The organism is Ochrobactrum sp. S1502_03 (assembly GCF_044435015.1).
Classification (GTDB): Bacteria; Pseudomonadota; Alphaproteobacteria; order Rhizobiales; family Rhizobiaceae; genus Brucella; species Brucella chromiisoli.
In genome coordinates this window covers 172,340-401,085 of the sequence record NZ_JAYEXN010000001.1, presented here as the reverse complement: position 1 = coordinate 401,085, position 228,746 = coordinate 172,340, and the positions used below count along the sequence as shown (strand labels likewise).

Here is a 228,746-nt window from a genome sequence, read left to right as displayed (position 1 = left end):
TTCTCCTCGTTCATCCGGCAGCTTTAATGCGCCCTTTCAGCAGCAAGTTTCAGACCAAGCGCAATGAAAACAACGCCACTCGTTCTGTCGATCCACTTTGAAGCACGCGAAAAAACCGCGCGCATCTTCGGCGTTGTCATAAAGAGGCTGACACCGATAAACCACGAAATCAATGCTGTGGCCATCACAACGCCGTAGCCAAGCTTGACTTCTGTCGGTGTATGAAGACTGACGACGGTCGAGAAAATCGACAGAAAGAAAAACACCGCCTTGGGGTTAAGCGCATTGGCGGCAAAACCAAGGCTGAAAGCCTTGAGCGCGCTCTGCTTGCGTTGCTTGTCCTGCTCTCGCATGTCGATATCGATCTTCGTCGTACCAGCGCGCAGTGCCTTGATGCCGATATAGACCAGATAGGCCACACCGCACCATTTCACGATATTAAACAGATAGATCGACTTGGAAATAATCAGCCCGAGACCAAGCACCGTATAGGTGACATGCATCATTAAGGCCGCACCAATGCCGAAACTGGTGATGATGGCCTCACGACGTCCATGCATCAGCGACTGGCGGATAACCATAGCCAAATCAGCGCCCGGCGAAACGATAGCAAAGGCAAAAATCGCCATCAGGGATGCAAGTTCAAACAGATAGGGATGCATCGCTTTTCCTTCGCCGCCGCATCAAGAGATGCAGGCAACCATCAAAAAACCAGATTGAAAAACATGCACGCAAGCCCGGCCAGCGAACCGATCCAGACAAGCGAGCGGATATAGGGAATGCCCGCAAGATAAAGCGGCACATAGATAATGCGGCAGATAAACCAGATCCATGCACCATAAAGCCCGAAACCTGCCGCCTCCCCTTTGAACACAAGTGCAAGAGCGAGCGCAACAAATGCAGGATAGGTCTCGCGGAAATTGGCAGACGCACGGTCCGCACGACCGGCCAGATGACCGGAGGGCTTGCGCCCTTCATCGCGCGGACCTGCATTCCATTGGGAGCCGAGTTCCCTCGTCGCCGTAAAGCCCTGCAAGAGGATGTGAACCACCAGCAGAACCACACTCCAGCCAATCAGCGGAAGAAAAGGCGACGATGAAAACATGCCTGGCTCCATCACTGTCTCCGATTAAAGATCAAGAACCAGACGCTCCGGATCTTCCAGGCTTTCCTTGACGCGAACAAGGAAGGTCACGGCTTCCTTGCCGTCAACGATGCGGTGATCGTAGGAGAGTGCAAGATACATCATCGGACGGATGACGATCTGGCCGCCAACAACAACCGGACGTTCCTGGATCTTGTGCATGCCAAGAATACCCGACTGCGGCGAATTGAGGATCGGCGAAGACATCAGCGAGCCGTAAACACCACCATTGGTGATGGTGAATGTGCCGCCCTGCATGTCGGCCATCGACAAAGAACCGTCGCGTGCCGCTTTCGCAAGACGACCCAGTTCCTTTTCAACGCCTGCGATCGAAAGCTGATCAGCGTCGCGGATAACAGGAACAACAAGACCCTTGTCGGTGCCGACGGCCATGCCGACATGCGCAAAGTTCTTGTAGATGATATCGGTGCCGTCGATCTCGGCATTAACAGCCGGAATTTCTTTGAGCGCATGCGTCACAGCCTTCGTGAAGAAGCCCATGAAGCCGAGCTTCACGCCATGCTTCTTCTCAAAAATATCCTTATAGCGCGAACGCAGTTCCATCACAGCCGACATATCGACTTCGTTGTAAGTCGTCAGCATCGCAGCGGTATTCTGCGCATCCTTGAGGCGCTTGGCAATGGTCTGGCGCAGACGGGTCATCTTCACGCGTTCTTCGCGTGGTGCATCATCAGCCGACGAAGCCGGACGCGCTGCAACAGGAGCGGCTGCCGCAGGAGCAGTCGAAACACCCTTGGCGATCGCGTCAAGAACATCGCCCTTGAGAACCTGACCGCGCTTGCCCGAACCTTCAACCTGATCAGCCGAAAGGCCTTTTTCAGTGAGGAGCTTTGAAGCGGCGGGGGCTGGCTGCATTGCCGGGCCCGACGATGCCGACGCAACAGGGGCCGCAACCGGAGCAGCAGCTGCAGCTGGCTTGGCTTCTTCCTTCTTCGGAGCAGGTGCAGCACCCGCACCGGAAATCTGGCCGAGCAGTGCGTTCACTTCAACCGTGTCGCCTTCCTGTGCCACGATTTCGGCCAGTACGCCCGCAGCCGCAGCTGGAACTTCCACTGTTACCTTGTCGGTTTCCAGTTCCACCAGAGGTTCATCGACAGCAACAGCATCGCCGACTTTCTTGAACCACTTTCCGATGGTTGCCTCAGTAACGGACTCCCCAAGCGTGGGAACGCGAATTTCGGTAGCCATGGTTTCTTCTTCCGTTGATCTTCAATCGTTAGATTTGACTTCAATTCAAGCGGAAGCAGCTTTTTTCAAACTGCTTCCGGCCGAAAGTTAAATTAATTGCCGAGTGCATCCTCAAGGAATGCGGCCAGCTGTTCAAGATGCTTCGACATCAGGCCCGTTGCAGGCGATGCCGCTGCCGGACGACCGGTATAGCGAACGCGCTGATGCTTGGCATCGATATGCGCTAAAACCCATTCCAGATACGGATCGATGAACGACCACGCACCCATGTTCTTCGGCTCTTCCTGACACCAGACAATTTCTGCCTGACGGAAGCGCGACAGCTCATTGATGAGTGCCTTGGCCGGGAACGGATACAGCTGTTCGACGCGCAGAAGATAGACATCGTCAATGCCACGCTTTTCGCGCTCTTCGTAAAGATCATAATAGACCTTGCCCGAGCACAGAACGACGCGACGGATCTTTGCATCCTTCTGAAGCTTAATGCCTTCATCGCCCTTGTTGTACTGTGCATCATCCCAAAGCAGACGGTGGAATGACGAATCACCCGACAATTCGTTCAGGCTTGAAACAGCACGCTTGTGGCGCAGCAGCGACTTCGGCGTCATCATGATAAGCGGCTTGCGGAAGTCACGCTTCATCTGACGGCGCAGAATGTGGAAGTAGTTAGCCGGCGTGGTAACATTGGCAACCTGCATGTTATCCTCAGCGCAAAGCTGGAGATAACGCTCAAGACGCGCTGACGAATGCTCTGGACCCTGACCTTCATAGCCATGCGGCAGAAGGCAGACGAGACCCGACATACGCAGCCACTTGCGTTCACCCGACGAGATGAACTGGTCGAAGACAACCTGCGCACCATTTGCGAAATCGCCGAACTGGGCTTCCCAGAGCACCAGCGCACGTGGATCGGACAGCGAATAACCATATTCGTAACCGAGCACGGCTTCTTCCGAAAGCATCGAGTTGATGGCTTCGTAGATCGCCTGACCCTTCTGAACATTGTTCAGCGGAATGTAGCGGTTCTGGTTTTCCTGATCGTAAAGAACCGTATGACGCTGCGAGAAGGTACCGCGTTCAACATCCTGACCCGACAGACGGATCGGATGGCCCTCCGAAACAAGCGAACCGAAAGCAAGCGATTCAGCCGTTGCCCAATCAATGCCTTCGCCCGTCTCAACCATCTTGGCACGGTTATCAAGGAAGCGCTGGATGGTGCGGTGGACATGAAAGTCCTTTGGCACTTCAACAAGCTTCTTGCCGATTTCTTTCAGCGTCTTGATTGGAACACCGGTCTTGCCACGACGCTGCTCATCGGCATTGTCAGCCGTGCGCAGACCACTCCAGGCACCATCGAACCAATCAGCCTTGTTCGGCTTGTAGCTCTGGCCAGCTTCGAATTCCTGCTCAAGCTTTTCGCGCCAGTCAGCCTTCATCTTGTCGACGTCAGCCTGTACCAGCAAACCTTCAGCAATCAGCTTTTCACTGTAAAGCTGAACAGTTGTCTTGTGCGCGCGGATTTCCTTATACATCAACGGCTGCGTGAAGGATGGTTCGTCACCTTCATTGTGACCAAAGCGGCGGTAACAGAACATGTCAATGACCACCGGCTTGTGGAAGATCATGCGGAATTCCATCGCAACCTTGGCTGCAAAAACAACCGCTTCCGGATCATCGCCATTGACGTGGAAAATCGGTGCTTCAATCATCTTGGCCACATCCGACGGATAAGGCGAAGAGCGCGAGAAGCCCGGATTGGTGGTGAAGCCAATCTGGTTGTTGATGATGAAATGCAGCGTACCGCCGACACGGTGACCGCGCAGACCTGAAAGACCAAGGCACTCAGCAACCACACCCTGACCGGCAAAAGCAGCATCGCCATGCAGAAGCAGCGGCAGAACCTTGGCGCGTTCCGTCAATGGCACCATGTCGTCGCGGGTGCGGCCAACAAGCAGATCTTGCTTGGCGCGTGCCTTGCCCATGACAACTGGATTGACGATTTCAAGATGCGACGGGTTTGCAGTCAGCGAAAGGTGAACCTTGTTGCCATCGAACTCGCGGTCCGAGGAAGCACCAAGATGGTACTTCACGTCACCCGAACCTTCCACATCGTCAGGCGCATAAGAGCCGCCCTTGAACTCGTGGAAGATTGCGCGGTGCGGCTTGCCCATAACCTGAGACAGCACGTTCAGACGACCACGGTGCGCCATGCCAAGCACGACTTCCTTGAGGCCCATCTGCCCGCCACGCTTGACGATCTGTTCGAGCGCCGGGATCAGCGATTCACCGCCATCAAGACCGAAACGCTTGGTGCCCTTGTACTTCACATCGATGAACTGCTCAAAGCCTTCAGCTTCGATCAGCTTCGACAGAATGGCCTTCTTGCCTTCAGCGGTGAAGGCATAGCCTTTATCCGGGCCTTCGATGCGTTCCTGAATCCAAGCCTTTTCAACCGGATCAGAGATGTGCATGAATTCGACGCCGATATTGCCGCAATAGGTGCGCTTGAGGATTTCAAGCATCTGCGGCACGGTCGCATATTCAAGACCCAGAACATTGTCGATGAAAATCTTGCGATCATAATCGGCAGGTGTGAAGCCATAGGTTGCCGGATCAAGTTCGCTAAAGTCGTTTGGCTTTTCAGCAAGACCAAGCGGATCAAGATTGGCATGGAGGTGGCCGCGCATACGATAGGCGCGGATCATCATGATGGCGCGAACGCTATCACGTGCAGCCTGTGCAATCTCTTCGGCGGTCAATGCTGCAGCGGCACTCTTGGCGTCAGCCTTGGCCTTGTCCTTCAGCTTGTCGGTCACATGCTTTTCGACACTGGCCCAGTTGCCGTCAAGCGCCGAGATCAGCTCGCCATTGGCCGGAATGGGCCAGTTCTTGCGCGTCCAGCTTGCGCCCTGCGCGTTTTTACGCACATCGTCGGCATCATCTTTCAGCTGTGCGAAGAACTCACGCCACTCGGGATCAACCGATGTGGGATCATCCTCGTACTTGGCATACAGCTCCTCAATATAGTCGGCATTGCCGCCATAGAGGAATGAGGTAAGGGCGAAAACGTCGTTGGCTTGTTCTTGCCTTGCCATAACCTAATCCGGAGCCTCCGCTCCGTCTCCTTGTAGTAGCTCATCATGCGCGGGCCGGAAGCTTTTGACCTTCATCCCTCACGCCGCCGGGGAGGAACCACAACAGACCCCGGCATAACTCGATCACAAACTTCATTCATGCGGAAGAATGATGGCCAAAGCCTGACATTCTCTTAACCGGCCGCCCCGGTATCTGTATGAAACCCGGCAGCAGCTTTCGCCACTGCCGGGGCATTTCAATCGACAATGCGCAATCTTAGCCCTTAAGGACTTCAACCAGCGTCTTGCCCAGCTGTGCTGGCGAAGGAGACACGCGAATGCCAGCCGATTCCATGGCTGCAATCTTATCTTCTGCGCCGCCCTTGCCACCGGAGATCACAGCACCCGCATGGCCCATGGTGCGTCCGGCAGGAGCGGTACGGCCAGCGATAAAGCCAACCATTGGCTTGCTTCGACCGCGCTTGGCTTCGTCCTTCAGGAACTGCGCAGCTTCTTCTTCAGCCGAACCGCCGATTTCACCGATCATGACAATCGACTTGGTTTCGTCGTCGGCCAGGAACATTTCCAGCACGTCGATGAACTCGGTGCCCTTGACCGGGTCGCCGCCGATACCAACAGCCGTGGTCTGGCCGAGACCTTCGTTCGAAGTCTGAAACACGGCTTCATAGGTAAGTGTGCCGGAGCGGGAAACAACACCCACAGAACCCTTCTTGAAGATATTGCCCGGCATAATGCCGATCTTGCATTCTTCTGGGGTCAGGATACCCGGGCAGTTTGGTCCGAGCAGGCGCGACTTTGAGCGTTCCAGACGCTCCTTGACGCGAACCATGTCCATGACCGGAATGCCTTCGGTGATGCAGACGATGAACGGAACTTCAGCGTCAATCGCTTCGATGATTGCGTCCGCCGCACCTGCTGGCGGAACGTAGATCACCGATGCGTCTGCGCCTGTGCGTTCCTTGGCTTCTGCAACAGTTGCGAAGATCGGAAGCTTTTCGCCTTTCGAACCTTCCCAGGTTTCGCCACCCTTTTTCGGGTGAATACCGCCGACCATCTGCGTGCCGTAATAAGCAAGCGCCTGTTCGGTGTGGAAAGTACCGGTCTTGCCGGTCAGGCCCTGTACGAGAACCTTGGTGTCCTTGTTAACGAGAATGGACATGCCTTAATTCCCCTTCACTGCAGCGACGATTTTCTGCGCCGCATCGTCGAGATCGTCAGCTGAAATAACATTCAGGCCGCTCTCGTTGATGATCTTCTTGCCAAGCTCGACATTGGTGCCTTCAAGACGGACAACCAGAGGAACCTTGAGGCCGACTTCCTTGACGGCAGCGATCACGCCTTCAGCGATCACGTCGCACTTCATGATGCCACCGAAGATGTTGACCAGAATGCCCTGAACAGCCGGATCAGCGGTGATGATCTTGAACGCAGCCGTGACCTTTTCCTTGGAAGCGCCGCCGCCAACGTCGAGGAAGTTAGCCGGTTCAGCACCATAGAGCTTGATGATATCCATGGTTGCCATGGCAAGGCCTGCACCATTGACCATGCAGCCGATATTGCCATCAAGAGCAACGTAAGCGAGATCGTGCTTGGAAGCTTCGATTTCCTTTTCGTCTTCTTCCGACAGATCGCGCAGTTCCTGAATGTCAGGATGACGGAACAGTGCATTGCCGTCGAACGATACCTTGGCATCGAGAACGCGCACGCGACCATTGGTCATGACGATCAGCGGGTTGATTTCCAGAAGGCTCATGTCCTTCTCGGTGAAGGCCTTGTAGAGGATCGGGAACAGCTTGAGGCCGTCTTCACGGGCTTCGCCTTTAAGCTCTAACGCATCGGCGAGCTTGTTGGCGTCTGCATCGGTCACGCCCTTGGCAGGATCGATGGCAACCGTGATGATCTTTTCAGGGGTTTCTTCCGCAACAGCTTCGATATCCATGCCGCCTTCGGTCGAAACGACGAAAGCAGGACGGCCAACGGTGCGGTCGATGAGGATCGAGAGATAAAGCTCGCGCTCAATGTCTGCACCATCTTCGATGTAAAGACGGTTGACCTGCTTGCCAGCTTCGCCGGTCTGCTTGGTGACGAGCGTGTTGCCGAGCATTTCCTTTGCATTGGCAACCACTTCCTCGACAGACTTTGCGAGGCGCACGCCGCCCTTGGCATCAGGGCCGAGTTCCTTGAACTTGCCCTTGCCGCGTCCACCAGCATGGATCTGGCTCTTGACGACATAAAGCGGGCCGGGAAGCGTCTTTGCCCATTCTTCCGCCTGTTCGACGGAATAAACAGCCACACCATTGGCGATCGGTGCGCCGTAAGTGTGGAGCAGGCGCTTGGCCTGGTATTCGTGAATATTCATCTGGTTGTCCTCTGCGGATTCCCGACCCTTTCAACAGAGCCGGTACGGATTGACAGCCGGAAAAGGCCGGGCGCCCCCAAGAGCAACCCGGCCTTGTCTGGAACTTATTTCAGTGACGGAGCAATGCCGATGCAAGCTTCGCAAAGACCGGCAACAGATGCGACCGACTTTTCGAACTCAGCCTTTTCGCCCTTATCAAGATCGATCTCGATAATGCGTTCAACGCCATTGGCACCAATCACGGTTGGAACGCCGACATACATGTCGTTCACGCCATACTGACCGGAAAGCTGTGCTGCGACAGGCAGAACGCGCTTCTTGTCCTTGAGGTAGGATTCAGCCATCGCGATTGCCGACGAAGCAGGCGCGTAGAAAGCAGAACCGGTCTTGAGCAGGCCGACGATTTCTGCGCCGCCATCACGGGTGCGCTGAATGATCTTGTCGAGCTTTTCCTGTGTGGTCCAGCCCATCTTGACGAGATCTGGCAGCGGAATACCGGCAACGGTCGAATAACGAGCGAGCGGAACCATTGAGTCGCCGTGGCCACCAAGCACGAATGCCGTGACGTCTTCGACAGACACGTTGAATTCTTCCGACAGGAAGTAACGGAAACGGGCGCTGTCCAAAACGCCAGCCATGCCGACAACTTTGTGCGCTGGCAGGCCGGAGAACTTCTGCAAAGCCCAGACCATCGCATCAAGCGGGTTGGTGATGCAGATGACGAAAGCTTCAGGCGCATATTTCTTGATGCCTGCGCCGACCTGTTCCATGACCTTCAGGTTGATACCCAGAAGATCGTCGCGGCTCATGCCCGGCTTACGCGGCACGCCTGCGGTAACGATGACAACGTCTGCGCCTTCAATTGCGGCATAGTCGTTTGCACCGGTGAACTTCGCATCAAAACCGTCAACGGGTGAAGATTCTGCAATATCCAGTCCCTTACCCTGCGGAGTGCCTTCCGCAATATCGAAAAGGACGACGTCGCCGAGTTCCTTCAGGCCAGCAAGATGAGCGAGCGTGCCGCCGATCATGCCGGAGCCGATGAGGGCAATCTTGTTGCGTGCCATGATTGTTTCTTTCCTCAAGTTTGATCCAGAAACGCATGAAGCTATCCGGTTTCCTCCCGGAAAACGCGTCTGCGCTGCGAGGGTTCGATAGGACTCTTTGCAAAAAAACTCAACTCATTATTTTGCGACTAATGTTTTCAATCGGTTAGATTTATATGTTCTTACGTAAACGTAAGATATTTTGACAAAATGAAGGCAACTCGACTCTATCGTCCGGCTGTTTCGCATCTTGAAAGATGCACCAGCCGGGCCGCAGGTGATCGTCTTAAAGAGCTTGCTGAAGGAGCACCGCTCCTCCCGCATTCTGCCCTTTTTGCAAAGCAACATAGCCCGAACTTTCTATAAGTCGAGTCTTTGTCAATTCGATGATAGGGCGCAAAGACGGCGAAGCTGTCTCAGCCTTGAGCTCTTTCTGAAAAACTGTCGAGATATTCTGCGCTCTGCATTTCAAAAAGGCGCGAGGCTGTACGGTCAAACTCAAAGGCTTCCACGCCCTGCTTAGCCTCATAGAGCTTTTCAGGCTGCGCTTCGGCAGAGATGAAAAGCCGCGCATGATGATCATAAAGCACGTCGATGAGCAAAATAAAGCGCTTGGCTTCATTGCGGCGCGAATAGTCAAGCATCGGCACATCATCAATAAACAATGTCGAATAGCGCGTGACGATAGCGATATAATCATTGGCTGCAAGCGGCTGCGCGCACAGTTCATCAAAGCTGAAGCGTGCTGCCCCCGGCACTGCACGGCGCACGGAAATATCGCGCCCCTTGATGTGGATCACATCCGGCTTTTCTTGCCGACCAGCCTTCAGCGCTGTCCACGCAGCCTCCATCCGTTTGCTCGTCTCGGAATTAAGCGGTGTCAGATAAACCGGCTGACGGTCGAGCTTTTCCAGCCGGTAATCGGTGCGCGAATCGAGATTGATCACATCGACATGCTGCTTGAGAATATCGACAAAGGGCAGGAACAGCTGACGGTTCAGCCCATCGCGATAAAGATTGTCGGGTGCCACGTTGGACGTCGCAATCAGCACCACGCCGCGCGCAAACAAAGCGCTGAACAGGCGCGACAAGATCATCGCATCCGCAATATCGGTCACAGTAAATTCGTCAAAGCAAAGCACCCAAGCCTGTTGCGCCAAAGCTTCTGCAACCGGCGGAATCGGGTCTTCCTGCTTGGTTTCGCCACGCTTCAAGGCCTGACGATGCGCATTGATACGCTCATGGACATCGGCCATGAAATCATTGAAATGCGCGCGGCGTTTGCGTTCGACCGGCAAAAGCTGGAAGAACATATCCATCAGCATGGTCTTGCCACGCCCAACCTCGCCATGGACATAAAGGCCTTTGACGGTGGCAATCTCTTTGCGCTTGCCAAACAGCCAGCCCAGCGCACTCGATTTGCGCGACAGGCGTTTGCTGCAAACTTCCTCGATCAGCCGGTCATAGCGTGCAGTCAGTTCAAGCTGCGCGGGATCGGCCTCGACTTCCCCCGCTTTGACCAGCGCGTCATAATGCTCGCGAACCGAGGGGAACGCCTTCAGATTACCGTCGAAAGACATGATTGTCTGTCCCACCACTCAATTGCAGAAAAGGCGGAGCGTCTTGCGACTGCTCCGCCTGTCTTTAACGCAGTTGCTTTATCAGCGCGACAGCGAAACGGCCTGACCGCTTGTGGTCTGGCCGTCAAATCGGCTCGGACCGGAAGAATAAAGCGTTGCGACCGTGCCGCCATTCGCATCATAGAGCGAAAGCTGCTTGCCATTGACCGCCCATGAAGCGAGGCTTCCAAGTTCACCGGGGCAGCGCAATGGGCCAGCGCGGAAACCCTGACCATATTTGGTCTGCGGGGTTGCGATCTTGCAGTTCTGACCGGCAAGGGAAGCATTCCACACGCCAGCAACCTTGCCCGGCGTCAGATCAGGTGCCGATTCGGGCGGCAGACTTGCAACCTGCGTGCCTGCGGCAGGCATTGAAGTGTCAGTCGTCGGCGCCGTCGGAAACGATGTCGGCGCGTTCAAATTGCCGGACTGCACAGAACTGACGGGAGCAGAGCGCAGCGGTGCTGGTGGCGGCGGCGATGCATTATTGTCAAAACCTCCGACCCGGGAGCTTTGGCAACCGGCCAGAATAGCGCCCGCCGCAGCAATGCTGAGCAAACTTGCTTTTGAAATTCCCATCTGGTTCTCCAATTCCTGGTCTTGGTGGGGCCAACAAGTGGGGGAGTGCCCCTTGCAGGATCGAGTTTGAAAGCTCGACCTAAAACATTATTGCACCGATAAAATGGCGATATGGTTAAAAAATCAACTGTAGTCTTGTGCGAATTTCGTCAAAACAGGATCAGGAAGGCTTGAAAGTGCTTAGAAATTTTCAAAATGGCGCAGGAAGGACACAGTTTTTGCGCAAATAGCGATCCACAAGTTCAGCAATCAGACAGAGCTGAAGCCAATCGTGCACCGGTACTGGCAATTTGTGGGCTTTTCCGCCATATAGAGCCTTTCTAAACGAACGGGACCACGAACCAGCAATGAGCAAGGCCATCTTCGCCAAGATGAACGGATTGGGCAACAAGATCATTGTTGCTGATATGCGCGGACGCAGCGATCATATTGCTGCGACTGCTGCTATCCGTTTGGCCGCAGATGAGGCAACCGCGTTTGATCAAATCATGGCCATTCATGATCCCAAAACGCCCGGCACCGATCATTATATCGAGATCATCAATTGCGATGGCACGCAGGCGCAGGCTTGCGGCAATGGTACGCGCTGCGTTGTGCAATGGCTTTCCAAAGAAAGCGGCAAGCAGGATTATACGTTCCAGACACTGGCTGGCATCCTGACCGCCAATGAGCACGAAGATGGGCTGATTACCGTCGATATGGGCAAGCCGCATTTCGGCTGGAAGGAAATCCCCCTCGCCCATGCAGTTGAAGACACAAGCGCCATCGACCTGTCTGCTGGCCCTGCTGATGCGCCTGTTCTGCAAGCGCCGTCGATCGCATCCATGGGCAATCCGCACGCGATCTTCTGGGTTGAAAACGATGTCTGGTCCTATGCACTGGATAAATATGGTCCCGGACTGGAACATGCCCCGGTCTTCCCGCAACGCGCCAATATTTCCATCGCCCAAATCACATCGCGCGACAGCATGAACCTGCGCACATGGGAACGTGGCGCGGGCCTCACCCTTGCCTGTGGTTCTGCCGCCTGCGCTGCTGCCGTCTCAGGCGCACGCACGGGACGCACCGAACGCAATGTCACCGTGAATGTCCCCGGCGGCCCACTCAAAATCGAATGGCGCGACGATGATCACGTCATGATGACCGGGCCTGCCGAGTGGGAGTTTGATGGCACATTTGATCCTGTAACCGGCGAATGGGACTACGCCCCCAATCAAGACCGGGGAGCTGCCTGATGGCCGTGGAAGTCATAACCTTTGGATGCCGCCTCAACACCTATGAATCCGAGGTGATGAAGCGCGAAGCGGATAATGCCGGTCTTGGTGAACTCAAAGACGGCGCGATCATCTTCAACACCTGTGCGGTCACGGCAGAAGCCGTCCGTCAGGCGCGTCAGGCCATTCGCAAAGCCCGGCGCGACAACCCGGAGGCTCGCATCATTGTGACGGGCTGTGCCGCGCAAACGGAATCGGCAAAATTTGAGGCCATGGACGAAGTCGACCTCATTCTGGGTAATGAGGAAAAGCTAAAGGCCAATTCCTATCGCATGCTGCCCGATTTCGGCGTGAACCAGTTCGAAAAAGTGCGCGTCAACGACATTATGGAAGTGCGCGAAACCGCAAGCCATATGGTCGATGCCATTGAAGGCCGCGCGCGCGCTTTCGTGCAGGTGCAGAATGGCTGCGATCATCGCTGCACCTTCTGCATCATTCCTTATGGGCGCGGCAATTCGCGTTCGGTGCCAATGGGCGGCGTGGTCGATCAGGTCAAACGCCTTGTCGATAACGGCTATCGGGAAGTCGTTCTAACGGGCGTGGACATGACCTCTTACGGTCCCGATCTGCCGGGTAGCCTGCGTCTTGGAAAACTGGTCAAAACCGTTCTCAATCAAGTGCCGGATTTGCAGCGCCTGCGTCTCTCATCCATCGATTCCATTGAGGCCGATGAAGACCTGATGGAAGCAATCGCCAATGAAAAGCGCCTGATGCCGCATCTGCATCTGTCGCTTCAGGCAGGCGACGACATGATTTTAAAGCGCATGAAGCGCCGTCATTTACGCGATGATTCCATCCGCTTCTGCGAAGATGTACGCGCACTTCGCCCCGACATCGTGTTCGGTGCCGACATCATTGCCGGTTTCCCGACCGAAACAGAAGAGATGTTCGCAAACTCGATGAAAATCGTTGAGGAATGTGGCCTGACACATCTGCACGTCTTCCCCTATAGCGCACGCGAAGGCACACCGGCTGCACGCATGCCACAGGTCAGACGCGAAATCGTGAAAGATCGCGCCGCACGTTTGCGTGCCGTTGGTGACCGCGCATATCAAAAACACTTAGCTTCTCTCAATGGCACTGTGCAGCGCCTGTTGATCGAGAAGGAAGGCATTGCCCGCACGGAAGGCTTTACGCTTGCCGCTGTGGATCAGGGCAATGCTGGCGAAATTATCGAACGAATTGTGACGGGGCATGACGGTGAAAAACTCCTCACCCGTCAGACAGAGCCGCAAGCGGCTTAAAGCTTAAGGGCATCAAAATTCATGGCAATGGGTTTCATCAAGAAAATGTTCTCCTTCGGCAAGAAGGAGGTCGAGGAAAAACCGGTCGAAGAACTGGCTCCCGATTCTTTGGAAGCACAGCTTCCTGAAACCACCGAGTTAGCCGCAACCGAAGTGGTCGTTTCCGAACAGGACACACCAGTTGTTATTGCTGATCCTGAGCCGGTTGAGGAAGAGAAGGCAGAACCGGAACATCCGGTTGCCGAGATTGAAATTCCGATTGAACAGCCTCCAGTGATGGAGCCAATCGTCGTTGAAGCCCCTGTTGCAGAGCCGAACATTGAGCCAGAGCCGGAACCTGTTGCTGAACCTGAACAGGTTGAAGTGCCGGCAATCCCCGAGACAGCGACTGTTGAGGATGGGGTTGAACCCGCCGTTCAGCCGGAACCGGTAAAGCCCAAAAAGGTCAAGGTCGCAAAGGCCGTTGAAGAGCATCAGGAAGAAGTGCCGGTTGAGGCAGCGCCTGAACCAAGGCTTTCCTGGTTCGAGCGCCTGCGCCGCGGGTTGTTGCGCTCATCGAATTCATTAAGCGATTCCATCGGCAGCATTTTCACCAAGCGCAAGCTCGATGAAGATACGTTGCAGGATCTTGAAGACGTACTCATTCAGGCCGATCTCGGTCTTGAAACCGCGATGCGCGTCACCGACGCGCTGTCATCCGGCCGTTATGGCAAGGACGTGACTGGCGAAGAAGTCCGAAACATCATGGGCGCAGAAATCGAGAAGGTTCTCGGTCCCGTTGCTAAACCGCTGGAACTCGATCTTTCGCATAAGCCGCATGTCATTCTGGTTGTCGGCGTCAATGGAACCGGCAAGACCACGACCATCGGCAAGCTGGCGGCAAAACTCACCGCTGGCGGCCTCAAAGTCATGCTTGCGGCAGGCGACACATTCCGCGCCGCAGCCATCGAACAGCTTCATATCTGGGGTGAGCGCACCGGCTCTCCGGTTGTTTCGAGCAAGCTTGGCGCCGATGCGGCAGGCCTTGCCTATGATGCATGGAAGCAGGCGAAAGAGGCGGGCAGCGATGTGCTCATCATCGACACCGCAGGCCGTTTGCAGAACAAGGCCGAGCTGATGGACGAACTCGCCAAGATCGTCCGTGTGCTTGGCAAGCATGACCCGGAAGCCCCGCACACCGTCCTTCAGACGCTGGATGCCACCACCGGGCAGAACGCGCTCAATCAGGTCGAGATTTTCAAAAATATCGCTGGCGTCAACGGCCTTGTCATGACCAAGCTGGACGGCACGGCACGCGGTGGCATTCTGGTGGCAATCTCTGCCAAACATAAGCTCCCAATCTATTTCATCGGCGTCGGCGAAGGTGTCGACGATCTTGAACCATTTGCGGCCAAGGATTTTGCCCGCGCCATCGCAGGAGTTGCCTGATGGAGCATCCCGTTTTCGAACGCGATCCCTCGCAAAAAACCGAAGCCGAACGCAAGGAAGTGCCGCCGCTGCTCAAGCTTGCGCTGGAACTCGGGCCGCTTCTGGTTTTCTTTTTCGCCAATGCGCGTGGTGAAAGCCTGATTGAGCATTTTCCGGTGCTCGCTCAGATTGGCGAGCCGATCTTTCTGGCAACTGCCCTCTTCATGGTTGCGACCGTCATAGCCCTTGCCATTTCATGGTCGATGACACGCACCTTGCCGATGATGCCACTCATTTCCGGTATCGTGGTGCTGGTTTTTGGTGCGCTCACACTCTGGCTGCACAACGACACCTTCATCAAAATGAAGCCCACAATCGTCAACACGCTGTTTGGCGCGATCCTGCTTGGCGGACTGCTGTTCGGCAAATCCCTGCTCGGTTATGTGTTTGATTCGGCCTTCCGGCTTGATGCCGAAGGCTGGCGGAAACTGACCTTCCGCTGGGGCCTGTTCTTCATCTTCCTCGCAGTGGTGAATGAAGTGGTGTGGCGGAATTTTTCGACCGATGCCTGGGTCTCTTTCAAGGTCTGGGGCATTATGCCGATCACCATTGTCTTCACGCTTTCACAAATGCCGCTTATCCAGAAGCACACATTGCCTGAAGCTAAAAAAGATTAGAGCATGTCTCCCAAAAGTGGGAACCGGTTTTGGGACAAAGACATGCGTAAAAACAAAGAATTAGAGCGAGCGCAACACGCTCTAAGATATATGGGAGGACGCCATGTTACGCCTGGACATTGAACAATTCATCTGCCGCAGCGATAATTATGGTGTTCTCATTCATGATCCCGAAAGCGACCTGACAGCTGCAATCGATGCGCCGGATGCGGCAGCCATTGAAGCGGCACTAAAACGCCGTGGCTGGACACTCGACTTCATCTTCACGACGCATCATCACCTTGATCATGTTGAAGGCAATGCGGCGTTGAAAGCCAAATTCGGCGTCAGCATCATCGGCCCGGAAGCAGAAGCCAGCAAAATCCCGACGCTCGACCGCAAGATGAAAGACGGCGACGAATTCACCTTCGGACTTTTCAAGGTGAAAGTGATCTCCACCCCCGGCCATACGGCTGGCGAGATTTCCTTCTATCTGCCGGAAGCGAAAGTCGTGTTCACGGGCGACACGCTTTTTGCATTGGGCTGCGGTCGTCTGTTCGAAGGAACACCGGCAACCATGTTCCAGTCTCTGCAAAAACTTGTGTGGCTTCCGGGTGACACGGTCGTTTATTGCGGTCATGAATACACGCAGAGCAATGCGCGTTTCGCCCTGACGATTGATCCTGACAATTCGGCCTTGAAAGAACGGGCGGCAGAGATTGCGCGGTTGCGTGCGGCTGATAAAATGACCCTGCCCACAAGCATTGCGCTTGAAATGGCCACCAATCCGTTTCTGCGCTGGCACGATAGTGGCATTCGCGCACGCCTTGATATGCGCGAAGCAAGTGATGAAGCCATTTTCGCAGAAATCCGTAAGCGCAAAGACCATTTCTAGGATACGATCATGACGACCTTTTCCCGCATCAAGAAGTTCAACGCAGCCGCAGTCTTTGGCCTTTCGCTCATCGTCCTTCCGCAATCAGTGAACGTCACTTATGCCGAAGATATTATTGCGATTGCCACGCCGCCGAAGACACCAGAAGAAATCAACAATTTCAAGCTGAGCGAAGACCTGCTCACGCGCATGGAAAAAATCCATAACAAGCTTGAGGAAATGCAGCTTTCGCCCACGGCAGAAGAAGGTCAGGATGCACGTCCGACCATGGATTCCATGGTAAAAAGCATTGAATCGCGGCCACAGGTTGTTGCTGTTATGAAGGCTGAAAATATCGAACCACGCGATTATCTTCTTGCCTATTTCGCCATGATGAACGGACTTGCGGCGGCGGATGCCGAAGAAGAAGAACAGCTCGTCGATGAAGTGAAGCAGATTAATCCCGAACACCTCGCCTTTGCCAAGCAATATGGTGAACGCATTCGCGAACTGATCGGCGAGTAAATATAAAAAAAACGGCGAAGTTTTCTTCGCCGGTTTTGGTTTTACGAAGGTTGTCTTAACAAACGCAGCGCGTTGATTGTCACGAGAACTGTTGCACCCGTATCGGCCAGAATAGCAGGCCAGAGGCCGGTAATCCCAAGCACCGTGGTCACGAGGAACACCGCTTTCAGCCCAAGCGCGATTGTGATGTTCTGATGGATATTGCGCATGGTCCGCTTCGACAGATCAACCATCGCAGCCACATCACCCACCCGGCCATGCAGCACCGCTGCATCAGCTGTTTCAAGCGCCACATCGGTGCCGCCGCCCATGGCAATGCCAACATCGGCAGCAGCCAGTGCTGGCGCATCATTGATGCCGTCGCCAACCTTGGCAACAATCTGACCGTCATTGCGAAACGCGCCAACAATCCGTTGCTTGTCTTCCGGCAGGAGCTCGGCGTGAACTTCAATACCGAGATCCTTACCAATGGCTTCTGCGGTACGGCGATTATCACCCGTCAGCATGACGGTGCGAATGCCTGCATTTTTCAGCACCTTCAGCCCTGCAATGGCATCCGCACGCGGCTCATCACGCATGGCGATAGCGCCTGCAATTTTGCCGTCTGCAACCAAAACAGAAACCGTTTTGCCTTCATCATTGCAGGCGGCAATCCGAGCTGCAAGATCGTCCGGAATGGGAGAGATTTCATTGGCAGCCTTGCGCGAACCAAGGAACAGCTCAATCCCATCAGCTTTACCTGACACACCCTTGCCGCCATGTGCCTTGCCAGTCGCAACGGAGGAGAGCTTCAGACCGCGCGCATCTGATGCGCTGACAATTGCAAGCGCCAGCGGATGGCTGGAACCTGCATCAAGCGAAGCAGAGAGACGCAAAACTTCTTCTTCCGAAAGTGCTCCCGGCAGAACATCCGTTACCTTCGGCTTACCTTCGGTGAGCGTTCCGGTTTTATCAAAACAGGCGGTCGTGATCTTTCCGATGGTTTCAAGGACAGCACCACCTTTCAAAAGCAACCCGCGCCGCGCACCCGCCGAAAGCGAAGCCGCAATGGCCGCAGGCGTCGAAATAACCAGCGCACAGGGGCAGCCGATCAGTAGAATGGCCAGACCCTTGTAAATCCACTCCCCCCATTCAGCGCCCGCAACAAGCGGCGGCAGAATGGCAACCAGTGCAGCCACAACAACCACGCCCGGCGTGTAATAGGTCGAAAAGCGATTGATGAAACGCTCGGTCGGCGCTTTGGCTTCCTGTGCTTCCTCAACCAGCCGCACAACGCGTGCGATGGTGTTGTCCTCAGCCGCAGCCGTCACCTTCACCCGCAGCAAGCCATCGCCATTGATCGTGCCTGCAAAGACGTTTTCGCCCACGCCCTTGCCAACCGGCGTGCTTTCGCCCGTCACCGGTGCTTCATCAATGGCACTTTCACCCGAAATGATCTCACCATCAGCTGGCATACGATCACCGGGGCGCACCACAATCACATCGCCCACATTGAGCGCCGCCGCAGGCACTTCACTGGTTACGCCATTGCTTTCAACAAACGCGGTCTTGGGCACCAGCGCGGTCAGCGACTGGATGCTGTCACGCGCTTTGCCAGCAGCAACCCCTTCGAGCAATTCGCCGACCAGAAACAGAAAAACAACCGCTGCTGCTTCTTCTGTCGCGCCGATAATGACAGCGCCAATGGCTGCAATCGTCATTAGCATTTCGATGGAAAACGGTGTGCCATTGATGGCTGCCGAATAAGCGCGTTTTGCAATCGGTATAAGACCGATCAGCATGGCAGCCGTGAACGCCCACAGTGCAACCGGTGGATAAAAATAGCCGACAACATAAGCCACCACCAGACCACCACCGCAGGCGAGCATCATCTTGCCCTTTGCGGTTTGCCACCAGCGCTTTTGCTTTTCTGGCGCGGCAGGCTGGAGCTTGCGCGTGGCGGTTGATTGCGCACTGGCCTTATAGCCAAGTGCCGTCACCTTTGCGGCAATCGCATCAACACTGGCCGAGCCATCATGATTGACGATCATGGTGCCATTGGTCACCGAAACAGACACATCCTGCACACCACCGACGCGACGCACAGCCGTATCGATCTTGGCCGCGCAAGAGGCACAATCCATCCCCTCCACACGAAAACGCAGACTGTCAGCACCCGCAACAATCTGCTTTGCTTCAGCTTCGTCATGAACGTGATCATGGTGATTGTGGTCATGCTTATGATCATGGCCGCCGCAGCCTGCATGATCGTGATCGTGATCGTGATCGTGATCGTGATCGTGATCGTGATCGTGATCGTGATCGTGATGCTCGTGTTTGTGAGGCGCTTTTTTGTCAACCAATTGTTCGATGCCATAGCCAAGGCTGCGCACTTTTTTGGCAACGCTTTCCAAATCGCTGCTGCCATCATGACGCACCGTCATCATGCCTGTCGTCACCGACACGGAAACATCTTCCACACCCGAAACACGACGCACAGCCGTATCGATTTTCGTCGCGCAGGAAGCACAATCCATACCTTCCACGCGAAACCGGTTCTGTTTTAAAATCTCATTCATAATCTGCCCCTGTCGAGACCACTCTTGAATTGTCTGAAACAAGGTCTACATCCTCTAGTGACTAGAGGAGCAAGAGCAAAAATGATCACCAACGTTCCGATCGGCGAAGCATCCAAAGCCAGCGGTGTGAAAGTGCCGACAATCCGTTATTACGAGCAAATCGGACTTCTTCCGGTGCCCCCGCGCACGCAAGGCAATCGTCGCCTTTATGACAATGCTGACATTCAGCGGCTGTTATTTATCCGCCATGCGCGCGATCTGGGCTTTGAGGTCGATGCAATCCGCACGCTTCTCGACCTTCAGGACAATCCCGACCAGTCGTGCGCTGCCGCTGATTCGATTGCGCGCACACGCCTGATCGATGTCGAAAATCGCATCGCAAAACTGATGTCTTTGAAAACAGAACTGTTACGGATGCTGGATTGCACGGCACATGGCCGCATCGACCAGTGCCGGGTTATCGAAATTCTCGGCAATCACGAGGGATGCCTTCACCCCAGCCACTGACACTATTTTGCCAGAAGTGGGATTTTCTGGATATGCTCTAACCTGATTGCGTGGAAGCCGCTTCTTTGCGCCGCGATAGAATCATGTCTTTTGCAGCAAGTGCTGCACCTGCCGTGATCAACAGGCAGGCGGCGAGGATGCGCATGGATGGTTGCGCCATACCGGCTGAAATAAGCACAAGCGTCGAAAGAAGCGGCGCAGCGTAACTTGCCGCGCCCAGCACCTGAATATTGCCGCGCTTCACTCCAAAATCCCAGGCATAGAAGGCCGCCCCTACTGGCAAAAGGCCAAGCGCCATAACACTGAGCCACTGCGTTGCGGTTTCCGGCCACACTGTCTGCTCAAGTGCCAGATGACAAATCAGCGATAAAACAGCCGTCGCCACACAGAACCCAGTCACAGCATCGGTTGGCACACTCGAAAAACGGCGGGAAAGCAGCGAGTAGCTGGACCATGTCAAAGCGCAAAGCGCAGCCATTGCATAACCAAAACTATAGCGGGCTTCAAAGCCGATACCGTCCCCTTTGCTTACAATGAGCGCCGTCCCGCCAAGCCCAAGAAGCGCGCCAACGATATGATACCAGCGCAGCCGTTCGCCCGGCATCAGGGCAGATCCGACCACAATCAGCAGGGGCCAGAGATAGGCAATCAGGCTGGCATCGACCGCTGGCGCATTTCGGAGTGCTGTAAAATAAAAAAAGTGGTAACCAAACAGACCAATCACGCCGACAAGCCAGACGATTGGCGGCTGACGCAGATGTTTGATGGCCCCCGGCCGCCACAGCCATGAAATGAGACCGATGGATGCGCCAATCGAAAACGTCATGGCTGAGAGTTGGAAAGGCGGAACCTGACCGGAACCCGCAGTAAAAAGCGCCAACAGCGCCCACATCGCGATAGCCGAAAAACCGATCAGCGTTGCCAGCTTCATAATGAATCCCCCATTTGCGGGATCACATGCGCGTCTTACGCCGTCTTTTGCGTCCCGTTACCTTATCTTTTCAAATCGCGTAGCTTCGATCTTCAGCGTCCCCAGCTGTGTGCCGATGCGTGCCACGACGGGCGCATAAATACCGGAATGGCCCAAGGAAGCAAAAGAAATCGTTATCTTGCTGCGATTGGCAAGATAATCGATAGCCTTCTTACCCTTCTGATAGCCGGAAATCGGCACGAACTTTGCCGAGCAGATCACCGATTCGCCGGTAAAGCCCTTTGTGGTGAAGGATTCCGTGCCATTGAAACTCAATTTTAAATCGGCGCGCGTCTGCCCGTCAAAAACCTGAAGCGTACGATTGCACACAGCTTTGGGATCGTTGGTTGGAATCATGAGCGCGCTCAATGGATCACTGACATTCACCAGATCATTCGGTCCGCTCTCCACCCAGGGATCGCGCTTTTTGACCGGCGGCACATTTTCAGAAGCGATCACTTTGCCATCGGCAAAACGGATCATGGTGCTCTTATTTTTCCGCCCATGCTTGTAGGCGAGATCAAAAGCCGATGGCATGACCTTGCCCTGAGAGGAACTGCCACCGACATAGACCGTACCGTCGGTATCATCGAAAATCCGTGCAATGCCCGACGTTTTGAATCGTCCATTCACACCATAATTGGCACCCTTGACGATGGTTTCTATCGCTGAACGCGCAATAGAAAGACCAAACATCGAGATTTCATATTCGGTGCGATAGAGATCCTCAGCCCGGGCGCTGCTCATCGCAGATAGGCTCGCAATCGACAGCACAGTAAAAAAAGCGATTCCCCGCTCCCAAGCCTGCTTCTTCACCGTTTGTTCGAAATGCACCTGCTCGATCATGCAGATTTTCCTTTCGATTTATCAGCCCTGATAGCATTCACCCACATGAATGCTATATGGCAAATCCGAAACACATCTGCGAACCGATTCTGCTTTTCTGCCAGATGCGATTTTTATCTTTGAGCTTTCGCCTGTAGATCACTCCAAATCTGCTTTGGATTTTCGATTCATACCCACTGTCGAACAAGAAAAGCTGGCAAAGTTATGATCAGGAGGCGCAAAGGATACTGCAAACGACCGTAAATGCGCACCTTTCAAGCTTCAAAGCGGAATCTGTCTTGACTGTTTTCTCTCCTGTCACTATAGAAACGCGACTTTCCCAATAGGCCGCCTGTCCGAGATCGCGCGCCAGCAGCAGCAAACTGCTATGATTGCTTTGAATTCGGACATTCGGGTCGGGGCCTGAGAAACAAAAATTTGAAGGTGAGACCAAAATGTCCCGCGCTTGTGAATTGACCGGCACTTCGGTCCAGTACGGCAACAATGTAAGCCACGCAAACAACAGAACGCGTCGTCGCTTCCTGCCAAATCTCTGCAACGTTACGCTGATGTCCGAAGCACTCGGCCAGAGCTACCGTCTTCGCGTTTCCGCTTCTGCTCTGCGTTCGGTTGAGCATCGCGGCGGCCTCGACGCTTTCCTCGTCAAGTCTGACGACAAGGAACTCTCGCAGCGCGCGCGCCTGCTGAAGCGTCAGATCGTGAAGAAGCAGGCTGAAGTTGCTGCATAAGCAATCAGCTTTTTAAGTTTTGACAAAAAAGGCTGACAAACGTCAGCCTTTTTTGCTGGTTCCATCACCCAGGATAAAAAAATGCCTATGACAGGTTCTTCCTTTGCCCGGTTGATTCCGGCCATTTTTTGCATGTGCGCAGCGGTTGCTGCCTCCAACATTCTTGTCCAATATCCGTTTGAGCATTTCGGCCTTGGCGAGCTGCTGACCTATGGCGCTTTCACCTATCCGGTGGCCTTTCTCGTCAATGACCTCACAAATCGCCGTTTTGGACCCGCAGCAGCGCGCAAGGTCGTCTATGCGGGGTTTGTGCTTGGTGTCGTCATGTCGATCTGGCTTGCCACGCCACGCATTGCCATTGCTTCCGGTTCGGCATTTCTGATCGCACAATTAATGGACATCACTGTCTTCAACCGCCTGCGCCAGAAAACATGGTGGAAAGCACCTTTTGCCGCCGCCATGTTCGGCTCCGTTGTCGATACGGTGCTGTTCTTCTCCATCGCCTTTGCCGCGCAGTTTGCATGGATTGACACAATAACGGGCATGCCCGATTCGTCGCTTGCGGAGCCTGCCTCACTCCTTGGACTTGGCGTCCCGCTCTGGGCTTCACTGGCGTTCGGCGACTTCTTCGTGAAGGTTGTGATGGGAACGCTGATGTTGGTGCCCTATGGTGCCATTCTGGCGATTTTCGCGCCAGCGCTTTATGCCCCTGACAGGCTGAACACGACCAAGCGCTGATCGGAAACATGCCGGTCGGCGTACTGCCTTCACGTTCCGTTTATCTGAATGAAAATCAATTTCATTGCAGTGTTTTCATATCTATATACAGCACTCCGATAAGTCGGCACGAATGATATGCCGACTATCTTTTCTGAATTCGGCTCCTATATTGTTCTCAATAATCATAATCTGCATGGATTTATTTCCATCGCGGGCTTCGTGATTTTGGTGGATATATTTATATTTAGATAAGGGTAATTTAAATGTCTATTAACAAAGAAAAACGTCCACTCGCCATCATCACCGGCGCAAGTTCCGGCATCGGCCTTGCCAGCGCAAAAATGTTTGCGGATCGCGGCCACCCCTTGCTCCTGCTGGCGCGCCGTCTTGATGCGATGGAAAAGCTCAACCTGCCCAACACACTCTGCAAGTCCGTTGACGTGACCGATCGAAAGGCACTTGTGGCGGCAGTTCAGGAGGCCGAAGCAAAATTTGGCCCCGCCGATGTCATTGTCAACAATGCCGGTGTGATGCTGCTGGGCGATGCAACCAGGCAGAATCCCGATGAATGGGACCGCATGCTTGATGTGAACGTCAAGGGCCTGCTCAACGGCATTCATGCAGTCTCAAGCGGAATGGTCAAGCGCAAGCACGGCACCATCATCAATATCAGCTCGGTGGCAGGTCGCAAGACCTTCGCCAATCATGTGGCCTATACGGCCACGAAATTCGCCGTACACGGGCTTTCTGAAAACTTGCGTGAAGAACTCTCTCCGCATGACGTGCGCGTCGTGACAATCGCACCCGGTGCCGTTGAGACCGAGCTTCTCAGCCACACCAGTGATACAGGCATCAAAGCCGGCTATCAGGACTGGAAGAAGAGCATGGGCACGCCCGTGCTTGCAGCAGACGATGTCGCGCGCGCCATCGTCTATGCTTACGATCAGCCGCAGGGTGTCTGCATTCGCGAAATCGTTCTCGCAGCAACCCGCCAGCAGGCATAATGGCATAAAAAAGGGGCCGGTCCGGCCCCTTTTATCGATCTGTATTTTATCGTTTTCCTGCGCGGCGGCGCCCCTGCCCTGCGCCACCTGCCCCTTGTTCTTCGAACAAAGAGGCAAGCTGCTCGGTCATAGCACCGGCAAGCTCTTCCGCGTCCACAATCGTCACAGCACGCTGATAATAACGCGTCACATCATGGCCGATACCGATGGCAATCAGTTCAACCGGCGAACGCGTTTCGATCTCTTCGATAACCGCACGCAAATGACGCTCCAGATAATTGCCCGGATTAACCGAAAGCGTTGAGTCATCCACTGGTGCGCCGTCCGAAATCATCATCAGAATCTTGCGCTGTTCAGGACGTGCCAACAGGCGCTGATGTGCCCAGATCAGTGCTTCGCCGTCGATGTTTTCTTTCAGCAAGCCTTCGCGCATCATCAATCCGAGATTGTTGCGCGCACGACGCCACGGCGCATCTGCGCGCTTATAGATGATATGGCGCAGATCATTAAGGCGGCCCGGATTGGACGGCTTGCCACGACCAAGCCAGGCTTCGCGCGATTGTCCGCCCTTCCATGCCTTGGTGGTGAAGCCGAGGATTTCGACCTTCACACCGCAACGCTCAAGCGTGCGCGCCAGAATATCCGCACAGGTCGCTGCAACCGTAATCGGGCGGCCGCGCATGGAGCCGGAATTATCAATCACCAGCGTCACGACCGTATCGCGGAAATCTGTATCGCGCTCCATCTTGTAGGAAAGCGGCTGCGTGGGGTCGATCACGATACGCACAAGACGCGCACTGTCGAGATAGCCCTCTTCCAGATCAAAATCCCATGAGCGGTTCTGCTGCGCCATCAAGCGGCGCTGCAAACGATTGGCAAGCCTGCCGACCACACCCTGCAAATTAGAAAGCTGTTTATCGAGAAAGCCGCGCAAACGGCTCAGTTCCGCCTCATCGCAAAGATCGGTGGCTTCGACTTCCTCATCGAATTCACGCGTGAAAACCTTGTAATCGACATGCTCGGCAAAATTGGCGAAGGGCTGGTTCTGACGGCGCGTGTCACCGGGCGTTTCCGCGTCGACATCTTCGCTGTCATCCATATCGTCAGAGGAAGCGTCCGTGGCTTCCATCTCGCCCTGCTCGCCCTCTTCGCTGGAATTATCCGATTCATCACTTTCAGCGGAATCAGAACCTTCCTGGCTTTCGTCTCCGCCTTCCTCGTTTTCATCCGGATCCGGCGTCTGTTCGTTGTTATCGTCCTGCTCGTCGCTTTGCTCTTCCTGCGAAAGCTCCTCAGCCATATCCATCGAAGCGAGCATATCGCGCACAGTGCGCGCAAAGGCCTGCTGATCTTCAATATTTTCACCAAGGCGGGTAAGCGTGCTGCCGGCCTTCTGTTCGATCCATTCGCGCCACAGATCAAGCACAGGCCCCGCTTCGGCTGGTGCTTTGCGCCCGGTCAGCTTTTCACGCAGCAGAAGCGAAATCGCTTCCTCTAGCGGCGCATCATCCTTGTTGGTGACAGAAGAGAAATTGGCGCGGGCATATTTATCCGCCAGCATCACCGAAAGATTTTCGGCAACCCCGGCCATCGCGCGCGCACCAATGGCTTCCACACGCGCCTGCTCAACCGCATCATAAATCGCACGCGCCTGTTTGCCTTCCGGCGCAAGGCTTGCGTGTATGCGCGCATTGTGGCGCGCCTGACGCAGCGCCATGGAATCACCCAAACCCCGCGTAACGGCAAGATCATGCGCCGTCGGGCGCTTTGGCAGTTCAGGCAGACGGGCACGATTGCCAGTCAGCGCCGGACGGTCATTGCTGAAAGCCACTTCCAGCTCGTTCTCGCCGGAAATAGCGCGCATGGTCGCCGTCATCGCTCGCTTGAACGGTTCGGAATCCACCGGTCCGTTTTTACGCTCGCGCGAATTATCGCCTATTGCTGACTTCTGGCCCGACATCTGCCTATCCTGACTTCACAACACAACACCGCCGCCCGGTCTGGGCGGCAGGCATTATCCAACCTTATGCCAATACGATATTGGCAGCAGATTCTGGAAGTTCCTCACCGAAAGCACGCTGATAAAACTCAGCCACAGTCTGGCGTTCAAGCTCATCACACTTGTTGAGGAAGGTCAGGCGGAATGCAAAACCGACATCATTGAAAATGGCAGCATTTTCAGACCAGGTAATGACAGTACGCGGGCTCATCACGGTCGAAAGATCGCCATTGATGAAAGCCTGGCGGGTCATATCGGCCACGCGCACCATCTTGTTGACGATCTCACGGCCTTCCGCATTCTGATAATGCTTTGACTTGGCAAGAACGATGTTCACTTCGTTATCATGCGGCAGATAATTCAGCGTGGTGACGATCGACCAGCGGTCCATCTGCGCCTGATTGATCTGCTGCGTGCCGTGATAAAGGCCGGTCGTATCGCCAAGGCCAACCGTGTTGGCGGTGGCAAACAGGCGGAACGCCGGATGCGGGCGGATGACCCGGCTCTGATCAAGAAGCGTCAGACGGCCCGAGGTTTCCAGAACACGCTGGATCACGAACATAACATCCGGGCGACCGGCATCATATTCATCGAAAACCAGCGCGACATTGTGCTGATAGGCCCAAGGCAGAATGCCGTCCTTGAATTCGGTAACCTGCACACCGTCCTTGACGACAATGGCATCCTTGCCGACGAGATCGATACGGCTGACGTGGCTGTCGAGATTGATGCGGACACACGGCCAGTTGAGACGGGCTGCAACCTGTTCAATATGGGTCGATTTACCCGTTCCGTGATAACCGGAAACCATCACGCGGCGATTATAGGCAAATCCTGCCAGAATTGCGAGCGTCGTCTGACGGTCGAAAATATAATCCGGGTCCGTTTCCGGCACATAGGAATCGCCCGCCGCATAGGCTGGCACACGCATGTCGGAATCGATTCCAAACACGTCGCGTACCGAAACCGTTGTATCCGGCAAATTGGCTATATCCCGCTCAACCTTGTTCATCATGCCTCCAAAGCAGCAGGACTATCCCACCGCGACATTCAAATTCGATCAGGGAGCCTTGCGGTGAACCGGATGACGCCCTTCTGTTTCGTTGCGGGCATCCGTAATCGCATCCGCGCAAAAGCGCAGTAGATGAATGTCCGTCAGGGCATGGTCACGCCCTGATACTCGGCTTATAAAGCCCAGACAGGCTTTAGCAAAAACCTGCCGTCTTGAGCAATTGATAAGCCTGAATGACCTCACGAAATCTTTCTTCCGACCCGCGGTCACCACCATTTGCATCGGGATGGTGTTGCTTCACAAGTTCTTTATAGCGTGCCTTAATCATATCGCTAGTCGAATTTGCTTCAAGACCAAGTGTCGAAAGCGCTTTTATTTCCAAAGTACGCGGTTTGCGCGGTGCATTGCCCGCCGAGGCCGCTTTCGCACCCCGCACGAAGCCAAATGGATCGCGCATACGATTCTGATAGGCCGCAGACCCGGAACGACGCGTCGCCATATCAGGCGACGTGCGCGCAGACCCTGTCGAATTGGATGCGGTTGACCAGGTCGGACGATTGCCGATAATCGCATCCTTCTGGAACTTCGATATTTCCCCATCGGAAAGACCGGAGAAATAATTGAAATTCTTATTATATTCGCGGACGTGATCCACGCAGAAATGCAGATACTCACCCTCGCGCATACGCCCAACCGGCGCACGATGCGTACCAGGCTTATCGCAACCATCCCATTGGCAGCAGGGACCACTGGACTTCTTTTCCGCTTCCTTCTTGGGACGGATGCGGATGCTGTCGAAAAGTTTTGAGTGCGTTGTCATCGAATCAGATTATGCGAATTAAGAGTGGCTAAACAAGAATTGACATTTCGTCCCGAATGGTTTTGGCCATGACTTCAGGGCAAAATCGAATACAGATTGCAATTCCTGTGCGGATTTGCCCCACCGATTGTCGCCGGGGCGACGTCTATATGAGGCACAGCGTCTATATGGGGAGAACTGGCCCAAATGTCCATTCACAATAGCAAACAATCTTCGATGGAAGCAAAACTGCGTGCAGCTTTTGCACCCGAAAGACTTGAAATCATCAATGAAAGCCATCTCCATGCCGGCCATCATCACGAAGATCGTGGCAATCATGAGGTCTATGACGGCACCGGCGAAACACATTTTCGCGTGCGCATCGTGTCCGAAGCTTTTGCAGGCTTAAGCCGTGTTGCACGCCACCGCGCGATCAATGAGCTTCTGAAGCAGGAGCTGGATACCGGCGTTCATGCGCTGGCATTGGAGCCATCCGCTCCCGGTGAAGCCACACGCCGCTGATCGTCCTTATGCCTGAACCTTAAGCCATTTGCGCAAACGCCCCCGCGCATTGGCATAGGGTGAGGATGTATTGAACTGGATCATCCGACCCAGCGTATAGTTCTCATACCATTGAACGCCATATAGTTCGGCGTCTGTATGCGCCGCGATGAGCGCGACCAGCGCATTTTTCGCAGCTTCAAAGCGCAAAAGCAGGTCTAAAAAAGCCAGCGTCTCATAGTCACGGTAAAATTTTGCGGCAAGAGCGCCAAGTTCATTCCATTTAAAGCCCGTTTCTGGAAAATCGACCGCAAGCCGCTGATTACGGCGCTCACACCATTTAAGCACCAGCTCGTTCCATCCGACCAGATAGGCAACAAGATCATGCACGCTCATCAGCGTGCCCTTTGCATGGCCTTCCATGGTCTTTTGCATGGCCTGCTCGGGTTTTACACGCGCAAGATCAAGCTTGAGCCGGGCATAATTTGTTTCAATTGCCGCAAGCAGTTCCAGTTTATTTGAGGGCACAGCCATCAGGCGGAAAGACGCTCTTTCAGGAATTCCAACACCGCGGCAGGCGGTACGTCCTTGGCAATGAAAGATTGGCCGACACCGCGCGTCAAAATGAAGGTGAGTGCACCGCGCGCCACTTTCTTGTCCTGCGCAATGAAATCCATCAGCTTTTCAGCATCCGGCAGACCGCCCGGCACGTCATTGAGCGTGGTCGGCAGGCCAACGGCCTTCAAATGCGCTTCGACACGTTCTGCATCCTCAACGCCGCAAAGGTTCATCTTGACCGAAAAACGATGCGCAAGCGCCATACCGATGGCAACACCCTCGCCATGCACCAGACGGCTTGAATCGTAACCCGTTGCCGTTTCAAGCGCGTGACCAAATGTATGACCAAGATTAAGCAGCGCACGATCGCCATTCTCACGCTCGTCACGTGCCACGACCGCAGCCTTTGAGCGGCAGGACTCAGCAATGGCTTGCGCGCGCGCAGCCCCCCCTGCAAAGACGTCCTGCCAGTTCTTTTCAAGCCAGGCAAAGAAATCCGGGCGGTCAATCAGGCCATATTTGGCCACTTCCGCATAGCCTGCACGAAATTCACGTGGGCTCAGTGTATCAAGCACCTGCGTGTCGGCCAGCACCAGCTGCGGCTGATAGAAAACGCCAACAAGGTTTTTGCCATATTGCGTGTTGATGCCGGTCTTGCCGCCAACAGACGAATCCACCTGCGCAAGCAACGAGGTCGGCATCTGAACAAAATTCATACCGCGCCGCACGATACCGGCTACAAAGCCGGACAGATCGCCCACAACACCGCCACCAAAAGCCACGACCGCGTCACCACGCTCAAGCCTTGCGGCGAGCACAGCATTGGTCACGGTTTCCAGGGTCGAAAAGGATTTCGATTTTTCGCCGGGCGCCACGATAACAGGCGTGGATTCGATGCCCACACGTGCAAAACTTTCCGTCAAAGCTTCCAGATGTGCCTTGGCTACACTCTCATCGGTGACGATAGCCACACGAATGCCCGGCAGGCGCTTTGCAACTTCTTCACCCGCGCGTGCAATCAGACCTTTTCCGATCAGAATGTCGTAAGATCGCTCCCCCAGCGAGACCGGAACTGTCACACTGTCGGCGTTTAAAGAGGCACTCATGCAAATCGTCTCCCAATGCATGTCGTGGAAAAGTGGAAACCGGTTTTCCGATAACAACATGCGTAAAACAACAAATTAGAGCAAGCGTGGCATGTATGATCAGGCCCGCCACGCCCTATCATCAGGCCTGGCCCTTGCTCAGATGCGCGATCAGCGTATCGATCAACTCTCCCGCAATCACTTCCTTCTTATCGTCCCGCGTCATCACATGCAGATCAGCGAAAGCATAAACAGGATAACGGACCTCCATCAGCCGCTGCATCACGCCGCGCGGATCGTCATTTTTCAAAAGCGGGCGGTTCTGACGGCGCGAAACACGGTCCATCAGCACGTCAAGCTCAGCATTCAGCCAGATGGAAACACCGGCATGCGCAATCGCCTCACGGGTTTCGGCATTCATATAAGCGCCGCCGCCGGTCGCCAGAATCATCGGGCCATCATCGAGAAGCCGCAGGATCACCCGGCGCTCCAGATCGCGAAACTCTGCTTCACCATAGGTTTCAAACAGTTCAGGGATGCTCATGCGCGAAACGGTTTCTATTTCCGTATCCACATCGCGGAAAGGCAGACCGAGCATCGTTGCCACTTTACGACCGACTGTCGACTTGCCTGCACCCATCAGCCCAACAAGAACAACCACTTTTGTGCCAAGAAGCCGGCGAACGGCATCTGCCTTGTCGTTAAGATTTGTCTGATTTGCTGTACTGCTCATTGACCTCGTCCATTTATATCGGTTCCACATGAAAAACCGTGCGGCGTCAATTGCTTTCGTCGTCTAAAATGAACCGAAGAGGGCTTTTTATGCATAGAAACAGCCCGTCGCTGCTTTCGTAACACCCCTCCTTGCTTTCGTATCAATAGCACAGCATAAACGCACCATGCCCACGCTGACGCGCATTCTTCTGTTGCTCGCTGTCCTTGCTGCCATTGTCTATGGCGCAATGTTTTCCCTTGCCAATTTTGTAAAACCCACAACCCACGAAATAACGGTGGAGATTCCATCGTCGAAACTCAAACAGACCGTGGTGGCACCACCTGCGCCTGCAACACCGGATGACCAGCAGGCAACAAGCGAAGCGGGACAGGAATAAGATGCGTGCTTCACTGGCGATTGAAAATTTTCTTGAAATGATGAGTGCGGAACGCGGCGCTGCAAGCAACACGCTTGAATCCTACCGCCGCGATCTGGAAGCTGCGGCTGATGCGATGAAGACGCGTGGCGTCAATCTGGCAGAAGCCAGAACTGACGATATCCGTAATGTTCTTGATGGCATGTCGAGCGAAGGCTTTGCCGCCACCTCTCAAGCGCGGCGTCTTTCAGCGCTCAGGCAATTTTTTCGTTTTCTTTATGCCGAAGGCTTTCGGCAGGATGATCCAACCAGCATTATCGATGCCCCCAAAAAGCAAAAGCCGCTGCCAAAAATCATGAGCGTCGAGAATGTCGGGCGTCTTCTTGATCGCGCCGAACGTGAGGCGAAAGAAGCAACAGAGCCATCGGAACGCATCAAAGCCTTGCGCCTGCATGCACTGCTTGAAACGCTTTATGCAACAGGATTGCGTGTCTCCGAACTTGTCGGTCTTCCGGTGAGCGTTGCGCGCACCGATCACCGTTTTCTGATCGTGCGCGGCAAAGGGGCGAAAGATCGCATGGTACCCTTGTCGCAAAAGGCGCGTGAGGCTTTGCAGGCGTTTCTGGCACTGCGCGATTCCCTGCCCGGCTATGATGACAACCCGTGGCTCTTCCCAGCTTTCTCCGAAAGCGGCCATCTGGCGCGTCAGGTTTTTGGCCGGGAACTGAAAAATCTTGCTGCAAGAGCAGGGCTTTCAAGCGCCTCCGTCTCTCCGCATGTGCTGCGCCACGCCTTTGCCAGCCACCTTTTGCAAAACGGCGCAGACCTGAGAACCGTACAGCAATTGCTTGGACATGCAGACATTTCGACCACCCAGATTTACACCCATGTTCTGGAAGAAAGACTGCATAAGCTGGTAACTGAACATCATCCGCTTGCCGATTAAACGCTCTGCGGGTAAGAGGATTTCAGAAAAATTTGCAAGATGCGCGCGAAGTTAATATGTAAGACGCCGTAAAACAGCCGTTTTCTGGCATGTTTTATGCCCGATATCTCTGGAAACGCACAATAGTCAGGCCCGATGTATAACTATCTCGACTTTGAAAAACCCGTTGCCGACCTCGAAGGCCAGATCCTTGAGCTGAAAAAGCTCGCACAGGAACAGGGCAGCGTCGAGATGAGCGACGAGATCAGCCGTCTTGAGAAACGCTCGGCCGATGCACTCAAGGATATTTATCGCAAGCTGACGCCATGGCAGAAGGCGCAGATCGCCCGCCATCCTGATCGTCCGCATTGCCTCGAATATATCAGCCAGCTGTTCACGGAATTCACGCCACTGGCCGGCGACCGTCAGTTTGCCAATGACGAAGCCATTCAGGGCGGCTTTGCCCGCTTCAATGGCCTGCCCGTTGCCATTCTCGGTCAGGAAAAAGGCTCCGACACCAAGACCCGCCTCAAGCATAATTTCGGCTCGGCGCGTCCGGAAGGCTATCGCAAAGCCGTTCGCATTATGGAAATGGCTGACCGTTTCCAGCTTCCCCTCATCACTTTTGTTGACACCGCCGGCGCCTATCCCGGCGTAAGTGCTGAAGAACGCGGACAGGCGGAAGCCATTGCACGCTCCACGGCTGAGTGCCTCAAGCTGCGCGTGCCCGTCATCTCGATCATCATCGGTGAAGGCGGTTCGGGCGGCGCCATTGCGATTGCTGTCGCAAACCGCGTCTATATGCTCGAACATTCAATCTATTCGGTGATTTCGCCTGAAGGGGCAGCTTCCATTCTCTGGCATGATTCCACCCGCGCCAAGGATGCAGCCTCGAATATGCGCATTACCGCGCAGGATTTGTTTGATCTTAAGATTATCGACGGCATCATTCCTGAACCGCTCGGCGGCGCGCATCGCGGTAAAGATGCCGTTATTGCGGCGGCCGGGGACATCATCACCGCCTCATTGCGTTCGATGAAGGATGTTGACGGCGAAACGCTCAAACAGGAGCGCCGTCAGAAATTCCTCGATATCGGCCGTAATATTTAATTTACCATAAAATTCAAAAACTTGCTCCGGCGCAGCCCAAACTGCGCCGGATTTGCATCATGCCGCTATTTCCGCCATATTGCGGACACGCTGTTTTTTAGGTATTTGAGCAAGGATTTATCAACGATACCGAAAGGTTTTGTTGTTAATTTGCGAAGACTGAAAAGTCAGATTTCGAACAGGCTTGATGCGATATGAAGATCAGAACCGCACTTTTGGGAACTCTCATGGCATCCGCTTTGCTGGCGGGCTGTCAGGGTTCGTCCGTTTCCGATCTCAGCCTGCGGGCTGAAAAGCCGCTTCCGCAAAAGATCATTGCCAAGATGCAGGCAAAGGGCATGACCCGCACATCGCCGGTTATGGTGCGCATTTTCAAGGAAGAAGGCGTGCTTGAAGTCTGGAAGCAGAAAAACAACGGCAAGTACGACCAGATTGCATCTTACGAGATTTGCAAATGGTCCGGCAAGCTCGGTCCAAAGTTCATCGAAGGCGATCGTCAGGCGCCAGAAGGCTTCTACACCGTGCGCCCGGCTCAGATGAACCCGAATTCGCAATATCATCTCGCCTTCAATATTGGCTTCCCCAATGCCTATGACCGCGCCCATAACCGCACCGGTCAAAATCTGATGGTGCATGGCGCGTGCTCGTCATCGGGCTGCTATTCAATGACCGATGACAGCATCAGCGAAATTTACGCTTTCGGCCGCGACGCCTTTAAGGGCGGGCAGCGGGATTTCCAGATACAGGCCTTTCCGTTCCGGATGACTGCCGCCAATATGGCGCGTTACAAGAACGATCCGAATTACGGCTTCTGGAAAATGCTCAAGCAGGGCTACGATTCTTTCGAAGCGACGAAGGTACCGCCGAAGGTTGACGTTTGCGAAAAACGGTATGTCTTCAACGTACCGACACCAAACGGCCAGCCGCTTTCGGCAACCGACGCCTGCCCGCCTTCAGCAACAGCTGAATCGATGGCTTATACCTCGTCTTATGAAAAGACGTTCCAGTCCGCTTTCAGTGCAGCGCAGAAAAAGCCGGCACCATCCATTCAGGGCATCACGGAAGCGAAGCTTGTTTCGGCCTGGAGTGCGGCACGTGCACGTGGCGAAAAAGTAACGCGGGAACCGCCTTCGCTTTCACCAAGCTCGGCAGAAACCCCGAACGCACCGGATATTGCGCCAGCGGCAACGCCGATCTCGGCTGCGCCAACCACGGCTATTGCGGCAACGCCAGCAGTCGCCACCAACCCGGTTCAGGCGGCCAATGTGCCAGTGCCACAGCAAAACCCGGCCAATGTTTCGCCAATGACCACGGCAAGCACTGTTACAGACACCGTTGCGGCTAAAGCGCCTGAAAAGAAAAAAGCCTGGTGGAAGCTCGGCGGAAACTAAAGCGCAATGCGTGAAGAGATAGCTGTCTATGACTTAAGGGGGCTTAAATGCCCTCTTCCTGTTTTAAAAACCCGCAATCGCCTGCAAAACATGGCCTCTGGTTCGCTTCTCTGGGTGGAAACAACCGACCCTTTGTCGGGCATTGATCTTCCGCATTTCTGCACGCAGGAAGGCCACGCTCTGATCAAACAAGAGCGTGACGAAAAACTTTACCGTTTTCTCATTCAGAGAAAATAATCAGCGCGTTGAAAAGCCCGGAATAGCCAGTGGATTGTCCATCATTGCTGCCCGATCCGGGCGATCAATCCCCGCTTTGCCAAGAAATGCATCGAACAGTTCACGCACGTAACTCTCTGGCAAATCCTTGACGATCATCACCAAAAGCGTCTCATGCTCATCCTTCGGCCATTTTGGCAGACGAGCAGGCGGGTGGAAAATCTTCTGCACACCATGGATGACCAGCGGACGATCCGGGTCTTCGGCAATCTGCACAATGCCTTTTACGCGCAACAGCTTCTCGCCATGGGTTGAGCGCAGCAGATCAAGAAACATCTCGAATGTCGAAAACGGAATTGGGGCCTTGTGCCGCAGCGAAAAGGAACGGATCGCATCATCGTGGTGATGATGATGGTGGTCATGATCGCAATCAGGGCCGCACACATGGTCATGGCCATGATGATGGTGCGAATGGTCATGATCGTGATGATCATCATCTTCATAGGCTTCTGCATTCAGCCAGTGCTGCACATCTGCCGTCTTGGTTTCAGGATTATAAAGGCCGCATTCAAAGAGTGCAGCATAACCGGTGCGCGCATCAGAGGCTTCCAGAATGTCCGCACCCGGATTAAGCAGCTTCAATCTTGCCCTGAGTGCTGCAAGCCCGGCCTTTGCTTCGGGCATATCCGCCTTGGTAATGATAATGCGATCGGCCATGGCAGCCTGCTTGACCGCTTCCTCATGATGATCAAGCGTCGCCATTCCATTGACGGCATCAACGGTTGCAAGCACACCGTCAAGGCGGAAAGCCTGCATCAAAACAGGATGCCCCATGATCGAATGCAGCACCGGAGCCGGATCGGCAAGGCCTGTTGTTTCGATGATCACGCGCTTCAATGCCTTGATACGACCTGTCTGAAGACGATCAATCAGATCGGCCAGCGTATCCACCAACTCGCCACGCACCGTGCAGCACAGGCAACCATCGGCAAGCTCGATCACCCCTTCACTGGCTTCTTCAACCAGCAGATGATCAATGCTCACTTCACCAAACTCGTTGATAATGACGGCCGTATCGGTCAGCGCCGGGTCTTTGAGCAGACGATTGAGCAACGTTGTCTTGCCCGAGCCAAGAAAGCCGGTCAGTACAGAAACAGGGATTGGATGCGACATGATACGATCTTAATTGATTGAGGCGGCGGCACGCTGTGGGCGTGGCATCGGTACAGGAACCTGCGAAATATCAAGCTGGCCTACGCGGGTAATCTTTGCAGGCGGCGCGGAAACAAGCCCAACCTGAACCGGAACAGGCTCACGGGTCATCGCATGGATATAAGGCGAATTGAGCTGCAAATGCCCCTCGACATCACGGCCATCCCAGCGATCAGCCATGGCCTGCTGGCTGCAGATCGTCTTGCGCATATCCACCGCCTGATTGACGGCACTGCTGGCTGGCGGCACCATCGATCCTAATGTCGGCACACCGGCACCATTGCTGCGAAACGCATCCGTCATAAGCTGTGCAGCCTGCACAGCACGGGTTTCCTGACGGTCGGCCCCAAGCACAACGGCCAAAATAGTGCGTCCCTGACGTGTTGCGGAACTGGCAAGATTAAAGCCCGATGCACAGACAAAACCGGTTTTCATCCCATCAGCACCATCGAAGCGGCCGAGCAGAATGTTGTAATTGGCCTGTGGCTTCTTGCCGTCACCCGCATCAATCGCTTCTGTATTGAAATAATGCGCATATTGCGGAAACTCACGGCGCAGTTGCACGCCAAGCACAGCAAGATCGTGTGCGGTCGAATAATTGTTCGGATCATGCAAGCCATTCGGATTGGCAAAATGCGACCCGGTCATGCCGATGCGCTGCGCTTCCGCATTCATGCGCTTGACGAAACCGGCTTCGCTTCCGCCCACGGCTTCCGCAACGGCCACGGCCACATCATTCGCCGACTTTACCAGCATGATCTTGAGCGCATTATCGAGCGTCAATACCGACCCCGGACGATAGCCCATCTTGCTCGGCGGCTCTTTCGAAGCATTGACGGTCATTTTAACAGGCGATTCAAGCGTCAGCTGACCCGACTGAAGCGCGCGAAACGTGACATAAGCCGTCATCATCTTGGTCAGCGAAGCCGGATACCAGCGCTGGAAAGGATCCTGCGCAGAATAAACCTTGCCGGTCGCCACATCGACAGCAATCGATGGATTGGCCAGAGCAGCCGACAAAGTCAGGGCGGATAAAACCGCTGCTGCACCCAGGATTTTCAACGACTTCGCGATCATTTGTAGTTCCAATCAGCAAGGGCCTTAAAAGCCTGCGAATATATCAGTCAAAAAGCAAGATTTGCACTGCTCTTATCTATGCCATGTGGCAACCAAAAGGCAAATAGCGCATGCGCGGAAAAGTGGGAACCGGTTTGCCGATAACGCATGCGTGAGGAATAATCCCTGAAGCGCCAGGCGCTTTAGGGATTGCCCGCTTTCACCGAAACGTCATATTCTCCCGACATCTGCTTATTGAGAATCTCAGGATATTTCCGAAATGCCAGTGCTTAATCGTGTCGTCGAAACTGAAAGCCAGATCGCCGCATGGCGCCGCCATCTGCATCAGAACCCGGAACTGCTTTATGATGTTCACGAAACGGCGCGTTTTGTGGAAGAAAAGCTGAAATCTTTCGGCTGCGATCTGGTTGAAACCGGCGTTGGACGCAGCGGCGTCGTTGCGGTCATCAAGGGCCGCCATGGCGATGGTCCGGCCATTGGCCTGCGCGCCGACATGGATGCGCTGCCGATCACCGAGACCAGCGGCGTTGAATGGGCATCCAAAAATCCGGGCAAAGCGCATTCCTGTGGCCATGATGGTCACACATCCATGCTGCTGGGCGCTGCACAATATCTGGCTGAAACCCGCAATTTCCGCGGCTCTGCTGTTGTGCTGTTCCAACCGGCTGAAGAGGGTGGCGCTGGCGCGCTGGCCATGGTTGAAGATGGCGTGATGGATCGCTTCGGCATTTCGGAAGTCTATGGCGTGCACAATCTTCCGGGCCTTCCTGTTGGCCAGTTTTCGATGTGCAAAGGCCCAATCATGGCCGCAACAGACGAGTTCGACCTGTTCATCACCGGACGCGGCGGCCATGCAGCCCAGCCGCACCGCACAATTGATCCGATCCTTGCCGGGTCGCAACTGCACCTTGCCATTCAGGGCATTGTGGCGCGCAATATCGATCCGCTCGATTCTCTCGTGATCTCGGTCACGAAGTTTCATGCGGGCGAGGCCTATAACGTCATTCCTGAAACGGCCAAGCTTTCGGGCACCGTGCGAACCTTGAGCAAGGAAACCCGCGCCTATGCAGAGCGCCGCATTCGTGAAGCGGCAGCGGGCATTGCAGCTGTGACCGGTGCAGACATTACGGTTCGCTACAAAAACAACTATCCTGTCACCTATAACCACGCCGAGCAGACCGATTTTGCGGCGCGCGTGGCAAAAAATGTTGCAGGCGAAGGCAAAGTGAAAACCGATGTCGCGCCGATGATGGCCGCAGAGGATTTTTCCTACATGCTGGAAGCACGCCCCGGCGCTTATATCTTCCTTGGCAATGGTGACACGCCCGGCCTGCATCACCCTGCCTATGACTTCAACGACGCAGCCATTCCTTATGGCGTGAGCTATTTTGTGTCGGTGATTGAAACCGCGCTTGCCGCCTGACGTCGAGAGCATTTGATGTTTTGAGTGAATCGCTGAAAATGCTCTTTTTATTAAGAGAAAATGCGCCTCCCCCGCTTTTTGCGGGGTTGGCGAATGGCACGAAAAACAGTATGTGTCGAAAAATGCTTAGCTTAGAGCGCATCCCGAAACGGGCGAAGCGGTTTTCGGATTAAGATGCGCGTTGAATAGTTATTTTGAGCATTCAGATTGCTGGTCCCGTAGCTCAGTAGGATAGAGCGCAAGATTCCTAATCTTGAGGCCACTGGTTCGAATCCAGTCGGGATCACCACCGTTTCCTCATCCTTCATAGGGCCAATTGGCTTGTGAAAACACACCGCCATCGACCCATAAAGTTTGCCCGGTTACAAACTGCGCGGCATCGGATGCAAAAAACAGCGCTGGACCACAAATATCATCCGCAGTGCCCACCCGTCGCAGCGGCGTAATGCGGCTCCATGTGCCTGCATAATCCGGCTGCTCCTGTGCTGTGCGTTCGTTGAGAATAGCGCCGGGTGCCACGCAGTTCACCCGAATGCCGTGTGGGCCCAGTTCAACCGCGGAAACCTTGGTGAACTGCTCGATACCACCCTTGGAGGCCGTATAGGAAACCAGTTTCGGAAAAGCCAGTTTGTTGCAGCCAGAGCCGATATTAATGATCGATCCGCCCTTGCCCACATCGATCATCCGCTTGGCTGCGGCCTTGGTGTTGAGAAAACAGCCCTTCATATTGGTGCGGATAACATCGTCCCAGCCCTCTTCGGAAAGCTCCAGCAAGGTGCTCCATACCTGAATACCGGCATTGTTGATCAGCACATCCGGCGCATCGCCATACCAGCTGCAAACCTCGTCAAAGAACTCTTCAACCTCCGCGCCAAGACCCACATCGCATTCAAGCCCAAGTGCCTGACCACCAGCCGCTTCAACCGCCTGCATCAATGTGTCTGCCGTATCAACATCACCCCGGTAGCTGAAAGCAACCGCATATCCCGCTCTGGCCAGAGCCAGCACGAGATGCCTTCCAATGCCGGTGCTTCCACCTGTGACGACTGCAAACCCACTCATAAAATTCCCTCCCAAAGAATATCGAAAAGGAATTTAATCAAAGTTCGGCAATGGTAAAGCTGAGAAATTGGAAATATCAATTTTCCCGAAAGAGGAGAGCAAGATGAACCCCGATATTGAAACTGCCAATGGCGCCTGCCACTGCGGAACGGTTCGCTTTCGTGTGAAGCTTTCCGATGGTCTTCACACGGCACGCCGCTGCACCTGCTCCTATTGCCGGATGCGCGGCGCTGTCGCCGTTTCTGCCGAACTCAATGGCGTTGAAATTCTGGAAGGCAAAGAGGCGCTGACGCTCTATACATTCAACACAGGAGCCGCGAAGCACTATTTCTGCTCGAAATGCGGGATCTACACCTTCCACCAGCGCCGTTCAAACCCACAGCAATATGGTGTCAACGTTGCCTGTCTCGAAGGCATTTCACCCTTCGACTTTGCCAGTATTCCGGTCAATGATGGCGTAAACCACCCATCTGACAATCCGAAGCGCAAAGGGTCTGGCATTGCTGGCTATCTGCATTTTGAGCCAGTTGTGGATGAAGATTAAATCCTTGATCGCCGCTTCTGTTCATTTTTCTCCCATGAAAACACAAAAGGCGGCAGCGGGTCGAGACCGCGAATAATATCCGCACCCTTTTCGCCGACCATGATGGTCGGCGCATTGGTGTTGCACGACGGAACACGTGGCATGATCGAACTGTCGCACACCCGCAGACCTTCAAGACCGCGTACTTTGAGCTCCAGATCGACAACAGCCATCGCATCTGTCCCCATCCTGCAGGTGCCGACCGGATGATGATCGGTCTTGGCATTGGCACAGGCATAATCGAACAGATCATCATCACTGACGACCTTTGGGCCCGGTAGACGCTCGGCCATGACATAAGGTTTCAATGCATCCTGGCTCAGGATTTCGCGCGCGATCTTCAGGCCTTCCAGCGACATTTTGCGATCATGCGGATCGCTCCAGTAATTGGGGTCAATCAGGGGTGCTGCAGCCGGATCACTGGAAGCCAGCCGCACGGTGCCACGCGAGCGCGGATGCAGATAAGCGGAATTAAGCGTGACGCCTGCATTTTTGAGCTTCTCAACACCCGCCTCAATGCCCGAACCAAGCCCCAGATGAAACTGGATATCCGGTGAGCGGGCATCCGGGTCCGCATACCAGAAGCCGCCGGTTTCAAAGAGGCTCGATGCCACCGGGCCAGAGCGCAAAAAGATATATTGCAAGCCCGCGCCCAGCGTCCGGTGCAATTTCACCACGCCATCATAGGTGTGATCGCCCGTACATTCGGCAATGACAAACAGATCAAGATGATCCTGCATGTTCTCACCCACACCCGGCAGATCATGTTTTACATTCACGCCCACTTTTTTAAGATGATCGGCAGGGCCGATGCCCGATTGCAGCAGAAGTTTTGGTGAACCAATGGCACCGGAGGAGACAATCACCTCGCGGTTTGCGCGCAAAACCTCGCCGCTCATCAGCGTAACACCGGTGACTAGGGTGTTTTCCAGATTGACCGCGCGCACCGGCGCATTCATCCGCACGGTCAGATTTTTGCGATCCCTGATCGGTGTGAGATAAGCAAGGGATGCCGACGAGCGACGGCGATTGCGCTGGGTGAGCTGATAAAAACCGACGCCTGCCTGATCACGACCATTAAAATCCGCATTATACGGAATGCCGAGTTCTTGACCCGCGCGGATATAGGCATCACAGATAGGCAGCGGCGCTGAAGGCATCGAAACGCCAAGCGGCCCGCCATAGGAATGAAAATCATCGTTGAACCGCTGATTGTCTTCAGCGCGTTTGAAATAGGGCAACACATGGCGATAGTCCCAGCCGGTACAGCCGTCCTCATTCGCCCAGAGATCATAGTCGACTGCATTGCCACGCGTGTAAATCTGCGCATTGATGCTGGATCCACCGCCGATGACTTTTGCCTGCGTATAGCGCAAAACACGATTTTTCAGATGTTTTTGCGGAACGGTCTCCCAGCCCCAACTGGCCACCCCCTTTGTCATCTTGGCAAAACCGGCAGGCATGTGAAACAGCGGATTCCAGTCGCTTCCACCGGCTTCCAGCAGCAGCACTTTTATCGCTGCCTCTTCACTCAATCGATTGGCGAGAACACAACCGGCAGGACCGCCACCAACGATGATATAGTCATACTTCATGCGTTTCTCCTCCCGAGAAACTAAAGCTTCGCAATCGACAGGCCGCCATCGACATTGATCGCCGAGCCTGTCGCAAAAATGAAATCGCCACTGGCAAGTTGCGCCACAATCGCACCGACATCGCCTGCCTCTCCCCAGCGTTTCATCGGCACCAGACCGCCTTCGATCAGTCCGTCATAACGCTCGGCAACACGCGCTGTCATATCGGTGCGGATGATACCAGGACGCACCTCAAACACGCCGATCCGTGCTTCGGCAAGACGCAGCGCTAGCCCCTGCACGAAAGCTGTCAGTCCCGCTTTACTGATGCAGTAATCAAGCCTTTCGGGCGAAGTCATCACCGATGAAACCGAACTGATCGTCACGATACTGCGCGGAAAACGCACATCCGTCACCGCCAGCATGGATTTCACCACCGCTTGCGTAAAAAACACTGTGCCGCGCAGGTTCACGCTCATAATCGTGTCGAAATTCTCAAGCTTAAGCCCAAGAAAATCCCCGCGCTCGACTGAGCCCATGCCAGCATTGTTGACGAGACAATCAATGCCACCCAGCGCCTTCACTACGGCTGAAACCGTCGCTTCATGCGTTTCGACACAAGCCAGATCGCTTTCAAAGAAAACCACCCTTCCCCCAAGCCCGCGCAATTCATGGATGACCGCCTCGTCACGCTCTCGGTCGGTAATCGCCAGATCGAACCCTTTGGCGGCCAAGGCGCGCGCGATGCCAAGCCCGATCCCGCGCCGCCCGCCAGTCACCAGTGCCACTGGTCTTTGACGGTTCATAGGAGCCTCTCCCGGTTCAGGTAATCAGCAACGCGCAGAGCCTGCGCGGCAATGGTCAGCGCAGGATTGACCGCCGCCGAAGTCGGCAGAAATGACGCATCGACCACGTAGAGATTGGGATGGTCATAAGCACGGCAATAAGGATCAAGCGGCGCAGTTGCGGAATCATTGCCAATCCGCACCGTGCCGCATTGATGCGATGGTGTTCGCCTGTCGAACGCCCGCGACAGCACGATTGGAAACCCTGCCTGCTTGAGCGCAGATTTGAGCTTATCAACCAGCATCAGATGCGCCTTCCAGTTGGAACGCACCCAATGCAGAACGATGCGATCACCATCCACGCTCAAGCGACTTTCCGGCGATGGCAGATCTTCGCTCATCGCGTAAAAATCAATCGTATGCCCGGCAATGCGGTTTAAAAGCCATTCCGGCACCTGGCGCATGTTGGATTTCAGGATCGCGCCCGACACCCGCCCCAGCAACTGCACATTGCCAAGCGGCGGCCCACCCGCCCCATCGCTTAGATAGTAATCGTTGAAGCCAAAGGTCTTCTGATAAACGCTGTCATTGCGATAATGCGGATCAAACCCAATCACCGCACTGGCATTGTGGTTCATGAAATTGCGACCGACCTGATCGGAACGGTTCGCCAGTCCCGAACGCAGCAAAAGCGCTGCCGACTGCACGGCTCCCGCTGAGAGAATGACCAGCTTTGGATGCAGGACCAGCGCCTCGCCATTCTTCACATAATGAACTTCTGTAATGGTTTTACCATCGGGCCCGGTTTCAAGCTTTATTACCCGCGCGGATGTTTCAAGCCGGACATTCGGATGTTTAAGCGCTAGTGCTAACGGACAAGTTTCCGCATCCATTTTGCCGTCATTGCTGTTGGGATGCGCATCCCACGGCGTTTTGGCCTTCGCCAGCCAGCGATCAATATCAACGCCCAATGGCAAGGAAGCCGGATGCAGCCCTGCTTTCTTCAGCCGTGCGCGCAGATCGGCAATCGGACGTTCATCCCGGATTGCCGGATAGGAATAGGGCTTTGAATGATAGGGTTCAGTGGGGTCATCACCCAATTCACCGCGCACCTGAAAAAGCTCTTCCGCCTTGCAATACCAGGGCTCAAGCGCGTCGTATGAAAATGGCCATGCGGGAGACACGCCTTCCAGATGCACCAGCTCCTCAAAGTCCTCGCGCCGATAGCGCACCAGCACTGCGCCATAGAATTTGGAATTGCCGCCGACATTGTAATAATTACCGGGATTAAACGGCGTACCATCCGTCTCATACCAGAACTCTTTCGGGCGAAAGAAACCACGCTGGAAAATAGCGCGCGGGTCGCGGTTTTCCGGCCTGTCCGGCAAATGCTCCCCTGCCTCAAGAATAAGGATGTCAGCACCTGATGCGCTCAGACCGGCGGCTATGCTAGCACCGCCGATACCCGATCCGATGATGACAATATCCGGCTGTCCTCCCAAAGCCGTCACTCCTATTTTCCTTGCGGCATCCACCAGCCCGTCCGCGCACCGATATGCATGTTGAGCGTCTTGGTTTCGGTATAGTCCTCCACCGCATGACGGCCCAGTTCGCGGCCGAGACCCGACTGGCGATAACCGCCAAAAGGCAATTCCGGCGTGCCATCCATGAAAGTGTTCATCCAGACCGTACCAGCCCGCACCTTGCGGCCAATGTTCATGCAGGTGTCGAAATCGCGGCTCCACACGCCAGCCGACAAGCCATAATCAACCGCATTGGCAATCGAAATTGCCTCATCCACCGTATCAAAAGACAGCACCGACAGAACCGGCCCGAATACTTCTTCACGCGCAACGGCCATGTCGGCTTTCACACCCGCAATGATGGTCGGTCCCATATATTGGCCAAGGCCGAGATCCAGCACATCCCCGCCATGGGCAATGGCAGCACCCGCCTTTTTAGCCTGTTCGACATAGGCGCCAACCTTGCTCAGATGCTGTGGCGTGATAATCGCGCCCACCTGCGTGTTGACATCCAACGGATCACCGACGATAACTTTCTTCGACAGATCAGCGACCCGACCGACAATCTCATCGACAATTGAGCGATGCACGATCAGTCGCGAACCGGCATTGCAACACTCGCCCGCATTGAACCATGCGCCGAACACGGCCGCATCGATAAAGGCATCCATATCCGCATCCGGGAACAGGATTTGCGGATTCTTACCACCAAGCTCCAGCGATACTTTCTTGAGCGTCTGCGCCGCATTGGCCATGGTCAGCTTTCCAACACCTGTGGAGCCTGTGAACGACACCATATCCACTTCCGGATGCGTGCTCATATGCTGGCCGACATCAGCGCCCGTTCCGGTGATGATGTTGACGACACCGTCAGGGACGCCTGCTTCGGCCAGAATTTCGCCGAGTAACAATGTTGATCCGGAAGTCAGCTCCGAAGGTTTTACGACTGCCGTGCAGCCCGCGGCCAATGCAAATGGCAGCTTCTGGCCCACGATCAGGAACGGGAAATTCCACGGCGTAATGATCGACACAACACCAATCGCCTCGCGCAGCACGACACCCAACGTGCCATCACCCAAATTGTTGTAGCTTTCACCGTGCAGATCGCGCGCAAGCGCTGCCGCATAGCGCCAGATGTCAACGGAGCCGGCAATTTCGCCGCGCACCTGAGAGATGGGTTTGCCCGCTTCAATCGCATCGAGATAGGCGAGTTCTTCCGCCCGTGTTTCAATCAGATCAGCGGCTTTCAGCAAGATCAGCGAACGCTGCGATGCCGTTTTTGACGACCAGCGCCCGTCATCGAAAGCCTTACGCGCGCTCGTAACCGCGCGTTCCACATCTGCCTTGTTGCCAGCCGGATAGCGGCTCACCGTGACGCCATGGCCGGGCGCTACACGTTCAAGTGTCTCGCCGCTTTGACTGCCAACCCATTTGCCATCGATCAGCATCGAGAATTCGCGAACTTCAAGCCCGTTCAGCGGCTGTGGTTTAACGACTACGCTCATCACCATTTTCCTTCAAAATTCGCTTCGCGCTTTTCGGTAAACGAGCGCACGCCTTCTTTCAGATCGTCGGTCTTGGCGACAAGAATGGACCCCAGCGCCTCGACTGCCGTGCCATTATCCTCACCATTGGCGACCGACAGCATCAGTTTGGAAATTTCCAGCGCAGCCGGTCCGCGTTTTGCCACCCGCGTCGCATAGTCTTGCGCGGCTTTTAACGCCTCGCCCGTCTCCACCACAGCATCGACCAACCCGTGCGACAGCGCTTCCTCGGCCGTGAACATTTCGCCCCCCAGCACCATACGGCGCACAATCTGCGCACCAAAGCGGCGCACGAGGCGCTGCGTGCCCGACCAGCCGGGGATCATGCCGAGCGATGTTTCCGGCAGGCCGATTTTTGCCTGACGCTCAGCAATGCGGATATCGGCAGCACCCGCCAGTTCCAGACCGCCACCCAAAGCATGACCATTCATCGCTGCAATCAGCGGCACACGCAAAGTCGCAAGCCGCTCGAACACACGATGCCCATAGCGCACCCATGCATGACCGAATTCTTGCGGTTCCATGCCGCCCCAAGCTTTGATGTCGCCGCCTGCCGAAAAGGCCTTGCCTTCGCCAGTCAGGATCGCAACCCGCACGGAGCCATCGGCTTCCACCTGATCACAGGCCGCAGACAATTCCTGCAAAAGCTCAATATCAAACGCATTAAGCTTTTCGGGCCGCTTGATAAGCATGACTGCGATGTGGTTCTCGATTTTAATCTCAATCCGTTGAGCCATTTAAGCCTCCAGCTTTCGTGCAGGCTTTTGCGGCAATTCAAGCCCTATCGGCTCGTCACGAAACAGTGCCTCATCCATGCGTTTAAGCTGATCCGAAACAATCAGCGGAAACTCAGCCTGATCGAGAATATGCGTCTGCAAATCCACACCCGGCGCGATCTCGGTGAGCACAATGCCTTCTGGCGTGAGCTTTAAAACCGCGCGCTCGGTGACATAGGTAATGTCCTGCCCCTGCTCGACACTGCGCGCACCGGAGAAAGTAACATGCTCAACCTCATTAACGAACTTTTTGAGCTTCCCTTCCTTCTCGATCACCAGCTTACCGTCAGCGACCGACAATTTCGCCCCTGCATTGAACATGCCGGAGAAGACGATCTTCCTGGCCCTTGCAGTAATATCAACAAAACCGCCAGCACCAGCCGTCACATGCGGACGGAATGACAGCTTCGACACATTGACCGAGCCATCGCGTCCGATCTCAAGGAAGGACAGAAGTGAGGCATCAAACCCCGCGCCCTGAAAATAGGTGAACTGATAAGGTGACGGCATATAAGCATCCGCATTGGACGCACAGCCAAAAGCAAAGTCGAGAAGCGGCACGCCGCCAACTGCACCCTGCTCAATCACCCAGGTAACGGCACCATGCAGCCCTTCTTCCAACAGAATGCGCGGTACATTGGCGGAAATGCCGAAGCCGAGATTGACCGCACTTCCGGCCTGTAACTCCTGTGCGACACGCCGCGCAATCGCCTTCTGAATATTGAACTCGGCCAAGCGGAACGTATCGAGCGGACGGAAAATTTCGCCTGAAATTGCCGGATCATAAAGTGTCTGTGTTGTCTGCTTCTGATCGGGATCAACCACGATATAATCAACCAGAATGCCCGGCACGCGCACATCATGCGGTTTCAGCGTGCCCTCCTTGGCGATACGCTTCACCTGCGCAATGACGATGCCGCCATTGTTACGCGCAGCCAGCGCCTGATCCAGCCCACCAAGATATGCGCCCTCATGTTCATAGGTGAGATTGCCGCGTTCATCCGCAGTGGTGGCGCGGAGGATCGTCACATGCGGCACGATATTGGGAAAATACAGCCAGTCTTCGCCTTCAAAACTGACCTGCTTGACCACCGGCTCTTCACGCGCCTTGTCGTTCATTGCTGATCCCTGACGTTTGGGATCAACGAAAGTATCAAGCCCCACTTTGGTCAGTACACCAGGGCGCTTGGCAGCTGCCTCACGATGCATGTCGAACAGAATGCCCGACGGAATATTATAGGCGGGAATCTCGTTATTGGTGATCATCTGCCAGATCAGCGGCGGTTCGGCGCTGGACGGTCCTGAGGGATAAGAACCGCCGATGATCTTTTTCAAAAGCCCCTTTTTGGCGATGTAATCAACGCCCTTGATGCCGCTCATATCGCCCGCAGCGATCGGGTGCAGTGTGGTGATATTTTGCGGGTGGCCGGTTTCATCAAACCGCTCGCCAATCGCTTTCAGCATCATATCGGGACAGCCGAGGCCACTGGATGAAGAAACAGAAACGACAGCACTGTCGGGAATAAGCGATGCTGCTTCCGCAAATGAAATATGTTTGCTCATAATTTTCAAAGTCCTGAATGAACAGCGGTTGCCTTGCCGGTCTTTGCAGCCTCAAGCACGGCGAGCCCGGTCGCCAGCGACCAGATGCCATCCTCCAGAGTTGCGGAAGGCTGGCCTTTGCCTGCAATGGCATTATGGAAAGCCTGTAAGGCCGTTTCGTAGAGATTCTTCTGGTCGAGCGGCAATTCGTGCTCGCCATTTTGATCACGCAGAATGACGGTCCCCACAGGCTTCTGCGTCATGACATTGCGTGCAATGAGCGAGCCTTCACGCCCATGCACTTCAAAGCCGGTTTCCGCATATTTGGTGGTGAAAGCATCGTGGAACTGGGCAATCGCGCCAGATGGAAAACGCAAAACGCCCATCACGCCATCTTCCAGCCCTTCGCCGCTTAAACCGCCCTGCTGGTTGAAAGCCAAAGCTTCGACTGGGTTTTCACCCAGCACAAAACGCAATGTATCGACATCATGCACGGTAATATCGAGGATCACACCGCCGCCCGCATCGGGCCGTTCAATGCGCCAGCCCTGCAAATGCGGCGGCAGATAAACCGCGTGAAAAACCCGCGCGCCGAGCACCTTGCCGATCTTGCCTTGAGCAATCGCATCACGCATGGCGCGGTGGCTTGCAGCATTGCGCAAGTGATGATTGGTGGCTGCCACCACACCAGCCTCACGCACGGCGTCTAGCATCTGATGCGCGTCGCCAATCGTCAGCGCCAGCGGCTTTTCACAGAGGATATGCTTACCCGCTTGTGCTGCTGCAATCGCCTGATCGCGGTGCAGTTCATTGGTGGTGGAGATATAGACAGCGTCAATTTCAGGATCATTCAACAGCGCATCAAGGCTTGTTACAGAGCGGGCAATCCCATTCTCACGGGCATAGGCCTCGCCACGTGTAGCATTGGTGCTGTAAACGGAAACAACTTCGCCACCAGTCGCGCGAATGGCACTGATGACCCATTCTTTTGCAATGGTGCTTGCGCCTATAAGGCCCCACTTTGCCATGCGAATTTCTCCTCCTTTTTAGACTGCGTACCGCAACTTGCACGCACCGCAAGACGCACCGACAAGCGCTGCGCCTCCGCCTCCACCCGTTCTGAATTGATCTGTTTCAGCAAAAGCTGCGCCGCACGTTCTCCCAGACCTTGCGGATCAACAGCCACAGTTGTCAGTGCCGGAACAGCGGTCTTTGCTTCGATCACATCGTCAAAACCAACCACCCCGAAATCGCGGCCCGGTTCCAGATTTGCGGCACGCAAACCATCGCAAACGCCAAAAGCTACAGCATCATTGAAACACACTGCTGCCGTCGGTTTCGTGCTCTGCCGCAACATGCGCTCAACTGCTTCCACACCGCCAGCCCGCGAGGGTGCTGAGGTAAAGACCAGCGCATCATCAAACACCAAGCCCGCCTGCTCAAGTCCCGCACGATAGCCCGCAACTCTTTCGCTAAAAACAGCCGTGTCCGCATAGCCGCCCATGAAAGCAATGATGCGATGGCCCAGTGAGAAAAGATGCTCGACCGCCTTTGCCACGCCACCACGATTATCCGAAACAATCGACGACACACCAGATCCCGGCACATCGCGCACCATCTGCACAACCGGAAGGCCGCTTTTTGCCAATGGTTTCAGATCACCAGCCTCGGTGCCGCGGGCAGGCGAAACGATCAGCCCCGCAATGCCATGCTCGCGCATCGAGGCAATCACCTCGCGCTGGCGATCAATGCTTTCCGCCGTATTGGCGAGAAACTGCACATAGCCTGCCGACTGCATGACACGATCAACACCCACCGCAAGCTCGGCAAAAAAGCTGTTGGTCAGATCATTGACCACAAGCCCGATGATCTTCGATTTCGACTGCCGGAGATTGGCCGCCGAGCGGTTATAAACATAGCCGAGCTTGTCGATTGCTTCCTGAACTTTTGCGCGGGTCTCAGCACGCACCAGCGGACTGTCACGCAGAACAAGCGACACGGTTGACTTCGACACGCCAGCCTCGCGTGCAATATCAATGACCGTAATGCTGCTCTTGCTCATGCCAAACTCCTGTTCCCATCATTTAATTGGAACGTTCCAAATTTGTCAACGATTTTAAACCACACCTGATTGAGCGCGAAACAAAGCTGAAAATGCTGCGGAAAAATCAAAAAATGCGATCAATTTTCGACTTTCCCGTAAAATAGATGCCCATTTTTCGCATTTCACAAATTATCCGCCATTAAGACATAATCGCGCCTTATTTAATCCCGTCTTGATATTTGGAACGATATAAATTATTCATGTCGTCGTGGAGTTGGAGGATTGACATGAGTGCATTATCGGAAAACGTGCTATCCCTACCCTTTGCAGACGGAAGCGTAAAAGCCTATCACTTGCGTGGCACCCCGACACCGCGCCCCGCCTCTCCTCCGAAATTCAATCGCATCGCTTATGCGGCAGCACATGTGGTTTCAGACCCGCTCAGAGACAGCACGCCATGGAATGCTCCGGCGATTGACTGGGATGCGACCATGGCTTTCCGCCATCACCTCTGGAGCCTTGGCTTTCAGATCGCGGAAGCAATGGACACATCACAGCGCGGCATGGGCCTCAACTGGGCTGGTGCACAGGAACTCATCCGCCGCTCGCTCACAGAAAGCAAAACCGTGAGTGGCGCCGATCTGGCATCCGGCGCAGGCACCGATCATCTTGATCCGGCGGAGGCAAAAAGCCTTGATGATGTGATTAAAGCCTATGAAACACAGGCTGAATTCATCGAAAAACATGGCGGTCGTTTCATTCTCATGGCCAGCCGCGCGCTCGCCCACATTGCCCGTTCACCCAACGATTACATCAGGGTTTACAACCACATCCTCACAAACGCGCGCGAAAAAGTGGTCCTGCACTGGCTGGGCGATATGTTCGACCCACAGCTTAAAGGTTATTGGGGTTCGGACAGGTTTGAAGACGCACTTGATACAGTCATCGGCATTATAGAAACCAATAGCGACAAAGTAGAAGGCATCAAAATTTCACTGCTCGAAGAACGCTATGAGATCGCGCTGCGCAACCGCCTGCCGGATGGCGTTCTGTGTTTTACGGGCGATGATTTCAATTACGCACCATTGATCGAAGGTGATGGCAACAAGCACAGCCATGCGCTGCTTGGGATTTTTGATGCGGTTGCACCACAGGCTTCAAGCGCCCTTACCGCCCTTGCCAAGGGTAACAATGCAGGCTTCCGCGCGATCATCGAACCGACCGTGCCCCTATCGCGCAAAATTTTTGAAGCCCCCACACAATATTACAAGGCAGGCGTTGTATTCCTCGCCTGGCTCAATGGGCATCAGACCCATTTTACCATGCCTGCCGGGATGCAATCAGCCCGTGGCATCCTGCATTATGCGGAGATTTTCCGCCTGGCAGATCAGGCCAATGTTCTCGACCAGCCCGGCCTTGCAATCCAACGCATGAAAAATCTGCTTACTTTGCATGGCATAGAATAGAGACAATCAAAGACTTATAAAGCTTTATAAAAAAACACCTTCCTCATACAAAAATGCCATGGCGCATCCAAAGCGATGTGTGATCACGCACGTCCTCACTTCCCAATATACGGCCAGCTATAAGATAAATATTTAAATCAATAATGCTTGATTTTTATCCCAGCATCTCACTAGAATAAATTAAGTCTTTATTAAGTATTGCATACATTTAAATTATAAAATTCTAAATGAGAGCTGTATATTCCATGTCAAAATATAAGTTAATACTAAAATCAACAATAATTATGACAATCAGTTCTCAAGCCTGGGCTGACGCTCCTCTTTATGAAGTTCACGGTTCTTTCGGAGGATCACGCGCTGATGCAGTCACCATATCTGCGGACGGCAAAACATTTGGCGTAAGGCGAATGTCAGCAAGTGGTGCGTATGACAAATCTTTTGTCATTACCCCGGATGGTATAACCGATCTTGGGTCCCTTGATGGCTCTGGCGAAACCGCAATTCATGTGATTTCGGCAAACGGACGTGCTGCAATCGGCAGCAGTTCTGTCAGTGCCACACAAACAAACGCATTCTGGTGGACACGGGATACAGGCATGCGCAACATTGGCACGCTGGGGGGAAATACATCCTATACCACCGGGGTTTCAGCCAATGGCGATGTTGTCATTGGCAACAGTTCTCTCGCCGATAATGCCGAGACCAATGCGTTTCGCTGGACACTTCAGGATGGCATAACCGGTCTTGGCACGCTGGGTGGAATATCGTCCTTCTCCAACGCTATTTCCGCTGATGGCACCACCCTTGTTGGCTATAGCACAACCCAAACATTGCAAACAAAAGCATTTCGATGGACACAAGCCACGGGCATGGTCAGTCTTGAGACACTGGGCGGCAATAATTCAACCGCACGCGGCGTTTCAGCGGATGGATCCGTAATCGTCGGTGCCAGTGATACCGCCGATCATCAGCAACATGCTTTTCGCTGGACGGCAGAGACCGGCATGGTTGATCTCAATGCGCAGGGAAATATACAAAACAGCATTGCTGACTTGGTTTCCGCAGATGGAAAAGTTGTGATCGGCACAGCGACTATAGACAGCGGCTATGATCAGGCTTTTCGCTGGACATCGGAAACTGGCATGATGAGTTTGGGCTCACTGGGTGGTGAGATTTCACATGCTCTTGGCATGACCAGCAATGGCAAAGCGGTGACTGGTTACAGCTACACAGATACAATGGCGATGCGCGCTTTCCGGTGGACGGAAAATGACGGCATGATTGATCTGGGAACAATTGGCGGGGACAATGCCATTGCCTATGATATTTCTGATGATGGCAGCGTTATAGTTGGGACGGCCCAAACCGCTCAGGGTGAACTTCACGCGACATTATGGAAACTACCGGCAATCAATCCCGGAACGGATGAAGAGACGGATCCCGAGACAAATCCGACAAATCCCGGAACTGATCCTGATCCTGGGACGACACCAACAAATCCGGGAACCGATCCTGATCCTGGGCCGACACCGGGTGAAAATCATGGCGCTGGGCCGACACCAAACTCTCCATCAGCCGAGCACGTGACCAAACCCACAGTCATCGATGTCGATCACACCGTTGCGACCGTGTTAAAGCTGGCATTCAGCGGCTTTTCCGCCATGGAAGCGCAGCGCCTGACGCTGAATAAATTGCAGGGCACCTGCAATGTGGATCGTGCCGGCCAGACCTGTTATTCGCAGTTCACAGACATCAGTGGTTTTGGCGATCAGCGCGATTTACTGACAGGTTTCACGCTCGCACACGGCTTTACCGATAGTTTCTCGGCAGGCGCCACCATCGCCCATTCTTTCTGGCAAGAACAGCCGGACGGTTTTGACACAGCACACGACAATTTCGGTGGCGGTATTTATGCGCAATGGAAACAAAAAACGGCAAATGGCGCGTGGTATGTGCGCGCAAGCCTTGCTGCAAACCGTTACGACACAGATATAACCCGCCCGCTCCTTCCCTTTACAGAAGCGGGAACCGGCACAACACGCCTGCAAGGCTGGAGCACAGCGCTTGAAATCGGACGCACCGACAATCTCAGCGTGAACAATGCAGCGTTCGGCTATTATGGTGGTCTGCGTTACAGCGATATTTCCATGGATGGATACACGGAAAACAATGTGCTGTTCCCGTTCACCTACAGCACGATGAAATATCAGCTCACAACGGCTTATGCAGGCGCCAATTACAGCATGCCGCTCAGCGATCGGTTCCGGTGGTCCGTCAATGGTGAGATCGAACAGGATATCGCGCACAAAGACCCGGAATTTGATGCGCACGCAGATTATATCGGCGCGCTGGTATATGGTTCGGACTTTGCCCATATGCGCGGTTCCGCATCAACAAGCCTCAGCTATGCGGTCAATAAATCAGTCGGTCTTTCATTAACGCCCTATATCATGCGCACCGCATCGCGCGAAAATGCTTATGGAGCGACGGTGCGAATATTCGGAGAATTTTGAGAAACTTAAAGCATGTCGCGGAAAAGTGGGAACCGGTTTTCCGATAACGACATGCGTGAAGAAAAAACCATGTCGCGGAAAAGTGGACACCGGTTTTCTGATAACGACATGCGTGAAGAAAAAAACCATGTCGCGGAAAAGTGGACACCGGTTTTCTGATAACGACATGCGTGAAGAAAAACACAGAGAGCCTTTCCAAGGATTCAGTCTAAACAGGAAATACTCCGAACCCTCGCGGCACGTTATGCCGCGAGCGTTTAATCAGGCCGCGTGTTAGCGCCAGCCCAGTGCCGGTGCAACATGCTTGAGGATCGCTTCGATCACATGGGCATTGTATGCAACGCCGAGCTGGTTCGGCACGGTCAGAAGCAGGGTATCGGCTTCGGCAATCGCTTCATCCTTTTGCAACTCTTTGATAAGCGCATCGGGCTCTGCGGCATAGGAACGGCCGAAGATGGCGCGCGTGTTCTCATCAAGATAGCCGATGGAATCCTGCTCTTTGCTCCCGCCACCGAAATAAGCCCGGTCGCGGTCATCAACCAGCGCAAAGATGCTGCGGCTCACCGAAACGCGTGGCGTGGTTGTATGGCCTGCTTCTTTCCATGCTTCGCGATAAGCACGGATTTGCGCTGCCTGCTGAACATGGAACGGCTCACCCGTTTCATCATCCTTCAGCGTCGAGCTTTGCAGGTTCATGCCAAGTTTTGCGGCCCAACGTGCTGTGGCATTGGAACCGGCACCCCACCAGATTCGATCCCGCAAACCTTCCGAATGCGGTTCAAGACGCAGCAGGCCGGGAGGGTTCGGAAACATCGGACGCGGGTTGGGCTGTGCAAAGCCTTCGCCTTTGAGCGCGCCCAAAAACACTTCCGCATGCTGGCGGCCCATATCGGCATCGCTTGTGCCTTCATCCGGCTTATAGCCAAAATAACGCCAGCCATCGATCACCTGTTCAGGCGATCCGCGGCTCAGCCCAAGCTGCAATCGGCCCTGCGCAATGAGATCGGCAGCACCGGCATCTTCAGCCATATAGAACGGGTTTTCATAGCGCATATCGATCACGGCAGTGCCGATCTCAATCTTGCTGGTTTTGGCACCCACGGCTGCAAGCAATGGAAATGGCGAAGCAAGCTGGCGCGCAAAATGGTGCACGCGGAAATAAGCGCCGTCTGCGCCCAGCTCTTCAGCGGCAACCGCCAGATCGATGGATTGCAGAAGCGCGTCACCCGCTGAACGGGTTCCCGACTGCGGAGAAGGCGACCAATGGCCGAATGAAAGAAAGCCTATCTTTTTCATGACGATTGTCCTTGCGTGCGAGGAAGCACTTTTCATCTGTTTTGTCAGAATATGGCACCGGGCGATAGTCATTGAAAGGCCGCTGAACACTGTGTTCATGAAACGGAATATAACGCGCGCAAGCCGGGCTGTGATGACAACACGTTGACAGTCTATTCGGACCGGATTAAGCCTCAAAAGACGCGGTTAAGCCCTTCAATCCGGGGAACCGGATATTGAGCCTATGCCGACAGACGACGCACCAAAACAGGGGAGATTTTCATGCGTTCTATGCTTCTGGCCTTGCTGGCCGCAACGGCCATCGCAACGCACGCGCAGGCCAAAGACGTAACGGTTGCCGTTACGGCCATTGTTGAGCATCCGGCACTGGATGCGGCACGCGATGGCGTCAAGGATGCGCTGGCAGAGGCCGGCTTCAAGGAAGGCGAAAATCTGACATTCGTCTATCAGTCCGCGCAGGGCAATCCGGCAACCGCCGCACAGATCGCACGGCAGTTCGTGGGGGACGCGCCGGATGTAATCGTTCCGATTTCCACGCCTTCGGCACAGGCCGTTGTTTCCGCCACCCGTGATATTCCGATTGTCTTCACCGCTGTTTCTGATCCGGTCGGCGCACAGCTCGTCAAGGATATGGCAAAACCGGGTGGCAATGTCACCGGCCTTTCCGACATGTCGCCGGTTGTCGAACACATCAAGCTCATCAAGGAAGTGATGCCGAACATCAAGAAGCTCGGCTATCTCTATAATTCCGGTGAAACCAACTCCGTTTCGCTTCTGGCAGCACTGAAAGAAGCGGCTGCGGCTGAAGGCATTGAAGTGGTTGAATCGGCTGCAACCAAGTCGGCAGAAGTTCAGGGTGCAGCCCGCGCGCTCGTTGGTCGTGCAGATGCGATGTATGTGCCAACCGACAACACCATCGTTTCAGCGCTTGAAAGTGCGGTCGGTGTTGCTGAAGAAAGCAAGCTGCCGCTCTTCACCGCAGATACGGATTCGGTCAAGCGCGGCGCACTCGCCGCTCTCGGCTTCAACTATTACGACGTTGGCAAACAGACCGGCGCTGTGGTTGTAAAAATCCTCAACGGCGAAAAGCCGGGCGATATTCCTGTCGACATCGCAAAAGGCACCGACCTCGTCATCAATCTTTCTGCTGCAAAGAAGATGGGCGTCGAGTTCCCACAGGCTGTTATCGACCGCGCAACCAGCAAGGTCGAATAATTGCAATTTCTATTGTAAGGAAAAGGGCGGGACGATCTCCCGCCCTTTTCTTTTAAACATGTTTCACATCTGTTGAGCTTTTAAAATGCCCGCCATCCGTATCCTTCCCGCTGATGACAATACCAATGGCTGGAGCAGGATATTGCCTGCGCGCGCACCACGCCCTGCCCTCAAAGGCCACATCAAAGCCGACTGGATCGTGCTGGGTGCAGGCTATGCCGGTGTCGCGGCAGCAAGACGGCTTGCCGAAAACCGGCCCAATGATCACATTGCACTGGTTGATGCACAGGAAGTGGGAAAAGGCACGTCGGGCCGGGCGGCAGGTTTTGCCATTGATCTGCCGCATAATGTCAGCTCATCCATGGAGGAACTGGCCAAGTCGCACAGCTACCGCGCACTGGCACGCGCGGCAATCGATCACCTCAAACAGCAGATTGACCAGCATGGCATCGACTGCGACTGGCGGCAGGATGGCAAGTTTCACGCCGCCGTTTCCGATCAGGGGATGCGCAAAGTTCTGGAGCCGACAGTCAAGGAGCTTGAGCGTCTTAACGAGCCCTTTGATTGGCTCGAAGGCAATGCTTTGACCAAACGGCTCGGCACCAGCCATTTCAAAGCAGCGATCTTCACCTATGGCACCGCGCTTTTAAATCCGGCCGCTCTGGTGCGTGGCCTTGCAGACAGCCTGCCCGCAAATGTCACGCTTTATGAAAACTCTGCTGTCACCAAAATCGACTATGGTGATCGCATCCTCATTACCACGGCAGAGGGCCGGCTTCAGGCCCGCGCCATGATCCTGACGGTCAATGGGTTTGGTGAACAGTTTGGCTTTTTCAGACATAAGCTACTGAACTTCGCAGCCCATGCGAGCCTCAGCCGTCCACTTGATGATCAGGAATACAAGGCCATAGGCGAAGTCGCACCGTGGGGCCTGACGCCTGCCAATTCTTTTGCCGGGATCACCATGCGCCTGACTTCTGATCGGCGCATTCTGGTGCGGCAGAACGTGCATTTCTGCCCGTCGCTGCGCCAGTCGAATGCGCAGCGTGAAACAATCAAGCGCGAGCACAAGCGGCTTTTTGATCAACGTTTCCCGATGCTGGCCAATGTCGATATGCAACACACCTGGACGGGTTTTATTTGCCTGTCGCGCAACGGTGCACCGGGTTTTGGCCAGATCGCCAAAAATATTTACACCTCACTCTGCCAGAATGGAGTCGGCATCACCAAGGGTACGATTGGCGGCATCCTTGCAGCCGACATGGCCTGCGATCTCGACAATCCGCTGATCGACGACATGTTAAAACTTGGAAATCCAAGCGGGTTGCCACCGCGCCCATTCCTCGATATCGGCGTCCGCGCGCGTTTTGCCTGGGAGTTGTGGCGAGCGCGCGGCGAAGTCTGACCCGCAAATAGCTCGAAAAATGTTGTAACCCGCCCACAGAACGCGGCTTTTCAGCGCTTTTTCAGCGATAATGCTTGCTTGTTGAAACTTTTGAGTTGTATCCGCAAAAAGAGTTAGCCAGAACAAGCGCAATCAATGCAATTGCGCATGCAAAACCGGGGGATGGTTCCACAAGGCTTTCGCTTCAAGGAACAAACTCAAATCAAAACCGGTCGTGATTGAAGCAGACCTTCCAGGCGGTCTTTGGCAAATGCCAGAACCTCCAGAAGGCCGGTAATGATATGGCGCTGAAAAGCTGCCCTATCATCTTCGATGACGGCAAAGAACAAGGAATCGCAATGTGAGTCAGATCGCCTTCTGGGGCGCGGTCGAACTGGGCCTCGTCTTTTCTTTTGTCGCCATTGGCGTCTATCTGGCTTTCCGCGTGCTCGATTTCCCCGATCTGACCGTGGATGGCTCGTTTCCGCTCGGTGCGGCGGTCACGGGCGTTCTGATCCTTGCTGGCTGGAATCCATGGCTGTCTGCTGGTGTTGCAATGATTGCAGGCTCGATTGCCGGTCTTGTAACAGCAACGCTGAATGTGCGCTTCAAGATCCTTAATCTGCTCGCTTCCATTCTGACGATGATTGCGCTGTTCTCGGTCAATCTGCGCATTATGGGCCGTCCAAACATTGCACTCATCAATCAGGATACAATGCTGTCTCCGTTTTTCGGTCACGGCATTCCTGAATATTATGTGCGCCCGGCCTTCCTGTTTGTGCTGGTTGCCATCGCAGTGTTCCTGGTCTGGCGCTTTCTCGAAAGTGACATGGGCCTTGCCATGCGCGCAACCGGTGCCAATCCGAGAATGGCGCGTGCGCAGGGCGTGCGCACCGATCGCCAGATTTACCTCGGCATGGCACTCTCCAATGCGCTCGTAGCGCTTGGTGGCTCGCTTTTTGCCCAGACAAACGGCTTTGCAGACGTCACCTCCGGCGTCGGCACCATTGTGGTTGGCCTTGCCGCTGTGATCATCGGTGAAACCTTGCTGCGCTCGCGCCTCATCCTTGTCATTCTCATTGGCTGTGTTTTGGGATCGATCATCTACCGTATCGCCATCCAGCTCGCACTTTCCAATGGCAGCATCGTCGGACTTCAGGCTTCCGACCTCAATATCGCAACAGCGCTTCTTGTTACATTCGCCCTGATCTTGCCGCGCCTGCGCCGTGGAGGAGCATCATCATGATTGAAGTATCCAATCTGGACGTTATTTTCGGCCGTGGAACACCGCTGGAAAAGCAGGTGCTCAACAAGATCAATCTGACTATGGATCGCGGTTCATTTGTAACCGTGATTGGCTCCAATGGCGCTGGCAAATCCACACTGCTAGGCGTTCTTGCTGGCGATGTCATTCCGACAGCCGGTAAAGTTGAGATCAGCGGACAGGATGTTACACGCAAATCCACCGCTGAGCGCGCCGGTCTTGTGGCGCGCGTGTTTCAGGATCCGCTTGCAGGCAGCTGCGGCACGCTGACGATTGAAGAAAACCTGGCGCTGGCGGCATCGCGTGGAGCACGTCGTGGTCTCACCCATGCGCTTCATGCCAAGCGGCGCGACTGGTTTCGTGAACGCGTGGCAAGCCTCAATTTGGGCCTCGAAAGCCGTATGCAGGATCGTATGGAGCTGCTCTCGGGCGGCCAGCGTCAGGCGCTTTCGCTCATCATGGCAACACTGGCCGGCTCGGAAGTGCTGCTGCTGGACGAACATACGGCAGCGCTTGATCCAGGCATGGCGGAATTTGTGATGGAGCTGACCCGCACGCTGATTGCTGAAAACAAGTTGACGGCACTCATGGTCACCCATTCCATGCGTCAGGCGCTTGATTATGGCGACCGCACCATCATGCTGCATGGCGGCAAGATTTTGCTCGACGTCACCGGCGATAAACGCAAGACGCTTGGCGTGGAAGACCTGATCGACATGTTCCGCAAAGTGCGTGGGCAGACACTCGATGACGATGCTTTGCTGATCGAATAACATTACAAACAGCTTTGTTTCACAGCCACCGCTCTTAAAGACCGATGGCTGTTTTGTTTGAAGGCAAATTGCGCTAGTTAATCCTTATGGCGCAAAAGAAAGCACATGAAGTCGATCAGTTTATTGGCAAACCGAGCAGCTCGTTTCCGGTTGTGCTGCTCTATGGCCCCGATAAGGGGCTGGTAAGCGAACGTGCGCATCGGTACGCAAAAGCCACCAAATTACCGCTGGACGACCCATTTGCAGTCATTCGCATGGATGCCGATGAGATCGATGCTGATCCGGCAAAGCTTGCCGATGAAGCACGAACCATTTCCATGTTCGGTGGTGAGCGGCTGATCTGGATCAAAAATGCCGCCGGACAAAAGAAGCTGGCGGAAGCCGTGAAACTTCTGGTGAGCGAGCCGCCGCGTGAAACCTATATCCTCGTCGAAGCGGGCGATCTCAAAAAAGGTGCCGGCCTTCGCAGCGCTGTAGAAAACGGTTCTGCCGGCATGGCATTGCCGTGTTATTCAGACGATGCGCGCGGCATAGACGGCGTGATTGATGACGTGCTGGCCGAATGGAGAATGCAGATCACCATGGACGGACGGCAACTGTTGCGCGCAAGCCTCGGCGGTGATCGTCTGGCCACACGTGGTGAGTTGGAAAAGCTCTGCCTTTATGCACGCGGCAAGGAACGCATCGATATAGACGATGTGCGGGAAGCTGTCGGCAATGTGGCGGGACTTTCCACCGATGAAGTGGTGGACGCCGTTCTGACAGGCGATCTGCCGCGTTTTGAGGCCACATTTGACCGTGTCGTGAAATCGGGCACAGCACCCTTTCTGGTGCTCAACACGGCAGCGCGTCAGTTTCAACAGATACAGACGCTGCGCCATATCGCGGATACCGAACGCAAAAACGCGTCCGTTGTTGTCGCCTCGGCGCGACCACCGATCTTCTTCAACCGCAAGAAACTGATTGAAAATGCCGTTAGCCGATGGAATGCCGAAAGTCTTTCGCGTGTGATGGAACGTGTGCAGCGAGCCGTTCTCGAAAGCCGTCAGAATGCGGCGCTGTCGGTACCAATCATCCGTCAATGCCTGCTTGCAATTTCCGTTGAAGCCGTGAAACTTTCACGGCGGTAAAGCATTTCCAGCAAAAGTGCGGAGCGGTTTTGCGCAAGGACAATGCTTAAAAAACAAAGCATTTCCAGCAAAAGTACGGAGCGGTTTTGCGTAAGGACAATGCTTAAAAAAACAAAGCATTTCCAGCAAAAGTGCATGAACTTTTGCGTAAAACAAAAAGATAAAACGGCAGATGCGCTCTATCCGAGCTTAAGCTGTGGGCTTTGCTGGTATTTTCTCCACAACGCGATAAGCCAACCACCAAAATACCCGGCCGAAGCACCTGATACAACACCTGTAATCAGCGTGAGATTGGCATGATCTTCTGGATAAAGAACATTCAACACCGCAAGCACATATTGAGCGCAAAAGAAGATCAGGTTGCGGATGAGCGGCAGCGTGGCGCCAGCCCGCTCGATGGTTTTGTTTTGGCGATCAACGGCAATAATTTTCGGACCTGTGAGCAATCCAAACGGAGCCAACAGCACCAGAGCGATAAACCACGCGGTCAAAAATGAACCAAACAGCTCAGAGCTGTCGTCGAAATGCAAAAAGCCCACACCAATGAATATGATCGGCACAAAAAGCATTCTCCAGACGGAAACAATCTGTGTTTCACGCCCCTTGATGCCTTGTATGATCAGATAAGCCAGCAATCCCCATACATAGATCGGCGTATAGATGACAATCTGAACAAGCATATCCATAAGCATTGCCCTCCCCTTGAGCGACCGGTAACTTCGAAACCTAGCAGTCCAAACAGAAAAGCGATCAGCGGTTTAAATGACCACCAATCGCTTTAGATGATGGATGCTGTGAAAAATCGAAACCCCAATTTCTCAGCAAGTGATTCACACCGAGCGCATTTCCTTCTCCGACTTTTGGGGACGCGCTCTAGCTTTGCAGGCGGCGGCAAATCTCATCGAGCTGTTCCAGCGAGCTGTAGCGAATTTTCACATCGCCACCGCGTTCGCGATGATTGATTTCGACCTTCATGCCAGTGACATCAGAAAGCAGCTTTTCGAGCGCTTTGGTATCGGCATCTTTCTCCACAGGGGCACTCTTGCCCGGCTTTGGCTCGCCACCATTGCGCGCCTGCGATAAAGCTTCCACCTGACGCACAGACAGACCTTCCTTGACCACGCGTTCCGCAAGAGCAGTCGGATCGTCCATGGTGATCAGGCTGCGCGCATGCCCCGCCGACAAAGCACCGTCTGAGATAAAATCCTGTACCCGCTGCGGCAGTTTCAACAGGCGCAGCGTATTGGCGACATGACTGCGGCTCTTGCCGATAACCTGCGCAAGATCGGCCTGCGTATAGTCATGATTATCGATAAGCTGTTGATATCCCATTGCTTCTTCAACTGCATTGAGGTCTGCACGCTGTACGTTTTCAACGATTGCGATCTCAAGCGCCACGCGATCATCAACATCGCGGATAATAACAGGGATCGTATCGACCCCTGCACGCTGTGATGCACGCCAGCGGCGTTCACCGGCAATCAGCTCAAACCGGTCTGGTTCACCGGGTGCCGGACGAACCACAATCGGCTGAACGACACCATGTTCCTTGATGGACTGCGCCAGATCTTCCAGTTCGACTTCCGAGAACATGCGCCGCGGATTGCGTGGATTGCGTGTTACGAATTCAATCGGAACATTGCGCTCGCTGGAGATTGGCACCTTGCGCTCTTCCGCCGGGCGGTCGATTTCACCAATCAGAGCGGCCAGGCCGCGGCCAAGCCGCTTTTTTGAAGGATCATCGTTCATCGTCAGCAGTCCCCGGAATCGTTACGTAGTCGAATCTATAAAGCATCGCCAGCGCGACACTCACTTAACTTATGCAGCTTTAAGCTGCCGTTCGCGCTGTATAACCTCAGATGCAAGCTGCAAATAAGCCTGGCTGCCCGCGCATTTCAGATCATAAAGAATCGCTGGCTTGCCATGCGATGGTGCTTCCGACACGCGGACATTGCGTGGGATAACAGTGCGATAGACCTTCTCTCCCATAAATGCGCGCACATCGTCAACAACCTGCGATGCAAGATTGTTACGGCTATCAAACATTGTCAGGACAATTCCCTGAATTGTCAGTTCGGAATTGATTGTCGAACGCACCTGATCAACCGTCTGCAACAGCTGGCTCAACCCTTCCAGCGCAAAGAACTCACACTGCAACGGCACCATAACAGAATCCGCAGCAGCCATTGCGTTCAACGTCAACAGATTCAGGGACGGAGGACAGTCGACGAGAATATAGGAAAACTTGTCAGCAACTGCGGAATCGAAACGCAATGCATCACGCAAGCGGCGGGTTCGATCCGGTGCCTGCGCAATCTCCATTTCGATACCCAGAAGATCCAGCGTCGATGGCACAATGTAAAGATTGGGCACATCGCTCTGCATCGCTGCATCATTGGCAGATGCAGCCTGGGTCAATACATCATAAGACGACAAGGGGCGGTTAAGGCGATCAATACCGAGCCCCGTACTGGCATTGCCCTGTGGATCGAGATCAACGATCAGCACAGTTTCGCCAATAGCTGCCAGTGCTGTGGCGAGATTGATGGCAGTCGTTGTCTTGCCAACGCCACCCTTCTGATTTGCAATGGTTATGATCCGGGATCTTTTGCTCATTACCGTCGCCCTGCTGCTTTCTGTCTTATCGATGATGAATTAACCGGAGATACGACGCAGATTGCTGATCTCGAGTATCACTGAGGCTTTATCGATAGCACTTTCGTGTTGTATCAGATCAAAGCTCCAGTCGACACGGCTTTCATCAATTTCCCGCTGGTAATCCCGACCTTTTTGAAAAAGAGCTTTAGCCCCTCCGGTAAGCCAAGGTTCCGCGAGCACGAAAAGATCGTTCAGCGAAGCGAGTGCGCGGGCCGTTACAACATCCGGCACCTCGATTTTGTCCCACATCGCTTCGATACGGGCGGAGGAAACGCGTGCGGGAACAGTTAGCTGGCCAGCAGCCGTGCGAAGAAATGCAGCCTTTTTGCCGGCACTTTCGACCAGATCAATCGAAGCACCCGGAACTTCCTTGAGAAAGCAGGCGGTTACAATGCCGGGGAAACCCCCGCCCGATCCGAGATCAAGCCATCGCTTTGCATCGGGAGCGAGCGGAAATATCTGCGCACTGTCAAGAATATGACGGCTCCAGAGATCCGCCAATGTGGATGGAGAGGCCAGATTGATAGCTGAAGACCATTTGCGAAACAGCGCTTCAAAGGCAATCAATCGCTCCGTTGTTTCACGTGAAACACCAGGAACAATCGTTTTCAAGCTAGAATAACGGCTATCCACAGTCATGCTGCGCCCTTCTCGGCGTCCAACTCATCTGCCGCCCGCGCCCGCGCGCCATGCTTCTTGATATGCGTAATCAGCAAAGCAAGAGCCGCGGGTGTAATGCCTTCCACACGCTGCGCCTCGGCAATCGTTTCCGGCATACGCTGTTTAAGCTTGGCTTTCAGCTCATTCGACAGGCCGGAAATCGAATCAAAATCCAGCGATGCCGGAATGAAAAGCCGTTCCTCACGCTCCATCACCGCTATATCACTTTGCTGCCGATCCATATAAACCGCATATTGCGCTTCAATCTCCAAAGCTTCGCGGGTCACAGATGCAATGCCATCGAGTTCTGGCCAGATAGCTTTCAGCTTCTCCAGATCAATATCAGGATAGGACAAAAGATCATAGGCTGAGCGACGCACACCGTCCTGATTGAGATGCAACGCATAGCGGCTCGCCTGATTGGGCGTGATCATCAGTTGCTTTGTCATGTCGCGCGCAGCGGACAAAGCCTCTTCACGCGCCACAAACCTCTCGCGCCGTTCCTGACTGAGAATGCCAAGCCGATCAGCCAGCGGCGTCAGACGCTGATCGGCATTGTCCGCACGCAATGACAGGCGAAACTCGGCGCGCGATGTGAACATGCGATAAGGCTCACTGACTCCGCGCGATGTCAGATCATCCACCATCACGCCGATATAGGCTTCGGTCCGCTGGATGATAACAGGGTCACTGCCCCCTGCCCGTCTTGCGGCATTCAGGCCTGCCAGCAATCCCTGCGCACCGGCTTCTTCATAGCCGGTCGTGCCATTGATCTGACCGGCCAGAAACAAACCAGTCACCCGGCGGGTTTCAAGACTGCGCTTCAACTCGCGCGGATCGATGAAATCATATTCAATAGCATAGCCCGGCTGGAGCATAATCGTCTTCTCAAGACCAGGAATGGTCTTGAGATAAGCAAGCTGCACTTCTTCCGGCAATGATGTGGAAATGCCATTCGGATAGACCGTGTGATCATCCAGTCCTTCCGGCTCAAGAAAAATCTGGTGCCCATCACGATCACCAAATTTGACGATCTTGTCTTCGACCGATGGGCAGTAACGCGGACCGATCCCCTCAATCGAACCGGAATACATCGCGGAACGATGCAGGTTAGCGCGAATGATAGCATGGGTCTCAGGTGTTGTACGCGTGATGCCGCAATCGATCTGTGGCGTGGTGATCCTGTCCGTCATCAGTGAGAATGGAACCGGGTCCTCATCTGCCGACTGCATATCAAGGCTTTGCCAGTCAATGGTGCGGCCATCAAGACGCGGCGGTGTGCCGGTCTTAAGACGCCCAACGGCAAAACCCAGGCCGCGCAATGTATCTGACAGGCCAAGCGCCGGCTTCTCACCCATGCGGCCAGCCGGTATCTTCTTCTCGCCGATATGGATCAAACCGTTGAGGAAAGTTCCTGTGGTCAGGACGACCGCATCACAGGCAAGCCTGCGCCCATCCCCCAGAACAACGCCGGTAATCACGCCGTCAGTCACGCAAATATCCGATGCACCACCTTCAACGACAGTCAGATTATCCTGCGCCGATATCAGCTCTTGCATGGCAAGGCGATAAAGCTTGCGGTCAGCCTGGGCACGAGGACCGCGAACAGCCGGACCTTTGCGACGATTAAGCAGACGAAACTGGATGCCTGCCTTGTCGGCAACACGTCCCATCAATCCATCCAGCGCATCGATCTCACGCACAAGATGACCTTTGCCCAGTCCGCCGATAGCGGGATTGCATGACATAACGCCAATCGTATCAAAGCGATGCGTGACAAGTGCTGTACGAGCGCCCGCGCGTGCAGAAGCTGCGGCCGCTTCGCAGCCCGCATGTCCACCACCAATGACAATGACGTCAAAAGCTGTCGCTTCGGCAGAACCTGAAATGTTCATCCTGATGCACCCAAATCAATTCGAGAAAGCAGTCTCTTTGACATGTTTCAACGTTGAACGGAAGGGGGAAGTCGGGCAAAGCGTCATCAACTCTTTGCTAAAATTGATACGAAATGCGACTCACGCTTCCGTTCTGGAGTCAAGAAGGATAGGCAGATTCCACAGATGTTTCACGTGAAACAATCACATCAACGCAGTCACCCCGCGATGGTGTTTCACGTGAATCACTCATTTTCCGATGCAGAATTGCGAGAAAATCACATCCAATATTTCTTCAACATCAACATCCCCGGTGATGCGTCCGAGATGTTGCGATGCGCGGCGCATATTCTCTGCACGCAATTCCAAAGGAAGGTCATCGCGCTCAATCGCGATGTCTATTTCCGAAATTGTCGATTGCAGCAGATTGATGTGCCGCTGCCGGGTTGGTACGGCATCATTAATCAACCCGATGCGCTGTTCAGCAAAGCGCTGTAAGGCTGCCAGCAAAGCATCAAGCCCCTGAGAGGTCCGCGTGGAAATGCGATAGTCCCAATTGCGCTCGGTCAAACCTTCAAGATCGGTTTTGGTACCAACTGTCCAAATATCAGCAGCGCCCTCATCAAGCGTAACGGAAATCGGCTCCTGCATATCTTCCAGCAACAGAACCAGATCCGCCTCAGCCGCACGTTCGCGCGCACGTTCAATCCCGATGCGTTCAACCTGACTTGTCGTGTCCCGCAAGCCAGCCGTGTCGGTCACATAAACCGGTATTCCACCGAGATTGAGTTTAACCTCAAGAAGATCACGCGTCGTACCCGCCTCTTCAGAAATAATCGCGATCTCGCGCCCGGCAAGAAAATTAAGCAGACTGGACTTTCCCGCATTGGGCGCACCCGCGATAACGATGTGCAAACCATCGCGCAGCATCGCGGCCCGTTTGCCGCTCTCTATATGGCGCGCAATTTCACCGCGCAAAGATCTGAGCGCGTCCCAAACCTGTCCGGAAACCGAACCGGGAACATCTCCCTCATCGGCAAAATCCAACTCCGCCTCAATCAATGCCCGTGCGCGGATCAGTCTTTGACGCCATTCTGTATAGAGCTGGCGCTGCGCGCCCGATGCGACCTGAAGAGCCAGACGACGTTGGCCTTCAGTTTCAGCAGCAATCAAATCAGCCAGACCTTCTGCAATCGTCAGGTCCATCTTGCCATTGGTGAAAGCGCGTCGCGTAAATTCGCCCGCTTCCGCAATCCGACAATGAGGAAAATGGGCAAATTCTTCCAACAGTTTTTCAACAACAGCAATGCCACCGTGAAGGTGGAACTCCGCGCAATCTTCACCGGTAAAGCTGTTTGGTCCGGCAAAGAACAGCGCCAATCCCCTATCGATCGCTTCACCATTGCGCGTGCGAAAGGTTTTGTAGGCGGCATATCGCGGTTCGATAGTCTGACCCAAAACCGTTTCGATAACGAATCGAACTTGCGGGCCAGATATGCGAACCACTGCCACGCCCGACGGCAGGCGTCCGCTCGACAAGGCAAAAATAGTGTCGTGAAGATGTTGCGGCTCGCTCATTTGATTTCCCGTTCTATATAGATTGTTACGTGATATTCATTCGTGTGAGGAAAGAAAAGGCTTATGACTGATATCAGCAGCAACCGGCTCGGCAAGGAGCCAAGCGCTTATCTTCGTCAGCACGCCGATAATCCGGTTCACTGGCAGCCCTGGAGCAGGCAAGCGCTGGATGCTGCCCGCGCCCTCAACCGCCCTATCCTGCTTTCCATTGGATATGCCGCTTGTCACTGGTGCCATGTGATGGCGCACGAGTCTTTTGAAGACCCGGAAGTGGCAAAAGTCATGAACGCGCTTTTCGTCAATGTGAAGGTCGATCGCGAAGAACGTCCGGATATTGATCAGATTTATATGGCTGCGCTTGGCGCCATGGGCCAGCAGGGCGGATGGCCGCTCACAATGTTTCTGCGCCCGGATGGGAAACCGTTCTGGGGTGGCACCTATTTTCCACCAAAAGCAAGGCACAATCTGCCCGGCTTCGTTGATGTCCTCAAAGCAGTTGATAATCTCTGGCGAGAAGATCAAGAAAGAATTAACCATAATGCCGATGCGGTCTTCAGCCATCTCGAAAGCCACCTTGCCGCGCAAACAGTGGCCAGCGCCAATGAAATTGCGCATTTTGATCGGGTCACTGATCGCATATATGCGATGTTCGATCCCGTTCGCGGCGGCCTTGAGAATGCACCCAAATTCCCCAGCGCACCCTTTATGGATGCTTTGTGGTTGTCCTGGCTCTACAACCGCCAGAACCATCATCGCGATACATTCCTGTTGTCGCTGAAAACAATGCTGCAAGGTGGCATCTATGATCATTTGGGTGGCGGCCTTTGTCGCTACAGCGTCGATGCAGACTGGCTCGTGCCGCATTTCGAAAAGATGCTCTATGACAATGCACAACTCATTCGGCATGCAACCTATGCCTATGCTGAAACGCAAAATGATTTGTTCCGTATCCGAATCGAAGAGATCATTGACTGGCTGATCCGGGAAATGCGTTTGCCAGACGGAAGTTTTGCATCAAGCCTCGATGCCGACAGCGAAGGCGAAGAAGGAAAGTTCTATATTTTTACTGACACTGAGATTGATCATGTTCTCGGAGAACAGGCGTCAGCCTTCAAAGCCTTCTATGGCGTCAAACCGGAAGGCAATTTTGAGGGAAAAAATATTCTCAACCGCCTTCATGCTGTTGATGAAACAGCGGTGCATCCTGCCGATATAGAGGCATCAAGGAAAAAGCTGCTCGATTATCGCTCCAAACGTGTGCGTCCCGGACGTGACGAAAAAGCGCTGACAGACTGGAACGCACTGGCAATTCGCGCGCTGGCAGAAGCAGGACGCTGCTTCCAGAGACAGGACTGGATTGACCATGCGCTGACCGCTTACCGTTCAACAGGGTCATCCTTTCACGATGGCCGCATGGCGCATTGCCGGATGGATGACACGCTGCTCTACCCTGCCCTTGCAACCGATTATGCAGCAATGATCAACGCTGCAATTTCGCTGTTTGAAGCAACATCAGACCCAACATTCATTCAGGACGCGCTGGCGCTCAAAGAGGCGCTTGATAAAAACAATCGCGATGCGTCAGGCAATTACCGGCTCTCCGCAATCAACGCCGAAGATGTCATCCTTCATAGTTATGGCGATTATGACGAGGCAATCCCCAGCGCCACCGGTCAGATTATCGAAGCATGCACCCGCTTGTTTCTCATAACCGGCGATCTGCATCTCTATCATCAGAATGAGCGACTGGTCGAACAAGCCATGGGCCGCGCGCTTGTGCAACAATATGGACAGATCGGCATATTGAATGCGAGCCGATTTGCAGCCGAACCACTATCGCTTGTTATTGCCGATGACAGCGCTGAGGGAGACTTAACCGCAGTGGCTCGGAAAATTCCTGATCCACGACGTGTCGACAAGATTATCCGTTTTGAAGCGGGTAAAGCTATCGCGCTTCCGACAGGTGGCATTGCACAGGCCGATAAACCTTCAGCCTGGCTCTGTAAGGGGCAGGTCTGCCTCGCACCCGTAGAGACAGCGGCAGCGCTTAGAATCCTTCTCAGCGAGCATCCATGACGACTTTTCACAGCCAAACAAAACGCCGCGCTGATTGCTCAACGCGGCGTTTTTCATAACAACGAAGTCGAGAAATTACGTGTTCATCGAATCGAAGAACTCGCTGTTGCTCTTCGTCTGCTTGAGCTTGTCGATAAGGAATTCAATCGCATCGGTCGTTCCCATTGGAGCAAGGATACGACGCAGCACGAAAATCTTCTGAAGATCGGCGCGTGGAACAAGCAGATCTTCCTTACGGGTGCCGGACTTGAGAATGTCCATGGCCGGGAAGATACGCTTGTCGGCAACCTTGCGGTCGAGAACGATTTCAGAGTTGCCCGTGCCCTTAAATTCTTCAAAGATCACTTCGTCCATGCGCGAACCCGTGTCGATCAGCGCCGTTGCAATGATGGTGAGCGAGCCACCTTCTTCAATGTTACGGGCTGCACCAAAGAAGCGCTTTGGACGTTGCAGAGCATTCGCATCCACACCACCGGTCAGAACCTTGCCCGATGACGGCACAACCGTGTTGTAGGCGCGGCCAAGGCGAGTGATGGAATCAAGAAGGATCACAACATCGCGGCCGTGTTCAACAAGCCGCTTGGCCTTCTCGATGACCATTTCAGCAACCTGCACGTGACGCGTTGCCGGCTCATCGAAGGTCGAAGAAACAACTTCACCCTTCACCGAACGCTGCATGTCCGTCACTTCTTCCGGGCGTTCATCAATCAGAAGCACGATCAGATAGCATTCAGGATGATTTGCGGTGATCGAATGCGCGATATTCTGCAACAGAACCGTTTTACCGGTGCGTGGCGGCGCAACAATTAGACCGCGCTGGCCCTTGCCGAGCGGTGCAACAAGATCAATCACACGCGACGAAAGATCTTTCGATGTTGGAACTTCCAGTTCCATCTTGAAGCGCTCATTTGGATAGAGCGGCGTCAGATTGTCGAAGTGAACCTTATGGCGGATCTTTTCAGGATCTTCAAAATTGATGGTGTTGACCTTGAGAAGCGCAAAATACCGTTCGCCTTCCTTGGGACCGCGGATCGGACCTTCAACCGTATCACCGGTCTTCAACGAGAAGCGGCGAAGCTGGGAAGGTGAAATATAAATATCGTCCGGACCCGGCAGATAATTCGCGTCAGCCGAGCGCAGGAAGCCAAATCCGTCCTGCAACACTTCGACCACGCCTTCGCCGATAATTTCGACGTCCTGAGCAGCGAGGCTTTTGAGGATCGCGAACATCAGTTCCTGCTTGCGCATGGCGCTTGCATTTTCGACCTCAAGCGTATCGGCAAATGCCAGCAGCTCAACCGGAGTTTTGTTTTTAAGTTCTTGTAGTTTCATTTCCTGCATGGGTGAGGAACTCTTTTGAAATATAAGGAGAAAAATGCAGTTGTTCGGAAAGGTGGGTCACTTGGAACGCGACCGGCATCGAAGGCCTGCTGTCATGGTGGGAAGAGGACTCACTCATACCGGTTTGCGGCATGAAGAGCAAGTCTCAGTTAAGGACTGCTGGAAATTTGTGCAATAGGAAAAAGGTAGAAGCCCGGAAAAAAATCCGGGCTATCTTGTAAAAATATAAAAATCAGAATGGTTTCACGATCACCAGAATGACGATCAAGATCATCAAAATGGTTGGAACTTCGTTGATGACACGCCAATGTTTTGCAGATTTGGTGTTCTTATCCTGAGCAAAAAGCCGTGTCGCCTTTGACAGATAGCCGTGTACGCCCGACAATAGCACCACGAGAAGAATTTTTGCGTGCAGCCAGCCGCCCTGAAAATCAAATATCTCCCAGGCCATCCACAGACCGGCAATCCACGTTACAATCATAGCGGGATTTATAATAAACCGCAGCAACCTCCGCTCCATAACCTTGAAGGTTTCAGAGGTTTCAGAGCCGGGCGTTGCCGCACAATGATAAACGAAAAGTCGCGGCAGATAGAGCATGCCCGCCATCCAGGCGATCACCGCAATAACGTGGATAGACTTGACCCAAAGATAAGCATCAGCTGGATTCACGTGAAACAATCCCCATAAACCGAGTAGCACAATCACCAAAGCGGCAATGATGCGGATCAGAGCGGCTTTGCCGCTGTTTGTGTTGTCAGAGGCCACAATCAGTACCCTCCACGAACCCGATCAATCATACGCTGAACATTTTCAATCGGTGCCTGTGGCGTAATTCCATGGCCGAGATTGAAAATCAGCGGACCGTTGCCAAGATTTTTGAGGATCGCATCAACGCCTTCATCAAGCGCCGCTCCACCAGCAACAACCCGCAGCGGATCAAGATTACCCTGAATGGCGCCTTCCTTTTGCAATTCCTGCGCAAAAGAAACCGGCACCGACCAGTCAAGCCCCAGAACATCGACACCGGTTTTTTCACGATAGCCTGCATAAAGCATTCCCGCACCTTTCGGGAAACCGATAATGCGCGCGTCAGGATATACGGCCCTCACCTTTTGCACGATACGCGCAACAGGACGAATGCAGAAACGCTCAAAGCAATCTTCATCCAGAACGCCGGACCAGGAATCAAAAATCTGAACCGCATCTGCGCCGGCATCAAGCTGTTCGATCAAATATTCGGCTGAAACATCCGCCAGATCATTCAAAAGCTTTTCGAAAGCTTCCGGGAAGCGATAGGCAAACAAACGCGCGGGAGCCTGATCCGGGGTACCATGACCGGCGATCATGTAGGTCGCAACGGTCCAGGGAGCGCCACAGAAGCCCAACAGCATTGTTTCGTCGGGTAACTGCTCGCGAAGCAGCCGAACCGTCTCATAGACCGGCTCCAGGCGTTTTGCGACACCTTCGGTTTCAAGCCAGAAGATTTCATCCGCATCAATCGGTGTCATCAAAGGCCCTCTTCCTTCTTCAAAGCGAAGGTCACGCCCAAGGGCATGAGGGACAACCAGAATATCGGAAAACAGAATGGCTGCATCAAAGCCAAAACGGCGGATAGGCTGAAGTGTGACTTCGACAGCCAGATCGGGCGAATAGCAAAGGTCGAGAAAGCTTCCGGCCTGTTTGCGGACTTCGCGATATTCAGGAAGGTATCGCCCTGCCTGGCGCATCATCCAGATCGGAGGTGGAAAGACTGTCTCACCGTCTATGACTTTCAAGACTTTGCGCTTCATTGCATTCCACCCTGTCTGATTTTCGTTATCTCGTGTGAAAGTTTTCCCGTCCGGCTTTCATAAAGAAAGGATGATTCAGGAATCTTTTGATTCTTAGAGTCTGTTGGAATCGGGGATTAAGCTTTGTCCGCTTTTTCTCCACAGTTCCGCTCTGGCCATCAAAGCCTGTGCGAACACTCACCGATCATTCTGCCAAATGCAATGAAAACTAAATTCTTTCATTGAATATAAGGAGTTACCAATTGCCGCAGTTTTGCACTATTTGTGGACAAGCTGGGTATATCGATGAGTTTTCCAAATGTTACGAGTCTTGTCCACAGTGACTTTCAAAAGCGGCCCACATGTTGGCTGGCTGTGGATGACTTGCCAAGTTTCCCACCGCCTGCCATGGCTTGTGGATGAAACCTGCGTTTTACGCACACTCGTCAACAGGGGCGGGAGAAAACTGTGACCAGACCGCTTTCTTACTTTCATCTTCATCTGATTTCTGATGCGACAGGAGAGACTCTCCTTGCTGCAGGGCGTGCAGCTTCAGCGCAATATGCCAATGCGCGCGCCATTGAGCACATCTATCCGCTTATTCGCACCGAGAAACAGTTGCGCAAAGTTCTGGAAGATATCGATGCTGAGCCGGGCATCGTCCTCTATACAATTGTTGATCAGAAGCTCGCGGCCATGATTGATGAAACCTGTGCGGAAATGGGTGTACCAAGTGTTTCGGTGCTCGAACCCGTGCTCAACACGTTTCAATCTTATCTTGGCGCACCGGCGCATCGCCGAGCCAGCGCGCAACATGTGCTCAATGCCGATTATTTTCGCCGGATTGACGCGCTCAATTTCACCATGGAGCATGATGACGGGCAATTGCCGCTCGATATAGAAGAAGCAGATGTCATTCTGGTGGGGATTTCACGAACCTCGAAAACGCCCACAAGCATCTATCTTGCCAATCGCGGTATCAAGGCAACCAATGTGCCGATTGTGCCGGGCATCCCGCTTCCCGATGTGCTTTTTACTGCAAAACGTCCGCTGATTGTCGGGCTTGTCGCAACGGCGGAACGGATTTCGCAAATCAGGCAGAACCGCCCGCTTGGCAATGCGCCTTCGCTCAATACCGGACTTTATACAGACCGCGTTTCAATTTCCGAAGAACTGGCTTATGCCCGCAATCTCTGCAACCGCAACGGCTGGCCGCTCATTGATGTGTCGCGCCGGTCAATTGAAGAAACAGCCGCAGCGATCCAGTCTTTGCTGCGTGATGGCAAGAAGGAAGATCAGGTATGACCGCAAAACTTATTCTCGCCTCCAAAAGCCCCTTTCGTTCAGCACTTCTGAAAAATGCTGGCATCGAATTTTCAAGCGAAAGCGCTGATATTGACGAGCGCGCCGTTGAAGCGCCGCTTTATAAGACCGGCGCAACACCGGAAGAAGTGGCGCAGGTTCTGGCGGAAGCCAAAGCCTTATCGGTCAGTGAAAACAATCCCGATGCTGTGGTGATTGGCTGTGATCAGACGCTTTCGCTGGAAGATCAGATTTTCCACAAGCCTGTGGATATGGACGCGGCGCGCCGCCAGCTTTTGCAGTTTTCGGGAAAAACCCATCAGTTGAACAGCGGCGTGGTTCTGGTGAAAAACGGCAAGCCCTTCTGGCGGCACGTCTCGGTGGCGCGCATGACCATGCGCGATCTTGATCCCGGGTTTATTGGCCGTTATCTGGGTCGCGTTGGCGATATTGCCCTTTCCAGCGTCGGCGCCTATCAGGTCGAAGGTCCGGGCATTCAGCTTTTTGAAAAAATCGACGGCGATTATTTCACCATTGTCGGATTGCCGCTGCTGCCGCTTCTGGCTGAATTAAGGAAAGAAAATCTGATCGATGGCTAAAAAGGCATTTGTCACCGGATTTCCGATTAAACATTCGCGCTCGCCGCTCATTCATCGCTTCTGGCTCAAAGAGCACGGTCTTGACGGCTCTTATGAAGCCATTGAAGTGGCGCCGGAAAATTTTGCCGAATTTGCTGCTTCATTGGCGCAAAATGGCTATGCCGGTGGAAATGTCACGATTCCGCATAAAGAAGCAGCTTATGAGAGCGTGGAAAGCCATGATGAAGCAGCGCAGGCTATAGGTGCGGTGAACACGCTCTGGTTTGAAAAGGGCAGGCTTTGCGGTGGCAATACCGATGCCTATGGCTTTGCCGCCAATCTTGATGCGCTTGCACCGGGTTGGGACAATGCCGATACGGCTCTGGTTCTGGGTGCAGGAGGTGCGGGTCGCGCGATTGTGCATGCCTTGCAGACACGTGGTTTCTCCCACATTGCCATCGCCAACCGGACCTTAAGCCGCGCGCAGGACCTGGCCAGCCATTTTGGCGATGGGGTTTTTGCCCATGGATGGGATGCCGCGCAGCATTTTGTCAAAGAAGCGGGATTGATCGTCAACACGACCGCGCTCGGCATGAGCGGGCATGGAGAAGAAACACACGTTTTTCCCCTTGATCTGAACGAAGCGCAAAAATCAGCGGTTGCCACGGATATTGTCTATGTTCCTTTGAAAACGCCCTTTCTGGCTAAGGCTGAAAGCGCGGGGCTCAAAACGGTCGATGGACTTGGCATGTTGCTGCATCAGGCGGTTCCCGGTTTTGAACGCTGGTTTGGCAAAAAACCGCAAGTGACAGATGCGCTGCGCGCGCATATTCTGGATGATATGAAAAAGGCTGGCGCTTTATGATCATCCTCGGACTGACCGGCTCGATCGGCATGGGAAAATCCACCGCCGCAAGCATGTTTGCAGATGCGGGCGTGCCAGTTTATAGCGCCGACGATGCGGTGCATCAGCTTTATGCAGGCCGCGCCGCCCCCCTGATCGAAGCCGCCTTCCCCGGAACAGTTGTCAATGGCACGGTTGACCGGACCAGGCTTTCGAGCGCTGTCCTCGGCAAACCGGAAGCACTCAAAAAGCTTGAATCCATCATTCACCCGCTTGTGCATGAAGAGGAAGCCGCCTTTCTTGCGCGCGCGCGTGCGGATGGGGCTGATATTGCATTGCTTGATATTCCGCTGCTGTTTGAAACGGAGGGCCAGAACCGCGTGCACAAGGTGGCGGTTGTCTCAGCCCCTGCCCACATTCAGCGAAAGCGGGTTCTTTCGCGCGAAGGCATGATGGAAGAGAAGCTGGAGGCCATTCTTGCCCGGCAGACACCGGACGCTGAAAAGCGGTCGCGCGCCGATTTCATTATTGATTCTTCAGGCGGCTTTGAGGACATGAGACAGCAGATTAACGCCATCCTTGCGCAATTGCGGGGAAAGCCGGCAATTTCATCGTGAGCGCAGTTTCGCCTGTGCTATAACGAACAATCATTTAAGAGGTTTTTCAATGCGTGAGATCGTTTTCGATACGGAAACCACTGGCCTTGAACGGCTTGAGGATCGGGTGATCGAAATCGGTGGCGTGGAAATGATCAACCGCTTTCCCACGGGCCGAACCTTTCATAAATTCATCAACCCACAGGGGCGTAAGGTTCATCCGGATGCGCTCGCGGTTCATGGGATCACCGATGAGCAATTGCTCGACAAGCCGACTTTTGCCGATATTCTCGATGAATTTATGGAATTTTTCGATGGCGCGAAGCTTGTCGCGCATAATGCCATGTTCGATCTTGGTTTCATCAATGCCGAATTGAGCCGCCTGGGTAAGCCGGAAATAGACGTTGATCGCATTGTCGATACGCTTGCGCTTGCGCGCCGTCGAAATCCGATGGGGCCAAATTCGCTGGATGCACTTTGCAAGCGTTATGGCATCGACAATTCACACCGCACATTGCACGGCGCATTGCTCGATTCTGAAATTCTGGCTGAAGTTTACATCGAACTGATTGGCGGAAAGCAGACAGCTCTCGGTCTGAGTTCCTCTGACAATTCCGGCAATGATGATCGCGCTGATCATGCCAGCCGAATTGCGCTGCGTCAGCGCCCTGTGCCGCTTGCACCCCGCATCAGTGAAAAAGAGCGTGCCGCGCATGATGCCCTTGTTGCCAAAATGGGTGATAAGGCGATCTGGAAGAAGTATTCTTCATAAAAAAACCCCGCAAAAAGCGGGGTTTTCTTTTGATATCAACGCAAGATCAGCTCTTTACAGCGTTCTTGGCTTCTTCTTCAGCCATACGGCTCTGGAACATCTGTGCAAAATCGATTGGATCGATCATCAGTGGTGGGTAGCCACCATTGCGCGTTGCATCAGCAACGATCTGACGGGCAAATGGGAACAGCAGACGTGGGCATTCGATAAACAGCAGCGGAAGCATATGTTCCTGCGCAATGCCCTGAATGCGGAATACGCCGCCATAAGTCAGCTCGGTGTTGAACAGAACGTCCTTGCCGTCCACAGCCTTGGCTTCGAGTGTTAGAACAACGTCGAAATCCGTTTCGGAAAGCGGGTTGGCGTTTACATTGACATTGATGTTGATCGAAGGCGCTTTGTCGCGTGGGCGCAGCGACAGAGGCGCGCCGGGGCTTTCAAAGGAAAGATCCTTGATATACTGGGCCAGAATGTTGAGGGACGGCTGGGTGGCTGCGCCATTGCCGTTCTTTGCTTCGTCCGCTACGGGCTTATCGCTCGGCGTTTTTGCCATTATCGGAATGCCTTCTTTTATTGTGATTAATCTGATTGCCTGTAAAGCAGCGATGCTTGGCTAGCATGTGTGGGTAGATGAGGCAAGAAACCGTTTTTAGGTTAGTAATTGCGCAATCAACGATCCTTGTGGTCAGGATTCCACGGTGAATTTTCGTCCGGCTTTGCTGTATAATCTTCCGGGTCGAGGTCGATCACGTTATTCTCTTTGCGCTCATAAGGACGATAGGCTTCCGAATAGCGGGTGGACGCTGTGGCAACGACGAGACGATTGCGCACAAATCGGTTCCAGACAAGATCGCGAATGAAGGGCACGAAAAGCAGCAGGCCAATGGCGCTTGTGACAAAGCCGGGCACGATCAGCATGATGGCAGCAACCACGATCATGGCGCCATGCATCATTTCGCGATCCGGCACACGCCCCGCAGCACTTTCCGCGCGGATGCGCTGCAACAGCCCGAAACCCTGCACGCGCAGCAGGAAAAAACCGAGCATCGTGCTTAGAACGACAAGACCCAGCGTTGCCAGAACACCGATTTTACTGCCGACAATCACAAAGCCGGCAATTTCGATGAACGGCATTGCCAGCATGAGCAGAGGGGCAAAGGAAAAGGACACGGCAGTTATGATCCTATGTTTATTGATGTTTTCATCAAAGATCTTCAGTCTATCATGAATTTGCAGATAGAGCGCATTCCGAAAAGTGAAAAGCGGTTTTCGCAATGAGATACGCCTAAAAACAAATAGGTATGCGTGATCGGGATTTGAATGATCAATCAAGGCGATCTATATGTATATTGAAAGAAATTGATGGCGGGAGCGGGATTCGTGATCGTTATCCGTTAAATGGTGGCAGGCGGTATGGAATTTTTTGATTTTGGTACGATATTTTTCTTCATCGCAGCGGTGGTGATATTTCTCCAGCTGCGCAATGTTCTCGGTCGTCGTACTGGAAATGAAAAGCCGCCGGTTGATCCCTACACATCTGCCCGTAATTCCGACACACAGACCAGTGGCGGCGAAACGGATAATGTTGTTTCCCTGCCGCAGCGTTCCGGCGAAAAAGATTATAGCGCAATCGATAAAATTGCGCCGGTCGGCACACCGGTCAATGATGGGCTGCGTTCCATCAAGGCCGCCGATCCATCTTTTGATCCGGTGAGTTTTGTGGATGGCGTGAAGATCGCTTACGAAATGATCGTCATGTCTTTTGCCGATGGCGATCGCAATGTTCTGCAAAATCTTTTGTCCAGGGAAGTCTATGAAGGATTTGTTTCGGCGATTGATGAGCGCGAAGCACGCGGTGAAACCATACGTTCCACCTTTGTTGGCATCGATAAGGCGGAAATCGCCAATGCCGAAATGAAGGGATCTGAGGCGCATGTGACGCTGAACATTGTCAGCCAGATGATTTCGTCCACACTCGACAAGAACGGTAATGTGGTTGAAGGCGATCAGGAAAATGTGGTTGAAATCCGCGATCTGTGGACCTTTGCCCGCGACACCCGTTTGCGCGATCCAAACTGGAAGCTTGTGGCGACCGAAGCAGAAGATTAAGAGAGTGAAGACCAAGGGCCGCTAATTGAGTGGCCCTTTTAAATAGCGCGTTTTACGGATCCGGCTGTGAACCAATTGTCGAAACTATTCCACCCGCTGGGCTTTTCCAATTGCCCGGGCTGGGATCGGGACGATCAGGCACACGCCTTTTCGGCCTTTCGCCGTTCGGCCGATTATGCGCACCACAACCGCTATAACAGCGGCAGTCTCGGTATTTCTTTTAAGGCGCTTGAACCGGCTTTTGCTGCTGCACGATTGCTTGATAACCCAAACACAGCGCAGGCGCGTGGTTTTTTCGAAGCGCATTTTGTTCCGTGCCGCATTGATGCCCAAGGCTTTGTCACCGCTTTTTACGAGCCGGAGATCGAAGCATCACGCACACCAGACGCGCATTTTACGGTGCCATTTTTAAAAAAGCCCGATGATCTTGTGAAAGTCACGGACGAAAACCGTCCTTTGGGACTTGATGCGTCATATGCTTTTGCGCGCCAAACGCCAGATGGTCTTTTAGAATATGATGACCGCCGCACAATCGAGCAAGGCAGCCTCAGAGGTCGTGGGCTGGAGCTTGCTTATGTTGCCGATCGGGTCGATGCGTTCTTTGCGCATGTTCAGGGTGCGGCACGGCTCAAGCTGACCGATGGCAGTTTTATGCGGATTACCTTCGCTGCCAAAACCGGCCATCCATTTACGGGGATCGGGCGTATTCTGGTAGCGGAAGGCGAAATTCCGGCTGATCAGATTTCTATGCAGACAATCCGCCAATGGCTCAAAGATCATCCCGAAAAGGCGGATGACCTCATTTGGCAGAACCGTTCCTATATCTTTTTCCGCGAAGCAGCCGTTGATGATCCGCAGCTTGGGCAGATTGCGGCCGCCAAGGTTCCGTTGACCGCCGGACGCTCTATCGCCGTGGACAGGTTTTTGCATACTTTCGGAACGCCATTTTATGTTGATGCGCCGACTGTGACCAAATTTGACAACGCGCCCTTCTCCCGGCTGATGATTGCGCAGGATACCGGCACGGCAATTGTTGGCCCGGCCCGCGGCGATCTCTTTGCAGGATCCGGGGATGAAGCCGGTGAAATTGCAGGCGGCATAAAAGACAAAGCTGATTTTTATGCGCTCGTCCCTCGCGCAGTTTGCGGAATTAATCGATGACCTCCAACAACGAAAAACCCGCAAAAGATTATCTCAATCCCGAGGATCGCATTCTCTGGGAAACGGTTGCAAAGACAGCCAAGCCACTGGCTGGCAAAAAGCTTCAGGCTGAAGAGCTTTCGGTTTTTAGCGAACTGATGGCGCAGGAGGCAGAGAAGAAGCCTGTGAAAAAAGCGCCCTCGCCTGTTGCTGAGACGCAGCCACCAAAAAAGAAGGTCAGCTCGCTTAAGGAAATGCCGATCCATGCCTTTGATCGGCCCACTCATCGCAAAATTTCCAAAGGGCGTGTGGATATTGAAGCGCGTATCGATCTGCACGGGCTGACACAGAACGATGCTTATGAGCTGCTTTACGGCTTTCTGCTCAGCGCCCACGCGCGTGGGCTCAAGCATGTGATGGTGATTACCGGAAAAGGCCGATCATTCGGCAGTGAGGGCGTGCTCAAACAGGCCGTGCCGCACTGGTTCTCAACGCCCTTGTTCCGGCTTCTGGTCAGCGCCTATGAAGATGCAGCGCATCATCATGGTGGTCATGGTGCGCTTTATGTGCGGCTGCGCAAGCAAACGCAGAATGGGGGGCTGCTGCGATGACGCCGTTCGGCAAGCGATTGCGGGAATTGCGGGAAGAGCGCAATGTCACCCAGAGGGAAATGGCAGCAGCGCTGCGTGTGTCCCCGGCCTATTTGTCAGCATTGGAACATGGGCGGCGTGGCCAGCCAACCTGGGATATGCTGCAACGCATCATCACCTATTTCAATATTATCTGGGATGAAGCGGAAGAGCTTCAGGATCTTGCAACGATTTCGCATCCGCGGGTGGTGATTGACACATCCGGCCTGTCGCCACAGGCAACCGAGCTTGCCAATCTTCTGGCGCGTAACATCCGCATCATTGATCGCGAAACGATCAAGCATTTAAGCGATGAAATTGAAGTAGCACGCAAGCGCCGCCGGGGAATAAGTTAGGTATATTTTTAGCGGATATTATATTAGAAGATTATATTTTTCATAGAAAATATTAATATAAATAATATAGTATATTATGGTGTAATTTCATCGGATTTTTTTGGAATTATTATAAATTTCGATGAAAATATCATATTTCTATTGACAGAAATTTTCATCAATCATAGCCTGATAACACTCTGTGTATTTCTGAGTCTGAAAAGCTGAATAAGGGCATATTCCCAAATAATCAGGTTTTCATACGATTTGATCACAGTGTTTTGGTGTATTTTTTCAATGTATATATTATAATTTGGAGATTAAAATGACGAAGAAAAATCGTGAATCCACGGATATACCAAGCAAAGATATTCTACGATTTGATAACACATATCAAATTGATTTGGATACGTCTAGTTATAGAAATGGAGATAACCGCGCATATATTACTATTTACAGTGACAGTGCTTTTATTGGAGGCGCAACCGTAAAAGAAAATCAAATACCACTTGTTTTATCTGCTATGAGTTGGCTTAATAATAATAATTCAAATTTAGATTTACTGGTATGGACAGATAATACTGTTTCTGATTACATATTTTATGGATTTGAATCTTCGGTATCTAAAAAAGCTCTTGAATTACCAAAGTAATTGATAGTTGGGTGATTTCAGTTGTATTTTATTCCGGTTATTCAAATTGTATTACAGGATAAACCGAATTTTCTCACTGAGATCACCCACAAACATCTAAATTTTTTTGAGAGACTACCTTCTGCAGAATGTAAGCAAATTTTTGAATGAATTAATATAAGAGTGCTTGCGCATTTGCTCCAGCGAAATTTCCCTCCGTGAGGCGTCTAAGGATTTTTTTAAGCTTTCACCATCGGGTGATTGGACGCGACATATTACACAAATCGGTTCCCACTTTTCGGGATGTGCTTTAAGGGCTTGAGCCGATCAAACCGACCGGCTCCTGAGATTTAATCACACTTAAAAAAGCGCCTTTAGCTCATCAAGCTTGGTGTTGACCAGCCAGCCATAATAGTTTTCCTGCGGCATCACTGGAGCCTGTCCAGATGCTTTCAGCTTAGCATTCTCATTGGCAAGTGCGCGGGCGCGAGAATCTGCACCGCCGGTGTTATAAAGCGTTGCCGTAATTCCGGGGTTTTTTGAAATGTCGAAATCGGCAATCTGACGATAGGCGGTGATCGACTGTTTGAGCGTCGCTGCGATATAGGGCAGCGTCAGATCCGGGTCCATGATGGTTTTATAGACCGCGTTGCCATTATCGGCATCAAGCTTTGGCAGGCCGGAAACGCGGTTCACCATGTCCGACATCTGCAAGGCCGTCAGCGGGTTCATCTGGCCTAAGCCGAAAGTCTGGCCAGCATAGAAGGGCTGAAAGAACACGGCACTGAAGCGGTTGTTCGGATAGCTTTTGCCGCCCACGGATTTGCCGCGGAACTGCTTGTTCCAGACTGTTTCGCGGCAGCCCCACAGCGAATAGCTGTCCTTGAATCTGAGGCACTCGGAAAACTCCGGGCGCTTGACGAACTGGCCGATGCTTTCGCCATTATAGCCAAAGCTCACGCCCTGGTTCACATAGGACATCGCCTTGACGTAATAGGTCTGCAAGCGGTCATAGACATCGACATTATAGGTGTGTTCGCCAACAATCGCGCCGACAATATGGATCGGATCAATGCCGTAAGCCGAAGCCGTCGACTTGATCTTTGAGCGCAGCGAAGCATCCTTTTTCAGAAGATTATAAATCTTGCGATATTTGGCTTCATAGGTGGTGCTTAATTCCTTGGTGCGCTTGGCGGAAGCGCCGGGAATGGGCGGCTGTTCGGCGTTGCGGTTGCCGGGTGGCACGCTTACGGCTGCAAGGGCGCTCTGGCAGGAGAAAGCGATGGCGAGGCAGATGCCTGCAATACGGTTCAGTCGACGGGTCATTGCGGGAAAACGGCCTCAACAGGGTAAATGATATGTAAATTTGGCGGCAAATTAAAAAAACCCCTCGATGAAGTCGAGGGGTTTCTTGCCTTTGAGGCGAAAGCCACCGCAGCGTGGCTTTCCGGTCACTTTTTAGTTTTACAGAATGAAGCGCGAAAGATCGGTATTCTTGGCAAGATCGCCAACGGTTTCGCGGACATAATCCCCATCCACCTTGAATTCCGAACCGGCCTTGTCGGGGGCGTTATAGGAAATATCGTCCAGAACGCGCTCCATCACCGTCTGCAAGCGGCGCGCACCGATATTTTCGACCGTTGAGTTGAGATCAACCGCGATATCGGCCAGAGCATCAATCGCATCGTCGGTAATATCGAGCTTCACTTCTTCCGTGGCCATCAGCGCAATATATTGCTTGATCAGGCTGACTTCGGTTTCCGTCAGAATCCGGCGGAAATCTTCGCGCGTCAGTGCACTCAGTTCCACGCGGATCGGCAGACGTCCCTGCAATTCCGGCAAAAGGTCAGACGGTTTTGAGACATGGAACGCGCCCGATGCGATGAACAGGATATGGTCGGTTTTCACCGGACCATATTTTGTTGCAACAGTGGTGCCTTCAACAAGCGGCAGCAGATCGCGCTGCACGCCTTCGCGTGACACACCCGCTCCCATGCCGCCTTCGCGCGCTGCGATTTTATCGATTTCGTCCAGGAAAACGATACCGTCATTTTCGGTTGAACGCAGGGCTTCCTGAATAAGCTGATCCTGATCAAGCAGCTTGTCGGACTCGTCATTGATCAGGATGGCGTAGGAATCCTTGACCGTGGTCTTGCGCGTCTTGGTGCGCCCACCCATCGCCTTGCCGAAAATATCGCCAATATTGATCATGCCGATATTGGCACCGGGCATACCCGGAATTTCGAAATTCTGGCCTGACCCCGTATCGGCCACTTCGATTTCGATTTCCTTGTCGTCCAGCTCGCCATCACGCAGCTTCTTGCGGAAGCTTTCGCGGGTGGCGGGGCTTGCCGTTTTGCCGACAAGACCGTCAAGCACGCGCTCTTCAGCATTGATATGGGCCTTGGCCTTCACATCTTCGCGTTTCTTTTCACGCACGAGACCAATCGCTGCTTCAACCAGATCACGGATGATCTGTTCGACATCGCGGCCCACATAGCCGACTTCGGTAAATTTGGTGGCCTCGACCTTGATGAAAGGCGCACCGGCAAGCTTGGCGAGACGACGCGAAATTTCCGTCTTGCCAACACCGGTCGGTCCAATCATCAGAATGTTTTTTGGCATGACCTCTTCGCGCATCTGGCCTTCCAGCTGCTGCCGGCGCCAGCGATTGCGCAAAGCAATGGCCACGGCGCGCTTGGCATCGTTCTGGCCGATGATGAAGCGGTCAAGCTCGGAGACGATCTCGCGGGGGGAGAAATTGGTCATGATTAAATTCCACTTTGCCACTGCTTAATGAACTCGAACGGATGCAGCGGCATGATCACGTTGAGCGGAAGGTTGCAGCCGATGACGATCAAAGCACCCAAGCCCAACGCTGTTTGTCAGAGGTTGAGGCTTGCAAGGGTACGGTCATTCGGCGTCGAGGCTTTCAACCAGAATGCTGTGATTGGTGTAGATGCAGATATCGGCGGCAATTTCCATTGCCTTACGGGCGATTTCTTCGGCATTCCTGTCTGTGTCGATCAGCGCGCGCGCTGCCGCCAGCGCATAATTGCCGCCTGATCCAATGGCCATGACGCCGTGTTCGGGTTCAAGCACATCGCCCGTCCCGGTCAATGCCAGCGTCACCTTGCTGTCGGCAACCAGCATCATGGCTTCGAGCTTGCGCAGATAGCGGTCGGTACGCCAGTCTTTGGCAAGCTCGACAGAAGCGCGCATCAGCTGGTCAGGATATTGTTCGAGCTTGGCTTCAAGGCGCTCAAGCAGTGTGAAGGCATCTGCGGTTGCGCCTGCAAAACCGGCAATGACATTGCCTTTGCCGATGCGGCGCACTTTGCGCGCATTGCCCTTCATCACGGTGTTGCCGAGCGAGACCTGCCCGTCACCGGCGATGACCACCTTGTTACCCTTGCGAACGGTAACAATGGTCGTGCCGTAAATTGTCGTAGGATTGTGTTCGATCATGGATCACTCCTTTGGCGGCTTACAGGTTTCCATCTGGCAAACGCATAAGCCCCTGATATGGGGAAGCCTCTTTCCTTTGGCTCAAGCGCGAACGGAATCGGGTTTCGTTGTGAATATTTAAGAACCATCTGGCAAAATGCAAATGGCTAACAGCGCATTCCAAAAAGTGGGAACCGGTTTTTGGGTAAAATGCGCTGCTGGGGGAAACCGCATTCCAAAAAGTGGGAACCGGTTTTTGGGTAAAATGCGCTGCTGGGAAAACCGCATTCCAAAAAGTGGGAACCGGTTTTTGGATAAAATGCGCTGCTGGGGAGACCGCATTCCAAAAAGCGGGAGCCGGTTTTTGGATAAAATGTGCGTGAATAAAATTCAGAATGTTGCGAGCAGTTCTAAAAGCATTGGCAAAAGCGGCCAGCTGTTCTAGAACGCCAAAAGATTTCAACAGAGGAAATGCTATGACGGCTGAAAGCGCCCGCAAAGCAAGTATCGAACGTTCAACAAAAGAAACGAGCATTGCCGTTTCTGTCGATCTGGACGGCAACGGCAAGTTCGACATTACAACCGGTGTCGGCTTCTTCGATCATATGCTGGAGCAGCTTTCGCGACATTCGCTCATCGACATGCGCGTCATGGCCAAAGGCGATCTGCATATCGATGATCACCACACGGTGGAAGATACGGGCATTGCGCTTGGTCAGGCTGTGGCAAAGGCGCTGGGTGAGCGTCGCGGCATTGTGCGTTATGCATCGATGGATCTTGCTATGGACGATACGTTGACGGGTGCTGCGGTCGATGTTTCGGGCCGTGCCTTTCTGGTCTGGAACGTGACTTTCACAACAGCCAAGATCGGCACTTTCGACACCGAGCTGGTGCGCGAGTTCTTCCAGGCTTTTGCGATGAATGCAGGCATTACGCTGCATATCAACAATCACTATGGTGCCAACAATCATCATATTGCAGAATCGATCTTCAAGGCTGTCGCAAGGGTTCTGCGCACGGCACTGGAAACCGATCCGCGTCAGAAGGATGCAATTCCTTCGACCAAGGGGTCGCTGAAGGGATAAGCCAATGGCGCAATTCGTCGTTCTGGAGAAAGAAGGCGCTGACGGCGCTGAAAACTCTGTCTTTGTGCGCGACGGATTCTATACTTTGGCGCTGATCCTGCCTGTTGTCTGGCTGTTGTTGCAGCGACTGTGGTTTGAGGCTTTTGCGGTTTTGGGTCTAACGATCCTGCTTGGATTTGCCGGTGCCATGCTTGGCATCTCCAATGCGGTTCCCCTGATCACCTTGGTGTTTTCGCTCTTTGTGGCGCTGGAAGGCGCCAACTGGAAGATTGCAAAACTCAAGCGGCAGGGGTTTGGCGAGAAAGCAGTCATCGATGCGGCTGATCTGGAAGAAGCGGAAATGCGCTATTTCTACGGTCTCGCAGATGCGGCGCAGCCAACCACGGCTCTCAACGAAACGCCTCAACCTAAATGGGCGCAAGAGGCCCCTCGTCCCACCTATTCCTCATTTGGCTCGACGATCGGATTTGTCGGTCATCGCGGAGAAAACTGAAAATGCGTGTTGCAATTATCGATTATGGTTCCGGCAATCTTCGCTCGGCCACCAAGGCCTTTGAGCGTGCAGCCCATGAAAGCGGTGTGAAAGCGGACATCGAACTCACAGCGGATGCGGATCGTGTGGCGAGTGCCGATCGCATCGTGCTGCCGGGTGTCGGTGCCTATGCCGACTGCCGCCGTGGCCTTCATGCGGTTCCTGGCATGGTGGAAGCACTGGACGATGTGGTTCTGAAAAAGGCGCATCCGTTTCTTGGCATCTGTGTGGGCATGCAATTGATGTCCGAACGCGGCCTTGAAAAGGAAGTGAGCGAAGGTCTCGGCTGGATTGCCGGCGATGTGCGTGAAATGACGCCATCCGACCCAACGCTCAAAATTCCGCAGATCGGCTGGAACAGGATTCACGTGAAACATTCGCACCCGGTCTTTGATGGTATCCACACCGGCGAAGACGGTTTGCATGCTTATTTCGTGCATTCCTATATGTTCGACGCGAAGAACAAAGCCGACGTGCTGGCCGTCACCGATTACGGTGGTGATGTGACTGCAACGGTGGGCCGCGACAACATGATCGGCACGCAGTTCCATCCTGAGAAGAGCCAGTTGCTCGGTCTCTCGCTCATTGCCAATTTCCTGAAATGGAAGCCTTGAAGATATGATCCTTTTCCCCGCTATCGATTTGAAAGACGGTCAATGCGTGCGCCTCAAGCTTGGCGACATGGATCAGGCGACCGTTTACAATGAAGACCCTGGCGCACAGGCCAAAGCTTTTGAGGATCAGGGCTTTGAATGGCTGCATGTGGTCGATCTCAACGGTGCCTTTGCCGGTGAAAGCGTCAACGGCAAGGCTGTTGAAGCCATTCTCAAAGCCACCAAAAATCCGGTTCAGCTTGGTGGCGGCATCCGCACACTCAAGCATATCGAAAGCTGGCTTTCCAAGGGGCTGCGCCGCGTCATTCTCGGCACAGTCGCCGTGCGCGATCCGGCGCTGGTGATTGAGGCCTGCAAGGAATTTCCGGGTCAGGTTGCCGTCGGCATTGACGCCAAGGGCGGCTATGTCGCGGTTGAAGGCTGGGCGGAAGCCTCTGAGCTTGGTGTGGTGGAACTGGCGAAAAAATTTGAAGGTGCAGGTGTTGCAGCCATTATCTATACCGACATCGACCGTGACGGCGTTCTGGCTGGCATCAACTGGGATTCAACGCTTGGTCTTGCAGACAGCGTTTCCATTCCGGTGATTGCTTCGGGCGGTCTTGCCTCCATGGAGGACATCAAACGCCTCGCCGCACCCGATGCCCGTAAGCTTGAAGGCGCAATTTCTGGTCGCGCGCTTTATGATGGCCGTATCAATCCGGCAGAAGCACTATCCCTGTTGAGGGCCGCAGCATGACACTCAAAGCACGCGTAATCCCTTGTCCCGACGTGAAAGACGGGCGCTACCGGCTGCCCGCAGCGAATAGTCCGGCGCAGGCCGGACCGCGAGGACAGGCAAAGCTAAAAAGAGACACGGCAGATCGAGGACAAAAATGCTGAAAGCACGCGTGATACCCTGCCTCGATGTAAAAGACGGCCGTGTCGTTAAGGGCGTCAACTTTGTCGATCTGATTGATGCCGGTGATCCGGTGGAAGCAGCGCGCGCCTATGATGCGGCGGGCGCGGACGAATTGTGCTTCCTCGACATCACGGCGTCTTCGGACAATCGCGAGACAATTTTCGATGTCATCGCCCGTACAGCCGAACAGTGCTTTATGCCGCTCACCGTTGGCGGCGGCGTGCGTCAGGTGGCTGATATTCGCAAGCTGCTGCTTGCCGGAGCCGACAAGGTTTCGATCAACACGGCTGCGGTCAAGAACCCGGAATTTGTTGCGGAAGCCGCTGATAAGTTTGGCAATCAATGCATCGTTGTGGCCATTGATGCCAAAAAGGTTTCGGGTGAAGGCGAGAGTGATCGCTGGGAAATCTTTACCCATGGCGGCCGCCAGACGACCGGCATTGATGCGGTGGAATTTGCGCAGAAGGTGGTGAGCCTGGGCGCCGGTGAAATCCTGCTGACTTCGATGGACCGTGATGGCACCAAGGCCGGCTATGACGTGGCGCTGACGCGGGCTGTTGCAGACAGCGTGCGCGTTCCGGTGATCGCTTCGGGCGGCGTTGGCAATCTGGATCACTTGGTGGCAGGCATCCGTGATGGTCATGCAACCGCGGTTCTTGCAGCATCCATCTTCCATTTCGGCACCTATACGATTGGCGAAGCCAAGCGCTATATGGCCGAGGCTGGCATTCCGATGCGGCTCGATCCGGTCCGTTGATTATACAGCATGTCGCGGAAACGTGGGAACCGGTTTTCCGATAACGCCATGCGCAAAAGCCTAAAGGAAATCCGATGAGCGAGTTCACCCTTTCCGACCTTGAACGCATCGTCGCAGAGCGTGCAAATTCAACGGATGGATCATCCTATACGGCAAGTCTTGTGGCCAAGGGCCAGACGCGCGCTGCCAAAAAGCTTGGCGAAGAGGCCGTTGAAACGGTGATTGCAGCCGTTGAGGGAAACCGCGCGGAAGTGGTCACGGAAAGCGCCGACCTGCTTTATCATCTGCTGGTGGTTCTGAAGATTGCAGACGTCCCGCTCAATGAGGTTCTTGCAGAGTTGCAGCGCCGCACGGCACAGACGGGCCTTGAGGAAAAGGCCGGTCGTTCGAAGGCGTAAATGCAGATCAAACACGAAGTGCTTGAATTGGCGTTGAGGGAGAGCAGCGACAATATGTGGGAAAAAATAGACCAGCTAACGCCGTCGCGTTACTCGCCTTACCGTTTTTTTTCGGCGCAAGAGTGGGCAGGCTTTCGCGCTGATACCCCCCTCACCCTTACCTATGAAGAAGTCAAACGGCTGCGCTCGCTGGGCGATCCGATTGATCTGGATGAAGTGCGGCGCATTTATCTGTCGCTGTCGCGCCTGCTCTATGCGCATGTGGAAGCAAGCCAGCTTCTGTTCCGCCAGCGCCAGCAGTTTCTCAATATGGAGGACAGTTTCAAGACGCCCTTCATCATTGGCATTGCAGGCTCTGTGGCTGTGGGGAAATCCACGACTGCGCGTATTCTCAAAGAACTGCTTGCGCGCTGGCCTTCAAGCCCGAAGGTCGATCTGGTGACGACGGATGGCTTCCTCTATCCCAACGCGATTCTGCGCGATCAGAACATGATGGAGCGCAAGGGTTTTCCCGAAAGCTATGATGTGGGCGCGCTTTTGCGTTTCCTGTCGGCGATCAAGGCAGGCATGAGCCGTGTGCGTGCACCGCTTTATTCGCATTTAAGTTATGACGTGCTGCCAGGCGAATATCAGATTGTCGACAAGCCCGACATTCTGATCTTTGAAGGCATCAATGTTTTGCAGGTCCGCGATCTGCCGGAAGACGGCAAAATGGTGCCCTTTGTCTCCGATTTTTTCGATTTCTCGATTTATATCGATGCGGAGTCGGAGCTGATCCACAAATGGTATATTGACCGTTTCATGCGTCTGCGTGAGACGGCTTTCGTCAATCCGCAGTCGTTCTTCCATCGCTATTCGCAGCTTTCTCAAGATGCGGCCCGTTCTATCGGCGAAGGCCTCTGGAACAATATCAACATGAAGAACCTGCGCGAAAACATTCTTCCCACCCGCCCCCGCGCCGATCTTATCCTGCGCAAAGGCAGCGATCATCTGATCGAAGAAGTGGCGCTTCGAAAGATTTAAATCTCAGGAAACCAGAATGGCGCAAGTGCTGGAAATGTATCAGGTGGACGCGTTCACCAAACATGTCTTCGCCGGAAACCCTGCGGCGGTTCTGATCCTGAAAGACTGGCTGAGCGATGCGACCATGCAGGCAATCGCTGCCGAAAACAATCTCGCGGAAACAGCTTTTGCATGCCCTGCAGAGGATGGCTGGAAGCTCAGATGGTTTACACCGACGCTTGAGGTCGATTTCTGCGGCCATGCGACTCTGGCAACGGCGCATGTTCTGGCTTGGCACCACAAGATTGATGGTGAACTGCATTTTCACACCCGCATAGGCGAGATCAGTGTTTCGCGCGCGGGCGACGATTATGTGCTTGATGTTCCATCCATTGCTCCCGACCAGCTTTCCGAGCTTCCTCCGTTCATAGCATCACTGTTTGAGAATGAGAGCGGAGCCACGTTCTTCAGAAATTTCGAGAATATCTATGTGCAGCTTGAGGATGAGGCTGCGGTCAGGGCTTTCGTCCCCGATCATATTCAGATTGAGAAACTGGGATCAGTCGGCCTGGTGATCACCGCGCGAGGATCGTCGCACGACTTTGTTTCGCGTTATTTTGCGGCGGGATCGGGTATCCCGGAAGATCCGGTTACTGGATCTATCCATGCGACGCTCGTTCCCTATTGGGCTCAAAAGATCGGGAAAAACAAACTGTCCGCTTATCAGGCTTCGGCCCGTGGCGGACATTTGGGATGTGAGCTGAAAGGCGACCGTGTCTTGCTCACCGGCAACGCCGTGACATTCATGAAATCCGAGATTTATATCCCGTAAAGAATAAGGGCGCCGAATAGTTCGGCGCCCTGATCGCTTTTGGGTCATTTTTGCAATCAAGCAAGCGGTGGAATGCGCAGCACCTGGCCTGGATAGATTTTATCCGGATGTGTCAGCATTGGCTTGTTGGCTTCAAAGATAATGTCGTTCTTTGCGCCCTTGCCTTTGCCATATTGGGCTTCGGCGATTTTCCAGAGATTGTCGCCCTTCTTAACCGTGTAGAAGACAGGTTCGGCACCGGTCGTCCCGGCATCGTCGACTTTTAGTTCAGAAGCTTCGACCTTGGAAACGCCCAGTGAGTTGCCGACGGCGATGATCGCTTTTTCAAAAGCTGACTGATCCTTCACATTGCCGCTCAGGACGGCTTTGTCGCCCTGCACGCTTACCTGCACACCATCGGTGCCGAGATTATGCGAATCGAGTTCCTTCTTCAGATCCTCGGCTTTGGGCTCATTTTCACCGAAGCCAAGCTTGGTTCCGACCGATTTCACGAAATCGAAAATTCCCATGGGCAAATCTCCTTGTTGTTAAGACCGTATCTTTCAATCAAACCCGTCATCGCAACCCGTGCGGCTTCCGGTTCGTCAATAGCCAGTAAGGTACAGCGCCCAACAAATTGGTCAAGTCCGGATTGTTCCCGGATTGTTCAATGAGTTCGGGCACTTAATTAGCATTTTAACAAGCTCTACCGGCCCAGATTGGTCTTCGCCAGCTCGACGATTTCATCGCCACGACCGCTGATGATGGCCTTGAGCATATAAAGGCTGAAGCCTTTCGCCTGCTCGGCCTTGATTTTGGGGGGCATGACAAGCTCCTGCTTGGCTGTCACCACATCAACCAGAACCGGACCATCATGGGCAAAAGCTTGCTTTAAGGCCTCCGGCAGATCAGCGGAATCCTCCACCCGGAATCCCTTGATACCAATGGCTTCGGCCATGGCTGCAAAATTCGGATTGTCGAGATCCGTTCCCGACGTCAGATAGCCGCCAGCTTTCATTTCCATGGCCACGAAGCCAAGCGAGCCATTGTTATAGACAATGATCTTGGCGGGCAGATTGAGCTGTTTCAGCGACAGGAAATCGCCCATCATCATGGTGAAACCGCCATCGCCGGACAGCGAAACGACTTGTCGTTCCGGTGCTGCACCCTTGGCGCCCAGCGCCTGAAGCATGGCATTGGCCATTGAGCCATGATTGAAAGAACCAAGCAGACGACGCTTGCCATTCATGGTGAGATAGCGCGCCGCCCAGACGGTTGGCGTGCCGACATCGGCTGTGAAGATCGCATCCGCATCCGCAATCTCATTGACGAGGCGGGTCAGATATTGCGGATGGATCGGCTGTCCCGGTTTTGACGGTACGGCCAGATCATCCAGTGCTTCGCGCGCCTTGGTATAATGCGTCTTGGCGGCATCGAGGAATTTCGTGCTGCGAGCGGATTTAAGCTTCGGCAGAAGGGCGGCGATTGTTTCCGCCACATCGCCCGTCACACCCAATGTCAGCGGCGCCCGCCGACCAAGCTGTGATGGATCATTGTCGATCTGAACGATCTTGGCCTTGTCGGGATAGAAATTGCGATACGGAAAACTGGTGCCAAGCATCAGCAGCGTGTCGCAGTTGAGCATGGCGTGATAGCCGGATGAAAAGCCGATCAATCCGGTCATGCCGACATCAAACGGATTGTCCCATTCGACATGTTCCTTGCCGCGCAGCGCATGGACAACGGGGGCTTCGAGCTGTTCGGCCAACGAGACCACCGCATCATGGGCGCCAGCACAGCCGCTGCCTGCCAGAATGGTGATTTTCTCAGACCCGTTGAGAATGTCTGCGAGTTTTGCGACATCCTGATCAGACGGAACCATCCGGGGAAGCGAGATCGGCGTCCAGTTTTGCTTGATCCCTTCGGGGGCTTGCTTGAGCGCCACGTCGCCCGGAATAACGATCACCGCCACGCCGCGCTTGCCAATGGCGGCACGCATCGCGCGGTTCAACACTTCCGGCATTTGTGCGGGATTGGAAACCAGCTCGACAAAATGGCTGCATTCACGAAACAGTTCCTGCGGATGGGTTTCCTGGAAATAATCCAGGCCAATTTCCGACGAAGGAATATGCGCTGCAATCGCCAGCACGGGTTCGCGGTTGCGGTGGCAATCAAACAACCCGTTGATGAGGTGCAGATTGCCGGGACCGCAGCTACCGGCACAAACGGCCAGTTCGCCGGTGACAGCCGCTTCCGCGCCGGCGGCAAAGGCTGCGGTTTCCTCGTGCCGGACATGCATCCAGTCGATTTTACCGAGCCGTCGCAGGCTGTCATTTAATCCGTTGAGGCTGTCACCGGTGACACCCCAGATACGCTTAACGCCCGCTTCGGCCAAGGTTTGAGCCAGAAGATCCGCAACAGTCATGCCCATGATCATTTCACCTTTTTCGCAATCTCACGCACTATCTAGTGCGCTTTGGCGAACAGGAAAGAATCAACTTCTTTTGATGTGCAGCAGCAGAATTGTTATGTCGTGCAGTCGCGAGATTTTGGCGCTCAGAGTGCGTAAAATAAAGGGAGCGCCCGTCTGGGTTAACGGCCAGATGTAGAGGCTTATTTCCCCTTTGACCTGTAAGCAGGTCTCGTCAACACACCTTGAGCCGAGCATTGGGCATTTACGTTTTTGGGCCGACCTGCACTCTGTGCAGAGTATCGGACGGCCCCATGGAAAATGAGCTTACTTGAAATCCCCTGTCATCCGCGAGGTCCGCACCTCAATGATGCGCATTCAGAAACGGATGACGCGCACGCTGTAAGGATAAAATCTTTTGCAACAGACCCTCTCTTATTGCGAGGTATTCAAATAATGAGCCCACAAATGAGGGCGCGCCTTCATCAAATCCATCAACATGATCGGGAGGACTATATCTTCGTGTCATAGATATCAGTTTATTAAAATGTAATTAGGTTTAAAATGGATACGTATTAACATCTCAAAATAATTAATAAATTGAATGGGATTATTATCATGGCAATAGTCGTTAAAGGGGATACTCTCCCAGATGAATGTGTAAGTGTAGTGAATGGATTTGGAATTGGATACAATGAACTTGCAGACGTTTATCTGATTCCAGGAGGGATTCAACTCCTTCCATCAGAGCAGTCTTATTATGAAATAGTATTTTTATCTGGAAGAAATGGGAGTTTAATAAATAAATTTCGTAGCCTAAGTCCTTCTAAAACCACTATAAAAGTCATATCTTATAATAATCATTATGTATTCCTCGGTTTGTATCCTTTTAGTGGTAATTCAGATATTCCGGAGGGTTTTGTTTCTGGTATAGGTTATGCATATTCAAGTGGAGCTGACATGAAAAAGATCAATGTTATTGATCTTCCTGGTGAGTTGAAAGATTCATGCTTTTATACAGTGACATATGATAAGAAAAATAGAAATTATTACTTCGGTGGTGTGTTGCCAGATTATGATGGTGCGGCTTATGTTATAATTGATGAAGTAGAAAAGAAATACAAAGGTTGTATAAAAATAAAATCTCATATAAATATTACTGCATTTCAACCGCTATGCAGCAATAATGGTGTGTTGTACGTTCCTTCAAATACGCCTGGTAAGGTATATAATTGCATAGATAAATATGATGTACATGGAAATGTATTTATAGGTTCTATAATAGCGATCAATACTTTTGACTCTTACTTAACTATTCACGGAATTAATTTAGATGATTATAATAATATATTGTATATTATTGTAACTTATAAAGATATTGGTAATAATTTTACTGAAGTGCAAATTTATGATATTAATAAAGGGGAGTTTATTGGTCATTTCTTATTGAATCTAATGCTCGCAGATGGGCAGAGAACATATTTAGATTCAAAGCTAAAAAGACTTTATTTATGTAGTTCAGAAAATATGATTGTTGTTGTTGATTTAAATAAAAAGAAGATAGTTAATACTATAAAAATTGAAACTAATGGACGAATTTGTTACTTCATATACTCTGAGCGTAATAATTCTGCACTTGTGATAACAGATCTAAATTCTCCAGATTCTTTATTGCAATGCTTTATTATTAAGGACATTAATACAGTAGATTCTACGGTCCTGTCGTAAAGTACTGGATATGCGAAAGGCGTGATTATTTCTGGGCGCACTTATGCTGCGCGGTCGGCAAAGGGCTGGATTGGCCAGCTGGTTTTTTGGATCATGTGAGCCAATCCTATCCCTGAAAGGTATCTGATACCCTATCGCTTCATAGCCGCATGATCGACGCATGCGCTTGGTTCTTCGTTGGTTTTCTGAAGGTTGCGATAGGAACCTGAATAGCGAGCATAAAAGAATACCGCATTCAGGATGATACTTTTGTGAAAGTGCTCCCTTTGAAATCCACTGTCATTTCTTTGTATCTCGCTCAATTATGCGCACTCGCGAGCGAATAGTGCATTAAGGGTGAAAATTTTGTACGAGCCGCCGTGGGGGCGAAACACGCTTCTTTTGATGTGCAGCAGCAGAATTGTTATGTCGTGCAGTCGCGGATAAAACGCGCAAGATAGGCGTCAAATTCCGCTGGCTGCTCGCGGAATGGCGCATGCCCTGCATTGTCAATCACGTGGGTTTTTGCTTCCCAGAGATTGCCGAATTTCACTTTTGAGACAAAAGCGAGTTCGACAAAAGGTTCGTCGCGACCATTGACGACTGCAATGGGAAGCTTTGCGCTGGCGACGATGTCGCGCTGGTTGCCGCCAGATCCAGCGGCAAATTTTTCAAACATGATGCGGCGTGCGCGTCCGTCAGTGCGGGCAACAATATCAAGAAGTGATGCATCGAATGGCTCGCCGCAGGTGCTGCGTGCATAAGATTCCACGTCACGCTCGGAAAACACCTCCTGCCCGGCAAGCGCCATATCAGGCCCGCTCTTGAACCCCTGCCCCACTTCCTCACGCGCCACAGGCGGTGTTCCGGTAATCATCAGGCCGCGCATGTCAGGATAACGGGCAATCATCTCGATACCGATATGGCCGCCAAGCGACCAGCCGAAAACAACGGCATCGGCAATGCCGAGCTTTTGCATGACCTCCGTCATTGCATCTGCATAGCCATCCATCGAATAGCTGCGATCAGGATCAATCGCATCTGCGGATTTGCCATGGCCCGGAAGATCAGGCGCAATGACACGCCATTTTTTGCCAATTTCACCTTCAAACTGTGGTGCAAAAATCGCGCCCGAACTTGAATTGCCATGGATCATCAGGAGGGGCGCGCCCGCGCCTTCACTTTCACGCACAGCAATGCGGCCATGGCTGGTTTCAAGCTCGTGATAATTGATTGTCATGTTGTCTGTTCCCACAGTCTGGAAATTTTAGTCAAAGGAAACCTTGCCACGGCCTTTTTTGATATCCGAGCGCCCGGATTTGGCTTTGAGGCGGCGTTCAACCGAGCCTTTGGTTGGTTTTGTTTTTCTGCGCGGCGGCGGTGGCGGAACGGCTGCTTCTTTGATGAGCGCAATCATCCGCTCGCGCGCATCTTCCCGGTTGCGTTCCTGCGTGCGAAAACGATTGGCCTCAATCAGAACGTCCCCATCCTTGGTGCCTTTCTGACCGGCAAGCTTGAAAAGTCGCGAAAGCACATCTTCGGGCAGGCCGGAGCGTGCCGCATGAAAGCGCAGCTGTACGGCAGTGGAAACCTTGTTGACGTTTTGACCACCCGGACCGGATGAGCGAATAAAGCTCTCCTCCAGATCGTCCTCGTGGATCGTCAGGCGGTTGGTGATGCGAATGATGTTGCGGCTTTCTTCCATGCTAAAAGTGATACACCGCTTTTTATCCGTTAGACAAAAGAAAAACCCGGCCTTTCGGCCGGGCTTTCCCTCCTCCTCAGGATGAATATGCTTATTCAGCCGCAATCTGGGTTGCAGGCGCTGCATCCCGCACGTCGTGATCGACATGGCTTTCGAATTTCTCGAAATTGGCTACGAACATATCGACAAGCTTTTGGGCCTGTGCATCGTAAGCGGTTTTGTCGGCCCAGGTCGAACGTGGATTGAGAATGGATGTATCCACGCCTGGCACTTCAACCGGAACCGCAAAGCCGAAATTCGGATCGGTACGGAACTCCGCATTGTTAAGCGAACCGTCAAGCGCTGCCGCAAGAAGTGCGCGGGTTGCCTTGATTGGCATACGCTTGCCGGTGCCATAAGCGCCACCGGTCCAGCCGGTATTGACCAGCCAGCAATCGACCTTGTGTTCGGCGATCAGCTTGCGCAGCAGATTGCCGTATTCCGATGGATGGCGCGGCATGAACGGCGCGCCAAAGCAGGTCGAGAATGTTGCTTCCGGCTCGGTCACACCCTTCTCAGTACCGGCAACCTTGGCGGTATAGCCTGACAGGAAGTGATACATGGCCTGTGCTGGCGTCAGCTTGGCAATCGGAGGCATCACGCCGAAAGCATCAGCGGTGAGCAAGATGATGTTCTTCGGCTGACCGCCCTTGCCGCTCGCAGAGGCATTCGGGATGAAGGGAAGCGGATAGGCGCAACGGGTGTTTTCGGTGAGTGAGCCGTCATTGAAATCCGGCTGGCGATTTTCATCCAGCACAACATTTTCCAGAACCGTGCCGAATCGCTGCGTGGTCGCATAAATTTCCGGCTCGGCTTCTGCCGAAAGACGAATCGTTTTTGCATAGCAGCCGCCTTCGAAATTGAAGACGCCATGCTCGCCCCAGCCATGTTCGTCATCGCCGATCAGCGTGCGGCTTGGATCGGCAGAAAGCGTGGTCTTGCCGGTGCCCGACAGGCCGAAGAACACAGCCGTGTCGCCGTTCGGGCCTTCATTGGCCGAGCAATGCATCGGCATGACGCCCTTGGCGGGCAGAAGATAGTTGAGAACGGTGAAGACGGATTTCTTCATTTCACCGGCATAAGACGTGCCGCCGATCAGAACGATCTTGCGGGTAAGATCGACCGCAATCACCGTTTCTGTACGCACACCATAGCGGGCAGGATCAGCCTTGAAGGAAGGCAGATCAATGATGGTCAGTTCAGGCACGTAAGATGCAAGCTCTGCTTCTTCCGGGCGGATCAGCAGATTGCGGATGAACAGCGAGTGCCATGCATATTCGGTGACAACACGGGCATTGATCTTATTGTCTTTGTCGGCGCCGCCAATCAAATCCTGTACGAAAAGCTCCTTGCCCTTCGCATGTTCGATGAAATCGGCATGAAGAAGCTCAAAAGCTTCCGGCGACATCGGCTTGTTGTTGTCCCACCACACCTGATCATCGGTGTTGGCATCGCGAACCACGAATTTGTCTTTTGGCGAGCGGCCTGTGTGCTGGCCGGTGCGTGCAACAAGCGCACCCTGCGCAGAAAGCTCTGCTTCGCCACGGCGAATGGTTTCTTCATAAAGCCGTGCGGGTCCAAAATTATAAAAGACTGCGGACAGTTCCTTCAATCCTGAAGTCGCAATGGAAGCGGCAGTGTTGTGAATGCCGGTCTCTTTCATGGTCTCTCCGCCATCTGGTTCGAAAGTTGGTTGGCCCCTTTGTCATCGGGATGGCAGTCAGAAGCAGATTAATTAAATTAAATCAAATATTTAATCGATTTAAAAAAATTGAAAATTTTTTAAATCGTTTAATTTTTCGGTTACGATGACGATCTCCAGTCTGAAAATGTTCGGCTCAGCATGAACCAAGCAACACGATTCGAAAGATCGCATTTCTGTGAAGTTAAGCGGCTGCCACATTTTGTACCTAATTTGTACTGCAAAAGCGGCGTGACTATAATAAGATCAACGCTGACAGGCGTTTGTAATTTCTACCGCCACCGTGATCGGGGCGGTTTAAAAAAGGAGAAGGTCCGCATGAAGGAAGCTTCGGCAACGCAGACAATCGCGCTGGTCGACGATGACCGCAACATTCTGACCTCCGTTTCCATTGCTCTGGAGTCGGAAGGCTATCGCGTGGAGACCTATACCGATGGAGCGTCCGCTCTCGATGGTTTGATGACGCGTCCGCCCAACCTTGCAATCTTTGATATCAAGATGCCGCGTATGGATGGCATGGAACTGCTGCGTCGCCTGCGCCAGAAGTCTGACCTCCCCGTCATATTCCTGACGTCTAAGGACGATGAGATCGATGAATTGTTCGGCCTGAAGATGGGCGCGGATGATTTTATTACCAAGCCGTTCTCGCAGCGTCTTCTGGTCGAGCGTGTAAAGGCTGTTCTGCGCCGTGTTGCGGCGCGTGACGGCACTGCAAAGCCATCCGGTCAGCAGGCCAAGTCGCTGGAACGTGGCCAGCTGGTCATGGATCAGGAACGCCACACCTGCACCTGGAAGGGCGAGCCGGTCACGCTCACTGTCACCGAGTTTCTCATCCTGCATTCGCTTGCCCAGCGTCCAGGTGTTGTGAAAAGCCGTGACGCGCTGATGGATGCGGCCTATGATGAGCAGGTCTATGTTGATGACCGCACCATCGACAGCCACATCAAGCGCCTGCGCAAGAAGTTTAAGGCGACAGACGATGATTTCGAAATGATCGAAACGCTTTATGGCGTTGGTTATCGTTTCCGCGAAGCATAATATAGTTTACGAGGTTGCCGGGCCTGTCTCAAAGACCCGGCAACTTTTGACAAAGCTACTATTGAGAAAGTTAGATTGAAGCGACATGGTCGCCGAAACCCGCAAAGACAGTGCGATTAGCATGAGAGAGCGCAGGGCGCGGCGGCAACGCTCGCTTTTTCTGCGCAGGCTTTTTGCGCCTTTGAGCCGGTTTCTCGGTCAGTTTCTGTTTTCGAGCCTGACGCGCCGCATCCTGTTTCTCAATCTTGCAGCGCTGGCCGTTCTGGTCTCCGGCATTCTTTATATGAACCAGTTCCGTGAGGGGCTGATCGACGCCAAGATTGAAAGCCTGCTCACGCAAGGCAAGATTATTGCCGCCGCCATTTCGTCATCAGCAACTGTTGATACCAATTCACTGATGATTGACCCGGAAAAACTGCTGGAATTGCAGGCGGGGCAAAGCATCACGCCCTCACCCGATTCGCCTGATAACTGGGAATTCCCGATTAATCCGGAAAAAGTGTCGCCGCTGCTGCGTCAGTTGATTTCACCCACCAGCACCCGCGCGCGCATCTATGATCATTACGCCAATCTGCTGCTGGATTCCCGTTCGCTCTATGCGCCGGCTTTTGCATCGGGCGGCCCGGTTTTCCGTTATGATCTTCCGGCGATTGAGGAAGATACGCCCAGTGTATGGGAACGCTTTACCGGCTGGTTTTCACGCCTTTTCTATGGGGGCGGTCTGCCGCTCTATCAGGAGCAGCCGGGTGGCAACGGCCTCGCCTATCAGGAAATCGTGCGCGCATTGAGCGGCTCACCGCAAACCGCACAGCGGCGCAACCAGCAAGGCGAGCTGGTTGTTTCGGTGGCCGTTCCCATCCAGCAATCACGTGCCATCCTTGGTGTTCTGCTGCTTTCCACAGAGGGCGACGATATTGATAAGATCGTGCAGGGCGAACGCATGGCCGTGTTCCGTGTGTTCGGCGTTGTCGCAGCTGTCATGGTGATTCTGTCGCTGTTTCTGGCCTCAACCATTGCAAGCCCGTTGAGAAAGCTCGCCGCGGCGGCTGACCGCGTGCGCCTTGGCGTGAAAAGCCGTGAGGAAATTCCCGATTTCTCCGAACGTCAGGATGAAGTCGGTCATTTGTCCACCTCCATTCGCGCGATGACCGATGCGCTTTATACGCGCATTGAAGCGATTGAGAGTTTTGCAGCCGACGTCAGCCATGAGCTGAAAAACCCCCTCACCTCGCTTCGTAGTGCGGTTGAAACGCTGCCACTGGCCAAGAATGATGATTCGCGCAAACGCCTGCTCGACGTCATTCAGCATGACGTGCGCCGCCTTGACCGCCTGATCACCGATATTTCGGACGCATCGCGTCTGGATGCGGAGCTGGCGCGCGAACATTCCGACCGTGTTGATATGCAATCACTGCTCAACAACATCGTGACCGCTGCGCGTGAAGTCCGCCGCAACAAGGTTGGCACAGAGATCGTTCTCAATACCGGCAAATTACCCGCTGGCAAGAAAGGCTTTTTCGTGGCCGGGCATGATTTGCGTCTGGGGCAGGTGGTCAGCAATCTTATTGAAAATGCACGGTCTTTCGTGCCGGAAGATACCGGACGTATTGTCGTCACCCTGAGGAGGGAAGGCAATCGCTTGCAAGTCTTGGTCGAAGATAACGGTCCCGGCATTCCGATTGAAAACATTGAACGTATTTTTGAGCGTTTCTATACTGATCGCCCGGCTTCAGAAGCGTTCGGCCAGAATTCCGGCCTGGGGCTGTCGATCAGTCGCCAGATTATTGAAGCCCATGGCGGTACGCTGAGCGCAGAAAACATCATGGATTTGGATAATCGATCTGAAATGAAGGGTGCGCGCTTCATCATCGATCTGCCAGCGATTTCGTGATGCCGACATGACGCCCGAACAGGAAAAAAGCGGCCTTCATGCAACAACGGTTCAGTTGCGTGGCCGCGGTGTCATGCTGATGGGAAAGTCTGGTGCAGGCAAGACGGAACTGGCCCTCACGCTTATCGAACGCGCCACGCTGCGTGGTGAGCAGGCCGCGCTTGTTGCCGATGACCGAACCTTGCTGCATGTTGAAGACGGCAGACTGATCGCCAGCGTTCCCGAAGCGCTTGCCGGTGGTGTCGAGATTCGCGGTGCCGGGCTTTTCACGGTTGCTTATGTGAAACACACACCTCTTGATCTGGTGGTGATGCTTGTCGGCCCGGACGAGGCAGAACGCTATCCGGGCGATAAAAAATGGCATTTTGAGGGGATCGGGCTCAAGCGCCTGTTGCTGCCCGCCCTGTCGTCGAATGGTGATTCTAACGCGCTTTCGCGCGCAATAGAGGCCACTTTGTTCTCCAAACCATGGCCGTGAGAATATTCGGCACTGATTTTTAACGCTCTTGCTAAAAAATCTGCCTAACGCTGCGGCATTTTGCTTTTTTCAAGGCATCGCTGAGATTTTTCACTTGCTATCAGGATTTGCCCTGCCAAGATGCACAACTCACCGGCGATGTCCGGTAGGGTTTTTGTGTCATTTGCACCCGGCAGCGGGGTGAAGCGGCGGGCACACGACAGGAGCTTTGAAAGTATGATCGGACTCGTGCTTGTTACGCACGGAAGGCTGGCCGAAGAGTTTCTCCATGCTGTTGAGCATGTGGTCGGCCCGCAAGACAATTTCGAGACCGTATGTATCGGTGCCGAAGATGACATGGAACAGCGTCGCCGTGACATTGTTGATGCGGTGGAACGTGCCGATACGGGCAGTGGTGTTATCGTTCTCACCGATATGTTTGGCGGTACACCGTCCAATCTGGCAATTTCAGTGATGGAAGAAGGCAAGATCGAAGTGATCGCAGGTGTGAATCTGCCGATGCTGATCAAGCTTTCCAGTGTGCGCATTGGTGGCGATATTAAAGCGGCCTTGCGCGAAGCGCAGGATGCGGGGCGCAAATATATCAATGTTGCAAGCCAGGTGCTGACAGGAAAATAATTCATGCATCCCACTGTGGCCGTGACTGGCGAATATGATGCGGAAAGCGCTGTGTTCCGGTCTTTTGAGATCGTCAACAAGCGCGGACTTCATGCGCGCGCATCTGCAAAATTTGTGCAGCTTGTCGATAGTTTTAATGCACATGTACGCGTCAGCAAGGACGGCATGACTGTGGGGGGAACCTCCATCATGGGCCTGATGATGCTTGCAGCCTCGCCCGGTTGCTGCATCGATGTCAGCGCATCGGGCGAACAGGCTGAGGCCGTGCTTGATGCGCTTGGCGGCCTGATTGCCGATAAGTTCGGCGAAGAGGCCTGAAAGACCAATCTCCGCGATAAGTTGATATGCACACATAAAGAACTCTTTATGTGGCATTGTGCTGCGCATGCTGATCTGCTAATCAGGTCGCCAGCCGAGGCCCGTTCCCTTTTCCGGATCCGGGCTTCTCAAGCATGTTTGGGAACAGGGGCAACCGGTTTTCCGAGAACGACATGCGCAAAAGCAAGAAGATAGAGCGAGCGTATCGGCTACGATTATGCGCGACACGCTCTAAGCAAATTTGATTGGAGCAGATGATGACCGCAAGTCAGGATTTTGTCGTCAAGGATCTCAGCCTCGCCGATTGGGGCCGCAAGGAACTTGATATTGCTGAAACCGAAATGCCGGGCCTGATGGCTGCGCGTGAAGAATTCGGTCCGACACAGCCGCTCAAGGGCGCGCGTATTTCCGGCTCGCTGCACATGACGATCCAGACCGCCGTGCTGATCGAAACGCTGAAGGCGTTGGGCGCGGATGTCCGCTGGGCTTCGTGCAACATTTTCTCGACACAGGATCATGCAGCCGCAGCAATTGCGGCCACCGGCACGCCGGTTTTCGCCATCAAGGGCGAAACGCTTGAAGAATACTGGACCTATACCGACAAGATCTTCCAATGGCCGGATGGCGAACCATCCAACATGATCCTCGATGATGGTGGCGATGCCACCATGTATATCCTGATCGGTGCGCGCGCTGAGGCTGGTGAAGACGTTCTTTCCAAGCCGGAAAGCGAAGAAGAAGAAGTTCTCTTCGCGCAGATCAAGAAGCGTATGGCTGAAACACCGGGCTTCTTCACGCGCCAGCGTGATGCGATCAAGGGTGTGACCGAAGAAACCACCACCGGCGTCAACCGTCTTTATCAGTTGCAGAAAAAGGGCCTCCTGCCCTTCCCGGCAATCAACGTCAATGACAGCGTGACCAAGTCGAAATTCGATAACAAATATGGCTGTAAGGAATCGCTGGTTGACGGCATTCGTCGCGGCACAGACGTCATGATGGCTGGCAAGGTTGCTGTTGTCTGCGGTTATGGCGATGTTGGCAAAGGCTCGGCAGCATCGCTCGCCGGTGCCGGTGCACGCGTGAAGGTCACGGAAGTTGATCCGATCTGCGCACTACAGGCTGCAATGGACGGCTTTGAAGTCGTAACGCTTGATGATGCGGCTTCGACTGCCGATATCGTGATTTCGACGACCGGTAACAAGGATGTCATCACGCTTGATCATATGCGCAAGCTCAAAGATATGGCGATTGTTGGCAATATCGGTCACTTTGACAATGAGATTCAGGTTGCAGGCCTGCGCAATCTCAAATGGACCAATGTGAAGCCACAGGTTGATCTGGTTGAATTCCCGGACGGCAAGCGCATCATTCTTCTGTCGGAAGGTCGTCTGCTGAACCTTGGCAATGCAACCGGTCATCCGAGCTTTGTTATGTCAGCCTCTTTCACCAATCAGGTGCTGGGTCAGATCGAACTCTTCACGCGCACCGATGCGTATAAGAACGAAGTCTATGTTCTGCCGAAACATCTTGATGAGAAGGTCGCGCGTCTGCATCTCGACAAGCTTGGTGCCAAGCTGACGGTTCTTTCCGAGGAACAAGCTGCTTATATTGGCGTCACTCCACAGGGCCCATTCAAGTCAGAACACTACAGGTATTAAGTATCTGTTAACCATACTGCTACATCTTGTAGGCCGGGCATCATAAAGTTGCCCGGCCTTTATTTTTACACCGAACACGCTTCACGTGGATTCACGGGGAGGGTATTGTGAAGACGAATCAATGTGTTTTGACGGGTGTTTGCGTTGGGCGTGTTTTGTCTGCAAAGACGAAAGACGGTCGACTTATTTATCCTCAAAACGGCTCTGGCTTTCAGCATTGTGGCGATGTGAGAGAGCCGGAATAAAGAATTTTGAAATACGGGGGCCCTCTTTTTGAGGGTGCTTCCGGGCGGCGGAGACAAGGGAAACATGCCAGAAGTCGGCTCAACGGGGAGCTTGCGGAGCAAATCCGCATTCAGCGCAGGCAGAGATCTGAAAGGCTCGCCTTCGCTTGGATTTCGCCCTCTCAAACGGGTCATCCTCAAGGCAACGGTTTCCTTTGCCGCACTGGTTGCGGCAGCGCCGGCTTTTGCGCAGGATGCGGAGCATTCCGCCCGTATCGCGCTGCCCTTTGGCGGCAGCGTCGGCGCTTTCGAAGTCATCCAGTTTTCCATCTTTCTGGGCGCAATGGGTGCAGCTCTTTTGTCGGCTGGCTGGCTCATTCGCGATCGGGCAAAAATTGCCCAAGAAAACAATGATTTGCGCTCGCGTCTCTCGGATATGGGGTTGATTGCGCAGCGCAATGACGCTCTGCTTAATCTCAAAGATCAGCGTATTGTTGTCTGGGACGCCCAGGGCACGCGGGCCGATGTTGTCGGCCAACTGCCCTTTGATTGCGGTGCACCGCAGGATCGTTCAACCTTTCTGGCTTTTGGACGCTGGTTGCGCCCGCAGGCCGTCACCGAGCTTGAACGTGCGGTTTCAGCCTTGCGCGAGCAGGCCCATGCCTTCGATCTGACGGTCGAAACTGTTAATGGCACGCTGCTTGATGTTTATGGACGCACGTCGGGCAGCTTTGCTGTGGTGCGTTTTCTGAGCCTTGAGGGGGTACAGGCCGAACGTGCCGCCCTTCAGTCGCAAAATCGCGAATTCTCCGAGAAGCTTGCACTTCTGCGTCATCTGCTTGATCGCATTGAACAGCCGGTCTGGGTGCGTGGCTCGGACGGGCATATCGAATGGGTCAATGGAGCCTATGCGCGCGCGGTCGATGCAGCAGATGGCACGCAGGCAAGTTCGGAAGGGCGCGAATTGTTCGGCGTTCAGGCGCGCCAGCGTCTGGAGCGTGATCGTTTTGCCGAGCCGGATCTTTATGAAAAACTGCCTGCCGTGGTGCGGGGCGACCGCCGCATCTACGATGTGACGGATGTGAGCACGGATGCAGGCTCCGCCGGTCTTGGCTTTGATCTGAGCGAAATCGAGCAGGTTCGCGAAGAATTGAGCCGCACGCTGAAAAGCCATGCTGAGACGCTCGATCAGCTTTCAACGGCAGTTGCCATTTTTGATCCTGATATGAAGCTGCAATTCTTCAATCAGGCTTTCGTTTCGCTGTGGTCGCTTGATACGGCCTGGCTCGAAACCCACCCAAGCAACACGTTGTTTCTTGATCGGCTCCGTTCCGAAGGCAAGCTTCCCGAGCAGCCGGAATGGCGCAAATGGAAGGATTCTCTGCTCGCAGCCTATCGCGCTGTCGAGCCGGAGGAACATATGTGGCACCTGCCGGATACGCGCATTCTGCGCGTGGTTGCCAATCCGCACCCGCAGGGCGGCGTGACATGGTTCTTTGAGAACATGACCGAGAAATTCGAGCTTGAAGGCCGTTACAACACGCTGATCAAGGTGCAGGGCGAAACGCTCGATCATCTGGCGGAAGCGGTTGCGGTGTTCGGCTCCGATGGCCGTCTGCGCCTTTCCAATCCGTCTTTTGCCGACCTCTGGGCGCTGCCAGCGGCCATTGCCGTTGAAGGCACACATATCTCGACCATTTCCAAGCTCTGCGGCCAGCGCGGCGGCGATGGCATCTGGGACGATTTTGTTTCTTCTGTCACCGGCTTTCTGGACGAGCGCAATGGGCGCATGGGGCAGGTGGAGCTGGATGACGGCATTATCCTGTCCTATGCTGTGGTGCCGCTGCCGAAAGGCCAGACCATGCTGACCTTTATCGATGTCAGTGATACCGTGCGCGTTGAGCGCGCGCTTAAGGAAAAGAACGAAGCGCTCTCACTTGCGCATCAGATCAAGAATGATTTCGTGCAGCATGTATCCTATGAGCTTCGCTCACCGCTGACCAATATTATCGGCTTTACCGAACTGCTGCAAACGCCTGCCTTCGGCTCGCTCAATGAGCGCCAGCTTGAATATCTGGATCACATCAGCACATCATCCGCAGTGCTTCTGACCATCGTCAACGACATTCTTGATCTTGCAACGGTGGATGCCGGTATCATGCAGCTCGATATTGATGATGTCGCCGTTATGACCGAGATTTCAGCTGCCGCGAAGCGGGTCAGCGAGCGCCTGCAGGAGCATGACATCGGGCTGAGCATCGATATTGCCGATGATGTCGAAACGTTCCGTGCTGATGCCAACCGCGTGCGTCAGGTGCTGTTTAATCTCCTGTCCAACGCCTCCAATTATGCACCGGAAGGTTCGACCGTTTCACTTGAGGTTAGACGTGATGGCACGGAGATCCTGTTTGCCGTGCATGATGATGGCCCCGGCATGCCAAATGATGTGCTGGATACGGTTTTCAAGCGTTTCCAGGCTTATCAGAATGGTGGTCGCAGACGCGGCGTAGGGCTTGGCCTTTCGATTGTGAAAAGTTTTGTCGAACTGCATGGCGGTCGCGTGGAAATCGAAACCGGCGCAGATATTGGCACGACTGTGATTTGCCGCTTCCCATCAGAAGCACGCAGCTTCCGTGTTGCTGCCGAATAGGGTAAATGGGGCTTTATGAGCACCCCCGTCTTTAACTTTGAATGTTTCCTGCCCGATGAGGCCGCCACCAGGCGCTTTGGCGAAGATTTCGCTTTGGCGCTGGTCAAGGGCGATCTTGTGACTTTATCGGGCGATCTGGGCGCGGGTAAATCTTCGCTCGCACGCGCGATCATTCGCGCGATTGCTGATGATGAGGGGCTTGAAGTTCCAAGCCCGACATTTACCCTTGTTCAAAGCTATGAGGGGCTGCGCTTGCCTGTCGCCCACGCCGATCTTTACCGGATTTCGCATGGCGAAGAGCTGGATGAGCTGGGGCTTGTCGAATTTCTCGACGATGGTGTTGTGCTGTCGGAATGGCCGGAGCAGGCAGAAGGCTTTTTGCCGGAGCCAAGCTTTGCCGTGACACTCACCCATGAAGGGGCAGGGCGGCGCATCGTAATCAGCGGACCAGAATCTGCCATTACGCGTCTAGAGCGCACGCTGAAAATCCGCGACTTTCTTGAAAAGAATGACCGGGTGGGGGCCATACGCCGCTATTTGCAGGGCGATGCTTCACCACGCAAATATGAGATCATCACAAGCGCGCATGGCGTGGAAATTTTAATGAATGCGCCCGCGATGCCCTATGATCCGCCATTGCGTGATGGAAAATCCTATCGACAGCTTGCGCATATTGCAGAGAATATTCAGGCCTTTGTTGCGATTGACGGTCTTCTTGCCAGTCATGGCCTGCGCGTGCCGCAAATGCGCGCCGTTGATATTGATGCGGGACTGCTGATCCTCGAAAATCTTGGGCTTGAAGGCATTCGCGCTTCATCGGGTGAGCCCGTGGCTGAACGCTATGAAGCGGCGGGACGGTTTCTCGCACATCTTCATGGGGTCAAGTGGCCTGATCATGCGCCGGTTGCAGGCTATCCAGATCACATCATTGCACCTTTTGATCGCGACGCGATGCTCATGGAAGTGAGCCTTGTCGGGCAATGGTATGCACCACGCATGATGGGCCGCAAGCTGACTGACAAAGAAGTGCAGGCCTATGAGGCGGCATGGCACAAGGTTCTCGACGCGATTGCCGATTGCGAGAAAAGTCTGCTGCTGCGCGATTATCATTCGCCAAACCTGTTCTGGTTTGAGACTGCGCAAGGCGCAAACAAAATTGGCACAATCGATTTTCAGGATGCGATGATCGGCCCTGCCGCCTATGACGTGGCTTCACTGGCGCTTGATGCCCGTGTGACGGTTACACCGGAGCTCGAAAAGGCAGTGGTGGAAGCCTATTTGGATGAACGCCGCAAGCTTGGCCATGTGCTCGACGAAACGGCTTTCCGCAAGGCCTATGCCGTTATGGGCGCACAGCGCAATTCGAAGCTTCTGGGTCTCTTCTTGCGGCTCGATGAGCGCGATGGTAAACCACATTATCTCGCGCATCTGCCCCGCATTCACGACTATCTTAGCCGTGTCTTAAAGCATCCGGTCATGGCGCCGGTCGCCAAATGGTTTGATGATCTCGCATTGCTGGAGAAACAATGACACGTCCTGACACAGCAATTATGCTTGCAGCCGGTCTTGGCAAGCGCATGCGCCCGATCACCGAAACCATGCCCAAGCCTTTGGTTAGGGTTTCGGGCAAGCTGCTGATCGACTGGGGTCTAGATGCGCTGGCAATAGCAGGCGTTGAGAATACAATCGTCAATGTTCATTATTTAGCCGACCAACTGATTGCCTATCTTGGCAGTCGCACAAAGCCGAAAATTACAATCTCTGACGAGCGTGATTTGCTGCTTGATTCCGCTGGCGGCATCATCAATGTGCTTCCGAAACTGGGCGGCAAGCCTTTCTATGTGCTCAATGCCGATACGTTCTGGGTGGGTGATGAAGCACAGCCGAATATTTCGGCGCTGGCGCATGTCTGGGACGATGCGCGCATGGACATTCTTCTCATGACCACGCGGCTTGATCAGGCAACCGGCTTTGAAGGCAAGGGCGATTTCGTTGCCGATGATGAGGGCCGCTTGCGCCGTCTGCGGGATGTCGCGGGTGATCCCGTCATCTATGCCGGTGCTGCAATTCTGCATCCGCGTATTTTTGCAAAAGCTGAGCCGGGTGTTTCATCACTCAATCGCTATTTTGATGACGCCATTGCAGCCGGGCGCTTATATGGTATGCCCATGACTGGGCACTGGCTCACGGTGGGAACACCGGAAGCCATCGACGAGGCGGAGGCAGCACTTTCCGCTTTACGTATTTCTTGACGCGCATCTTTGTCCGAAAACAGTTTCACATTTTTCGGGACGCGCTCTGAATGGAGAACTGATTTGAGAGCACCAAAACTGTTTTCCATTCCATCCGGCACCGCATTTCTGCCAGCCTTTGCCAGAGCGCTTCTGGAAGGCCGTCTGGTGGAAGGTTTTCCGGGTGATGCCGCTGATCCGCTGGCGCTTGCCAACGCGACCATCTATGTGCCGACGCGGCGTGCAGCGCGTGCGCTCCGTTCCATTCTGGTCGATATGAATCCGGCTAAATCAGCGATCCTGCCCACCATCCGCCCGTTGGGTGACGTGGACGAGGATGCGGCTTTTTTCAACGCAGCCACAAGCGGCGCCTTCGATCTCAATCCACCAATCGGCAAGGCCGAGCGGCTGTTGCTGCTGGCACGGCTCATTCGTCCATGGCGTGAATCGCTGCCTGAACATGTGCGGGCGCTTTTTGGTGTTGAGGATGTGTCGGTTCCAGCCACCACTTCCGACGCGATCTGGCTGGCGCGTGATCTCGCAGGTCTGATGGATCAGGTCGAAACCGACAACGCCACATGGAGTGAGCTTGCAAGCATTGCACCCGATGATCTGGCCGACTGGTGGCAGGTCACGCTTGGCTTTCTCGATATTGTCACGAAACTCTGGCCGGAAATTCTGGACGAGCGCAAGCTGTCCAATCCGGCAGCGCACCGCAACGCGCTGATCTGGGGCGAGGTGCGGCGTTTGCAGGATCATCCGCCTCAAGGTCCTGTGATCGCGGCCGGTTCCACGGGTTCCATTCCTGCGACCGCCGAGCTTGTTTCAACGATTGCCAGACTGCCACAAGGGGCTGTGGTTCTGCCGGGGCTGGACCGTGATCTTGATGAAGGCGCGTGGAAGTTGCTGGGGGCATCGGATGATAATCCCTCCACCTTCGGCCACCCGCAATATGGTCTGCACAAGCTGTTGCAAGCCATCGGAATTTCACGCGACGATGTCGAGCATATCGAAGATATGCCGAAAGAGAAGCGCGTGCTGGAGCGTGTGGTCAGCGAAGCATTGCGCCCGGCGGAGACCACCGATGCATGGAGCCTGCTTAACCGCGATGCGGATATGCGCCCGCAAGCATTGCTGCACTCAGCACAGAAGATCGATCTGATTGAAACCGCCAATGAGCGTGAGGAAGCGCTGGCCGTGGCTCTGGCGTTGCGTGATGCGATCAGCGATGAAAACAAGACGGCGGCGCTCGTCACCGCGGATCGAAATCTTGCGCGCCGCGTGGTGGGCGAACTCGCGCGCTTTGGCATTGATGCCGATGATTCCGGCGGTCGGCATTTGCGGGATATTGAAACCGCAACGCTGATGCGTCTCATGGTCGAAACCGTGTTCAATCCCGGTGATCCGGTGGCACTCTTGGCACTGGTCAAGCACCCGATGTTACGGCTTGGTGGCAAGCGTATCGAGCGGCGACTGGCTGCGGAAACGCTCGAACTGGTGGCATTTCGCGGCGGCACGGGCAGGGCATCGATCATCGATCTGCCTTCATTTTTCGACCGCCGCATGGAAGAGAGTGCCAGCCAGTCATGGCGACCGGCATGGCACGCAACCGTCACGCCCGACATGATTGAAGCGGCGCGCGCGCTTTGCGTGAGCCTGTCAGAGGCTGTTGCGCCACTGGCACCATTTGCTGTGATTAACCGGCGAACAGATATCGGCGAGATCAGCCATGTAACTGTGGAAGCGCTTGAAAATCTGGCGCGTGACGAAAGTGGCAGTGTCACACGCTATTATTCCGGCGAGCATGGCGAGAAGCTGGCTTCGTTTTTGCGTCAGCTCGTATCGAGCGAAGCGGGACTTGATTTTGAGGCCATTGAATGGCCGGCAATTCTTGAAGCCCTGATGTCGGGCGAAACGGTCAAGCCACATCCGGGTGGCCATCCGCGTGTCTTCATCTGGGGTGCGCTGGAAGCGCGTTTGCAGACCATGGATACGCTGGTGATCGGTGGTTTGAACGAAGGCACATGGCCTGCCAAGACGCGCAATGATCCATTCATGTCGCGCCCGATGAAGGCGATGATCGCGCTTGATCCGCCTGAGCGCCGTACCGGCCTTGCCGCACACGATTTTCAGATGGCGCTCGGCATGGATCATGTGGTGCTGTCACGCTCGCAGCGCTCAGACAATGCACCGACCATTCCGTCGCGCTGGTTGCAGCGGCTTGAAACGGTGTTGGGTGCTGACGTGACAAAGGATATGCGCTCGCGTGGTCAGCGCTTCATCCATTGGGCGCGGGAGATTGATCAGGCACCCGATGTGCCGTTCGTCAAACGCCCGGAACCAAAGCCGCCTGTGAGCGCGCGGCCCAAGCATTTTTCGGTGACCGAAATTGAAACCCTGCGCCGTGATCCCTATGCGATCTTCGCCAAGAAAATTCTGAAGCTGCGTCCGTTGGAACCATTGATCCGTGATCCGGCAGCCGCAGAACGTGGAACGCTGTTTCACGATATTCTCGGACATTTTACAGAAGAAGGCATCGATCCGCTGGCAGCTGATGCGAGCGAACAGCTTGAAGAATTTGGCCGGCATTTCTTTGCAGATATGGATCTGCCCATTGAGATCGAAGCGGTCTGGTGGCCACGCTTTACCGCACTTATTCCGCAGTTTCTCGAATGGGAACGCGAACGCGCCTATAATGTTCAGACCCGCTTTGCCGAAATTGCATCGGATAAACGCGAGGTCGAAAGCCTTGGCATCACCTTGTCGGGCCGTGCTGATCGTATTGATCTGATGCGCGATGGCACGGCGGAAGTGATCGACTATAAGACCGGTTCCACGCCATCGCCAAGACAGGCGCATATCCTCTTGTCGCCGCAGCTTGCGCTTGAAGCAGCCCTTCTTGCGCGCGGGGCTTTCCGCGAATTGGGGTCGGTTCGTGCGTCCGATCTGACCTATGTGCGCTTGCGGGCAGGCGGAGAGGTGAAGCCGGAATCGATTTTGAAGATCGGTCGGCCGCCATGGGAAAAGACCGCACCCGCTCTTGGCGAAGAGGCATGGCAGCGTTTGGCGCAATTGCTCACAGAATATCAGAATCCGGCTAAGGGTTATCTTTCCCGCGCGTTGCCGTTCAAAGAAACGGAGCTTTCGGGCGATTACGATCATCTGGCGCGGGTGCTGGAGTGGTCGGCCGGTGGCGACGCAGGCGGCGAGGGCGGCGAATGAAAAAGCAACGTGTCATTCCACAGGAAACCATCGACGCGCAGGCCAGTGCCGCCAATCCTTTGGCATCCGTCTGGGTGTCGGCCAATGCAGGGTCCGGCAAGACCCACGTTCTGACCGAGCGCGTTATCCGGCTGTTGCTCGAAGGCACCGACCCGTCGAAAATCCTTTGCCTGACCTATACCAAGGCGGCAGCGGCCGTCATGCAGAACCGCGTCTTTGCGCGATTGTCCGAATGGGCGATGTTGCCGGATGCCGACCTTGCCGACAGGCTTATCAAGCTCGAAGGCAGGCGTCCGGGAGCGACACGGCTTGCCGTTGCACGCAGGCTTTTTGCGCGCGCACTTGAAACGCCGGGTGGGTTGAAAATCCAGACCATCCACGCATTCTGCGAAGCGATCCTGCATCAGTTTCCGCTTGAGGCGAATATTGCTGGTCACTTCGAAATGATGGACGATCTCATGCAGGTGGCGCTTGTCGGCGAAGCCCGCCGCACCCTGCTTGAGACTGCACATGGCGGCGGCGATGCCGAGCTTGCGAGCGCCTTTGCCGATGTGATGCAGGCGGCGGGCGAGATGGGCTTGCAGGCGCTGCTTGATGAGGCCGTGGGGCGACGCAATGGCTTGCAGCAATACATTGCAGCGCTTGGCAATGTGGACGAGCGCAGCGAGACTTTGCACCGGCATTTCGGTTTCAGGCCCGACACGCGCGAGTCCGATCTGCTGGATGATATGTGGCCTGTACCGGAATTTTCCGACGATACGCTTGATCTCATTTTGTCGATCCAGAAGGGTGCGGCGCGTGCGCATGATTTTGCGTTGCAGCTCAAGCAATATGACAAGGTCAAAAGCAGTTCGGATAAGCAAGCGGTATTGCGCGCAGCATTTCTGAAAGCGACGGGCGAGGCAAAATCCGGCTCCTATGTCGGCTCGGCTGCGGTCAAAAAGCTGCTGCCGGATTTCGAGGAAGATTTTAACTCAGCTGCTTCTCGTGTCGAACTTGGTCTTGATAAGATCAAGGAGCTGCGGCTTATAAGGCTTAATCTGAGCGCACTCACGCTGATTGATAATCTGCTGCAACGCTATCATGATTTAAAGCGCAGGCGCGGTCTGCTCGACTTTGAAGACCTGATTACCCGCACCGTGGCGCTACTGGCGCGCAATGGTGCAGGGCAGTGGGTGCAGTATAAGCTAGATCGCGGCATTGATCATATTCTCGTCGATGAAGCACAGGATACCAGCCCCGATCAGTGGCAGGTCATCCGCATGTTGTCGGAAGAGTTTTTCTCAGGCCTCGGTCAGCGCAACGTGCAGCGCACACTGTTTGCGGTGGGCGATGAAAAGCAGTCGATCTATTCGTTTCAGGGGGCGGTGCCAGAGGATTTTGCAGCGCAGGGCAGGGCGGTCAGCCTTCGTGCCGCTGATGCAGAGCTTAAATTCGAACGCGTCAGCCTCAACTTCTCGTTCCGTTCAGCGCCTGATGTGTTGCAGGCCGTGGATGAGGTGTTTGCACGCCCAGAAGCCAATCGCGGCTTGTCAGGTGCCACTGTTCACTCGGCCATTCGCGATCAAGAGCCGGGCGAGGTGGAAATCTGGGATATGCTGACGCCGGAAGAGGTGGAGGAGCCGGACGACTGGCGTGTGCCGGTCGATCATTTGCAGGCACCTGCCATAAAACTTGCCGAGCAGATTGCAGCAACCATTCGCACCTGGCTGGATCGCGGTGAAACCATTCCGGGCCAGAACCGCAAACTTGCGCCCAAAGACATTATGGTGCTGGTGCGCAAGCGCGATCAGTTCATGCCAGCACTTTCGCGTGCGCTCAAAGAGCGCCATGTGCCGGTGGCTGGTGCCGATCGCCTCAAGCTTACAAGCCATATCGCCATTCAGGATTTGATGGCGCTGGGGCGTTTCGTGTTGCAGCCGTCAGATGATTTGTCATTGGCCTCTCTTCTCAAAAGCCCTCTGTTTGGCTGGGATGATGACAGGCTGTTTGCGCTCGCTCATCCGCGCAAGAGCGGCGAAACGCTGTTTGAGCGCCTTTATCATGCGTCCCTTGAAGACCCGGCTTTGATCGGCGTGCATAAGACATTGAGCCGCTGGCGCAATATGGCCGATACCATGCCGATCTTCGAATTCTATGCGCGGATTCTGAGTGCGGATGGCGCAAGGCGTAAGCTTCTGGCGCGGCTTGGACCGGAAGCTGGCGATATTATCGATGAATTCCAGAACTACGCGCTTTCGGCCGAACGCGCAGGTCTGCCGGGCATGCAGGCCTTTCTCGAAACGCTCGATGCTGCCTCGCCGCAAATCAAGCGCGAGCTTGATCAGGGGCGCAATGAAGTGCGCATCATGACGGTTCATGCCGCCAAGGGGCTTGAGGGCGCTGTGGTGTTTCTGGTTGATCCGGGCAATGCTGTGTGGAGCGGGACGCGCGCGCCAAAGCTGATCCCGTTTGACCTCACCAATACTGGCCTGCAGGTGAAAGGCTATCTCTGGCAGCCCAACGCTGGCTATCAAACCGGCTTTCTTGCGTCACAGATTGACGGCCTCAAGGCCCGTGCCGAAGAAGAATACCGCCGCCTGCTCTATGTGGGCATGACGCGTGCGGAAGATAAGCTGATTGTCTGCGGTTATCGCGGATCGCGTGAAAGCGGCGAGACATGGCACAGGCTGGTCGAAGATGCGCTGACAACCAAGGCAGAAACCTTTGTGCATCCGGTATCTGGCGTTGCAGCGCGTCGCTATCGCAACACGCCGCGCGGTCTGACAGAAATTGCAGAGCCTGAAGTGGCGCAAGCAGCAGAGCTTCCACCGTTGCCGCTCGCCTATCTGAAGCCGATAAAGCCGGAACCGGGCCTGCCGCGTCCGCTTGCGCCATCGGGCGCATCGGCGCTGATTGAAGCAGATGAGGAGCCACCGCTCGATATCGTGTCGCCGGTTCTGGGGCAGAGCGGCGAGACGTCCGCCTTTGCTCTTCGCCGCGGGACGTTAATCCATATGCTTTTGCAATATCTGCCGGAAGTCGGGGCTGATGAACGCGAGACGCTTGCACAGGGCTATCTGGCACGCATCGCGAGCGATTGGCCGGAAATTGAACGTCAAAAGGCCTGGGCAAGTGTGGCAACCATTCTGGCCGATCCAAAACTCGGACCGGTCTTCGCGAGCGGATCGCGCGGTGAAGTGGCGGTCATGGGGACCATCAATCTCGGTGGCAAAGACCATGCCGTCTCGGGCCAGATTGATCGTATCAGCGTGGATGAAAACCGCGTGCTGATTGTCGATTATAAAACCAATCGCCCGCCGCCAAGGAGCATTGAGGCGGTGCCTTTCGCCTATCGCGCGCAGCTCGCACTTTATAGGGAACTGCTTGGCCCCCTTTATCCGGGAAGGGTTGTCGAAGCGGCGTTGCTCTTCACCGAAGGGCCATATCTGCTGCCTTTGCCGAAAGAGGCAATGGAAGAGGCGCTTAAGGCGCTGGGCGACTCTCAAGGAAAGGTGAGCAACCAGAACTTGACGAATGCGGACTGACGCGCCACATGATATGATCAAAGGAGCAGTTTCTCGATGAGTCTTATGCTCTCAAACAGATATGAGGATAGCCCTATGGCAACCGTAAAAGTCGATAACAGCAATTTTCAGTCGGACGTTCTTCAGTCGAGCGAGCCTGTCGTCGTTGATTTCTGGGCTGAATGGTGTGGTCCTTGCAAGATGATCGCCCCGGCTCTGGACGAAATCGCCGCTGAAATGGCCGGTCAGGTCAAGATCGCCAAGGTCAATATCGACGAAAACCCAGAACTCGCAGCACAGTTCGGCGTGCGTTCGATCCCGACGCTTTTGATGTTCAAGGATGGCGAACTTGCCGCCAACATGGTTGGCGCTGCTCCAAAGAGCCGCCTTGCTGACTGGATCAAGGCTTCTGCTGCTTAATCAGCAAGTCTTTGAGATATAAAAAACCCGGCCTTGATGCCGGGTTTTTTGTTAAACGGGCGGTGTTCCATTGTCGCGTAGGACTTCGCCCGCAAGATATAGTGAACCACCGATCAGGATGCGCGGCGGGGCTTCATCATGAGGCCATGTATCACGTAAAATCTTTAGTGCGTTTTCGACTGAATGCACAGGTTCAGCCGAAAGCCCGGCTTTCTGTGCGCTGACAGCAAGTTCGGTGTTTGGAATTGTCTTGTCGTTTGATTTTATTGATACAGTAAAGACATGGCGCGCAAGCCCTGCAAAGGCTTCAAAATAGCCTACCGGATCTTTGTCTTTGATCATCCCTGTAATCAGAAACAAAGGGCGTGTTGAGCGCTCCTCAAGCTCGCCAAGGGCCTCGGCGATTACAAGGCCTGCTCCGGGATTATGGCCGCCATCAAGCCAGATTTCAGACGCTGCTGGCGCCAGATCAACGAGTTTTCCGTGTGTGAGACGCTGCATACGTGCAGGCCAGTCCACAACCATCATGGCTTTTTCAATGGCCTTTTCGGTAATGGTGAAGCCTGCCATCTGCACGGCTTCTATGGCAGCGGCAGCATTGGCAAGCTGGTGACGCCCCGGCAGACGCGGCAGCGGCAGATCGATCAGCCCGCGCTCGTTCTGAAACACCATGCGGCCATGTTCCTCATAGGCAAGGAAATCCTGACCATAGATTGAAAGCGGGCAATCGAGCCTTTCTGCGGTCGAGATCAGCACCTCGCGTGCTGCTGCAAAGGGCTGAAAGCCGATAACGACAGGACAGTCTTGTTTAATAATCCCGGCTTTTTCGGCAGCTATGAGTTCAATACTATCGCCTAAGAATGCCTGATGATCAATCGAAACGGGCATGATCAGAGACACGGCTGGATCGACAATGACATTGGTCGCATCAAGCTTGCCGCCAAGACCCACTTCCATAATGACAGCATCCGCTGGATGTTCAGAAAACAGAACAAAAGCAACAGCAGTCATGATCTTGAAAACAGTGATTGGGCTGTCCCCATTCGCACGCTCTACCCGCTCGACTGCTTCGGCCAAAACGTCATCAGAGACAAACTTTGAGCCATTGGGCGAAGCAAGACGATAGCGCTCGTGCCAATTGACGAGATGCGGCGAGGTATGGACGTGAACACCGAAGCCGCCCGCTTCCAGAAGTGCGCGGCTGAAGGCGGTCGCAGATCCCTTACCGTTCGTTCCTGCAACATGGATCACAGGGGGCAATTTAAGGTGCGGATTGCCGAGTTTCTCCAACAGATCGCGAATACGATCCAGTGTGAAATCGAAACCCATTGGATGCAATTGCATCAGCCGTTCGATGACGGCATCAGCTTTTCCTGTCACGATTACGCTGCCTTGTTATTAGCCTGTTGCTTTTGCGGGGCCGGGGTCGTTCCAGGTTTGTCTGCATTGGCTGGTTGCTTGGTCATGATTTTGAGCAGGCTTGCAATGGTCGATTTCAGTTCAAGACGCGAAACCACCATGTCAACCATGCCGTGCTCCATCAGATATTCAGCACTCTGGAAGCCTTCCGGCAGCTTTTCGCGAATGGTCTGTTCGATCACGCGTGGACCGGCAAAGCCGATCAATGCACCCGGTTCTGCAATGTGGATATCACCCAGCATTGCATAGGAGGCAGTCACGCCACCTGTGGTCGGGTTGGTAAGAACGACGATATAAGGCAGGCCCGCTTCTTTGAGCATTTCCACAGCAACAGTGGTGCGCGGAAGCTGCATAAGCGAGAGAATGCCTTCCTGCATACGCGCGCCGCCCGAAGCAGCAAAAAGAACCAGCGGACGTTTGAGTTCAATGGCCTTTTCAAAGCCCTGAATGATCGCTTCACCGGCACCCATGCCGAGTGAGCCGCCCATGAAGCCGAAATCCTGAACGGTTGCGACAATCGGCAGACCTTCAATCGTGCCAAGACCATTGATGATCGCGTCTTCCATGCCGGTGCGCGAACGATAATCCTTGAGACGGTCGATATATTTCTTTTCGTCGCGGAATTTCAGCGGGTCGGTCGGAACCTTCGGGCTTTCCAGCGTCGTATATTCGCCATTGTCGAAGAAGAAACGCAGCCGGTCCTTGGCCTTGATGCGCATGTGATGGCCCGAGCCGGGAATCACGAACTGATTGCTCTCAAGATCCTTATGGAACACCATTTCGCCGGTCGATGGATCCTTGATCCAAAGATTTTCCGGCATCTCGCGACGTCCGAGCATCGAATTGATCTTTGGACGAACGTAGTTGGTGATCCAGTTCATGACGTTTGATTCCGTTTCTTCTTCTTCAAAACTAACTAAATGTCTAAATGGACGATTTATTGGGCAGCTTCAAGGCGTGTTGCTCGAACACTTGCAGCCAATGCACTGACAAGTTTGGTAACCGCTGTTACCGGATCACCCTTAACCTTGCCATTTTCATCGAGTTCGTCCGCGACTGCTTTGACGATCGCAGTGCCAACAACAACGCCGTCCGCAGCTTCGGCAATGGCGGCAGCTTGCTCCGGCGTCTTCACGCCAAAGCCAACGCAGATCGGCAGATCGGTGCTCTTCTTGATGTGGCGCACAGCATCGGCAACCCGTGTTGTGTCGGCAATGGCCGAGCCGGTAATACCGTTCATTGAGACGTAATAGACAAAGCCCGACGAATTATGCAGCACTTTTGGCAGGCGCTTGTCGTCGGTGGTGGGCGTGGTCAGCCGGATGAAATTAAGACCTGCATTCGTGGCCGGAATGCACAGTTCCTTGTCCATTTCGGATGGCAGATCGACAACGATAAAACCGTCAACGCCGGACGTCTTGGCATCAGCAAGGAAGCGCTCAACGCCATAAATATAGATCGGGTTGTAATAGCCCATCAAAACGATTGGCGTCGTGTTGTCTTCTTTGCGGAAATCCGCTGCCAGTTGCAGCGTTTTCTTCAGTGTCTGGCCCGCTTCAAGCGAACGAAGACCGGCTGCCTGAATGGCCGGACCATCGGCCATCGGATCAGAAAAAGGCATCCCAAGCTCGATCACATCGGAACCGGCTTTGGGAAGCGCCTTCATGACGGCAAGCGATGTCGCATAATCCGGGTCGCCGCCCATGAAATAAGTGACCAGTGCCGGACGTCCTTCGGACTTGAGCGCTGCAAATTTGGTGTCAATGCGTGTGGTCATACCGTGCCCCGTGGCAAAATGCGCGTAAGATAATCGGCGGTGGATTGGCCGGACATAGCCGTCTCCATCCAGGCACGCCGTTCAAAGTCGATGATTCCCAGTTCCCAGACACAGGCCATCAGCAAAGGCTGCGCTGGTTCAAATTCGATCTCGTCGCCGAGGTCCGATTGCCAGAGAATCTGCGTTGCGATGCCGCCTTCCAGCCACCAGTGCAGCAACAGCCACAGGCTTTCTTCGCCCTGATGCAGAATGGCAAAGCCAGCACCCAGATGCGGCGTATGCTCAAGCCTGTCTGCTGCGGCTGCAATCTGCCTGCGGGCGATGCCAACAGCTGCCTCTGCAAGCGGATTGGACGGATCGGCTTCAATGATGTTGAGCTTGATCGTCGCCGAACCACACGCCGTCAACCCGTCGAACCATGCGGCGCGCGGTCTGTAGATGTTGGTGTCGGCGACAGTATCGCTCATACGATCCTCACATTTCCATGCCGAGCAACTGCCCGACCGTGTGAACATCCTTGTCACCGCGACCGGAAAGATTGATGATCATCACCTGATCTTTGCCCATGGTGGGTGCCATCTTCACAGCTTGCGCAATCGCATGGGCTGATTCAAGTGCCGGAATAATGCCTTCAACGCGGGTGCAAAGCTGGAAAGCTTCCAGCGCTTCATCATCAAGGATCGGCACATAGTCAACGCGGCCACTATCCTTGAGCCATGAATGTTCAGGACCAACGCCCGGATAATCAAGACCGGCGGAAACCGAATGGCCTTCGAGAATCTGGCCGTCTTCATTTTGCAGAAGATAGGTGCGGTTGCCATGCAGAACGCCGGGGCTGCCTGCATTCATTGATGCGCAATGCTCAACGCCGTCGAGACCGCGACCGCCCGCTTCAACACCGACAATCTTGACCGACGTGTCGTCAAGGAACGGATGGAACAGACCGATTGCGTTCGATCCGCCGCCGACAGCTGCGATAATCACATCTGGCAGACGGCCTTCCTGTTCAAGAATCTGCTTGCGCGCTTCGGTACCGATCACCGACTGGAAATCGCGCACGAGTTCCGGATAAGGATGCGGACCGGCAGCAGTGCCGATCAGATAATAGGTGTCTTCGACATTGGTGACCCAATCACGAAGCGCTTCGTTCATGGCATCTTTGAGAGTGCCATTGCCAGCCGTGACCGGCTTGACTTCGGCACCCAACAGCTTCATGCGGAAAACATTCGGCTTCTGACGTTCAACGTCGGTGGCGCCCATATAGACCACGCAAGGCAGGCCGAAACGGGCGGCAACAGTTGCCGATGCAACGCCGTGCTGACCAGCGCCGGTTTCAGCGATGATGCGGGTTTTGCCCATGCGCTTGGCAAGCAGAATCTGGCCAAGGCAATTGTTGATCTTGTGGCTGCCGGTGTGGTTCAGGTCTTCGCGCTTGAAGTAAATTTTTGCGCCGCCCAAATGCTTGGTTAAGCCTTCAGCATAATAAAGTTTTGACGGACGACCGGCATAATAGGTCGAGAGATTGGAAAGCTCGGCCTGAAATTCAGGATCGTTCTTTGCCGTCTCATAGGCTTCCTGCAATTCGAGGATAAGCGGCATCAGCGTTTCGGCGACAAAGCGTCCGCCAAAAATGCCGAACATGCCTTCTTCATCCGGGCCTGTTTTATAGGAATTGGGTTCAACCGGCTTGTTCACTGCTGCCACTCCGTCATGTGCAGGCTAAAGTCTTGTATCAGACGCAGCCTGAAAGAATTCCATAATGAGACGCACGTCCTTTTCACCGGGCGCACGCTCTACACCGGACGATACATCAATACCCGGCGCATGCGTTTTTTGCAGCGCCTCGGCAATGTTGCCCGCATTTAGTCCACCGGAAAGCATGTAATCGACGTCCGCGTCAAGCGCATCGAGCAATGCCCAGTCAAACGATACACCATTGCCGCCCGGAAGCTCTGATCCTTTTGGCGGTTTGGCGTCAAAAAGAAAACGATCCGCAATGCCTTTATAAGGCGCAATCACGTCAAAATCTGACGCCTCACGCACAGCAAAAGCCTTGATCACCGGCAGGCCATAGCGCTTTTTTACATCCGCCACACGTTCCGGCGTCTCGTGGCCGTGCAGTTGCAGCATGTCAGGCTTTGAGGCACGAACGATTTCATCCAGCGTTTCGTCGTCCGCATCAACGCTCACAGCAACCACTTTGGCGCGGCCTTTTGCTGCTTCACGCAGGAGACCGGCATCGGCGGGTGTGAGATGCCGCGGGCTTTTGGGAAAGAAGATAAAGCCAATATGCGTCGCTCCGCCGTTGAGCGCAGCATCAACTGCTTCAGGCGTTTTGAGGCCGCATATTTTTATATCAAAAACCATGGCGTTTCCGTCGCACATATTGCGGCGCGACTCAAGCTGTTCCGGCTTCACTGCGAGGACCCGCGTCATCATAGCCCTCAGCAATCAGGGTATCATACGCTTCCATGACCGCAAGGGGAACTGCCTGCGCAATCTGAAATCCCAGAGCCGGATATTCCAGAATGCGTCTGAGATCGCCTGTCATTTCGCGCACCAGCTTTTCAAAATCATGGCCCGATGTCGGCTGATCTTCAAAAGAGGTCGGCGGTGCGGTCACAAAAGACTTGGCTTCCGGCCACTGTCGGTCAACCGTTGCACGCACCCGGCGTTGTGTTTGTGGCTTGGTGACAAAAATCGCGCTGATGGCACCGGCCACCATTCTGTCGCGTGCGAAGCGAATATTCTCGCCAATATTTGTGGCATTCGGTTCGATGATGATCGCGCTTTGCGGCACACCTTCAGCAAGCGCGATTTCTGCAAAAGCCTCGGCTTCCGATGCCTTGTAAAGCCCTTTGGTCCAGTTGCCGCTATGGCCTGTGAACATGAGCCATGTGCCAAGGCCCTGCTTGAAGAGTTCTGCTGCATGTTTTGCAACGCGGCTATCATAGCTGCCCAATCCGATGATAACATCGGCCGGCTGAAGTTCATCGCAGAGGCAATGGTAATCCCATAGCATACGTGCTGCATTTTGAATGTTTGATGTCATGTAAAATCGATAGCCTGTAATGCGCTGCCATTGCGCTTGAGCCATGCTTTGCAGCGCTCGGTATCGGGGCAAAGCTCCTGGCAGAGTTTCCAGAATTTTGGCCCGTGGTTCATCTCGATGAGATGCGCCACTTCATGGGCGACGAGATAATTGATCACAGGCGAAGGCGCCATGCCGATGCGCCATGAAAAGGAAAGCACGCCGTCAGAGGTACACGATCCCCATCGGCTTTTGGTATCCTTGAAACGCACCGCTTTGGCTTTTCGGCCTACGGTTGCCGTGTGGCGGGCCACCAGTTGCTCGATGTCACGTTTGACTTCGCGCTTGAGGTAATCGCTGACACGCCGCGCAAGATGTGCGGGATCGCCATGAACAAGCAGAATATTGCCTTCCAGCAAATCCACAGTGCCACGTCCGGGCTGATGGGTGATGAGGTGCGGCACACCGCGAATGGGTATTTTCACACCTGCACGAACACCAGCCTGATCTGGAATTTTTGCAATGCGGCTTTCGATCCAGCCTTCATGACGGATTAAAAAACTCTGCACCTCGCGGTCGGGCAAACCCGGTGGAATGGTGACGCGCAGCCCTTTGCCGCCGGTTTCAATGCGCAGGGTCAAACGTTTGGCGCGCGGGTTTTCCAGCACGCGCAAAGGCAATTCACGTCCCGCGACCGCATGAATGCGTTCGCTTCTGACAGTCGCCGACTTTTTGGCCGGGGAGGAACGAAATAAGGAAAAGCCCATCGCTTAGAGATAAGTGATTCGCGAAAAAAGCCAGAATTTTTTCTACAACTCGACAAAAACGGCACGGAGAAACCGCGCCGTTTGAGATAATGACTGTTTAGATATCCGTGACATCATTGCTGTTGTTCTTCGCTGGCGTGCGTTTGCCATTGGCGCGACGCTCATTCATGAAGCGGTCAAACTCTTCCTTGTCGCGGGCACGGCGAAGTTCCTGCGCATAGGCTTCGAAATCGGCGCGGGCTTCTTCAAGCTTGCGACGTTCTTCCGCCAGGCGCTCAAGTTCTTCACGACGCCAGTCATCGAAAGCAGCGTTGCCGGTTGAACCGCCAAAGCCGAAGCTTTCACTTTTGCCGCAGTTTCTGAAAGAGCCAAACATCGAGTCGGTCTTTTCGTTCACTTGGCGTTTGAAATCACCAAGGCGATCGCCCCAGATGATATAGGCGAGCATGGCAAGGCCAAGCGGCCAGAAGAAGATAAAACCCAGCACCATCAGCGCAATCGTCGCTGGTGTCCATGCGGGGCGGATCAATGCAGAATTGGTCATGGTCTACTCCGTGAATTCCGGGCCGTTTGCTGATCTCGCGGCTTGAAATGGACGTGGTGAACCAATTGCGGCTTTTCAAGAATATCCTCGGCTCAATCGCGCTTAGTGGGTGCTAACCAATGTGATTATCTCGGAATTTTTTTGCGCAAATGTTCGAGTGTTGCCACACCAAGCCCTGCCAGCAATGCCCAGAAGGCGGATCCGACACCGAAAAAAGCGATGCCGGAAGCCGTCACAGCAAATGTTATGACCGCAGCAAGCCGCTCTTCTTCATGTTTGAGGGCGAGCGCCATGGCATTGATGAAGGGGCCAGTCAGCGCAAGGCCCGCCACAAGGGCAATCAGTGTTGCAGGCAGCACGGCGAAGATTGCAACCAGTGACGCGCCGAACAGGGCAAACAACACATAAAGAGCGGCATAGACAGGACCCGTCATCCAGCGTTTTTTGGGGTCGGGATGCGCATCGGGGCCGGTGCAGAGCGCTGCGGAGATTGCTGCGAGATTGCTTGTTGCAGCACCAAATGGAGCAGAAATCAGCGAGAAAAGCCCGGTCACTTGCAAGGCCGGGCCTGTTGGCGGCTCATAGCCGGAAGCGCGCAAAACGGCAAAACCCGGCAGGTTCTGCGAGGCCATTGTCACGATATAAAGCGGCAGCGCCAGCCCGATGATCGCGCCCATGTGAAATTCCGGCCAGATCATCGTGAGCGTCGAAATTTCCGGCGCAGGCAATTGCGGTGCGCGCCCTGATATCAAGGCATAGGCCATACCGAGCACAAGCACGGCAATAACGGCAAGCGACGGGTTAAACAGGCGCACGACAAAGAACAGAACCACCATCGGCAAAACGAACGAAGGGTCGAGCGGTACGGCTTTGGCTGCCGCAATGACAAAGCTGAGAAGAACGCCTGCCAGCATACCCGATGCGATGGAAGACGGAATGCGGGAGACAAGCGTGGAAAGCTGGCGGATAAGCCCGGTTGCAATCAATGCGATGGATGTAACGATAAACGCGCCCACGGCCTCCGGCATGGTGAAGCCAACACTTGCACCGATCAAAGCCAGTCCTGGCGTGGACCATGCCGCGATAATCGGCATTTTGTAACGCACACTGAGCCATGCGGAAGAGCCGGCAATGGCAAGGCAGGCCGCCGTCACCCAGCTTGCGGTTTCGGCCTGGGTTGCACCAAGCACCTTTGCTGCCGCAATAATAAGCGCCAGCGTGCCGCCAAAGCCGACAATCGCCGCCACGGTCGAAGAAGCAAAAACCGAAAAGCGCATCGCTATGCCCCTGTCGATAAGCGTTCGGCAAGGCCGGAAACCGTGCGGATCAGCAGCTCAAGGTCCTGCGGGCGCGACAGACGATGATCACCATCGCGCACGAGCGTCAGCGTCACATCATCCACCGGCAGATGTTCAACGAGTTTCAGCGCATGTTGATAGGGCACGGCCTCATCCTGCATCCCTTGCAGAATATGCACCGGACAACCTGTTTCGATAATGCCCTTGAGTACGAGATTGTTGCGTCCGTCTTCCATCAGCGCACGGGTATAGATGTAGGGATTTGGCGAATATTCCGAAGGCTCTTCAAAATAGCCTTGTGCGATCAGGTCTTTCTTCTGTGCGTCGGTCAGCGATGGTTCGACAAGTTCGGCGGTAAAGTCGGGCGCAGGCGCAATCAGAATGATTCCTGCCGGAGACTTGCCAGCCTTTTTAAGCTCTTGCGCCATGCGCAATGCGATCCAGCCGCCCATGGAGGATCCGACGAGGATCTGCGGCCCCTTCGCATATTTGTCCAACACGCTGAGGCTTTCATTCAGCCAGCGTGAGATTGTACCCTGATTGAAGTCGCCGCCCGAAGAGCCATGGCCTGAATAATCAAACCGCAAAGCGGAGCGCCCGGTCTTTTCTGCCCATTCATCAAGAGCAATGGCCTTGGTTCCAAGCATGTCGGAACGGTAGCCGCCAAGCCAGACGACACCCGGTGCATGATGTCCGACACGGTTGCGAACGGCAATGTCTACACCATCGATATCAATAAAGTCCGGCTGTGCTTCGCTCATTTTGTGCCTCCTGATTAGAGCAATCGCGATCCCATGATTTTCATTTGCCATTTATGAGAGCCTTAGAAAACCTCATTGCCTTGAAATATTGAGCAATGTGACCGATATGTCGCTCAACGCTCCCGAAATACTTCTTTATTTGTCGGGGGTGATTTTCCCTGTCAAAGATGCTATTGACTTTACCGCTCGCTTGACCACATTTCCGCGTTAAACAGGGGTTTGATGGGAAAAGGCCGTCGCGGGCCATGAAGTTAAGCCGCCTATGACGTTAATAATCAGGAGATAACGACCATTCGCCGACCGTTCAGAGCGACGCCGGTCCAGAAAGACGGACCGCGCTCCAACCGTGATATCCGGGTTCCCCGGGTCCAGCTTATCGATGCCGAAGGCCTTAACCACGGCAGCATCCCGACGCAAGACGCTATTGCGATGGCAGAAGAAGCGGGTCTCGATCTTGTCGAGATCGTGCCCAATGCCGAGCCGCCGGTATGTAAGATCGTGGATCTCGGTAAGCTGAAGTATCAGAATCAGAAAAAAGCCTCCGAAGCACGCAAGAAGCAGAAAACGGTCGAAATCAAAGAAATTAAGATGCGACCGAACATCGACACGCATGATTATGAAGTGAAGATGAAGGCTGCGCTGCGTTTCTTTGAAGAGGGCGATAAGGTCAAGGTAACTCTTCGTTTCCGTGGCCGTGAAATGGCCCACCAGGAGCTTGGTATGAAGCTTCTGTTGCGCGTGAAGGAAGATACTGTTGACATCGCCAAGGTGGAGTCCGAGCCAAAGCTCGAAGGCCGCCAGATGATGATGGTTCTGGCTCCGCGCTAAATTTAAAACTCTGCCTTTGAAAAGCCGCCTTTGGGCGGCTTTTCGTTGCTCCAACATTTCAGCAGTTAGAGATTAACATGAAAACTTTGGGCGAACTGGGCAAGTATCAGCAAAGACGCCGTCTTGCGATTGCCATTGTTATAGGGCTTCTTGTCGTGGCCCTTCTGTTTGTGAGTTCCCAATCCGATGGGTATTTGCATGAATATATCGAAGCTTTCGGCATAAGCCTCATCGTTGCGGCCATTCTCGGTCGTATGTGGTGCACGCTTTATATCGGTGGGCGCAAAAGCGCGGAAATCGTGCAGACCGGTCCTTATTCGCTCACCCGCAACCCGCTTTATGTGTTCAGCAGCATCGGCGCGATCGGCATCGGCGCTCAGACAGGCAGCTTCATTATTGCTCTGGCCTTTGGCGTGCTGTGTTATCTGGCTTTTTCGATTGTCATCCGCACGGAAGAGAAGTTTCTCAAAGCCAATTTCGGAAAGCCTTACGCGGATTATTGCGCACGTGTACCGCGATTCTTTCCGCGCTTTTCCGCATTCCGCGACGAGGATGCGCTGCTGGTAAAACCGGACCGGCTTTATCGGACATTTACCGATGGACTGGTGTTCTTTGTGGCTTATCCGTTCTTTGAGCTTATCGAATATCTGCAAAACATCCACGCATTGCCGATTTTGCTGCGTCTTTATTGAAAATCAGGCGCGATTGCGTGCAATTCGGGCTGATTCAGGCATTGCGTTTTCTGGCCTTTAAGCCTATAAGGCCGCGTTCGAACCGCCCGGCAGGGCATGCCGTGGCGGTTTCGTATGCTTTTCGGACTTGGTCGGTCCGGGAGTCAAACAAGGTTCCGGTCTTTTGCAGGACGGACGCCGCTCAATACAAGAGACGTCGAGTGCCGAATGGCACGAGGGGGATCGCAAATATTAAGAGGCGTGAAGTGCTGAAAGCACGACGGGGACTAAACAAAGGAGTAGCAAAATGCCCAAGATGAAGACCAAATCGGCTGCTAAGAAGCGGTTCAAAATCACTGGCACTGGCAAGGTTGTAGCTGCGGCTGCAGGCAAGCGCCATGGCATGATCAAGCGCTCGAACAAGTTCATTCGCGATGCACGCGGCACCATGGTGCTCTCGGAAGCAGATGCGAAGATCGTAAAACAGTTCCTGCCTAACGGCCTCTAAGCCGTCTATCCTCTAAGGAGATCATAACATGGCACGTGTAAAACGCGGCGTAACTTCCCACGCCAAGCACAAAAAAGTTCTCGAGCAGGCTTCCGGTTTCCGCGGCCGTCGTAAAAATACGATTCGCACCGCTAAGGCTGCTGTTGATCGTTCGAAGCAATATGCTTACCGCGATCGCAAGAATCGCAAGCGCACGTTCCGCGCTCTGTGGATTCAGCGTATCAACGCTGCTGTCCGCGAACAGGGCCTGACCTATGGCCGTTTCATCGATGGTCTTGCAAAGGCTGGTATCGAAATCGACCGTAAGGTTCTTTCCGACATCGCAATCCATGAACCTGATGCGTTCGGTGCGCTGGTTGCTTCTGCAAAGAAGGCTCTTGAGTACCTCAAGAACACCGAGACACCAAACGCTTTTGAAGGCGCTGTTCGCTAAGCCAGCCGCCTTCCCGAAGCGATATTGTTAATTTTGGGAACCCGCGCTGGCTCGGCTGGCGCGGGTTTTTCTTTCGTATCTGATGCCAGCGGCGCGACAGTGAAGCTAAAACAAGAGGCGTGGAGTGCTGCAAGCACGACAGGGACGTAAATAAACAAGAGGCGTGGAGTGCCGCAGGCACGACAGGGACGTAAATAAACAAGAGGCGTGGAGTGCCGCAGGCACGACAGGGACGCAAATAAACAAGAGGCGTGGAGTGCCGCAGGCACGACAGGGACGTAAATAAACAAGAGGCGTGGAGTGCCGCAGGCACGACAGGGACGCAAATAAACAAGAGGCGTGGAGTGCCGCAAGCACGACAGGGACGTAAATAGATGAGCGATCTTGAACAACTCGAACAAACGATCATGGGTGAAATCGCTGCGGCCAGCGACGAGCCTTCGATTGAAGCGGTGCGCGTGGCTAGCCTTGGCAAAAAAGGCACGATTTCTGAAAAGCTGAAGACGCTGGGTTCGATGACGCCGGAAGAGCGTCAGGCGCAGGGACCTGCCATCAACGGTCTGAAGAACCGCGTCACAGAAGCACTTAACGAGCGCAAAACAGAGCTGCGCAAACAAGCGATTGCTGCGCGCCTTGAGCGTGAAAAACTCGATGTGACACTTCCTGTTCGCGAAAGTGCAGTCTCGCGTGGCCGCATCCATCCAATCTCTCAGGTTGTCGATGAAATCACGGCGATTTTCGCGGATATGGGGTTTTCGATTGCCGAAGGCCCGGATATCGAGACCGACTATTATAATTTCACGGCGCTGAACTTTCCCGAAGGTCATCCGGCGCGCGAAATGCACGACACGTTCTTCTTCAATCCAGACGAGAAGGGTGAGCGCAAATTGTTGCGCACGCATACTTCGCCCGTGCAGGTGCACACGATGGAGAAGTTTGCGGCGATTCGCGATAAGGAAGGCCGCGACGAGCCGATCCGCATCGTCATTCCGGGCAAAACCTATCGCATGGATTCGGACGCCACCCATTCGCCGATGTTCCATCAGGTCGAAGGTCTGGTCGTCGATAAATCGGCCAATGTCGCCAATATGAAATGGGTGCTGGAAGAGTTCTGCAAAGCTTTCTTCGAAGTGCCTAATGTCACGATGCGCATGCGCCCGAGCTTCTTCCCCTTCACCGAGCCATCGGTGGAAGTGGATATTCAGTGCGACCGTTCCGGCCCGCATGTGAAGTTTGGCGAAGGCAATGACTGGCTCGAAATTCTGGGCTGCGGCATGGTGCATCCGAATGTGCTGCGCGCTTCGGGCTATGATCCTGATGTCTATCAGGGCTTTGCATGGGGCATGGGGATCGACCGTATCGCTATGCTGAAATACGGCATGCCTGATCTGCGCGCCTTCTTCGATGCTGATGTGCGCTGGCTCAACCATTACGGTTTCCGTCCACTCGATTTGCCGACGCTGTTCGGCGGTCTGAGCGCATAAAGACAGGAAGGAACAGACACATGAAATTCACACTTTCCTGGCTCAAGGATCACCTTGACACGCAAGCAACGCTCGACCAGATCGTCGAAAAACTGACCGATATTGGTCTGGAAGTGGATGGGGTCGATGACCGCGCCGCTTTCAAAGCTTTCAAAATCGCCAAGGTGGTGAGCGCGGTTCAGCACCCGGATGCTGACAAGCTGCGCGTTCTCTCGGTTGATACGGGCGAGGGCCAGCCAGTTCAGGTCGTTTGCGGCGCACCCAATGCGCGTGCTGGTCTGGTCGGTGTTCTGGGTCGTCCGGGCGATTATGTGCCGGGCCTTGATGTTACGCTGTCGGTTGGCAAAATCCGGGGCGTTGAAAGCTTCGGCATGATGTGTTCCGAGCGCGAGCTGGAATTGTCTGACGAGCATAATGGCATTATCGATCTGCCCGAAGATGCGCCAGTTGGCACAAGCTTCGCAAGCTATCTCGGCATTGACGATCCGATTATCGAAATCGGCCTGACGCCGAACCGTGCGGATTGCACCGGCATTCGCGGCATTGCACGCGATTTGGCAGCCGCTGGTCTTGGCACGCTCAAGAACACCCTGCCGGAAGCTGTCAAAGGCGAAGGCGAAACGCCGGTTAAGATCATTCTTGATCAGGATGCGGAAAATCCGTTCTGCACAGGTTTTGCACTGCGCATGGTCAAGGGCGTGAAGAATGGCCCAAGCCCGAAATGGATGCAGCAGCGCCTGAAAGACATTGGCCTGCGCCCGATCAATGCGCTGGTGGACATCACCAATTATGTCACATTCGATCAAGGCCGTCCGTTGCATGTGTTTGATGCGGCCAAGGTCAAGGGCAACCTGACAGTGCGCGCGGCAAAGGATGGCGAAACCATTCTCGGTCTCGACCAGCGAGACTATAAGTTCAAGCCGGGCATGTATGTGATCGCCGATGATAACGGTCCTGAATCGATTGCCGGTATCATGGGCGGTGAGCATTCCGGCTGCGATGAAAATACTGTCGATGTGCTGATTGAGTCGGCCCTTTGGGATCCGCGCATGATTGCGCGCACGGGTCGTGAGCTGGGCATCGTCACCGATGCACGTTATCGTTTTGAGCGCGGTGTTGATCCGGAAATGATGGTTCCGGGCGCAGAACTGGCAACGAAGCTCGTGCTTGAACTGTGCGGCGGTCAGCCAACGGTTCTCGACGTGGTTGGTTATAAGGCTCCAAGCGCACGGGTGATTGATTTCCCGGTTTCGGAAGTCAAGCGCCTGACCGGTATCGACGTTTCCTATGACGCATCTTTTGACATTTTGAAGCGCCTTGGATTTGGCGTTGAAGGCGATGGCAAACTCATCAAGGCAACCGTGCCAACATGGCGCGGTGACGTGGAAGGCAAGGCCGATCTCGTTGAAGAAGTCATGCGTATTCATGGCATCAACCAGATTGCACCGCAGCCGCTGCCGGGCCTTGGCACGGTTAATGGCCGTATTCTGACGACGCTGCAAATCCGCACGCGTCTGGCACGCCGCACGCTTGCTTCGCGCGGCATGATGGAAGCTGTGACCTATTCCTTCATTTCCGAAGCACAGGCCAAAGCCTTTGGCGGAGGCAAGCCGGAATTGAAGCTGGCCAACCCGATTGCAGCCGATATGTCGGATATGCGTCCTTCGCTTTTGCCGGGCCTGCTTGCAGCCGCACAGCGCAACGCGGATCGTGGCTTTGGCGATACGGCCTTGTTTGAAGTCTCGGGCATCTATGAAGGCGACAAGCCGGAACAGCAGCGCCGTGTGGCAGGCGGTATCCGTCGCGGCACGGCTGGTGTTGAAGGCTCGGGCCGTTTCTGGTCAGGCAATGCAGCACCTGTTGGTGTGTTTGATGCGAAAGCCGATGCACTCGCAGCCCTTGAAGCAGCCGGTGCACCGGTTGACCGCATCCAGATCGAAGCCGGTGGGCCAGCATGGTTCCATCCCGGTCGTTCGGGCACGTTGAAGCTCGGCCCCAAGGTGGTTTTGGGCTATTTTGGCGAGTTCCATCCCGATACGCTGGAAGCGCTTGATGTTTCGGGCGCACTGTGCGGCTTTGAAATCTATATCGATGCGATCCCTGAGCCGAAAGCCAAGGCAACCCGCACCAAGCCAGCCTTGAACCTCTCGCAGTTCCAGAGCCTCAAGCGTGACTACGCTTTCGTGGTGGATGCAAGCGTTGAAGCAGGCAGCGTGATGAAGGCCGTTTCTTCGGCTGACAAGAAGCTGATCGTTGGCGTTCAGGTCTTTGACATCTTCACCGGCGCTTCGCTGGGTGAAGGTAAGAAGTCGATTGCGGTTGAAGTGGTGTTGCAGCCACAGGACCGCACGCTGACCGACGAAGATCTGGAAACCTTGTCAAAGCAGGTGATCGCAAGTGTCACCAAACAGACCGGCGGCGTTCTTCGCGGATAAGCATAAAATAAAAAGCCCGGCTTCAAGCCGGGCTTTTGCTTTAAACCGGTTCATGCTTTTGGGCGGCGTGCCGTATAGGCATGGCGAGCATTGCCATATCGATGATCTTTTGAACGGCGGCGCGCGAATTGCCATCGCGTGCTTCAAAGGAAATGCTTTGCTGGATCATGTGATAAAATTCGCTCATTTGCGTCAGGTCAGTGCTTGCAGGCAGATCTTTATCGGCAACAGCGCGTTCAAGGCGATGGGACAGCCGCTCATGATTGCTATGGCGCACAGCTTTCAGAAATTCCTTTACCGGCACGTTTTCCGGCTTGCACTGGATGGAACTGACACTGATCATGCAGCCGCCAGCCGGACATTCAAAGGCGCTGTCAGCGCTCAATTCCAGCCATTGCCGCATACCATCCTGAATGGTTGACGCGTTTTCAAGCGCCTCAAAAGGGGCGGCACCAATGGTACGGCGATAATAGTCCACAGCTTCGCGAAACGCCTGCTCCTTGTTGCCAAAGGCCGCGTAAAAGCTCGGCGGCGTGATGCCTATCGCGGCTGTGAAGTCGTTGATCTGGGCACATTCATAACCTTTGCTCCAGAAAACCTTCATGACTTTTTCCAATGCAGCATCGCGGTCGAAGCTGCGTGGACGCCCTCGCGGAACCATTTTTCTCCCTTTCTATAGTTGGTTATATATAATTCCCTTGACGCGCCGTAGCAAGGCGTTATGCATTATGTAGTACCGACTATATAAATAGGATTCGTCCCATGAACGAAGTGTGTGATTCTGCCCTTGCGGCGGAAGGGGTTTCTACGTCCTCAAATCAGGCGCGCGCCATTCCTCTGGTGGTCTATTGCTTGACGCTGGGCATTTTTGCGCTGACAACGTCCGAACTGATGATTTCGGGCATGATGCCCGCCCTTCAGCAAGCCTTCGGACGTTCCATCTCCGATATCGGCAACTTGATTTCAGTCTATGCTCTGGGCATGACGATTGGCGGTCCACTGGTGACGGTGCTGTTTTTAGCGCTGAAAATTGAGAACAAGCGTGGTCTGCTGTTCCTTTTGATTTTTTACGCTGTGGCGCAAAGTATTGCTGCTTTAACAAGTAATTTTCATGTGATGCTGGTGGCGCGTGTTCTCACCGGCATGGCGGCGGCGACCAGTTTCGGTCTGATGCTGGCAATCACCGCGAAGCTGGTGGTGCCTGAACTGCGCGGTCGTGCATCCTCGCTGGTCTTTGCGGGGCTGATGCTTTGCACGGTTTTGGGCGTGCCGCTCGCAACCGCCATCACCAACAGCTTTGGCTGGCGGGCCAGTTTCTGGGCGATTGTGGTGCTGGTTTTGTTCTGTGCGCTGGTGATTGCGCTCAAAATTGAAGCGAGGCCAGACAATGCCGAGGTCAACTTACGCTCCGAACTCAACGAAATGCGCAAGCCGAAACTCTGGGGCGCTTATGCAACCAGCGCGCTGGTGATTGGCGCATCATTTTCGGTCTATAGCTACCTGTCGCCGATCACGGCGCAGCTTGCAGGCTTTGAGGAAGCGCAATTGCCACTCCTGCTGGCGGTCTACGGCGCGGCCAATATTATCGGCAATTATGTCATCGGGCGCTTTGCGGACCGCCATACGATTGCAACTATTTTCATTGGCATTCTGATCATGCTGGCTGCGATGGTGATCTTTGCACTGTTTGCCGAGCTGAAATTTGCCACGGTGCTGGCAATTGTCATGATTGGTCTGACGGGTATTGCGCTCAATCCGGCTTTCATTGCCCGTGTGATGCGAATCGCGCATCCGGGTGCACTGGTCAATGCCATGCATGCATCGGTCATCAATATCGGACTGGCGCTTGGCCCATGGGCGGGTGGCTTTGCACTGTCGTCAGGTTACAGCCTGTATGCGCCGCTTTGGGTAGGCGTAATCATGACGCTTCTTGGCCTGTTAACCCTTGCACCGCGTGCGCTGCGGAAGATGTAAGCGTATTTTTTATATGGAAAATAAAGGACTCTGCTATTTGCAGGGTCTTTTTATTATGTCATTTTTTAAGTCAGGAGATTTCATTGAAACATTTGCGTCATTCCTGTCTAGAACCAAACGCGCAAGAGGAACTTTTCATAAAGATCATTTTGAATGATCCGCTTTTGAGAGATGCCTTGCATCGAGCTCGTGACTTGAAATTACCCGATTGTTGGATCGTGTCGGGAGCACTTTATAATACGGTATGGAATGCATTGACGGAGCGGTCGTCGGGATATGGCATCAAAGATATCGATATAGCCTATTTTGATGCCGGTGATTGTTCATGGGGAGCTGAGAGTGAGTTTATCGATAGAGGTGCCATACGATTCGAAGATTTTCCTCTGCCCGTAGAAATACGGAACCAGGCTCGGGTTCATTTGTGGTTTGAGCAACATTTTGGCCAGCCTTATGAACCGCTTTATTCCGCTACGCAATCAATCGAACGATATCCCGCAATTGCACAATGTGTGGGCGCAAGGCTTGAAACAGACGGAACGGTATGTGTTCACGCGCCTTTCGGTCTCAAAGACATTTTTTCATTCCTCTTACGCCCCAATCGTGTCATCGATAACCGCAATACATACAATGTTAAAGCTCAACGCGCGCTTGAGTACTGGCCGGAACTGGTTGTCGAACCATGGGGGATACGAGCGATGAACTTCAAAGAGAGGAATAGCATGTTTCGTTGGGGTATTCTTTCCACCGCTAAGATTGGCGTCACACAGGTTATTCCGGCACTTTGTGTATCTGACAATGGTGTTGTTCATGCAATCGCCAGCCGCGATCTGGCGCGTGCCCGCGCTGTGGCGGACCGTTTTGGGGCACCGCTGGCCTTCGGTTCCTATGAAGAGTTGTTGGCAAGCGATGAAGTGGATGGCGTTTATATCCCGTTGCCTACCTCGCAGCACATCGAATGGACACTCAAAGCTGCGCAGGCTGGCAAACACGTGCTTTGCGAAAAGCCGATTGCGCTGAAAGCCGACGACATTGATCAGCTGATTGCAGCCCGCAACAAGCACAAAGTGACAATAGCCGAAGCCTTCATGGTTTATTACCATCCACAATGGATCAAGTTGCGTCATCTTCTCACAGACGGCGCGATTGGCACGCTGCGCCATGTCCAGGGAGCTTTTAGCTATTTCAACAATGATCCGACCAATATGCGCAATCAGCCGGAACTGGGCGGCGGTGTGCTGCCGGATATTGGTGTTTATCCAACCGTTGTGACGCGCATGGTGACAGAGAAAGAGCCGCTCTCGGTTCAGGCGACGGTCGAGTTCGATCCGAAGTTTGGTACGGATCGTTATGCCAATGTGTCGGCACGCTTTGATGGTTTTGATCTAAGCTTTTATGTTGCCACCCAGCTTGCCGGTCGTCAGACCATGGTTTTTCACGGTGACAAAGGCTTTATCGAAGTGCATGCGCCCTTCAACACCGGCAAATATGGTCATGGCCGCATCACACTTCATAATGCCGGGCATACGGAGGCGACAGAATGGTCATTTTCCGATATAAATCACTATCAGCTTCAGGCCGAAAACTTTGTGCGTGCCACGAAAGGGGAAAGCGTGATGCTGTTTTCTCTGGAAAACTCGAAGGCTAATCAGAAATTTATCGATGCAATATATCGCGCTGGTAAAAGCGACGGCTTTGTGAACGTCTGATTTGTGTGACTGGAACAATTGTCAGGAAGAAATCTTTCTTTGTCAGGCCGCTTGTGACTTGCAGTGAAAAAGACCCTTTCTTATATACGCCTCACACAGGCTTTGATAAAAGGCGGGCGGCTTGAAAAACACTTCCCGACATCACACCTTGAAGCAGGCATTGTGAAATTGATAGGAACCGCTCATGGAACGCTCGGTAGAGGTTTTGGCGGTTTGCTGAATGGAGAGAAATATGGCTAAAGTTATTGGTATCGATCTGGGAACGACCAACTCCTGCGTCGCCGTCATGGACGGAAAAAGCGCGAAGGTCATTGAAAATGCCGAAGGTGCGCGCACCACGCCTTCGATTATCGCTTTCAGCGATAGTGACGAACGCCTCGCTGGTCAGCCTGCGAAGCGTCAGGCGGTCACGAACCCTGAAGGTACTCTGTTTGCCGTAAAGCGCCTGATTGGCCGCCGCTTTGATGACCCAATGGTCACCAAGGACAAGGATCTTGTGCCTTACAAGATCGTCAAGGGCGACAATGGCGATGCCTGGGTTGAAGTTCACGGCAAGAAATATTCCCCATCGCAGGTTTCCGCGATGATCCTTCAGAAGATGAAGGAAACCGCTGAATCTTACCTCGGTGAAACTGTTACGCAGGCCGTTATCACGGTTCCGGCTTACTTCAACGATGCGCAGCGTCAGGCAACCAAGGATGCCGGCAAGATCGCTGGTCTTGAAGTTCTGCGTATCATCAACGAACCAACCGCTGCAGCTCTCGCCTATGGTCTCGACAAGAGCGAAGGCAAGACGATTGCTGTTTACGATCTTGGTGGTGGTACGTTCGACGTGTCGGTTCTCGAAATCGGCGACGGCGTATTTGAAGTGAAGTCCACCAATGGTGATACCTTCCTCGGTGGTGAAGACTTTGACATGCGTCTGGTCGAATACCTCGTTGCTGAGTTCAAGAAGGAAAGCGGCATCGATCTGAAGAACGACAAGCTTGCTCTGCAGCGCCTGAAGGAAGCTGCTGAAAAGGCAAAGATCGAACTTTCGTCGGCACAGCAGACCGAAATCAACCTGCCGTTCATCACCGCTGACCAGACTGGTCCGAAGCACCTTGCCATCAAGCTTTCGCGTTCGAAGTTCGAAAGCCTGGTTGATGATCTCGTGCAGCGCACGGTCGAGCCATGCAAGGCAGCGCTCAAGGATGCAGGCCTCAAGGCTGGCGACATTGATGAAGTGGTTCTGGTTGGCGGTATGACCCGTATGCCGAAGATCCAGGAAGTCGTGAAGCAGTTCTTCGGTAAGGAACCGCACAAGGGCGTGAACCCGGACGAAGTTGTTGCCATGGGTGCAGCCATTCAGGGCGGCGTTCTGCAGGGCGACGTCAAGGACGTTCTGCTGCTCGACGTAACTCCGCTTTCGCTCGGCATTGAAACGCTCGGTGGCGTGTTCACACGCTTGATCGAACGCAACACCACGATCCCGACCAAGAAGTCGCAGACTTTCTCGACCGCTGAAGACAATCAGTCGGCTGTGACGATCCGCGTCTTCCAGGGCGAACGAGAAATGGCTGCCGACAACAAGATTCTCGGCCAGTTCGACCTCGTTGGCATTCCTCCGGCACCACGCGGCGTTCCGCAGATCGAAGTCACCTTCGATATCGACGCCAACGGTATTGTGAACGTGTCTGCCAAGGATAAGGGCACCGGCAAGGAACACCAGATCCGCATTCAGGCATCGGGTGGTCTTTCGGACGCCGACATCGAAAAGATGGTCAAGGACGCGGAAGCAAACGCGGAAGCTGACAAGCAGCGTCGCGATGCTGTTGAAGCCAAGAACCAGGGTGAAAGCCTCGTTCATTCGTCTGAAAAGTCACTGAAGGAATATGGTGACAAGGTTTCGGCAGAAGACAAGCAGGCAATCGAAAGCGCAATTGCAGCGCTGAAGACCGCGCTTGAAGGCGACAATGCTGAAGATATCAAGGCGAAGACCCAGACTCTTGCCGAAGCTTCGATGAAGCTTGGTCAGGCCATGTACGAAGCAGCACAGGCTGCGGAAGAAGGTGGTGCTGCCGGTGCTGAGCAGGCTTCTTCAAACGACGATGTCGTTGACGCCGATTATGAAGAAATCGACGACGACAAGAAAAAGTCGTAAGCCTTGTCCGTAAACGCTCAAGCCCGGGTCATTCCCGGGCTTTTGCGGCCTTTCGGGACGGTTGCACCGGACGGACAAAATTGACAACAGTCCAGCAGATCCGCTTTGAGCGATCTGCGCCAAATGGGACCGTGGAGCCGCATTTCTTGCGCTCGCTCCTGCCGTCGGGATAACGAACGATGAAGATCGATTATTACGAAGCTCTGGGTGTGGAGCGAACAGCAGACGATAAGGTGCTCAAAAGCGCTTTTCGCAAGCTGGCTATGGAATATCATCCGGATCGCAATCCGAATAATCCGGATGCTGAACGCAAGTTCAAGGAAATCGGCGAAGCCTATGAAACGCTCAAAGATCCGCAGAAGCGTGCAGCCTATGACCGTTACGGTCATGCAGCCTTTGAAAATGGCGGTATGGGCAATGGTTTTGGCGGTGGCGGCTTTGGTGGCGCTGGTGGTTTCTCCGATATTTTCGAAGATATTTTTGGCGAGATGATGGGTGGCGGTCGCCGCCGCTCCAATGGCGGCCGCGAACGTGGTGCCGATCTTCGCTACAATATGGAAGTCAGCCTGGAAGAAGCCTATTCCGGCAAGGCCGCACAGATTCGTGTGCCGACTTCCATTACCTGTGATGAATGTTCCGGCTCTGGCGCCAAGGCTGGCTCACAGCCGACCACCTGTAGCATGTGCTCCGGCTCTGGCCGTGTGCGCGCATCGCAGGGCTTCTTCTCGGTTGAACGCACCTGCCCAACCTGTAATGGTCGTGGCCAGATCATCAAGGACCCATGCGGCAAGTGTCACGGTCAGGGCCGTGTGACGCAGGAGCGCTCACTTTCGGTCAATATTCCGGCAGGCATTGAAGACGGAACGCGCATTCGTCTGGCGGGAGAAGGTGAAGCGGGAACGCGCGGCGGACCGTCGGGCGATCTTTATATTTTCCTGTCAGTCAAACCGCATGAATTCTTCCAGCGCGATGGTGCCGATCTTTATTGCAAAGTGCCAATCTCAATGACCACGGCTGCTCTTGGCGGTGACTTTGAGGTTTCCACGCTGGATGGCACACAAACACGCGTGAAAGTGCCGGAAGGCACACAGAACGCCAAGCAATTCCGCCTCAAGGGCAAGGGCATGCCGGTTCTGCGCCAGCAGGCCGTGGGTGATCTTTATATCCAGATCGACATTGAGACGCCGCAGAATCTGTCCAAGCGGCAGCGCGAGCTGCTTGAGGAGTTTGAACAGCTCTCATCCAAAGAGAATAGCCCCAAATCGTCAGGCTTCTTCTCGCGGATGAAGGAGTTTTTCGAAGGTATAGGTGAGTAAAAAAAAGGGAGCCGAATGGCTCCCTTTTTTTACGCCTCGCCCTGATCCTGTCCTGCTTAAATAATTTAAGAGGGTAGTCTGGCCGCAAATAGGATGATCTCTGCGGTCTTTTAACCGTACAAACGCACTATAACGGCTAAAAGTATTGCCGTTTGGCATTTTGGCCGCACAAATGACACTCTGCTCGTTGAAAATGCCGCATCGCGCTTTCCAAAAATAAGTTTTGATTTTCGGGCCGATACGGTAACTTGTCTGATAACGACAGTGGGAGCAATTGGAATGGCAGTGCAGCTCGGCAGGAAACTGGCCGCTAAGTTCGATGAGGAAATCCGTTTTTTCAAAGGCTGGATAGACGGACCGAAAGCGGTCGGCGCGATATTGCCGACAAGCTCGATTACGGCGCGACGCATGGCGAGCGTCATTGATACCAAATCAGGCCTGCCTGTTCTTGAACTCGGGCCGGGCACCGGTGTTATCACCAAAGCCATTCTTGCGCATGGCGTGAAGCCGGCCGATCTTTACTGCGTTGAATATTCGTCGGATTTTGTCGAGCATCTCAGCAAGACTTACCCTGATGTAAACATCATTCATGGCGATGTGTTTGATCTTGACCTGGCGCTTGGCGAGATGAAAGATCAGAAATTCGACAGTATTGTTTCCGCTGTTCCCATGCTGAATTTTCCTATGGAAAGCCGCATTCGGCTGATGGAAAGCCTGTTGTCGCGTCTGCCGCGCGGCCGTCCGCTCATACAGATTACCTATGGCCCGCGTCCGCCGGTGCCAGCGGGCAAGGGCAATTACATCGTGCAGCATTACGACTTTGTCGTGCGCAATGTGCCGCCTGCGCAGCTCTGGGTCTATCGCAGCCCGCTCGTCTGAATTCCCACGGAGCAAGCAATTCTATGACAGCAAAAATTCTGGTTTTTGCCGGTTCTATTCGCAAGGGAGCCTTTTCGGGCCATATGGCAGATGCGGCTGAAAAAGAACTCGAAAAACAGGGTGCGAAGGTCACACATCTTTCGCTGGCCGATTATCCGCTGCCGATGATGAATGAGGATCTGGAAGCCGAAGAAGGCATTCCCGAAAATGCCATGAAACTTGGCCGCCTCTTGGCCGAGCATGACGGGCTGATGATCTGTTCGCCGGAATATAATGCATCGATCCCGCCGCTTCTTAAAAACACAATCGACTGGATCAGCCGCATTTCAAAGGATGGCGACAAGCCGCTCAAGCCTTATGCGGGGTTGACGGTCGGGCTTTGCTCAACCTCCAACGGCGCTTTTGCGGGAATGCGCGGACTCTATCATTTGCGCGCCGTGTTGATGGCTGTTGGAACGCAGGTTGTCACCGAACAATGTTCGGTCAGTGGTGCTGCCGATGCCTTCCATGATGATGGGACGCTCAAAAACGAACGTCAGGCACAGATGCTGAGCGCTGTTTGCAAAAGTCTGATCAAGCATTCGGTTCATCCGGGCCGCTGATAATCCGTACTATCCGCATATTTCAGGGCGCGGTATCTTTCGTACCGCGCCCTGTTGTGCGAATAAATCAGAAATCACAGCGGAGAATAGCATGACGACGAAAGATTTGCGGGATCGCCTGATCGTGGGCCTCGATGTGCCGACCATTGCTGAAGCGGAGACAGTGGTCGAAGAACTCGGCGATGCAGTCACTTTCTATAAGATCGGCTATCAGCTTGTGTTTGCTGGCGGGCTTGATTTCGCAAAAAGCCTGATTGCGGCAAAGAAAAAAGTCTTTCTCGACATGAAGCTCTTGGACATCGACAACACCATCGCCAAGGGCGTGGAAAATGTTGCGAAGATGGGCGTTTCGATGCTCACGCTGCATGCTTATCCAAAAGCCATGCGCTCGGCTGTGCAAGCGGCGAAAGGCTCTGATCTCTGCCTGCTTGGCGTGACGGTCCTGACCTCGATGGATGAGGGGGATCTCAAAGAAGCGGGCTATTCCGATACACCGGAAGCGCTGGTTTTGAAGCGTGCCGAGCAAGCGCGTGATGCGGGCATGGGCGGGATTGTGGCTTCGGCCGCCGAAGCTTTTGCGATCCGCCAGGCGATCGGCTCTGAGATGGCTGTTGTCACACCGGGCATTCGCCCGGCAGGCAGCGACAAGGGCGACCAGAAGCGCGTCATGACGCCTGCCGATGCGCTGAAAGCCGGTGCAAGCCATCTCGTCGTTGGGCGCCCGATCGTGAACGCCAGTGATCGCCGGGCTTCAGCCCTTGCCATTTTGGAAGAGATGAAGTCGGCTCTATAAGTTGCTGGAGGAGAAAACAATGACCAAAGCCTATTGGATTGCCCGTGTGGATGCCCGTGATACGGAGCGCTACAAGGATTATGTTTCCACTGCCAAGCCAGCTTTTGAGCGCTATGGCGCGAAGTTTATCGCGCGCGGCGGTAAGGCTGAAGCCGTCGAAGGACCGGGCCGGGCCCGCAATGTCATCATCGAATTTGAAACGATGCAGCACGCACTCGATTGTTATAATTCGCCCGAATATCAGGCGGCAAAAGCCATCCGCCAGACTGTGGCGGATGGCGAAATCGTCATTGTTGAAGGGGTTTGACCTTCAAAGCCTGACCGGTGGGTCGTGACGACCACTGACTGACAGATCAAGCAAAAGGACTTTGCCCGCATGCGGATCCGCATTGCGGGCATTTTCATTCATGCCCTCATATGCGCTGGTGACAATCAGCACAGAGGCGTCCGCACCGATAAAGGCCGGGCAGGTCGGCTGCGTAACCGGCAATTTTATTGAGCGGATCAGACGCCCTTGCGGCGAATAGGCATTGAGCGTACTCCCACCCCAGCAGGCATTCCACAGCGTGCCTTCCGCGTCCACCACCGAGCCATCAACCCCACCATCTTCTACGCGATGATGAAACACGCTCTTTTCAGAAGTGGGCAGACCGGTTTCGGGATCGGTATCAACCCGCCAGATAATATTGCGGTCGGTATCTGCAAAATAGGCGATCCTGCCATCGGGTGAAAAGCAGATCGAATTGGTGATCGTGATGCCGGAGAAAAGCTTTTTTACCTGCCCTTCGCGATACCACCAGATTGCACCCGCATCTTTCTCGGCTTTCTTGCCCATGGTTCCGATCCAGAAGGAACCGGATGGGTGCACACGCGCATCATTGGAGCGCGTTATGTCATTCTCAGCTTCCAGCGGGTGATGCAGCGTCAGGCGTCCATTTGCGCGCTCGCGTACGAACAGGCCATGTTCGCTGACAATCAGCTGGCGTTGACGATCAATGACCGCAAGCGCACTGGCTTTCATACCAAGATCATGCGCGCGCACTTCACCGCTGTCGTCTCTCTCAATAAGCCGCTGCCCCAGAATATCGAACCACCAGCATTGCGCGGTCAGTGGATCATAACCCGGACCTTCGCCCAACTCTGCAATATGGTCGGCAAATATGGTTGTCTTGACTGCGCTCACCTGCTCCTCCCGATTTTGGTGACCGTCAGCATAATCAAGCGCAGGGCTGCGATCCAGCTACAAATATTTGTGTAAGCAGAAAGGACTATATTGCTTGTTGAATCCGTTTTAAGTTCCGGCAACTAAGAATCGCGAGGAAATCATGTCGCTAAAAGTTGCGGTCCAGATGGACCATATCAGCACGGTCAATATTGCAGGTGACACCACCTTTGCTCTGTCGCTTGAAGCGCAGAAGCGCGGCCACGAACTCTATCACTATACACCTGACCGGCTTTCCATGCGTGACGGCGTTGTTTCGGCGCGACTTGAGACGCTGGAAGTGCGCGACATCAAGGGCGATCATTTCACGCTTGGCGAGCCTGTGCGCCGTGACATGACTGATATGGATGTGGTGCTGCTGCGTCAGGACCCGCCATTCGACATGAATTACATCACCAATACGCATCTGTTGGAGCGTATCCATCCAAAGACGCTGGTGGTGAATGACCCGGCATGGGTGCGCAACAGCCCGGAAAAGATTTTCGTCACCGAGTTTCCGGATCTGATGCCGGAAACACTGATCACCAAAGACCCGCAAGAGGTTATGGATTTTCGCCGCGAGTTTGGCGACATTATTTTGAAGCCGCTTTATGGCAATGGCGGTGCAGGCGTGTTCCATCTGGCCGATGGCGACCGCAACCTCACTTCGCTTCTCGAAATGTTCGGCCAGCTCTTCAAAGAGCCGTTCATTGCGCAGCGTTATCTCAAGGATGTGCGCTCAGGCGACAAGCGCATCATTTTGATTGACGGCGAGCCGGTGGGTGCAATCAACCGTGTGCCTTCGGAAAGCGACGCACGTTCCAACATGCATGTTGGTGGCCGTGCAGAGCAAAGCAAGCTGACTGCGCGCGAGCAGGAAATCTGCGCGCGCATTGGCCCGTCGCTCAAGGAACGTGGATTTATTCTCGTCGGCATCGACGTGATCGGGGATTACATGACCGAGATCAATGTGACCTCGCCAACAGGCATTCGCGAAATTGAGCGCTTTGACGGCACCAATATTGCAGCGCTCTTCTGGGACGCTGTTGAAGCCAAGCGTAAATAAGATCACATCTTAAAGATGATAATGATAGGGCCGGTCTGACACAATCAGACTGGCCCTTTCTCTTGATTGCATTCACTGAAAATGCTTAAATCTTTTGGTTGTATTTAAGCACTTGCTCACTTTATAGCTGTGCTGCGTGTTATGCGGGGGCATATGGTAGCGCGCGTTGGAACGGTTGCCTTTCAAGGCATAGAGGCGGTGCCTGTCGATGTGCAGGTGATGGTGGCGCCGGGAAAAATGGGCATGTCGATTGTCGGCCTGCCCGATAAGGCCGTGGCGGAAAGCCGGGAGCGGGTGCAGGCAGCACTCCATGCCTCAGGCCTCTCCATGCCGACCAAACGGGTGACGGTTAATCTGGCGCCTGCCGATCTGCCGAAAGAGGGTTCGCATTACGATCTTCCCATAGCAGTGGGGCTGATGGCGGCCATCGGTGCGATTCCTGCCGATGCCATTCAATCTTACATGATGCTGGGCGAGCTGTCGCTTGACGGTACGATTACCGCTGTTGCGGGTGTTCTTCCCGCAGCAATCAGCGCCAATCGTGAGGATAAGGGGCTGATCTGTCCCCATGCCTGCGGATCGGAGGCGGCATGGGCCGGCGCTGATATTGATATCCTTGCACCGCGCAGCCTGATCGCGCTGGCAAATCATTTCAAAGGCTCGCAGGTGCTGACCCGGCCTGAGCCTTCCATGCGCGTTTCAATCGATGTGCCGCCCGATCTGGCTGACATCAAAGGGCAGGAGACGGCCAAACGTGCGCTGGAGATTGCCGCCGCAGGCAATCACAATCTGCTGCTGGTCGGCCCACCCGGATCAGGCAAATCCATGCTGGCGCAACGCTTGCCTTCCATTTTGCCACGACTTAGCCCCCGCGAGCTTTTGGATGTTTCGATGATTGCCTCTATTGCGGGCGAGCTTTCCGGCGGAAAACTCTCCGATCGAAGACCGTTCCGCGACCCGCATCATTCGGCGTCTATGGCGGCCATGGTCGGCGGTGGCTTGCGTGCGCGCCCGGGCGAGGTCTCACTTGCGCATAATGGCGTATTGTTTCTCGACGAATTTCCCGAGTTTACACCGCAGGTGCTCGATTCCTTGCGCCAGCCGCTTGAGACCGGTGAGTGCATGATTGCGCGCGTCAATCACCGCACCAGCTATCCGGCGCGTTTTCAACTGATTGCCGCAATGAACCCCTGCCGTTGCGGCATGGCAGGGGAACCGGGGCATACTTGCGCACGCGGGCCGCGGTGCCAGAGCGATTATCAGGCGCGCATTTCTGGTCCATTGCTGGATCGCATTGATCTGCGCGTTGATATGCCTGCCGTTTCAGCACTGGATCTCATTCAGCCATCGCAATCAGAGCGAAGCGAGAGCGTTGCCAAGCGTGTGGCGCGTGCGCGCGCCATCCAAAGCGCACGCTATTCGGCCCTTGGGCTCGATTCATCAATGACCAATGCCCATGCTTCGGCAAATCTGATTGAGGACGTGGCGAAGCCTGATGCTGCCGGTATCAAACTGTTGCGCGATGCCAGTGAACAGATGCGTTTTTCCGCCCGCGCGTATCATCGCATTTTGAAAGTGGCGCGTACTCTCGCTGATCTCGACGGTGTCGATCAGATCAGCCGGATACACCTCGCCGGTGCGATTTCCTATCGGATGGGAGCGGAAAGGCTGATCGCTTCTGCCTGAATTTATTTAACCGATCCAACCAGCAGATTGTCCGGGCTTTCGATGCTGACCCAGCGGCCTGTATTGTTGGCGGCCTGACGCTTGAGATAGGTGTAGTCGGTTTCATCCCAGCGCAAAACTTCGTCGGTCAGATTGTCGAGAACAAAGTCGCCACGATCCGTGCGAACGGTCAGAACGGCATGGCCTTCGCCGTCCGGCTTGCGCACGACGGTGATCAGCAGGTCGGTCATCGGAATGCCAGCCTTGGCCAGCTCACGCTGCTTGAGCAGAGCGTAATCTTCACAATCGCCAACCGTGGTCGGGTAAGCCCAATATTCCTCAACGCCGTAGATTTCCATGTCGGTCATCGGCCTGATGCGTTCATTGATCGAAAGATTGACCGCCTGAATGTGCTGCCAATTGTTGTTGTTGAGCGAAAGCGCGCGTGTATCGCGGCTCACGATGCTGCATTCAGCGGCTTCGCGCTTGCAGAATTCGTAATGGCCGATTGGCTGTGATGTGAGCTTGCCCGTCTGCATGAAAGGGCCGGAGGCAGCCTGCGCACCAAAGCTGAGCGTGAGAGCGGCAATGCCAATGCTGGCAGCAGCGATAAGTTTCAAGCTGGAGCGAACTACACAAAACATACTCAACGCCCTTTTCACAGCCCGCAACGGGCATTTATTAACGAAAAGTTAAAATATGAAACATGGCCTGAGTCAATTAAGACTGTGGCGCCTTCGCCCAACTTCTTAATTAATGGTTAACACGGGTGGTGTGGATTATATACATCTTTTGCGTGTGTAAATGCATACAAAAAAACCGCTATGGCGGCCATAGCGGTTTCAATATAATTTATTAAATCAAGTAGTTAGAGCGGTGTGAAACACACATTGGTGTGGCCTGCGCTCACGAAACCAAGGCGCTGAGCCGCGCCCTTGGAGAGATCAAGCACGCGTCCTTTGATAAAAGGGCCGCGGTCATTGATGCGCACGACAAGCGATTTGCCATTGCGCTGGTTGGTCACTTTAACCTTGGTGCCCAGTGGCAATGTTTTGTGCGCTGCAGTCAAACCGGCTGGGTTCATGCGTTCGCCCGATGCCGTGCGGGAGGTCAGCGCATACCAGGAAGCACCGCCACAGCGCGCAGCCTGAGCTTCCATTGCGGTGATCGAGAACAGACCGGTTGTCGCAACGGCGAGCATAGCCATACGGATTTTGAAGTTCATTGTGATTCCAATAGTCGTTTCGAAAGGCCTTCACAGTCATGACTGATAAAGACCGGTGCCAACTGGAATCTAAATGTGGCGATGGCGTGATGTTATTGAGAGTATAATGAGGGGATAGAATCGATTATCTCAGCGGAATATCATCCTATACTGGACGTTGTTTATTTAGATTATCAAGAAGAAATCAGGAATATTTGGGATTGAATCGCATTATCTCTGTAAATCTGCTTACGATTCGTTAGGATTTGGAGGATGACGGCCTTGAGTCATGTTTTTAAGCGTAATCCTCAAGAAAATCTGCTTGCGACAGGGCGATGGCTTAGCCAAGCCAATACAATTTTTATTTGTATGGCTAGTTTTCCATCGGAATCCATAAGATGACAAAATCCGGCCTTTTTCGCGAAAACTGCAACCTGTGGATGCTTTTTTGATGATCAAGTTTGGAGTCCTTGCTGTAACTTTTGTTGAAACCCTGCGTGATGACGCAGATTTGTCCACGCCTCCTATGCATGCAAAAGCCAAAATCCTGCTATAAGCGCTCATCTTCAGAATGGAATATCATGCAGGATAATACGCAACAGGACGATGCCGATAAAGAATTGCCGCCGGTCTCGGCGGGCAAGCGTATTGTTTATCTCTGCCTCGGTTTGCTGATGCTGGCTCTTGGTATCGTCGGTGCCATTCTGCCGGTGATGCCAACAACGATCTTCATCATTCTTGCTGCATGGTTTTTTGCGCGCTCCTCGCCGAAGTTCGAGGCGCGTCTGCTGGCCGATCCGCGTTTTGGTCCGATGATCATCAAATGGCGTGAGCGTGGCGCGATTCCCCCCAAAGCAAAACTATATGCATGCCTTGGCATGGCATTCGGCTATGGCATGTTCTGGTGGGGTGCGCAGCCGGGGCCATGGCTCGCGATAGGCGTTGCAATCTTCATGCTGGGCTCCGCCGCTTATGTTCTTTCTCGCCCCAATGCGTGAGTCATATATTATTATGTTTGCATATATAGGCATGAAACCGCACCCATGCTTGAATGATACAAAGCTGTTACACAGCTGTCATATGACTGTTATATAGAGCGCGTAGATGGCTGTTGACGCTTTTTCGTCATGTGTCTTTTACAACAGGGGCTGGTGCTCATGAACAAGATGATTTCCTCGACCGCAGCGCTCGCAATTGCTGCCGTATTGTCGGTTTCCGCAGCAAACGCGCGCGAACAGATTCAGGTTTCCGGTTCCTCGACCGTTTTGCCTTATGCCAAGATCGTTGCCGAAACCTTTGGTGAAACCTATCCGAACTTCAAGACGCCGGTTGTTGAATCGGGCGGCTCTGGCGCAGGCATCAAAGAATTCTGCAAGGGCGTTGGTGAAAACACCATCGATATTGCAAACGCATCGCGTCCGATGAAGGAAACGGAACTCAAGTCCTGCATCGACGCAGGCGTCAAGGACGTTCAGGAAGTCCGTTTCGGTTATGACGGTATCGTCTTTGCAACAGATGTAAACGGCCCGGACTGGAAGCTTACCCCGGTTGACCTTTATAAGGCACTTGCTGCCAAGGTTATTGTTGACGGCAAGCTCGTAGACAATCCAAACACCAAGTGGAATCAGGTCAATGCAGACCTGCCGGATTGGGACATTGCGGCTTATATCCCTGGCGAAAAGCATGGCACCCGTGAAGTTTTTGAAGAAAAGCTTCTTGCTGACGGCTGCAAAGAATCGGGCGCTCTTGAAGAAATCAAGAAGACCGGTCTTGATGACAAGGCCGCCGCTTCCGCCTGTATCGCTGTCCGCAAGGACGGCAGGGCTGTTGATATTGATGGCGATTACAGCGAAACGCTGGCACGTATCGGTTCCAACAAGCAGGGCGTTGGCGTTTTCGGCCTCTATTTCTTCGAAAACAATGCTGACAAGCTCAAGGTTGCCACTGTCAATGGCGTAACGCCATCGGCTGACACCGTTGCCTCGGGTGAATATCCGGTTTCGCGTCCGCTGTTCTTCTATGTGAAGAAGGCGCATCTGGGCGTCATTCCGGGCCTCAAGGAATATGTAGACTTCTTCCTGTCTGAACAGATGGTCGGCCCGGACGGCCCGCTTGCTGAATACGGTCTGGTTCCTGCGCCAGATGCAGAACGTGAAGCACAGCGCACTGCCTTCACTGAAGGCAAGGTTCTGGCAGTTAAGTAAGCTTTGAGCTGTGGAACGTGGGGATCATTGGCCCCCACGTTCTTTCTCTTTGGCGCTGGTTGGGTATGACAAGCGTATTCGCGTGGAAATAAGCTGGCTGTTTTATTGTATCGGTAAGCTGTTTCTGCATTTTTTGGGGTAACCGGGGAAATTGAATGTCCTTCTTTCTGGTTCTCGTCAGTGTCGTTGCAATCGGACTGATCGGATTCTTCATAGGTCGTCAGCGCGCCGTTGCAATTGACAAGGCGCAGCCTGCCAGGTCCGCAGGTGCAAATGCAGAGAAAATGCATTCCCGCCCGCTTTATCATGGCTGGTGGGTTTTCCTCGTTTCCGCGTTACCGGCAGTGCTGTTTCTGGCGGTTTGGGCGATCGGCACATCCGTTTATCTTGATCACACCGCGACAGCACAAATGCCTGCTGCCGTTGAGGACGGCTCTTATTCCGAGCGCAGTCTGCAGCTCAGCATGATCCGCAGTCTCTCCGATGGCATGCAGAAGCTGACGCCTGCTGAAATCGACAGTTTCCCGCAGACTTACAAGGAAGCGCGCGACGTGCTCGGCTCGAAGGGCGTGGCGCTTGCGACCGAAGGTCAGGACTATATGGTCCCGGTTGCTCTGTTCCTTGATAAGGCAAACAAGGTTTCCCATACGCTTGGCAGCGCAATTGCTCTGGTTATCGCGGTTGCTGGCCTGATTTTCGGTCTTTCCGGCATCAAGCGCCGCACACGGGCGCGCAACAATGTCGAGCGCATCGTCTTGTGGGGGCTGATTGCTGCGTCCGGCATCGCAATTCTCACAACCATCGGCATCGTTTTCTCTGTGCTGTTTCAGACTGTGAGCTTCTTCCAGTCGGTTGCTCCGATGGACTTCTTCTTTGGCACCGTGTGGGACCCACGCTTTGCAGCCGCAGGTTCGGGTGGTGAAGTCGGGCAGTTCGGTCTGATCCCGCTTCTGGCCGGTACACTCTATATTGCTTTTGTTGCCATGCTGTTTGCTGTGCCGGTTGGCCTGTTCTCGGCGATCTATATGGCTGAATATGCCTCACCGCGTGTGCGTACTGTGGTCAAGCCGGTGCTAGAACTTCTGGCCGGTATCCCGACCATTGTTTATGGCTTCTTCGCTCTGATTACGGTTGGCCCGTTCCTGCGTGATCTCTCGGCGGCCATTGCGGGCGGTCAGGGCTTCATCATGGCGCAGAGTGTGCTGACCGCTGGTCTGGTCATGGGCGTGATGCTGATCCCGTTCGTGTCATCGCTTTCCGATGATATTATCACCGCGGTGCCGCGCTCGCTGCGTGATGGCTCGCTTGGCCTTGGTGCCACGCGCTCCGAGACAATCAAGCGTGTCGTTCTGCCAGCAGCGCTTCCCGGTATTGTCGGCGCCCTTTTGATGACAGCCTCGCGTGCGATCGGTGAAACCATGATCGTGGTGCTTGCAGCCGGTGTTGCCGCACGTCTCTCCGCCAATCCTTTTGAAGCCATGACGACGATCACTGTCAAAATCGTCAGTCAGCTCACGGGCGATCTTGAATTCGATTCGCCGCAGACGCTGGTTGCCTTTGCGCTGGGTATTACCCTCTTTGTCCTGACGCTGATCATGAACATCTTTGCGCTCTACATCGTTCGCAAGTACCGGGAGCAGTACGAATAATGACCGATTCAACTCTCAATGCCGGCACTGCGGTAACAAAGCCCCAGCGCCGCGATATCGGGATCAAGCGTCGCTACGCTGCCGAACGCCGCTTCCGCCTCTATGGCATCCTCGCCATTGCGATTGGCGTGTTCTTCCTCTTCGCGCTTTTGTTCTCGGTTTTCTCGAAGGGCTATACAGCGTTTGGACAGACGACGATTTACCTGCCCGTTAAGCTTGATGCGCAGGTTATCGATCCGGGTAACAAACTGGCAACCGATCCGAATGTGCTGATCACGGCCAATTATCCGCTTCTGGTGCGCAATGCATTGGCGGAAAAACTCGGTGTGGCATCCACAAATCGCGCAGAAATGCGCGAAGTCGGACGCTTCTTCTCCGATGGTGTCCGCGTTCAGCTTCGCCAGATGGTGATGGATAATCCGTCGCTGATTGGCACAACGCAGACCGTTCCGGTTCTGGCTGCTGCGGACATTGACTCGGCCTATAAGGGCCAGATTGATCTCTCGGTGCCTGAGGCAAACCGCAAGGTTTCCGACCGTCAGTTTGCATGGATCAAGAAGCTGAGCGATGAAGGGATCATGAGCGAGGCTTTCAACTGGGGCCTGTTCACCAATGGTGCGTCCAGCCGTCCGGAAACTTCGGGTCTGGGTGTTGCGCTGGTCGGTTCCTTCTACATGATGATGATCGTGCTGGTGCTCGCACTGCCCATCGGTGTGGCTGCGTCGATTTATCTCGAAGAATATGCCAAGAAGAACCGCCTGACCGACCTTATTGAAGTCAACATCAACAATCTGGCGGCTGTGCCATCGATTGTCTTCGGTCTGCTCGGTCTTGCAGTCTTCATCAACTTCTTCAATCTGCCGCGTTCGGCGTCGATTGTGGGTGGTCTGGTGCTCACATTGATGACGCTTCCAACCATCATCATTGCAACGCGCTCAGCCCTTCGTGCCGTGCCGCCATCGATCCGCTCTGCTGCGCTTGGTCTTGGTGCATCCAAGACACAGATGGTGTTCCATCATGTGCTGCCGCTTGCCGCGCCCGGCATTTTGACCGGTACAATTATCGGCCTTGCGCAGGCACTGGGTGAAACAGCTCCGCTGCTGCTGATCGGTATGGTGGCTTTCGTTGCCAATATGCCAGCAACCCCAATGGATCCTGCAACGGCGCTGCCTGTGCAGATTTTCATGTGGGCCAATGAAGCCGAGCGTGCCTTTGTAGAACGGACATCAGGCGCTATTATCGTCCTGCTCCTGTTCCTCGCCGTCATGAACATTGCAGCAATTATTCTGCGCCGCCGCTTCGAGCGCCGCTGGTAAACGGGAGAGAAATGATGAATCTCATGACTGAACGATCTCTCGAAAAAGTCGTAGGAGAAAAAATGAACACCAACGCCCCTTCGATTAAAATGCGTGGCGACAAGGTCTGTGTGTTCTATGGCGAAAAACAGGCACTGTTCGAAGTCGATTTGGACGTGCCCGAAAAGATGGTCACTGCGCTGATCGGCCCATCGGGCTGTGGCAAGTCGACCTTCCTGCGTTCGCTCAACCGCATGAACGATACGATCGAAGGCTGCCGCATTGCTGGCAAGATCACGCTGGACAACGAGGATATTTACGATCCTAAGATCGACGTTGTTGAATTGCGCGCCCGCGTCGGCATGGTGTTCCAGAAGCCCAATCCGTTTCCGAAATCGATCTTTGAAAACGTTGCCTATGGTCCGCGTATCCATGGCCTTGCCCGCAACAAGACCGATCTCGAAGAAATCGTGGTCACAAGCCTCAAGAAGGCCAGCCTTTTTGAAGAGGTCAAAGATCGTCTGCATGATGCAGGCACTGGTCTTTCCGGTGGTCAGCAGCAGCGTCTGTGCATTGCACGCGCCATTGCTGTGAGCCCTGAAGTGATCCTGATGGACGAGCCGTGCTCGGCCCTTGATCCGATTGCAACCGCCAAGGTAGAAGAGCTGATCGACGAATTGCGCCAGAACTACACCATCGTCATCGTGACCCATTCCATGCAGCAGGCAGCACGCGTTTCGCAGCGCACTGCCATGTTCCATCTGGGCAATCTGGTGGAAGTGGGCGACACGGATGTGATGTTCACCGCACCGACCGAAAAACGCACCCAGGACTATATCACCGGTCGTTTTGGCTAAGGAATATTTCAGCAAAAGCGAGAGCCGGTTCGGTTCCGCTTCCCTGCCACCTTTACTTTGAGGTCTATTATGGCGTCCCAGCACACCGTTAGCGCATATGACGAAGAACTTCAGTTCCTGACCCACAAGATTGCGGAAATGGGCGGTCATGCCGAACGCATGGTCGAGCAGTCCGTTGCAGCGATTGTCAATGCCGACAACGCGCTGGCACAGCGCGTCATTTCCGATGATCTTATTCTCGATGCCAGCGAACGCGAGATCGACGACAAGGCTGTGATGATCATTGCCAAGCGTCAGCCAATGGCGGTGGATCTGCGCGAAATCATCGGCTCAATCCGCATCTCTGCCGATCTGGAGCGCGTGGGCGATCTGGGCAAGAATATTGCTAAGCGTGTTGCCGCTGTTTCGGAATCGCGCCAGCCGGGCAAGCTTTATCGCGGCCTCGAAACCCTGGCTGAACTGGCGCTCACGCAGCTCAAAGACGTGCTTGATGCCTATGCAACGCGTTCGGTCCAGCAGATCAATATCGTGCGTGATCGCGATGACGAAATTGACGCGATGTACACCTCGCTGTTCCGCGAATTGCTGACTTATATGATGGAAGATCCGCGCAACATTTCTGCCTGCACGCATCTTCTGTTCTGCGCCAAAAATATCGAGCGCATTGGCGATCATGCGACCAATATTGCGGAGACGGTCTATTATATCGTGACTGGCCTGCAAATGCCTGCGGAACGCCCGAAAGAAGATCTGAGCCACGGCATTGTCGTGGATGAGGCGCGTAAATCCTGAAAACGTGGCTTGCCGTAGCAATGCGACGAGCCATTTCAAATATGTATGAAGGCGCGGCGGCACGCGGTCGAACGGGGGAATTGCATTTGTCGCCACGCTTAACCCGATAGGAAACTCTGCATGTCACAGGCACCCAAGATTGCTGTGGTCGAAGACGAAGAAGCGCTGAGCGTGCTGTTGCGCTATAATCTCGAAGCCGAAGGCTACCACGTCGATACAATATTGCGTGGCGATGAAGCCGAGATTGCACTGCGTGAAAACGTACCGGATCTGCTTATTCTTGATTGGATGCTGCCGGGCGTATCCGGCATTGAACTGTGCCGCCGTCTGCGCCAGTGGCCAGAGACGGAGCGCCTGCCGGTCATCATGTTGACGGCGCGCGGCGAAGAAAGCGAACGCGTTCGGGGCTTGAGTGTGGGTGCCGATGATTATGTGGTGAAGCCTTTTTCGACACCGGAACTGCTCGCCCGCGTTAAAGCCATGCTGCGCCGCGCCAATCCAAGCGTGCTTTCGCATGTGCTGAAAGTCGGAGAGCTTGTGCTCGACCGTCAGCAGCATCGCGTCTATCGCAAGGAAAAAGAAATCCGCCTGGGGCCGACAGAGTTTCGTCTGCTCGAATATTTCATGATGTCGCCGGGCCGCGTCTTCTCGCGCAGTCAGCTGCTGGATGGTGTCTGGGGACCGGATATTTATGTCGATGACCGCACGGTGGATGTGCATGTCGGACGTCTGCGCAAGGCCATTAATCTCGGTCGCGCGCTTGATCCGATCCGCACGGTGCGCGGCGCGGGCTATTCCTTTGGATAGCCGTTCAGGCATCCTCAAATGTGTATATTGGCATCTCGCTGCTTGAAAAAAGCGGCGAGATTTTTGTTTGGTGAGAGGCTTTCTGCCTCACCCATAACAACAGCCGATTCGGAAATTATGGTCTTCAGCAGCGCCGGAATGGCCCTTCTCACGCGATATTACAGTTTTGTCGATAAAGTTGAAGGCACTTATTTGGCGTGGTGAAAACAGCGTTTTCGACGTGCTTTTTTGGCCCAAAATTCCGATTGCTAAAAACTTGAAAGAAAATGGGAATTGGGGCGCTGATGTGGCTTGTGTGTAACCAGATTGAATCGCGTTAAATCAATACCTTATAAGAATTGACGCGTCTCATTAAGGATTTATTAATATATTTGAAGGGTTTGCAGCAAAATTCAAGCTTATGATTCAAGTTGATTTCATCATCATCCTATTGGTGACGTGAATTTTGAAATTTGACCCTTTGCCTTTTTTTGGCCTAAAAATTCAAAAACCTTGTAGTCGATGCGTAACTGCAAAACAGTCGATTTTTGATTTTCGTTCTATTTGGCTTTGCATCATAGCCGGTTTTGCAAGCGCCTATGCGGCGCGTATGACAGGCTGGATCAGGTAAGGGGTCTAATTATGAGATTTGTCCGTTGACGCGCGCTGGTAAATGGAAATGGCCTGTTGTTATCGGGTTGCTCGTAGCACCGTTTTTGGTGACGGGCTGCACGACGACAGGCGGAACAACCAAGGCCAAGACGGAAAAGACAGCGGCGACCAGCCACGTCAAGACCGTCAATGGCGTTAAGACTTTCACCTACACTGCCAGAGACCGCGAGTGCCTTGAGCGCGCGATGTTCTTTGAATCAAACCGCTCAAGCCCGGATGGTCTGATGGCTGTCGGTACAGTTGTAATGAACCGCCTTGCATCGGGCAGCTATCCCGACACAATCTGTGGCGTTGTGGGGCAGAAAAACCAGTTTGCGCCCGGTGTTTTGAGCCGCAAGATGAATTCCAAGGCAATGCCGGATGTTGAGGCCGCAGCCGATGCCGTTCTCAAGGGCAAGCGTCATCCAAAGCTGAAAAACGCGATGTTCTTCCACACGGCGGGCCTCAAGTTCCCCTATCGCAACATGCATTATGTGCTGGTTGCTGGCGGAAACTCTTTCTATGAAAAGCGTGGCCGCGATGGTGCGTTGGAGAATCCTGTTCCGCAGATACCTTACAATTTGGCCTATGTATCAACACCACAGTCGCCTTCCATGCCCGATGGCCCGTTCTATAACGTGACATCGCAGCAGGATGTTCCTGTTCCGCAGGCGCAGCCAACTGTTCAGGTTGCTCTGGCCGAAGCAGCTAACAGCGTTGAAGCGCGGCAGAATGATGGTTCGGGCCCACAGGCTCGTGGCAACCGGCTCGCGACCCTTCCTGTGAAGCCAGCTGAAAAGCCGGCTGTGATGCAGGTGGCAAGCTATCAGCCGACATTTGATGAAACGGCACCAAACGTTCAAAATGTGTCACTCGGATATGCGGCTGACAAAAAGCACGTCGATGCAATCGGCGCGATGCTTCTGTCGCAGGAACGCCCGGAAGCACCGCTCTAACAAGAGCTTGAGATGTAAAAAGCGCCCTTAGCGGGCGCTTTTTTATTTGACGGGCACTGCAACGGGAACTGGCTGATAAATTACCATCGGTCCATCGTAGAAATCAGCTCTGTTTTGCCATGCACGACTGTCTGCGCGGCGGTCGAGATCAAGCCGCATCATACAATTTGCAAAAGCATCGGTCCTTTGTTTGAAACCATAATTGCGGCAGGTCTGTTCATCTGCTGCACGGCGCTGTTCCGGTGTCATGGTCTGACAGCCTGCAAGCAGTCCCGCCAGACCGAGGATAAGAAGCACAGTTTTCTTCATGAAGTTGCTCTCGTAAAATCAAAAAATTATCGACCGCTATAAGAATATAGCGCAGTTGCAGGAAAAAGAGTGGTGAAATTAAGGGCTCTGATACACTGCCGCTGATTCTTTCAAACACGAGGTTTGCAGCCCTATGGCAATTGACAATAACGCTCCCGTCATCGATCCGGTAAAACTCGAACGTCTGGCCGAAGTTGCCGTGCGTGTGGGCCTGCAATTGCGCGAAGGACAGGACCTTGTCATCACGGCGCCCGTTGTTGCTCTGCCGCTGGTACGCCTGATTGCAAAACATGCCTATAAAGCAGGCGCGGGTCTTGTCACGCCGTTTTTCTCAGATGATGCAATCGCGCTGGCACGGTATGAAAATGCAAGCGATGAAAGCTTTGATCGTGCAGCCGACTGGCTCTATGAAGGCATGGCGAAAGCCTATGCCAATGGGGCGGCCCGTCTTGCCATTGCAGCCGATAATCCGATGCTGCTGTCGGCGCAGGATGCATCAAAGGTTTCGCGCGCCAATCGCGCCAATTCCAAAGCCTATCAGCCAGCACTCGAAAAGATTGCCGGTTTTGACATCAACTGGAACATCATTTCCTATCCGAACCCGGAATGGGCCAAGCTGATGTTTCCGAATGAAACGGAAAATGTTGCGACCCGCAAGCTGGCGGATGCGATCTTTGCAGCCTCCCGCGTTGATGTCGATGACCCGGTCGGGGCATGGGCCGCACACAATGCAGCGCTGCGCACCCGCACGCGTTTTCTGAATGCAAAGGCCTATAGTGCGCTGCATTTTCAGGGTCCGGGTACCGACCTGACGGTCGGTCTCGCCGATGGCCATGAATGGCATGGTGGCGCATCGACGGCAAAGAATGGCGTTACCTGCAATCCGAATATCCCGACCGAAGAAGTCTTTACCACGCCCCATGCGTTGCGCGTTGAAGGCCATGTATCGAGCACCAAGCCATTGTCGCATCAGGGAACATTGATCGACAATATTTCGGTGCGCTTTGAAGGCGGCCGCATTGTCGAGGCCAAGGCAAGCCGTGGCGAAGAAGTGCTCAACAAGGTGCTGGATACCGATGAAGGCGCACGTCGCCTGGGCGAAGTGGCGCTTGTTCCGCATTCCTCACCGATCTCGCAGAGCGGGCTGTTGTTCTATAACACGCTGTTTGATGAAAATGCTGCGAGCCATATCGCGCTCGGCCAGTGCTATTCGAAATGTTTTGTTGATGGCGCAAAGCTGACGCCAGAACAGATCAAAGCGCAGGGCGGCAATTCGAGCCTCATTCACATCGACTGGATGATCGGATCTGACAAGATTGACGTTGATGGCGTCAATGCAGATGGCAGCCGCGAGCCTGTGATGCGTGGCGGCGAATGGGCTAATTAACTGTTGCAAATGAAAAGCCCGGCTTAGAGCCGGGCTTTTTATAGGTCTTTAGAGCACTAAAATCAGTTTTTTTCCTGAACATGGGCTTCCAGGAACCACAGCGCCTTGTCGAGACTGCGCGATGCAGCAGTGAAAATGTCTGCGGTCGTGTCATCACCTGCTTCATCAGCATCTTTAATCGACTGGCGCACAAGATTGGCGACATCGCCATAACGCTCGATCAGTGCGTTCAGGTGGTCGTGCACAGCGTAAATATCGGTCGGATAGGCTTTAAGCTTGGAGTCTTTTGCGACAACCTGCGTCGTGCCATAGGCGGTGCCGCCAAGCTGCACGGCGCGTTCTGCAATTGTGTCCACATGACCGTCAAGATCGGAACGGAACGTGTCGAGCAATTCATGCACGGCGATAAACTGAGGCCCCTTGAGGTTCCAGTGCGCCTGCTTGGTGATGAGGGCAAGATCGATGGTCGCAGCCAGATTTTCATTCAGCAGCGCAATCATCGTGGTCTTTGTATTGGAGGGAAGATCGTTGCGGGTTGCATGCATCGACTTCTTGGACATTTTATCCTCATATCCTTTGCACGATCCGGCTTTTTCCAACGTTGAGAAACCGCTGTTGAAAAACAGATTTGTTTTCTGAAACCGGTCCCGCCAGATCTCAATGAAAGGCCGGTTCAGGGATACGAAATTGAAAATTGCCCCGCATCCTCAATTTTAACGCCGTGCATGGCGTTTTGTTCCGAAAATATGTAGTAATTTTCGCAAGATTCATGTGTTTTGCTTGTCGCAAGCCGATTTCTGATTTACCCGATGGCTCATGAAGATACTTGCCCTTGATACCGCCTCTTCCTGGTGTGCTGCCGCAGTCTATGATTCGCGCACGGATAGGGTTCTTGCCAAAATAAGCGAGAATATCGGAAAAGGTCATGCCGAAGTTTTGATGGACTATATCGGGCGCGTGATGGAGCAATCCGGTATTGCCATGACTGAACTTGATCGCGTGGCGGTCAATGTCGGTCCCGGATCATTTACCGGCGTGCGCATTGGTGTGTCTGCGGCACGCGGTTTTGCACTGGCTCTTGGCCGTCCGGCTATGGGCATCAGCGCCTTTGATGCGCTTGCCGCTGAAGTAGCGCTCAGCCAGCCGGGACAGCCGGTTCTGGTGCTGCTTGAAGCGCATCGCGGTGAAATCTACGCGCAGGCCTTTGGTGGTGATGCGGTGGCCACAACCGGGCCAATGGTGCTCGCGCGTGACGAAGCGCTGACGCTTATTCAGCAACAGCCGTCTGAAACGGTTCTGGCTGGCTCGGCTGCTGCTGCGCTCAATGAAATTCTGGCTGGCACATTCAGTGTCGTGCGCCCTGAGCCAACGGGTCAAATCGGCACGTATGCAAAGCTTGCAGCCATCGGCGCGCCGGGTGAAGCACCAAAGCCGCTCTATATGCGCGGACCGGATGTGAAGCCACAAACCGGATTTGCCTTGCCGCGCAGGGCGGACGGGGATGCGCGGTGATGGGACTTTCGTTTCTGCGCTTCGGTAGCAAACCCGTTTCGGTGGAAAAGCTTGATGTTCATGACAGCGGCGAAATTCAAAGAGTTCATGCGCTTTCCTTCCATCACGCATGGAGTTCGGACGATTTCCGTTCGCTGATCGCGCAGGATAGCGTTTTTGGCTTTGTGGCGCGGCCCGAAGGCAAGCCGGGCAAGGCGTGTGGCTTTGTGCTGGCGCGGCTCGTTGCCGGTGAGGCGGAAATTCTCACCATTGCGGTTTCCAATGCGGTGCGCAAGCAGGGCATCGGCCATGCGTTGATGGATGCCGTGCTGCGCTATCTCTATCAGGAGCGCGCCGAGACGCTGTTTCTGGAAGTCGATGAAAACAATGTCGCAGCACTGGCTCTTTATCGCCGCATGGGGTTCAACAAGGTCGGTGATCGCCCTGCCTATTATGAAACGGCCAATGGCCGTTCTTCGGCTTTCATTCTGCGCCGCGATCTGGTGAGGCCGCAATGATCGGTGCCATCCGCATTATTCTGGTTGTTGCAGCCATGGTGGCGCTCAGCCTGTCGCTCATTCCGGTGCAATATGTGTTTTTGAAACTCAAAAACACATGGAAGCGACGGCTTCCGAATTTCTTCCATCGTATCATTGCGCGCCTGCTCGGTTTCCGCATTACAATCGTCGGCGAGATGCCGGAAGGCCGACCGTTGCTGCTGGTTGCCAATCACGCATCGTGGAGCGATATTGTCGTGCTTTCGGCTGCGGGGCAGGTGTCTTTCATTGCCAAATCACAAGTCAGAAGCTGGCCGGTGTTTGGCTTCTTTGCCGTGTTGCAGCGCACGGTGTTTGTGGAGCGTGAACGGCGCGGCAAGACCGGCGAACAAACCTCTGACATTGCAAAACGTCTGGCTGATGGTGACGCCATGGTGCTGTTTCCCGAAGGAACGACATCGGATGGCAATCGTGTGCTGCCGTTTAAGACCGCTTTGTTTGGTGCAGCCCATGCCGCAATCCGGGAAGCAGGCGTGCCGGAAGTCATCGTGCAGCCGGTCGCGATTGCCTATACCGGCGTGCATGGCATGGCGATGGGCCGATACCATCGCCCGATTGCTTCATGGCCGGGCGATGTTCAGCTGATGCCGCATCTCAAAGGCATTCTGCGCGAAGGTGCCATTGATGTTGAAATACGTTTTGGCGAGCCGATTGTGGTCACCGCCGAAACGGACCGCAAGGCGCTGGCGCGCACCATGGAGAACCGGGTGAGGGCGTTGTTGCAGACCTCGCTGCTCGGGCGCGAAATCGCGGAAGATTAAAGCATTTCCAGCAAAAGTGCGGAGCGATTTTGCGTGGGATAATGCGATAAAAACAAAGAGATTTAGCATTCCCTATGATTCATTCTAAATAGGAAATGCTCTGAGAGTGTTAGTTTGTCGCCTTCCAAAGCAGCGATAAAGACGCTAGATAGCCGCGCATGAGCGAAAATATGACCGATATCAAGACAAACCCGAATGGCAGCAACACGCGTAAGGTTTTTGTAAAAACCTATGGCTGCCAGATGAATGTCTACGACAGCCAGCGCATGGCCGACAGCCTTGCCGCTGAGGGCTATGTTGCGACTGACACGCCCGATGATGCCGATCTGGTTTTGCTCAACACCTGCCATATTCGTGAAAAGGCATCGGAAAAGCTTTATTCTGCGCTGGGTCGGCTGCGCAAGATGAAGGATGCACGCGGACCAAATGGCAAGGAACTGACAATCGGCGTTGCCGGTTGTGTGGCGCAGGCCGAGGGGCAGGAAATTCTGCGCCGTGCGCCCAATGTCGATCTGGTGATCGGACCGCAGACCTATCACCGCCTGCCGGATGCGCTTGCGCGTGTGCGTGGCGGCGAAAAGGTCGTCGAAACCGAATATGCGATCGAAGACAAATTCGAGCACCTGCCAGCACCCAAGCGCGAAGAAACCCGCAAGCGCGGCGTTTCAGCCTTTCTTACGGTGCAGGAAGGTTGTGACAAGTTTTGCACGTTCTGTGTGGTGCCTTATACGCGCGGTTCGGAAGTCTCGCGCAGCGTTGCGCAGATTGTGGCCGAGGCCGAGCGTCTTGCTGACAGCGGCGTGCGCGAACTGACCCTTCTGGGTCAGAATGTGAATGCGTGGCATGGCAAAGGCGATGATGGCCGCGAATGGGGGCTTGGCGAGTTGCTGTTCCGCCTTGCACGCATTCCCGGTGTGGCACGTCTGCGGTATACGACCAGCCATCCGCGCGATATGGATGATACACTGATCGCAGCGCATCGTGATTTGCGCCAGCTGATGCCTTATTTGCATCTGCCTGTTCAGGCGGGTTCGGATCGTATTCTCAAGGCGATGAACCGTCGCCACAAGGCCGATGAATATATCCGTCTGGTTGAGCGTATCCGTGAAGTGCGCCCCGATATGGCGCTTTCGGGTGATTTTATCGTTGGCTTCCCCGGCGAAACCGATCAGGATTTTGAAGATACGATGCGGCTGGTGCGTGAAGTGCATTATGCGCAGGCCTATTCATTCAAATATTCGCCGCGTCCGGGCACGCCGGGTGCCGATCTTCCCGATCATGTTGAAGAAGCGGTCAAGGATGAGCGCCTTCAACGGCTTCAGGCATTGCTCAACGAACAGCAATATGCGTTTCAGGATTCTCTGGTCGGTCGCGAAATGGATGTGCTTCTGGAAAAGCCGGGCCGCTTCGAGCGCCAGATGGTTGGCCGTTCGCCTTGGCTTCTGCCAGCAATCATCGATGACAATGACGATCAGGTCGGTGAAATCATCCGCGTAAAAATTACGGGGACTGGTACCAATAGTCTTATTGCGCAAAAGCGCGTCTAAGCGCATGATGTTGTTCAGGCAGTAGTCGCGGTGCGTAGCCTTTGACCGAACGTCCTGCCAAGACTGCGATTGCAATGCGTGAACCTTTGGGAGATGCGTTTGAGCGCTACGGAAAAACTTAAGCCTGCCAAGCCAACCATCCATAGGCAAACAAACACAATTTCAAGCCCGGCTGCCAGTTCTGCGCCAAGTTCTGCAACTGGCGCCGCATCCGGGGCCTCCGATATGGCCCATATCGTCCTTACATTCGACAATAACCGTCTTGCCAGTGCGCTTTACGGCCAGTTCGATGAGAATCTGGCACGGATTGAGCAGAAGCTCGGCGTTGATGTGCGTTCAAAGGGCAATCAGCTCTCCATTCGCGGAGAACCCACCGCCACCGAACAGGCACGGCGTGCGCTGGATAATCTCTACGAAACCTTGCAGAAGGGCCATGAACTTGGGCCATCCGATGTGGATGGCGCGTTGCGCATGGCCATTGCTGCCGATGATCAGCTGATACTGCCCACCCTTGAGAATAAGGGTAAGCTTTCATCAGCTCAGATTTCGACGCGCAAGAAAACAATCTTTGCACGCACGCCGGTTCAGGACGCTTATATGCGTGCGCTTGAACGCTCGGAACTGGTTTTTGGCGTTGGTCCCGCGGGTACAGGTAAAACCTATCTCGCAGTTGCTCATGCAGCCATGCTGCTGGAGCGCGGCCTTGTCGAGCGCATCATTCTGTCTCGTCCGGCTGTTGAAGCAGGCGAACGTCTCGGCTTTCTGCCGGGCGACATGAAGGAAAAGGTCGATCCTTACCTTCGTCCGCTTTATGATGCACTTTACGACATGATGCCTGCGGAAAAGGTCGAACGCGCCATTACCGCTGGCGTGATCGAAATTGCACCGCTTGCCTTCATGCGTGGTCGCACATTGGCGCATTCCGCTGTCATTCTTGACGAAGCACAGAATACGACCTCCATGCAGATGAAGATGTTCCTGACCCGTCTTGGCGAAGGTTCGCGCATGATGGTCAATGGCGATCCAAGCCAGATCGATCTTCCGCCCGGTCAGAAATCCGGTCTTGTCGAGGCGCTGCGCGTTCTTGAGGGCGTGGATTCGGTGGTCAAGGTGCGCTTTACCGAGAAGGATGTGGTTCGCCATCCACTGGTGGCCGCCATTGTTGGCGCTTACGACGATGATGCGAAAAAGCATGCCCGGTCAGAATAATTCAAAATTATTCTTGTATTCGCGTAGAATAATGACGATTTAAAAATATTACGTCCGCTTTTTAGCGGACGCTTCTTTTAACAACTGGAAGGATAGAGCGGCTGTTTCATCGCAAGCCGCGGCAGAAGTGTCAGACAACGCGATCCAAATCGATATCATGATCGAAGCCGGCAACTGGCCGGAAGAAACAGTCCTTGAAGGACTTGTGCAGCGCTCCGTGGAGGCGGCCTGGGATAATCTTGGGCTTCAACCCGCCAAGAGCGAACTCAGTCTGGTTTTTACCGACGATGCTTCCATCCGCAAGATCAATGCCGAGTGGCGCAACAAGGACAAGGCCACCAATGTGCTGTCCTTCCCGGCTTACCCTGTAAAGGCTGGCGAGCAGCCAGGCCCGATGCTTGGCGATATCATCATCGCGCGCGAAACGGTTGAACGCGAGGCTGTTGAGGAGGGAAAGCCGCTCGATAACCATCTCACGCATCTGGTCGTGCATGGGTTTTTGCATCTTTTGGGATATGATCATGAGACGGATGATGAGGCCGAGGAGATGGAACGCCGCGAGCGCGAAATCCTTCATGCTCTTGCCATCCCGGACCCTTATGCTGTATCCGATGTGAACATTGAAACAGATTGATCATGGCTGACCAAAACAACTCATCCACCGCTGGCGATAGCCGAGGCGACACACAGGACACTGAGGGGCAAAGTACGCAGCGCTCGCAATCGAGCGAAAAGCGATCCCTTCTGGCAAATATTTTTCCATTTATGCGTTCGCGGCACTCATCTTCCCTGCGTGAAGATCTCGCCGATGCGCTTTCAAGCACGGAGAGCGAACAGGATTCCGCTTTCTCGCCTGAAGAAAAGGCGATGCTCAACAACATCCTGCGCCTGCGGGAAATCCGTGTCGAAGACGTGATGATCCCGCGTGCTGATGTTGTGGCGATAGAAATTTCCACACCGCTCTGGCAAGCGCTGGAACTGTTTGAAACCTCCGGTCATTCGCGTATGCCGGTTTATGCTGAAACGCTGGATGATCCGCGCGGCATGATCCATATCCGCGATGTTCTCAATTATATCACCAGACAGGCGCGCCAGAACACGCAAAGCGATGCCGGTGAAGCAGGCCCCGCCAAGTTCGATATAGGTCGCATTGATCTTAGCAAAACGATTGGCGAGCTTGATCTCATGCGCAAGGTGCTGTTTGTGCCACCTTCAATGATGGCGAGCGGTTTGATGGCGCGCATGCAGGCAGCGCACATCCAGATGGCACTGGTCATCGACGAATATGGCGGCACTGACGGCCTGGCTTCGCTGGAAGACATCGTTGAAATGGTTGTCGGCGACATCGAAGATGAACATGACGACGAAGAAATCATGATCGCCGAAGAAGCCGATGGCGTGTTTGTCGTTGATGCACGCGCGGACCTTGATGAGCTCACACAGAAGATCGGCCCGTCCTTTGAAGCGGGTGAACACGGGGAGGATGTCGATACGGTCGGTGGCCTTATTTTCTCCGTCCTTGGCCGTATTCCGTTGCGCGGTGAAGTCGTACAGGCGATCCCCGGCTACGAGTTCCATGTGCTTGAGGTCGATCCGCGGCGCGTCAAACGCGTGCGTATTGTACCGCTTTCTGAAGCGGACAATCACAGACATCCATCCACGGTGGGCGCCGATGATGCATCCGGCAACACCACGGAAACATCCAAAGAGGCCTGATGATCGAGAGATTTGCGGGAAGGATCTCTTCATTGAGCGGATGGCGCCGTGCGCTGGTTGCTTTTCTCAGTGGCGCTGTCGCAACGCTGACGCAGCCGCCCTTTGATATTGCCATTGCCGGTTTCGTTGCCTTTCCGCTTCTGGTCTGGCTGATTGACGGTGCTATCCCCGATAAGAACAAAGGCCTGATAAGGCGGTTTTTTCCCGCAGGCTTCATCGGCTGGTGTTTTGGCTTTGGCTATTTCGTGTCGGGCCTGTGGTGGATCGGCACGGCCCTTCTTGTCGATGCAGAGCAATTTGCCTGGGCGGTTCCTTTAGCCGTTCTTGGCCTGCCTGCATTTCTTGCGATTTTCTATGGGTTGGCTGCGATGATCGCGCGCCTGTTCTGGTCGCAGGGCATTGGACGCATCTTCGCGATTGCTGTCGCCTTTGGCTTTGTCGAATGGCTGCGAACCTTTGTTTTCACCGGCTTCCCGTGGAATGCGCTGGGCTATGCGCTCATGCCCACACCGATGATGATGCAATCGGTCGAGATTGTGGGTCTGGTTGGAATGAGTGCGCTTGCGGCCCTTATTTTTTCCGCACCGGCATTGTTGAGCGGCGGGCGTCTGGCCAAAAGCGGCATTGTTCTGGCCGCAACCTTGCTTGCTGCCCATATTGGCTTTGGCGCATGGACGTTATCGCGTGCACCAGCGCCTGATACGGAGCGTACTACGCTTTCAATCCGCGTGGTTCAGCCCTCCATTTCACAGAGCCTGAAATGGGATGATAACGAACGCCGCGCGATTTTTGACAAGTTCATTGCCATGACAAAACAGCTGCCGGCTGAGGGCAAGCCAAGGCCCGATGTCGTTATCTGGCCTGAAACCGCAGTTCCCTATATCCTTTCGCTGACGCCCGATGCGCTTCAACGCATTTCTGAAGTGATTGACGATGATCAGGTGCTGTTGACAGGGGCAGTGAGGGAGGAACGCGTTCCGCGTCGCGAGCCACGCTATTATAATTCCATCCTGACCATCAACAGCCAGGGTACAATCATTGATTATACCGACAAGGTGCATCTGGTGCCTTTCGGCGAATATCTGCCTTTTGAGCGGACGCTGCGCAGTTGGGGCTTGCAGGAAGTGGTGGAATTGCCCGGTGGCTTCACCGCTGCCAAGACGCGCCACGCAATCAATGTCATGGAAGGGCAGACCTTCCTGCCGCTGATCTGCTATGAGGCGATTTTCCCTGATGAACTGTCTTATACGGGCCGCAAGGTGACGGCGATTGTCAATGTTACCAATGACGCATGGTATGGAGACACGCCGGGGCCTTATCAGCATTTCCGGCAGGCACAGGTGCGATCTGTCGAACAGGGGCTGCCGCTTGTTCGTGCGGCCAATAACGGCATTTCGGCTGTGGTGGATTCTTACGGTCGAATCATAGATGAGTTACCGCTTGATGCGGTGGGCGTCATTGATGCCTATCTGCCGGAGGAACGTGTGCCATTTTGGGGCAATGCCCCCGGTGGCAAACAGACTCTTGCAGTTCTGTTAACCCTACTCGCCATATGCGTGTGGTTCAGGCTGCCTTTCAGCAGGCGTTTTCATTGACACGGCAATTTTGTTAAGCTGTTATATTAGCGCGGTGACGGTTAATTGCGCGAACTCGTCTGACTACCTCCCATATTGATTTTTATCCCTGTTCACATGAACAGGCCATGAATGAAAGCTCGCTGTTGCGAGGAGTGACACTGTATGATTGAGAATAAGAAGAAACCCAACCCCATCGATGTGCATGTGGGCAGCCGCATCCGCCTTCGTCGCAATATGCTGGGTCTCAGTCAGGAAAAATTGGGCGAAAGCCTTGGCATTACATTCCAGCAGATCCAGAAATACGAAAAAGGCACCAATCGCGTTGGCGCGAGCCGTCTTCAGGCAATTTCCTCGGTTCTCACGGTCCCTGTTTCCTTCTTTTTTGAAGATGCACCGGGTTCCAATGCCAGCACGCAGCCAGGCTTTGCCGAAGACAATGAAGCGACCTATGTTGTCGATTTCCTCAGCTCAAATGAGGGCGTGCAGCTGACGCGCGCATTTACAAAAATTGCCGATCCGAAAGTGCGCCGCAAGATTATCGATCTGGTGAAGTCACTGGCGGCCGAGAGCGAATAACCCGTCGCCACGCCAAAAAAAGCGTTTGCCGGGCAAATTTTTTCCGGCAACGCGGTGTCGCAACAAGAATATGCATTGACGGTTTAATCCCAACTTCGCTAACACAAACATGTGCCCGGACCCTGTTTATTGTTCCGGGCGCTACTGTGTTTCCATAACGGATCGTCGTCCGTTGGATTTTCAAGAGGGGTTACCCGTGTCGCGCAGTTCTTATCTCTTCACCAGCGAATCGGTGTCCGAAGGTCATCCGGACAAGGTTTGCGATCGTATTTCCGATGAAATCGTAGACATGATCTACAAGGAGGCGCGCCGTTCGGGCGTTGACCCCTGGTCCGTCCGCGTCGCATGTGAAACGCTGGCCACCACCAATCGCGTGGTTATTGCCGGCGAGGTGCGCGTGCCTGAAACGTTCCTGAAGAAGAATAAGGACGGCACAATTGCGCATGACAAGAATGGTCACCCGCTGATCAATCCTTCACGTTTCCGTTCAGCTGCGCGTAAAGCGATCCGCGAAATTGGCTATGAGCAGGACGGCTTTAACTGGCGCACCGTGAAGATTGATGTGCTTTTGCACCCGCAATCGGCCGATATTGCGCAGGGCGTGGACAACGCAGCCGACCGTCAGGGCGAAGAAGGTGCGGGCGATCAGGGCATCATGTTTGGCTATGCCTGCCGCGAGACCCCTGATCTCATGCCGGCGCCGATTTATTATTCGCACAAGATTCTCGAAAAGCTCGCAGAAGCCCGCCACAAGGGCGAAGGCGATCCGGGCAAGCTCGGCCCTGATGCCAAAAGCCAGGTAACCGTGCGTTATGAGAACGGCGAGGCTGCGGAAGTAACCCAGATCGTTCTTTCCACACAGCATCTGGATGCAAGCTGGGATTCCAGCAAGGTTCGCTCCGTTGTCGAACCCTATATTCGCGAGGCGCTTGGCGATCTTCCGATTGCCGCAAACTGCAACTGGTACATCAACCCGACCGGCAAATTCGTCATCGGCGGACCGGATGGCGATGCAGGCCTGACAGGCCGCAAGATCATCGTGGACACCTATGGCGGCGCAGCTCCGCATGGCGGCGGTGCCTTTTCGGGCAAGGACACGACCAAGGTTGATCGTTCCGCAGCTTATGCCGCGCGCTATCTTGCCAAGAATGTCGTTGCTGCCAATCTTGCAGACCGTTGCACGATCCAGCTTTCCTACGCTATCGGCGTCGCACAGCCGCTTTCCGTCTATGTCGATCTGCATGGCACGGGCAAGGTGGAAGAAGCAGCCGTTGAGGACGCCCTGCGCAAGGTTATGGACCTGTCGCCAAGCGGCATCCGCAAACATCTTGATCTTAACAAGCCGATCTATGCCAAGACGTCGTCCTACGGTCACTTTGGCCGCAAGCCGGGTCGTGATGGTTCTTTCTCATGGGAAAAAACCGATCTCACAAAGGCATTGAAGAGCGCTCTTTCAGCGTGACTGTTTTTAAATGAGCGATGAAAATCATCCCGTACGTGCGGCCGGAAATTTTTTCGGCCGCCGTCATGGCAAGCCGCTTCGTCCGCATCAGAACAGTCTGTTTGAGGATCTGCTGCCGCGCCTGAAACTTGACCCCGACACACCTGCACCGCAGGATTTGCGGACATTGTTTGATGCGCCGGTTGAAAATGTGCGTATGGAAATCGGCTTTGGTGGTGGCGAACATCTCCATCATGAGAGCGGCCGTTATCCGCAGTCTGGCTTTATCGGTGTCGAGCCTTTCGTCAACGGTATGGCAAAAATGCTCACAGCGCTTCATGACGCGCCACGCCCGAATCTTCGCCTCTATGATGAAGATGCGACCGATGTGCTGGATTGGCTGCCGGATGCGTCGCTTTCTGGAATTGACCTGTTTTATCCCGATCCATGGCACAAGCGTCGCCATTGGAAGCGGCGCTTTGTCAGTGATGCCAATCTCGATCGTTTCGCACGTCTGCTGAAGCCTGGTGCAAAATTCCGCTTTGCGTCCGATATCGAACATTATGTCAATTGGACGCTTCAGCATTGCCGCAGACATCCGGCTTTTGAGTGGCAGGCACAAGGCCCGGACGACTGGAACAATGCCTATGATGGCTGGCCGGGAACCCGTTATGAAGCCAAGGCATTTCGGGAAGGTCGCCGTGCGGCCTACCTCACTTTCATCCGCCTGTAATCTATCTCAGATGCGGGTCTTGAAAAAATCAGCATCGGCTGGTATATAAGTCTCAAATTCTTGGTCGTTTGAACAAGAGTGGGCCCTCCCGGACCCGCTCTTTTTTGTTACCTGCGGCCCAGTGAAGAAGGTTTATCGAGTGAGCGAACACGAACAGGCAGCTGAGGCCGTAACCGCAGATGAGCGTATCATTCGCGAAACGGGCATCGATGCAAAAATAGCATCCATTGTGGAGCCGGTGATCAATACGCTGGGTTTCCGCCTTGTGCGTGTGCGCCTTTCCGGCCTCAATGGCCAGACATTGCAGATCATGGCCGAGCGGTCTGACGGCACCATGACGGTTGAGGATTGTGAATTGTTGAGCCGCACCGTGGCTCCGGTTCTCGATGTCGAAGATCCGATCAGCGGCAAGTATCATCTTGAAATCTCGTCGCCGGGTATTGATCGTCCGATGGTGCGCAAGTCCGATTTTACCGATTGGGCCGGGCACATCGCAAAGGTCGAAACGTCGATTGTTCATGAGGGCCGCAAAAAATTTCGCGGTCGTATCGTGATCGGCGATGGCGATTCGGTCGTGATCGAAAGCGATCAGATTTCCTATGGCAATGAGCCCGTCGTTCGCATTCCCTTCGATCTGATTGCGGATGCGCGTCTGGTTCTGACCGATGATCTGATCCGTGATGCGTTGCGCAAGGACAAAGCTTTGCGTGAAGGCCGCATTCCCGGTGATGATCTGGGCGATGGTCTGCGCGGCGATACGGAAGAAGCAGGTTCAGCGGAATCTGAAACGGAAAAGAAATAAGTTTCAAAGTGAGTTTCAGGCGTCCGGTACTCGAAGAAGGCCGGATGCGTCACCAAGGAGAGACCTATGGCAGTCAGTGCAAACAGGCTGGAACTTCTGCAGATCGCCGATGCGGTCGCACGTGAGAAGTCAATTGACCGCGAGATCGTTCTTGCGGCCATGGCCGATGCGATCCAGAAGGCAGCGCGCTCGCGTTATGGTCAGGAAAGCAACATTCGCGCCGACATCAATGCAAAGTCCGGTGAGATTAAGCTCCAGCGCCTGCTCGAAGTGGTCGAGACTGTCGAAGACTATTCCACGCAGATTTCGCTGTTCACGGCCCGCGACCGCAACCCGGATGCGCAGGTCGGTGATTTCATCGCTGATCAATTGCCTCCAATGGACTTCGGTCGTATTGCTGCGCAGTCTGCCAAGCAGGTCATCGTGCAGAAGGTCCGCGAAGCCGAGCGTGACCGCCAGTATGATGAATTCAAGGATCGTGTCGGCGAAATCGTCAACGGCACCGTCAAGCGCGTTGAATATGGCAATGTGATTGTCGATCTTGGCCGTGGGGAAGCAATTGTTCGTCGTGACGAGTTGATCCCGCGCGAAGCATTCCGCTATGGCGACCGTATCCGCGCTTATGTCTATGACGTTCGTCGCGAACAGCGCGGTCCGCAAATTTTCCTCTCGCGCACCCATCCATCTTTCATGGCGAAGCTGTTCAACATGGAAGTGCCGGAAATTTATGACGGCATCATTGAGATCAAGTCGGTTGCCCGTGATCCGGGTTCGCGCGCCAAGATCGCCGTTGTTTCGCGTGATGCGTCGATTGATCCGGTCGGTGCCTGCGTTGGTATGCGTGGTTCCCGCGTTCAGGCCGTTGTTGCCGAATTGCAGGGTGAAAAGATCGACATCATTCCATGGTCGCCAGATGCGGCTTCCTTCATCGTCAATGCGCTTCAGCCTGCTGAAGTTGCCAAGGTTGTTCTCGATGAAGATGCGGAACGTATTGAAGTTGTGGTTCCGAATGACCAATTATCATTGGCAATTGGTCGTCGCGGTCAGAATGTGCGCCTTGCGTCGCAGTTGACGGGCTGGGACATTGACATCCTGACCGAAGACGAAGAATCCGAACGTCGCCAGAAGGAATTTGCTGAGCGTTCGAACCTCTTCATGGAAGCCCTCAACGTTGATGAGATGGTTGGTCAGGTTCTGGCTTCGGAAGGCTTTGCCTCTGTTGAGGAAATTGCTTACGTTGAGCCGGGTGAAATCGCTTCCATCGATGGTTTCGATGACGATACGGCTGGTGAAATTCAGGATCGCGCCCGCGAATATCTTGAGCGTATCGAATCCGAACAGGATGAGCGCCGCAAAGAACTGGGCGTTGAAGACGAACTTCGCGAGCTTCCGGGCCTCACCACAGCCATGTTGGTTGCGGTTGGCGAAGATGGCGTGAAGAGCATCGAAGACTTCGCCGGTTATGCGGTTGACGATCTGGTCGGCTGGCGTGAGCGCAAGGAAAACGAGACCGTTATACACAGCGGTATCCTGTCGTCGTTCGATGTGTCGCGCGTTGATGCGGAACAGATGATCCTGACGGCACGTTTGAAGGCTGGCTGGATCACCGAAGATGAGCTGGTCGCGACGGAAGTCGAGGAAGAGCTTGAAGCAGGCGAGGAAGAAGCCGCTTCGTAAAATATTTAGAGCGTTTCCTTGTTCACTCAAAACAGGAAACGCTCTAAATTGAGTTTGATATTGTGATGTGGCTTTACCTCTGCTAGGCCGCTGCCAGTTACGTAAGTTGAATAAAAGGCAGTTCATGGCAAAGTCGGCAGCGCGTGTGGAGCAGGATATGAATGACAGAACCTGTATCGTCACACGCGAAAGCGGTTCTGCGGATGATCTGATCCGTTTTGTGGCCGGTCCTGATGGTTCGGTTGTGCCGGACTTGAAGCGTAACCTGCCGGGCAGGGGGTGCTGGGTCAAGGCGGAACGGCGTCTGGTGGACGAAGCTGTCAAGCGCAAGCTGTTTGCGCGGGCGCTGAAGGAAGGTGTAACGCCGCAGGCGGATCTTGGCGCACTGGTTGACCAGTTGCTGACGAAATCTGCACTGGGCAGTCTGGCGCTGGCCCGCAAGTCGGGTGCTGTGGTATCCGGATCGACAAAAGTGGATCAGGCGATCCGCTCCGGCGCTGCGGCTCTGGTGCTGCACGCGCAGGAAGCCGCCACAGATGGTGTGCGCAAGCTAGATCAGGCGCGACGTGTCGTCGTGCATATGGATGGCCCCGAAATCCCGGCCTTCTCTCTTTTCAAGGGGGAAGAAATGGATTTGGCATTTGGGGGTGGAAATGTGATACATGCAGCCGTGCTCGACACAAAGGCAGCCGCCGGGGTCGTGCAACGATTGCTTTTATTGCATCGCTATCGAGGTGAAAGCCCAGTGAATTGAAACGGCGAATTGAAACGGCAGTCCGACACTGCTGTGGTATAAATTAGTAGAGCGGTTCTCTTGAATTCCGAGAATATAGGATCCGCTCTGGAGCATGAACCGGATTGTCGGCTTGATTGGCCTAACCGGATTATGCGCTGAGGTGGATGACCGGAGCATTATTCAAAATGATCTGATCGCGTGGGATAATGCTCGGGTAAAGCAGCAGAAGCTGCGAAGGAAACGGAAACGTAATGAGCGATAAAACAAACGACGACAAGACGCTGAGCGTCAACTCCAAGAAGACGCTGACCATTAAGCGCCCAGGCGTTGAGCAGAGCACCGTGCGCCAGAATTTCAGCCACGGCCGCACAAAGGCTGTCGTCGTTGAAACGAAAAAGCGCAAGTTCTCACGGCCTGATGAGAAGCCTGAAGCGGAAGCGCCGGCACTCAAGCCTGCAGCGCCTGCGGCTCCAGCACCCGTTGCAGCACCCGCCCCAACACCTGCGGCTCCTGTTGCGCCGGCTCCGGTAGCGGCAACGCCAGCACCGGCGCCTGCGCCAGTAGCTCCGGTTGCAGCAAAACCGGCCGCTCCCGCGCCGCAGCCGCCAAAGCCTGCGGCACCTGCCGCCGCTGCACCGCGCCCGCAGACAGCACAGCATCAGCGTCCGGGCCAGCAGCAGTCTCGCTCTGGTCAGCCACAGCGCTCCGGCCAGCAGCAGCGCCCGCGTCCGTCTGATCGCTCAGGCATGGTGCTCAACACGCTGTCGCGTTCAGAAATGGATGCACGCCGCCGTGCGCTTGAAGGTGCTTTGGTTCGTGATGCGGAAGATCGCGTGCGCGCTGCCGAAGAAGCCAAGCGCCGCGCCGAAGAGGATGCACGTCGTGCCAAGGAACGTGAAGAATCCGCTCGCCGTCAGGCTGAAGAAGAAGCACGTCTGAAGGCGGAAGCGGAAGCCAAGGCACGCGCCGCTGCGGAAGCAGCCAAGCGCGCTCCACAGACAGAAACGCGTTCTCCGGAACGTCGTGATGATCAGCGCGCCGCGCCGCAGGGTGGACGTCCGCAGCATTCCGGTCGCCCACAGCAGGGTGGTCGTCCCGGTCAGGGACAAGGTCAGCGCCCGGCATCGCCGGCGATTGCAGACGTTATTCCAACGGCAAACAAGCCGCTTCCACAGAGCCAGCAGCGCAAGCCCGGTGGCAATGTGGATGACGATGATCGTCGCGGTCCGGCAGGCGCCCGTCGTGGCACCCCTGCCAAGCCGGAAGTGCGTGCACCAAAGGTTGTTAAGGGTGAAGACGACCGCCGCCGCGGCAAGCTGACGATCTCCAGTAATCTGGAAGATGAAGGCCGTTCGCGTTCGCTTTCGGCAATGCGTCGCCGTCAGGAAAAGTTCAAGCGCTCGCAGATGCAGGAAACCCGCGAAAAGATTTCGCGTGAAGTGGTTATTCCTGAAACGATTACGCTTCAGGAACTCGCACAGCGTATGACCGAGCGTTCGGTTGACATTATCAAGTACCTGATGAAGCAGGGCCAGATGATGAAGCCGGGCGATGTGGTCGATGCCGATATGGCGCAGTTGATCGCTGAAGAATTCGGCCACACCGTGAAGCGCGTTGCTGAGTCGGACGTTGAAGAAGGTATCTTCAACGTGGAAGACGATCAGGGTGCAATGGTTTCGCGTCCGCCGGTTGTCACCATCATGGGTCACGTCGATCACGGCAAGACCTCTTTGCTGGATGCGATTCGTCAGGCCAATGTGGTCTCCGGCGAAGCAGGCGGCATTACCCAGCATATTGGTGCCTATCAGGTCGAACAGAACGGTCAGAAAATCACCTTCATCGATACACCGGGCCACGCAGCGTTTACGGCAATGCGTGCACGTGGTGCACAGGCAACCGACATCGCCATTCTGGTGGTCGCAGCTGATGACAGCGTGATGCCGCAGACGATTGAATCGATCAACCATGCCAAGGCGGCTGGTGTGCCGATCATCGTTGCCATCAACAAGATCGACAAGCCGGAAGCCGATGCGCAGAAGGTTCGCACAGCCTTGCTTCAGCACGATGTGTTCGTGGAAACCATGGGCGGTGAAGTGCTCGATGTTGAAGTGTCGGCCAAGAAGAAGCTGAACCTCGACAAGCTGCTTGAAGCTGTTCTGTTGCAGGCCGAAATTCTTGACCTGAAGGCTGATCCGGCCCGTACGGCTGAAGGTGTTGTCATCGAAGCGCAGCTTGATCGCGGTCGTGGTTCTGTTGCAACCGTTCTGGTTCAGAAGGGTACGCTTCGTCCGGGTGATATTATCGCTGCCGGTAATGAATGGGGCCGTGTGCGCGCTCTGGTCAACGACCGTGGTGATCATGTCAAGGAAGCTGGTCCTGCAATGCCGGTGGAAGTTCTCGGTCTTCAGGGCACGCCACAGGCTGGTGACCGCTTCGCGGTTGTTGCCAATGAAGCCAAGGCCCGTGAAATTGCCGAATATCGTCAGCGTCTGGCACGCGATAAGGCCGTGGCACGTCAGTCTGGCCAGCGCGGTTCGCTTGAGCAGATGATGAGCCAGTTGCAGGTGACGGGCACCAAGGAATTCCCGCTTGTCATCAAGGGCGACGTGCAGGGCTCGGTCGAAGCGATTATCTCCGCTCTCGAAAAGCTCGGCACCGACGAAGTGCGTGCGCGCATCGTTCATTCGGGTGCAGGTGGTATCACGGAAAGCGACGTATCGCTGGCCGAGGCCTCCAATGCCGCGATCATCGGCTTCAACGTGCGTGCCAACAAGCAGGCGCGTGATGCAGCCGACCAGCAGGGCACCGAAATTCGCTACTACAACATTATCTACGATCTGATCGAAGATGTGAAAGCAGCGATGTCGGGTCTTCTGTCGCCAGAACGCCGTGAAACCTTCATTGGTAATGCTGAGATTCTCGAAGTCTTCAACATCACCAAGGTCGGTAAGGTTGCCGGTTGCCGTGTGGTGGATGGTAAGGTTGAACGTGGTGCAGGCGTCCGCCTCATTCGTGACAACGTGGTTATCCACGAAGGCAAGCTCAAGACACTCAAGCGCTTCAAGGATGAAGTGTCCGAAGTGCCGATGGGTCAGGAATGCGGTATGGCGTTCGAAAATTACGACGACATCCGTGCAGGCGATACGATCGAAGCGTTCCGCGTCGAACATATTACTCGTACCCTTTAATGCTGTTATGCCGGGCCGCCCCTTTTATGGGCGGTCCGGTTTTTCATAAATCCGTTGCCCGGTTCCGAGGGTCTGACTCCCGTCTGAATTGTGGTAAATTGCGCTTTATAGCGCTTGCCAATTTGTCGTCATGTTATCGGCCGGCCCCGTGGGGCTGGATTGCGATTCATGGTGTTTATCGAGGATATAGCTATGGCCCGTTCTCCAGACCCCAAAGGCTCGGGTGGCCTTTCCCAGCGCCAGCTCCGCGTGGGCGAGCAGGTGCGTCATGCATTGGCGCAGGTTCTTCAGCGCGGAGAAATCCGTGATGATCTGATTGAGCGCACGGTTATTTCGGTGTCGGAAGTCCGTATGTCGCCGGATCTGAAAATTGCGACCTGTTTCATCACGCCGCTCGGCAGCACCGATGTTCAGGCCGTCATCAAGGCATTGGCCGCAAATGCGAAATTCATTCGTGGACGTGTGGCTCCAAGCCTAAATCAGATGAAATATATGCCGGAATTCCGCTTCCGGGCCGATACCAGCTTCGACAATTTTTCCAAGATTGATGCGCTTCTGCGTTCGCCGGAAGTGGCGCGTGATCTGGCACGTGACAATGATGATGACGGTGAAGCAGATGACGCTTCGCGCAATGGAGACGCATAAAGCATGGCAAGACGGGGCAAGAAAAAAGGCCGTCCGGTTTCTGGCTGGGTTATTTTTGACAAGCCAAAGGGCATGGGATCGACAGAGGCGGTCTCGAAGATCAAGTGGCTGTTCAACGCTGAAAAAGCCGGTCATGCAGGCACGCTTGATCCGCTGGCATCCGGCATGCTGCCGATTGCGCTGGGCGAAGCAACCAAGACCGTGCCTTACGTCATGGATGGAACCAAGGTCTATCGTTTCACGGTGAGCTGGGGTGAAGAGCGCTCGACCGACGATCTGGAAGGCGTTGCCACTAAAAATTCAGACAATCGCCCGTCACGTGCAGATGTCGAGGCTTTGTTGCCCAATTATACCGGCGTCATTTCACAGATTCCGCCACAGTTCTCAGCCATCAAGATTGCAGGCGAGCGCGCCTATGATCTGGCGCGTGAAGGCGAAACGGTGGAGATTCCGGCCCGTGAAGTCGAAATTGACCGTCTTGAGATTGTCGAATTCCCGGACGAGAACCGTACCGAATTTGAAGTCGAATGCTCCAAGGGCACCTATGTGCGATCACTCGCACGCGATATGGGGCGCGATCTTGGCTGCTTTGGCCATATTTCGGACCTGCGCCGCATTGAAGTCGCGCCTTTCACCGATGAGGATATGGTAACGCTGGCCGAGCTTGAAGAAGCATGGCCGCCATTGCCGCCCAAGAAGGAAGAGGGCGAGGCAGAGGCTGAGGTTATCGAGCAGCCAGCGCCGCGCCGCGATTTTTCGGCACTTGATGCGCTGATCATCGATACAGGCGCAGCCCTTGATTGCCTGCCGCAGGTGGCTCTGTCTGATGATCAGGCACAGCGCGTGCGCCTTGGGAACCCGGTCATCATCCGGGGCCGTGATGCGCCACTGGAAGCGGATGAGGCTTGCGTAACATCACATGGCAAGTTGCTTGCCATTGGCTATATTGAGCATGGTCAGTTCAAGCCCAAGCGTGTGTTCACCGCAGCATAACCGAACCAGTGGTTTCTATAGAGTTTCAGCGCGCCGTGACCCCGATGGTTTCACGGCGCGCTTTGTTTTCAGGCGGCTTGAAACTGATCAAAGGCGCGAATGGCGTCGGCGGCATACATAAGGGCCGGGCCACCGCCCATATAGACGCACATCGCCATAACCTCGGCCACTTCCTGCCGGGTTGCGCCAAGATTGTGAAGCGCCTTTGCGTGAAAGCCGATGCAACCATCGCAACGCTGCGTCACACCGATTGCAAGCGCAATCAGTTCTTTCGTTTTCTGATCCAGTTCACCGGATGCGCCCGCACTTTTTGCAAGCGCATGGAACGCCTGCATGGTTTCGGGCACCATTTTGCGCAGCTCGCCGCTATATTGCGATATGTCCTTGGTGATGTCCTGATAGTTCTTGGTCACGGTTTTGCCCTTTTGTCTTGCGTTTCAATTCATATTTTTATAATATCACAAAAATATAAATCGTAAAGAGGCAACAGTGTCCATCAATCAAGAAATGCCGGCTCGGGCAGATATCGTGTCCAATTTTCTAAAAGGACTGGCCAATCCGCATCGGCTTCTCATTCTGTGCGAGCTGGTGAATGGCGAAAAAAGCGTGACCGATCTCATCAACGCAACAGGCATTGCACAGACGTCAATGTCCCAGCATCTTAACAAGCTCAAGGAGGAAGGCATTCTCAGCTATCGCCGGGAACACAGATTGCTTTTCTACAAGATTGAACATCCGGCTGTGATGGAAGTCATGGCTGTGCTTTATGCCCATTTTTGCCCAAAAGACCCATTATGATGAATTGGCCAATAGGTTTCGCCGTTGCAGACGTTAGATGACTGACCTCTTTCAATTCGAGCGGATTTGCTTTATAGGCACAGCGAGCAATGGGATATGCCTGCTGCTTTCATGGCCCGCGCTGGACGACATCCCGGCCTGGGCGTCTGTTTTTCCTCTCATCAAGAAAGGGTGTACGATGTCGATTACTGCTGAGCGCAAACAAGCACTTATCAAGGAATACGCCACCAAGGAAGGCGATACCGGTTCTCCTGAAGTACAGGTTGCCGTTCTTTCCGAGCGTATTGCCAACCTCACCGAACACTTCAAGGGCCACAAGAATGACAATCATTCGCGTCGCGGCCTTCTGAAGCTGGTTTCGCAGCGTCGCCGTCTTCTTGACTATGTCAAGGGCATCGACCAGTCGCGTTATCAGGCGCTGATTACCCGTCTGGGCCTGCGCCGCTAACGGTAAATCGGGCGACGTCTCAAAACGTCGCCCGTTTGTTTTACGAGCGCATCTTGCAAGATGCGCGCAGACTTACCGACTGTATTCCAAGGACGAGCGGATAGCCGCTATCCTGAAAGAGAATGCGTTTAAAGGGCAAAAGCCCATCTGGCATGAGACGGTGCACCGGGTGCATTCCGTCATGCCAACCGAGCCATAAGGCTCATGACCTGGACCAGTCATGGGGCAGGATTGCAGGTGGTTCGTGCAAGAGAATATTCCGGGTTGAATATTCTGGTCATAACGAACTTCCCGTTGTCTTGCCCGTGGCGTGTCCGCCAACCCGGATGATGTCCCAGCGCTTTTGCGCGGCGTCTCCATATAAGGACGAGATATGTTCAATACACATAAAGTAGAAATCGAATGGGGCGGTCGTCCGCTTACACTCGAAACCGGTAAGATCGCCCGTCAGGCTGACGGTGCCGTTCTTGCAACCTACGGCGAAACCGTTGTTCTGGCGACTGTCGTTTCTGCCAAGGAACCAAAGCCGGGTCAGGATTTCTTCCCGCTGACCGTAAACTATCAGGAAAAGACCTACGCAGCTGGCAAGATTCCTGGTGGATATTTCAAGCGTGAAGGCCGTCCAAGCGAAAACGAAACGCTTGTTTCGCGTCTGATTGACCGTCCGATCCGCCCACTGTTCGTTGATGGCTACAAGAACGATACACAGGTTGTTCTCACCGTCATTCAGCATGACCTTGAAAACAATCCGGACATTCTGTCGATGGTTGCAGCATCGGCTGCACTGACCCTTTCCGGCGTTCCTTTCATGGGCCCGATCGGTGGCGCGCGCGTCGGTTACATCAACGGCGAATATGTGCTGAACCCGAATATCGACGAAATGCCGGAATCGAAGCTTGATCTGGTTGTTGCCGGTACTGCTGATGCCGTTCTGATGGTGGAATCGGAAGCACAGGAACTCTCCGAAGATGTCATGCTCGGCGCTGTTGTTTTCGGACAGCAGGGCTTCCGTCCCGTCATCGATGCGATCATCAAGCTTGCTGAAGTTGCAGCCAAAGAACCACGTGACTTCCAGCCGGAAGACCTGTCGGACCTTGAAGCCAAGATGCTCGCAGTTGTTGAAAACGATCTGCGCGATGCTTACAAGATCACCGAAAAGCAGGCGCGTTATCTGGCTGTTGACGCTGCCAAGGCCAAGGCGAAAGATCACTTCTTCCCCGAAGGCGTTGAAGAACCGGAATTCTCGACTGAACAATTCGCTACTGTTTTCAAGCATCTTCAGGCGAAGATCGTTCGCTGGAACATTCTGGATACCGGCAGCCGTATTGATGGTCGTGATCTTTCGACCGTTCGTTCGATTGTTTCGGAAGTTGGCCTTCTGCCACGCACCCACGGCTCGGCGCTGTTCACCCGCGGTGAAACACAGGCCATCGTTGTTGCCACGCTTGGCACCGGCGAAGATGAGCAGATGATTGACGCACTGACGGGGACCTACAAGGAATCCTTCATGCTGCATTACAACTTCCCGCCATATTCGGTCGGTGAAACAGGCCGTATGGGTTCGCCAGGCCGTCGTGAAATCGGTCATGGCAAGCTCGCATGGCGCGCAATCCACCCAATGCTGCCAGCTGCTGAACAGTTCCCATACACGATCCGCGCTGTTTCCGAGATTACCGAATCCAACGGTTCGTCATCGATGGCTACCGTTTGCGGCACCTCGCTGGCGCTGATGGATGCAGGCGTTCCAATCATCCGTCCGGTCGCTGGTATTGCGATGGGCTTGATCAAGGAAGGCGAACGCTTCGCTGTTCTCTCCGATATTCTCGGTGATGAAGATCACCTCGGCGACATGGATTTCAAGGTTGCCGGTACGGAAAACGGCATCACTGCTCTTCAGATGGACATCAAGATCGACGGTATCACCGAAGAGATCATGAAGGTTGCTCTGGAACAGGCAAAGGGCGGTCGCGTTCACATTCTGGGTGAAATGAGCAAGGCTCTTTCCACCTCGCGTGAAGAACTCGGTGAGTTTGCTCCGCGCATCGAAGTGATGAACATTCCAACCGACAAGATCCGTGATGTTATCGGCTCGGGCGGCAAGGTCATTCGCGAAATCGTCGAAAAGACAGGCGCGAAGATCAACATCGAAGACGATGGTACGGTCAAGATTGCTTCGTCCAACGGCAAGGAAATCGAAGCCGCCAAGAAGTGGATTCATTCGATTGTTGCAGAACCGGAAGTCGGCGAAATCTACGAAGGTACGGTGGTTAAGGCCGCTGACTTCGGCGCTTTCGTGAACTTCTTCGGTCCACGCGATGGTCTGGTTCACATTTCGCAGCTGGCTGCTGACCGCGTTGCCAAGACCACGGATGTGGTCAAGGAAGGCCAGAAAGTCTGGGTCAAGCTCATGGGCTTTGACGAGCGTGGCAAGGTTCGCCTGTCGATGAAGGTTGTCGATCAGGAAACCGGCAAGGAAATCGTTGCTGAAAAGAAGTCAGAAGCCGACGCTGAATAAGCGCTGCAGTCTGCAATCAATTGAGAAAGAGCGCGTCCCAGGGCATTTGGGGCGCGCTTTTTTGTTGCGCGCAGAACAATTGAACGGCATGGGTGAAGCATGATGACACCAGCACAAAAAACACTGTTTCTGCCGTTCGAGCAGGATATTCTGGATATTCCTGAAGAGGGCCAGTCCTTCCTCGCCTGTGGAATTTCTGCGGACCGGTCGCTTGAGGACGAATGGAAGCAGGCGCTGACCTGCCTGCAACCATGGCGCCCGGATTTTCTGGCGCTGAAAAAGGAAGGCTTTCAGGTTGAGCCGAGGTTGCCCGACAGTGCGCGTTTTTCCGGCGGGCTACTTCTGCTCGGAAAACATCGCGGGCGCAATGAGGCGTGGTTTGCGGAGCTTTTGACGCGTGTTGAGCCGGGTGGCTGGATCGTTGTCTGTGGCGACAAGAAACTGGGCGTTGACAGTTTCCGCAAATGGGTCGGCAATATTGCGCAAATCAGCGACCGCCTGTCCAAGAACCATGCCGTGGCATTCTGGTTGCAGCGTCCGGCCGATCTCGATGATGACTTCATCCATGCGTTGAAACCGCTGGCAGCTGATATTGACGAAGTGTTCCGCACCGAACCCGGCATGTTCTCACATGGCGCCATCGACAAGGGTTCAGCGCTGCTCGTTCCCCATATGGAAAAGATCGTGTTCGGCCATGTTGCGGATTTGGGTGCTGGCTGGGGCTATCTTGCAGCACAAAGCTTGAAACATGTTGATCGCCTCAAGAGCATCGATCTCTTCGAGGCTGATTACGAGGCACTGGAAGCCGCTCGCGGCAATCTGCAGCGTCTCAGTCCGTCTGTGCCGATTGCGTTCAACTGGTTTGACGTGACGAGTGAAAAGCTGACGGGCATTTATGACACCGTCATCATGAACCCGCCCTTTCACGAAGGACGGGCGACCGACATGTCGCTTGGTCAGACGTTTATTGCTGCGGCTGCCTCACGGCTCAAGGTTGGCGGACGCTTGCTGATGGTTGCAAACCGCCAGTTGCCCTATGAGGCGACACTCAAGAGCGTGTTCAAGAATGTGAGTGTGCTTGAAGAGGCAAATGGCTTCAAAATCTTTGATGCAAAAAAGTAATTAAAAAAGCCACCCTCGCAGGTGGCTTTTTTGTTGGTGAAAACAAAGCTTATTCGCCGCGTTCGGCATCTGAGCTTTTGAGTTCTTCCAGGGTGGGCATCGAAACGATGTTATAGCCCGAATCCACATAATGGATTTCGCCGGTCACACCGCTCGAAAGATCCGACAGCAGATAAACAGCCGATTTGCCGACGTCGTCGATATCGACGGTGCGACGCAGTGGCGAATTGCGGCGCTGATAGCTGAAGATTGCGCGTGCATCGCCAATGCCGGCACCAGCCAGCGTGCGCACAGGACCGGCTGAGATCGCGTTCACACGAATGCCCTGCGGGCCGTAATCGGCAGCCAGATAACGAACCATCGCTTCAAGGGCTGCTTTTGCGACGCCCATGACGTTGTAGTTCGGGATCGTGCGAGTCGAACCGCCATAGGTCAGCGTCAGGATCGAGCCGCCGTCCTTCATGAGCTTTTCTGCACGCTGTGCCATTTCGGTGAAGGAGTAGGCGGAAATCACCATGGTGCGACTGAAATTATCACGTGTGGTGACGTCTGCGTAACGTCCCTTCAGCTCCGTTTTATCCGAGAAGCCGATGGCATGAACGATGAAATCGAGCTTACCCCATTTCTTCTCGATTTCAGCAAAAACAGCGTCAACTGAAGCGATATCTTCAACATCACAAGGCAGAACCATATCCGAACCGACTTGTTCGGCCAGCGGCTTTACGCGTTTACCGAGCGCATCACCCTGATAGGTGAATGCCAGTTCGGCGCCCTGTGCTGCAAGCTGCCTAGAAATTCCCCATGCGAGTGAATGATTATTCGCGACCCCCATAATGAGGCCGCGTTTACCTTGCATCAAGCCTTCCATATTTTCCCTCTCTCTCAGCTCTCGTAACGCTGGAAAACCAGCGTCGCATTGGTGCCGCCAAACCCGAAGGAGTTGGAAAGCACGGTGTTGAGCTGAGCATTATCAATACGCTTGCGGACGATAGGCATGTCCGCGAAGGCAGGATCCAGTTCTTCGATGTGAGCGCTTTCGCAGATGAAGTTGTTCTTCATCATCAAAAGCGAGTAAATTGCTTCCTGCACGCCCGTTGCACCCAGCGAATGGCCGGTCAGCGACTTTGTGGCGGCAATGGGTGGGCAGGCATCGCCCGATCCGAAAATCTGGCGAATGGCGTCGATTTCCGGTGCATCGCCAGCAGGTGTCGAAGTGGCGTGCGGATTGATGTAGTCAATCTTGCCCTTGACGGTTGAAAGCGCCATTTTCATGCAGCGAATGGCACCTTCGCCCGAAGGCGCAACCATGTCGTAGCCGTCAGATGTCGCACCATAGCCGACGATTTCGCCGTAAATTTTGGCGCCACGCGCAAGGGCTGTTTCAAGGTCTTCCAGCACGAGAACGCCAGCACCACCTGCAATCACAAAACCATCGCGGTTCTTGTCATAGGCGCGCGAAGCAGTTGACGGCGTGTCATTATATTTTGACGACATGGCACCCATGGCATCAAACAGCACCGAAAGGGTCCAGTCGAGGTCTTCACAGCCACCCGCGAAAACGCGGTCCTGCTTGCCATACTGAATCATTTCATAGGCATTGCCGATGCAATGATTCGATGTCGCACAAGCCGAAGAGATCGAATAATTCACGCCCTTGATCTTGAAGAAGGTCGCGAGCGTTGCCGATGCGGTCGAGCTCATGGCTTTCGGCACGGCAAAAGGGCCAACGCGTTTGGGGCCTTTTTCACGGGTGATGTCGGCACTGTCGACAATCGTGCGTGTCGAAGGACCGCCGGAACCCATGATGATGCCTGTGCGGTCGTTGGAGACTTCCTCTTGCGAAAGTCCGGCATCGGCAATCGCCTGATCCATGGCGATGTGGTTCCAGGCCGTACCACGGCCATGGAAACGCATGGCGCGGCGGTCTACAAGCGCCTCGACATCGATCTTCGGGGTACCGTGTACCTGACAACGGAATCCGAGTTCGGCATATTCTTCAGCACGGGAAATGCCGGATTTGGCCTCACGCAGAGAGGTTGTAACCTCTTCGGTGTTATTTCCAATTGAGGATACAATCCCCATACCCGTTACGACCACACGCCGCATCGCGTTCTCCTTTGCACCTGTTTCGTGTGATCAGCCGGCGAGGCTGATCTCTTAACGATTAGATAGGTGCGATCTTCGCATGTTTTGAGCGCGGCCGTATGAAAACTCGATGTTTTCTACGGTCGCGCCCGTGAATGATGATAAATTTAAGCGCTTTCGCTGTCTTTCGAAAGGCCAACACGCAGGTCGCTTGCCTTATAGATGGTTTCGCCGTCTGCTTTCAGCCAGCCATCGGCTGTGCCCAGAACAAGACGACCGCGCATCACACGCTTGAAGTCAATGCCATATTGCAGAAGCTTGGTGGTCGGGCGAACCATGCCCTTGAACTTCACTTCGCCGGTGGACAGCGCCATACCACGACCGGGTTCACCCAGCCAGCCAAGGAAGAAGCCCGTCAGCTGCCACATGCCGTCGAGGCCAAGACAGCCCGGCATGATTGGGTTGCCCTGAAAATGGCATGGGAAGTACCAGTCATCGGGGCTGACGTCGTATTCGGCACGGATATAGCCCTTGTCGAACTCGCCGCCTGTTTCGGAAATTTCGGTGATGCGGTGCACCATCAGCATTGGCGGCAGGGGGAGCTGTGCATTGCCGGGACCGAACAACTCGCCGCGCGCGCAGCTCAAGAGCTCTTCATACCCGTAGCTCGATTTCTGTTCTGCCATTACGCCTCCCTTGAGGATTATTCTGCTGTGACCATTTCTGCGTCAGAAACGGTCGGGTTGTCGTCTTTCGGGAACACCTCTAACACAGAGTGTTTCCATCAGTAAAATAGTGCCGGTGGCTTTCCAAAAAAAGGCGGGATTGCCATGCCTATTGATACTTAATCCGCAACGGCATATATCAATGTCAGTATGCAATGGGCAACAGCCCGTTTAATGTTTGACGAAATTGCTACAAGCTTGTGACGGATCCAAGGGTGAAAATGCAGAATTATCATGCCAGCCACTCGATGGTTTCAATGGAAGAGCGGCTTCGCGGCGCGGGTTTGCGCCCGACGCGCCAGCGTGTTTCGCTTGCCAATCTGATCTATGCGCAGGGCGACCGCCATCTTTCCGCTGAAGACCTTCATGAAGAAGCAGTCCTCGCAAATGTGCCGGTCTCGCTTGCGACTGTCTACAACACGCTGCACCAGTTCACCGAAGCCGGCATGCTGCGCATTATTGCGGTCGAAGGGTCGAAAACTTATTTCGATACCAATATTTCCGACCACCAGCATTTCTTCCTCGAAGGCGAGAATGTGGTTTTCGATATACCGCACGGTGAGCGTGGACAGCCAACCGTTTCCAACATGCCCGAAGCGCCGCAGGGTATGGAAATCGTCAATGTGGACATTATCGTCCGCCTTCGCCGCAAGACGCGTTAGGCATTTGGTATAATTTTCTAAAAAGGCAGCCTTTTCGGGCTGCTTTTTTGTTGCGCGCTGAAGTCTAAAATGATTCATCCGACCCATCCCTTTCTCAGGCGCATTTGAAAGCGGTCCTCCCAACCGGGCATGAATGCGTCGATAACGATTTGACAGGAGACGTCTATGCGTAAGTTGATCATTGCGGCCACCGCATTCGCCCTTTTCTCAACGGCAAGCGCTTTTGCCGAAAAGATCCGCATCGGCGTGACGCCCGGTCCGCATGCGCAGATCATGGAAAAGGTCAAGGAAGTCGCAGCGACCAAGGGCATGGACATCGATATCCAGGAATTTTCTGACTATGTGATTCCCAACATGGCGCTGGCCGATAAGGCCCTTGAGGCCAATTCCTTCCAGCATCAGCCCTATCTCGACAATCAGGTTGCAGATCGCGGCTTTCCCATTGAGACCGTGGCACAAACGGTCAATTTCCCGATGGGTCTCTATTCGAAAAAGCTGAAAAATATCTCGGAACTGGCGGATGGTGCCACCATTGCCATCCCGAATGATCCGACCAATGGCGGTCGCGCGCTGCTGGTGCTTGCCGATAATGGTCTGATCAAGCTTGATTCTTCGAAAGGCCTGAAGGTTACATCAATCGATGTGACGGAAAACCCGAAGAACCTGAAGTTCGTGGAACTGGATGCAGCGCAACTGCCGCGCTCACTCGAAGATGTGGATGCTGCGGTCATCAACACCAATTATGCCTTGGAAGCAGGCCTCAACCCGGCAGGCGATGCCCTGATCCGCGAAGGTGAAAAGGCGCCTTATGTCAATGTGCTGGTCGTGCGCAGCGAAGACAAGGATGCTGAATGGGTCAAGACGCTCATCAGCAGCTATCACAGCCCGGAAGTGAAGCAGTTTATTGCAGAAACCTTCAAGGGCTCGGTTATTCCAGCCTGGTAAGAACCCATAAAGAATAGGAATGAAAAGCGGGACGAGCAATCGCCCCGCTTCTTTATTATGCCTTGATTTCCATCAGGATATTGGCAAATGGAAGTCCGTTGTCATCCTGCGCACGGCGGCTGATTTCCCGAAAACCAAGCTTTTGATAAAACGCACAAGCGCTTCTATTGTCGGCATAAACCTCAAGTGAGAGTTTGCCTTTCTCTGCCAGAGCATGGTTGATTAAACGGCGCCCGATGCCATGGCCCTGATCGTGCGGATCGACAAACAGTCCGCCGATAAAGCTGTCCAGCAGGCCGATAAAGCCCACAGGCCTGCGCTCAAGGACCGCAACAAAAGTTTCGGACTTTTCCAGATACACGTCTTCGATCAGCTTTCGTTGCTTGCGCAGCAAATCCTGACCCAGAAATGCATGGGCTTCCATCGAAGCGCGATACCAGATGGACGACAAACTTGGTTTGTCCGTCGCTTCATAAGCGCGGATGTCGATAATCCTGTTTTTCATGATGTTTCCAGAGTTTTGATATGCACAAAAATCCCACCCCGCTGGGTGAGGTCCAAATCCGTTAAAACGGCAACAATGAACGTCTGCGCATAAAACTCCTTCTTATCTTTGCTTCGTGAGAATTAATCTCACAAACGGTGTAGCGTCAAGATAGGGGCGATACAGGATCAGTCAAACACCTCATCCGGGTAAACTCCCCAGAGGTCGGATTGTTTGATCCAGCCGCGCGTACCCTGCACGTCCATCCGGCACCATTGCCCGTTGCATTCGCGCACGGTGCCGATCACATTGGGCTCAATTTCTGCTGCGACGCTGGCCGTTTCCACTGGATCACGGCGCATGATGATCATGGAGCCTGCATCGTTTTTGAGCCAGGGTGCTGTCACAGCCGTGCGCTTGCCGGAAAGAAGTGACTGATAGACCCAGCCTTCCGTGCCATCGGCATCGCGGATGCGGCGCCAGTTGTCATATTCCTGAATGATTTCGACAGGCAGGCCGGATTTCATGAACAGCCACGAAACCGCATAATCACGTCCCGGCCCGATGCGCAGATTGACGCGCGCCGGTTTGAGACTGACAAAGCGCGGCACAGGCAGCCCGCTTGCACCAAGTGTGGTGCCGGCGGGGGATGCGGCATTGGCGGCGTGCGTGGTTGGTGCGCCAAGAGATGCGATGACCAAAAGCAATGCGATGCTGCCAAGCACTGCGATGAAAAAGCGTTGCGAAAGTACTCGGTACAATTCTGACCTCTCGCCGTCCTGTCATGTCGATGCAGTTTCAGGACAGGGGGAGGAGCGTCTGAAACCGCTGAATTAATAAATTTCGCGGTTTTCCCGCGTTTGATGCCGTTTTAACGATTCTGTTTTTCTTTGTCTTTGCTGCGCCGCCTTGCTAGAGATGAGCAGCCGAAGCAAAATCACATATTGCACCTTCTTGGTTAAGGAGGTCTCAACGTGTTAAACGGCAAGGCAGGTTTCCTGTGAAATTTGTGCGCCTGCACAGGTGGTATTGCTCAAATAATGGGCTCACAAAAATGGGGTGGAGATGTCGAACAAGAAAAAGCCGCTGGTTGTTCTGACCCGGAAACTGCCTGACCCGGTGGAAACCCGAATGCGGGAATTGTTCGAGGCCCGTTTGAACATAGACGACCATCGCATGTCGCAGCCCGAAATCATCGCAGCGATGAAAGAGGCTGATGTTCTGGTGCCTTGCATCACTGATGTGATTGATGCGGCAGCGATTGAGCAGGCTGGGCCCAATCTCAAACTCATCGCCAATTTCGGCAATGGTGTTGATAATATCGATGTGGCTGCGGCTGCAAAGCGCGGTATTACCGTCACCAACACGCCCAATGTTCTCACCGAAGACACCGCTGATATGACGCTGGCGCTCCTTCTCATGGTGCCGCGCCGTCTGGTTGAAGGGGCCAACGTGCTCAATGAGCGCGATGGCCAGTGGCCGGGCTGGTCGCCGACATGGATGCTCGGCCGCCGCATCTGGGGCAAGCGCCTGGGTATTGTCGGCATGGGCCGCATCGGCACGGCGGTTGCGCGCCGCGCCAAGGCTTTCGGACTTTCGATCCACTATCACAACCGCAAGCGGGTGAGCGCGCAGATCGAAGAAGAGCTGGAAGCCACCTATTGGGACAGCCTTGATCAGATGTTGGCCCGTATGGACATCATCTCGGTCAATTGTCCCTCGACACCGGCAACGTTTCATCTGCTTTCCGCGCGCAGGATCGCGTTGATGCAGCCGACGGCTTATCTGGTGAATACAGCGCGTGGCCAGATTATCGATGAAAATGCGCTGGTCGATCTGATTGAGCAGGGCAAGCTTGCCGGTGCAGGCCTTGATGTTTTCGAACATGAACCTGCGGTCAATCCGCGCCTGCTCTCACTGGCGCAAAAGGGCAAGGTCGTCTTGCTGCCGCATATGGGGTCGGCCACGATTGAGGGCCGTGTTGATATGGGTGACAAGGTGATCATCAATATCAGGGCTTTTGTCGACGGTCATCGTCCGCCGGACCGTGTGCTTCCGAACAGAACCTGACTTTATTTGCTGGCGGTGAGACGATCAGCAGCCGCATCATCAGCGATGAAGGTGAGCACCGATCGTGCATAAAGGCGCGGGTTTTCCGCCGGAACGCTATGGCCCGAATCGGGCAGGATGATCAGTTTCGCACCCGGAATATGATGCGCCATGAATTCCGTATGCTCGCGTGTGATGGCCGTATCGTGATCACCGATCACGATGGCGGTTCGCACATTGATTTTTGCGAGATCATCAATCGAATAATTCGGCTCATTGGCCCAAAGGGCATGAATTTCCTTGTCGATGCTTGCATAATGGCGCAGTTCGGGAATTGGCTTGCCTTGCGCGCGCGCCAGCGCAAAGCCGGTTGAGCCTTCCGGCGTGACATTGGCAGCCTGTGCGAACAGGCTTTTCAATCGTTGAGGATAACGCATGGCAATATCGAGACCAATTATGCCGCCATCGCTCCAGCCAACCAGATCGACTTTGTCAATGTTGAGATAATCGAGCAGCGCCACATAATCATCGGCCATCAAGTCATAGGTGATCGGTTTATTGGTGCGTGTCGAGCGCCCTTGTCCGCGGCTGTCTGCCACAATCACCATATGATCGCGTGCCAGAATCGGCAGTTGCGCATCCCAGACATGCTGGTCGGAAAGACCGCCATGGATCAGCAGGATCGGCGGACCTTTGCCCACGACACGGTAATACATTTCAATGCCGTTGACGCTGGCAAAGCTTGCCGGGGACGCCGTTATGGTCATACGGGAAATTCTTTCAAACGAGACGGCTGAAGGCAAAAAAAGGGCGAGACCGAGAATGAGCCCTGCGATTCTTATTGTCGCTTTTGCCTTCATGGTCGCACACTTACGGCCTGCGGATCAGTGTTGGCAGATCATAAAGATAGGCGATCCGCTTGATGGCATCCTTAAGCGGCTCCAATGTGACGCTCATCGTGTGACCGCTGGCATGGATCAGCATGTCAGGCGCAGCACAAATGGCAACGTGGCCTTTCCAGAAGACGAGATCGCCGCGCTTGAGATTGGAATAATCCGCATCAGGCGCGACAACCTCGCCGAGCGTGTTTTGCTGCATATCCGAATCGCGCAACACTTTGCGACCCGCCACCCACATTGAAAGCTGGACAAGGCCGGAACAATCAATACCAAAGCCGGATGTCCCGCCCCAGAGATAGGGCGTATACATGAGCGTTTCGGCAACCGCAACGAAATCCTCGGCATGGTCGCTCAATGGCTTGAGATGCCGGGCAATCAGCGCTTCGCCGCTCGCAAGCAGCGCATATTCGGTGCCGCGTTTTTCAGAGGAGCCGACGATTCGCACGCGCGAGCCAAGCGACAATGTTCTGGTGTGCGGGAAGCGAAGATCATTGCCAGGATAGACGAATGTGCGCGGCGCGATCACCATATGCGTCGCCTCAGCTTCCGGCTTTTCGAGTGAAGCCGCTGATACGTAGCCGGTATAGCCGTCGCGTTCAGCCTGAACCCAGCACCAGCCATCCTGTTCGTCAAAAACACGAACCCTATCGCCGAAGATAATTTGCGTTTGCGGTCCGCTGTCCGGGCGAGGGTCGGCGCGCAGATCGACCACCGAATCGCAAACCTGCATCACTGTGCCGGACGTAAAACGCCTCGCCTCCACCTGACCGCTCAACCGTTCATCGGCGAGATCGGGACGGTAGGCATTCAAACGATGGTCGAGCATGCTCACAATGGTAACTCCCTGGCATTGGCGATCACCAGATCGCCCAGTCTTTCGACATAAAGCGCGCCAGCGACTGTTCTTTTAACTAGCACATTTCGACGATCTTTTTCATCACGATGCCGGGAGACGAGATTGAGCGTGCCCATCGTGTCGAGCGCACGCGTTATCACCGGCTTGGTGACATTCAGCTTGGCTGCAAGGCCGCGCACCGTATGCGGCGGCGGCTCCAGATAAATGGTCAGAAGAACAGCAACCTGCCGCGTGGTCAGGTCAGGCATTTCATCCTGCACCTGTGCCAGCGAAAGCGTTCTCAGCAATGTCAGTGCCTGCAAAGGCTTCAGTTCAACGGGCATGTCATACCGAATGCTTGGTCATTGTTTCGGACCCGTATCATTCAACGCTGTTTTCTTTTTGCAGGCAAGTCATTTCATCTTTGTTGCGACCGGGCTGCGTATTTCTCTTTGAGAAGCGCATAAAGCGCCCGAATGGCCTGTGCTTCGCCGCCAACAGGCGAAGCAGGCTTTTCGACGGGCACCCAGCCGTAAATATCGAAATGCGCCCAAGCCTTTGCCTTCTCAACAAAGCGGCTCAGGAACAGAGCAGCCGTAACGGAACCGGCAAAACCATCGGTGGTGACATTGTTGAGATCCGCAACGCGCGATGAGAGTTTTTGCGTATAGGGCTGCCACAGCGGCATGCGCCAGAGCGGATCAGCCGTCTCGGTGGCTTTGTCTGCAATGGTCGCAGCCAGCGCATCATCATGTGTGTAGAAAGGCGGCAGATCGGGGCCGAGTGCGACGCGCGCAGCCCCTGTGAGCGTTGCCATGTCGATGATCAGGTCCGGCTCTTCTTCATCGGCCAGTGTCAGCGCATCGGCCAGAACCAGACGGCCTTCCGCATCGGTATTGCCGATTTCCACCGTTAACCCTTTGCGGCTTTGCAGCACATCGCTCGGGCGGAATGCATTGCCTGCAATCGAATTTTCGACCGCCGGGATGAGCACGCGCAGCCGCACGGGGAGCTTGGCATCCATGATCATGGACGCAAGGCCCAGCACATTGGCAGCGCCACCCATGTCTTTCTTCATCAGCAACATGCCGCTTGCAGCCTTAATGTCGAGACCGCCGGTATCAAAGCATACGCCTTTCCCGACCAGCGTGATTTTCGGATCGCTGTCCTTGCCCCATGTGAGATCGATAAGGCGCGGCGCGATGCTGCCTGCGCGACCGACCGCATGGATCATCGGGAAGTTTTGTTTGAGCAGCGCATCACCTTCAATGGTGCTGACTTTCGCGCCATTTCTGGAAGCAAGATCGCGCGTTGCCTGTTCCAGCGCGTCCGGCCCCATATCATTGGTGGGCGTGTTGATGAGGTCACGTGCCAGCGTCACGGCATACGCAATCGATTGCATTTCTGCGGCATCCACACCTTCCGGCACCGCCAGACGGATCATCTTGTCGCTGCCCTTGCGGTAGCGCGTGAAATTATAGCCACCCATCAAGAAGGCGAGGGCAGTCAGCTCGGCGTGATCCGGTTTTCCTTCAATGTGCCAGTCGCCTTCGGGCAGACCACGCGCCAGTTTTCCGGCGAGCAACTGCGACTGTCCGCCCTGTGCAATATCTCCTGTGCCAAACAGCGCCCCGGCAATCGTTCCATCGGTACCGGGAAGCACCAGAACCTGACCGGCCTGGCCGTTAAAATCATTGGCCTTCGCCCAGCTTAGGGCATCCTGCGTCAATCCCGCCTGATCAATGGCATTTTTGCTGATGAACCAGACTGGGCGGCTTTCGGCTGATTTTGCGGCTATGATCTCAACGGTCATGATAATCCTCGGCAATAAAAATTTATAATAACTCCAATAAACAAATAGCCCCCCTGCGTGAACCGGGTGGCTATTCAATTCTGCATGAAGCGATGAAATTCAGCGTTGATCGTAAGTTTGAACCTGCGCTGCACGATAGTCAAAAGCGGAAGCGGGCTTTCCTGCAAAAAGCGCCATACCACTGACGACAGCAATAATCGCCAGCGCACCGATGAGTGTGCATTCGATCATCGCTGCACCCGATCTGTTCTTGAAAAAGCGCGTCATCAAAGCCGGCATGTTACTTACCCTGAGCTGAAGTCTCGTTGGGGCTTCTTTTATTGCCTGCCAATTGTGATGAGTTTAAGAAACAAGGAAAATAAAACGTTAATATCGGTTGGAAACAGCTTCAATCTGGTTTGGGTTAACGGATGGCAAACACAAGGCGATAGGCTTATATGCGTGTAACCACAGTCATTGCCTGAAAGATGATCAATGCCCGAATTGCCAGAGGTCGAAACGGTTCGCCGGGGTCTTGAACCTTTTATGGAAGGTTCAACAATTGCGCGGGTCGAGCAAAACCGGCCCGATTTGCGCTTTCCCTTTCCGGATCATTTTGTTGAACGTCTAACGGGGCGCCATATAGATGCGCTGGGGCGGCGTGCGAAATATCTGACCCTGCATCTTGATGACGGGCTGTCGATCATCTGCCATCTCGGCATGTCCGGCTCGTTTCGGATTGAAGCGGATGATGCGCAAGCCATACCCGGTGACTTTCATCATGAGCGATCCAAAATCGCCAAACATGATCATGTCGTTTTCCATCTCCTGCGCCCGAATGGTGCAGCCGCACGCATCATTTATAATGATCCACGGCGGTTCGGCTTCATGCTTTTTGCAGAAAAAGGCACGTTGGATATGCATCCTCTGCTCAAAGGGCTGGGCGCTGAACCCACCGGCAATCGCCTGTCAGGTGAATTGCTTGGAACCCTCTTTGAAGGCCGCAAAACACCGCTGAAAGCGGCCCTTCTTGATCAGCGTCTGATTGCTGGACTGGGCAATATCTATGTCTGTGAGGTTTTGTGGCGCTCCCGGCTCTCACCCATGCGGTCTGCGGGTTCCATTGCCAATGATAAGCCGGTGCTTGAGTGTCTGGCGGGCGATATTCGCAGCGTGATTGCCGAGGCGATTGCCGCGGGCGGGTCGAGTCTTAAGGATTACATTCAGGCCAATGGCGCGCTCGGTTATTTTCAGCACTCATTCTCTGTCTATGGGCGTGAGGCGCAGCCATGCCGTGCACCGGGCTGTGGTGCTTTGGTGGAGCGTGCCGTACAGGCGGGCCGCTCGACCTTTTTCTGCGCCTCCTGCCAAAGTTGATATTCGGCTGGTCTTGCCAAATGCAAAGCCTCGGTCCACCTTGGCCGCAAAATATAAACCGATCAAGGAGGAGAGGTTTCCCCATGGCTTATGAAACGATCATTGTAGAAACGCGCGGTGGCGTTGGTCTTGTCCGTCTTAATCGGCCACAGGCGCTTAATGCATTAAACAGCACTGTGCTGAAGGAACTCACCGAAGCACTGGCTGCTTTTGACACCGATGGCAGAATCGGCGCGATCGTTCTGACCGGCTCCGAAAAGGCCTTTGCGGCCGGTGCCGACATTAAAGAAATGCAGCCGATCAACTTCGTTGATGCCTATTTGCAGGACATGTTTGCGGAGTGGCGCAAGGTGGATCGCGTGCGCAAGCCAATCATTGCCGCCGTTTCAGGCTATGCGCTGGGCGGGGGCTGTGAACTTGCCATGATGTGTGATTTCATCATCGCCGCCACCAATGCCAAATTCGGCCAGCCGGAAATTACTCTGGGGGTGATGCCGGGCATGGGTGGCTCGCAGCGTCTCACGCGCTTTGTTGGCAAATCGAAGGCGATGGATATGTGTCTGACGGGGCGCATGATGGAGGCCGAAGAGGCCGAACGCTGCGGCCTTGTCTCGCGTCTGGTTGCACCGGAGGAACTCATCGAAGTGGCGCTGAAGGCGGCGGAACGCATAGCTTCCTTCTCACAGCTCTCCGTGCAGATGGTGAAGGAATCGGTCAATCGTTCTTACGAGACCACCCTTGATGAAGGTTTGCGTTTCGAGCGGCGCCTGTTCCACTCGCTCTTTGCGACGGAAGACCAGAAAGAGGGCATGGCCGCTTTTATCGACAAGCGTACGCCATCTTTCAAGAATCGCTGATCGCGTGATTATAAAGACAGAGCTTCCCGTGCCATTTAGCCAGATTGGCGTCTCAGGCGGCCGAAATTTCAGCCAGAAGGCCGCATATCCGGCCTTCTGGCTGGTTTGCAGATCAGAATCCTCGTTGACGCGAAGATAAAGCTGATCTATAAGCCCGGCACGGATCGGTGGCCCTAGGCATTATGGCTGCCCTAGTGGTTTTGTGCCCAACGGTTTGACCAAATGGGCTAGCTGACAGAAAAAGAGAGGCATTTATGGCCAATACTCCTTCGGCCAAGAAGGCAGTGCGCAAGATAGCCGCACGCACCGAAATCAACAAGTCGCGCCGTTCGCGCGTTCGCACTTTCATCCGCAAGGTTGAAGATGCGCTCCTGAGCGGCGACAAGGAAGCAGCATCGGTTGCTTTCAAGGCTGCTGAGCCAGAACTGATGCGCGCCGCTTCCAAGGGCGTCGTTCACAAGAATACAGCTGCTCGTAAGGTTTCGCGCCTTGCCGCACGCGTTAAGGCTCTGAACGCCTAATATTTCCTGAAATTAAAATCAGGTTTTAGAAACCCGGCTCATTGTTAGCCGGGTTTTTCTTTTTGGAATGATTTTAAGGAATGCGCTGTTATGTTTGAGCCGGCACCGCTCTGTATTAATTATGCAATTAATTCGTAAAATTTCGCAGTGTTCCAGAAAGTGACTGGTGCAATTTCCCTTTCTTTTTCAAAAGCTTGTGAGGTATTATCCACACTTATCCACAGGCGTGCCGAAGGACTCGGAAGCGGGTTTGAGTCAAGCAAATTATTAAAAATTATTTTCCTAGGAGAACAGACAGTGGCCGTCTAAAAAATCAGCAATCAAAACACATTGAATCCAAAGGTGTTATTTCTTTGATGCCCGATTCTCCGGTCGCGTTTGCAGGCCATGCAAGCCTTAATTGAAGAAAAAACAGCAATTCTTAGACTTGCTCTTTGCCACAAGGCTTCGTTAAAGTCAGGGCTCAAGAGAGGTGGGCCACGGCTCAGAGTTAGCATTAAAATTTGTTCTATATTGGCGCGGAATGTTCCTCCGCGAATGCTTAGTTCTGTGTCTAAGGTCCTGTTCCTGTTATGTTTGTCTCTTATGGGGGTGCTTACCATTCATTAACCGGAATGCTGTTTTAGGCGCATCTTCGTCAATTGAATGGTTGTCGCAAGACCCGTTCCGGGCAATCAGCTTTGAGCAAGGATTTTGTGAGTCGACGCGTAGCCGAAAAGGAGCGTCCGGGGGGTGGTCCATGGCATGTGTTCGAAGCGTGGACTGTTTGAGTTTGTGTTTGGCCCTTCCCGTGAGGGCTTGAGTTAAAATGTGTACCTGCGAGGCGACCGGATCAAAAGATCAGGCGGACCTATGCGGGAAATAACGACAAGCGCCGCAAAAATGGCGCGTAAGAATGTGAAGGCAGGCGAGATGATGGCAATGATGACTGGTAAGTCGACGGCAACGATGGGTGATGATGCGCATGCGAACCGTATCCATGGATCTTCTGCTAAAGGAAAAGACACAAGCCTCATGGTGAGTGCTGATACTGGCGTCAGCGATGACGTTTTTGATCGTCTGACGGCAAAGCTCAAGGCGCGCGTTGGCAGCGAGATTTACTCAAGCTGGTTTGGCCGCCTGAAACTGGACGATCTCTCCAAAAGCGTTGTCCGCCTGTCCGTTCCGACAGCTTTCCTTCGCTCATGGATCAACAATCATTATTCCGAATTGCTGACGGAACTCTGGCAGGAAGAAAACCCGCAGATTCTGAAAGTTGAAGTGGTCGTGCGCGGCGTGAGCCGTGTGGTTCGTGCGCAAGCACCTGCTGAAACCAGTGAAGCCACCGAAGCAAAGTCGCCGGCTGCAATACGCGAAAAGGTGGTTTTCCCGGTCGGTCAGCCCAGCGCTGACAAGCGCGGCTCCACAGTCGTCGCCGAATCGGCATCAGGCGCGGTTCTCGGCTCTCCCCTCGACCCGCGTTATACGTTTGATTCTTTTATCGATGGTGCTTCCAACCGCGTCGCTCTTGCCGCCGCCCGCACCATTGCAGAAGCAGGCTCAAGTGCCGTGCGCTTCAACCCGCTTTTCATTCATGCATCCGTTGGTCTTGGCAAGACGCATCTTTTGCAGGCCATTGCCGCCGCAGCATTGCAGCGTCAGGAAAAGGCACGTGTTGTTTATCTGACGGCCGAATATTTCATGTGGCGCTTTGCCACCGCCATTCGCGACAACAATGCGCTCTCGTTCAAGGAACAGTTGCGCGATATCGATCTGCTGGTCATTGACGACATGCAATTCCTGCAGGGGAAATCGATCCAGCACGAGTTCTGTCATTTGCTCAACACGCTGCTCGACAGCGCCAAGCAGGTGGTTGTGGCAGCAGATCGCCCACCATCGGAATTGGAATCGCTTGATGTCCGCGTTCGTTCGCGCCTTCAGGGTGGTGTGGCTCTCGAAGTTGCAGCGCCGGATTACGAAATGCGCGTTGAAATGCTGCGTCGCCGCCTGACTGCCGCACAGGTGGAAGATCCAAGCCTCAACATTCAGGATGAAATCCTTACCCATGTTGCCCGCACCGTCACCGGATCGGGCCGTGAGCTGGAAGGCGCTTTCAACCAGCTTCTGTTCCGCCAGTCGTTCGAGCCTAATCTCTCCATCGACCGTGTTGATGAACTGCTGGGCCATCTGACCCGCGTTGGTGAGCCAAAGCGCATCCGCATTGAAGAAATTCAGCGCATTGTTGCACGTCACTACAATGTTTCCAAACAGGATCTGCTGTCGAACCGCCGTACGCGCACCATTGTCAAGCCGCGTCAGGTTGCGATGTATCTTGCCAAGATGCTGACCCCGCGCTCGCTGCCGGAAATCGGTCGCCGTTTTGGCGGACGTGACCATACAACCGTGCTTCATGCCGTGCGCAAGATTGAAGACCTGGTCGGTGCCGATGGCAAGCTTGCGCAGGAACTTGAGCTTCTCAAGCGTCTGATCAACGATCAGGCCGCCTGATCGATAGAAATGAGTTAAAAAGCCTGCGCTGTGTCGATTTGAGACGCGGCGTGGGCTTGCTTTTCGCCTCAAAAATCTGCCACTTTAGCAAACCTTCTGGCGCCACAGGTGCCTTATTGATAGGGGCGTCTGCCCGTTGCGCGGTTGCCCAGTCCTAGAGAGCGAGTGCGTTTCAATATGCGTGTAACCCTGGAACGGTCGAACCTTCTTAAATCCCTCAATCATGTGCATCGCGTTGTCGAACGTCGCAACACGATTCCTATCCTGTCGAACGTGCTTTTACAGGCCGAAGGCGCAAGCCTTGCCCTCAAGGCAACGGACCTTGATCTCGAGGTCAATGAAGCGACCGCTGCCATGGTCGAACAGGCAGGAGCCACCACCGTTCCGGCGCATCTTCTTTATGATATCGTGCGCAAGCTGCCCGATGGTGCGGAAGTTATGCTGTCGACGAACCCAGATGGCGGTTCCATGTCGGTGGTTTCGGGCAAGTCGTCCTTCCGCCTGCAATGCCTGCCACAGTCGGATTTCCCGGAACTGACTTCGGGTTCTTTCACGCATACTTTCCGCATTGATGCGCAGGCCTTAAAGCGCCTGATTGATCGCACGCAGTTTGCGATTTCGACGGAAGAAACCCGTTATTATCTCAACGGCATTTATTTCCATGCCATTGAAAGCGATGGAGCGCTCAAGCTGCGCGCTGTTGCAACCGATGGTCACCGTCTTGCGCGCGCTGAACTGGAAGCCCCTTCGGGTACTGAGGGCATGCCAGGCATCATCATTCCGCGCAAAACGGTTGCGGAACTCCAGAAGCTCGTCGACGCGCCGGATACGGTCGTTTCGGTTGAACTTTCGGATGCAAAGATTCGCTTCACTGTTGGTTCTGTCGTTCTGACCTCCAAGCTGATCGACGGGACATTCCCGGATTACCAGCGGGTGATTCCATCGGGCAATGACAAGAAGCTCACCATCAGCCGTCAGGATTTTGCAGCCTCCGTTGACCGTGTTTCGACCATTTCAAGCGAACGTGGCCGTGCGGTAAAGCTTTCGATTGCCGATGGTCAGTTGACGCTTACCGTCAACAATCCCGATTCGGGCAGTGCGACTGACGAACTGGCTGCCGATTACGATGCTGACCCGATTGAGATTGGTTTCAACTCGAAATATCTGCTCGACATTACAAGCCAGCTTTCAGGCACCGATGCAGTCTTCATGCTGGCCGATGCAGGCTCTCCGACGCTTGTGCGCGATACCGGCGATGAAGATGTGCTTTATGTTTTGATGCCGATGCGCGTCTAGGATCTGTAAACCGACCGTGAGCATGTCTGAATCCAATATAAGCCGCCCGGATCGAGTTTCGGTCCGGCGGCTTAAACTTGTCAGTTTCCGCAATTATGCGGAGCTTGCGCTGCCGCTTGGCCCCGGCCATGTGGTGCTGACCGGCGAAAACGGTTCGGGCAAAACCAATCTGATTGAGGCTTTGTCGTTTCTGTCTCCGGGGAGGGGGCTGCGCCGCGCATCCTATGATGATGTGGCGCGCGCGGGGAGCCATGACGGCTTTGCCATTCATGCAGCACTTGACTGCATGATCTATGGCGACGCTGAAATCGGCACGGGTACGACAGGCGGGGGCGAAGGTGGCCGCAAGGTCCGCATCAATGGCATAGCCGCATCGGGCGATGAGTTGCTTGATTATGCACGCGTGTTGTGGGTTGTGCCGTCCATGGATGGGCTGTTTACCGGTGGCGCCTCGGACCGGCGGCGGTTTCTCGACCGCATGGTGCTGGCCATTGACACGGGCCACGGCAAGCGGGTGCTCGATTATGAAAAGGCCATGCGCGCGCGCAATCGTCTGCTCAGTGATGGCAATGGTGACACGCAATGGCTTGATGCGATTGAAAGCCAGATGGCGGAACTGGGCATTGCCATTGCGGCAGCACGCGCAGAAGGCATGCGGCTGATCGCGGCGATGATTGAGCGTCTGCCGACAGATGGGCCTTTCCCCAAGGCAGATTGCTTTCTCGAAGGATCGCTGGAACAGCGAATCGCTCTGGAAGCAGCTCTTGATCTGGAAGAGGATTTTCGCTGCACGTTGCGCGATGGCCGTGCGCGCGATCGCGCCGCGGGGCGCACACTCGAAGGCCCGCATCGAACCGATCTCATCGTCCAGCATCGGCCCAAATCGATGCCCGCAGCCCTTTGTTCAACGGGTGAGCAGAAAGCACTGCTGATCGGCCTTATTCTGGCACATGCAAGACTAACGGGAGAATTGTCCGGCATGGCACCGATTCTTCTGCTTGATGAGATTGCTGCTCATCTTGATACCGGACGCCGTGCAGCACTGTTCGGCATCCTTGACGATCTTGGCGGGCAGGCATTCATGACTGGCACTGACCGATCGCTTTTTGAGGCGCTGGAAGGCGATGCGCAGTTTTTCAATGTGGCGGCGGGCCAACTGACAAAAATCTGAAAATAGTCGCTGACAGCGCATTTGCGCGGGCTTATGTTGAGCCATTATGAATGCATCATCAAAGCCTTTTTCATCGGAAGAATTGGAGCGCTATGCGCGCCATATCGTGCTGCCGGAAGTTGGCGGGCCGGGTCAGCAGAAGCTGAAAGCCGCCCGTGTTCTGGTTTTGGGGGCCGGCGGCCTTGGTGCGCCTGTGCTGCAATATCTGGCGGCGGCAGGCATTGGCACACTCGGTCTTGTCGATGACGATACGGTTTCGCTGTCAAATCTGCAAAGGCAGGTGATCCACGATACGGACAGTGTCGGGCTGGCGAAGGTGGAGAGTGCAAAGGCATCCATCGCGCGTATCAATCCGCATGTGCATGTTCAAACGCACGCCTTGCGGCTTAATGCCGAAAATGCGCAGGCCCTGATCGGCGATTACGACGTGGTTGTCGATGGTTCTGACAATTTTGCCACGCGGTATGCTTTGGCTGATGCCTGTGCCGTGGCCGAACGCCCGCTGGTCACCGGTGCGATGGGCCGTTTTGATGGCACCGTCACTGTTCTTATGCCTTATAGGCAAGGTGCTGACGGCACACAAAACCCATCCTATCGCGATCTCTTCCCCGATATGCCACCGCCTGGGGCTGTGCCCACATGCGCGCAGGCTGGTATTCTTGGTGTGTTGCCGGGCGTTATCGGCAGTTTGCAGGCGATGGAAGTCATCAAACTGGTAACAGGAATTGGCGAGCCGCTGATCGGTCGGCTTCTGCTTTACAACGCCTTGAATGTGCGCTTCGAAACCATCCGATACAAGGCGCGCAAACCGAAATGACACAGTTTCGCATGATCGCGATTGGCCCCGACTTCGACCGCTGGAACGCCCTTTTGACGCTCGTTCGCGACAGTTTCGCCTATATGGATGGCATCATCGATCCGCCATCATCCGTGCATCTGCTGACGGTTGAAAACCTTAAGATCAAGGCCCGCGATGAACAGGGCTTTGCAGCCTTTCTTGGTGACGAACTGGCTGGATGCGTGTTTATCAAAGAAAAGCATGACCATTTTTATCTCGGCAAACTTGCGGTGGCACCAGCTCTGGAAGGGCAGGGCATTGGTCGCAAGCTGATGGAACAGGCTGATAAGACAGCTGTTGCGCGGGGTAAGCCGGTGATCGAGCTTCAGGTACGCATTGAGCTGATACGCAACCGCGTGGTTTTTGAAAAGCTGGGCTATCGTTTAACCGCTGAGACTGCGCATCCCGGCTATAACCGCACAACATCAATCACGATGCGCAAAGACATTGCGCATCGTAATTAGCCGGTTAATCTTTTAATATTGTGTGGCGCGATCGACCACGTTTTCCAGCGTTCCATCGCGTTCAAAGGCTTCGATCTGCCGGATGATCTGCGGAACGATTGCACTGGCTGATGAACTCGCAGCCGCATGTGGGGTGATTGTGACTTTCGGATGCGTCCACAGCGGGCTATCGGTTGGCAATGGCTCCTGATTGAACACATCAAGCGTGACTGCGGAAAGCAAGCCACGATCAAGCGCTGCCAGAATATCGGCTTCGTTCTGCAAGCCGCCACGACCAGCGTTGATGAGCACAGGCGCGCCCAGCGGTCCGTCGCTTTTCAATTGCGCAAACATGCTCATGGACAGGATGCCCTTGGTGTCGGGCGTCAAAGGCAGAAGGCAGACGAAAATATCGGCAGTCTTGAGAAAGCGCGCAAAGCCTTCCTTGCCGTTGAAGGTCTGAATGCCGTCGATTTCCTGCGGACGGCGGCTCCAGCCCGTTACATTGAAGCCGAGCGTTTTTAGTTTCTCGGCTGCATCGCGGCCCAAAACACCCAGCCCCATGATACCGACGGTGACTTCATGGGCTGCTGGCTGGCGCGGGTCTTCGTGCCAGACATGGTTTTTCTGCTGCTTGCGATAGCTTGCACCAAGCCGGTGATGGTCAAGCACCTGCCAGACGACATATTCTGTCATGCGCATGGTGAGATCATCTGAAATGACACGCACCAGCGGCACATCGGGAATATGGGGATCATGAAAGACATGATCGACGCCAGCACCCAGCGAGAAGATCACTTTGAGATTGGGCAGATTTGTCAGTGAACCGGGCTTCTGCTTCCAGACAAGCGCATATTCGATGCTTGGGTCGTTGTCTGTGCGTTCTGTCACCACACTGCGATCCGGCCCATGCGCCTTGAAACTGTCGATCCAGATCGCTGGATCCCAATTGGTGAGTGCGAGAAGAATGTTTTTATCATTCTTGCCTGTCATTGTTTTACTCCTCCCGAAGTGGTCGTCTCCATGTGGAAGGCTGCCGCCATCAACGCTTTTGTATAGTCGGTTTTGGGATTGGCAAAGACTTCCTGCGAGGTTCCATATTCGACTGCCTTGCCATTGCGCATCACCAGCACATCATTGGCCAGTGCCCGCACCACTTTCAGATCGTGACTGATGAAAAGATAAGCGAGATCATGCTTCTTTTGCAATGCGCGCAAAAGATCGACCACCTGCGCCTGCACGCTCATATCAAGCGCTGAGGTTGGCTCGTCGAGCATCACGAATTTCGGATTGAGCACCATGGCGCGCGCAATGGCGATACGCTGGCGCTGGCCGCCTGAAAATTCATGCGGATAGCGAAAGCGGGTTTCAGGATCAAGGTTCACTTCCTTAAGGGCTGCCACCACACGTTCGTCGCGCGCATCCGCCGAAAGCCTTGGCTCATGCACCAGAAGACCTTCGGCAATGATATCGGCAATAGTCATGCGTGGGCTTAACGAGCCGAACGGGTCCTGAAACACGATCTGCATTTCCCGGCGCAACGGGCGCATATCCTTGAAGCTGAACTGCGCAATGTCGCGCCCCTCGAAGCGGATTTCGCCTTTGGATGAAATCATGCGCGACAGGGCGAGACCCAGTGTTGTTTTGCCTGAACCCGATTCACCCACCACGCCAAGCGTCTGGCCGGCGCGCAGTGTCACGTCGATGCCATCGACGGCTTTCACATGATCGACGGTCTTGCGCAGAAACCCCTTTTTGATCGGGAACCAGACGCGGACATCCTTGCCTTCCATCACCGTTTTGGCAGAAAGATCAGCCAGTGGCGGTTCGCCCTTTGGTTCAGCCGCCAAGAGATGCTTGGTATAGTCGTGCTGCGGATTATCAAAAATTTCGCGCGTTGGACCCGTTTCGACAATCTTGCCCTTGCTCATCACGCAGACACGGTCGGCGATCTTGCGCACGATACCGAGATCATGGGTGATGAAGAGCATCGACATGCCCTGCGATTCTTTAAGGTCCGCAAGAAGCTGCAAAATCTGCGCCTGTACGGTCACATCAAGGGCAGTTGTCGGCTCATCGGCAATCAGCAGCTTCGGCTTGTTGGCGAGCGCCATGGCGATCATAACGCGCTGCCGTTGGCCACCTGAAAGCTGGTGCGGGAAGGAGGCAAGGCGTTTTTCAGGATCGCGAATGCCCACTTCATGCAAAAGCGCCAGCGTGCGCGCGCGCGCCGCCTGATCCCCCATGCCCTGATGCATTTTCAGGATTTCAGCAATCTGCCGCTCGACCGTGTGCAGCGGATTGAGCGAAGTCATCGGCTCCTGAAAGATCATGGTGACATCATTGCCGCGCACGCGCCGCAATTCGGGCTCCTGAGCCTTCATCAGATCCTTGCCGTCAAACAGAATTTCCCCTGATGGGTGACTGGCTGACGGATAAGGCAGAAGTTTCAGGATGGAGAGTGCTGAAACCGACTTACCGGAACCGGATTCACCGACAAGTGCGACTGTTTCCCCCTGTCTTATGTCGAAGGAAACGCGGTCGACGGAAATGCGTTCTTCACCATTCTGGCGGAAGGCGACCGAAAGATCACGCACAGAAAGCAACGGCTTGTTCATGGACCCACTCATTGAAACGCCTTTCGTGGATCGAATGCATCACGGGTGGCTTCACCGATGAAAATGAGCAGCGATAGCATGACCGAGATCACCACAAAGCCGGTAATCCCAAGCCATGGCGCCTGAAGATTGTTCTTGCCCTGTGCGAGCAATTCACCAAGCGAGGCCGAACCCGGCGGCAGACCAAAACCAAGGAAGTCGAGCGACGTCAGTGTTGTGATTGAGCCATTGAGGATGAAGGGCAGGAAGGTGAGTGTTGCGACCATGGCATTTGGCAAAAGATGCCGCCACATGATGGTGGCGTTTTTCACGCCAAGCGCGCGGGCTGCATTCACATATTCAAAGTTTCGCGCGCGCAGGAATTCGGCCCGGACAACGCCGACAAAGGCCACCCATGAAAACAGCAGCATGATGCCCAGCAAGACCCAGAATCCGGGTGGCAAAATCGCGGCAATGATCAAAAGCAGATAAAGAACCGGGATGGACGACCAGATTTCGATCACCCGCTGGAAAATGAGGTCGACCCAGCCACCGAAATAACCCTGCACGGCACCGGCGCTCACGCCAATGATTGCCGAGAAGAAGGTGAGGATGAGACCAAACAGCACCGATATGCGAAAGCCGTAAAGCGCGCGTGCGAACACGTCACGCGCCTGATCGTCGGTGCCAAGCCAGTTGAAATTGCCGATAATGCAATTGGGATCATTGACGCCGAGCGGATAGCGCTGGCAGCGCTGTTCTTGCGTATAAAGCCAGAATGGTTTTGAGGGGGCAGCTTCTGGAATGTCGTTATTGACGGTGTTGTAGGAATAACGCACCGGTGGCCAGAGCGCCCAGCCATTGGCGTTGATCTCTTCCTGTATCACCGGATCGCGATAATCGGTGACGGCATAAAAGCCGCCGAATTTTTCTTCCGGGTAATCGACAAAAACCGGCGCCAGCAGCTCGCCCTTGTAGGAAACAAGGATCGGCTTGTCATTGGCAATGAACTCGGAACAAAGGGCTGCGACCAGCAGAAACAGGAAAATCCACAGCGACCAGTAACCGCGCTTATTGGCCTTGAAATTCTGCCAGCGGCGGCGGTTGAGCGGCGAAAGAAATGGACGTTTAACACGCTTTGCCTGAGGGGTAAGAGTGGTGTCGGTCATCACACATCCCTCCGGTCAAAGTCGATCCGCGGATCGATCCATGTATACATCAGATCGGACAGAAGACCGACGAGCAGGCCGATCAGCGAGAAAATAAACAAGGTGGCAAACACAACCGGATAATCGCGATTGATGATCGACTGGTAGCCAAGCAGCCCCAGCCCGTCGAGCGAGAAGATGGTTTCGATCAGCAATGAGCCGGTAAAGAAGGCAGAAATGAACGCTCCCGGAAAACCGGCAATCACGATCAGCATCGCATTGCGGAACACATGGCGATAAAGCACCTGATTTTCGGTCAGCCCCTTGGCGCGCGCCGTCGTCACATATTGCTTGCGGATTTCTTCCAGAAACGAGTTCTTGGTCAACAGTGTGGTTGTGGCAAAAGCCGAGAGCACCAGGGCTGTAACCGGCAGAACCATGTGCCAGAGATAATCGCCAATCTTGGCCCAAAATGACATTTGCGCAAAATCAGGCGAGGTGAGGCCACGCAGCGGAAACCAGTCTAAGAACGAGCCGCCGGCAAAAAGCACGATCAAGAGGATCGCAAACAGAAAGCTCGGAATGGCATAACCGACAATGATGATCGCGCTGGTCCAGGTGTCAAAGCGCGTCCCTTCCTTGATCGCCTTGCGAATGCCAAGCGGGATCGAGATCAGATAGGACAGGAAGGTGAGCCACAGTCCAAGCGAAATTGAGACAGGCATCTTTTCCTTGATGAGGTCGATCACGCTGATATCGCGGAAATAGCTGCGCCCGAAATCAAAACGCATATAGTTCCACAGCATCTGGCCAAAGCGTTCCAGCGGCGGCTTGTCGAAGCCGAACTGCTTTTCCAGATCGGCAATGAATTGTGGATCCAATCCCTGCGCACCGCGATATTTGGAGCTGGACGAACCGCTGTCCATATTGCTTTGACCAAAATCGCCGCCACCACCGGAAAGGCGATCCAGCGCATCGCCACCCTGACCGGAAAGCTGCGCAATGACGCGCTCAACCGGCCCACCGGGTGCAAACTGAACCACGGCAAAAGATATGGCCATAATGCCGAGGATGGTCGGGATCATCAAAAGCAGGCGGCGTAAAATATAAGCGCCCATCAGCTCTCAATGCTCCGAATGTTCAGTTTGTTGTTACGGCTTGCCAACAGCTTCCACTTTCTTCTGATCAATCCACCACAGCGTCTCAACCGGAAAGCCATAATCGGGCTTTGGCTCCTTGAAACCAAAACGATCCCAATAGGCGACCAGGTGATTCGCGACAGTCCAATTTGGAATCCACTCGAGCCGGATACGCAAGTACCGATCCAGCACCCGGATTGTTGCAACCAGCTCTTCGCGCGTGGAAACATTGCCAACATCATCAATCAGGGCGTCGATCATTGCGTCTGATGTGCCCGGAAGATTATAGCTGCCCGGTGTTTTTGCAGCTTCTGACCCGAACATGGACGCAAGCGATTCTTTGGTGGGCGTTGCACCAAATTGCATGGCGATGCCGACAAGATCGAAATCGAAATCCTGCATGCGCGCCTGATATTGGCTGGAATCCACCAGTCTGAGGCTCGCATCAATGCCAATGGCCCGCATTTTCTGCACGAAGGGATTATAGATGCGGGAGAAACTCTCCGAATTGCTGAGAAGCTCAAGCGAGAGCTTTTCGCCATTCTTGCTATGGAACTGGCCATTCTTGCGCACAAAACCCGCCTCTTCGAGCAGGGCGATGGCGCGTGAAAACTGCTTGCGGTCGCGCCCAGAGCCATCGGAAACCGGCATGAGAGCAGCATCCCCAAAGGCCGCTTCGGGAATTTTGCCACGATAGCGCTCAAGCACTTTCATCTCATCTTGCGTGGGCAATCCGACCGCCTGAAAATCTGAGCCGTTGAAACAGGATTGCGAGCGTTCATAGGTCGAATAGAAGAGGTTTGCATTGGTCCATTCAAAGTCAAAGCACAGATTGATTGCCTCGCGCACCCGCGGATCGCGAAAACGCTCCCGCCGCTGATTGAGCGCCCATGCCTGCATGAGTGGACTTTTTTCTTTTGGGAACGTGCGCTTGATGATCTTGTTTTGTTGAATGGCAGGGAAATCATAGGCTGTTGCCCAGGTCTTTGAAACGCTTTCCTGCCGGAAATCGATATTGCCTTTTTTGAAGGCTTCAAATTCCGGTTGACGGTCGCGATAAAACTCAATGCGGATACGATCAAAGTTGGCTGAACCACGCGCAACCGGCAAATCTTTCGCCCAATAATCCTCGACCCGCTCATATTCGATAAGCTGTCCGGCCGTGATTGGACCGACGCGATAAGCGCCTGATCCAAGGATGGCTTCCATGCTGGCCGCCTCGAAATCCCGATCTTTGAACCAGTCTTTCGACAATATCGGCAATGTCACTGCATTGAGAACAGCGCTGGGCCCACGACCGGAAGCAAAGTGCATGCGCACGTCGTGTGGGCCGATTTCTTTGATCGTTTCGAGTGCTGAGAGCACCTGCCGGATCAGTGGATGGCCTTTCTTTTTGAGCATCTCATAAGTGAAAACGACGTCCTTGGCTTCGATGGGCGAACCGTCGTGAAAGCGCGCTTCTTTGCGCAGCCGGAAGAGACATTTCTGACGATCTTTAGAAAGCGTAACGCTTTGCGCAATCAGACCGTAAACCGAATCCGGTTCATCAAGCGCCGGAGCCATCAGACTGTCAAAGGTCAGCTCCATGCGCGGCGGCGCATCGCCTTTGAACGTCACGGTGTTGAGGGTGTTAAATGTCTGCGTGTTCTGGTTCCAGACCCACGTATTGGGTGCCAGTGTGAAGGTGCCACCCTTTGGCGCATCGGGATTGACATAATCGAAATGCGTGAAATCGGGCGGGTATTTCAGATCGCCAAAGGCTGACAGACCATGCAGGGGGGTGCCTGTGGCAAGCTTTGCGAAAGCCGTTTGCGGCAGGCAGGCCGCAATTGCAGCACTGCCTGTCAGTCCGAGAAAATGACGGCGATTGAGATGTAAGCCCGGCATGGCCGATATGCCCCCTTAATTCGAGCTGTTTTTGAGCTTTGCCTCCTTGGCGGGGTCGACCCACCAGGAGAAAGGGTCAATCCCAAGATAGTCGGGTTGCGTTTCAGGCATGCCGAATTTGTTCCAGTAAGCGACATTGATATGGTCGGAATACCATTGCGGAATGACGTAATAATTCCACAAAAGCGCACGGTCGAGCGCATGGGTCGCAGCCACCAGTTCCGCACGATCCTTGGCATAGACAACGCGATCAATCAGCTTGTCGATTGCCGGGTTTTTGATACCGGCATAATTGCGGCTGCCTTTATAGTCGGCAGCTTTCGAGCCCCACATGTCACGCTGTTCGTTGCCAGGTGATCCGCTCTGCGGCATAACAGAAGTTATAACGTCATAATCAAAATCATTGACGCGGGCCTGATATTGCGCGCTGTCGACAATACGAACGGTGGCACTGATACCGATCTTGCGCAGGCTTGCGGCAAACGGATTGTAAATCCGCTCATCGGTCGGATCCTTGCCCAGAAACTCGATTGTGAACTGCGTGCCTTTTGCATCAACGAGCTTGTTGCCCTGCAATTTCCAGCCAGCCTCGCCAAAAAGCTCGAGCGCCTTGCGCAGATTGTCGCGTGTCGCCTGTGGTGTATCATAGACAGGCAGTTTGAATTCCTTGGTCAGTGCATCGGCTGGCAGCTGATCCTGAACGCTTTGGAGAATGGCTTGTTCTTCAGGGGTCGGGACACCACTCAGATGCAGCTCGTTGCCGGCAAAATAGCTATTGATGCGCTGATATTGATTGAAGAACAGCAGGCGGTTCATCGATTCAAAATCAAATGCATAGGTCAGTGCTTCGCGAACTTTCACGTCCTGAAACTTGTCGAGGCGCGTGTTGAGGAAATAGCCCTGCATGCGTCCGACCGCATGATAGGGAAAGGATTTCCTGATCACATCACCCCGTTTGACAGCGGGGAAATCATACTGTTCAGCCCAGCGCCGGGCGCTGTTTTCAAGCCGGTAGTCATATTGTCCGCCTTTCTTGAAGGCTTCCCATGTCGCATCTTCGTTGAGATAATATTCGTAGCGAACTTTATTGAAATTATAGCGCCCGACATTGACCGGCAGGTCTTTGCCCCAATATTCGTCGGCGCGCTCCCAGATAATCGAGCGCCCCGGAACCACGGATTTGATCTTATAGGCACTGGAGCCGAGCGGGATTTCCAGTGTCGGCCGGGTTACATCGCGCTGCTTGCCCTGCGCATCCTTGCCCGTCCACCAGTGTTTGGGGAGAATGGCAAGCTGGCCCATAATCTGCGGCAGTTCGCGATTGCCTGTCTGCGAGAAGGTGAACTTGACCTTGTGGTCGCCGGTCTTTTCCGCCTTTTCAACATCGCCATAATATTTGTTATACATGGGCGACTGCTTTTTGAGCACTTCAAATGACCAGATCACATCATCGACGGTGATCGGCTCGCCATCATGCCATTTGGCATTGGGGTTGAGCCGAAATTTGACCCATGAGAAGTCATCAGGATACTGCAACGCTTCCGCGATCAATGGATATTGGATCGATCCTTCATCGAGCGAATCACTCATCAATGTGTCGTAGAGCATGCCGCCGCCAAAATCTGACAGGCCCGCCGCCGCAACACCCTGAATGACATAGGGGTTGAGCGTGTCGAATGTGCCCACCGCCACCATGTTGAGTGCACCGCCTTTGGGTGCATCCGGGTTCACATAGTCATAATGTTTGAAATCGGCTGGATATTTGGGCTCTCCAAGCAGGCTGGAGGAATAGCGCCATTGCGGATCGGCATCATTGGCATAGGAGCTGGAAACCGTACCGCTCAACATCGTTCCTGTGAGCATCGTAATTGCAAACGCGCCCGCCCAAAAAGCTCTCATCCAGCATCTCCGTTCTTGTCTCGGATATAGTGGGAGCAAGTTTTATGGCTTTTTGCGGAGGAAGAAAGGCACAAGTTGAAAAAACATGTCGCCAGAGCAGAAGTCTGATCTGAGCAGAACGCACGCTCATAAAAAAACCGGGTCGAAACCCGGTTTTTATCATTGTTTCATCAAAGATTAATTGGCTGGAGCCGGTGCAGGCTCTGCCGGGGCTGCTGGTGCAGGCGCTGCCGGTGCTTCGCCACCTTCGGCAGGTGCTGCTTCCGCAGGCTTTTCACCTTCACTCGCAGGGGCCGCGTCGACGGTTGGAAGCGGGGCCGGATTGTCCGAAAGCGAACGCAGATAAGCAATGAGATCAGCGCGTTCATTGTCCTTTTTGTCGCCAGCAAAGCCCATGGCTGTGCCTTTGATATAGCCCTTTGGTGAGGTCAGGAACTTGTTGAGATGTTCATAATCCCACTTGTTACCCGCAGCTCCAAATTCCTTCATCGCAGCCGAATAGCCGAAACCTTCCACAGATGCAGCCGGGCGGTTCAGTACGTCCCAAAGATGTGGTCCGACCTTGTTGGCACCGCCTTTTTCACCCGTGTGACACGCAGCGCAGCGCTTGAAAACGTTCTGTCCGCGCGCAGCATCTGCGGATTGCAACAGAACTGCAATCGACACTTCTTCCTTGGCAGGTGCTGCTGCGCCACTGCCCGCCGAAGCCTCTGTTGCTTCGATTATAAAACCTGGCTTTTCAGGGGCTGGCGCATGAAACAGCGTATCGGACAAAATGCCCGTCGTCATGACAACGAAAACCGTTGCCAGAAAAGCCATTATAAACTTGTTAGTTCGGGTTGAATTCATCGCCGGTCAGCGCTCCCTCTACTCAACGCCCTCCAAAGCCGGCATGCAGAACCTATGTTGAAAGGCTGGCAAGTCTCTCCCCGGCATCGGGCGGAAACTAGGTCTTTTAAGGGGGGGATGCAACACCTATAAGTGGTTCTGCACCCGTGACTTTTTGACACTTTTGCTGCATTTATTGAGCAGATAAAGGTCGTCATAAGGCCGCTGCTTTCAATGAAACACCAAGAGTCGATCATGCTTGAGAAGATGAAAACCCTGACACTTATCCCGGCGCGGCTCGGTTCCACACGGCTGCCGAACAAGCCGCTCGCCGATATTTGTGGCAAGCCGATGATCGTGCATGTGGCCGAAAGGGCTGTGGCAGCCTCGCTGGGGCGCACGGTTGTGGCAACCGACAGTGATGAGATATTCGCCGCAGTGATCGCGCATGGTCATGAGGCGATCATGACGCGCAGCGATCATGAATCGGGTTCGGATCGAATCTATGAAGCGCTTCAGAAACTCGATCCGGCGAATGAGGTGGAAGCCATCATCAATGTGCAGGGCGATTTGCCAACCATCGATCCGGAAACCATTCGTCGCGCATTGCGTCCCTTGCAGGACGGTCCCGCAGACATTGCGACCCTTGGTGTTGAAATCAAGCTGGATGAAGAAAAGGTCAATCCGAATGTCGTCAAGATCGTCGGTTCGCCTTTGAACAATGGTGAGCGTCTGCGCGCGCTCTATTTTACGCGCGCCACAGCCCCCTATGGCGATGGGCCACTTTATCATCACATTGGCCTTTATGCCTATCGTCGAGCAGCGCTTGAACGCTTTGTGAAGATCGGCCCATCGACCCTTGAAAAGCGCGAGAAGCTTGAGCAGCTTCGCGCGCTTGAAGACGGAATGCGCATTGATGCCGAGATCGTCACAACAGTTCCACTTGGCGTTGATACGCAGGCTGATCTTGACCGGGCGCGCGAAATTATCGCAAAGGGTTTATGATTTAAAATAAAAGGATTTGGAGCGCCGATCTGATTCAATCAGATTGAAACGTGCTCTAAAGCAAGCTTCGATTGTTGCGGAGCATTTGAGAAAGCACAAACACGATGAAGACGAACCGGATTTCCTTTCAGGGTGAAGCAGGCGCCAATTCCGATACGGCGTGCCGCAACATGTTTCCCGATATGGAGCCTTTGCCGTGCCCGACTTTTGAAGATGCCTTCAATGCGGTTGAAAGCGGTGCTGCGGATCTTGCGATGATCCCGATTGAAAATACGCTTGCAGGCCGCGTTGCGGATATTCACTATCTGCTGCCGCTCGCCGATATGCATATCGTGGGTGAATATTTTCTGCCGATTCACTTTCAGCTCATGGTGCTCCCGGGTGTGAAGCGCGAAGAGATCAAAACGGTTCACAGCCATATTCATGCGCTTGGCCAGTGCCGCAAAGTCATCCGGCAAAATGGCTGGAAGCCGGTGATCGCAGGCGATACGGCAGGCGCTGCGCGCCTTGTGGCTGATTTGCAGGATCGCTCCATGGCGGCCCTTGCGCCGCGCCTGGCCTCTGAACTCTACGGTCTTGATATTCTCGAAGAGAATGTGGAAGATTCGGAAGACAATGTGACCCGCTTTGTGGTTCTGTCCAAGAACAAGCAGTGGGAGCCACGCCCTGAAAAGGACGAGCGCATTGTCACGACTTTTGTTTTCCGCGTGCGCAACGTGCCCGCAGCACTTTACAAAGCGTTGGGTGGTTTCGCCACCAATGGCATCAACATGACCAAGCTGGAAAGCTATCAGATCGGTGGCCGTTTCATCGCGACACAGTTTTATGCCGATGTTGAAGGTCATCCGGAAGATCGCAATCTCCAGCTGGCGCTCGAAGAGTTGCGCTTCTTCACAAAGGAAGTGCGTATTCTCGGTGTCTATAAGGGGGCCGATACGCGCGGGACACAGTTGCTCGCAGCTGAGTAGCAAGCATTTCCAGCGAAAGTGGGAACCGTTTTCGCGTAGGAAAATGCGCAGAAAAAATAGTTAGATCGGTTTGACTGATCTAACTGTTTGCCCAGGCTCTGATCAGATGGGTTGCGATGGCGCCGGATGCCGGGACACGCAGCCCATTTTCATGGGTGTCTGAAAGCATGGCACGGACTTCTGCCTTGTCGAACCAGCGACCGTCTTCGAGTTCCGAATGATCAATGGTGAAATCATCGGAAAGCACCTCGGCATGACAGCCGATCATCAGTGAATAAGGGAATGGCCACGGCTGGCTGGCATAATAGCCAACACGACCAATCGACAGGCCCATTTCCTCACAACTTTCACGCCGCACGGCAGCTTCAATTGTCTCGCCATGCTCGATGAAGCCAGCAAGGCAGGAATAGGAACCGGCGGTAAAATGCGCGCTGCGTGCGAGAATGCATTTTTCACCCCGAACAGGCAGCATGATTGCCACAGGATCGGTGCGCGGAAAATGTTCGGCTCCGCAATTCGGGCAAATGCGTTTTGCGCCACCGGCGCGCATTTGGCTTTTTGTGCCGCAACGCCCACAAAAACGATGATTGCTGTGCCATGCAGTCAGTGCCGCCGCCTGCGCCAATGCGCCAACAAGATCGGTGGAAACCAGCCCTTCCATATAGATGCTGCGATAATCCTGTGCGCGAAACGGGTGCGCCAGTGCATCGGGATCAAGTGGCGCCATCAGTGCCACAATCGGCACGCCATCCTGTAAACCCAGCAGCACAGGCTCATCGAGATCGGGCGAAAATGCCTGCGCTTGCGTAAGCGAGAACAGCGCGCGCGGCGCATTTTCGTCCGTGTAATCAAGCAGAAGCTTATGGTTGCCCAAAACCATCACGCGGGTTTCAGGCAATTCCAGTGCGTTAAACGCAGAATCGTCCTGACGTTTTTCTGAAAGTCGGTCTATGCGATTGCCGGCGAAGCCAACAAGACTGCTCGGCTCAATATCCGGCAGGTCTGAAAGACTGAAAACCATGATTGTCTCGAAAAGTTTAAGGGAGAATCAGAGAGCAGTGCGAATCGCTTCGATGAAGCGAAGAGCGTCTTTTTCCGCATAAGGTGCGCGGGTGCCGTGCCCCCACACAGGGCCGGGCCAACCGGCATCGCCTTCATTGCGCGCAATCACATGGATATGCAACTGACGCACCATATTTCCCAGAGCGCCCGTATTGATCTTGTGGCACTGTGTGGCGTTCTTCAACGCCTGTGAGACCATCGCGGCTTCAAATGTCAGCATGGTCTGATCAAGCGGTGTCATATCGTGAATTTCGCTCAGCCCGGCGCGTCGTGGAACCAGAATAAGCCATGGCCAGCGCTTGTCATTCATCAGTCGCAGCTCGCAAAGGCCGAGCGGAGCGACTGAAAAAGTGTCGGCATCAAGCCGTTTATCGAGTTCAAACTGTTTCATAGAATAATTCTTATCAGTTTTTTTGTCTCTGCGCTTGCTTTTTGCGCGCCGATTGACGATATGCAGCGTGGGAGGTTGGTGGTGGACGAGCCACTCGCCAACCGGGTCAGGTCCGGAAGGAAGCAGCCCCAACGAGCACGGCACGGGTCATCGTGCCAGCCTCCCACCTTTCTTTCACGACGATCATGACTGTTGATGGTTGATATGCCAATGTCGAAGTCACTTTCGTCTCCGGTCCAAACTGTTTAAGGTTTCAGCCTGGACAAAAGCGAACAGGGAACGGAAGGGTCGCAATGGACACAAAATCCGAAACTGGCGCTTATCGCGTTCTCGCCCGCAAATATCGCCCCCAGAATTTCAATGATCTGATCGGTCAGGAGCCGATGGTTCGCACGCTGAAAAATGCGTTCGAAACGGGCCGCATTGCGCAAGCCTGGATGCTGACGGGTGTACGCGGTGTGGGCAAGACCACAACAGCGCGCATTCTGGCGCGTGCGCTTAATTACAAGACTGATTCTGTCGATCAGCCGACAATTGATCTCTCCATTATGGGCGAGCATTGTCAGGCGATTATGGAAGGCCGCCATGTCGATGTGATCGAAATGGATGCGGCTTCGCATACGGGTATCGACGATATTCGCGAAATCATCGAGCAGGTGCGCTATCGCCCTGTTTCGGCACGCTATAAAGTCTATATCATCGACGAAGTGCACATGCTGTCCAATCAGGCCTTCAACGGCCTGTTGAAGACGCTTGAAGAGCCGCCGCCGCATGTAAAGTTCATCTTCGCCACCACCGAAATCCGCAAAGTACCGATCACGGTTCTGTCGCGCTGTCAGCGTTTTGACCTGCGCCGCATCGAATCGGGCACGCTGGCCGCACATCTGAGGCGCATTGCGCAGGCAGAAGCAATCGAAGTCGATGACACATCACTGGCGATGATTGCACGCGCTGGCGAAGGCTCGGCACGCGATTCGCTCTCGATCTTTGATCAGGCGATTGCGCATGGCGCCGGTCATGTTTCAGCGGAAGCCGTGCGCTCCATGCTGGGGCTTGCCGACCGCGCCCGTATCATTGATCTCTTCGAGATGATCATGCGTGGCGATGTTGCTGGCGCTCTCACTGAGTTTCGCGCGCAGTATGATGTCGGAGCCGACCCATCGGTGGTGCTGACTGATCTTGCCGATTTCAATCATCTGGTGACGCGCCTGCGCTTCACGCCGGATGTGGCGAATGATGCAACGCTTTCGGAAGATGAGCGGGTGCGTGGCCGTGATTTTGCGCAAAAGCTTTCAGTGCGCGTGCTGTCGCGCACATGGCAGATGTTGCTCAAGGGCATTGCTGAAGTGGATACGGCAACACGGCCTGTGCAGGCAGCAGAGATGCTGCTGATCCGTCTGGCCCACGCAGCTGATTTGCCAACGCTTGATGAAGCGCTGAAGGGACTTGAAAGCGGCACTGTTTCAGCGCCGCGTCCGCAATCACCAGGCGGCGTAAGGCCAAATAGCGGTTCGCAACCAGAAGCGCGTGGCAGTGTTGATGCGGTGGCCGGCTCAACCATGATGCCTTCATCGGGTGGTCCTGCGACGGCCATGCGATTGGTCGAGACACAGCCGCAGTCGGTTCAGTCAGCATTGGCAGCATCGGCTCCGCAGCAGTTTGTCGATAACACGCCGCAGCCTTCGGTGCCGATCAACAGCCTCAATGACATTGTTGCACTGGCGGATAAGTTCCGCGACATGCAGTTCAAGATTCTGGTCAAGAATTGCGTGCGCTTGTCCTCAATTGCCCCCGGACGGCTTGAAATCGGTCTGACGGATGATGCGCCGAAATCGCTGGTCAGCGATATTTCGCAGCGCCTTATGAACTGGACCGGCATTCGCTGGGTGGTCACGGTTGCGCGTGATGTTTCGGGGCAGACTGTTGCAGAAGCGGAAACCGAGCGTCGCGATAATCTCGTGACCGACGCACGCGCTGATCCTGATGTCGCCGCCATTCTGGCCGCTTTTCCGGGTGCAAAGATCACAGACGTCCGCATTGCCGTTGCAGAACAGGGTGATGATGACGATATAGACTTGGATAGCGTTGAAGACGTGCCCGGCGCGCCTTCTGACGACGACTGAATTTCAAAGACAACGGAGTGAACCCATGCGTGACATGATGGGCATGATGAAACAGGCAAAAGAACTGCAGGCCAAGATGAAGACCATGCAGGACGAAATTGCCAATCTTGAAGCAACCGCTTCTTCGGGTGGCGGTCTGGTCACGGTCACGCTTTCGGGCAAAGGCACCTTGTCGTCGCTCAAGATCGATCCTTCGATGATGAAGGAAGAGGACACGGAAATCCTCGAAGACCTGATCATTGCAGCCCATAATGATGCCAAGGCAAAACTCGAAGCCGAAATGGCTGAAAAAACCCAGTCCCTGACTGCGGGTCTGCCAATTCCTCCGGGCTTTAAGCTGCCGTTCTAAGGACGGGGGAGCGGCTTCGCTCCCTTATATTTATTTCCCTTTTTCTTACGCCCAAAGCAGCATGTCCAAACGTATCGCCGGTCCTGAAATTGAACGTCTGATCCAGCTTCTGGCCCGCGTGCCGGGACTGGGGCCGCGCTCTGCGCGCCGTGCAGCGCTGCATCTGATCAAGAAAAAAGAGGCGCTGCTGATCCCGCTTGGCGGCGCCATGCAGGATGCCGCCGAAAAGGTGCGTATCTGCTCGTGTTGCGGCAATGTCGATACATCCGATCCATGCACGATCTGCACCGATAATCGTCGTGATCCATCGATGCTGATTGTTGTGGAGGATGTGTCAGACTTGTGGGCGCTGGAACGCGCAGGCACCATGAATGTGCGCTATCACGTGCTGGGCGGTCGTCTGTCGCCGCTCGATGGCATCGGCCCGGATGATCTTAACATCAAGGGGCTGGTTGAACGTGTCGCATCCGGTGAAATCAAGGAAGTGATTCTGGCCGTTAACGCGACAGTCGAAGGCCAGACCACGGCCCATTACATCACCGATCAGCTGACGAATTTAGAAGTCCGCGTCACACGGCTCGCGCATGGTGTGCCGGTGGGCGGTGAACTTGATTACCTTGATGAAGGAACGCTTGCGGCTGCATTGCGGGCGCGAACTGCACTCTGATTGCGTTTGGGAGAGTTTCACAATGGCATGCAAATGGAAACGAAGCCTGAAGCTTGCTCTCGGCCTGTTTGCCAGCCTTGCCATATCGCCCGCATTCGCAGCGCCTTCCAAAGCGCAGGTTGAAAGCCAGTATCGTAATTGGATCGAAAAAGACCTCTGGCCGGAGGCAAAAGCCGCAGGCGTTTCGCGTGCTGTTTTCGAGCAGGCTTTTGCTGGCGTGACAATCAACTGGAAACTGCCTGATCTGGTTATTCCGGGGGAGAAGCCAACCACACCCAAAGAGCAGAGGCAGGCCGAATTCGGCGCTCCGGGCAAATATTTCAATGCCAAAACGATAGGCTCTGTCACGAGCGGCGGCAAGGCACGCTTTGGCCAGAATGCAGCCTTGCTCAAACGCATCGAACAGCAATATGGCGTGCCGGGGCGGATTGTTGTTGCAATCTGGGGACGTGAATCCGGCTTTGGCACGGTCAAAATTCCTTATAATGCGTTTGAAGTGCTGGGCACCAAGGCTTTTATGGCAACGCGCAAGGATATGTTCCGCAAGGAACTGATTGCAGCGCTTCAGATCACATCACGTGGTTATATCGCCAATGGCTCCATGAAAAGCTCATGGGCGGGTGCGCTCGGCCAGCCGCAATTCATGCCGACATCCTATCTCAAACATGCCGTTGATTTTGATGGCGACGGCAAGCGCGATATCTGGAATTCGGTTCCCGATACGCTTGGCTCCATTGCCAATTATCTCAAGATCCATGGCTGGCAGGCTGGACGCGACTGGGGGTATGAGGTCAATGTGCCGCAAAACATTTCCTGTTCGCTGGAAGGGCCTGATCAGGGCAAGACATTCGCCGAATGGGCAAAGCTTGGCATCACCCGCACCAATGGCAAGGCGTTTCCGGCCAATGAAATGCGCGGCGAGGGCTTTTTGCTGATGCCGGCTGGTCGTTATGGCCCGGCCTTTATTGTGACGCCGAATTTCTACGCCATCAAAGATTACAATATGAGCGATCTCTATGCGCTGTTCATCGGCCATGTCGGAGATCGGATTGCTTATGGCGCTGGTGATTTTGAAAACCCGTGGAGCACGATTGGCACCATGTACCGCTCCGACATTCAGGCCATGCAGAAGCGCATGCAGGCGCAGGGTTACGATATTGGCAAGGCTGATGGCCTGCCGGGCTTCAAGACCCGTCGTTCAATTGGTCTTTGGCAGTCCAGAAACGGGCAGGCTCCAACCTGCTTTACACAGCCTGAAATCGTGAAGTCCATTCGCTGAAGTGAATTGCCGGGAGTTTTGGCTCCCGGCAATGACTGTTTAAGCGGCCTTTGTCAGCATGCCATGCGGGTCGAGTACAAATTTCTTCGCCACGCCCTGATCGAAGCTTTCATAGCCTTGCGGCGCTTCTTCCAATGAAATCACCTGCGCATTGACGATCTCGGCAATGTTCAGACGACCATGCAGAATGGCCTGCATGAGTTGACGGTTATATTTGACCACAGGCGTCTGGCCCGTATGGAAAGACTGTGCCTTTGCCCAGCCAAGACCAAAGCGCAGCGACAGGCTGCCATGCTTGGCAGCACTGTCAACAGCGCCGGGATCTTCGGTCACGTAAAGGCCGGGAATGCCGATAGACCCTGCCGGACGGGTAATTTCCATCATCTGGTTGAGAACAATAGCCGGTTGCTCGCCACCACTGTGGCCGCGCGCTTCAAAGCCCACGGCATCAATGGCGCTGTCCACTTCATTGCTGCCAGTCACCTCGGCAATCATGTCACCGAGACGATCGCTTGCTGAAAGATCAATTGGCTCGAAGCCAACTTTTCGTGCGTGTTCCAGCCGTTCCTTGTTAAAGTCGCCAACCATGACGACCGCGGCACCAAGGATACGGGCAGAGGCGGCCGCAGCAAGCCCGACCGGACCGGCACCCGCCACATAGACGATTGAGCCAACGCCGACGCCTGCCTTCACCGCGCCGTGAAAGCCGGTGGGTAGAATATCGGAAAGCATGGTCAGGTCGCGAATTTTCTCGATGGCTTGTTCGCGATCCGGGAATTTCAGCAGATTGAAATCGGCATAAGGCACCATGACGTAGCGTGCCTGTCCCCCGATCCAGCCGCCCATATCGACATAGCCATAAGCGCCGCCAGCACGTGATGGATTGACGGTAAGGCAAACGCCGGTGTCTTGCGATTTGCAGCAGCGGCAGCGGCCGCAGGCAACGTTAAATGGCACGGACACGATGTCGCCCACGTCGAGCATTTCCACATCGCTGCCTTTTTCAATCACTTCGCCGGTGATTTCGTGGCCAAGAACAAGGCCGGGCATGGCGGTGGTGCGGCCGCGGACCATATGCTGGTCTGAGCCGCAAATATTGGTGGTAATCACTTTGAGAATAACGGCATGATCCAGCTTGCGCCCGTCCGGGGCGCTCAAGACCGGATCATCAATATCACGAACTTCGACTTTACCGGGGCGCATGTATACAACGCCTCTATTCCTGCTCATGTCGACCTCCTCCAGATTGACGTGCGGATCGTTCCCGATCCGCATATTGGGCCGGGATATGCGGGGATATACCCGTGGAGAAAGGCTAGCGTGCTTGATCGTCGGAGAGGTGGTCTGTGCGCGACATGTTTGGTTCGCTCATCAGCATGTCGGCGAAAGATTTGAGCGCTTTGGTCTGATAGCGGTCATTGTGCGAAAGCATCAGAAACTGGCGTTGCGGGAGAGTGAAATTGACTTTGACGAGCGTGCCTGCCGCAAGATGCGGCGCTGCCACCAGTTCCGAAATTGCCGTGACATAATTGCCGGAAAGCACCGCCGAGCAGATGGCTTCATTGGATGGAAGCTCGAGCGCGATGCTAAGACGCGCAGGATTGTAGCCTGCGACCCGCATCGCATCTTCAAACACGCTGCGGGTGCCTGAGCCATGCTCTCGCAAAATCCATTGGCCGTGAAACAGCGTATCCCAGGTCAGTTTCTCGGCATCGCGCCATTGATGGGTTGGTCCCGTGACAACAATAAGCTGATCCGTAGCAACCTTGCGCAGCGAGAGGGTGGGGGCCTGAACAGCACCCTCCACAAGCCCGATATCTGCCAATCCTTCTTGCGTGGCCTGTGTGACGCTTTCGGTGTTTCCGAGCGTGAGGCGCAAATCGATCATCGGATGCGTCGCATGAAACTGTGCCAGATAGGGTGGCAGCCAGTAGCTCGCGATGGTTTGGCTTGCATGGATCGCCAGAATGCCGCGTTTGCCGCCACCAAGCTCTGACAGCATACGCTCCGCCGATTGCGCGCGCGCCAGCGTTGCGCGTGCTTCATCCAGAAACATGCGGCCATCGCCCGTCAGCTCAATGCGCCGTCCAATGCGGTTGAAAAGCATCGCGCCATAGCGATCTTCGAGTATGCGGATTGCTGAACTCACCGCCGAGGGCGTGAGATGAAGCGCTTCAGACGCCCGTGTCAGATGCTCACGCTCGGCCACTTCGATAAAAATACGTAATTGTTCCAGTGTCATAGCTATGATCGTTCGATTTTATCGAATGAATTATGCCATATTATGCGATGGAATGAACAGAAGAATAAGCGCATTCGATTGGAAAATATTTCTCAAGATGTGAATGCTGATTCCAATGAACACCGCAACTGCCACAAAATTTCAGAACATTCTCCCGGGGCTTGCACTCAGCCTTGCTGTTTCGGCTGTGGCAATCGGGCTTGAAAAGATTGAGGAGCATTATACCGGCAAAGCCTGGCTGGAAGCGCTGGTGCTGGCTATTCTGCTGGGCACCGCCGTCAGAACACTCTTTCGACCCGGCAAGCAGTTTGCCAAAGGCATCAGCTTTTCCGCCAAACTGCTGCTGGAGATTGCGGTCGTTTTGCTTGGTGCTTCGATCAGCGTGAGCGCGGTCGTTGCCGCCGGTCCCGGACTGATTATGGGTATCGCGGCCGTTGTGGCACTTGCGATTACGCTCAGCTATGGCATAGGGCGATTGCTGAAACTGCCGCATCGTATGGCGGTTCTTGTGGCCTGTGGCAATTCCATCTGCGGTAACTCGGCCATTGCCGCCACTGCCCCCGTCATTGGTGCAGACAGCGAAGATGTGGCCGCTTCCATCGCCTTCACGGCAATTCTGGGCGTTGTTGTGGTGCTGTGCCTGCCGTTGCTCGTGCCGTTGCTGGGGTTGTCATTCACGCAATATGGCGTCCTGGCGGGACTGACGGTCTATGCGGTGCCGCAGGTGCTCGCTGCAACCGCGCCCGTTGCGGCAATCAGCGTACAGCTTGGAACCTTGGTCAAGCTTGTGCGCGTGCTGATGCTGGGGCCGGTTATACTGGTGTTGTCTGTTGTTGCAGGCAATCGGGATGCAGACGTGAAGCCCGGCTTTCTGCAACTGGTGCCGTGGTTTATCATCGGCTTTCTCGGTATGATGGCATTGCGGGCCTTTCATCTCATTCCGCAACCCGCTCTCCCAGCCATACAATATGCATCCACAGCACTGACGATCATTTCAATGGCGGCGCTGGGATTGGGTGTGGATGTGCGTTCGGTCGCCTCTGCCGGTGGCCGCGTGACCCTTGCCGTCATTCTTTCGCTGCTGGCTCTTGGGCTGATCAGCCTTGGCCTGATCCATTTGCTTGGTGTTATCTGAGGACAGCTTGTTAATCGCGCCGATCCGCTCCGAGATCAAAAAGAAAAAGCCCGCCAATGGCGGGCTTTCTCATTTCTCTAAGAGGTCGAAAACTTAGTTGTTTTCCGACTTCTTCATGGCTGCGGCAAGAATGTCGCCGAGCGAAGCGCCAGAGTCGGACGAACCGTACTGAGCAACGGCTTCTTTTTCTTCAGCGATTTCGAGCGCCTTGATCGAGACCTGCAGCTTGCGGGTCTTCTTGTCGAAGGCGATGACGCGGGCGTCAACCTTCTGGCCAACCGAGAAGCGTTCTGTACGCTGTTCGTCACGGTCACGCGACAGATCCGAACGCTTGATGAAGCTGTCGAGATCGTGGTCAACGAGACGGACTTCAAGGCCACCATCGGTAACAGCTGTGACTTCACAGGTTACAACAGCGTTCTTGCGCAGTTCACCCGAAGCGGCTGCTTCACCGACCTTGTCGCCGGAAAGCTGCTTGATACCGAGCGAGATGCGTTCCTTTTCAACGTCAACGTCGAGAACAACGGCTTTAACAACTTCGCCCTTGTTGTATTCTTCGATGACCTGCTCGCCCGGACGGTTCCAGTCGAGATCGGAAAGGTGAACCATGCCGTCAACGTCGCCGTCGAGACCAATGAACAGGCCGAATTCGGTCTTGTTCTTGACTTCGCCTTCAACGATTGTGCCCGAAGGGTACTTGTCGGCAAAAGTCGTCCATGGGTTGTCGAGGGTCTGCTTGAGGCCGAGGGAGATGCGGCGCTTGACCGGATCAACTTCGAGCACAACGACTTCGACTTCCTGAGTGGTCGACAGGATTTTGCCTGGATGTACGTTCTTCTTGGTCCACGACATTTCTGAAACGTGGATCAGACCTTCGATGCCTGGCTCGATTTCGACAAATGCGCCGTAATCGGTGATGTTGGTTACAGTACCGGTGATCTTTTTGCCGATCGGGTACTTCGCACCGATGCCATCCCAAGGATCGTTCTCGAGCTGCTTCATGCCGAGCGAGATACGATGTGTATCCTGGTTGATACGGATGATCTGCACCTTGACCGACTGGCCGATGGTGAGGATTTCCGATGGATGGTTGACGCGGCGCCATGCCATGTCGGTCACGTGCAGGAGGCCGTCAATGCCGCCGAGATCAACGAACGCACCGTAATCGGTGATGTTCTTGACAACGCCTTCAACAACCTGGCCTTCTTCAAGGTTCTGAACGATTTCCGAACGCTGTTCCGCACGGCTTTCTTCAAGAACGGTCCGGCGCGAGACAACGATGTTGCCACGGCGCTTGTCCATCTTGAGGATTTCGAAAGGCTGTGGGACGTGCATAAGCGGGGTAACGTCGCGAATCGGACGAATGTCGACCTGCGAACGTGGAAGGAAGGCAACTGCGCCGTCCAGATCGACGGTGAAACCACCCTTGACCTGGTTGAAGATGACGCCGTCAACGCGTTCGCCATTGGCGAACTTCTGTTCGAGCTTGCCCCAGCTTTCTTCGCGGCGTGCTTTTTCGCGCGACAGAACAGCTTCGCCAAGTGCGTTTTCGATGCGCTCAACGTAGACTTCAACTTCGTCGCCCGGCTTCATCGAGCCGTCTTTGCCCTTCGCGCCGAATTCCTTCAGCGGAACGCGACCTTCGACCTTGAGGCCGGCATCGATGATTGCCATGTCTTTTTCGATGGCAACGATGCGACCCTTTACAACATAACCTTCTGCAAGGTCATTGTTGGCAAAGGATTCAGCCAGCAGCGACTCGAAGTCTGCAAGGGTTGGATTGAATTCAGACATAAATACTCCTGATGCATCCGGTATAAAACAACATCGGATGCGGCGCCGGGGGTTAGAGTTGCGTTCGGCCTGTCCTTCGGCTCCGTCCCTTTGGGACAACCGGCGCGTGGAACGCGAAGTCAGGTTATAATGTTGGGAGTGCCCTATATAGGAACAAACCCCGAATAATCGAGCATTTCCGGGCGGATCATAGCAGAAAACCTCACGGCTTTCCTGATTTTATGCCGGATGCTGCGCCAAAGCGTGATCAATCAGCTTTTTCGCTGCCAGAAATGCCGCTTCTATACTCATTTTACTCGTATCTAGCAAGTGTGCGTCTTCAGCAGGCCTGAGCGGGGAATCCGTGCGGTTCATGTCGCGCTCGTCGCGCTTTTTGAGATCGGCCAGAATTTCATCAAAATCGGCCGTTCCACCCTTTGCAATAATCTCGTCAAAGCGGCGTTGCGCACGCACCTCCGGTGAGGCGGTCACAAAAAGCTTGATAGCGGCTTGCGGACAAACCACCGTTCCAATGTCGCGCCCATCAAGCACGCTGGATGGCAAGGCTCTGGCAAAGCCGCGCTGTGCTTCAACAAGAGCGCGTCGCACAGCGGGCATGACAGCCACTTTGGATGCGGCTTCGCCAATTGCATGGGCCGAAAGAACAGCCTTGTCCATCGCATGCAGATCAAGATGAAGTGCCACATCGGCAGCAATTGCTTCATCATCCAGCGGCAGCCCCTGATCAAGAAGCGCTTTCGCAACGGCACGATAGGTCAGGCCGGTATCGAGATGCGGCATGCCGTAATGAATGGCAATGCGCCGGGCAAGGGTTCCCTTGCCCGAGGCTGCCGGTCCGTCGATGGCAACGACGAAACTTGTCATTGCTGCGCGCTGACTTCGATTTTTGCACCGAGACCCGGCATCATGGTCATGAATTCCGGGAACGAGGTGGCAATCATCGTGCTGTCGTCAACTGTGACTGGCTTCTCGGACGCCAGCCCCATGACGAGAAAGCTCATCGCGATGCGGTGATCAAGATGTGTGGCAACCGTGCCGCCGCCAAGGCCCTTGCCGTCAGGACGACCGCGAACCGTGAGCGACATTTCACCTTCGGTGCAATCAACGCCATTGGCTTCAAGGCCACGCGCAACCGCTGCAAGGCGATCTGATTCTTTGACGCGCAGTTCATCAAGGCCGTCCATGACGGTTTCGCCTTCGGCAAAAGAAGCGGCAATCGCCAGAACCGGATATTCATCAATCATGGAAGGTGCGCGTTCCGGCGGAACGACAACGCCCTTGAGCTTCGATGACTTCACGCGCAGATCCGCAACGTCTTCACCGCCGGCAAGGCGCGGATTGATGATTTCAATATCAGCGCCCATTTCCTGCAAGGTGAGGATCAGGCCGGTGCGGGTCGGGTTCATCAGCACATTGCGGATGGTGACGTCCGAACCTTCAACCAGCAGGGCTGCAACCAGTGGAAAAGCGGTTGAGGATGGATCACCCGGCACGTCGATGGTCTGGCCAGTGAGTTTGCCCTGTCCAACGATGCGGATATGGCGCACGCCGTCCTTGTCGGTTTCAACCGTCAGGTCAGCACCAAAGCCCTGAAGCATTTTTTCGGTGTGATCACGCGTCATGACAGGCTCAATGACCGTTGTAACACCCGGCGTATTGAGACCTGCGAGCAGAACGGCGGACTTAACCTGAGCGGACGCCATCGGCACGCGATAGCTGATCGGGTTTGCAGTTTTGGGACCGGTGAGTGTCAGCGGCATGCGGTCGCCTTCGGCAGCCTTCACCTGAACGCCCATTTCACGCAGCGGATTGAGCACGCGTCCCATGGGGCGTGAGGTCAATGATGCGTCACCGATGAAGGTTGTGGTCATGTCGTAGGTGCCGACAAGGCCCATGGTGAGGCGTGCACCGGTTCCGGCATTGCCGAAATCAAGCGGGGCTTCAGGCTGCAAAAGACAGCCATTACCAACACCATTGATGATCCAGACGTCGCCGTCTTTGCGAATCTTGGCACCCATCGCCTGCATGGCGCGGCCTGTGTTGATAACGTCTTCACCTTCGAGCAGGCCGGTGATACGGGTTTCACCCGAAGCCAGACCGCCGAACATGAAGGAACGATGCGATATAGATTTGTCACCCGGAATGCGAATTTCGCCCTTGAGTGCCTCTGAGCGGCGGGCGATTGCAGGTTTCGGGGTAGCGGAATGGGACATGGATTTGTTACTGTCTCATTTGGGCGTTATGCACGCGGGATTGATCAAAGCGGCAGCTACCTAGCACAGGAACAGCGCGGGGTCATCCGCGAATGCGTGTTTTGAAACACAGATCGCGTGCAGAATGCGTCTTTCGCTTTGACAAAAGCTGCAAATTGCGTTTATGCACCAAAACAACACCGTAATGCGCGTCTTCCGCCTTCTCCCGACTGATGGACGGTTGAGGAGTTTGATGGCGAGCTTAAAGCATGTAAGCGTCGCAGGCGCGACGGAGAAATCAACTCACGAGGCTAAACGTGGCAAAAGCTGAACTTGGTACCAAGCGCATCGATCCGGAAACGGGCAAAAAGTTTTACGATCTCAATCGTGATCCGATTGTTTCGCCCTATACAGGCATTTCCTACCCACGGTCGTATTTTGAAGCGACCATAGCGGAAAGCCGTGCGGCCGAAGAGGAAGAAGAAGCCGAAGAGCTCGATACAGCGCTCGAAAAGCCGGAATTCGTTTCTCTTGAAGATGCGGATGACGAAGCCAAGGGTGGTGAAGATCTTCCTGACCTCGACGACGATGTCGATCTGGGCGATGACGATGAAGACACCTTCCTTGAAGAGGAAGAAGATGAAGACGACGACGTTTCCGGTATTCTGGGCGGCGGCGTTGGCGGCGACGACGAAGAAGTCTGATAACGCCTTCATGGACGATTTAAAGCAGGGCGGCTCAATGAGTCGCCTTGCTGTTTTCTGGGCTGCAATCTCACGCCTGTTGATGATCGACAAATTATTTTTGGCAGATATGAAAAGAGTTGCGTTTTATCTCTTGATCTTCTGTAACTTGCCCTTTAATAAGCCGCCTCAACGGGCAGCAAATTTCTGTCTGATGGGGCCATAGCTCAGCTGGGAGAGCGCTTGCATGGCATGCAAGAGGTCAGCGGTTCGATCCCGCTTGGCTCCACCAAATTTCCCCACACCACTCTATAAAAAACCGTTGAGCCCTAAAACCGGTCGCGAAATGCTAGGAATCGCTTTCGCGGGGAAAATACGTCACCGGACTGATTTCTATTCCCGCTACGATCCGCGAACAACATGCGTAAAAATAAGAACATAGAGCGAGCGTATTGGGTATGATTAAGCGCGATACGCT

The 228,746-nt window shown here is 54.2% G+C and carries 215 protein-coding genes, 2 tRNA genes, 1 other RNA gene and 2 pseudogenes; 127 read left to right on the top strand and 93 right to left on the bottom strand.

Annotation, left to right across the window (positions count from 1 at the left end):
- Positions 1 to 23: 23 nt before the first annotated feature.
- From VBH83_RS01875 to VBH83_RS01835, 9 genes are all read right to left on the bottom strand, one after another.
- Complete coding sequence (locus tag VBH83_RS01875) at positions 24 to 662, bottom strand: LysE family translocator (protein ID WP_396996064.1); 639 nt, start codon at positions 660 to 662, stop codon at positions 24 to 26.
- 41 nt (positions 663 to 703) lie between these two features.
- Positions 704 to 1,117: an MAPEG family protein gene (locus VBH83_RS01870; RefSeq protein WP_265982375.1), complete on the bottom strand. Its 414-nt coding sequence runs from the start codon at positions 1,115 to 1,117 to the stop codon at positions 704 to 706.
- Between the two features lie 12 nt (positions 1,118 to 1,129).
- Positions 1,130 to 2,353, bottom strand: coding sequence for a 2-oxoglutarate dehydrogenase complex dihydrolipoyllysine-residue succinyltransferase (odhB, locus tag VBH83_RS01865; RefSeq protein WP_265982376.1), 1,224 nt, complete (start codon positions 2,351 to 2,353; stop codon positions 1,130 to 1,132).
- 92 nt (positions 2,354 to 2,445) lie between these two features.
- Positions 2,446 to 5,448 (bottom strand): 2-oxoglutarate dehydrogenase E1 component, encoded by a 3,003-nt coding sequence (locus VBH83_RS01860; protein WP_265982377.1) that lies wholly within the window; start codon positions 5,446 to 5,448, stop codon positions 2,446 to 2,448.
- Positions 5,449 to 5,704: 256 nt separating this feature from the next.
- Positions 5,705 to 6,607 (bottom strand): succinate--CoA ligase subunit alpha, encoded by a 903-nt coding sequence (gene sucD / locus VBH83_RS01855; protein ID WP_265982378.1) that lies wholly within the window; start codon positions 6,605 to 6,607, stop codon positions 5,705 to 5,707.
- Between the two features lie 3 nt (positions 6,608 to 6,610).
- Positions 6,611 to 7,807 (bottom strand): ADP-forming succinate--CoA ligase subunit beta, encoded by a 1,197-nt coding sequence (gene sucC / locus VBH83_RS01850; RefSeq protein WP_265982379.1) that lies wholly within the window; start codon positions 7,805 to 7,807, stop codon positions 6,611 to 6,613.
- Between the two features lie 104 nt (positions 7,808 to 7,911).
- Positions 7,912 to 8,874, bottom strand: coding sequence for a malate dehydrogenase (gene mdh, locus VBH83_RS01845; protein ID WP_265982380.1), 963 nt, complete (start codon positions 8,872 to 8,874; stop codon positions 7,912 to 7,914).
- Between the two features lie 395 nt (positions 8,875 to 9,269).
- Positions 9,270 to 10,433: a cell division protein ZapE gene (gene zapE / locus VBH83_RS01840; protein WP_396996060.1), complete on the bottom strand. Its 1,164-nt coding sequence runs from the start codon at positions 10,431 to 10,433 to the stop codon at positions 9,270 to 9,272.
- Positions 10,434 to 10,514: 81 nt separating this feature from the next.
- Positions 10,515 to 11,051, bottom strand: a complete 537-nt coding sequence (locus VBH83_RS01835; protein WP_265982382.1) for a protease inhibitor Inh/omp19 family protein — start codon at positions 11,049 to 11,051, stop codon at positions 10,515 to 10,517.
- Positions 11,052 to 11,398: 347 nt separating this feature from the next.
- Between VBH83_RS01835 and dapF the strand changes: the two genes are divergently transcribed.
- From dapF to VBH83_RS01805, 6 genes are all read left to right on the top strand, one after another.
- Positions 11,399 to 12,286: a diaminopimelate epimerase gene (dapF, locus tag VBH83_RS01830; protein WP_265982383.1), complete on the top strand. Its 888-nt coding sequence runs from the start codon at positions 11,399 to 11,401 to the stop codon at positions 12,284 to 12,286.
- A complete protein-coding gene (gene mtaB / locus VBH83_RS01825) occupies positions 12,286 to 13,569 on the top strand; it encodes a tRNA (N(6)-L-threonylcarbamoyladenosine(37)-C(2))-methylthiotransferase MtaB (RefSeq protein WP_265982384.1) in 1,284 nt (427 codons plus the stop codon). The genes dapF and mtaB overlap by 1 nt, the downstream gene beginning before the upstream one ends.
- A gap of 21 nt (positions 13,570 to 13,590) precedes the next feature.
- A complete protein-coding gene (gene ftsY / locus VBH83_RS01820) occupies positions 13,591 to 14,997 on the top strand; it encodes a signal recognition particle-docking protein FtsY (RefSeq protein WP_265982385.1) in 1,407 nt (468 codons plus the stop codon).
- Entirely contained in the window at positions 14,997 to 15,653 is a 657-nt protein-coding gene (locus VBH83_RS01815; RefSeq protein ID WP_265982386.1) for a septation protein A, read from the top strand. The genes ftsY and VBH83_RS01815 overlap by 1 nt, the downstream gene beginning before the upstream one ends.
- 103 nt (positions 15,654 to 15,756) lie before the next feature.
- Complete coding sequence (gloB, locus tag VBH83_RS01810) at positions 15,757 to 16,527, top strand: hydroxyacylglutathione hydrolase (RefSeq protein WP_396996056.1); 771 nt, start codon at positions 15,757 to 15,759, stop codon at positions 16,525 to 16,527.
- Between the two features lie 9 nt (positions 16,528 to 16,536).
- Positions 16,537 to 17,031 carry a hypothetical protein gene (locus VBH83_RS01805; protein ID WP_396996054.1) on the top strand — a complete coding sequence of 165 codons (495 nt, stop codon included), beginning with the start codon at positions 16,537 to 16,539 and terminating at the stop codon, positions 17,029 to 17,031.
- A 41-nt stretch (positions 17,032 to 17,072) separates the two neighbouring features.
- Here VBH83_RS01805 and VBH83_RS01800 read toward each other — a convergent pair whose 3' ends face one another.
- Positions 17,073 to 19,589, bottom strand: a complete 2,517-nt coding sequence (locus VBH83_RS01800) for a heavy metal translocating P-type ATPase (protein WP_396996052.1) — start codon at positions 19,587 to 19,589, stop codon at positions 17,073 to 17,075.
- 84 nt (positions 19,590 to 19,673) lie between these two features.
- On the opposite strand from VBH83_RS01800, the gene VBH83_RS01795 reads away from it, so the two are divergent.
- Positions 19,674 to 20,096, top strand: a complete 423-nt coding sequence (locus VBH83_RS01795; RefSeq protein ID WP_265983800.1) for a helix-turn-helix domain-containing protein — start codon at positions 19,674 to 19,676, stop codon at positions 20,094 to 20,096.
- Between the two features lie 37 nt (positions 20,097 to 20,133).
- On the opposite strand, the gene VBH83_RS01790 is transcribed toward VBH83_RS01795, so the two are convergent.
- Entirely contained in the window at positions 20,134 to 21,027 is an 894-nt protein-coding gene (locus tag VBH83_RS01790; protein ID WP_265982390.1) for a DMT family transporter, read from the bottom strand.
- Positions 21,028 to 21,084: 57 nt separating this feature from the next.
- Entirely contained in the window at positions 21,085 to 21,912 is an 828-nt protein-coding gene (locus VBH83_RS01785; protein WP_265982391.1) for a DUF3108 domain-containing protein, read from the bottom strand.
- A 434-nt stretch (positions 21,913 to 22,346) separates the two neighbouring features.
- Here VBH83_RS01785 and rpmB point away from each other — a divergent pair, with 434 nt between their 5' ends.
- The 3 genes from rpmB (at position 22,347) to VBH83_RS01770 (ending at position 24,364) form a co-directional block, all read left to right on the top strand.
- Positions 22,347 to 22,640 (top strand): 50S ribosomal protein L28, encoded by a 294-nt coding sequence (rpmB, locus tag VBH83_RS01780; protein ID WP_265982392.1) that lies wholly within the window; start codon positions 22,347 to 22,349, stop codon positions 22,638 to 22,640.
- Between the two features lie 81 nt (positions 22,641 to 22,721).
- Entirely contained in the window at positions 22,722 to 23,378 is a 657-nt protein-coding gene (locus VBH83_RS01775) for a queuosine precursor transporter (RefSeq protein WP_396996049.1), read from the top strand.
- A 245-nt stretch (positions 23,379 to 23,623) separates the two neighbouring features.
- Entirely contained in the window at positions 23,624 to 24,364 is a 741-nt protein-coding gene (locus VBH83_RS01770; RefSeq protein ID WP_265982394.1) for an SDR family oxidoreductase, read from the top strand.
- Positions 24,365 to 24,410: 46 nt separating this feature from the next.
- Here the strand turns inward: VBH83_RS01770 and cobT are convergent, their stop codons facing one another.
- The 3 genes from cobT to VBH83_RS01755 all read right to left on the bottom strand — a co-directional run bounded on the left by cobT (position 24,411) and on the right by VBH83_RS01755 (position 28,195).
- On the bottom strand, positions 24,411 to 26,324 hold the full coding sequence (gene cobT / locus VBH83_RS01765; protein ID WP_265982395.1) for a cobaltochelatase subunit CobT: 1,914 nt from the start codon (positions 26,322 to 26,324) through the stop codon (positions 24,411 to 24,413).
- A gap of 64 nt (positions 26,325 to 26,388) precedes the next feature.
- On the bottom strand, positions 26,389 to 27,375 hold the full coding sequence (gene cobS / locus VBH83_RS01760) for a cobaltochelatase subunit CobS (protein ID WP_265983802.1): 987 nt from the start codon (positions 27,373 to 27,375) through the stop codon (positions 26,389 to 26,391).
- A 193-nt stretch (positions 27,376 to 27,568) separates the two neighbouring features.
- Positions 27,569 to 28,195: a J domain-containing protein gene (locus VBH83_RS01755; protein WP_265982396.1), complete on the bottom strand. Its 627-nt coding sequence runs from the start codon at positions 28,193 to 28,195 to the stop codon at positions 27,569 to 27,571.
- Positions 28,196 to 28,381: 186 nt separating this feature from the next.
- Here VBH83_RS01755 and VBH83_RS01750 point away from each other — a divergent pair, with 186 nt between their 5' ends.
- Positions 28,382 to 28,696, top strand: coding sequence for a BolA family transcriptional regulator (locus VBH83_RS01750; protein ID WP_265982397.1), 315 nt, complete (start codon positions 28,382 to 28,384; stop codon positions 28,694 to 28,696).
- Between the two features lie 6 nt (positions 28,697 to 28,702).
- On the opposite strand, the gene VBH83_RS01745 is transcribed toward VBH83_RS01750, so the two are convergent.
- From VBH83_RS01745 to VBH83_RS01735, 3 genes are all read right to left on the bottom strand, one after another.
- The gene (locus VBH83_RS01745; protein ID WP_265982398.1) at positions 28,703 to 29,209 is read right to left on the bottom strand and encodes a ClbS/DfsB family four-helix bundle protein; all 507 of its coding nucleotides are present in this window, start codon (positions 29,207 to 29,209) and stop codon (positions 28,703 to 28,705) included.
- Complete coding sequence (gene aroB / locus VBH83_RS01740; protein ID WP_265982399.1) at positions 29,209 to 30,339, bottom strand: 3-dehydroquinate synthase; 1,131 nt, start codon at positions 30,337 to 30,339, stop codon at positions 29,209 to 29,211. The genes VBH83_RS01745 and aroB overlap by 1 nt, the downstream gene beginning before the upstream one ends.
- Before the next feature lie 121 nt (positions 30,340 to 30,460).
- The gene (locus VBH83_RS01735; RefSeq protein ID WP_265982400.1) at positions 30,461 to 31,051 is read right to left on the bottom strand and encodes a shikimate kinase; all 591 of its coding nucleotides are present in this window, start codon (positions 31,049 to 31,051) and stop codon (positions 30,461 to 30,463) included.
- Between the two features lie 166 nt (positions 31,052 to 31,217).
- On the opposite strand from VBH83_RS01735, the gene VBH83_RS01730 reads away from it, so the two are divergent.
- From VBH83_RS01730 to VBH83_RS01710, 5 genes are all read left to right on the top strand, one after another.
- On the top strand, positions 31,218 to 31,430 hold the full coding sequence (locus tag VBH83_RS01730) for a hypothetical protein (protein WP_265982401.1): 213 nt from the start codon (positions 31,218 to 31,220) through the stop codon (positions 31,428 to 31,430).
- A 1-nt stretch (position 31,431) separates the two neighbouring features.
- Positions 31,432 to 32,355, top strand: coding sequence for a site-specific tyrosine recombinase XerD (gene xerD / locus VBH83_RS01725; protein ID WP_265982402.1), 924 nt, complete (start codon positions 31,432 to 31,434; stop codon positions 32,353 to 32,355).
- A 135-nt stretch (positions 32,356 to 32,490) separates the two neighbouring features.
- Positions 32,491 to 33,444, top strand: coding sequence for an acetyl-CoA carboxylase carboxyltransferase subunit alpha (locus tag VBH83_RS01720; RefSeq protein WP_265982403.1), 954 nt, complete (start codon positions 32,491 to 32,493; stop codon positions 33,442 to 33,444).
- Positions 33,445 to 33,638: 194 nt separating this feature from the next.
- Entirely contained in the window at positions 33,639 to 34,835 is a 1,197-nt protein-coding gene (locus VBH83_RS01715; RefSeq protein ID WP_396996044.1) for a hypothetical protein, read from the top strand.
- 6 nt (positions 34,836 to 34,841) lie between these two features.
- Positions 34,842 to 35,072, top strand: a complete 231-nt coding sequence (locus VBH83_RS01710) for a sulfurtransferase TusA family protein (protein WP_265982405.1) — start codon at positions 34,842 to 34,844, stop codon at positions 35,070 to 35,072.
- Here the strand turns inward: VBH83_RS01710 and VBH83_RS01705 are convergent, their stop codons facing one another.
- A complete protein-coding gene (locus tag VBH83_RS01705) occupies positions 35,073 to 36,224 on the bottom strand; it encodes a CobW family GTP-binding protein (protein WP_396996042.1) in 1,152 nt (383 codons plus the stop codon).
- Positions 36,225 to 36,233: 9 nt separating this feature from the next.
- Complete coding sequence (locus tag VBH83_RS01700; protein ID WP_265982407.1) at positions 36,234 to 37,340, bottom strand: D-alanyl-D-alanine carboxypeptidase family protein; 1,107 nt, start codon at positions 37,338 to 37,340, stop codon at positions 36,234 to 36,236.
- 259 nt (positions 37,341 to 37,599) lie between these two features.
- Between VBH83_RS01700 and VBH83_RS01695 the strand changes: the two genes are divergently transcribed.
- Both VBH83_RS01695 and VBH83_RS01690 read left to right on the top strand, forming a co-directional pair.
- Positions 37,600 to 38,763 carry a M20 aminoacylase family protein gene (locus tag VBH83_RS01695; protein ID WP_396996039.1) on the top strand — a complete coding sequence of 388 codons (1,164 nt, stop codon included), beginning with the start codon at positions 37,600 to 37,602 and terminating at the stop codon, positions 38,761 to 38,763.
- 212 nt (positions 38,764 to 38,975) lie between these two features.
- Positions 38,976 to 39,052: transfer RNA gene (locus VBH83_RS01690), tRNA-Arg, on the top strand.
- A gap of 8 nt (positions 39,053 to 39,060) precedes the next feature.
- Here the strand turns inward: VBH83_RS01690 and VBH83_RS01685 are convergent.
- Complete coding sequence (locus VBH83_RS01685) at positions 39,061 to 39,825, bottom strand: SDR family NAD(P)-dependent oxidoreductase (protein WP_265982410.1); 765 nt, start codon at positions 39,823 to 39,825, stop codon at positions 39,061 to 39,063.
- Between the two features lie 103 nt (positions 39,826 to 39,928).
- Here VBH83_RS01685 and VBH83_RS01680 point away from each other — a divergent pair, with 103 nt between their 5' ends.
- The gene (locus VBH83_RS01680) at positions 39,929 to 40,369 is read left to right on the top strand and encodes a GFA family protein (protein ID WP_265982411.1); all 441 of its coding nucleotides are present in this window, start codon (positions 39,929 to 39,931) and stop codon (positions 40,367 to 40,369) included.
- Here the strand turns inward: VBH83_RS01680 and VBH83_RS01675 are convergent.
- The 8 genes from VBH83_RS01675 to VBH83_RS01640 are packed head-to-tail and all read right to left on the bottom strand — an operon-like array spanning position 40,366 to position 50,214.
- Complete coding sequence (locus tag VBH83_RS01675) at positions 40,366 to 42,003, bottom strand: GMC family oxidoreductase (protein ID WP_265982412.1); 1,638 nt, start codon at positions 42,001 to 42,003, stop codon at positions 40,366 to 40,368. The genes VBH83_RS01680 and VBH83_RS01675 overlap by 4 nt on opposite strands.
- A 20-nt stretch (positions 42,004 to 42,023) precedes the next feature.
- Positions 42,024 to 42,788 (bottom strand): 3-ketoacyl-ACP reductase, encoded by a 765-nt coding sequence (locus VBH83_RS01670; RefSeq protein ID WP_265982413.1) that lies wholly within the window; start codon positions 42,786 to 42,788, stop codon positions 42,024 to 42,026.
- Positions 42,785 to 44,269, bottom strand: a complete 1,485-nt coding sequence (locus VBH83_RS01665; RefSeq protein WP_265983803.1) for a GMC oxidoreductase — start codon at positions 44,267 to 44,269, stop codon at positions 42,785 to 42,787. Before VBH83_RS01665 ends, VBH83_RS01670 begins: the two co-directional genes overlap by 4 nt.
- An 11-nt stretch (positions 44,270 to 44,280) precedes the next feature.
- Positions 44,281 to 45,801, bottom strand: a complete 1,521-nt coding sequence (locus VBH83_RS01660; RefSeq protein ID WP_265982414.1) for an aldehyde dehydrogenase family protein — start codon at positions 45,799 to 45,801, stop codon at positions 44,281 to 44,283.
- Positions 45,795 to 46,571, bottom strand: a complete 777-nt coding sequence (locus VBH83_RS01655) for an enoyl-CoA hydratase/isomerase family protein (RefSeq protein WP_265982415.1) — start codon at positions 46,569 to 46,571, stop codon at positions 45,795 to 45,797. Before VBH83_RS01655 ends, VBH83_RS01660 begins: the two co-directional genes overlap by 7 nt.
- Positions 46,572 to 48,173, bottom strand: a complete 1,602-nt coding sequence (locus VBH83_RS01650) for an acyl CoA:acetate/3-ketoacid CoA transferase (RefSeq protein WP_265982416.1) — start codon at positions 48,171 to 48,173, stop codon at positions 46,572 to 46,574.
- Between the two features lie 5 nt (positions 48,174 to 48,178).
- Complete coding sequence (locus VBH83_RS01645) at positions 48,179 to 49,180, bottom strand: Gfo/Idh/MocA family protein (RefSeq protein WP_265982417.1); 1,002 nt, start codon at positions 49,178 to 49,180, stop codon at positions 48,179 to 48,181.
- The gene (locus VBH83_RS01640) at positions 49,159 to 50,214 is read right to left on the bottom strand and encodes a LacI family DNA-binding transcriptional regulator (RefSeq protein WP_265982418.1); all 1,056 of its coding nucleotides are present in this window, start codon (positions 50,212 to 50,214) and stop codon (positions 49,159 to 49,161) included. Before VBH83_RS01640 ends, VBH83_RS01645 begins: the two co-directional genes overlap by 22 nt.
- A 269-nt stretch (positions 50,215 to 50,483) precedes the next feature.
- Between VBH83_RS01640 and VBH83_RS01635 the strand changes: the two genes are divergently transcribed.
- Positions 50,484 to 51,662 carry a dihydrodipicolinate synthase family protein gene (locus tag VBH83_RS01635; RefSeq protein WP_265982419.1) on the top strand — a complete coding sequence of 393 codons (1,179 nt, stop codon included), beginning with the start codon at positions 50,484 to 50,486 and terminating at the stop codon, positions 51,660 to 51,662.
- A gap of 407 nt (positions 51,663 to 52,069) precedes the next feature.
- Positions 52,070 to 54,175, top strand: a complete 2,106-nt coding sequence (locus VBH83_RS01630) for an autotransporter domain-containing protein (protein WP_396996034.1) — start codon at positions 52,070 to 52,072, stop codon at positions 54,173 to 54,175.
- A 273-nt stretch (positions 54,176 to 54,448) separates the two neighbouring features.
- Here VBH83_RS01630 and VBH83_RS01625 read toward each other — a convergent pair whose 3' ends face one another.
- A complete protein-coding gene (locus VBH83_RS01625) occupies positions 54,449 to 55,471 on the bottom strand; it encodes an LLM class flavin-dependent oxidoreductase (protein ID WP_265982421.1) in 1,023 nt (340 codons plus the stop codon).
- Positions 55,472 to 55,732: 261 nt separating this feature from the next.
- On the opposite strand from VBH83_RS01625, the gene VBH83_RS01620 reads away from it, so the two are divergent.
- The 5 genes from VBH83_RS01620 to holA all read left to right on the top strand — a co-directional run bounded on the left by VBH83_RS01620 (position 55,733) and on the right by holA (position 61,237).
- Positions 55,733 to 56,686: an ABC transporter substrate-binding protein gene (locus tag VBH83_RS01620; RefSeq protein WP_265982422.1), complete on the top strand. Its 954-nt coding sequence runs from the start codon at positions 55,733 to 55,735 to the stop codon at positions 56,684 to 56,686.
- A gap of 85 nt (positions 56,687 to 56,771) precedes the next feature.
- Positions 56,772 to 58,091 carry an FAD-binding oxidoreductase gene (locus tag VBH83_RS01615; RefSeq protein ID WP_265982423.1) on the top strand — a complete coding sequence of 440 codons (1,320 nt, stop codon included), beginning with the start codon at positions 56,772 to 56,774 and terminating at the stop codon, positions 58,089 to 58,091.
- Positions 58,092 to 58,431: 340 nt separating this feature from the next.
- Positions 58,432 to 59,316 (top strand): ABC transporter permease, encoded by an 885-nt coding sequence (locus VBH83_RS01610; RefSeq protein WP_265982424.1) that lies wholly within the window; start codon positions 58,432 to 58,434, stop codon positions 59,314 to 59,316.
- Positions 59,313 to 60,107 (top strand): ABC transporter ATP-binding protein, encoded by a 795-nt coding sequence (locus VBH83_RS01605; protein WP_265982425.1) that lies wholly within the window; start codon positions 59,313 to 59,315, stop codon positions 60,105 to 60,107. Before VBH83_RS01610 ends, VBH83_RS01605 begins: the two co-directional genes overlap by 4 nt.
- A gap of 86 nt (positions 60,108 to 60,193) precedes the next feature.
- Positions 60,194 to 61,237, top strand: a complete 1,044-nt coding sequence (gene holA / locus VBH83_RS01600; RefSeq protein ID WP_396996031.1) for a DNA polymerase III subunit delta — start codon at positions 60,194 to 60,196, stop codon at positions 61,235 to 61,237.
- Between the two features lie 179 nt (positions 61,238 to 61,416).
- On the opposite strand, the gene VBH83_RS01595 is transcribed toward holA, so the two are convergent.
- The 6 genes from VBH83_RS01595 to mnmE form a co-directional block, all read right to left on the bottom strand.
- Positions 61,417 to 61,923, bottom strand: coding sequence for a hypothetical protein (locus VBH83_RS01595; RefSeq protein ID WP_265982427.1), 507 nt, complete (start codon positions 61,921 to 61,923; stop codon positions 61,417 to 61,419).
- A gap of 187 nt (positions 61,924 to 62,110) precedes the next feature.
- Positions 62,111 to 62,986 carry a ParB/RepB/Spo0J family partition protein gene (locus VBH83_RS01590; RefSeq protein WP_265982428.1) on the bottom strand — a complete coding sequence of 292 codons (876 nt, stop codon included), beginning with the start codon at positions 62,984 to 62,986 and terminating at the stop codon, positions 62,111 to 62,113.
- A gap of 69 nt (positions 62,987 to 63,055) precedes the next feature.
- Positions 63,056 to 63,853, bottom strand: a complete 798-nt coding sequence (locus VBH83_RS01585; RefSeq protein ID WP_265982429.1) for a ParA family protein — start codon at positions 63,851 to 63,853, stop codon at positions 63,056 to 63,058.
- A gap of 39 nt (positions 63,854 to 63,892) precedes the next feature.
- Positions 63,893 to 64,534 (bottom strand): 16S rRNA (guanine(527)-N(7))-methyltransferase RsmG, encoded by a 642-nt coding sequence (gene rsmG, locus VBH83_RS01580; RefSeq protein WP_396996028.1) that lies wholly within the window; start codon positions 64,532 to 64,534, stop codon positions 63,893 to 63,895.
- A complete protein-coding gene (gene mnmG, locus VBH83_RS01575) occupies positions 64,531 to 66,450 on the bottom strand; it encodes a tRNA uridine-5-carboxymethylaminomethyl(34) synthesis enzyme MnmG (protein ID WP_396996026.1) in 1,920 nt (639 codons plus the stop codon). The genes rsmG and mnmG overlap by 4 nt, the downstream gene beginning before the upstream one ends.
- Before the next feature lie 228 nt (positions 66,451 to 66,678).
- Positions 66,679 to 68,007, bottom strand: a complete 1,329-nt coding sequence (mnmE, locus tag VBH83_RS01570) for a tRNA uridine-5-carboxymethylaminomethyl(34) synthesis GTPase MnmE (protein ID WP_396996024.1) — start codon at positions 68,005 to 68,007, stop codon at positions 66,679 to 66,681.
- 63 nt (positions 68,008 to 68,070) lie between these two features.
- Between mnmE and VBH83_RS01565 the strand changes: the two genes are divergently transcribed.
- On the top strand, positions 68,071 to 70,083 hold the full coding sequence (locus tag VBH83_RS01565; protein ID WP_396996022.1) for a thioredoxin domain-containing protein: 2,013 nt from the start codon (positions 68,071 to 68,073) through the stop codon (positions 70,081 to 70,083).
- A gap of 75 nt (positions 70,084 to 70,158) precedes the next feature.
- On the opposite strand, the gene rho is transcribed toward VBH83_RS01565, so the two are convergent.
- The 3 genes from rho to hemE all read right to left on the bottom strand — a co-directional run bounded on the left by rho (position 70,159) and on the right by hemE (position 73,215).
- Positions 70,159 to 71,424, bottom strand: coding sequence for a transcription termination factor Rho (rho, locus tag VBH83_RS01560; protein WP_265982434.1), 1,266 nt, complete (start codon positions 71,422 to 71,424; stop codon positions 70,159 to 70,161).
- Between the two features lie 232 nt (positions 71,425 to 71,656).
- The gene (gene hemJ, locus VBH83_RS01555) at positions 71,657 to 72,193 is read right to left on the bottom strand and encodes a protoporphyrinogen oxidase HemJ (protein ID WP_265983804.1); all 537 of its coding nucleotides are present in this window, start codon (positions 72,191 to 72,193) and stop codon (positions 71,657 to 71,659) included.
- A complete protein-coding gene (gene hemE / locus VBH83_RS01550) occupies positions 72,193 to 73,215 on the bottom strand; it encodes a uroporphyrinogen decarboxylase (RefSeq protein WP_396996020.1) in 1,023 nt (340 codons plus the stop codon). The genes hemJ and hemE overlap by 1 nt, the downstream gene beginning before the upstream one ends.
- 447 nt (positions 73,216 to 73,662) lie before the next feature.
- Here hemE and VBH83_RS01545 point away from each other — a divergent pair, with 447 nt between their 5' ends.
- The 5 genes from VBH83_RS01545 to dnaQ are packed head-to-tail and all read left to right on the top strand — an operon-like array spanning position 73,663 to position 77,286.
- Positions 73,663 to 74,499 carry a pyruvate, water dikinase regulatory protein gene (locus VBH83_RS01545; RefSeq protein ID WP_265982436.1) on the top strand — a complete coding sequence of 279 codons (837 nt, stop codon included), beginning with the start codon at positions 73,663 to 73,665 and terminating at the stop codon, positions 74,497 to 74,499.
- Complete coding sequence (locus VBH83_RS01540; RefSeq protein WP_265982437.1) at positions 74,496 to 75,095, top strand: Maf-like protein; 600 nt, start codon at positions 74,496 to 74,498, stop codon at positions 75,093 to 75,095. Before VBH83_RS01545 ends, VBH83_RS01540 begins: the two co-directional genes overlap by 4 nt.
- Entirely contained in the window at positions 75,088 to 75,939 is an 852-nt protein-coding gene (locus tag VBH83_RS01535) for a shikimate dehydrogenase (RefSeq protein WP_265982438.1), read from the top strand. Before VBH83_RS01540 ends, VBH83_RS01535 begins: the two co-directional genes overlap by 8 nt.
- Entirely contained in the window at positions 75,936 to 76,535 is a 600-nt protein-coding gene (coaE, locus tag VBH83_RS01530; RefSeq protein WP_265982439.1) for a dephospho-CoA kinase, read from the top strand. Before VBH83_RS01535 ends, coaE begins: the two co-directional genes overlap by 4 nt.
- Before the next feature lie 49 nt (positions 76,536 to 76,584).
- A complete protein-coding gene (dnaQ, locus tag VBH83_RS01525) occupies positions 76,585 to 77,286 on the top strand; it encodes a DNA polymerase III subunit epsilon (RefSeq protein WP_265982440.1) in 702 nt (233 codons plus the stop codon).
- Positions 77,287 to 77,332: 46 nt separating this feature from the next.
- Here dnaQ and secB read toward each other — a convergent pair whose 3' ends face one another.
- Entirely contained in the window at positions 77,333 to 77,839 is a 507-nt protein-coding gene (secB, locus tag VBH83_RS01520; protein WP_265982441.1) for a protein-export chaperone SecB, read from the bottom strand.
- A 116-nt stretch (positions 77,840 to 77,955) separates the two neighbouring features.
- On the bottom strand, positions 77,956 to 78,456 hold the full coding sequence (locus tag VBH83_RS01515) for an FxsA family protein (protein WP_265982442.1): 501 nt from the start codon (positions 78,454 to 78,456) through the stop codon (positions 77,956 to 77,958).
- A gap of 243 nt (positions 78,457 to 78,699) precedes the next feature.
- Between VBH83_RS01515 and VBH83_RS01510 the strand changes: the two genes are divergently transcribed.
- From VBH83_RS01510 to VBH83_RS01490, 5 genes are all read left to right on the top strand, one after another.
- Positions 78,700 to 79,395, top strand: coding sequence for a Tim44/TimA family putative adaptor protein (locus VBH83_RS01510; RefSeq protein WP_265982443.1), 696 nt, complete (start codon positions 78,700 to 78,702; stop codon positions 79,393 to 79,395).
- A gap of 42 nt (positions 79,396 to 79,437) precedes the next feature.
- Positions 79,438 to 80,556, top strand: coding sequence for a murein transglycosylase A (locus VBH83_RS01505; RefSeq protein ID WP_396996104.1), 1,119 nt, complete (start codon positions 79,438 to 79,440; stop codon positions 80,554 to 80,556).
- Positions 80,553 to 81,146, top strand: a complete 594-nt coding sequence (locus VBH83_RS01500) for a Smr/MutS family protein (RefSeq protein ID WP_265982445.1) — start codon at positions 80,553 to 80,555, stop codon at positions 81,144 to 81,146. Before VBH83_RS01505 ends, VBH83_RS01500 begins: the two co-directional genes overlap by 4 nt.
- Positions 81,143 to 81,520: a helix-turn-helix domain-containing protein gene (locus VBH83_RS01495; RefSeq protein WP_265982446.1), complete on the top strand. Its 378-nt coding sequence runs from the start codon at positions 81,143 to 81,145 to the stop codon at positions 81,518 to 81,520. The genes VBH83_RS01500 and VBH83_RS01495 overlap by 4 nt, the downstream gene beginning before the upstream one ends.
- 304 nt (positions 81,521 to 81,824) lie before the next feature.
- Positions 81,825 to 82,151, top strand: a complete 327-nt coding sequence (locus tag VBH83_RS01490) for a hypothetical protein (protein ID WP_265982447.1) — start codon at positions 81,825 to 81,827, stop codon at positions 82,149 to 82,151.
- A gap of 339 nt (positions 82,152 to 82,490) precedes the next feature.
- On the opposite strand, the gene VBH83_RS01485 is transcribed toward VBH83_RS01490, so the two are convergent.
- The 5 genes and pseudogenes from VBH83_RS01485 to VBH83_RS01465 all read right to left on the bottom strand — a co-directional run bounded on the left by VBH83_RS01485 (position 82,491) and on the right by VBH83_RS01465 (position 86,040).
- Complete coding sequence (locus VBH83_RS01485) at positions 82,491 to 83,456, bottom strand: DUF1402 family protein (RefSeq protein WP_265982448.1); 966 nt, start codon at positions 83,454 to 83,456, stop codon at positions 82,491 to 82,493.
- A gap of 138 nt (positions 83,457 to 83,594) precedes the next feature.
- Positions 83,595 to 84,899, bottom strand: coding sequence for an ATP-dependent protease ATPase subunit HslU (gene hslU / locus VBH83_RS01480; RefSeq protein WP_265982449.1), 1,305 nt, complete (start codon positions 84,897 to 84,899; stop codon positions 83,595 to 83,597).
- A 2-nt stretch (positions 84,900 to 84,901) separates the two neighbouring features.
- Positions 84,902 to 84,982 (bottom strand): annotated as a pseudogene (locus VBH83_RS01475) (DUF2585 family protein); the annotation flags it as partial.
- A 61-nt stretch (positions 84,983 to 85,043) separates the two neighbouring features.
- Positions 85,044 to 85,598, bottom strand: a complete 555-nt coding sequence (gene hslV / locus VBH83_RS01470; protein WP_265982450.1) for an ATP-dependent protease subunit HslV — start codon at positions 85,596 to 85,598, stop codon at positions 85,044 to 85,046.
- Positions 85,599 to 85,617: 19 nt separating this feature from the next.
- Positions 85,618 to 86,040: a hypothetical protein gene (locus VBH83_RS01465; RefSeq protein WP_265982451.1), complete on the bottom strand. Its 423-nt coding sequence runs from the start codon at positions 86,038 to 86,040 to the stop codon at positions 85,618 to 85,620.
- A gap of 13 nt (positions 86,041 to 86,053) precedes the next feature.
- On the opposite strand from VBH83_RS01465, the gene hisB reads away from it, so the two are divergent.
- From hisB to VBH83_RS01425, 8 genes are all read left to right on the top strand, one after another.
- A complete protein-coding gene (hisB, locus tag VBH83_RS01460; protein ID WP_265982452.1) occupies positions 86,054 to 86,662 on the top strand; it encodes an imidazoleglycerol-phosphate dehydratase HisB in 609 nt (202 codons plus the stop codon).
- 4 nt (positions 86,663 to 86,666) lie between these two features.
- Complete coding sequence (locus VBH83_RS01455) at positions 86,667 to 87,155, top strand: DUF2628 domain-containing protein (protein ID WP_265982453.1); 489 nt, start codon at positions 86,667 to 86,669, stop codon at positions 87,153 to 87,155.
- A 2-nt stretch (positions 87,156 to 87,157) separates the two neighbouring features.
- Positions 87,158 to 87,808, top strand: a complete 651-nt coding sequence (gene hisH, locus VBH83_RS01450; protein ID WP_265982454.1) for an imidazole glycerol phosphate synthase subunit HisH — start codon at positions 87,158 to 87,160, stop codon at positions 87,806 to 87,808.
- A gap of 4 nt (positions 87,809 to 87,812) precedes the next feature.
- Entirely contained in the window at positions 87,813 to 88,544 is a 732-nt protein-coding gene (gene hisA / locus VBH83_RS01445; protein WP_265982455.1) for a 1-(5-phosphoribosyl)-5-[(5-phosphoribosylamino)methylideneamino]imidazole-4-carboxamide isomerase, read from the top strand.
- Between the two features lie 136 nt (positions 88,545 to 88,680).
- Positions 88,681 to 89,463, top strand: a complete 783-nt coding sequence (gene hisF, locus VBH83_RS01440; protein WP_265982456.1) for an imidazole glycerol phosphate synthase subunit HisF — start codon at positions 88,681 to 88,683, stop codon at positions 89,461 to 89,463.
- Positions 89,464 to 89,537: 74 nt separating this feature from the next.
- Entirely contained in the window at positions 89,538 to 89,861 is a 324-nt protein-coding gene (locus VBH83_RS01435) for a phosphoribosyl-ATP diphosphatase (protein WP_265982457.1), read from the top strand.
- Positions 89,862 to 89,915: 54 nt separating this feature from the next.
- Positions 89,916 to 90,884, top strand: a complete 969-nt coding sequence (coaA, locus tag VBH83_RS01430; protein WP_265983805.1) for a type I pantothenate kinase — start codon at positions 89,916 to 89,918, stop codon at positions 90,882 to 90,884.
- Between the two features lie 16 nt (positions 90,885 to 90,900).
- A complete protein-coding gene (locus tag VBH83_RS01425) occupies positions 90,901 to 91,695 on the top strand; it encodes a PhzF family phenazine biosynthesis protein (RefSeq protein ID WP_265982458.1) in 795 nt (264 codons plus the stop codon).
- A gap of 56 nt (positions 91,696 to 91,751) precedes the next feature.
- On the opposite strand, the gene lysM is transcribed toward VBH83_RS01425, so the two are convergent.
- Both lysM and poxB read right to left on the bottom strand, forming a co-directional pair.
- Positions 91,752 to 92,204 carry a peptidoglycan-binding protein LysM gene (lysM, locus tag VBH83_RS01420; protein ID WP_265982459.1) on the bottom strand — a complete coding sequence of 151 codons (453 nt, stop codon included), beginning with the start codon at positions 92,202 to 92,204 and terminating at the stop codon, positions 91,752 to 91,754.
- Between the two features lie 176 nt (positions 92,205 to 92,380).
- Positions 92,381 to 94,105, bottom strand: a complete 1,725-nt coding sequence (gene poxB, locus VBH83_RS01415; RefSeq protein ID WP_265982460.1) for a ubiquinone-dependent pyruvate dehydrogenase — start codon at positions 94,103 to 94,105, stop codon at positions 92,381 to 92,383.
- Between the two features lie 597 nt (positions 94,106 to 94,702).
- On the opposite strand from poxB, the gene VBH83_RS01410 reads away from it, so the two are divergent.
- A complete protein-coding gene (locus tag VBH83_RS01410; RefSeq protein WP_396996010.1) occupies positions 94,703 to 95,812 on the top strand; it encodes a hypothetical protein in 1,110 nt (369 codons plus the stop codon).
- Between the two features lie 403 nt (positions 95,813 to 96,215).
- On the opposite strand, the gene VBH83_RS01405 is transcribed toward VBH83_RS01410, so the two are convergent.
- The 3 genes from VBH83_RS01405 to VBH83_RS01395 all read right to left on the bottom strand — a co-directional run bounded on the left by VBH83_RS01405 (position 96,216) and on the right by VBH83_RS01395 (position 99,198).
- Positions 96,216 to 97,031 (bottom strand): alpha/beta fold hydrolase, encoded by an 816-nt coding sequence (locus tag VBH83_RS01405; RefSeq protein WP_265982462.1) that lies wholly within the window; start codon positions 97,029 to 97,031, stop codon positions 96,216 to 96,218.
- Between the two features lie 27 nt (positions 97,032 to 97,058).
- Positions 97,059 to 97,496, bottom strand: a complete 438-nt coding sequence (gene arfB, locus VBH83_RS01400; protein ID WP_396996008.1) for an alternative ribosome rescue aminoacyl-tRNA hydrolase ArfB — start codon at positions 97,494 to 97,496, stop codon at positions 97,059 to 97,061.
- Positions 97,497 to 97,587: 91 nt separating this feature from the next.
- A complete protein-coding gene (locus tag VBH83_RS01395; RefSeq protein ID WP_396996006.1) occupies positions 97,588 to 99,198 on the bottom strand; it encodes a phosphoenolpyruvate carboxykinase in 1,611 nt (536 codons plus the stop codon).
- A 357-nt stretch (positions 99,199 to 99,555) separates the two neighbouring features.
- Here VBH83_RS01395 and VBH83_RS01390 point away from each other — a divergent pair, with 357 nt between their 5' ends.
- The 12 genes from VBH83_RS01390 to trxA all read left to right on the top strand — a co-directional run bounded on the left by VBH83_RS01390 (position 99,556) and on the right by trxA (position 117,491).
- Positions 99,556 to 100,275: a response regulator transcription factor gene (locus VBH83_RS01390; protein WP_265982464.1), complete on the top strand. Its 720-nt coding sequence runs from the start codon at positions 99,556 to 99,558 to the stop codon at positions 100,273 to 100,275.
- An 85-nt stretch (positions 100,276 to 100,360) separates the two neighbouring features.
- Positions 100,361 to 102,166, top strand: coding sequence for a sensor histidine kinase (locus VBH83_RS01385; protein WP_265982465.1), 1,806 nt, complete (start codon positions 100,361 to 100,363; stop codon positions 102,164 to 102,166).
- 7 nt (positions 102,167 to 102,173) lie between these two features.
- On the top strand, positions 102,174 to 102,644 hold the full coding sequence (locus VBH83_RS01380) for an HPr kinase/phosphorylase (protein WP_265982466.1): 471 nt from the start codon (positions 102,174 to 102,176) through the stop codon (positions 102,642 to 102,644).
- A 216-nt stretch (positions 102,645 to 102,860) separates the two neighbouring features.
- On the top strand, positions 102,861 to 103,262 hold the full coding sequence (locus VBH83_RS01375; RefSeq protein WP_265982467.1) for a PTS sugar transporter subunit IIA: 402 nt from the start codon (positions 102,861 to 102,863) through the stop codon (positions 103,260 to 103,262).
- Between the two features lie 3 nt (positions 103,263 to 103,265).
- Positions 103,266 to 103,580 carry an HPr family phosphocarrier protein gene (locus VBH83_RS01370; RefSeq protein WP_265982468.1) on the top strand — a complete coding sequence of 105 codons (315 nt, stop codon included), beginning with the start codon at positions 103,266 to 103,268 and terminating at the stop codon, positions 103,578 to 103,580.
- A gap of 257 nt (positions 103,581 to 103,837) precedes the next feature.
- On the top strand, positions 103,838 to 105,238 hold the full coding sequence (gene ahcY / locus VBH83_RS01365; protein ID WP_265982469.1) for an adenosylhomocysteinase: 1,401 nt from the start codon (positions 103,838 to 103,840) through the stop codon (positions 105,236 to 105,238).
- Between the two features lie 309 nt (positions 105,239 to 105,547).
- Entirely contained in the window at positions 105,548 to 108,112 is a 2,565-nt protein-coding gene (locus tag VBH83_RS01360) for a PAS domain-containing sensor histidine kinase (protein ID WP_265982470.1), read from the top strand.
- Positions 108,113 to 108,127: 15 nt separating this feature from the next.
- Complete coding sequence (tsaE, locus tag VBH83_RS01355; protein ID WP_265982471.1) at positions 108,128 to 109,642, top strand: tRNA (adenosine(37)-N6)-threonylcarbamoyltransferase complex ATPase subunit type 1 TsaE; 1,515 nt, start codon at positions 108,128 to 108,130, stop codon at positions 109,640 to 109,642.
- Complete coding sequence (locus VBH83_RS01350; RefSeq protein WP_396996002.1) at positions 109,639 to 110,364, top strand: nucleotidyltransferase family protein; 726 nt, start codon at positions 109,639 to 109,641, stop codon at positions 110,362 to 110,364. The genes tsaE and VBH83_RS01350 overlap by 4 nt, the downstream gene beginning before the upstream one ends.
- A 63-nt stretch (positions 110,365 to 110,427) precedes the next feature.
- On the top strand, positions 110,428 to 113,565 hold the full coding sequence (addB, locus tag VBH83_RS01345; protein WP_396996000.1) for a double-strand break repair protein AddB: 3,138 nt from the start codon (positions 110,428 to 110,430) through the stop codon (positions 113,563 to 113,565).
- Positions 113,562 to 117,092: a double-strand break repair helicase AddA gene (gene addA / locus VBH83_RS01340; protein WP_265982475.1), complete on the top strand. Its 3,531-nt coding sequence runs from the start codon at positions 113,562 to 113,564 to the stop codon at positions 117,090 to 117,092. The genes addB and addA overlap by 4 nt, the downstream gene beginning before the upstream one ends.
- A gap of 75 nt (positions 117,093 to 117,167) precedes the next feature.
- On the top strand, positions 117,168 to 117,491 hold the full coding sequence (trxA, locus tag VBH83_RS01335) for a thioredoxin (protein WP_007872546.1): 324 nt from the start codon (positions 117,168 to 117,170) through the stop codon (positions 117,489 to 117,491).
- A 51-nt stretch (positions 117,492 to 117,542) separates the two neighbouring features.
- Here the strand turns inward: trxA and VBH83_RS01330 are convergent, their stop codons facing one another.
- From VBH83_RS01330 to VBH83_RS01280, 11 genes are all read right to left on the bottom strand, one after another.
- The gene (locus tag VBH83_RS01330; protein ID WP_265983808.1) at positions 117,543 to 118,835 is read right to left on the bottom strand and encodes a folylpolyglutamate synthase/dihydrofolate synthase family protein; all 1,293 of its coding nucleotides are present in this window, start codon (positions 118,833 to 118,835) and stop codon (positions 117,543 to 117,545) included.
- A 38-nt stretch (positions 118,836 to 118,873) separates the two neighbouring features.
- Positions 118,874 to 119,791: an acetyl-CoA carboxylase, carboxyltransferase subunit beta gene (accD, locus tag VBH83_RS01325; RefSeq protein WP_396995997.1), complete on the bottom strand. Its 918-nt coding sequence runs from the start codon at positions 119,789 to 119,791 to the stop codon at positions 118,874 to 118,876.
- 56 nt (positions 119,792 to 119,847) lie between these two features.
- Positions 119,848 to 120,687, bottom strand: a complete 840-nt coding sequence (gene trpA / locus VBH83_RS01320) for a tryptophan synthase subunit alpha (RefSeq protein WP_265982481.1) — start codon at positions 120,685 to 120,687, stop codon at positions 119,848 to 119,850.
- Positions 120,684 to 121,154: a hypothetical protein gene (locus VBH83_RS01315; RefSeq protein ID WP_265982482.1), complete on the bottom strand. Its 471-nt coding sequence runs from the start codon at positions 121,152 to 121,154 to the stop codon at positions 120,684 to 120,686. The genes trpA and VBH83_RS01315 overlap by 4 nt, the downstream gene beginning before the upstream one ends.
- Before the next feature lie 7 nt (positions 121,155 to 121,161).
- A complete protein-coding gene (gene trpB / locus VBH83_RS01310) occupies positions 121,162 to 122,382 on the bottom strand; it encodes a tryptophan synthase subunit beta (RefSeq protein ID WP_265982483.1) in 1,221 nt (406 codons plus the stop codon).
- Between the two features lie 24 nt (positions 122,383 to 122,406).
- A complete protein-coding gene (locus VBH83_RS01305; RefSeq protein WP_265982484.1) occupies positions 122,407 to 123,054 on the bottom strand; it encodes a phosphoribosylanthranilate isomerase in 648 nt (215 codons plus the stop codon).
- Positions 123,055 to 123,085: 31 nt separating this feature from the next.
- Positions 123,086 to 123,739: a YdcF family protein gene (locus VBH83_RS01300; protein WP_396995994.1), complete on the bottom strand. Its 654-nt coding sequence runs from the start codon at positions 123,737 to 123,739 to the stop codon at positions 123,086 to 123,088.
- On the bottom strand, positions 123,736 to 124,485 hold the full coding sequence (locus VBH83_RS01295; protein ID WP_265982486.1) for a M48 family metallopeptidase: 750 nt from the start codon (positions 124,483 to 124,485) through the stop codon (positions 123,736 to 123,738). The genes VBH83_RS01300 and VBH83_RS01295 overlap by 4 nt, the downstream gene beginning before the upstream one ends.
- 97 nt (positions 124,486 to 124,582) lie before the next feature.
- Positions 124,583 to 125,029 (bottom strand): DUF2852 domain-containing protein, encoded by a 447-nt coding sequence (locus tag VBH83_RS01290; RefSeq protein ID WP_396995992.1) that lies wholly within the window; start codon positions 125,027 to 125,029, stop codon positions 124,583 to 124,585.
- Positions 125,030 to 125,154: 125 nt separating this feature from the next.
- Positions 125,155 to 126,306 carry a benzoate/H(+) symporter BenE family transporter gene (locus VBH83_RS01285; protein WP_265982489.1) on the bottom strand — a complete coding sequence of 384 codons (1,152 nt, stop codon included), beginning with the start codon at positions 126,304 to 126,306 and terminating at the stop codon, positions 125,155 to 125,157.
- 2 nt (positions 126,307 to 126,308) lie between these two features.
- Positions 126,309 to 127,088 (bottom strand): alpha/beta hydrolase, encoded by a 780-nt coding sequence (locus tag VBH83_RS01280; protein ID WP_396995990.1) that lies wholly within the window; start codon positions 127,086 to 127,088, stop codon positions 126,309 to 126,311.
- A gap of 291 nt (positions 127,089 to 127,379) precedes the next feature.
- On the opposite strand from VBH83_RS01280, the gene infC reads away from it, so the two are divergent.
- The 6 genes from infC (at position 127,380) to pheT (ending at position 133,447) form a co-directional block, all read left to right on the top strand.
- Positions 127,380 to 127,916 carry a translation initiation factor IF-3 gene (infC, locus tag VBH83_RS01275; protein WP_265983809.1) on the top strand — a complete coding sequence of 179 codons (537 nt, stop codon included), beginning with the start codon at positions 127,380 to 127,382 and terminating at the stop codon, positions 127,914 to 127,916.
- Positions 127,917 to 127,993: 77 nt separating this feature from the next.
- Positions 127,994 to 128,608, top strand: coding sequence for an isoprenylcysteine carboxylmethyltransferase family protein (locus VBH83_RS01270; RefSeq protein WP_265982492.1), 615 nt, complete (start codon positions 127,994 to 127,996; stop codon positions 128,606 to 128,608).
- Positions 128,609 to 128,894: 286 nt separating this feature from the next.
- Positions 128,895 to 129,095, top strand: coding sequence for a 50S ribosomal protein L35 (gene rpmI, locus VBH83_RS01265; protein WP_024898386.1), 201 nt, complete (start codon positions 128,895 to 128,897; stop codon positions 129,093 to 129,095).
- A 28-nt stretch (positions 129,096 to 129,123) separates the two neighbouring features.
- Positions 129,124 to 129,528: a 50S ribosomal protein L20 gene (gene rplT, locus VBH83_RS01260; RefSeq protein ID WP_265982496.1), complete on the top strand. Its 405-nt coding sequence runs from the start codon at positions 129,124 to 129,126 to the stop codon at positions 129,526 to 129,528.
- A gap of 374 nt (positions 129,529 to 129,902) precedes the next feature.
- A complete protein-coding gene (pheS, locus tag VBH83_RS01255) occupies positions 129,903 to 131,012 on the top strand; it encodes a phenylalanine--tRNA ligase subunit alpha (RefSeq protein WP_265982498.1) in 1,110 nt (369 codons plus the stop codon).
- A gap of 20 nt (positions 131,013 to 131,032) precedes the next feature.
- The gene (pheT, locus tag VBH83_RS01250) at positions 131,033 to 133,447 is read left to right on the top strand and encodes a phenylalanine--tRNA ligase subunit beta (RefSeq protein WP_265982499.1); all 2,415 of its coding nucleotides are present in this window, start codon (positions 131,033 to 131,035) and stop codon (positions 133,445 to 133,447) included.
- A gap of 40 nt (positions 133,448 to 133,487) precedes the next feature.
- Here the strand turns inward: pheT and VBH83_RS01245 are convergent, their stop codons facing one another.
- Complete coding sequence (locus tag VBH83_RS01245) at positions 133,488 to 134,108, bottom strand: TetR/AcrR family transcriptional regulator (RefSeq protein ID WP_265982500.1); 621 nt, start codon at positions 134,106 to 134,108, stop codon at positions 133,488 to 133,490.
- A gap of 101 nt (positions 134,109 to 134,209) precedes the next feature.
- On the opposite strand from VBH83_RS01245, the gene VBH83_RS01240 reads away from it, so the two are divergent.
- From VBH83_RS01240 to VBH83_RS01200, 9 genes and pseudogenes are all read left to right on the top strand, one after another.
- A complete protein-coding gene (locus VBH83_RS01240; protein WP_265982501.1) occupies positions 134,210 to 135,421 on the top strand; it encodes an MFS transporter in 1,212 nt (403 codons plus the stop codon).
- Positions 135,352 to 136,083, top strand: a pseudogene (locus tag VBH83_RS01235) (nucleotidyltransferase family protein); the annotation flags it as partial. The gene VBH83_RS01240 and the pseudogene VBH83_RS01235, both read left to right, overlap by 70 nt.
- 57 nt (positions 136,084 to 136,140) lie before the next feature.
- Positions 136,141 to 137,127 carry a Gfo/Idh/MocA family protein gene (locus tag VBH83_RS01230; protein WP_265983810.1) on the top strand — a complete coding sequence of 329 codons (987 nt, stop codon included), beginning with the start codon at positions 136,141 to 136,143 and terminating at the stop codon, positions 137,125 to 137,127.
- A 232-nt stretch (positions 137,128 to 137,359) separates the two neighbouring features.
- Entirely contained in the window at positions 137,360 to 139,270 is a 1,911-nt protein-coding gene (dnaK, locus tag VBH83_RS01225; RefSeq protein ID WP_265982503.1) for a molecular chaperone DnaK, read from the top strand.
- Between the two features lie 179 nt (positions 139,271 to 139,449).
- On the top strand, positions 139,450 to 140,586 hold the full coding sequence (gene dnaJ / locus VBH83_RS01220) for a molecular chaperone DnaJ (RefSeq protein ID WP_265982505.1): 1,137 nt from the start codon (positions 139,450 to 139,452) through the stop codon (positions 140,584 to 140,586).
- Positions 140,587 to 140,865: 279 nt separating this feature from the next.
- Positions 140,866 to 141,465: a phospholipid N-methyltransferase PmtA gene (gene pmtA / locus VBH83_RS01215; RefSeq protein ID WP_265982506.1), complete on the top strand. Its 600-nt coding sequence runs from the start codon at positions 140,866 to 140,868 to the stop codon at positions 141,463 to 141,465.
- Between the two features lie 23 nt (positions 141,466 to 141,488).
- Positions 141,489 to 142,067, top strand: a complete 579-nt coding sequence (locus VBH83_RS01210) for an NADPH-dependent FMN reductase (RefSeq protein WP_265982507.1) — start codon at positions 141,489 to 141,491, stop codon at positions 142,065 to 142,067.
- A 91-nt stretch (positions 142,068 to 142,158) separates the two neighbouring features.
- Positions 142,159 to 142,860, top strand: coding sequence for an orotidine-5'-phosphate decarboxylase (gene pyrF / locus VBH83_RS01205; protein ID WP_265982508.1), 702 nt, complete (start codon positions 142,159 to 142,161; stop codon positions 142,858 to 142,860).
- Between the two features lie 19 nt (positions 142,861 to 142,879).
- Positions 142,880 to 143,167, top strand: coding sequence for a DUF1330 domain-containing protein (locus VBH83_RS01200; RefSeq protein ID WP_007872716.1), 288 nt, complete (start codon positions 142,880 to 142,882; stop codon positions 143,165 to 143,167).
- Between the two features lie 3 nt (positions 143,168 to 143,170).
- On the opposite strand, the gene VBH83_RS01195 is transcribed toward VBH83_RS01200, so the two are convergent.
- A complete protein-coding gene (locus VBH83_RS01195; protein WP_396995986.1) occupies positions 143,171 to 144,043 on the bottom strand; it encodes an SMP-30/gluconolactonase/LRE family protein in 873 nt (290 codons plus the stop codon).
- Positions 144,044 to 144,185: 142 nt separating this feature from the next.
- Here VBH83_RS01195 and gshB point away from each other — a divergent pair, with 142 nt between their 5' ends.
- Both gshB and VBH83_RS01185 read left to right on the top strand, forming a co-directional pair.
- The gene (gene gshB / locus VBH83_RS01190) at positions 144,186 to 145,127 is read left to right on the top strand and encodes a glutathione synthase (RefSeq protein ID WP_265982515.1); all 942 of its coding nucleotides are present in this window, start codon (positions 144,186 to 144,188) and stop codon (positions 145,125 to 145,127) included.
- Between the two features lie 153 nt (positions 145,128 to 145,280).
- The gene (locus VBH83_RS01185) at positions 145,281 to 146,813 is read left to right on the top strand and encodes a YifB family Mg chelatase-like AAA ATPase (RefSeq protein ID WP_265982517.1); all 1,533 of its coding nucleotides are present in this window, start codon (positions 145,281 to 145,283) and stop codon (positions 146,811 to 146,813) included.
- 2 nt (positions 146,814 to 146,815) lie between these two features.
- On the opposite strand, the gene VBH83_RS01180 is transcribed toward VBH83_RS01185, so the two are convergent.
- Positions 146,816 to 147,436, bottom strand: a complete 621-nt coding sequence (locus VBH83_RS01180; protein WP_265982519.1) for a transglutaminase-like cysteine peptidase — start codon at positions 147,434 to 147,436, stop codon at positions 146,816 to 146,818.
- 224 nt (positions 147,437 to 147,660) lie between these two features.
- A complete protein-coding gene (locus VBH83_RS01175; RefSeq protein WP_187543663.1) occupies positions 147,661 to 148,017 on the bottom strand; it encodes a septal ring lytic transglycosylase RlpA family protein in 357 nt (118 codons plus the stop codon).
- A gap of 560 nt (positions 148,018 to 148,577) precedes the next feature.
- Here VBH83_RS01175 and VBH83_RS01170 point away from each other — a divergent pair.
- The 8 genes from VBH83_RS01170 (at position 148,578) to VBH83_RS01135 (ending at position 157,186) form a co-directional block, all read left to right on the top strand.
- Positions 148,578 to 148,994, top strand: a complete 417-nt coding sequence (locus VBH83_RS01170; RefSeq protein WP_396995983.1) for a YbaN family protein — start codon at positions 148,578 to 148,580, stop codon at positions 148,992 to 148,994.
- 159 nt (positions 148,995 to 149,153) lie between these two features.
- Entirely contained in the window at positions 149,154 to 150,200 is a 1,047-nt protein-coding gene (locus VBH83_RS01165; protein ID WP_265982522.1) for a PstS family phosphate ABC transporter substrate-binding protein, read from the top strand.
- A 155-nt stretch (positions 150,201 to 150,355) separates the two neighbouring features.
- Positions 150,356 to 151,849, top strand: coding sequence for a phosphate ABC transporter permease subunit PstC (pstC, locus tag VBH83_RS01160; RefSeq protein WP_265982524.1), 1,494 nt, complete (start codon positions 150,356 to 150,358; stop codon positions 151,847 to 151,849).
- Positions 151,849 to 153,165, top strand: coding sequence for a phosphate ABC transporter permease PstA (gene pstA / locus VBH83_RS01155; RefSeq protein WP_265982526.1), 1,317 nt, complete (start codon positions 151,849 to 151,851; stop codon positions 153,163 to 153,165). Before pstC ends, pstA begins: the two co-directional genes overlap by 1 nt.
- A 62-nt stretch (positions 153,166 to 153,227) precedes the next feature.
- Complete coding sequence (gene pstB / locus VBH83_RS01150) at positions 153,228 to 154,001, top strand: phosphate ABC transporter ATP-binding protein PstB (protein ID WP_250039376.1); 774 nt, start codon at positions 153,228 to 153,230, stop codon at positions 153,999 to 154,001.
- Positions 154,002 to 154,070: 69 nt separating this feature from the next.
- Entirely contained in the window at positions 154,071 to 154,793 is a 723-nt protein-coding gene (phoU, locus tag VBH83_RS01145) for a phosphate signaling complex protein PhoU (protein WP_187543658.1), read from the top strand.
- A 120-nt stretch (positions 154,794 to 154,913) separates the two neighbouring features.
- Positions 154,914 to 155,600, top strand: coding sequence for a phosphate regulon transcriptional regulator PhoB (phoB, locus tag VBH83_RS01140; RefSeq protein ID WP_094505949.1), 687 nt, complete (start codon positions 154,914 to 154,916; stop codon positions 155,598 to 155,600).
- Between the two features lie 635 nt (positions 155,601 to 156,235).
- The gene (locus VBH83_RS01135) at positions 156,236 to 157,186 is read left to right on the top strand and encodes a cell wall hydrolase (RefSeq protein WP_265982532.1); all 951 of its coding nucleotides are present in this window, start codon (positions 156,236 to 156,238) and stop codon (positions 157,184 to 157,186) included.
- Between the two features lie 42 nt (positions 157,187 to 157,228).
- Here VBH83_RS01135 and VBH83_RS01130 read toward each other — a convergent pair whose 3' ends face one another.
- Positions 157,229 to 157,495, bottom strand: coding sequence for a hypothetical protein (locus VBH83_RS01130; protein WP_265982533.1), 267 nt, complete (start codon positions 157,493 to 157,495; stop codon positions 157,229 to 157,231).
- A gap of 133 nt (positions 157,496 to 157,628) precedes the next feature.
- Between VBH83_RS01130 and VBH83_RS01125 the strand changes: the two genes are divergently transcribed.
- Entirely contained in the window at positions 157,629 to 158,882 is a 1,254-nt protein-coding gene (locus VBH83_RS01125) for an aminopeptidase (protein WP_265982534.1), read from the top strand.
- 62 nt (positions 158,883 to 158,944) lie between these two features.
- Here the strand turns inward: VBH83_RS01125 and dps are convergent, their stop codons facing one another.
- Positions 158,945 to 159,442: a DNA starvation/stationary phase protection protein Dps gene (gene dps / locus VBH83_RS01120; protein ID WP_265982535.1), complete on the bottom strand. Its 498-nt coding sequence runs from the start codon at positions 159,440 to 159,442 to the stop codon at positions 158,945 to 158,947.
- Between the two features lie 256 nt (positions 159,443 to 159,698).
- Here dps and tsaB point away from each other — a divergent pair, with 256 nt between their 5' ends.
- The 17 genes from tsaB (at position 159,699) to truB (ending at position 178,531) form a co-directional block, all read left to right on the top strand.
- Positions 159,699 to 160,394 carry a tRNA (adenosine(37)-N6)-threonylcarbamoyltransferase complex dimerization subunit type 1 TsaB gene (tsaB, locus tag VBH83_RS01115; RefSeq protein WP_265982536.1) on the top strand — a complete coding sequence of 232 codons (696 nt, stop codon included), beginning with the start codon at positions 159,699 to 159,701 and terminating at the stop codon, positions 160,392 to 160,394.
- Positions 160,391 to 160,891, top strand: a complete 501-nt coding sequence (gene rimI / locus VBH83_RS01110; RefSeq protein WP_265982537.1) for a ribosomal protein S18-alanine N-acetyltransferase — start codon at positions 160,391 to 160,393, stop codon at positions 160,889 to 160,891. Before tsaB ends, rimI begins: the two co-directional genes overlap by 4 nt.
- Positions 160,888 to 161,691, top strand: a complete 804-nt coding sequence (locus VBH83_RS01105) for a 1-acyl-sn-glycerol-3-phosphate acyltransferase (RefSeq protein WP_265982538.1) — start codon at positions 160,888 to 160,890, stop codon at positions 161,689 to 161,691. The genes rimI and VBH83_RS01105 overlap by 4 nt, the downstream gene beginning before the upstream one ends.
- Positions 161,692 to 161,849: 158 nt before the next feature.
- Complete coding sequence (gene miaB, locus VBH83_RS01100) at positions 161,850 to 163,238, top strand: tRNA (N6-isopentenyl adenosine(37)-C2)-methylthiotransferase MiaB (protein WP_265982539.1); 1,389 nt, start codon at positions 161,850 to 161,852, stop codon at positions 163,236 to 163,238.
- A 99-nt stretch (positions 163,239 to 163,337) separates the two neighbouring features.
- Positions 163,338 to 164,447, top strand: a complete 1,110-nt coding sequence (locus tag VBH83_RS01095) for a PhoH family protein (RefSeq protein WP_396995976.1) — start codon at positions 163,338 to 163,340, stop codon at positions 164,445 to 164,447.
- 127 nt (positions 164,448 to 164,574) lie between these two features.
- A complete protein-coding gene (gene ybeY, locus VBH83_RS01090) occupies positions 164,575 to 165,081 on the top strand; it encodes an rRNA maturation RNase YbeY (RefSeq protein ID WP_265982543.1) in 507 nt (168 codons plus the stop codon).
- A 2-nt stretch (positions 165,082 to 165,083) separates the two neighbouring features.
- A complete protein-coding gene (locus VBH83_RS01085; RefSeq protein WP_265982544.1) occupies positions 165,084 to 166,163 on the top strand; it encodes a hemolysin family protein in 1,080 nt (359 codons plus the stop codon).
- The gene (gene lnt, locus VBH83_RS01080; protein WP_265982545.1) at positions 166,163 to 167,758 is read left to right on the top strand and encodes an apolipoprotein N-acyltransferase; all 1,596 of its coding nucleotides are present in this window, start codon (positions 166,163 to 166,165) and stop codon (positions 167,756 to 167,758) included. The genes VBH83_RS01085 and lnt overlap by 1 nt, the downstream gene beginning before the upstream one ends.
- Positions 167,759 to 167,902: 144 nt before the next feature.
- Positions 167,903 to 168,316, top strand: coding sequence for a helix-turn-helix domain-containing protein (locus VBH83_RS01075; protein WP_265982546.1), 414 nt, complete (start codon positions 167,903 to 167,905; stop codon positions 168,314 to 168,316).
- A gap of 196 nt (positions 168,317 to 168,512) precedes the next feature.
- A complete protein-coding gene (gene metK, locus VBH83_RS01070; protein WP_265982547.1) occupies positions 168,513 to 169,778 on the top strand; it encodes a methionine adenosyltransferase in 1,266 nt (421 codons plus the stop codon).
- 10 nt (positions 169,779 to 169,788) lie between these two features.
- On the top strand, positions 169,789 to 170,490 hold the full coding sequence (locus tag VBH83_RS01065) for a tRNA (guanosine(46)-N(7))-methyltransferase TrmB (RefSeq protein WP_265982548.1): 702 nt from the start codon (positions 169,789 to 169,791) through the stop codon (positions 170,488 to 170,490).
- A gap of 139 nt (positions 170,491 to 170,629) precedes the next feature.
- Positions 170,630 to 171,292 (top strand): ribosome maturation factor RimP, encoded by a 663-nt coding sequence (gene rimP, locus VBH83_RS01060; RefSeq protein ID WP_265982549.1) that lies wholly within the window; start codon positions 170,630 to 170,632, stop codon positions 171,290 to 171,292.
- Positions 171,293 to 171,358: 66 nt separating this feature from the next.
- The gene (nusA, locus tag VBH83_RS01055; protein WP_265982550.1) at positions 171,359 to 172,969 is read left to right on the top strand and encodes a transcription termination factor NusA; all 1,611 of its coding nucleotides are present in this window, start codon (positions 171,359 to 171,361) and stop codon (positions 172,967 to 172,969) included.
- 124 nt (positions 172,970 to 173,093) lie between these two features.
- Positions 173,094 to 173,723: an RNA-binding protein gene (locus VBH83_RS01050; RefSeq protein WP_265982551.1), complete on the top strand. Its 630-nt coding sequence runs from the start codon at positions 173,094 to 173,096 to the stop codon at positions 173,721 to 173,723.
- 233 nt (positions 173,724 to 173,956) lie between these two features.
- Positions 173,957 to 176,893, top strand: coding sequence for a translation initiation factor IF-2 (infB, locus tag VBH83_RS01045; RefSeq protein WP_396995972.1), 2,937 nt, complete (start codon positions 173,957 to 173,959; stop codon positions 176,891 to 176,893).
- A 192-nt stretch (positions 176,894 to 177,085) separates the two neighbouring features.
- Positions 177,086 to 177,538 (top strand): 30S ribosome-binding factor RbfA, encoded by a 453-nt coding sequence (rbfA, locus tag VBH83_RS01040; RefSeq protein WP_265982553.1) that lies wholly within the window; start codon positions 177,086 to 177,088, stop codon positions 177,536 to 177,538.
- 3 nt (positions 177,539 to 177,541) lie between these two features.
- A complete protein-coding gene (gene truB / locus VBH83_RS01035; protein WP_265982554.1) occupies positions 177,542 to 178,531 on the top strand; it encodes a tRNA pseudouridine(55) synthase TruB in 990 nt (329 codons plus the stop codon).
- Positions 178,532 to 178,599: 68 nt separating this feature from the next.
- On the opposite strand, the gene VBH83_RS01030 is transcribed toward truB, so the two are convergent.
- Complete coding sequence (locus VBH83_RS01030) at positions 178,600 to 178,944, bottom strand: carboxymuconolactone decarboxylase family protein (protein ID WP_265982555.1); 345 nt, start codon at positions 178,942 to 178,944, stop codon at positions 178,600 to 178,602.
- 115 nt (positions 178,945 to 179,059) lie between these two features.
- Between VBH83_RS01030 and VBH83_RS01025 the strand changes: the two genes are divergently transcribed.
- The 4 genes from VBH83_RS01025 to VBH83_RS01010 all read left to right on the top strand — a co-directional run bounded on the left by VBH83_RS01025 (position 179,060) and on the right by VBH83_RS01010 (position 183,414).
- The gene (locus VBH83_RS01025; protein WP_265982556.1) at positions 179,060 to 179,329 is read left to right on the top strand and encodes a helix-turn-helix transcriptional regulator; all 270 of its coding nucleotides are present in this window, start codon (positions 179,060 to 179,062) and stop codon (positions 179,327 to 179,329) included.
- Between the two features lie 178 nt (positions 179,330 to 179,507).
- Positions 179,508 to 179,777 (top strand): 30S ribosomal protein S15, encoded by a 270-nt coding sequence (rpsO, locus tag VBH83_RS01020; protein WP_265982558.1) that lies wholly within the window; start codon positions 179,508 to 179,510, stop codon positions 179,775 to 179,777.
- A gap of 373 nt (positions 179,778 to 180,150) precedes the next feature.
- Positions 180,151 to 182,292, top strand: a complete 2,142-nt coding sequence (gene pnp, locus VBH83_RS01015) for a polyribonucleotide nucleotidyltransferase (protein ID WP_396995968.1) — start codon at positions 180,151 to 180,153, stop codon at positions 182,290 to 182,292.
- A 99-nt stretch (positions 182,293 to 182,391) separates the two neighbouring features.
- On the top strand, positions 182,392 to 183,414 hold the full coding sequence (locus VBH83_RS01010) for a class I SAM-dependent methyltransferase (protein ID WP_265982562.1): 1,023 nt from the start codon (positions 182,392 to 182,394) through the stop codon (positions 183,412 to 183,414).
- Positions 183,415 to 183,463: 49 nt separating this feature from the next.
- Here the strand turns inward: VBH83_RS01010 and fabI are convergent, their stop codons facing one another.
- The 3 genes from fabI to fabA all read right to left on the bottom strand — a co-directional run bounded on the left by fabI (position 183,464) and on the right by fabA (position 186,185).
- Positions 183,464 to 184,282, bottom strand: coding sequence for an enoyl-ACP reductase FabI (gene fabI / locus VBH83_RS01005; RefSeq protein WP_265982564.1), 819 nt, complete (start codon positions 184,280 to 184,282; stop codon positions 183,464 to 183,466).
- A gap of 14 nt (positions 184,283 to 184,296) precedes the next feature.
- Positions 184,297 to 185,520 (bottom strand): beta-ketoacyl-ACP synthase I, encoded by a 1,224-nt coding sequence (fabB, locus tag VBH83_RS01000; protein ID WP_265982566.1) that lies wholly within the window; start codon positions 185,518 to 185,520, stop codon positions 184,297 to 184,299.
- Positions 185,521 to 185,666: 146 nt separating this feature from the next.
- Positions 185,667 to 186,185 carry a 3-hydroxyacyl-[acyl-carrier-protein] dehydratase FabA gene (gene fabA, locus VBH83_RS00995; protein WP_265982569.1) on the bottom strand — a complete coding sequence of 173 codons (519 nt, stop codon included), beginning with the start codon at positions 186,183 to 186,185 and terminating at the stop codon, positions 185,667 to 185,669.
- Positions 186,186 to 186,445: 260 nt separating this feature from the next.
- Here fabA and irrA point away from each other — a divergent pair, with 260 nt between their 5' ends.
- Positions 186,446 to 186,886, top strand: a complete 441-nt coding sequence (gene irrA / locus VBH83_RS00990; protein ID WP_265982571.1) for an iron response transcriptional regulator IrrA — start codon at positions 186,446 to 186,448, stop codon at positions 186,884 to 186,886.
- A gap of 165 nt (positions 186,887 to 187,051) precedes the next feature.
- Positions 187,052 to 187,831 carry a MetQ/NlpA family ABC transporter substrate-binding protein gene (locus VBH83_RS00985; protein WP_265982573.1) on the top strand — a complete coding sequence of 260 codons (780 nt, stop codon included), beginning with the start codon at positions 187,052 to 187,054 and terminating at the stop codon, positions 187,829 to 187,831.
- Positions 187,832 to 187,886: 55 nt separating this feature from the next.
- On the opposite strand, the gene VBH83_RS00980 is transcribed toward VBH83_RS00985, so the two are convergent.
- Together VBH83_RS00980 and VBH83_RS00975 are read right to left on the bottom strand one after the other, a co-directional pair.
- Complete coding sequence (locus VBH83_RS00980) at positions 187,887 to 188,336, bottom strand: GNAT family N-acetyltransferase (RefSeq protein ID WP_265982576.1); 450 nt, start codon at positions 188,334 to 188,336, stop codon at positions 187,887 to 187,889.
- Between the two features lie 167 nt (positions 188,337 to 188,503).
- On the bottom strand, positions 188,504 to 189,076 hold the full coding sequence (locus tag VBH83_RS00975; protein WP_265982577.1) for an SH3 domain-containing protein: 573 nt from the start codon (positions 189,074 to 189,076) through the stop codon (positions 188,504 to 188,506).
- 304 nt (positions 189,077 to 189,380) lie between these two features.
- Here VBH83_RS00975 and VBH83_RS00970 point away from each other — a divergent pair, with 304 nt between their 5' ends.
- Entirely contained in the window at positions 189,381 to 190,385 is a 1,005-nt protein-coding gene (locus tag VBH83_RS00970) for a D-glycerate dehydrogenase (RefSeq protein ID WP_265982578.1), read from the top strand.
- Between the two features lie 2 nt (positions 190,386 to 190,387).
- Here VBH83_RS00970 and VBH83_RS00965 read toward each other — a convergent pair whose 3' ends face one another.
- From VBH83_RS00965 to VBH83_RS00945, 5 genes are all read right to left on the bottom strand, one after another.
- Positions 190,388 to 191,224, bottom strand: a complete 837-nt coding sequence (locus tag VBH83_RS00965; protein WP_265982579.1) for an alpha/beta fold hydrolase — start codon at positions 191,222 to 191,224, stop codon at positions 190,388 to 190,390.
- A 10-nt stretch (positions 191,225 to 191,234) separates the two neighbouring features.
- Complete coding sequence (locus tag VBH83_RS00960) at positions 191,235 to 192,089, bottom strand: NlpC/P60 family protein (RefSeq protein ID WP_396996101.1); 855 nt, start codon at positions 192,087 to 192,089, stop codon at positions 191,235 to 191,237.
- A 2-nt stretch (positions 192,090 to 192,091) separates the two neighbouring features.
- Positions 192,092 to 192,442 carry a MarR family transcriptional regulator gene (locus VBH83_RS00955; RefSeq protein WP_265982580.1) on the bottom strand — a complete coding sequence of 117 codons (351 nt, stop codon included), beginning with the start codon at positions 192,440 to 192,442 and terminating at the stop codon, positions 192,092 to 192,094.
- A gap of 74 nt (positions 192,443 to 192,516) precedes the next feature.
- On the bottom strand, positions 192,517 to 193,911 hold the full coding sequence (locus VBH83_RS00950) for a M17 family metallopeptidase (RefSeq protein WP_265982581.1): 1,395 nt from the start codon (positions 193,909 to 193,911) through the stop codon (positions 192,517 to 192,519).
- 99 nt (positions 193,912 to 194,010) lie between these two features.
- The gene (locus VBH83_RS00945) at positions 194,011 to 194,190 is read right to left on the bottom strand and encodes a Flp family type IVb pilin (RefSeq protein WP_265982582.1); all 180 of its coding nucleotides are present in this window, start codon (positions 194,188 to 194,190) and stop codon (positions 194,011 to 194,013) included.
- A gap of 195 nt (positions 194,191 to 194,385) precedes the next feature.
- Between VBH83_RS00945 and mutM the strand changes: the two genes are divergently transcribed.
- The 8 genes from mutM to VBH83_RS00905 all read left to right on the top strand — a co-directional run bounded on the left by mutM (position 194,386) and on the right by VBH83_RS00905 (position 202,901).
- Entirely contained in the window at positions 194,386 to 195,267 is an 882-nt protein-coding gene (mutM, locus tag VBH83_RS00940; protein WP_396995962.1) for a bifunctional DNA-formamidopyrimidine glycosylase/DNA-(apurinic or apyrimidinic site) lyase, read from the top strand.
- Between the two features lie 83 nt (positions 195,268 to 195,350).
- Positions 195,351 to 196,124, top strand: coding sequence for an enoyl-CoA hydratase (locus VBH83_RS00935; RefSeq protein ID WP_265982584.1), 774 nt, complete (start codon positions 195,351 to 195,353; stop codon positions 196,122 to 196,124).
- A 254-nt stretch (positions 196,125 to 196,378) separates the two neighbouring features.
- Positions 196,379 to 196,645: a 30S ribosomal protein S20 gene (gene rpsT / locus VBH83_RS00930; RefSeq protein WP_265982585.1), complete on the top strand. Its 267-nt coding sequence runs from the start codon at positions 196,379 to 196,381 to the stop codon at positions 196,643 to 196,645.
- A 921-nt stretch (positions 196,646 to 197,566) separates the two neighbouring features.
- A complete protein-coding gene (gene dnaA / locus VBH83_RS00925) occupies positions 197,567 to 199,132 on the top strand; it encodes a chromosomal replication initiator protein DnaA (RefSeq protein WP_265983812.1) in 1,566 nt (521 codons plus the stop codon).
- A 177-nt stretch (positions 199,133 to 199,309) separates the two neighbouring features.
- The gene (gene dnaN / locus VBH83_RS00920; RefSeq protein ID WP_265982586.1) at positions 199,310 to 200,428 is read left to right on the top strand and encodes a DNA polymerase III subunit beta; all 1,119 of its coding nucleotides are present in this window, start codon (positions 199,310 to 199,312) and stop codon (positions 200,426 to 200,428) included.
- Between the two features lie 22 nt (positions 200,429 to 200,450).
- Positions 200,451 to 201,599, top strand: a complete 1,149-nt coding sequence (recF, locus tag VBH83_RS00915; RefSeq protein WP_265982587.1) for a DNA replication/repair protein RecF — start codon at positions 200,451 to 200,453, stop codon at positions 201,597 to 201,599.
- Positions 201,600 to 201,645: 46 nt separating this feature from the next.
- On the top strand, positions 201,646 to 202,416 hold the full coding sequence (locus VBH83_RS00910) for a molybdopterin-synthase adenylyltransferase MoeB (RefSeq protein ID WP_265982588.1): 771 nt from the start codon (positions 201,646 to 201,648) through the stop codon (positions 202,414 to 202,416).
- Positions 202,413 to 202,901 carry a GNAT family N-acetyltransferase gene (locus tag VBH83_RS00905; RefSeq protein ID WP_265982589.1) on the top strand — a complete coding sequence of 163 codons (489 nt, stop codon included), beginning with the start codon at positions 202,413 to 202,415 and terminating at the stop codon, positions 202,899 to 202,901. The genes VBH83_RS00910 and VBH83_RS00905 overlap by 4 nt, the downstream gene beginning before the upstream one ends.
- A 12-nt stretch (positions 202,902 to 202,913) precedes the next feature.
- On the opposite strand, the gene VBH83_RS00900 is transcribed toward VBH83_RS00905, so the two are convergent.
- The 7 genes from VBH83_RS00900 to VBH83_RS00870 form a co-directional block, all read right to left on the bottom strand.
- Positions 202,914 to 203,873, bottom strand: coding sequence for a glyoxylate/hydroxypyruvate reductase A (locus tag VBH83_RS00900; protein WP_265982590.1), 960 nt, complete (start codon positions 203,871 to 203,873; stop codon positions 202,914 to 202,916).
- The gene (locus VBH83_RS00895) at positions 203,870 to 205,498 is read right to left on the bottom strand and encodes an ABC transporter ATP-binding protein (protein WP_265982591.1); all 1,629 of its coding nucleotides are present in this window, start codon (positions 205,496 to 205,498) and stop codon (positions 203,870 to 203,872) included. The genes VBH83_RS00900 and VBH83_RS00895 overlap by 4 nt, the downstream gene beginning before the upstream one ends.
- A gap of 8 nt (positions 205,499 to 205,506) precedes the next feature.
- Positions 205,507 to 206,646, bottom strand: coding sequence for an ABC transporter permease (locus VBH83_RS00890; RefSeq protein WP_265982592.1), 1,140 nt, complete (start codon positions 206,644 to 206,646; stop codon positions 205,507 to 205,509).
- The gene (locus tag VBH83_RS00885) at positions 206,646 to 207,743 is read right to left on the bottom strand and encodes a microcin C ABC transporter permease YejB (RefSeq protein ID WP_265982594.1); all 1,098 of its coding nucleotides are present in this window, start codon (positions 207,741 to 207,743) and stop codon (positions 206,646 to 206,648) included. Before VBH83_RS00885 ends, VBH83_RS00890 begins: the two co-directional genes overlap by 1 nt.
- Positions 207,744 to 207,776: 33 nt before the next feature.
- Complete coding sequence (locus tag VBH83_RS00880; RefSeq protein WP_265982595.1) at positions 207,777 to 209,651, bottom strand: extracellular solute-binding protein; 1,875 nt, start codon at positions 209,649 to 209,651, stop codon at positions 207,777 to 207,779.
- Between the two features lie 15 nt (positions 209,652 to 209,666).
- A complete protein-coding gene (locus VBH83_RS00875) occupies positions 209,667 to 211,550 on the bottom strand; it encodes an extracellular solute-binding protein (protein WP_396995956.1) in 1,884 nt (627 codons plus the stop codon).
- Positions 211,551 to 211,727: 177 nt separating this feature from the next.
- Positions 211,728 to 212,399 (bottom strand): cytochrome c family protein, encoded by a 672-nt coding sequence (locus tag VBH83_RS00870; RefSeq protein WP_265982597.1) that lies wholly within the window; start codon positions 212,397 to 212,399, stop codon positions 211,728 to 211,730.
- A 234-nt stretch (positions 212,400 to 212,633) separates the two neighbouring features.
- On the opposite strand from VBH83_RS00870, the gene VBH83_RS00865 reads away from it, so the two are divergent.
- Entirely contained in the window at positions 212,634 to 213,383 is a 750-nt protein-coding gene (locus VBH83_RS00865) for a 3-deoxy-manno-octulosonate cytidylyltransferase (protein ID WP_265982598.1), read from the top strand.
- Positions 213,384 to 213,487: 104 nt separating this feature from the next.
- Complete coding sequence (locus tag VBH83_RS00860) at positions 213,488 to 214,351, top strand: prephenate dehydratase (protein ID WP_265982600.1); 864 nt, start codon at positions 213,488 to 213,490, stop codon at positions 214,349 to 214,351.
- Between the two features lie 79 nt (positions 214,352 to 214,430).
- On the opposite strand, the gene nudC is transcribed toward VBH83_RS00860, so the two are convergent.
- Together nudC and VBH83_RS00850 are read right to left on the bottom strand one after the other, a co-directional pair.
- On the bottom strand, positions 214,431 to 215,372 hold the full coding sequence (gene nudC / locus VBH83_RS00855) for an NAD(+) diphosphatase (RefSeq protein WP_265982601.1): 942 nt from the start codon (positions 215,370 to 215,372) through the stop codon (positions 214,431 to 214,433).
- A 27-nt stretch (positions 215,373 to 215,399) separates the two neighbouring features.
- Positions 215,400 to 215,804 (bottom strand): HIT domain-containing protein, encoded by a 405-nt coding sequence (locus tag VBH83_RS00850; protein ID WP_265982603.1) that lies wholly within the window; start codon positions 215,802 to 215,804, stop codon positions 215,400 to 215,402.
- Positions 215,805 to 215,874: 70 nt separating this feature from the next.
- Between VBH83_RS00850 and ffs the strand changes: the two genes are divergently transcribed.
- The 5 genes from ffs (at position 215,875) to VBH83_RS00825 (ending at position 220,222) form a co-directional block, all read left to right on the top strand.
- An RNA gene (gene ffs, locus VBH83_RS00845) (signal recognition particle sRNA small type) lies at positions 215,875 to 215,971 on the top strand.
- Positions 215,972 to 216,097: 126 nt separating this feature from the next.
- On the top strand, positions 216,098 to 217,927 hold the full coding sequence (locus VBH83_RS00840; protein WP_396995953.1) for a DNA polymerase III subunit gamma/tau: 1,830 nt from the start codon (positions 216,098 to 216,100) through the stop codon (positions 217,925 to 217,927).
- 25 nt (positions 217,928 to 217,952) lie between these two features.
- Positions 217,953 to 218,276, top strand: a complete 324-nt coding sequence (locus VBH83_RS00835) for a YbaB/EbfC family nucleoid-associated protein (RefSeq protein ID WP_265982605.1) — start codon at positions 217,953 to 217,955, stop codon at positions 218,274 to 218,276.
- A 61-nt stretch (positions 218,277 to 218,337) separates the two neighbouring features.
- Complete coding sequence (gene recR / locus VBH83_RS00830; RefSeq protein ID WP_265982606.1) at positions 218,338 to 218,943, top strand: recombination mediator RecR; 606 nt, start codon at positions 218,338 to 218,340, stop codon at positions 218,941 to 218,943.
- A 22-nt stretch (positions 218,944 to 218,965) separates the two neighbouring features.
- A complete protein-coding gene (locus tag VBH83_RS00825; RefSeq protein WP_265982607.1) occupies positions 218,966 to 220,222 on the top strand; it encodes a lytic murein transglycosylase in 1,257 nt (418 codons plus the stop codon).
- 39 nt (positions 220,223 to 220,261) lie between these two features.
- Here VBH83_RS00825 and fdhA read toward each other — a convergent pair whose 3' ends face one another.
- Both fdhA and VBH83_RS00815 read right to left on the bottom strand, forming a co-directional pair.
- Complete coding sequence (gene fdhA / locus VBH83_RS00820) at positions 220,262 to 221,452, bottom strand: formaldehyde dehydrogenase, glutathione-independent (RefSeq protein ID WP_265982609.1); 1,191 nt, start codon at positions 221,450 to 221,452, stop codon at positions 220,262 to 220,264.
- 85 nt (positions 221,453 to 221,537) lie between these two features.
- The gene (locus VBH83_RS00815) at positions 221,538 to 222,464 is read right to left on the bottom strand and encodes a LysR family transcriptional regulator (RefSeq protein ID WP_265982611.1); all 927 of its coding nucleotides are present in this window, start codon (positions 222,462 to 222,464) and stop codon (positions 221,538 to 221,540) included.
- 115 nt (positions 222,465 to 222,579) lie between these two features.
- On the opposite strand from VBH83_RS00815, the gene VBH83_RS00810 reads away from it, so the two are divergent.
- Positions 222,580 to 223,599, top strand: a complete 1,020-nt coding sequence (locus VBH83_RS00810) for a YeiH family protein (protein WP_265982613.1) — start codon at positions 222,580 to 222,582, stop codon at positions 223,597 to 223,599.
- Positions 223,600 to 223,692: 93 nt separating this feature from the next.
- Here VBH83_RS00810 and rpsA read toward each other — a convergent pair whose 3' ends face one another.
- From rpsA to aroA, 3 genes are all read right to left on the bottom strand, one after another.
- Complete coding sequence (gene rpsA, locus VBH83_RS00805) at positions 223,693 to 225,393, bottom strand: 30S ribosomal protein S1 (RefSeq protein ID WP_265982614.1); 1,701 nt, start codon at positions 225,391 to 225,393, stop codon at positions 223,693 to 223,695.
- Between the two features lie 219 nt (positions 225,394 to 225,612).
- A complete protein-coding gene (gene cmk / locus VBH83_RS00800) occupies positions 225,613 to 226,257 on the bottom strand; it encodes a (d)CMP kinase (RefSeq protein ID WP_265982616.1) in 645 nt (214 codons plus the stop codon).
- Entirely contained in the window at positions 226,254 to 227,606 is a 1,353-nt protein-coding gene (gene aroA, locus VBH83_RS00795) for a 3-phosphoshikimate 1-carboxyvinyltransferase (RefSeq protein ID WP_265982617.1), read from the bottom strand. The genes cmk and aroA overlap by 4 nt, the downstream gene beginning before the upstream one ends.
- Before the next feature lie 296 nt (positions 227,607 to 227,902).
- Here aroA and VBH83_RS00790 point away from each other — a divergent pair, with 296 nt between their 5' ends.
- The 3 genes from VBH83_RS00790 to VBH83_RS00780 all read left to right on the top strand — a co-directional run bounded on the left by VBH83_RS00790 (position 227,903) and on the right by VBH83_RS00780 (position 228,560).
- Positions 227,903 to 228,289 (top strand): TIGR02300 family protein, encoded by a 387-nt coding sequence (locus VBH83_RS00790; protein WP_265982618.1) that lies wholly within the window; start codon positions 227,903 to 227,905, stop codon positions 228,287 to 228,289.
- A complete protein-coding gene (locus VBH83_RS00785) occupies positions 228,264 to 228,494 on the top strand; it encodes a hypothetical protein (RefSeq protein ID WP_265982619.1) in 231 nt (76 codons plus the stop codon). Before VBH83_RS00790 ends, VBH83_RS00785 begins: the two co-directional genes overlap by 26 nt.
- Positions 228,485 to 228,560, top strand: a tRNA-Ala gene (locus VBH83_RS00780). Before VBH83_RS00785 ends, VBH83_RS00780 begins: the two co-directional genes overlap by 10 nt.
- The last annotated feature ends 186 nt before the right edge of the window (positions 228,561 to 228,746 follow it).

What these genes read in the sequence shown, in the direction of transcription:
- dapF (WP_265982383.1), top strand. Translation starts at nt 11,399, where the DNA reads ATGAGCAAGGCCATCTTCGCCAAGATGAACGGATTGGGCAACAAGATC.
- VBH83_RS01685 (WP_265982410.1), bottom strand. Translation starts at nt 39,825, where the DNA reads ATGAGTGGGTTTGCAGTCGTCACAGGTGGAAGCACCGGCATTGGAAGG.
- lnt (WP_265982545.1), top strand. Translation starts at nt 166,163, where the DNA reads ATGATCGAGAGATTTGCGGGAAGGATCTCTTCATTGAGCGGATGGCGC.
- VBH83_RS01405 (WP_265982462.1), bottom strand. Translation starts at nt 97,031, where the DNA reads ATGACAATCAATTATCACGAGCTTGAAACCAGCCATGGCCGCATTGCT.
- VBH83_RS01360 (WP_265982470.1), top strand. Translation starts at nt 105,548, where the DNA reads ATGCCAGAAGTCGGCTCAACGGGGAGCTTGCGGAGCAAATCCGCATTC.
- VBH83_RS00960 (WP_396996101.1), bottom strand. Translation starts at nt 192,089, where the DNA reads ATGCTCGACCATCGTTTGAATGCCTACCGTCCCGATCTCGCCGATGAA.
- rplT (WP_265982496.1), top strand. Translation starts at nt 129,124, where the DNA reads ATGGCACGTGTAAAACGCGGCGTAACTTCCCACGCCAAGCACAAAAAA.
- VBH83_RS01675 (WP_265982412.1), bottom strand. Translation starts at nt 42,003, where the DNA reads ATGAAGTATGACTATATCATCGTTGGTGGCGGTCCTGCCGGTTGTGTT.
- sucC (WP_265982379.1), bottom strand. Translation starts at nt 7,807, where the DNA reads ATGAATATTCACGAATACCAGGCCAAGCGCCTGCTCCACACTTACGGC.
- VBH83_RS00810 (WP_265982613.1), top strand. Translation starts at nt 222,580, where the DNA reads ATGAACACCGCAACTGCCACAAAATTTCAGAACATTCTCCCGGGGCTT.
- tsaE (WP_265982471.1), top strand. Translation starts at nt 108,128, where the DNA reads ATGAGCACCCCCGTCTTTAACTTTGAATGTTTCCTGCCCGATGAGGCC.
- ahcY (WP_265982469.1), top strand. Translation starts at nt 103,838, where the DNA reads ATGACCGCAAGTCAGGATTTTGTCGTCAAGGATCTCAGCCTCGCCGAT.
- pyrF (WP_265982508.1), top strand. Translation starts at nt 142,159, where the DNA reads ATGACGACGAAAGATTTGCGGGATCGCCTGATCGTGGGCCTCGATGTG.
- poxB (WP_265982460.1), bottom strand. Translation starts at nt 94,105, where the DNA reads ATGGGCATGACTGTTGCGGATCTTCTGGCTCAAACCTTGGCCGAAGCG.
- VBH83_RS00835 (WP_265982605.1), top strand. Translation starts at nt 217,953, where the DNA reads ATGCGTGACATGATGGGCATGATGAAACAGGCAAAAGAACTGCAGGCC.
- VBH83_RS01535 (WP_265982438.1), top strand. Translation starts at nt 75,088, where the DNA reads ATGGCTAAAAAGGCATTTGTCACCGGATTTCCGATTAAACATTCGCGC.
- hisB (WP_265982452.1), top strand. Translation starts at nt 86,054, where the DNA reads ATGACGGCTGAAAGCGCCCGCAAAGCAAGTATCGAACGTTCAACAAAA.
- VBH83_RS01075 (WP_265982546.1), top strand. Translation starts at nt 167,903, where the DNA reads ATGATTGAGAATAAGAAGAAACCCAACCCCATCGATGTGCATGTGGGC.
- pstB (WP_250039376.1), top strand. Translation starts at nt 153,228, where the DNA reads ATGAACACCAACGCCCCTTCGATTAAAATGCGTGGCGACAAGGTCTGT.
- tsaB (WP_265982536.1), top strand. Translation starts at nt 159,699, where the DNA reads ATGAAGATACTTGCCCTTGATACCGCCTCTTCCTGGTGTGCTGCCGCA.
- rsmG (WP_396996028.1), bottom strand. Translation starts at nt 64,534, where the DNA reads ATGACTGTGGATAGCCGTTATTCTAGCTTGAAAACGATTGTTCCTGGT.
- dps (WP_265982535.1), bottom strand. Translation starts at nt 159,442, where the DNA reads ATGTCCAAGAAGTCGATGCATGCAACCCGCAACGATCTTCCCTCCAAT.
- VBH83_RS01565 (WP_396996022.1), top strand. Translation starts at nt 68,071, where the DNA reads ATGACTGATATCAGCAGCAACCGGCTCGGCAAGGAGCCAAGCGCTTAT.
- holA (WP_396996031.1), top strand. Translation starts at nt 60,194, where the DNA reads ATGGCGCAAAAGAAAGCACATGAAGTCGATCAGTTTATTGGCAAACCG.
- VBH83_RS01050 (WP_265982551.1), top strand. Translation starts at nt 173,094, where the DNA reads ATGGCAAAGTCGGCAGCGCGTGTGGAGCAGGATATGAATGACAGAACC.
- mtaB (WP_265982384.1), top strand. Translation starts at nt 12,286, where the DNA reads ATGGCCGTGGAAGTCATAACCTTTGGATGCCGCCTCAACACCTATGAA.
- VBH83_RS01330 (WP_265983808.1), bottom strand. Translation starts at nt 118,835, where the DNA reads ATGCAATTGCATCCAATGGGTTTCGATTTCACACTGGATCGTATTCGC.
- VBH83_RS01540 (WP_265982437.1), top strand. Translation starts at nt 74,496, where the DNA reads ATGACCGCAAAACTTATTCTCGCCTCCAAAAGCCCCTTTCGTTCAGCA.
- pmtA (WP_265982506.1), top strand. Translation starts at nt 140,866, where the DNA reads ATGGCAGTGCAGCTCGGCAGGAAACTGGCCGCTAAGTTCGATGAGGAA.
- VBH83_RS01790 (WP_265982390.1), bottom strand. Translation starts at nt 21,027, where the DNA reads ATGAAGCTGGCAACGCTGATCGGTTTTTCGGCTATCGCGATGTGGGCG.
- nusA (WP_265982550.1), top strand. Translation starts at nt 171,359, where the DNA reads ATGGCAGTCAGTGCAAACAGGCTGGAACTTCTGCAGATCGCCGATGCG.
- VBH83_RS00935 (WP_265982584.1), top strand. Translation starts at nt 195,351, where the DNA reads ATGGCTTATGAAACGATCATTGTAGAAACGCGCGGTGGCGTTGGTCTT.
- VBH83_RS01270 (WP_265982492.1), top strand. Translation starts at nt 127,994, where the DNA reads ATGAAAACTTTGGGCGAACTGGGCAAGTATCAGCAAAGACGCCGTCTT.
- VBH83_RS01085 (WP_265982544.1), top strand. Translation starts at nt 165,084, where the DNA reads ATGGCTGACCAAAACAACTCATCCACCGCTGGCGATAGCCGAGGCGAC.
- VBH83_RS01375 (WP_265982467.1), top strand. Translation starts at nt 102,861, where the DNA reads ATGATCGGACTCGTGCTTGTTACGCACGGAAGGCTGGCCGAAGAGTTT.
- VBH83_RS01425 (WP_265982458.1), top strand. Translation starts at nt 90,901, where the DNA reads ATGGCGCAAGTGCTGGAAATGTATCAGGTGGACGCGTTCACCAAACAT.
- VBH83_RS00875 (WP_396995956.1), bottom strand. Translation starts at nt 211,550, where the DNA reads ATGAGAGCTTTTTGGGCGGGCGCGTTTGCAATTACGATGCTCACAGGA.
- zapE (WP_396996060.1), bottom strand. Translation starts at nt 10,433, where the DNA reads ATGTCTTTCGACGGTAATCTGAAGGCGTTCCCCTCGGTTCGCGAGCAT.
- lysM (WP_265982459.1), bottom strand. Translation starts at nt 92,204, where the DNA reads ATGGGAATTTTCGATTTCGTGAAATCGGTCGGAACCAAGCTTGGCTTC.
- odhB (WP_265982376.1), bottom strand. Translation starts at nt 2,353, where the DNA reads ATGGCTACCGAAATTCGCGTTCCCACGCTTGGGGAGTCCGTTACTGAG.
- VBH83_RS01650 (WP_265982416.1), bottom strand. Translation starts at nt 48,173, where the DNA reads ATGAGCAAACATATTTCATTTGCGGAAGCAGCATCGCTTATTCCCGAC.
- VBH83_RS00955 (WP_265982580.1), bottom strand. Translation starts at nt 192,442, where the DNA reads ATGCCCGTTGAACTGAAGCCTTTGCAGGCACTGACATTGCTGAGAACG.
- trxA (WP_007872546.1), top strand. Translation starts at nt 117,168, where the DNA reads ATGGCAACCGTAAAAGTCGATAACAGCAATTTTCAGTCGGACGTTCTT.
- VBH83_RS01655 (WP_265982415.1), bottom strand. Translation starts at nt 46,571, where the DNA reads ATGGCTCAACGGATTGAGATTAAAATCGAGAACCACATCGCAGTCATG.
- VBH83_RS00885 (WP_265982594.1), bottom strand. Translation starts at nt 207,743, where the DNA reads ATGGGCGCTTATATTTTACGCCGCCTGCTTTTGATGATCCCGACCATC.
- VBH83_RS01620 (WP_265982422.1), top strand. Translation starts at nt 55,733, where the DNA reads ATGCGTTCTATGCTTCTGGCCTTGCTGGCCGCAACGGCCATCGCAACG.
- addA (WP_265982475.1), top strand. Translation starts at nt 113,562, where the DNA reads ATGAAAAAGCAACGTGTCATTCCACAGGAAACCATCGACGCGCAGGCC.
- VBH83_RS01720 (WP_265982403.1), top strand. Translation starts at nt 32,491, where the DNA reads ATGTATAACTATCTCGACTTTGAAAAACCCGTTGCCGACCTCGAAGGC.
- phoB (WP_094505949.1), top strand. Translation starts at nt 154,914, where the DNA reads ATGTCACAGGCACCCAAGATTGCTGTGGTCGAAGACGAAGAAGCGCTG.
- VBH83_RS00890 (WP_265982592.1), bottom strand. Translation starts at nt 206,646, where the DNA reads ATGACCGACACCACTCTTACCCCTCAGGCAAAGCGTGTTAAACGTCCA.
- VBH83_RS01130 (WP_265982533.1), bottom strand. Translation starts at nt 157,495, where the DNA reads ATGAAGAAAACTGTGCTTCTTATCCTCGGTCTGGCGGGACTGCTTGCA.
- VBH83_RS00870 (WP_265982597.1), bottom strand. Translation starts at nt 212,399, where the DNA reads ATGAATTCAACCCGAACTAACAAGTTTATAATGGCTTTTCTGGCAACG.
- cobT (WP_265982395.1), bottom strand. Translation starts at nt 26,324, where the DNA reads ATGTCGGGCCAGAAGTCAGCAATAGGCGATAATTCGCGCGAGCGTAAA.
- VBH83_RS00825 (WP_265982607.1), top strand. Translation starts at nt 218,966, where the DNA reads ATGGCATGCAAATGGAAACGAAGCCTGAAGCTTGCTCTCGGCCTGTTT.
- VBH83_RS01670 (WP_265982413.1), bottom strand. Translation starts at nt 42,788, where the DNA reads ATGAACCGTCAAAGACCAGTGGCACTGGTGACTGGCGGGCGGCGCGGG.
- VBH83_RS01805 (WP_396996054.1), top strand. Translation starts at nt 16,537, where the DNA reads ATGACGACCTTTTCCCGCATCAAGAAGTTCAACGCAGCCGCAGTCTTT.
- rpsT (WP_265982585.1), top strand. Translation starts at nt 196,379, where the DNA reads ATGGCCAATACTCCTTCGGCCAAGAAGGCAGTGCGCAAGATAGCCGCA.
- accD (WP_396995997.1), bottom strand. Translation starts at nt 119,791, where the DNA reads ATGAACTGGATCACCAACTACGTTCGTCCAAAGATCAATTCGATGCTC.
- VBH83_RS01180 (WP_265982519.1), bottom strand. Translation starts at nt 147,436, where the DNA reads ATGTTTTGTGTAGTTCGCTCCAGCTTGAAACTTATCGCTGCTGCCAGC.
- VBH83_RS01300 (WP_396995994.1), bottom strand. Translation starts at nt 123,739, where the DNA reads ATGACATCAAACATTCAAAATGCAGCACGTATGCTATGGGATTACCAT.
- VBH83_RS00840 (WP_396995953.1), top strand. Translation starts at nt 216,098, where the DNA reads ATGGACACAAAATCCGAAACTGGCGCTTATCGCGTTCTCGCCCGCAAA.
- VBH83_RS01485 (WP_265982448.1), bottom strand. Translation starts at nt 83,456, where the DNA reads ATGACCCGTCGACTGAACCGTATTGCAGGCATCTGCCTCGCCATCGCT.
- dnaJ (WP_265982505.1), top strand. Translation starts at nt 139,450, where the DNA reads ATGAAGATCGATTATTACGAAGCTCTGGGTGTGGAGCGAACAGCAGAC.
- VBH83_RS01785 (WP_265982391.1), bottom strand. Translation starts at nt 21,912, where the DNA reads ATGATCGAGCAGGTGCATTTCGAACAAACGGTGAAGAAGCAGGCTTGG.
- VBH83_RS01715 (WP_396996044.1), top strand. Translation starts at nt 33,639, where the DNA reads ATGAAGATCAGAACCGCACTTTTGGGAACTCTCATGGCATCCGCTTTG.
- VBH83_RS01395 (WP_396996006.1), bottom strand. Translation starts at nt 99,198, where the DNA reads ATGAAAGAGACCGGCATTCACAACACTGCCGCTTCCATTGCGACTTCA.
- VBH83_RS01315 (WP_265982482.1), bottom strand. Translation starts at nt 121,154, where the DNA reads ATGAGCGATACTGTCGCCGACACCAACATCTACAGACCGCGCGCCGCA.
- VBH83_RS01125 (WP_265982534.1), top strand. Translation starts at nt 157,629, where the DNA reads ATGGCAATTGACAATAACGCTCCCGTCATCGATCCGGTAAAACTCGAA.
- VBH83_RS01185 (WP_265982517.1), top strand. Translation starts at nt 145,281, where the DNA reads ATGGTAGCGCGCGTTGGAACGGTTGCCTTTCAAGGCATAGAGGCGGTG.
- fabB (WP_265982566.1), bottom strand. Translation starts at nt 185,520, where the DNA reads ATGCGGCGTGTGGTCGTAACGGGTATGGGGATTGTATCCTCAATTGGA.
- VBH83_RS01245 (WP_265982500.1), bottom strand. Translation starts at nt 134,108, where the DNA reads ATGGTTCCGCGAGGGCGTCCACGCAGCTTCGACCGCGATGCTGCATTG.
- VBH83_RS01500 (WP_265982445.1), top strand. Translation starts at nt 80,553, where the DNA reads ATGACCTCCAACAACGAAAAACCCGCAAAAGATTATCTCAATCCCGAG.
- rho (WP_265982434.1), bottom strand. Translation starts at nt 71,424, where the DNA reads ATGCAGGAAATGAAACTACAAGAACTTAAAAACAAAACTCCGGTTGAG.
- coaA (WP_265983805.1), top strand. Translation starts at nt 89,916, where the DNA reads ATGTGGGAAAAAATAGACCAGCTAACGCCGTCGCGTTACTCGCCTTAC.
- cmk (WP_265982616.1), bottom strand. Translation starts at nt 226,257, where the DNA reads ATGACAAGTTTCGTCGTTGCCATCGACGGACCGGCAGCCTCGGGCAAG.
- VBH83_RS01815 (WP_265982386.1), top strand. Translation starts at nt 14,997, where the DNA reads ATGGAGCATCCCGTTTTCGAACGCGATCCCTCGCAAAAAACCGAAGCC.
- rpmB (WP_265982392.1), top strand. Translation starts at nt 22,347, where the DNA reads ATGTCCCGCGCTTGTGAATTGACCGGCACTTCGGTCCAGTACGGCAAC.
- VBH83_RS00860 (WP_265982600.1), top strand. Translation starts at nt 213,488, where the DNA reads ATGAAGACGAACCGGATTTCCTTTCAGGGTGAAGCAGGCGCCAATTCC.
- VBH83_RS00880 (WP_265982595.1), bottom strand. Translation starts at nt 209,651, where the DNA reads ATGCCGGGCTTACATCTCAATCGCCGTCATTTTCTCGGACTGACAGGC.
- fdhA (WP_265982609.1), bottom strand. Translation starts at nt 221,452, where the DNA reads ATGAGCAGGAATAGAGGCGTTGTATACATGCGCCCCGGTAAAGTCGAA.
- ftsY (WP_265982385.1), top strand. Translation starts at nt 13,591, where the DNA reads ATGGCAATGGGTTTCATCAAGAAAATGTTCTCCTTCGGCAAGAAGGAG.
- VBH83_RS00945 (WP_265982582.1), bottom strand. Translation starts at nt 194,190, where the DNA reads ATGCCGGCTTTGATGACGCGCTTTTTCAAGAACAGATCGGGTGCAGCG.
- VBH83_RS01775 (WP_396996049.1), top strand. Translation starts at nt 22,722, where the DNA reads ATGCCTATGACAGGTTCTTCCTTTGCCCGGTTGATTCCGGCCATTTTT.
- VBH83_RS01280 (WP_396995990.1), bottom strand. Translation starts at nt 127,088, where the DNA reads ATGAGCGAAGCACAGCCGGACTTTATTGATATCGATGGTGTAGACATT.
- VBH83_RS01065 (WP_265982548.1), top strand. Translation starts at nt 169,789, where the DNA reads ATGAGCGATGAAAATCATCCCGTACGTGCGGCCGGAAATTTTTTCGGC.
- gloB (WP_396996056.1), top strand. Translation starts at nt 15,757, where the DNA reads ATGTTACGCCTGGACATTGAACAATTCATCTGCCGCAGCGATAATTAT.
- coaE (WP_265982439.1), top strand. Translation starts at nt 75,936, where the DNA reads ATGATCATCCTCGGACTGACCGGCTCGATCGGCATGGGAAAATCCACC.
- sucD (WP_265982378.1), bottom strand. Translation starts at nt 6,607, where the DNA reads ATGTCCATTCTCGTTAACAAGGACACCAAGGTTCTCGTACAGGGCCTG.
- recR (WP_265982606.1), top strand. Translation starts at nt 218,338, where the DNA reads ATGTCCAAACGTATCGCCGGTCCTGAAATTGAACGTCTGATCCAGCTT.
- VBH83_RS01835 (WP_265982382.1), bottom strand. Translation starts at nt 11,051, where the DNA reads ATGGGAATTTCAAAAGCAAGTTTGCTCAGCATTGCTGCGGCGGGCGCT.
- VBH83_RS00895 (WP_265982591.1), bottom strand. Translation starts at nt 205,498, where the DNA reads ATGAACAAGCCGTTGCTTTCTGTGCGTGATCTTTCGGTCGCCTTCCGC.
- VBH83_RS01385 (WP_265982465.1), top strand. Translation starts at nt 100,361, where the DNA reads ATGGTCGCCGAAACCCGCAAAGACAGTGCGATTAGCATGAGAGAGCGC.
- fabA (WP_265982569.1), bottom strand. Translation starts at nt 186,185, where the DNA reads ATGGCAGAACAGAAATCGAGCTACGGGTATGAAGAGCTCTTGAGCTGC.
- hslU (WP_265982449.1), bottom strand. Translation starts at nt 84,899, where the DNA reads ATGACCAATTTCTCCCCCCGCGAGATCGTCTCCGAGCTTGACCGCTTC.
- pstC (WP_265982524.1), top strand. Translation starts at nt 150,356, where the DNA reads ATGTCCTTCTTTCTGGTTCTCGTCAGTGTCGTTGCAATCGGACTGATC.
- pnp (WP_396995968.1), top strand. Translation starts at nt 180,151, where the DNA reads ATGTTCAATACACATAAAGTAGAAATCGAATGGGGCGGTCGTCCGCTT.
- VBH83_RS00985 (WP_265982573.1), top strand. Translation starts at nt 187,052, where the DNA reads ATGCGTAAGTTGATCATTGCGGCCACCGCATTCGCCCTTTTCTCAACG.
- dnaQ (WP_265982440.1), top strand. Translation starts at nt 76,585, where the DNA reads ATGCGTGAGATCGTTTTCGATACGGAAACCACTGGCCTTGAACGGCTT.
- mdh (WP_265982380.1), bottom strand. Translation starts at nt 8,874, where the DNA reads ATGGCACGCAACAAGATTGCCCTCATCGGCTCCGGCATGATCGGCGGC.
- VBH83_RS01495 (WP_265982446.1), top strand. Translation starts at nt 81,143, where the DNA reads ATGACGCCGTTCGGCAAGCGATTGCGGGAATTGCGGGAAGAGCGCAAT.
- VBH83_RS01510 (WP_265982443.1), top strand. Translation starts at nt 78,700, where the DNA reads ATGGAATTTTTTGATTTTGGTACGATATTTTTCTTCATCGCAGCGGTG.
- VBH83_RS01870 (WP_265982375.1), bottom strand. Translation starts at nt 1,117, where the DNA reads ATGGAGCCAGGCATGTTTTCATCGTCGCCTTTTCTTCCGCTGATTGGC.
- hslV (WP_265982450.1), bottom strand. Translation starts at nt 85,598, where the DNA reads ATGATCGAACACAATCCTACGACAATTTACGGCACGACCATTGTTACC.
- rpsO (WP_265982558.1), top strand. Translation starts at nt 179,508, where the DNA reads ATGTCGATTACTGCTGAGCGCAAACAAGCACTTATCAAGGAATACGCC.
- VBH83_RS01390 (WP_265982464.1), top strand. Translation starts at nt 99,556, where the DNA reads ATGAAGGAAGCTTCGGCAACGCAGACAATCGCGCTGGTCGACGATGAC.
- VBH83_RS00970 (WP_265982578.1), top strand. Translation starts at nt 189,381, where the DNA reads ATGTCGAACAAGAAAAAGCCGCTGGTTGTTCTGACCCGGAAACTGCCT.
- hisF (WP_265982456.1), top strand. Translation starts at nt 88,681, where the DNA reads ATGCTGAAAGCACGCGTGATACCCTGCCTCGATGTAAAAGACGGCCGT.
- VBH83_RS01170 (WP_396995983.1), top strand. Translation starts at nt 148,578, where the DNA reads ATGCAGGATAATACGCAACAGGACGATGCCGATAAAGAATTGCCGCCG.
- VBH83_RS00900 (WP_265982590.1), bottom strand. Translation starts at nt 203,873, where the DNA reads ATGACAGGCAAGAATGATAAAAACATTCTTCTCGCACTCACCAATTGG.
- VBH83_RS00950 (WP_265982581.1), bottom strand. Translation starts at nt 193,911, where the DNA reads ATGACCGTTGAGATCATAGCCGCAAAATCAGCCGAAAGCCGCCCAGTC.
- VBH83_RS01370 (WP_265982468.1), top strand. Translation starts at nt 103,266, where the DNA reads ATGCATCCCACTGTGGCCGTGACTGGCGAATATGATGCGGAAAGCGCT.
- VBH83_RS01645 (WP_265982417.1), bottom strand. Translation starts at nt 49,180, where the DNA reads ATGGCAAAGTGGGGCCTTATAGGCGCAAGCACCATTGCAAAAGAATGG.
- VBH83_RS01705 (WP_396996042.1), bottom strand. Translation starts at nt 36,224, where the DNA reads ATGTCGCATCCAATCCCTGTTTCTGTACTGACCGGCTTTCTTGGCTCG.
- hisH (WP_265982454.1), top strand. Translation starts at nt 87,158, where the DNA reads ATGCGTGTTGCAATTATCGATTATGGTTCCGGCAATCTTCGCTCGGCC.
- trpA (WP_265982481.1), bottom strand. Translation starts at nt 120,687, where the DNA reads ATGACCACACGCATTGACACCAAATTTGCAGCGCTCAAGTCCGAAGGA.
- VBH83_RS01615 (WP_265982423.1), top strand. Translation starts at nt 56,772, where the DNA reads ATGCCCGCCATCCGTATCCTTCCCGCTGATGACAATACCAATGGCTGG.
- xerD (WP_265982402.1), top strand. Translation starts at nt 31,432, where the DNA reads ATGCGTGCTTCACTGGCGATTGAAAATTTTCTTGAAATGATGAGTGCG.
- rbfA (WP_265982553.1), top strand. Translation starts at nt 177,086, where the DNA reads ATGGCCCGTTCTCCAGACCCCAAAGGCTCGGGTGGCCTTTCCCAGCGC.
- VBH83_RS01210 (WP_265982507.1), top strand. Translation starts at nt 141,489, where the DNA reads ATGACAGCAAAAATTCTGGTTTTTGCCGGTTCTATTCGCAAGGGAGCC.
- irrA (WP_265982571.1), top strand. Translation starts at nt 186,446, where the DNA reads ATGCAGAATTATCATGCCAGCCACTCGATGGTTTCAATGGAAGAGCGG.
- VBH83_RS01240 (WP_265982501.1), top strand. Translation starts at nt 134,210, where the DNA reads ATGAACGAAGTGTGTGATTCTGCCCTTGCGGCGGAAGGGGTTTCTACG.
- VBH83_RS01290 (WP_396995992.1), bottom strand. Translation starts at nt 125,029, where the DNA reads ATGACCAATTCTGCATTGATCCGCCCCGCATGGACACCAGCGACGATT.
- VBH83_RS01800 (WP_396996052.1), bottom strand. Translation starts at nt 19,589, where the DNA reads ATGAATGAGATTTTAAAACAGAACCGGTTTCGCGTGGAAGGTATGGAT.
- rpsA (WP_265982614.1), bottom strand. Translation starts at nt 225,393, where the DNA reads ATGTCTGAATTCAATCCAACCCTTGCAGACTTCGAGTCGCTGCTGGCT.
- VBH83_RS00850 (WP_265982603.1), bottom strand. Translation starts at nt 215,804, where the DNA reads ATGAAACAGTTTGAACTCGATAAACGGCTTGATGCCGACACTTTTTCA.
- VBH83_RS01745 (WP_265982398.1), bottom strand. Translation starts at nt 29,209, where the DNA reads ATGGCTGTGCCCTCAAATAAACTGGAACTGCTTGCGGCAATTGAAACA.
- miaB (WP_265982539.1), top strand. Translation starts at nt 161,850, where the DNA reads ATGAGCGAAAATATGACCGATATCAAGACAAACCCGAATGGCAGCAAC.
- VBH83_RS00905 (WP_265982589.1), top strand. Translation starts at nt 202,413, where the DNA reads ATGACACAGTTTCGCATGATCGCGATTGGCCCCGACTTCGACCGCTGG.
- dnaA (WP_265983812.1), top strand. Translation starts at nt 197,567, where the DNA reads ATGATGACTGGTAAGTCGACGGCAACGATGGGTGATGATGCGCATGCG.
- VBH83_RS01175 (WP_187543663.1), bottom strand. Translation starts at nt 148,017, where the DNA reads ATGAACTTCAAAATCCGTATGGCTATGCTCGCCGTTGCGACAACCGGT.
- recF (WP_265982587.1), top strand. Translation starts at nt 200,451, where the DNA reads ATGTCTGAATCCAATATAAGCCGCCCGGATCGAGTTTCGGTCCGGCGG.
- VBH83_RS01630 (WP_396996034.1), top strand. Translation starts at nt 52,070, where the DNA reads ATGTCAGCAAGTGGTGCGTATGACAAATCTTTTGTCATTACCCCGGAT.
- mnmE (WP_396996024.1), bottom strand. Translation starts at nt 68,007, where the DNA reads ATGAGCGAGCCGCAACATCTTCACGACACTATTTTTGCCTTGTCGAGC.
- dnaN (WP_265982586.1), top strand. Translation starts at nt 199,310, where the DNA reads ATGCGTGTAACCCTGGAACGGTCGAACCTTCTTAAATCCCTCAATCAT.
- cobS (WP_265983802.1), bottom strand. Translation starts at nt 27,375, where the DNA reads ATGAACAAGGTTGAGCGGGATATAGCCAATTTGCCGGATACAACGGTT.
- VBH83_RS01305 (WP_265982484.1), bottom strand. Translation starts at nt 123,054, where the DNA reads ATGGTTTTTGATATAAAAATATGCGGCCTCAAAACGCCTGAAGCAGTT.
- truB (WP_265982554.1), top strand. Translation starts at nt 177,542, where the DNA reads ATGGCAAGACGGGGCAAGAAAAAAGGCCGTCCGGTTTCTGGCTGGGTT.
- VBH83_RS01860 (WP_265982377.1), bottom strand. Translation starts at nt 5,448, where the DNA reads ATGGCAAGGCAAGAACAAGCCAACGACGTTTTCGCCCTTACCTCATTC.
- nudC (WP_265982601.1), bottom strand. Translation starts at nt 215,372, where the DNA reads ATGGTTTTCAGTCTTTCAGACCTGCCGGATATTGAGCCGAGCAGTCTT.
- VBH83_RS01455 (WP_265982453.1), top strand. Translation starts at nt 86,667, where the DNA reads ATGGCGCAATTCGTCGTTCTGGAGAAAGAAGGCGCTGACGGCGCTGAA.
- VBH83_RS01105 (WP_265982538.1), top strand. Translation starts at nt 160,888, where the DNA reads ATGATCGGTGCCATCCGCATTATTCTGGTTGTTGCAGCCATGGTGGCG.
- dnaK (WP_265982503.1), top strand. Translation starts at nt 137,360, where the DNA reads ATGGCTAAAGTTATTGGTATCGATCTGGGAACGACCAACTCCTGCGTC.
- aroB (WP_265982399.1), bottom strand. Translation starts at nt 30,339, where the DNA reads ATGAGTGCCTCTTTAAACGCCGACAGTGTGACAGTTCCGGTCTCGCTG.
- VBH83_RS01605 (WP_265982425.1), top strand. Translation starts at nt 59,313, where the DNA reads ATGATTGAAGTATCCAATCTGGACGTTATTTTCGGCCGTGGAACACCG.
- VBH83_RS01200 (WP_007872716.1), top strand. Translation starts at nt 142,880, where the DNA reads ATGACCAAAGCCTATTGGATTGCCCGTGTGGATGCCCGTGATACGGAG.
- VBH83_RS01735 (WP_265982400.1), bottom strand. Translation starts at nt 31,051, where the DNA reads ATGAGCAGTACAGCAAATCAGACAAATCTTAACGACAAGGCAGATGCC.
- gshB (WP_265982515.1), top strand. Translation starts at nt 144,186, where the DNA reads ATGTCGCTAAAAGTTGCGGTCCAGATGGACCATATCAGCACGGTCAAT.
- VBH83_RS01010 (WP_265982562.1), top strand. Translation starts at nt 182,392, where the DNA reads ATGATGACACCAGCACAAAAAACACTGTTTCTGCCGTTCGAGCAGGAT.
- infB (WP_396995972.1), top strand. Translation starts at nt 173,957, where the DNA reads ATGAGCGATAAAACAAACGACGACAAGACGCTGAGCGTCAACTCCAAG.
- secB (WP_265982441.1), bottom strand. Translation starts at nt 77,839, where the DNA reads ATGGCAAAAACGCCGAGCGATAAGCCCGTAGCGGACGAAGCAAAGAAC.
- VBH83_RS00965 (WP_265982579.1), bottom strand. Translation starts at nt 191,224, where the DNA reads ATGAAGGCAAAAGCGACAATAAGAATCGCAGGGCTCATTCTCGGTCTC.
- VBH83_RS01635 (WP_265982419.1), top strand. Translation starts at nt 50,484, where the DNA reads ATGAGTGCATTATCGGAAAACGTGCTATCCCTACCCTTTGCAGACGGA.
- VBH83_RS00910 (WP_265982588.1), top strand. Translation starts at nt 201,646, where the DNA reads ATGAATGCATCATCAAAGCCTTTTTCATCGGAAGAATTGGAGCGCTAT.
- hisA (WP_265982455.1), top strand. Translation starts at nt 87,813, where the DNA reads ATGATCCTTTTCCCCGCTATCGATTTGAAAGACGGTCAATGCGTGCGC.
- VBH83_RS01660 (WP_265982414.1), bottom strand. Translation starts at nt 45,801, where the DNA reads ATGGTGATGAGCGTAGTCGTTAAACCACAGCCGCTGAACGGGCTTGAA.
- VBH83_RS01730 (WP_265982401.1), top strand. Translation starts at nt 31,218, where the DNA reads ATGCCCACGCTGACGCGCATTCTTCTGTTGCTCGCTGTCCTTGCTGCC.
- VBH83_RS00815 (WP_265982611.1), bottom strand. Translation starts at nt 222,464, where the DNA reads ATGACACTGGAACAATTACGTATTTTTATCGAAGTGGCCGAGCGTGAG.
- VBH83_RS01380 (WP_265982466.1), top strand. Translation starts at nt 102,174, where the DNA reads ATGACGCCCGAACAGGAAAAAAGCGGCCTTCATGCAACAACGGTTCAG.
- VBH83_RS00980 (WP_265982576.1), bottom strand. Translation starts at nt 188,336, where the DNA reads ATGAAAAACAGGATTATCGACATCCGCGCTTATGAAGCGACGGACAAA.
- VBH83_RS01680 (WP_265982411.1), top strand. Translation starts at nt 39,929, where the DNA reads ATGAACCCCGATATTGAAACTGCCAATGGCGCCTGCCACTGCGGAACG.
- VBH83_RS01695 (WP_396996039.1), top strand. Translation starts at nt 37,600, where the DNA reads ATGCCAGTGCTTAATCGTGTCGTCGAAACTGAAAGCCAGATCGCCGCA.
- fabI (WP_265982564.1), bottom strand. Translation starts at nt 184,282, where the DNA reads ATGGAAGGCTTGATGCAAGGTAAACGCGGCCTCATTATGGGGGTCGCG.
- VBH83_RS01490 (WP_265982447.1), top strand. Translation starts at nt 81,825, where the DNA reads ATGACGAAGAAAAATCGTGAATCCACGGATATACCAAGCAAAGATATT.
- VBH83_RS01295 (WP_265982486.1), bottom strand. Translation starts at nt 124,485, where the DNA reads ATGGGCTTTTCCTTATTTCGTTCCTCCCCGGCCAAAAAGTCGGCGACT.
- hemE (WP_396996020.1), bottom strand. Translation starts at nt 73,215, where the DNA reads ATGAAGCGCAAAGTCTTGAAAGTCATAGACGGTGAGACAGTCTTTCCA.
- pheT (WP_265982499.1), top strand. Translation starts at nt 131,033, where the DNA reads ATGAAATTCACACTTTCCTGGCTCAAGGATCACCTTGACACGCAAGCA.
- VBH83_RS01165 (WP_265982522.1), top strand. Translation starts at nt 149,154, where the DNA reads ATGAACAAGATGATTTCCTCGACCGCAGCGCTCGCAATTGCTGCCGTA.
- VBH83_RS01770 (WP_265982394.1), top strand. Translation starts at nt 23,624, where the DNA reads ATGTCTATTAACAAAGAAAAACGTCCACTCGCCATCATCACCGGCGCA.
- pstA (WP_265982526.1), top strand. Translation starts at nt 151,849, where the DNA reads ATGACCGATTCAACTCTCAATGCCGGCACTGCGGTAACAAAGCCCCAG.
- VBH83_RS01750 (WP_265982397.1), top strand. Translation starts at nt 28,382, where the DNA reads ATGTCCATTCACAATAGCAAACAATCTTCGATGGAAGCAAAACTGCGT.
- aroA (WP_265982617.1), bottom strand. Translation starts at nt 227,606, where the DNA reads ATGTCCCATTCCGCTACCCCGAAACCTGCAATCGCCCGCCGCTCAGAG.
- VBH83_RS01435 (WP_265982457.1), top strand. Translation starts at nt 89,538, where the DNA reads ATGAGCGAGTTCACCCTTTCCGACCTTGAACGCATCGTCGCAGAGCGT.
- VBH83_RS01625 (WP_265982421.1), bottom strand. Translation starts at nt 55,471, where the DNA reads ATGAAAAAGATAGGCTTTCTTTCATTCGGCCATTGGTCGCCTTCTCCG.
- mnmG (WP_396996026.1), bottom strand. Translation starts at nt 66,450, where the DNA reads ATGAACATTTCAGGTTCTGCCGAAGCGACAGCTTTTGACGTCATTGTC.
- pheS (WP_265982498.1), top strand. Translation starts at nt 129,903, where the DNA reads ATGAGCGATCTTGAACAACTCGAACAAACGATCATGGGTGAAATCGCT.
- phoU (WP_187543658.1), top strand. Translation starts at nt 154,071, where the DNA reads ATGGCGTCCCAGCACACCGTTAGCGCATATGACGAAGAACTTCAGTTC.
- VBH83_RS00865 (WP_265982598.1), top strand. Translation starts at nt 212,634, where the DNA reads ATGCTTGAGAAGATGAAAACCCTGACACTTATCCCGGCGCGGCTCGGT.
- VBH83_RS01350 (WP_396996002.1), top strand. Translation starts at nt 109,639, where the DNA reads ATGACACGTCCTGACACAGCAATTATGCTTGCAGCCGGTCTTGGCAAG.
- VBH83_RS01230 (WP_265983810.1), top strand. Translation starts at nt 136,141, where the DNA reads ATGTTTCGTTGGGGTATTCTTTCCACCGCTAAGATTGGCGTCACACAG.
- VBH83_RS01410 (WP_396996010.1), top strand. Translation starts at nt 94,703, where the DNA reads ATGGCAATAGTCGTTAAAGGGGATACTCTCCCAGATGAATGTGTAAGT.
- rpmI (WP_024898386.1), top strand. Translation starts at nt 128,895, where the DNA reads ATGCCCAAGATGAAGACCAAATCGGCTGCTAAGAAGCGGTTCAAAATC.
- VBH83_RS01595 (WP_265982427.1), bottom strand. Translation starts at nt 61,923, where the DNA reads ATGGATATGCTTGTTCAGATTGTCATCTATACGCCGATCTATGTATGG.
- VBH83_RS01875 (WP_396996064.1), bottom strand. Translation starts at nt 662, where the DNA reads ATGCATCCCTATCTGTTTGAACTTGCATCCCTGATGGCGATTTTTGCC.
- VBH83_RS01755 (WP_265982396.1), bottom strand. Translation starts at nt 28,195, where the DNA reads ATGACAACGCACTCAAAACTTTTCGACAGCATCCGCATCCGTCCCAAG.
- VBH83_RS01700 (WP_265982407.1), bottom strand. Translation starts at nt 37,340, where the DNA reads ATGATCGCGAAGTCGTTGAAAATCCTGGGTGCAGCAGCGGTTTTATCC.
- arfB (WP_396996008.1), bottom strand. Translation starts at nt 97,496, where the DNA reads ATGGAAGAAAGCCGCAACATCATTCGCATCACCAACCGCCTGACGATC.
- VBH83_RS01585 (WP_265982429.1), bottom strand. Translation starts at nt 63,853, where the DNA reads ATGAGCAAAAGATCCCGGATCATAACCATTGCAAATCAGAAGGGTGGC.
- VBH83_RS01640 (WP_265982418.1), bottom strand. Translation starts at nt 50,214, where the DNA reads ATGAGCAAGAGCAGCATTACGGTCATTGATATTGCACGCGAGGCTGGC.
- VBH83_RS01285 (WP_265982489.1), bottom strand. Translation starts at nt 126,306, where the DNA reads ATGCGCTTTTCGGTTTTTGCTTCTTCGACCGTGGCGGCGATTGTCGGC.
- VBH83_RS01590 (WP_265982428.1), bottom strand. Translation starts at nt 62,986, where the DNA reads ATGAACGATGATCCTTCAAAAAAGCGGCTTGGCCGCGGCCTGGCCGCT.
- mutM (WP_396995962.1), top strand. Translation starts at nt 194,386, where the DNA reads ATGCCCGAATTGCCAGAGGTCGAAACGGTTCGCCGGGGTCTTGAACCT.
- VBH83_RS01710 (WP_265982405.1), top strand. Translation starts at nt 34,842, where the DNA reads ATGCGTGAAGAGATAGCTGTCTATGACTTAAGGGGGCTTAAATGCCCT.